Raw genomic sequence first — 230,686 nt, forward strand, 5'->3', positions numbered from 1 at the left:
TGGCCCGTTAATCCGAAGCACGCGACGCTCGGCGTCCACCCGGTGATTTCCGACGTCAGCGATTTGCCGCAGGCGCCCACCGTCGCGGTGATCTGCACGCCGCCCGCGACGTGGCCCTCGTTGATCCACAAGCTCGGCGGCATGGGCACGCGCGCCGTGATCATCGTCGGCGAGGTGCGCAGCGATGAAGACCGGCTCGAGCTGCGGCACGCGCTATCGGCTGCGCGGCCGCATCTGTTGCGCATCGTCGGGCCCGGTAGTCTCGGCGTGGTGTCGCCGGCGCTGGGCGCGCATCTGGGCGCGCCGTCTTGCACGGTCAAGGCGGGCGGCGTCGCGTGGGTGTCGCAGTCGAATGCGCTGACCAACGCGGTGCTCGGCTGGGCACGCGCGCGCGGGCTCGGTTTTTCGCACGCGGTGGCGCTCGGAGCGGAGGCCGACGTCGACGCCGGCGACGTGCTGGATTACCTCGCGAGCGACCCCGGCACCCGCGCGATCCTGATCGAACTCGATAGCGTGCGGGCGGCGCGCAAGTTCATGTCGGCCGCGCGCGCGGCGGCGCGCAACAAGCCGGTGCTCGCGCTGCGCTCCGGCCGCGACGATCCCGCCGACGGTCTCTATACAGCGGCGTTCCGGCGCGCTGGCCTCGTGCGCGTCGACGCGCTCGACGATCTGCTCGACGAAATCGAAACGCTCGGCGTCGGCCGCGTGGCGGCGGGCGCGACCGCAACGCTGATCACCAGCGACCGCGGTCTCGCGACGCTCGCGCGCGACGCGTTCAGCGCCGCCGGCGGACTGCTCGCGCCGTGGCCGGCCGCGGCGTCGGACGCGCTGCGCGAGGCACTGCCGCTGGCGGTCGGCGGCAATCCGCTGCTGCTCGGCGACGGCGCGCGCCCTGAGCACTTCGGCGCCGCGCTGAAGCTGCTCGGCGAGTATCGCGAGACCGGCACCGCCGTCGTGGTGCACGCATCGACGCATGGCGCGCCCGTCGACGACGTCGCGCAGGCGCTGATCGAACATCAGCGCTTTGCCTATCGCGGGCTGCTCGCGTGCTTCTTCGGCGGCGTAGATGCAGCGAGGCGCGACGCGCTGCATGCGCAGGGCATCCCGGTGCACACGACGCCGCAGCGGCTCGCGCGCGCGTTCGCCCGTCTGGTCGATTACCGGCTGGGCCGCGAACTGCTGATGCAAACGCCGGAAGGCCTGCCAGCGCAGATTCCCGAGTCGATCGACGCTGCCCAGGCGCAGGCTCGCGAAGCGTTGGCGGCGGGCGAAAGCGAACTCGCCGGGGACGCGGCGGCGCGGTTCCTGGCGCGATTCGGGTTGCAGGTGGAGGGTGTGGAAGAAGGGGGCGCCGCTGCGCCGGGCGCCGCTGCGCCGGACGGCGACACGCCGTGCGCCGATGCCGACAGCGCGACAAAACCCGTCGTCGACGTCGCCGTCGAACTGCACGACGACGACAACTTCGGCCCCGTGTTCCGCTTCGCCGCGCCGTCGATGGACGGCGTTTCCAGCGGGTTGCACGTGTACGGCCTGCCGCCGCTCAATCCGATGCTCGCGCGCGATATCGTCACGCGTTCGCAATACGCAAGGCTGGTCGCGCCGGAGCCGACGCTCGCCGCGTTGACGGCGTTGTCGCAAGCGGTTTGCGACGTGCGCGAGATCGTCGGCCTGTCGCTGAAGCTCAGGGTCTACCGGGACCGCGTGACGGTGGTCGATCCCGTGTTGCGGGTTGGCGGAAAGCGCAGCCGTCTCGCGATCGTGCCGTATCCGCGCCGCTTCGAGGAAACGATCGACTGGCAAGGTATGCGTATAACGGTGCGGCCGATTCGCCCGGAAGACGAAAACGCGCATCGCGAGTTCGTGAATGCGATGACGCCGGAAGATTTGCGGCTGCGTTTTTTTGGCGCGGTCGGCAGTTTCGAGCACTCGCAACTCGCGCGCATGACGCAGATCGATTACGACCGGGAAATGGCGCTGATCGCGACGGTCGACAACGAAGACGGCGTCGCACAGACGCTCGGCGTGGTGCGCGCGGTGGCCGATCCCGACAACGAGACGGCCGAATTCGCGGTGACCGTGCGCTCGGACCAGAAGGGGCGCCGCCTCGGCCAGTTGCTGATGCAGCGGATCATCGCGTACGCGCGGGCGCGCGATACGCACTGGCTGATCGGTGAAGCGCTGCGCGAGAACACGGCGATGATCGCGCTGGCGAAGGCCAGCGGCTTCACGATCACGCGGACCGAGGACCCCGGCGTGGTCGGCTTCCGGATGGCGCTCGACGAACCGGCGGGGGCGGACCCGAAGTCCGCCGCGCAGAATCAGCCGGGGCATTGAGCGGCTTACGTCGCGAGTCGCTCAACGCACGGTTTCATCGGATCACGCCGCCAGCTTTTGCGCCGCCTCATCGACCTGCGCGCGCGTGACCGACAGCTCATCGAGCCACGCCTGTGCATACACCGCGCCGGTTTCGCGTTCGAGCCGTGCGATCGTCGCCGCGCAGCGGTTCGCGTCCTTCAGCGTCGAAATGAACGATTTCACCGACTCGCCGCCCTTGAACGCGTCGAACAGCGGCACGCGAATTTCATCGGGCAGCGGGCGGGTGGTCCATTGGTACGGTTTGCCGTTGAACGTCAGCGACGGCGGCAGCACGCGCTCCTTGCGCGCGGCCGGGATCAGGCCATAGGTGCGCGCCGCTTCGCCGATCTGCTCGGGCGAAAACAGTTCGTCGGGCGTGATGTCGAATTGCTGGATGAAGGTCTCGATGCTTTGCATCGCGGCGGCGCGGTCGTCGCGGCGCTTCTGCGCGTGAGCGACGATGTCGCGCAGTTCATCGGCTTCTGCGGCGGTGATCGTGAAGCTCGACTGCTTCTGCTGGAGTTCGGAAAAACGCTGGAATTCGGAATCGGTCAGAAGTTTGGCCATTGCTCAATCGATGCGCGCGCATGAGCCCGTCATGCGGCGTTATTTTGGAAGGGCCGCCATTCTAAACCATGTGCGAATGCGTGCCGCCGCGCGAACCGTCGCCGCGCAAAATACCGCGCACCTTGGCAATCAGGCGGCCTGCTCGCGGAACATCGACAGCGCCTGCACCGTGTCGCGCAGCAGCGTGGTGGCCGCTTCGAGCGTCGGCGCGACGTACTCGTCGATCCGCCGCAGATACGGACAGGTGAGCACCGCGATCGCCTGTCCGGACGGCGCGAGGATCGGGAAGGTCACGTCGGTGACACCGAAGGTCTGCTGGCTGTCCTTCTGCCAGAAGCCCGCCGCGCGGATGCGCTCGCAGGCCTCCTCCAGCGCGTCGCGATCGAGCGTGACTTCGCCCTTCACCTTGGTGTGCTCGGCAAGCATCTGCTGACGCTGCTCGACGCTCTGGAACGCGAGCATCACGCGCCCCGAGCCGGTGTCGATCAGACCAACCCGCGAGCCGAGCCGCACAGACATACCCCACGAGCCCGGTCCGTCGACCTGGGCGATCACCAGCAAGTTGCCGCGGTCGTAGACGACGAGGTGGCACGACTGCTCGGCCGCGTCGGCGAAGCGCTGCATCAGTGGCAGCGCTTCGGCGATCAGCCGGTTCATCGGCGGATGCCGGTGCGCGAGCGCGAACAGCTTCAGGCTCAGCGAGTAGCGGTCGCCGGCCGCCGAGCGCACCACGTATTGACGCGCGACGAGGCGTTCGAGCATCCGGTACATCTCGCTCGCGTTGCGGCCCAGCTGCCGCGTGATTTCGGCGCGCGTGAGTCCTTCTTTCTGCTCGGACAGCAGTTCGAGAATGTCGAGGCCCTTGTCGAGCGCGGGGGCGCGGTAGCGGTCGTCGTCTTTGTCTTCGGCGTCCATCGTGAGGGTCGGGGTCTCGTCCGGAGTTCTTATTATCTGGTGCGGGCGCAGCGTTTCGCGAACTGAATGTCTGCTGTCCAGGGAAAACCCCGGGCATCCGCGTCGCGCAGTGTTCTTGACTTGTAAAAATTCGAATATGAATAATACGTTCATTGGTGAATGAGTGCACGCGTGAGCGAGACGCGCCCTTCGCGGCTGCGCGTTGGACCCGGCGCATGGTAAAAACACCACAAATAGGGAGACACGCTCATGTCGGCATCGATCGGATCGAAGATCGGGCAGCGGCGCCGTATCGGCCGGGGCTCGTTGCAGGTGAGCGGACTGGGGCTCGGCACGGCGCCGCTCGGCGGCCTGTACCGCGACCTGTCCGACGAGGAGGCCCATGCGACCATCGCCGCCGCCTGGAACGCGGGCGTGCGCTACTTCGACACCGCGCCGCACTACGGCAACACCAAGGCGGAGCATCGGCTCGGCGCCGCGTTGCGTCACTATCCGCGCGGCGAATATGTGCTGTCGACCAAGGTCGGCCGCCGCTTCGTACCCCGCACGTCGCCATTCGACGACCGCGAAGGCTGGCAGAATCCGCTGCCGTTCGAAGCGATCTACGACTACACGCACGACGGCATTCTGCGTTCGTTCGAGGACAGCCAGCAGCGCCTCGGCATCATCGATATCGACATCCTGCTCGTGCATGACATCGGCCGCGTCACGCATGGCGACCAGCATCCGCACTACTGGAGGCAACTGACCGAAGGCGGCGGCTTCCGCGCGCTGGAGCGGCTGCGCTCGACGGGCGCGATCAAGGCGGTCGGCCTCGGCGTCAACGAAGGCGCGGTGATCCTCGACGCGATGGCCGAGTGCGATATCGATTGCGCGTTGCTCGCGGGGCGTTATACGCTGCTCGAGCAGACCACCCTCGACGACCTGCTGCCCGCCTGCGAGGCGCGCGGCGTCAGTATTCTGCTCGGCGGCGCGTTCAATTCGGGCATTCTGGCGCGCGGCGTCGAAGGCGATCTGAAGTTCAATTACGGCGCCGCGCCGCCCGAGGTGATCGAGCGCGTCGCGCGTCTGGAGGCGGTATGCCGCGCGCACAATGTGCCGCTCGCCGCCGCCGCATTGCAGTTCCCGTATGCGCATCCGGCGGTCGCCACCGTGCTGACCGGCGCGCGCAGTGCCGACGAATTGCGCGAGAACGTCGCGTCGTTCGAGCTGCCGATCCCCGCGGCCTTGTGGTCCGCATTGCGCGACGCGGGCCTGCTCGACCCCCGCGCGCCCGCGCCCGAGGACTGAACCGACCATGCCGATCGATGCTCACCAGCACTACTGGGACCCCGCGCGGGGCGACTACGAGTGGCTGACGCCGGAGCTGAAAATCCTCTATCGGCCATTCGGTCCCGACGATCTGAAGCCGCTGCGCGAACAGGCTGGCATCGAGCGGACCGTGGTCGTGCAGGCCGCGCCGACGCTCGACGAGACCCGCTACCTGCTGGATATCGCGCGACACGAGCCGTCGATCGCGGGCGTGGTCGGCTGGGTGCCGCTGCTGTTGCCGAACGCGCCCGATCTGATCGAGGCGCTCGCGCGCGAGCCGAAGTTCAAGGGCGTGCGGCCGATGCTGCAGGACCTGCCCGACGACGGCTGGATCGCGAACCCCGACCTCACGCCGGCGATCGACGCGCTGATCGCCCACGACCTCGCGTTCGATGCGCTGATTTACGCGCGTCACGTGCAGTACGTCGAGATCTTCGCGCAGCGTTTTCCGGCGTTGCGCATGGTGGTCGATCATGGCGCGAAGCCGCCGATCCGCTTCGGCCAGGCGGGCTACGAGGTGTGGCGCGATGCGATTACCCGGCTCGCCGCATTCCCGCAGGTGCACTGCAAGCTGTCGGGTCTCGCGACCGAGGCGTCGCCGGGCTGGACCGAGGACACGCTGCGGCCCTACGTCGAGCATCTGCTGAACACGTTCGGCCCCGCGCGGCTCATGTGGGGCAGCGACTGGCCCGTGCTCGAACTGAACGGCGACTATCTGCTGTGGCATTCGGTGGCGACCACGCTGCTCTCGCCGTTGAACGACGCCGAGCGCGACGCCGTGTTCGGCGACAACGCCGCCGCGTTTTACCGGCTTTGATTTCGTTAGCAGCCCATTCAACTGGAGTCGTAGATGACACAAAGATTGGCCGGCAAAACGGCCCTGATCACCGCGGCGGGACAAGGTATCGGTCTCGCTACCGCCGAACTTTTCGCGCGCGAAGGCGCGCGCGTGATCGCCACCGATATCCGCATCGACGGACTCGCCGGCAAGCCGGTCGAGGCGCGCAAGCTCGACGTGCTCGACGGCGCGGCGATCAAGGCGCTCGCCGCGGAAGTCGGCACGATCGACGTGCTGTTCAACTGCGCGGGCTATGTGCATGCGGGCAATATCCTCGAATGCAGCGAGGAGGACTGGGATTTCGCGTTCGACCTCAACGCGAAGGCGATGTACCGTATGATCCGCGCGTTCTTGCCGGCCATGCTGGAGAGGGGCGGCGGCTCGATCATCAACATGTCGTCGGCGGCGTCGAGCGTGAAGGGTGTGCCGAACCGCTTCGCGTACGGCGCGTCGAAGGCGGCGGTGGTCGGGCTGACGAAGTCCGTCGCCGCGGATTTCGTCACGCGTGGTGTACGCTGTAACGCGATTTGCCCGGGCACGGTGTCCTCGCCGTCGCTCGAACAGCGAATCGCCGCGCAGGCGCAAGCGCAGGGCGCATCGGTCGATGCGGTGCAGGCCGCGTTCGTCGCGCGTCAGCCGATGGGTCGCATCGGCAAGCCGGAGGAAATCGCCGCGCTCGCGCTGTATCTCGCGTCCGACGAGTCGTCGTTCACGACGGGCCAGCTCCATGTGATCGACGGCGGATGGTCGAACTGATTCTGATTGATTGACGAACCGAACACTACTGAACGTAAAGGAAAGTGCAACGATGAAACTGCTTCGTTATGGGCCGAAGGGCCAGGAAAAGCCGGGCCTGCTGGACGCGCAAGGCAAGATTCGCGATCTGTCGAAGGTGGTGGGCGATATCGACGGCGCTGTGCTCGGCGATGACAGCCTCGCGAAACTGCGCGCACTGGATCCGGCAACGCTGCCGGTCGTCGAAGGCAATCCGCGCGTGGGCCCGTGCGTCGGCAAGATCGGCAAGTTCATCTGCATTGGCCTGAACTACGCGGATCACGCGGCGGAATCGAATCTGCCGGTGCCGGCCGAACCGGTCATCTTCAATAAGTGGACGAGCGCGATCAGCGGCCCGAACGACGACATCGAAATCCCGCGCGGTTCGAAGAAGACCGACTGGGAAGTGGAACTCGGCGTCGTGATCGGCAAGGCGGCGAAATACGTCGACGAAGCGAACGCGCTCGAGCACGTGGCCGGCTACTGCGTCGTCAACGACGTGTCGGAGCGCGAATGGCAGATCGAGCGCGGCGGCACGTGGGACAAGGGCAAGGGCTTCGACACGTTCGGCCCGATCGGCCCGTGGGTCGTCACGCGCGATGAAGTCGCCGATCCGCAGAACCTGAGCCTGTGGCTCGAAGTGGACGGCCATCGCTACCAGAACGGCAGCACGAAGACGATGATCTTCAGTGTCGCGAAGCTGGTGTCGTATGTGTCGCAGTGCATGAGCCTGCAGCCAGGCGACGTGATCTCGACCGGCACGCCGCCGGGCGTCGGCATGGGCGTGAAGCCGAACCCGGTATTCCTGAAGCCGGGGCAGACGGTGCGTCTGGGTATCGAAGGGCTGGGCGAGCAGACGCAGAAGACCTACGCGGCTGAGTAACGCGCTTTCTCTTCCTGTCTTATCGCTGTGAAAGGAAAGGCCGTTCCTGTTAAGCGCAGGAGCGGCTTTTTTCATGCCGTGCGGCTTTAATTCCCCGCCTCCTGTTCCCCATTCTCCCCGATCCGATTCACGGTCCCCTGCGCAACCGCCACCAGCTTCTCGCGATTCCCCTCCATCACGAACACGCTGCACTGGCAAGTGGCCTGATGCCGGCCCGCATAGACGACGCTAGCGCGCGCGATCAGCGTGCCCTTCACTGCCGGGCGCAGATAGTTGATCTTGTATTCACCGGTCACGACTCGCGGACCCAGCGATAGCGCGCCCGCGAACGTCAACGCATTGTCGGCGAGATAGCTGATGACGCCGCCATGCACGAAACCATGCTGCTGCCGCAGTTCATCGCGAATCGGCAGACACAGAGTGAGCTCTTCGCTGCTGGCGTGCATCAACTCCGCGCCCAGCAGCATGCTGAACGGCTGAGCGTGCAGTGCGCCGCGCGCCCGGTCGAGTAGGTCGGTCATCGTGGTTCCTTCGTGCAGAGTCGGGGTGGTGCATCGGTGCAACGGAGCATCCGCGCGGCGAGCGCCACGCGGTCCCTACCCACTCTAGGAAGTGCCGCTGCGCTGCGCAAGGTGAATCCTCGCGATGAGCGACGCATTGTTGCGCAAAACAACGTCAATCGCGATGATCGCCGATGAAACCTGCACGTAGAGCGCTTTTTGCGTGAATTGGCCTCAAGCCGTCACTCACCCTGCCGTTAACCCTGGGTGTAGCCCCCGTCATCCTTTGTTCCCAGGTGTCCCCGATGTTCAGCAAGATCAAGGTCGCATCCGGCCTGCTATGTGTTCTGGCCGCGTTCTGCGTCTTCCAGCTCGTCACGGTAGGGTTGGGCTTCTGGTCGCTGACGCGCACGCACGACGACGTCGGCGATCTGTCGAGCATCGCGCTGAAGCAGGTCGACGCGGTCAACCAGACGACGCAGCGCCTGATGGATGCGCGCATCAACCTGTCGCGCGCCGGCACGCGCATGGTGCGTGGGGGCACCGAGCCCACGGACATCGTCCAGCACGCTCGCGAACAGCTCGTTGCCGCCGATCAGTCTTTCGCGGCCTTCATGAGCGCCCGGAAGACCAGCGACGAAAACAGCGCGCGCGCCACGGCGCTCGCCGAACGCTACAAGGCGCTGCACGGTGCGCTCGCGGAGCTCGTGCAGTATCTCGACTCGAACAATATCCAGGCCTTCCTCGATCAACCCACGCAATCGTTTCAGGATGCCTATCTGGCGGAAGTGCACAACTTCGAGCAATTCGGCGACGCCGCGAGCCGCGCGTCGCTCGATTCGATCGATGCGCGCATGGCGGCGTTTCGCACAGTCAGCGCGGCGATTCTGCTCGCGCTCGTGGCCGGCACGCTTGCCGTCTTTACGGCGCTGCGCCGCGGCGTCGTGGCACCGCTCGAGGAGGCGGGCCGCCACTTCGAGCGCATCGCGCAAGGCCGTCTCGATCAACCGATCGCTGCGCGCGGCAGCAACGAAATTGGCCGCCTGTTCTCGGGCCTCGCCACGATGCAGGCGAGCGTGGCACGCACCGTCAGCAGCGTGCGCGAATCGGCCGACTCGATCCATCTGGGCGCCAACGAAATTGCGACCGGCAACGCTGACCTGTCCGCGCGCACCGAAAACCAGGCGGCATCGCTCGAGGAAACGGCGTCGAGCATGGAAGAACTGACGGCGACCGTGCGCCAGAACGCCGATCGCGCGCGCGAAGCCAACGCGCTCGCCGAGACCGCCCTCGACGCGACGTCGCGCGGCAGCGAAGTCGTCAACCAGGTGGTCGACAAGATGCATGGCATCGCGCAAAGCTCGGACAAGATCGCCGAGATCATCTCAGTGATCGACGGCATCGCGTTTCAAACCAATATCCTCGCGCTCAACGCCGCCGTCGAGGCGGCGCGTGCTGGCGAGCAGGGCCGCGGCTTCGCGGTCGTGGCTGGCGAAGTGCGCGGCCTCGCGCAACGCAGCGCGCAATCGGCGAAGGAAATCAAGACGCTGATCAGCGAATCGGTTGCCGAGATTCAGGGCGGTTCGACGCTCGTCGAGCGCGCCGGCGAAGCGATGAACCATGTGTCGGCGTCGATCTCGCGCGTCACGCAGATGATGGCCGAAATCAGCGCGTCGTCGCTCGAGCAGAGCACAGGTATCGAGCAGGTGAACCAGGCGGTCGTGCAGATGGATGAGATGACGCAACAGAACGCGGCGCTCGTCGAGCAGGCCGCGGCTGCGGCGGCTTCGCTGCATCAGCAAACCGAGCAATTGAAACAGGCAGTTTCGGTATTCGAAATTTCTGAAAGTGTGTTGCGCACGCAACAGCGTGGAGCAATCTCCGCGGCAAATGCTGAGTACGCATTAACCGTGGCACATGACCTTTAAGGCGGCGACGCTTGAAAGCGATGCAGAAATAGAAAATGGCTCGCATATTGCGAGCCATTTGCATTAGACGCGAGGGCCTGTAGAGGCGCCTATCGTGACGTCCAAGTCTGTCTCAAAGTACCTGAGGTACTTAGATCGACTGGATGTTTGCAGCCTGCTTGCCCTTCGGGCCTTGCTTGACTTCGAACGACACTTTCTGGTTTTCCTGCAGGGACTTAAAGCCCGATGCCTGGATTTCCGAGAAGTGTGCAAACAGGTCTTCGCCGCCGTCGTCCGGGGTGATGAAGCCAAAGCCCTTTGCATCGTTAAACCACTTAACAGTACCTGTTGCCATTTTTGATCCAAATAAATGTTGTGTATTGCATCGCGACCGACATTGCTCGAATGCAACAGCGAGCGCGAGGGGAGAGTTGTATCACGTCTTTGTGACAGACGCCAATCAACATGCATCCGGGTATTCCCCGGTTTTGACGTTTTTTCGCGCTTTCAGAACGTCTGACGAGAACTTTTTTGCGCCAGGGTTTACCAGCGGCATTAAATTTCCTCGCGACGCGGCCGCGGATATTCGTCCATCCATGCCGCTCGTTATTGAGACGATCGAGCGTTGAATTTCATCTATCGATGTGCAAATTCAGCTAAGTTCCAGCGCCCGATTCGGCACCCAAGGGCAGCGCCGCATAGGCGGTAGCCAGGTGATAGGGCGTGGTCGACGGCATGTCGGCGCGCGCAACTTCACCGCTCGAGGTCTTGCATTCGAACCAGCCTTGGTCATGCAAAAAGCATCGCTGAAAACGCGCGATCTGTTGCGGCAACGCCGCGCGCACGGCCGGATCGTCGTGACAGGCGAGTGCGCGCAGGTATTCCGTCTGCGCCCAGATCCGCTGGGTCGCGTCACTGACGTTGCCGCCCTCGTCTAACGATGCGCACACCCCGCCGTTGTTCGAGTCCACGCCATGCTGCTGCGCGAAGGCGAAAGCGCGCGCCAGCGCTTCGGTGAGCCCCGTGCCGTCGAACAGCGCGCCCGCCTGCCTGACCAGCCAGTACCACTCGAACTGATGTCCCGGCTCCAGGCGGTTGCCGCTCGCCCCGATCGGCAATTCGGCGATGCAGCCGCTCGGCGCATGCACGAAGTGCCGCGCGACCGCGTCAGCGAGGCGGCGCAACGCGGCGCCGAAGACGTTGTCGCGCGTCGCCTGGCAGGCGGCGAGCCACGCTTCGGTCAGGTGCATCAGCGGATTCTGCAGCGGCGTAGCGGTGACCTTCGAAAAGTCGACGTTCAGCGCGGCGTTGAACAGCTCGCCGTCGGCCGCGAAGTTCGACTGGATCAGCGCGCTCGTGCTGTGCACGAGCTTCAGCGCGTCGAGGTTGTCGGAGCGCCGCGCGTATTCCGCGCAAGCGAACACGACGAACGCGTGCGTGTAGAGGTCCTTGGTCGTGTCGAGCGGCACGCCGAGCGCGTCGACGCTGTAAAACCATCCACCGTGTTCGGTGTCCCGAAAGGTTCGTGTTAGCGAATCGAAAAGCACGTGTGCGTGTTCCATGTCGCCCGCTTGCGCAAACGTGAACAACTGGCGCGCGCAGGCCATCGCTCGATAGCGTTGCGCGGGCAGCGGCTCGCCTCCGGTGGCGTCGAGCGCTTCGTAGGGCAGCTGCAACGCATGGTTGAAGCCGGGCCCGCGCCACATCGGCAGCACCACGTTCGCGAAGTGCTCGCGCAGCGCGTTAGCGGCGGTGATCGTCGAAGCAGGGGGAGGGGTCGTGCTTGGCATGGTCGGTTGGTTCGGGCGCGTAACGTGCGCAGTGTATCGAGGCGGCGTTCAGGGTGGCGGTTCAGGGTTCCGCTCGGCCAGGTCGCTGGGGTCCGCGGCCTAGCATAAAGCAAACGCCTCGCGCTGACAGCTTGAGTCAAGCATTCGAAATGCTCTGCGAACAAGTGCGACGAAGTGATCATCACGCTGCATCGCGTGTCGAATGCGGAATACGAGTCGATCTGCGCGCGCCTTCGGCAATTGCAGGGCGTGCGGGAATTCCGGGGCGACGACGCGAGGTCGTGAAAGGCGCGCGCGGCTCGAAAGCGCGCAAATCGTCGGGGAATGGCTTCGGCGCGGGCGGAGCGCCATGCGACAATGCTGGCTCTAAATATTCCAACGGCAATGACGAGCGGCATCCGGCGCCCCGTTCCTGGCGACGACCGCTTTTTCCTCTATGGCAGATTCCGTAGCATTCCCGCAGTCCAGGCCCCGGCGCGTCGCTTCGAAGAAGCAGCGGCAGGGCGCCGTCTCCACCGAAACCGAAAACAAGCTGGCGCGTGCGGCGCGCTCGGCGCAACGCCTCGCGCAACTGAGCGGCGTCGGGCGCGACGACAGCACACTTGATCTGTTCCCCGACGATCCAACCCGCGCGACGCTCGAGGCAATGAACATCGACGTCCGCCAGGGCACGCTGCACGGGTTCGAACTGCCGGATGTGGTGCTGCAGGCAGTCGGCGCATTCGATGAACCTACGTCGCTCGACAAGGCCGCGCGTCGCACACCGCGAGCGACGAAGCTGGACGCACCGATGCCGGTGAACGAGCAGTTGAGCGGGTTTGACGTCGAGCCGCTGATGGCGACTGCGGACGCGCCCGCGAGCAAGCCCGCGCACGGCGCGCCCGACGATGCAACGCCGAACGCCGAAGCAGTCACCGACGACAAACGCACCCCGCCTTCGCGCGAATCATCCGCGCCGCTGAGCTCGACGATGGCCGCCGCGACCGTCGCGCGCAGCGTCACCGCGTTGCGTCAGGCGGCCGAAGCGGAGTCGGCAGCGACGGCGGGCGCGGGCAAGCCGCGGCAGCGTTTCGCCGCGACCTTCGCGAAAGCCGCGACGGCATCGCGCGATGCGTCCGCGGCGGCGGTTCCAGCTTCGTCCGCGACGTCCGCCGCGACCGAAAGCAGCAGCGCGAGCATGCAGCCCACCTCGTCAGAGGCTGTAACGGCGAAACAGGACGACAAGCCCTCGACCACCGAGTCCTCGACGACACCCCGGCCCGCGTCCGCAGACAACCAGGCCAGATTCGCCACGTCATGGCGTGAAGCGCGCCGCACCGACGCGGCCGCCGCCGCGCTCCGCTCGGAACCGGAACTCGACCGCGCGCGTGCCACCGCGTTCGCCGATACAGTCGATGCGCTCTACGGTGTGATCGCCGATCAGCGCCGCGCCGGGACCGATCATTCGCGGCGCGTGAAATGGATGCTGTCGATCGTGGTCGGTGCGCTGCTGGTCACGGTGGCGATCGGCATCGCGCAGACACTGCTGCTGATGCGCCTCACGCGCGAGACGACGGCCCAGCAACAGCGCATCCAACAGATGATGCAGACCCAGCAAGCGGCGATGGTGAGCCTGCTCGACGCGCATACCGCGATCGCTGCGTCGGCGACCGCGAATGCCGCGTCGGCGCCCGCCGTCACTCCTGCCACTGTCGCGCCCGCCGCCCCCACCGCGCCCACCCAGCCCAACGCCCCGCCGACCCACGCGAGGCACGCTCGCGCCCAGCACGGCCGCCCGTCCGGTCGCTAAATGGGGGATGTTGTCGGGATGCAACGCATCCCGACCTAACGACATCGCGACAACCCGCCGCAGAGAAATTTTGCTGCATTGCACTAGCTTTTCCCTAGGGGAAACCCCTATAATCATGAATAAGGGAAAACCCTAGCAATGCAGTCACTAACCGGGAGTCGCCATGAGCTACATCTTTGCACTGTTCCAAAAGGTCAGCGACCTCTTTGCGTCGCCCCATCTGCCGCTGGATTCGGACTACTCGTACGCAGCGCGTGCCCGTGAAGCCGAACGTCTGCGCCGCGCGCAGTCCACGCTTTTCGGCATCAAGCTGACGGACTAAGACTAGCCGTACCGTCCTGAGCGCGAGACGACGCGCCGGGGCGCGCACCCTCGGTGCGCTCATCATCAAGCCGCTATTCGCGAAACGCGAATAGCGGCCTTTTGCTTTTTGGATCATTTTTATCGCACCGCACCATTGCGCGACGAGACTTGCTGCGTCAGCGCCTGGCCTGCTGCATCGGTCCGCATCCATGCGGAATATTTCGGGGCCGAAATGAATGTAACCGGCTCTCACGCCGATTCAGCGGGTCGAACGACAGCGGCGCCGGGTAAGCCTTGTTGAATGCAGCAAGAAAGCGAAACCGCGCTTCCATCCTCCGGTCCTAACTATGAAATGCACGCTTACAAGTGCTAACGTCTTCATGCGATCCGGGCCGCTAAAGTGGGTCTCAAGCGTACGGCGTCTGGTTCGGAAGCGAATCGCAAGATCCGAACAAACACGGACGCTGGCCTGGAATAAAACTTTGACGGGAGGTCATGATGAAAACCTTTGGCAAGGCATCGCGGTCGCTGATCGCAACGCTGCTCGCGGGCGGCGCACTCGTCGCGGCTGGTAGCGCCTTCGCGCAAGACCGCGTGATCGTCGGCCACGGCCCGGCGCCGGTCGTGTACGGTCAACCGCACATGATGCCGGTGGGCTTGTCGATCAACATCGGCTGGCACGGCGATCGTTACTGGGACGGCCACCGCTACTGGGCGCACGACGACTGGATGCGCCGTCATCCGCACGACTACGATCCGCACCACCGCGGCGGCTATCGCGACGACCACCGCCCGCCGCCCCCGCGCTACTAACGCGCACCTGATCGCGCCGCAACAGGCGGCGTGACTCCACGAAGCCGGTCTTCCCTCCACGGGAAGGGCCGGCTTCGTTGCATTTAGGCCTGCAAGTCCGACCGGGGGAATGCGGCGTGCTGCGCTATGCTTCGGGACTTTCATCGATGGTTGCGGGAGCGCGTGTGGACAAGACGACGCAGGATGTAGCGATAGGTGTGGTGGGCACAGGACTGATGGGTGTCGGCATTGCGACGCAGGCCGCGCTGCATGGATACCGGACGATCGTGCACGACGTCGATCCGGCCCGGCTCGCGAGCGTCGCGCCGAAAGCGCAAGCGGTCCTCGACGAACTGATCGACGCGGGCCGGATCGACGATGCCGCCAAACAGGCGGCGCTCGCGCGCATCGAAACGCATGTGCAACTCGACGCGGTCGCGCAAGCGCGCTTCGTGATCGAGGCGATTCCCGAAGTGCTCGAACTCAAGCATCGCCTTTACACGACACTGACCGGCATGCTCGCCGATGATGCGATCCTCGCGAGCAACACCAGCGGCTTCCCGCCCGACCAGCTCGCCACCCCGCTTCGCGCGAAAGAACGCTTCGTGATCGCGCATTTCTGGAACCCGCCGCACATGATTCCGCTAGTCGAGGTCGTGCCGGGCACCGAGACCGCCCCCGAAGTCGTGCAGCAAACCGCTGCGCTGATGAGCGCGATCGGGATGGAGCCGGTCGTGCTCGCGAAGGCGATTCCGGGCTTCGTCGGCAACCGGCTGCAGTTCGCGGTGCTGCGCGAGGCGTTGCACATTGTGCGTTCGGGGGCGGCAACACCCGAGGTCGTCGATCGCGTGATGAAGGCTTCGCTGGGACGCCGCTGGGGCGTCGTCGGACCGTTCGAAAGCGCGGATATGGGTGGACTCGACACGTTCGTCGACATCGCGTCGCATCTGATGCCGCAACTCGCAAAGGCCGAGGACGTGATCGATCTGCTGCGCGCGCAGGTCGACGCGGGGCGGGTCGGCGTGCGCAGCGGCGCGGGTTTTCATGACTGGGACGAGGCGCGCATCGCGCGGGTCAAGGAGGGGCGCAAGCGCGTGATCGGGCGCGGCTAGTGCTGTATAAATAGCCGTTCCGTACCGCTTCTGCGCCGCTTTTTGCGCCACCCATCACACGAGTCTCAAGCCAACCCCGGGCCAAGTCATGTCTCACTACTTCTATGACCCCGCCGCCGGTCACGGCCTGCCGCACGATCCTTTCAAGGCGATCGTCGCGCCGCGGCTGATCGGCTGGATTTCGTCGCGCGATGCCGACGGCACGCTCAATCTCGCGCCATACAGCTTTTTCGGCGCGTTCGCGACCTTTCCGCCGATCATCGGTTTTTGCAGCGAGGGCCGCAAGGACAGCGTTGCCAACATCGAGGCGACCGGTGAATTCGTGTGGAATCTCGCCACCCGGCCGCTCGCCGAGCAGATGAACCGCTCGTCGGCGCCGGTCGCACCGCACGTCGACGAGTTCGCACTGGCCGGGCTCACGCCCGCGCCGGGCCGCAACGTCGCGGTGCCGCACGTGGCCGAATCGCCGGCCGCGCTCGAATGCAAGCTGCTGCAGATCGTGCGTCTGCATGCCGTCGACGGCAAACCGATGGACAACTATCTGTCGCTCGGCCAGGTGGTCGGCGTGCATATCGACGAGGCTTATCTGAAGGACGGCCTGTTCGACACGCATGCCGCACAGCCGATCATGCGCGCGGGTTATCGCGCCGACTATGCGCAGATCGGTGAAATGTTCCAGATGATCCGGCCAACGGCCTGAACGCTCAGGGCGTCGCGGACGGCGGCTTGCGTGAGGACTGCGCGGACGATTGGGCCGCGCAATCGCTGTTGCCGCTCCCGCCTACGGGTGCATCCACTTCCACCCCGACAACCGAGGCCGCGACCGGCGCGGCCGCCGTGACCTCCGCCGCGGTCGCCGCGGGCACCGGCTGGATCGGACGCGCGCGCGAACTGACGACCACTGCGCGCGGTTCGTTGTCGTAAATCACGGCCCGCACGCGCGGATAAATGTGCCGCTCCCATCGACGTCCGCTGAACACGCCGTAGTGTCCGACGCCCGTTTGCACGTGATGCGTCTTCAGATACGGCCGCAGACGATCGCACATGTCCTGCGCGGCGAGCGTCTGACCGACCGCGCAGATATCGTCCTTTTCGCCTTCCACGGTCAGCAATGCGGTGCGGCGAATCTTCGACGGCTCGACCAGCCGCCCCTCGACTTCGAGCGCGCGCAGCGGCAGCGCATGCTGCTGAAAAACCGTGTCGACGGTTTCCAGATAGAAGTCGGCCGTCAGATCCATCGTCGCGAAGTACTCTTCGTAGAACGTGCGAATCGTGTCGGCTTTTTGCGGATCACCCTTGCCGCGCTCGTAGTACATCGTTTCGAACGAGTCGGCGTGGCGGCCCGGATTCATCGCCATGAACGAGGCCAACTGAACGAAGCCCGGATACACGCGACGCTGCGCGCCGGCAAAGCCGAACGGCACCGCGCTGATCAGGTTGCGCTCGAACCACTCGATCGGCCGGCTCCTCGCCAGTTCGTTGACACGGGTCGGATTGATGCGCGTGTCGATCGGACCAGCCATCAGCGTCATGCTGGCCGGCTGCGCGGGATGGTCGTCGGCGGCCATTAGCGCGACGGCCGCGAGCGCCGCGACGGTCGGTTGGCACACCGCGAGCAGATGCGTGCCGGACCCGATCGTCGCGGTGAAGTCGATCACGTGGCGCACGAATTCGTCGAAGCCGAAGCGGCCTTCGCCGAGCGGCACGTCGCGCGGGTTGTGCCAGTCGGTGATATAGACGTCGTGCTCGGGCAGCATAGTGCGCACGGTTGCGCGCAACAGCGTCGCGAAGTGTCCCGACATCGGCGCGATCATCAGCACGCGCGGCTGCGGCGTCGAAAGCACGGCGTCCTTGCGAAAATGCAGCAACGAGCAGAACGGCGTGCGTGCGACGACTTCCTCGACCACCGCGACCGGCTCGCCTTCGGTGACGACGCTGTCGATGCCGAACGGCGGCCGCTTCGGCGTGAGTCCGCCGAGTATCAGCAGTTCGCAGGTCGCGCGCAGCGAGCGTCCGTGGGGCGTAGCCGCGAATGCGGGCCACGCATCGAGCGAGTGGTTCCCCAGCGCCGCGCCGTGTCGCAGCGGTAGCAGCATGTCGGCGCAGGCCTGATAGGCGGGATAGGCGAACAGATTCATACTTTCACTCGAATGCGCCGGAAGAACAGGAACCCGAATAAAAGCAAGTGATGCGCCAGGCGCTGGCGCGCGTTGCCCGGTGTGTCACGGTATGTCCGCGTGCGTCGGCATATCATTTGCGTGCGTAGGCGAAACGGGCCGGCCTTGCCGCGCTTTGGTGCGTGCGCGCACCGCGGCGTGCATACCTGCAGGCACGCGCGGCGCGATACCCGATCTGGAGGACACACGCATGGGAAATACTACGCTCACGATTAGCAGCAGGAACTATTCGTCGTGGTCGCTGCGCGGCTGGCTGCTGACGAAGTTCAGCGGCTTGCCGTTCGAAGAGATCGTGGTGCCGATCGACGACCCCGCGACGCGCGCCGAACTTCTGCTGCTCTCGCCGTCGATTCTGGTGCCGTGCCTCGTGCACGACGGCGTCAAGGTCTGGGACACACTGGCGATCGCCGAATATCTGAACGAGCTGAACCCGCAAGCCGCGCTGTTGCCGCACGAGATCCGCGCCCGCGCGCATTGCCGCTCGATCTGCGGCGAGATGCATTCGGGGTTTGCGTCGTTGCGCTCGGCGTTGCCGATGAACCTGAAGGCGCATTTCCCGGGCTTCAAGGTCTGGGCCCGTGCGCAATCGGATATCGAGCGGATCGTGACGATCTGGCGCGAATGCCTGAAGGAGTACGGCGGCCCGTTCCTGTTCGGCGAGCGGACCGCGGCGGACGCGATGTACGCGCCGGTGGTCACGCGTTTCGTGACCTATGACGTGCAACTCGATCCGGATATCGTCGAATACGGGCAGCACATCATGGCGCTGCCCGAAATGCATGAGTGGATCGCGCTCGCGCGGCAGGAGGTCGAGGAGATCGACGAGCTGGATGTCGAGTTCTGAGCGCGGCGGGCGGCGTGCGTCGCCGCCCGCAGTAAGCAGATCCGTTAGCCGCGCTCGCCTTCCAGCTTGAACACGCTGACCAGTTGCGCGAGCCGCGCAGCCTGCTCGCGCAACTCGGCCGCCGCGGTTTCCGCATCGACGACGATCGTTGCATTCTGCTGCGTCGCCTCGCCGATCTGCGTGACCGCCCGGTTGACCTGCTCGATGCCGCCCGACTGCTCGCGCGACGCGACGTTGATCTCGCTCATGATCGCGCGGACCTGACCGACCTGAGTGACGATTCCCTGCATCGTCGCGCTCGCTTCTTCGGCAATCCGAAAGCCGCTGTCGACGTTGGCGCTCGACGCCGCAATCACTCCCTCGATCTCTTTCACCGCCGCCGCGCTGCGCTGCGCGAGCGCGCGAACTTCCGACGCGACGACCGCGAAGCCCTTGCCGTGCTCGCCCGCGCGCGCCGCTTCGACGGCCGCATTCAGCGCAAGGATGTTGGTCTGGAAGGCGATGCCCTCGATCACCGTCGTGATCTCGGCGATCTTCTGCGACGAGCGGCCGATCTCGCCCATCGTCGAGACCACGCGTTCGACCGCGCGGCCGCCTTCGAGCGCGGCGTCGGAGGCTTGCGTGACGAGCGTATTGGCCTCGGTCGCGTGATCGGCGTTTTGTTGCACGGTCGACGTGATCTGCTCCATGCTCGCCGCGGTTTCCTCGAGGCTGCTTGCCTGGGTCGCGATGCGCATCGCGATGTTGCCGCTGCCGGCGGCGATTTTCTCGGTGCCCGCCGACATGTCGGCCGACGCGTTGCGCACCTGCGCGACGATGCGCGCGAGTCCTTCGCCGATGCCGTCGATCGCCTGCATCAGGCGGCCGATCTCGTCGGCGCGGGCGCGGCCGTGCTGTGCGACGCGTACGCTCAGATCGCCCGCGGCGAGACGCTCGGACGCACGCGCGGCTTCGTCGAGCGGACGGCTGACGAGCCGCCGCACCGCGATGAGGAACACGATCGCGAACAGGCCGACCAGCGCGAGGCCGAGCAGCAGGAATTGGTTGCGGGTGCGCACGACGTCGGCCATCACTTCGTCGCGCGGCGCGACGCCGCCGACGAGCCACTGCCACTCCGGTACCGTGACGAACGACACGAACTTGTCGCGCGCGTCACTCTCGGCGAGCGTCGCGTCGGCCGAGCGGTAGTCGAGCTCGCCCTGCTTCATGTCGAGCATGCGCTGATACGGTGCGTTCGCGTCGTCGGCTTTCTGGCCCGCGGCGGCCGGATGCACGAGCAGCTTGCCGCGCTCCGCGCCGCTCGACGCGTCGAGCACGAAGTAATAGCCGCTCGCGCCGATCTTCAGCGAGCGGATGCCATCCTGGACCGACTGGATTTCCTTGTCCACGTCGACGCCGACGAACAGCGCGCCGATCACGCGGCCGCTCGCGTCGGTGATCGGCTTGTACTGCGTGATCATGCGCTTGCCGAACAGCGCGGCGAGGCCGGTGTACGTGCGGTTCGCGAGCAGCGGCGCATACGCGGGCCCCTTGCGGTCGAGCAGCGTGCCGATCGCGCGGGTGCCGTCCTGCTTCTTCAGCGACGTGGTCACGCGCACGAAGTCGTCGCCGCTGCGCGCAAAGATGGTCGCGATCGCGCCGCTGCGTTGCAGGAACTGGTCGGGAATCGTGAAGTCGAGGTTCAGCATCTTGTCGCCGGCTTTGAAAGTCGGCGTCGGGGTGCCGCCGATGTCGACTTTCTGCGTGTCGTCGAGCGAGAAGTCGGTGGGCAGGAAGCTCGCGAATAGCGTCATCGACCGATCGACCTCGGCCGACAGCGCCTTGTCGAACAGTGCGATCATCGCGGCGATCGAGCGGTCTTTTTCGGCGATGCGCGCGAGCACCTGGTCGCGCACCTGGTCGCCGGCGGCGCGTGCGAGCGCCCACGCGAAGCTGCTGAAAATTACGGCGACCAGTACGCACGAGAGCACGGCAAGCCGTACGCCGACGCTGGCGCGGCGCGAGAAGAGTGATTTCATGGGCGGGCGTGAAATGGGGATAGGCGATGCTCGTCGGGCGTGGCCTCGATCGGCATCGATTGATTGGTTTACGGCTTGGGAGACGGCGGGCTTGAGGGTGAATGAAAGCCGGCCGCAACAGGCTGAAAGGGGCCGCAACGGGCCCCCAAAAAAGGACTAGCGGGAAGGTGTTCCTGCGCGGCTCAGCGCGCCTGATCGACCGCGCGACCGGGCGCTGTGCGCCACGTCCGCAGCAGCAGCGCATTGGTGACGACGCTGACGCTCGAAAACGCCATCGCCGCGCCCGCGAGCATCGGATTGAGCAAGCCGAACGCGGCCAGCGGAATGCCGATCAGGTTGTACACGAATGCCCAGAACAGGTTCTGCTGGATCTTGCGCCAGGTTTTGCGCGAGATGTCGATCGCATCGGCGACCAGCGCCGGGTCGCCGCGCATCAGCGTGATGCCGGCGGCGTGCATGGCGACGTCGGTGCCGGTTGCCATCGCGATGCCGATGTCGGCGGCGGCTAGCGCGGGCGCGTCGTTGATGCCGTCGCCCGCCATCGCGACGATGCCGGCGTGGCGCATCTTCAGGTCGCGGATCACGCGGGCCTTGTCGTCGGGCAGCACCTCGGCGTGGGATTCGTCGATGCCGAGCGCCCGCGCGACGCTCGCCGCACTGCCGTGGTTATCGCCGGTCACGAGCACGCTGCGGATGCCCATTTGCGCGAGCCGCGCGACGGCAGCGCGCGCGCTCGGCTTCACCGTGTCGCCGAACGCGATCAGCGCGAGCGCTTCGGGGGAGTCGGGCGCGCGCGTCATCAGCCATGACACCGTGTTGCCCGCCGCTTCGAGTTCCTTTGCGCGGTCGGAGAGCGCGGTCGGCAGAGCAATGTCGAGCTCGCGCAGCCAGCGGGTGCTGCCGAGCGCGAGCGTGCGGCCGTCGACGTCGGCTTCGACACCCCGGCCGGCGACGGCGCGAGCGGCGGTGGCGCTTGGCCCGCCTTTGTATTCGCCGGCCATGTGCCCGAGTTGAGCCTCGTGCGCGCGCACCACCGCTCGCGCCAGCGGATGGTCGCTATGCCGCTGCACTGCCGCCGCGAGCGCGAGCGCTTCGTCGCGGCCCGTGCTGCCGACCGGCTCGAACGCCGTGACCGATGGCTGGCCGAGCGTCAGCGTGCCGGTTTTGTCGAACGCGACGATCGACACGCGATGCGCGATTTCGAGCGCTTCCGCGTCCTTGATCAGCACGCCGTGGCGCGCGGCGACGCCGGTGCCGGCCATGATCGCGGCGGGTGTCGCGAGTCCGAGCGCGCACGGGCAGGCAATCACCAGCACCGCGACCGCGTTCAGGATCGCGGTTTCCGCGCCCGCGCCGGCGATCAACCAGCCGATCAGCGTCAGCGCGGCGAGCGCGAGAATCGCCGGCACGAAGACCTCACTGACGCGGTCGACGAGCCGCTGGATCGGCGCCTTCTCAGCCTGCGCGCTCTCGACGAGCCGGATGATGCGCGCGAGCGTCGTCTCTGCGCCGATCGCGGTGGTCGTCACCACGAGCGCGCCTTCGCCGTTGATCGAGCCGGCCGTGACGGCGTCGCCGGTCTGCTTCGGCACCGGCAGGCTTTCGCCGGTGATCAGCGCTTCGTCGATATGTGTGCGGCCTTCGAGCACCGCACCGTCGACCGGCACGCGTTCGCCCGGCCGCACGATCACGATGGTGCCGACCCGCACCTGTGCGAGCGGCACCTCGCGTTCGCCCGCGCCGTCGCGAATGCGCGCCCGTTCGGGGCGCAGCGCGTTGAGCGCGCGGATCGCGTCGGTGGTCTGGCGCTTCGCGCGTGCCTCGAGCCATTTGCCGAAGCGCACCAGCGTGATCACGACCGCCGATGCCTCGAAGTACAGATGCATCGTGTCGCCCGGATGCACCGCGAGTTCGTAGACGCTGACGCCGTACGCCGCCGATGTGCCGAGCGCGACCAGCAGGTCCATGTTGCCCGCGCCGGCGCGCACCGCGCGCCAGGCGGCGCGATAGAAGCGCGCGCCGAACACGAACTGGACGATCGACGCGAGCACGAACTGCGGCCACGCCGGCAACATTGCGTGCAGGCCGAACCATTCGCCGAACATCGGCGCGACGAGCGGCAGCGTCAGCAGCGCGGAGGCGACGACGCTCGCGAGGTCGCGGCGGGTTCGAATCTGCTTGCGGTCGACGGCGGGGGCGTGCGTCGTGTCGACGATGTCGCTGACGTCGCCGGTCGAGGCGGCCGTAGCTGCCGTCGTCTCGACCGGAGCGACAGCAGCAGGCGGCGCGCTCAGCGTCGCTTCGTAGCCGGCTTTCCTGACGGCGGCGATCAGCGCGGCGGCATCGGCGGATGCGGTGCCTTGCTGATGAACGATGGCGGTTTCGGTTGCCAGATTGACCGACGCGCGCGCGACGCCAGGCACCTTCGCGAGCGCCTTTTCAACGCGCAACGCGCAGGCGGCGCAGGTCATGCCTCCGATCTCCAGTTCAGTGCTTAGCGGCGTGACGGCGGGTGTCGTGGTTTGCGTCGCGATTGTCTGTTCGGCGACATCGGCGTTCGCGACCGGCGTCGCTTCGTATCCGGCCTTGCGCACGGCGTCGGCCAGTTGCTGAGGCCCGAGCGTCGCGTCGCTTTCCACGCGGGCGCGCTCGGTTGCGAGATTCACCGATGCGCGCGCCACTCCCGGCAGCTTGGTCAGCGCTTTTTCGACGCGGCTCGCGCACGACGCGCAAGTCATCCCGCCGATGTCGAGTTCGACGACGCGCGTGGGTGAAGATGGGGCGGCAGCGTCGGCGGGGCGCTGCGGGTTGGCAAGTCCGGTCATGGCAGGCAAGGCTCGTGGCGGCATTGGGCCGCATGGTGAAGCCAGTATCGACCTTCCCATGATGGGAAGGTCAAGACCGGATTATGCGGCCGCCGTCAAAACGCCGGCGGCGCATCGAGCATCGCCTGTCCCACCGCTTTCTGTTGATCGCCGTCGCGCGCGAGCAGCGTTTGCGCCGCGCCGCGCCGGTCTTCGGCCGCCTTGTTCTGGCCGAGCTTCCATTTGCCGACGAGGCGCGTCACCTCGATCTCGATACCGACGATCGCGCCGAGCATCTGTGCGATGTAGTCGGCCGGCGCGTCGCCCATCTTCCACGGCACCGGCTCGCCGGCTTCCATCTTGCGGGTGAGTCGCGCGACGAGGCCGCGCACGAACGATTCATCGTCATGCACCACAATCCTGCCATGCGCATGCACGACCATATAGTTGTAGGTCGGCACCTGCTTGTGCGTTTCGTGTTTGCTGGGGTACCAGCTCGGCGAAATATAGGCGGTGGGCCCCTGGAAGATCACGAGCGCTTCGGGACTAGCCGCGGCTTCCTGCCAGACCGGGTTCGCCCGCGCGACGTGCGCGCGCAGTACCAGTCGTGACGAATCCGCCGCGTCCGCCTGCGCCTCGAACGGCAAATGATTCGCATCGAGCCCATTGGGGCCGTGCGTAATCAGCGCGCCGAACGGGTGCTCGGCGATCAGGCGGTGAAGAACCTCTGGACGGTTCTCTTCGAAATGGGCGGGCATGTACATTGAAACGCTCCGAATGCAGGACGACGAAAGAGTAGGGGCGAACCGGCAAGAAGGCTGTTCGCCGGACCCGCAAATCAAAAAGCATGACGCGCTCGCGCGAGCCGTTGGCGAGGGAACATAATGTGGCAACGACGCTGAATGCTCCCTCGGGTATCCGCTGCGCGCCGCCAGATGCAATTCCCTGCTTTGTGCTTGCCTGGCTAGCAAGGATACGATACAACGCGAGGTTGTCGGAATCGCAATCCGCGGACTCGCTGCGCAGTGTTTCGGGAGAACTGCGCATGCACGTGGCGCTGCATACCGGCATCTCATATAGGACTGCACGCTCCGCACTCTGAACGAATGATAAAAAATCTCCGAGAACTGTTTTTGCTGCAACGAACCTGCGGATCGCTCGCGGGTCTCGCACTGCTGGCCAGCTGCGCGTCGACCCCCACTGCCACGCAACAAAGCAACGGCTGGGTCAAGGACGAAGTCGCCGACTCGTACGTATTCGGCTATCCGCTCGTGCTGATGAGTGCCGCGCGCGATGCGGCGGTCGGCACCGAGCCGGGCCAGGCGCCTTTCAACACGCTGCGTCACGCACAAGCGCTGCCGCCGATCGGCGCGACCAACCCGCCGCAGCCGAGCCTCGACACGCTCGATTCGACCGGCTGGCTGGACCTTGCCACCGAGCCGGTGATCCTCGCGCTACCTGATTCACATGGCCGTTACGTCGATGCGCGCGTGCTCGACATGTGGACCAACGTCGCGTGGTCGACCGGGCCGCAGCTCGCCGCGGGCACAGGCACCGCGAAGGGCCTGCGCGCGCAGACGATCGCGTTCGTCGCACCGGGCTGGAACGGCGAGTTGCCGAAGGGCGCGAAGCGCGTCGAGGTGCCGACCCGCAATGCATGGATCAGCGTGCGCATCCAGTCCGGCGGCGCGCGCGATTTGAACGCGGTGCGCAAGCTGCAGCAGGCGATCCGTCTCGAACCGCTGAGCGTGTTCGTCGGCGACGCGGAGCCGGCGGTGCCGCCGCGCGGTTACGCAAGCGGCGTCGCGGGCCCGAGCCGCACGCCGGCTCAGCAGGTCGCCGCGCTCGACGCGAGCGCCTTTTTCGGCCGTCTTGCCGACGCATTGCCTGACAATCCGCCGACACCGGCCGATCCGCACGCGCTCAAATTCCTCGCCGACCTCGGCGTGACGCCGGGCGATCCCGTGAAGCTGCCGAAGTCGTCCAATGTGCTCGCGGCCGGTCTCGCCGACGGTCGCGAGCGCGTCGCGACGCCGCCGTCGAATCTGCTGAGCGCGAACGGCTGGAGCTGGTTCGGCGACGCCGTCGGCAACTATGGTCCCGACTATGGATTGCGCGCCTATGCGGCGAGCGCGCAGTTGGGGATCGGAACGAAGGATGACGAAGTCCGCGCGGTCGTCACGCAGGACAGCGACGGCAACACGCTGAACGGCGCGAATCGCTACGTGATCCACTTCGCGGCGAACCAGCTGCCGCCGGTGCGCGGATTCTGGACGATCACCGCGTACACGAAGGATGGCGCGCTGAGCGAGAACGCGCCGGCGCGGCTCGCGGTTGGCGATCGCAATGGCGCGCGCCGCAATCGCGATGGTTCGCTCGACGTGGTCGTGTCGTCGACGCGCAGCCGCACCGGCAACTGGCTGCCCGCACCGCGCGCGGATATGCAACTGGTGCTGCGGCTGTATGCGCCGAAGCCGCAAGCCACCGACGGCAGCTGGCAGCCGCCGCCGGTCGTGCGGCAATGATGTGAACGGCGCGCGGGCAAACCGCGCGCCGTCCGGTTTCGTTATTTAACGCTTGCGAGAATTCTTCGCGGGAAAGCCGGTCAGTCAGCCGCACGAATCGTGAAGGCGGGCCTGACATTCCTGTCTAACCATTGATTCAAGACTTATACTGCCGCTTGCGGGATCTCTGTTTTTCGCGGCGGGCTTGCCGCCGCATTCCTCCACATCGAGCATGGCAAGCCTCAATAAAGCATCGTTAGCCTCCTCCATTCAGACTGTGCGCGCGGTCGCGCAGTCGCACCGTACGCGGCGAATTCTCGTCGGTCTGTTGATCTTCGTCGTCGTGTTCGGCCTGCTCGGCTTTTTCGCGGCGCCGCCGCTGATTCGCCATATCGCGAGCCAACAACTGAGCAAGCAGCTCGACCGGCCGGCGTCGATCGGCCGTATCGCGCTCAATCCGTACACCCTGCGTTTCGAGGCCGACAACGTGCATATCGGCGAGCGCGGCGGTGCCGGTGACTTCGTCGATATTTCGCGGCTCATCGTGAAGCCGTCGTGGAGTTCGCTGTTTCGCGGCGCGCCGATCGTCGACGAAGTGCAAGTCGATTCGCCTCGCTTTCATCTCGTTCGCCTCGATGCGCAGCACTTCAATTTCAGCGACCTGATCGAGAAGTTCGCGAATCAGCCGGCAACACCGAACAGCAAGCCGACACAGTTCTCCGTCTCCAACATTCGCGTCGAAAATGGCCAGGTCAAGTTCGACGACCGCGTGCTCGGCACGAGCCACCTGATCGATCAATGGAAGCTCGGCATTCCGTTCATCGCGACGCTGCCGTCGAAGACCGATATCTTCGTCGAGCCGCTGCTGCGCGCACGCATCGACGGCGACAGTGAGCTCGCGATCGACGGCAGGACCAAGCCGTTCGCGGCGTCGCGCGAGTCGGAAGTGTCGCTGCGCTTCGACGATCTCGACGTGCCGAAGCTGGTGTCCTACGCGCCGTCGAAGCTGCCGGTGATCGTGCAGTCGGGCAAGCTGTCTACCGACCTGAAGCTGAACTTCGTGATGGCGAACGATACGCCGTCGCTGCGCGTGGCCGGCACCGTCGACCTGAGCGACGTCGACGTGCAGGATCAGGGCAAGGCGCCGTTTTTCGCCGCGCGCACGGTGCATGTGGCGGCTGCATCGCTCGAACCGTTGAGGAGCGTCTATCACTTCGACGATATCCGCATCGACGCGCCGAGCGCGAATCTCGCGCGCGACAGGAACGGCGTATTGAGCGTCGAGCATATGTTTGCGCCCGCGCCGGAAAAACCGGCGGCAAAGGAAACCGCGAACGCGAATGCCAAACCCGAAACCGCCGCCGCCGAAAAAGCGGCCCCGCCGTTCGACGTCGCGATCAAACGTTTCACGCTCAGCGACGGCACCGTGAAAGTACACGACGAGGCCGCGTCTCGTCCGGTCGAAGCCGGTCTGCAAAATCTCGCGGTTACGTTGACCGATTTCTCGACGCTCGCGGCGGCGCCGGCACACTACACGCTGAACACGAACCTGAAGGACGGTGGCGGTTCGCTCGCCGCTGATGGCACGGTCGGCCTCGCGGCGAAGACGGCGAGCGCGAAGCTCGATCTGAAGTCGCTGAAGTTGCCGCCGCTGCAGCCGTATCTCGACACCGCGACGTCCGCGCAGGTGCTCGACGGTGCGTTGTCCGCCACGACGAAAATCGACGCGAACTGGTCGAAGTCGCCGATGACGCTGATCGTCGCGGACACGCAGTTGGACATGCAGGCGGTGAAGCTCGCGGCGCGCGGCGACAAGACGCCGGTGATTTCGCTGGCGCAGGGCAACGTGGTAGTCAAGCAGGTCGACGTCGCGGCGCGCACCGCCGACGTGACGAGCGTCGCCGCAACGGGCCTCGCGGTCGACGCGCAGCGCCTGAAGGACGGCACCATCAATCTCAACTCGCTCGCAGGGTCGCATCAACAGGCGACGGAGCGCACGGCGATTCATGCTGCGAAAAAAGCGCAGGCCGAGGGCCCGGCATGGCGCTACAAGATCGGCGAATTGACGCTCAAAGACGCGACCGCCGAGTTCACCGACAACACGACGTCGCAGCCGGTCAAGCTGAGCTTTACGCCGGTGCAATTGAAGGTGCAGCAAATCAGCGACGACCTGAGCCGCCCGCTGCCCGTCGACCTGCAGGCGACGTTGAACAAAAAGGGCTTGCTCGGCGTGAAGGGCGACGTGACCGCGACGCCACTGAAGCTGGCCGTCAAGGTCAACGCGAACCAGCTCGACGCGGCCGCGTTCGAGCCGTACTTCGGCAGCAAGCTGAACGCGTCGCTCGCGAGCGCGCTGCTGAATGCGAACGGCGATCTCTCGGTCAGCCAGGCGAAGTCGCTGAAGGCGAACTTTCGCGGCGACATGGCGCTCGTGGCCGTGCGGCTGATCGACAAGGCGACGTCCGACCTGTTCGCGGGCTGGGGCTCGCTTGCGCTGACGAACCTGAAGGCCGATTACGACGAGCACGGCGGGACCGCAGTCGATGCGGGGCGCGTGACGTTCTCGAAGTTCTATGGCCGCGTACTGCTCGACGCGCAAGGCAAGCTGAACCTGAAGGATGTGGTCGCGCACGAGGGCGGTACATCACAGTCGCTGACGCGCAGCAAGAGCGGTTCGCACCCGATTCCGCTGACGCCCGAGGCGGTGTCCGAAGCGGTCGCGGCGTCGGCGCCGGCGCCGGTCGCGGCAGCGTCGGCTGCAACGCCGGGCAAGGCAACCACCGCGGCTGCGGCCGCCGCCACGGCCGCGACGCCGTCACAAAACCCGGTCAAGATGCACTTCGGGCAACTGGTGTTGCAACAGGGCCGCGTTACCTACACCGACAACTTCATCAAGCCGAACTACACGGCGAACCTCGTCGACATTCAGGGCACGATCGGCGCGTTCGGTACGGAATCGACCACGTCCGCACCGGTCGACGTCGCCGCGAAACTCGCAGCCAACGGTCCGCTGACGATCCGCGGCACCGTCAATCCGCTGATCGCGAAACCGGCGCTCGATCTGACCGCGACCGCGCACGACATCGAGCTGACCAACCTGACGCCGTATTCGGCGAAATACGCGGGCTATCCGATCACGAAGGGCAAGCTCAACGTCGATCTGCACTATCAGCTTGCGAACGATCAACTGAACGCGAACAATCATCTATTTATCGATCAGCTGACGTTCGGCGATCACATCGACAACGATACCGCGACCAAGCTGCCGGTGCGTTTCGCGATCTCGCTACTGAAGAATTCGCGTGGCGAGATCGACGTGAACCTGCCGGTGTCGGGCTCGCTGTCGAACCCCGAGTTCAGCATCGGCGGGCTGATCTGGCATGCGGTGCTCAATCTGCTCGAAAAGGCGGTGACTGCGCCGTTCACGCTGATCGCGCATGCGTTCGGCGGCACTGGCGAGGACCTCGGCTACGTCGAATTCGAGGCCGGCTCGGCCACGCTGACCGACGCCGACAAGCAGAAACTCGACACGATCGTGAAGGCGCTCACCGACAAGCCGTCGATCCGTATGGACCTGATCGGCCGCGTCGACCCGAAGGTCGACGAGCCGGCGCTGCGTACGCGGTACGTCGATCAGATGGTCAAGCGGCAGAAGATCAAGGACGCGGTCGGCAATGGCGAGAGCGTCGATCCGTCGACGATCACGGTCGATCAGAAAGACTACGACAAGTATCTGACCAAGGCCTACAAGTCCTCCGACTTCAAGAAGCCGCGCAACTTCATCGGCATGACGAAGACGCTGCCGGACGACGACATGAAGGGCGCGCTCGCGGCCAACGCGCCGATCGACGAAGCGAGCCTGCGCCAGCTTGCGCAGCAGCGCGCACAGAGCGTGCAACAGTACCTGGAGGGCAAGATCGACAGCAGTCGCGTGTTTATCGTCGCGCCGAAGATGAATGCCGACGATATCAAGGACAAGGGTGCGACGACGCGGGTCGATTTCGGTTTGAAGTGATGGGTGATTGCGGCGCGCGGGCCGTGATGTGAGCGCAAAAAAAAGCCCCGGCGACGGCGCTTGCATTTACTGCTTTGTGCGAAAGTGCCGCCAAAGTCTCGCCAGGATCGAATACGCCGCGATGGTCACGAGCAGGTCTATAACCATCATTGCCACGATATAGAACAGTTCAATATCGGCAACTCCGAATGCTTCTGAGATCACGATTAAATATTGTTGTTGCTGTAACGTCATTGGCATCGGATAGGTATGAACGTACCGAACCGCTAAAAAATACAATCCGCAAAACAGCAGCGCCTTGGCGGCCCTACGGGCAAGTGTTTCCATTTGTAATTACCTCGATGCAGCCATATGCGCGTATGCCTGAATTGCCAGTCGGGATTGTTTTAGTTCGAAGGAGCACTTGCCGAAGCTTTCGGAAGTCCACGAGGTTTTGCAGCGTAATGCACCCAAACGAATGTCCACCTCCCCCGGAAGGATGGAGGCGGAAATTGCCGCGCTTTACGCCATTCACCCACGTCCAGTCATCAATCAAGCCGTCGTCTCGGTACAGCGCGAACCAATCAGTGTGGCGAGTCGGAGCGCCTATTGCACTGTTCCATGCGTCAGTAAGATAGGCTTCAGCTCTCGAACGGAAACCACCGCTAGGCCGATCAACTATCCAGTATCTGCAAGCGGGTAAAGGACCAAAATTGACTAGAGCAGTGCATCCACCCCGGTTACGATAAATACCATCGCCCGAGAATGCAGGAAATGACCGATACCCGGTATGACCAGCGACAAAACGGGTTTGTTATCGACAACGAATTTTCCGTGTAAAGCCATAGGTTTAATAAGACTCTTTTGATTGAGAGCAGCATTTCACGTTGGAGGATCTCTGGCCCGCCCGGAATCGATTGTGGCGTCAAGGCGGAACCTTCACCATAGGCGGACGGGCCGCTGGTCGCCACATGGACGCGCAAAGAAAAGGCTTGGTAGATTCATGCCAACCTTTATCGCTTGTGTTCAGCGGGGAAGACTTGCTTATTGGCGGCGGTCCAATGCTAGGTGCGTATGTCGGGCGCAGGCATCAGACAATTCGGAAAAGCCGGGACGTGCGCGATGGTCGTCAACTATCCGCACCTGCAGTGCAGTGCAATCGAGCAACTCTGCCTCCTGACCTCCATCAAGTCAGGCTCAGGTTACGCAATCGCTTCCCCCAGGCTCCACGGTTTCCTGCGATGAACCAAAAAAAAGCCCGACCTGAGGTCGGGCTCCAAAGTCGGCTGCGCCCTCCACAGGACGCAGCCCCTGCAAAACAGCGAGGCTACATGCGTTGCCGCGGGGCTTAAGCAGCCAGCAGCGAGCGCAGCACGAACGGCAGAATCCCGCCGTGCTTGTAGTAGTCGACTTCGATCGGCGTGTCGATACGCAGCAGCACCGGAACGCGCTTGTCGCCGTCCTTGCCGTGGATCACGAGCGTGACTTCCTGTTGCGGCTTGAAGTCGTCGCCGAGGCCTTCGATGTCGTACGTTTCTTCGCCGGTGATGCCGAGCGACTGCACGCTATCCGAGCCCTTGAACTGCAGCGGCAGAACGCCCATGCCGACGAGGTTCGAACGGTGGATGCGTTCGAAGCTGCGTGCGACCACGGCCTTCACGCCCAGCAGCTGCGTACCCTTGGCCGCCCAGTCACGCGACGACCCGGTGCCGTACTCTTCGCCCGCGAACACGATGGTCGGGGTATCGGCGTCGATGTACTTCATCGCCGCGTCGTAGATCGACAGCTGTTCGCCGCTCGGCTGGTGAATCGTCAGGCCGCCTTCGACGCGCGTGCCGTCCGCCTTCGCCGGGATCATCAGGTTCTTGATACGGACGTTCGCGAACGTGCCGCGCATCATCACGTCGTGGTTGCCGCGACGCGAGCCGTAGCTGTTGAAGTCGGCCTTCTGCACGCCGTTTTCCTTCAGCCAACGGCCTGCCGGCGAGTCTTCCTTGATCGAGCCTGCCGGGCTGATGTGGTCAGTCGTGACCGAGTCACCGAAGATGCCCAGCGCGCGCGCGCCCTTGACCGGCGCGATGCTGGAAGCCGGCGTCATCGAGAAGTCCTTGCCGAAGAACGGCGGCTCGGCGATGTAGGTCGACTTCGGCCAGTCGTAGACCTGACCTTCTTCGCCCTCGATCTTGCTCCACAGGTCGCCCTTCTTCGTGAGCTGCGAGTAGTTCTTGCGGAACGCGTCGGCATCCATCGCGTACTTCAGCAGCGCGTTGACTTCGTCGCTGGTCGGCCAGATGTCGCCGAGGTAGATGTCCTTACCGCCCTTGCCCTTGCCGACCGGCTCGGTCATCAGGTCGCGCGTGATGTTGCCCGCGATCGCATACGCGACGACGAGCGGCGGCGACGCGAGGAAGTTCGCGCGGATGTTCGGGTGGATACGCGCTTCGAAATTACGGTTGCCTGACAGTACCGCTGCGGCGACGATGTCGTTCTTCGTGATCGCGTCGTTCAGTTCCGGCGTCAGGTCGCCCGCGTTGCCGATACAGGTCGTGCAGCCGTATGCGGCCAGCGTGAAGCCGAGCTTGTCGAGGTACTTCAGCAGGTCGGTCTTCGTCAGGTACTCGGTGACGATGCGCGATCCCGGAGCCAGCGAGGTCTTGATGTGCGGAGCGACCGTCAGCCCAGCCTCGACAGCCTTCTTCGCGAGCAGACCGGCGGCGAGCAGCACGCTCGGGTTCGACGTGTTCGTGCACGACGTGATCGCGGCGATCAGCACGTCGCCGTTCTTCACGTCGACGCCGTTGCTCGTCGTGTATTGCGCGTCGAGATCGGCGGCCTTTTTCGCGAAGCCGTTTTCAGCGACCGGCTTCGAGAACAGGTCGGTGAAGGTCGACTTCACGTGGCCGATCTCGATGCGGTCCTGCGGACGCTTCGGGCCTGCCAGCGACGGCGCGACCGTGGCGAGATCCAGCGTGACGACCTTCGTGTAGTCGATGTCGCCATCGGCCGGAATGCCGAACAGCTCCTGCGCCTTGAAGTAGTTCTCGAACGCCGAGATTTCCGCGTCCGTGCGGCCCGTGCCGTGGAAGAAGTCGATGGTCTTTTCGTCGACCGGGAAGAAGCCCATCGTCGCGCCGTATTCCGGCGCCATGTTGCCGATCGTCGCGCGGTCCGGCACCGACAGCGAGCGCGTGCCTTCGCCGAAGAACTCGACGAACTTGCCGACGACCTTCTCCTTACGCAGCAGTTCGGTGATCGTCAGCACGAGGTCGGTCGCGGTCACGCCTTCGATCAGCTTGCCCTTCAGATGCACACCGACGACGTCCGGCGTCAGGAAGTACACCGGCTGGCCGAGCATGCCTGCTTCGGCTTCGATACCGCCCACGCCCCAGCCGACCACGCCGATGCCGTTGATCATCGTCGTGTGGCTGTCCGTGCCGACCAGCGAATCCGGGTAGTACACGGTATCCGCGCCGTCGGCCTTCTTGTGCACGCCGCGCGCGAGATACTCGAGATTCACCTGGTGAACGATGCCGACGCCCGGCGGCACGACCTTGAAGGTATCGAACGCCTGCATGCCCCACTTCATGAACTGGTAGCGCTCGTTGTTGCGCTGGAATTCCAGCTTCATGTTCAGGTCGAGCGCATTCTTCTCGCGGAAGTGGTCGATCTGCACCGAGTGGTCGACGACGAGGTCCACCGGCACCAGCGGCTCGATCGACTTCGGGTTCTTGCCGACGGCCTTCGCGACGCCGCGCATTGCGGCGATGTCGGCGAGCAGAGGCACGCCGGTGAAGTCCTGCAGCACGACGCGCGACACGACGAACGGGATTTCATCGACGCGCGCCGCGTTCGGCTTCCAGTTTGCGAGTTGCGTCACATGTTCTTCGGCGATTTTCTTGCCGTCGTAGTTGCGCAGCACCGATTCCAGCACGATACGGATCGAGACCGGCAGACGGTCGATTTTGAGGTTCAGAGCCTTGCCGAGTTGCGGCAGGGAGTAGAACTTGCCTTTGCCGGAACCGCTGTCGAATTCCTTGAGCGTTTTGTGGAGGTTGTGGGCCATGGTGTTTTCCTTGGTTTGGATCGCGGAACTACAGTACTCAGCCTAGATGACGTAAAGATCGACGTATTCATTGACCGGCGTCGCCTCGAGCTTGGCCTGGTCGAGCGATACGTCGAGAATCGCCAGTTGTTGCTTGACCGGAAAGCGCCGCGCGAGGTTGGTCTTGAACTTCTCGACCAGCAACGGAATACCGTCCTCACGACGGCGCTTATGACCGATCGGGTATTCGACTACTACTTCCCCGAACTTCGACCCGTCGTTGAATTCGATCGTCAGTGCATTGGCGATCGAACGCTTCTCGGGGTCGTGATAATCCTTCGTGAACTGTGGGTCTTCTACGCATTCCATTTTCGCGCGCAACGCATCGATACGCGAGTCCTGCGCCACTGAATCTTCGTAATCGGCGGCCGTCAGACGGCCGAAAATCAGCGGCACCGCGATCATGTACTGGATGCAATGATCACGGTCGGCCGGATTGTTCAGCGGGCCTTTTTTATCGATGATGCGAATTGCCGCTTCGTGCGTGCGGATCGTCACGCGGCGAATGTCTTCGACGCTCCGGCCTTGGCGCGCGAGCTGCGTATGCAGCGCGAGCGCGGCTTCCGCAGCGGTTTGCGCGTGGAACTCGGCCGGAAACGAGATCTTGAACAGCACGTTTTCCATCACGTACGAGCCGTACGGACGCTGGAACTGGAACGCGTTGCCGTTGAACAGCACGTCGTAGAAGCCCCAGGTTTTCGCGCTGAGCACCGACGGATAGCCCATCTCGCCGGTCTTCGAGATCAGCGCGAGGCGCACGGCGCGCGAGGTGGCGTCGCCGGCGGCCCACGATTTGCGCGAACCGGTGTTCGGCGCATGGCGGTAGGTGCGCAGCGCCTGCCCATCGACGAGCGCCTGCGATACCGCGTTGATCAGCTCGTCGCGCGTGAGGCCGATCAACTGGCCGACCACCGCGGTCGACGCGAGCTTGACCAGCAGCACATGATCGAGCCCGACCTTGTTGAACGAGTTCTCGAGCGCGATGCAGCCTTGAATTTCGTGCGCCTTGATCATCGCGATCAGGACGTCTTTCATCGTCAGCGGTGCTTTGCCGGCTGCGATGGCGGTACGCGAGAGCCAGTCGGCCGTCGCGAGAATGCCGCCGAGGTTATCGGACGGATGGCCCCATTCGGCCGCGAGCCAGGTGTCGTTGAAATCCAGCCAGCGGATCATCGCGCCGATGTTGAAGGCGGCCTGAACCGGGTCCAGCTGGAACGACGTGCCCGGCACCTTCGCGCCGTTGGGGACGATCGTGCCTGCCACGATCGGTCCCATCAGCTTGGTGCAGGCCGGGTAGGTAAGCGCCTCGAGTCCGCAACCGAGCGTGTCGATCAGGCAATGACGCGCGGTTTCCAGCGCGAGCGCGCTGTCGATCCGGTAATCCAGCACGTAGTCGACGATATCGACCAGGACGACGTCCGGGGCGGGTCGTACGTTGGAGATCGGAGCGGACATCGGGGGCTTCCCTGGCGGCGAAAATCAGTTGCCGGTCTTGTTGATCGCGTTCGATTGCGTTGCAGCCGGCGCGCCCTGTTCCATCGCGACCGTCTTGCACTCGTCGGCGAGACGCGAGCTGTCCTTGTCCTGGAACAGCATGGCCTTCGTCGGGATCACGACGAGGTCCATACCGGTGGCTGCGTCGTGGAAGCGGTCGGCGCCCGTCGTGGTCGCTTCGCGCGGCAGGTTGTAGTTCTTGTTCGCCCAGTGAACCGTGACGATCTGGTCACGCTTCATGTCGCCTTTCATTTCGAAAGCCAGACCGTCCTTGCACGACCACTTTTCCGACCCTTCCGGGATCGGATCGACCTTTGCTTCCTTCACCGGATTGGCCTTGCGCTTGACCAGGCGGCGCGGCTCCGGGCGCTTGGCGACGGCCTTCTTCGTGGTGGTGGTGGCCGTGTCCGCAGCAGCGGCGTCAGTCGCGACGGTCAGCATCGTCGTAGACAGGGCGCCAATCATGGCGGCGATCATCAGCTTTTTCATGGAGAAAACCTTTCTATCAAAATCAGTTAAACAGTGCGCGGACGACCGGTCCGGCGGCCGCGCGGGTTGAACTGCACGCGCTGTGGAGCGCACAGCGACCGCTATTTTCTCCTATTTAGCGGCACGTACTTTAAATTCTCGGGTCCGATGTAATTCGCGCTCGGCCGGATGATCTTGTTGTCGATGCGCTGCTCGATGATGTGCGCGCTCCAGCCTGCCGTACGCGAGATCACGAACAGCGGCGTGAACATCGCGGTCGGCACGCCCATCATGTGGTACGACACCGCGCTGAACCAGTCGAGGTTCGGGAACATCTTCTTCGCTTCCCACATCACCGATTCGAGCCGTTCGGCGATAGAGAACAGTTTCGTGTTGCCCGCTTCCTTCGACAGCTTCTTCGCGACTTCCTTGATGACCTTGTTACGCGGGTCCGAGATCGTGTACACCGGGTGGCCGAAGCCGATCACGACTTCCTTGTTCTCGACGCGGCGGCGGATGTCGGCTTCGGCTTCGTCGGGCGTCTGGTAGCGCGACTGGATTTCGAACGCGACTTCGTTGGCGCCGCCGTGCTTCGGGCCGCGCAGCGCGCCGATCGCGCCGGTGATCGCCGAGTACATGTCCGAGCCCGTGCCCGCGATCACGCGGCCCGTGAACGTCGACGCATTGAACTCGTGCTCCGCGTACAGGTTCAGCGACACGTGCATCGCATCGACCCACGCCTTCGACGGCTCGACGCCATGCAGCAGATGCAGGAAATGGCCGCCGATCGAATCGTCGTCGGTTTCGACCTCGATGCGCTTGCCGTTGTGCGAGTAGTGATACCAGTACAGCAGCATCGAGCCGAGCGAGGCCATCAGCTTGTCGGCGATGTCGCGCGCACCGGGCAGGTTGTGATCGTCCTTCTCCGGCAGCACCGTGCCGAGCACCGACACGCCGGTGCGCATCACGTCCATCGGATGCGCGGCGGCCGGAATCCATTCGAGCGCGGCCTTCACGTTGGCGGGCAGGCCGCGCATCGACTTCAGCCTGGTCTTGTAGGCGGTCAGTTCGGCCTGCGTGGGCAGCTTGCCGTGGACCAGCAGGTAGGCGACCTCCTCGAATTCGCACGCCTCGGCAATGTCGAGAATGTCGTAGCCGCGATAGTGCAGATCGTTGCCGGTCTTGCCAACCGTGCACAGCGCGGTGTTGCCCGCGGTCACGCCCGACAGCGCGACGGATTTCTTCGGTTTGAAGCCGCTTTGCGTTTCGTTGCCGCCTGTTGCGTCAGCGGCTTGCGTCGTCTCGCTCATGTTCCGCCTTCTCCTGTGTGCCGGCTCATCGCTGCTGCCGTTTGAAAAACGCGTCGCTTATGCCAGCGACTGTCCGTTAGCGCCCAGTTGCGCAAAGAGCGGCGTCGCCTCTTGCGGAACAGCGCGGCCGGTGCTCTGCGCGCGGCGCAGCACCGACCAGTAGTAGCGGTAGCTCGCGCGGTCGTGCAGCGTATCACCGTGACGCGTCGGGCCCCAATGCGCGGACTGCGCGGCCAGCAGGATTTCGGTGGCCGTCGCGATTTCTTCGTCGCGCGGCGCGAACGCGGCGACGATCGCCTCGATCTGCGCGGGATGGATGCTCCACATGCGCGTGTAGCCGAACTCATTGCGGGCGCGCTGCGCGTCGTTCGCGACCACGCTCATGTCGCGCACTTCCGTGCTGACGTTGTGCGACGGCACCTTGCCGTACGCATGGCAGGCCGCCGAAATCTCGAGCTTCGCGCGCCGCACGAGCGGATGATCGAATTGGCCCGGCGAGCGCATCGCGGTATCGGGGATCGCGCCATCGTGCGCGGAGACGAAGTCCATCAGGCCGAAGCTCAGCGCCTCGACGCCCGGCAGCGCGGCCAGTTCGAACACGCGCGTGAGCGCGCCGTGGGTTTCGACCAGCAACTGCACTGGCACTGGCTGCGTGATGCCGAGTTCGCGCCGCGTCGCCTCGATGAACGCGATCATTTCGGCGGCATCGTGGACATTGCGGATTTTCGGCAGCGTGATGTAAGCGGGTGCCCGCTTGGCGGCGCGCAGAATGAGGCGGACGTCGTCGCGCCAGTGCGTGTGAGCGAAGTCGTGGATGCGCACGCCGACGCGGCCGAAGCGGTCATGCTCGGTGCCCAGCAGCGATGCGACCAGTTCCGCGTGCTCGGCCTCGCGGCCCACTTGCGCGCCGTCTTCGCAATCGAGCGTGATATCGAACACCGGGCCGAGTTGCTGCTGTAACGCGAGCGACTTCAGCATCAGCTTTTCGCTGCCGGCGTAGTGATCGCAGGCGGGCAGCACAGCGGGCGGCGCTTCGCCCTCAAACAGCACTTCGGCGGGTGTGAGAACGCGCATCTTCGGCGTGTAGGGCGTGGTGAGGATTAGGGATGTCGGATTCGGGCGCGCTCTGCGCGAGCGCTGTCGGGCGACGGCAAAGCACGTGCGAATCAGAGGCGAATGGCGACGATCGCAGCGCCATGCGCACGAAAAAAACCGGAACCCGCCGCGCTGACGCTTCGGAGTTCCGGTTCATCGGCATCAGATGATCAGATGCTTAGCCGAGCAGGTGCTGAACGCCGTCGCGCTCTTCCAGCAGTTCCTGCAGCGTGGCGTCCATCTTTTCGCGCGAGAACGCGTCGATTGCCAGACCTTCGACGCGCTTGTACTCGCCGTTTTCGCAGGTCACCGGCACGCCGTAGATGATGTCTTCAGGGATGCCGTACGAGCCGTCCGACGGGATGCCCATCGTGACCCACTTGCCGTTTGTGCCGAGGACCCAGTCACGCACGTGATCGATCGCAGCGTTGGCCGCCGATGCCGCCGACGACAGGCCGCGCGCTTCGATGATCGCCGCGCCGCGCTTGCCGACGGTCGGGATGAACGTGTTGCGATTCCATTCTTCGTCGTTGATCAGCTTGGTCAGGTCCTGGCCTTCAGCCGTTGCGACGCGGAAGTCCGGGTACATGGTCGGAGAGTGGTTACCCCACACGGCGAGCTTTTCGATCGACGCGACCGGCTTGCCCGACTTGGCGGCCAGTTGCGACAGCGCGCGGTTGTGATCCAGACGCAGCATTGCGGTGAAGTTCTTCTTCGGCAGATCCGGCGCCGACTTCATTGCGATGTACGCGTTTGTGTTGGCCGGGTTGCCGACCACCAGAACCTTCACGTCGCGGCTGGCGACTTCGTTCAGCGCCTTGCCCTGAACCGTGAAGATTTCGGCGTTGGCCGACAGCAGATCCTTGCGCTCCATGCCCTTCGAACGCGGACGCGCGCCGACGAGCAGTGCAATGTCAGCGTCCTTGAACGCGACCTTCGGGTCGTCCGTGATCACGACGCCCGACAGCAGCGGGAATGCGCAATCATCCAGTTCCATCACGACGCCTTTGACGGCGGCTTGCGCTTGCGGCAGATCGAGCAGTTGCAGGATCACCGGCTGGTCCTTGCCGAGCAGGTCGCCATTGGCGATGCGGAACAGCAGGGAGTAAGCGATTTGACCTGCGGCGCCAGTGACGGCAACGCGCTTTGCGGGCTTAGCCATTGAGAAATCTCCAGGACGATGCGTTAGACGCTAGGGAAAACGCCATTCTATATGCGCGTTCAGCGAAGCGTTGTGAAACACGGCGGAATTCACTGTTCGCGTGCGGGCTCGGAATGTGCCGAGACGGCGCGCTGGGCAAGACCGCCGTGCCGGAAATCTGTACTACCGAGCGGGGACGGGATGGCCCAGGGCTTACGCCGGGCTGGGCCGCAACTGCACGGTGCGGGCTCCTGCAAACAGCGCGTTTCGGCGGGTGTCGGGCCAACGGCTGCAACACGGATACAGCACGCGAATGCAACGGATGGCGGCGAATCGAAACCTGGACTGCGTAGGGGACGGCATGGTGCAGAGTGGCTGCCGGAGCATCGCGGCGCTGCATCGAACAGCTGGCGCAAAATCCCGCAAACCCTTGCTCGACAAGGAGTGTAGGAGTCGAAACCGACAAAGTCAACAGTATCTTATGTCTTATATAAGACACATCTATTGAAGGGAAAACCCTAGACGTGCCCCAGCGCTTTATGATGAAATGCGCGCATGAATTCGAACCCGGCGAATCCTGTGAACCCGAATGGCCAGGGGGCCGCGGGCGAAGGTGTATCCGCTGTTTCCGCTGCTGCGTCGCCTACTTTTAGCCCTTTGTATCAGCAGATCAAAGGCTTGATTACGCAGAGTCTCGAAAGCGGCGAATGGAAGCCGGGCGAGATCATTCCTAGTGAAGTCGAACTGGCCGCGCGTTTCAAGGTGAGCCAGGGTACGGTGCGCAAGGCGATCGACGAACTGGCCGCCGATAACCTGCTGGTGCGCCGTCAGGGCAAGGGCACCTTCGTTGCGACGCACAACGAAGAGCGCGCGCAATTCCGCTTCCTGAGACTGCTCGCCGACGACGGCGCCGAGCATCCGCACGTGAGCCGTCTGCTCGAATGCCGGCGGCTGCGCGCATCGGCTGAAATCGCCCGGCAGCTCGATCTGAAGCCGGCCGATCCGGTCGTGCTGATCAAGCGTTTGCTGCAGTTCGACGGCGAAGTGACTGTGCTCGACGAGATCTGGCTGCCAGGCGCCGTATTCCGCGGGCTCACGCTCGAGCGGCTTTCGGAGTACAAGGGTCCCCTCTACGCGATGTTCGAGACGGAATTCGGCACTCGCATGATTCGCGCGACGGAAAAAATCCGCGCGGTCGCGGCGGAGCCTTCCGTGGCGGACCTGCTGCATGTGCCGGCGGGTTTTCCGTTGCTCTCGGTCGAGCGCGTGTCCTATACCTATGGGGACCGGCCGGTTGAAGTCCGGCGAGGTTGGTATGTCACAACCGGGTATTACTATCAGAACGATCTGAGCTGAATCGGGCTGAAACGAGGCGCGGCGTCCCACACGCGTGCCGATCGGAAGGCGCTTTCATTGCGCGCGCAGCAAAGGACCTAGCGTGGTTTTCGCTGCAGCGCGTTATAAAAAGGCGCTAAAATTGCGGATTAGTGTGACTACATAGTAGGGGTCTAGCATGGCAGAAGCGGTAAAGAAACCGAGGCCGGAATTCCGGAACATCGGTATTGGGCAAATATTGACGGCATACCGTCTCCCGCTGGCGGGGCGCGTGTCGATTCTGCATCGCGTGAGCGGTGCCTTGTTGTTTCTTTTCCTTCCGTTCCTGCTGTTCCTCTTCGATCAGAGCCTGACTTCCGAACTGAGCTTCGAAGTCTTCAAGGGCTTCCTCTCCAACATCATCGTCAAGCTGATCACGCTGGTTCTCGCGTGGGCTTTCCTGTTCCACTTCTGCGCCGGCATCCGTCACCTCCTGATGGATACGAATCACGATGCCGTGTCGAAGGAAAAGGGCAAGTCGACCTCTATCGTCGTGTTCGTCGTGTCGTCGCTGCTCACTATCGCATTCGCGGCAAAACTGTTCGGAGCATTCTAAAAAATGGCAGCCAATAACCGAATCGGTTCGAAGCGTCTCGTCGTCGGCGCGCATTACGGTCTGCGCGACTGGCTCGCGCAACGCGTCACCGCCGTCGTGATGGCGGTGTACACGGTGATCCTGCTTGCATGGTTCTTCCTCGCGCGCGACTTCTCGTACGACGGCTGGGCGTCGATCTTCGCGACGCAGTGGATGAAGCTCGCCACGTTCGTCACGCTTCTCTCGCTGTTCTATCACGCGTGGGTGGGTGTGCGCGACATCTGGATGGACTACGTGAAGCCCGTTGGCACGCGTCTCGTCCTGCAGGCGCTGACGATCCTCTGGCTGCTCGCATGTGCGGGCTACGCTGCGCAGATTCTCTGGAGAGTATAAAAGCATGGTTGCAATCAAGAATTCTCTGCCGCGTCGCAAGTTTGACGTGGTTATCGTCGGCGCGGGCGGCTCGGGGATGCGCGCGTCGCTGCAACTGGCGCGCGCCGGTCTGTCGGTTTGCGTGCTGTCCAAAGTGTTTCCGACGCGTTCGCACACGGTTGCTGCCCAGGGCGGCATCGGCGCTTCGCTCGGCAACATGAGCGAAGACAACTGGCACTATCACTTCTACGACACGATCAAGGGCTCCGACTGGCTCGGCGACCAGGATGCGATCGAGTTCATGTGCCGTGAAGCACCGAACGCCGTCTACGAACTCGAACACTTCGGCATGCCGTTCGACCGTAACGCCGACGGCACGATCTATCAGCGCCCGTTCGGCGGCCACACCGCGAATTACGGCGAAAAGCCGGTGCAACGCGCCTGCGCGGCGGCTGACCGTACCGGTCACGCGCTGCTGCACACGCTGTACCAGCAGAACGTTGCCGCCAAGACGCAATTCTTCGTCGAATGGATGGCGCTGGACCTGATCCGCGACGCCGACGGCGACGTGCTCGGCGTGACCGCGCTGGAAATGGAAACGGGCGACGTCTACATCCTCGAAGGCAAGACCACGCTGTTCGCCACGGGCGGCGCGGGCCGGATCTTCGCGGCATCGACCAACGCGTTCATCAACACCGGTGACGGCCTCGGCATGGCGGCCCGTTCGGGCATCGCGCTGCAGGACATGGAATTCTGGCAATTCCACCCGACCGGCGTGGCCGGCGCGGGCGTGCTGATCACCGAAGGCGTGCGCGGCGAAGGCGGTATTCTGCGCAACTCGAACGGCGAGCGTTTCATGGAACGCTACGCACCGACGCTGAAGGACCTGGCGCCGCGCGACTTCGTTTCGCGTTCGATGGACCAGGAAATCAAGGAAGGCCGCGGCGTGGGTCCGAACAAGGATCACGTGCTGCTCGACCTGTCGCACATCGGCGCCGAGACGATCATGAAGCGTCTGCCGTCGATCCGCGAAATCGCGCTGAAGTTCGCGAACGTCGACTGCATCAAGGAGCCGATCCCGGTCGTGCCGACCATCCACTACCAGATGGGCGGTATCCCGACGAACATCAACGGCCAGGTCGTCGGTACGCCGAAGGGCCACGAAGAAGTCGTCAACGGTTTCTACGCAGTGGGCGAATGCTCGTGCGTGTCGGTGCACGGTGCGAACCGTCTCGGCACGAACTCGCTGCTCGACCTCGTGGTGTTCGGCCGCGCTGCCGGCAACCACATCGTCAAGCACGTGAAGGAACTGAAGGAACACAAGCCGCTGCCGGCTGATGCAGCCGACTTCTCACTGTCGCGTCTGGCGAAGCTCGATAGCTCGTCGTCGGGCGAGTACGCACAGTCGGTCGCGAACGACATCCGCGGCACGATGCAGAAGCACGCTGGCGTGTTCCGTACGTCCGCGCTGCTGGCCGAAGGCGTCGAAGCCATCCGCGAAGTGGCGGCACGCGTCGACAACATCCATCTGAAGGACAAGTCGAAGGTCTTCAACACGGCCCGCGTCGAAGCGCTGGAAGTGGCGAACCTGATCGAAGTGGCGCGCGCCACGATGGTCTCCGCCGAAGCGCGCAAGGAAAGCCGTGGCGCGCACGCGCAAAACGACTTCGAACATCGCGACGACGAAAACTGGCTGCGCCATACGTTGTGGTTCAGCGAAGGCGATCGCCTCGACTACAAGCCGGTTCACATGAAGCCGCTGACCGTCGAATCGGTTCCGCCGAAAGCGCGTACCTTCTAAGGCACAAGTCAAAGGAATTCAGAGAAATGGCCAAGCGTACATTTGAAATTTACCGCTACGATCCGGACAAGGACGCCGCTCCGCGCATGCAAACGTACGAGATCGAAATCGACTCGCACGAACGCATGCTGCTCGACGCTCTCGTCAAGTTGAAGGCACTGGACGAAACCCTGTCGTTCCGTCGCTCGTGCCGCGAAGGCGTGTGCGGTTCGGACGCAATGAACATCAACGGCAAGAACGGCCTCGCGTGCCTGACGAACCTGAACGACCTGCCGCAGAAGATCGTGCTGCGTCCGCTGCCGGGCCTGCCCGTCGTGCGTGACCTGATCTGCGACTTCACGCAGTTCTTCAACCAGTATCACTCGATCAAGCCGTACCTGATCAACGATACGCCGCCGCCGGAAAAGGAACGCCTGCAGTCGCCGGAAGAACGCGACGAGCTCGACGGCCTGTACGAATGTATCCTGTGCGCGAGCTGCTCGACGTCGTGCCCGAGCTTCTGGTGGAACCCGGACAAGTTCGTCGGCCCGGCTGGTCTGCTGCAAGCCTACCGCTTCATCGCGGATAGCCGCGACCAGGCAACCGGTGAGCGCCTCGACAACCTGGAAGACCCGTATCGTCTGTTCCGTTGCCACACGATCATGAACTGCGTCGACGTTTGCCCGAAGGGTCTTAACCCGACCAAGGCAATCGGCAAGATCAAGGAATTGATGGTTCGCCGCGCTGTCTAGTATCAATGAGCCCCGCGCTCCCTGGCGCGTGCTGTCCCCGAGAGGGCAGTCAGTGCGCTTGGGCGCGGTGCGGGGTGTACCGACATGACCGATACATCGCATCAGTCCGACCCTCTCCGCCGCGCGCGTCTTCGCTGGCGCGCACGGCGGGGCCTGCTGGAAAACGACCTGATTTTCGAGCGTTTTTTCAGCCGATATGAGCATGACCTCAGCGATGCCGACGTTGGCGCACTCACGCGCCTGCTCGAGCTGAGCGATAACGACCTGATGGACTTGCTGCTCGCACGCAAGGAACCAGAAGGCGATCTAGCCGACCCGGACGTGGTCCGGGTTCTGGAGTTGCTGCGCAATGCTTGAGCGCCGCCAGTCCGTTGTTCCAGGCGTGCAATTATCGAAACCCTGTATCCATACTTCGATTGAGGATGTGCTATGACCCCGTCAGATGTTAAAGCCACGCTATCGTTCAGCGACAATTCGCCGAGCGTTGAAATGCCGATTTACAAGGGCACGATTGGCCCGGATGTAATCGACATTCGCAAACTGTACGGCCAGACCGGCAAATTCACGTACGACCCGGGCTTCATGTCGACGGCGGCGTGCAATTCGGCGATCACCTACATCGACGGCGACAAGGGCGAACTGCTCTACCGCGGCTACGCGATCGACAACCTCGCGCAAAACGCCGACTTCCTCGAAACCTGCTACCTGTTGCTGAACGGCGAGCTGCCGAACGAAAAGCAGAAGACCGAATTCGTCGGCACCGTCACGAAGCACACGATGGTGCACGAGCAGATGCAGTTCTTTTTTCGCGGCTTCCGTCGCGACGCGCACCCGATGGCGATTCTGGTTGCCGCAGTCGGCGCGCTGTCGGCGTTCTATCACGACTCGCTCGACATCAATAACCCGCGTCACCGCGAAGTGTCGGCGATCCGCATGATCGCGAAGCTGCCTACGCTGGTGGCAATGGCGTACAAGTACAGCATCGGCCAGCCGTTCGTGTATCCGAAGAACGACCTGTCGTACAGCGCAAACTTCATGCGCATGATGTTCTCGAACCCGTGCGAAGAGTACGTGGTCAACGACGTGCTGGTGCGCGCGCTCGACCGTATCCTGATCCTGCACGCGGACCACGAGCAGAACGCGTCGACGTCGACCGTGCGTCTCGCCGGTTCGTCGGGCGCGAATCCGTTCGCGTGTATCGCGGCCGGTATCGCGTGTCTGTGGGGCCCGGCGCACGGCGGCGCGAACGAAGCAGCGCTGAACATGCTGGAAGAGATCGGCTCGGTCGACAACATTCCTGAGTTCATCAAGCAGGTGAAGGACAAGAACTCGGGCGTGAAGCTGATGGGCTTTGGCCACCGCGTGTACAAGAACTACGACCCGCGCGCGAAGCTGATGCGCGAAACCTGCCACGAAGTGCTCGAAGAGCTGGGCCTGCACGACGACCCGCTGTTCAAGCTCGCGATGGAGCTCGAAAAGATCGCGCTCGAAGACGAATACTTCGTGTCGCGCAAGCTGTACCCGAACGTCGACTTCTACTCGGGTATCGTGCAGCGCGCGCTGGGCATTCCGACGTCGATGTTCACGTGCATCTTCGCGATGGCACGCACGGTGGGCTGGATTGCACAGTGGAACGAAATGATCGCCGATCCTGAGCAGAAGATTGGCCGTCCGCGTCAGCTGTTCATCGGCGAGACGCTGCGTCAAGCGAAGCCGATCGCGCAGCGCTAAGCGCTGATCGACCTCGATACGTGCGCTTGGCCGCGGCATTCGTGCCGCGCACAAGCGCGAAGTCGAAGAAATTAAAACGCCTCAACGGGTCTACCGTTGGGGCGTTCCTGTTTCTGCGGCCGCCGCGGGTCGCGCATGCGGCGCATTGGTGCTGGCGCTCGCGGACGCTTGCCGGGTAACACCGATACAGGTATTGGCACTACCAGCCAACTCTATGTTTTTTATCGGTTTTTTCGCTCTTTAAGCAGCCCATCGCGGTGCGGCGCGTGGCATAATCGACCGACACAGTCAGCCCGCAGTCATTACTACCCCGCATACCATGGCACAGACTCTCTACGACAAATTGTGGAACACGCACGTGGTCCACACGGAAGACGACGGCACAGCGATTCTTTACATCGACCGTCACCTGCTGCATGAAGTGACCAGCCCGCAGGCGTTCGAAGGCCTGAAAATGGCCCACCGTCCGGTGTGGCGCATCAGCGCGAATCTGGCCGTGTCCGATCACAACGTGCCGACCACGGACCGCAGCCACGGCATCGCCGATCCGGTCTCGAAGCTGCAGGTCGACACGCTCGACACGAACTGCGACGCCTTCGGCATCACGCAGTTCAAGATGAACGACCAGCGCCAGGGCATCGTCCACATCATCGGGCCGGAACAGGGTGCTACGCTGCCGGGTATGACGATCGTCTGCGGCGACTCGCACACGTCCACGCACGGCGCGTTCGGCGCGCTCGCGCACGGCATCGGCACGTCCGAAGTCGAGCACGTGCTGGCCACGCAGACGCTGTTGCAGAAGAAGAGCAAGAACATGCTCGTGAAGGTCGAGGGCCAACTGCCGCGCGGCTGTACCGCGAAGGACATCGTGCTCGCGATCATCGGCAAGATCGGCACCGCGGGCGGTACCGGCTACGCGATGGAATTCGGCGGCTCGACGATCCGTTCGCTGACGATGGAAGGCCGCATGACGGTCTGCAACATGGCGATCGAAGCGGGCGCGCGCGCCGGCATGGTCGCCGTCGACGACACCACGGTCGAATACCTGAAAGGCCGCCCGTTCTCGCCGCAGGGCGCCGAGTGGGATCACGCGGTCGAGTACTGGAAGCAGTTCAAGTCAGACGAGGGCGCGCACTTCGATCACGTGGTCGAGTTGAACGCCGCCGAAATCGTGCCGCAGGTCACGTGGGGCACGTCGCCGGAAATGGTTACGCCGGTCGACGGCCGCGTGCCGGATCCGGAGCGCGAGAAGGACCCGGTCAAGCGCGACGCGATGGAACGCGCGCTCAAGTACATGGCGCTCGAGCCGAACGCGCCGATCGAGTCGATCAAGCCGGATAAAATCTTCATCGGGTCGTGCACCAACGCGCGCATCGAAGACATTCGCGCCGCGGCTTACGTCGTGAAGAAGCTCGGCCGCCGCGTCGCGCCGAACATCCGTCTGGCGATGGTCGTGCCGGGTTCGGGTCTCGTGAAGGCGCAGGCGGAGCGTGAAGGCCTCGACAAGGTCTTTACCGAGGCCGGGTTCGAATGGCGTGAACCGGGTTGCTCGATGTGTCTGGCAATGAACGCCGACCGGCTCGAGCCGGGCGAGCGCTGCGCGTCCACGTCGAATCGGAACTTCGAAGGTCGTCAGGGCGCCGGTGGGCGCACGCACCTGGTGAGCCCCGCAATGGCCGCGGCTGCAGCCATCGAAGGGCATTTCGTCGACATTCGCAAGCTTGGATGAATCGCATGATGAAGAACATGAATCGCATCACTCTATTGCGCCGCTTCGCACTCGGCACGCTCGCCGGGCTGCTGCTCGGGCTGGCCGGATGCAACACGGTGCACGGATTCGGCCAGGACATGTCGCACCTCGGCAATTCGATCAGCAATCACGCTGAGAAATAAGCGGTTTTTGATTTTTGCCGGCGATGCGGCGCGGGGGTTTCCAGCCGCCGGTCGCATCGCCCGGTCCTGAACAGGCGCAAGCGTCATGGATAAATTCATCGTACACACCGGCGTCGTGGCGCCGCTCGATCGCGAGAACGTCGACACGGACGCGATCATTCCGAAGCAGTTCCTGAAGTCGATCAAGCGCACCGGTTTCGGTCCGAACGCGTTCGACGAATGGCGCTACCTCGACCACGGCGAACCGGGCCAGGACAACTCGAAGCGCCCGCTGAACCCGGACTTCGTGCTGAACCAGCCGCGCTACCAGGGCGCCTCGGTGCTGCTCGCGCGCAAGAACTTCGGCTGCGGCAGCTCGCGCGAACACGCCCCCTGGGCATTGCAGCAGTACGGCTTTCGCGCGCTGATCGCGCCGAGCTTCGCCGACATCTTTTACAACAACTGCTTCAAGAACGGCGTGCTGCCGATCGTGCTGACCGAACAGCAGGTCGATCATCTGTTCAACGAGACGTATGCGTTCAACGGCTTCGAGCTGACCATCGACCTCGAAGCGCAAGTCGTGCGCACGGCCGACGGCGGCACCGAATATCCGTTCGAAGTCGCGGCGTTCCGCAAGTACTGCCTGCTGAACGGTTTCGACGACATCGGCCTCACGCTGCGTCACGAGGACAAGATCCGCCAGTTCGAAGCGGAGCGTCTCGCGAAGCAACCGTGGTTGAACAATCGCCTCGTTCGTTAACCGAACCCGTGAGAGCGTAGGCGCGTGAAGTCCGCGCGCGCGCGTCGGTTTGCGCCAGAAAGACTCGAAAAAATCATCAAGGAATTCGCATGAAGATCGCAGTATTGCCGGGCGACGGCATCGGTCCCGAAATCGTTAAGGAGGCTGTCAAGATCCTGAACGTGCTCGGCGAGAAGTTCGAACTCGAAGAAGCGCCGGTCGGCGGCGCGGGCTACGAAGCGAAGGGCCATCCGCTGCCCGATTCGACGCTCGCACTGGCCAAGGAAGCCGACGCGATCCTGTTCGGCGCGGTCGGCGACTGGAAATACGACAAGCTCGAACGCGCGTTGCGCCCTGAGCAGGCGATCCTCGGTCTGCGCAAGCACCTGGAGCTGTTCGCGAACTTCCGTCCGGCGATCTGCTACCCGCAACTGACGGGCGCGTCGTCGCTGAAGGAAGAGATCGTTTCGGGTCTCGACATCCTGATCGTGCGCGAACTGAACGGCGACATCTACTTCGGCGCGCCGCGCGGCGTGCGTACGTCGCCGGACGGGCTGTTCGCCGGCGCGAAAGAAGGCTTCGACACGATGCGCTATTCGGAACCGGAAGTGCGCCGCATCGCGCACGTCGCGTTCCAGGCGGCGCAAAAGCGCGGCAAGAAGCTGACCTCGGTCGATAAAGCCAACGTGCTCGAAACGTCGCAGTTCTGGAAGGACGTGATGATCGACGTGTCGAAGGAATACACGGACGTCGAGCTGTCGCACATGTACGTCGATAACGCCGCGATGCAACTCGTGAAGGCGCCGAAGTCGTTCGACGTGATCGTGACCGGCAACATGTTCGGCGACATCCTCTCCGACGAAGCAGCGATGCTGACCGGCTCGATCGGCATGCTGCCGTCGGCGTCGCTCGACAAGAACAACAAGGGCTTGTACGAGCCGTCGCACGGTTCCGCGCCGGATATCGCCGGCAAGGGTGTTGCGAATCCGCTCGCTACGATTCTCTCCGCCGCGATGATGTTGCGCTATTCGCTGAACAAGGCCGAGCAGGCTGATCGCATAGAGACCGCGGTGAAGAAGGTGCTCGAACAGGGCTATCGCACCGGCGACATTCTCACGCCGGGTTGCAAGCAGGTCGGCACCGCCGCGATGGGCGACGCCGTCGTTGCCGCGCTGTAAAACGCGTGCGGTAGTCAGGTCACCAATATTGACCTTTAAAGCGCGATTCGGCCTTGAAACAGGCCGAATCGCGCGTCATACGGCGAAGAACGCCGCCAGTTTTCTGTTTTCGTGTATATTGTTGTGATGGCTCAGATCTCCCAAATCTCCTCGATTTCCAAATTGCGCGGCACAACGGCCGGTGCAATCGAGTTCGCCATTACCATCAAAACCATTACCCCGAAAACGATCACGAAGCGCTGATCGTCCGTCGTGCCCGCCCATCTTCCCCGCGCGGTCACTGCGGGCAAAGATGCGGGGAAGTTTCCATTCGAAGGGTATGAAGTCATGAACGTAGGTCTCGTAGGTTGGCGCGGCATGGTCGGCAGCGTCCTGATGCAGCGCATGCAGCAGGAAGGCGATTTCGACTTGATCGAACCGGTGTTTTTCAGCACCAGCAACGCGGGCGGCAACGCGCCGTCGTTCGCCAAAAACGAGACCAAGCTCAAAGATGCGACAAGCATCGAAGACCTGAAGAAGTGCGACGCGATCATCTCCTGCCAGGGCGGTGACTATACGAACGAAGTGTTCCCGAAGCTGCGCGCAGTGGGCTGGAACGGCTACTGGATCGACGCGGCTTCGTCGCTGCGCATGAAGGACGATGCGGTCATCATTCTCGATCCGGTCAACCTCGACGTAATCAAGAACGCGCTCGTCAAAGGTCAGAAGAACTTCATCGGCGGCAACTGCACGGTCAGCCTGATGCTGATGGCGCTGGGCGGCCTGTTCCGCGAAAACCTCGTCGACTGGATGACGGCCATGACGTACCAGGCCGCATCGGGCGCAGGCGCGCAGAACATGCGCGAATTGCTGTCGCAAATGGGCACGCTGCATGGCGCAGTGAAGAACGAACTGGCAGACCCGGCTTCGGCGATTCTCGACATCGACCGTCGCGTGCTCGAAGCGATGAACAGCGACAGCATGCCGACCGACCATTTCGGCGTGCCGCTCGCGGGCTCGCTGATTCCGTGGATCGACAAGGATCTCGGCAACGGCATGTCGAAGGAAGAGTGGAAGGGCGGCGCGGAAACCAACAAGATTCTCGGCAAGCCGGCCATGGGCACGCCGGGCGCGATTCCGGTCGACGGTCTGTGCGTGCGGATCGGCGCAATGCGCTGCCACTCGCAAGCGCTCACGATCAAGCTGAACAAGGACGTGCCGCTCGACGAAGTGAACAGCATCCTCGCGTCGGGCAACGACTGGGTCAAGGTCGTGCCGAACGAGCGCGAAGCGTCGATGCGCGATCTGTCCCCGGCGGTCGTCACCGGTACGCTGACGGTGCCGGTCGGCCGCGTGCGCAAGCTCGCGATGGGTGGCGAATATCTGTCGGCCTTCACTGTCGGCGATCAGTTGCTGTGGGGCGCGGCCGAACCGCTGCGTCGTATGCTTCGCATTGTGCTCGACAAGTAAAGTAAACTACGCGCTCACGACGCGTAGACAACTCAAGAAGCGTCGCGCTTGCGCGGCGCTTTTTTCATTCTGTGCTCCGATTATCTTGTCTCTTTCCACTCGCAAAAAAGGCTGCGCGCTGACGCGCCAGGAGTCCCGATGAACTTTCGACGCTCCGCTCTTCGGGCCATGTTCATTTGTCACGAGAAGGTGCGATTAAGCAGCCGTCCGGCGGCGATGGCCGCTGGTGCCGCTTTCGCCGTTGCGCTGCTCGGTGGTGGCGCGGTCAATGCGCTTGCCGCGCCGGCTAGTGTCACGAGCGCGCCGGATACCGCTTCCGCTGGCAGTTCAACTACCTCTGTCGTTGCTGTTGCCGCGGGCACTCAGTACACGGTACGCGCGGGGCAGTCGCTGAACGATGTCGCGATCGCTATTACGCAGTCGCGTGACCGCGCGGTTCTCGCGCGCGCGACGCGCGCATTGTTCGACACGAATCCGGCTGCCTTCATGAATCATGATCCGAGCCGCATGCGTGTGGGCGCGGTGTTGATCGTGCCGGCGCTCGATGCGTCGGGGGCCTTGTCGGCTTCGTCGACTGGCGCCGCGGCAGGGGCGTCGGAGTCCACGGCGGCTGCGCCCGCTTCCGCGCCGACGGCGGCGCCGGCCGCGGTGGCCGCCAGCACGGCGAGTGCGGCCAGCGCCGCAGCTCAAGCGACGACGCCAGCCGCATCCGAGGTGTCTGGCGCGGCCAGCGCGGCGGTAACGACTGGCGCGTCGGCGGGAGGCGTGGCTTCGTCCGCGCCGGCGGCTGGCTCGGCGCCGGTGGCGGGGAGTGGCACGCAGGAATGGACCGGATCGATTCAACCGGCGGCGAGCGCGCCTGCCGGACAAGCGCCGTCGGCGCCAACCGCGACTGCACCGACGGCCGCAGCCGCGCAGGCGGCTTCGCAGCCGCGTCAGCAGGTGTCGAGCCTGCAGCAATTGCTGGCGCTGAAAAACCGTGTGCTGATGGAGTTGCAGAAGCACGGTATCGGCGGAGTGCCGGTCGCTTCGGGCCCCAAGCCTACTAGCAGTGCGCAGCCGGCAGCGGCAGGTTCCGCGGCGACAGCGCCCGCGGCGCCGCAGCACGCGAATGCGGCGACGTCGCCGACGAATGAGGGCGGCCTGTCTCAGCGGGACCTGAGCATTGCGGCGGCGGTGGGCGCGGCACTGATCGTTCTGCTCGCCGCTCTGCGCATGGGTCGCCGCAAGCGCGATAAGGAGGCTGCGGCACGGGCTGCCGAGGCAACCGATGCCGCAGTGGCGGGGTCGGCGCGTGATGCCGATTCAAGCAATGGCAGCGCCGTGGCAGGGCAGGCGGCGGTCAAGGAAGCATCGGACGCGCGAGAGCAGGAGCTTGCACGGCAGGCGGCTGCTGCGGCAGCGGCGGAGCATGCGGCTGCGGAGCGTGAGGCAGCCGAGCGGGCAGCGGCAGAAAGCGCGGCGGCAGAACGTGCGGCAGCCGAGCAGGCCGCCGCGGAAAGAGCAGCAGCCGAACAGGCGGCAGAGGAGCGAGCCGCAGCAGAGCGAGCAACGGCCGAGGAACAAGCCGCGGCGGAACGCGCGGCAGCGGAACGCGCAGCCGCCGAACAAGAAGCAGCACGCGTCGCCGCCGAACATGCGGAAGCGGAACGCACAGCAGCAGAACGCATCGCCTCCGAGCGCGCTGCAGAGGAACAGGCAGCACGGCAAGCAGGCACACCCGAACACAGCGCACCGACGGCGCCACTCGCCGGCATCCCGCTATCCGGCGAAAGCGAGCCGTCCAGTGAACCACCAGCGATCGCACCGGCCGCTGACGAGACGCTGCGCTCCGCGGCCACGGCCGCCAATCTCGCCGCCGCGGCAGAACTCGGCGCCGACGCGTTGCCTCTGGGACCGCTCGCACCGGTCATCGGCGCGACGCAGGACGAGGACGCGCACCGCGTGCAATGGGACGAAGAATCCCCGGAAAGCCCGACGGCAGATAAAGCGACAGGCGCGACCACAACCCCAAGCCCAACAGAAACGCCCTCGACCGCACCGCACACCGCGACGGCCGAACCGCAGTCCCCCTTGAACGTTCCACCCCCAGTGATCGATTTCCCGCAACACCAGATCGAACCGCGCGCCACCACGTCGCTCGGTCAGCCGTTCAGCAACATCCCCGTGCCGGCGCAACCCGCGCCGTCCGCGCCGACCGAATTCCCGCGCGACGCCGTCGACGCATTCGGTAGCCTGAACATGCCGCTGCCGCCGCGCATCGAAGTGCCCACCGTCGGCGAAGCGGAGCCTCCCAAGTCGCTGTCGACGCAACCGGTCGCATCGCCCGACACGACCGCGCAGCAGGCCTTCGGCGTCCACGGCGCAGACGACGCGCCGCACATCGCCGACCAGATCGCCGCCGGCACAGCGGGTCACGGCGCCGTCGCGGGTCTGGGCGCGGCTGGCTTCGGCGCGCTGAAGCTCGACTTCGATCTCGAGTTGCCGCCGAGCCCGGCCCAGCCGCTGCCGGCCTTCACGCAGGCCGATCTGGCCCGCATCGCGCGCAACAAGCTGGAGTTGGCCTCCGAGTACATCGAGCTCGGCGATCTGGGGGGCGCCCGCGCGCTCATCAACGAAGTGATCGAAGCGAACGATCCGGCCACGCGCGCTGAGGCTCGCGCGTTGCTTTCGACCCTCGCACCGCTGTCGTGAAGCGCATCGCACTAGGCGTGCAGTACGACGGCGCCGCGTTCGCTGGATGGCAGTCGCAGCCGCATGGCAACACGGTTCAGGACGAGCTCGAACGGGCGCTGCGCGAATTCACCCGCACGCCCGTGCAGACGGTGGTCGCCGGCCGCACTGACCGCGGCGTGCATGGCTTGGGGCAGGTCGTGCATTTCGACACCGAACTCGACCGCGTCGACATTTCCTGGGTGCGCGGCCCGAACGCGTTTCTGCCGAAGACAATCGGCGTGCAATGGGCCAAGCCGATGCCCGACGATTTTCACGCGCGGTTTTCGGCATTCGAGCGGACCTATTACTACGTGCTGTACGTGAGTCCGGTTCGCTCGCCGATGCTCACGACGCGCGCCGGCTGGGTGCACACGCCACTCGACGTCGACGCGATGCGCTCGGCCGCCGAGCACCTGATCGGCGAGCACGACTTTTCGGCGTTTCGTTCGTCGCAATGCCAGTCGAAGACGCCGTTCAAGCACCTGTACCGGATCGACGTCAAACGACAAGGTAACTTCGTGCATTTCCGCTTCCGCGCGAACGCGTTCCTGCATCACATGGTGCGCAACGTGATGGGTTGCCTGATCGAAATCGGCAGCGGCCGCCGCCCGGCCGCGTGGATGGCCGACGTGCTCGCGAGCCGTAGCCGCGACTGCGCGGCGCCGACCTTCATGCCCGACGGCCTGTATCTCGCGCAAGTGGGCTATCCTGAGCAATTCGGCGTGCCCGATCCGGCGACGGGCAGCGTGCCGTGGAGCAGCATATGGACCGAGCAACCAGAAACATGAAAGCAGCAGAGAACCCCGCCAACGAGATCGACGCCACCGCCTTGCAAAGCGTGCCCCATCGCACGCGCATCAAGCTGTGCGGACTGTCGAAGCCCGCCGACATCGCACACGCGATCGACCTCGGCGCCGACGCGATCGGTTTGGTGTTCTATCCGCCGAGCGCGCGCTCGGTGAGCGTCGCGCAAGCGGTCGAACTCGTGCGCGATGTGCCACCGTTCGTGTCGGTGGTCGGCCTGTTCGTCAACGCGACGCCGGAATGGGTCCAGGAAGTCGCGAGCAACGTCAACCTGACACTGTTGCAGTTCCACGGTGACGAGACGCCGGAACAGTGCGAGACGCTCGCCGGCGTTGCGGGTTTGCCTTGGTTGCGTGCGTTGCGAGTCGCGGCGGATACTCGATCGGCCGATTTGGTAAAATCGGCGCTCAACTATTCAGCAGCCAGTGGTCTTCTGTTCGACACCCATGTGGAAGGCTACGGCGGCGGCGGGAAGGTTTTCGATTGGTCACTTATTCCAGCAGAGCTCGCGCATCGGGCCGTTTTGAGTGGTGGGTTGAACACGCAAAACGTCAGTGATGCGATCCATCGCGTGCGCCCGTACGCGGTCGATGTCTCGAGCGGCATCGAAGTGCCGGGCGCCCGGGGCGTGAAAGATCACGCCCGGATGGCGGCGTTCGTACGCGCGGTGCGCGCCGCGGACGCTGAATGATTCAGGCTCGCGGGCGCTTTCCGATGAAAGCCGCGAGCCATCCTGAGAAGAGTGATCACCATGTACAACTTGCCTGACGAAAGAGGCCACTTCGGCCAGTTTGGCGGCGTGTTCGTAGCCGAAACGCTGTTTTCCGCACTCGACGAGCTGCGCGAAGCGTACGAGAAATATCAGAAAGACCCGGAATTCGTCGCCGAATATGAGCGCGAACTGAAGTACTTCGTGGGTCGTCCGTCCCCGATTTATCATGCACAGCGCTGGAGCGAATTGCTCGGCGGCGCGCAGGTCTATCTGAAGCGTGAAGATCTCAATCACACCGGCGCGCACAAGATCAACAACGTGATCGGCCAGGCGCTGCTCGCCAAGCGCATGGGCAAGCCGCGTGTGATCGCGGAAACCGGTGCCGGTCAGCACGGCGTGGCCACGGCGACGATCTGCGCGCGCTTCGGCATGGAGTGCGTGGTCTACATGGGCGCCGAGGACGTGCGTCGCCAAGCCGCCAACGTGTACCGCATGAAGCTGCTTGGCGCGACCGTCGTGCCGGTCGAATCGGGTTCACGCACGCTGAAGGACGCGCTGAACGAAGCGATGCGCGACTGGGTCACCAACGTCGAAAACACGTTCTACATCATTGGCACGGTTGCGGGTCCGCATCCGTATCCGATGATGGTGCGCGACTTCCAGCGCGTGATCGGCGATGAATGCCGCGTGCAAATGCCCGAGCTCGCCGGTCGACAGCCAGATGCCGTCATCGCTTGTGTTGGCGGCGGTTCGAATGCGATGGGTATCTTTTATCCCTATATCGACGACAAATCCGTGCAGTTGATCGGTGTCGAAGCGGCCGGCGACGGCATCGAAACGGGTCGCCACGCGGCTTCGCTGATCGGGGGTAGCCCCGGTGTGTTGCACGGCAACCGTACGTATCTGCTGCAGGACGAAGACGGTCAGATCATCGAGACGCATTCGGTGTCGGCAGGCCTCGACTATCCGGGCGTCGGGCCCGAGCATGCGTGGCTAAAAGAGAGCAATCGTGCGCAATATGTCGGCATCACCGACGAAGAGGCGCTGAAGGCGTTCCACGATTGCTGTCGTATCGAGGGCATTATTCCTGCATTGGAGTCGAGCCACGCGCTCGCCTATGCCACGAAGCTCGCGCCGACCTTGTCCAAAGACAAGATTCTGTTGGTCAACCTGTCGGGCCGCGGCGACAAGGACATGCACACGGTCGCCGAGCGATCGGGTATCCAGTTCTGAGCCGCGACGATGCGCGACGAGTTCGACGAGCCGCAGCCGGCGATTGAAACCACGAATCCGGCCGCCGAAGTACCGGCGGCCGCGGCATCTGCACCGCTGCTAGCGCAAGTGCCGGCCGGCATTCAGCTCTTGAACCGCGATTTTCTGACCGATGTAGCGAACATTCCCGATGGGTCGATCGACCTGATTGTCTGTGATCCGCCTTATGGGCTGGGGAAGGACTATGGCAACGACTCGGACATGCGCACAGGCGAGGAATTTCTCGTCTGGACGCGTGGCTGGCTCGAGCTGGCTGTCCCGAAGCTCAAGCCATCGGGTTCGCTCTATATTTTCTGCACCTGGCAATATGCGCCGGAAATCTTCAGTTTCCTGAAGACGAAGCTCGTGATGGTCAACGAAATCATCTGGGACCGGCGCGTGCCGAGTATGGGTGGCACCACGCGCCGCTTCACGTCGGTGCACGACAACATCGGTTTTTTCGCGGTGTCGAAGGACTACTTCTTCGATCTCGATCCCGTCCGCATTCCGTATGATGCCGTCACGAAGAAGGCGCGTTCGCGAAAGTTGTTCGAAGGAAGCAAGTGGTTGGAGCTTGGCTATAATCCGAAGGATGTCTGGTCGGTCTCGCGTCTGCATCGGCAGCATGCCGAGCGGGTCGCGCACCCGACACAAAAACCTCTGGAAATCGTCGAGCGGATGGTGTTGTCCAGTTGCCCGAAGGGCGGTCGCGTGCTCGACCCGTTCATGGGCAGCGGCACCACCGCAGTCGCTTGCGTCCGTCATCAGCGCGAATTCGTCGGCTATGAGATCAACGAGAGCTATTGCGCGATAGCGCGTGAGCGCGTAAGCGCCGCCGCTACACCTGCTGCGCCGCGTCGGACCCGAGCAAAGCCGAGAGTGCAGCCTTCGACCGAAGTGCAGTGAAAAGCGCGAAGCGCGCCGCTAATTTCGCCTAATGGCGCGCGGCGATGAGCGCACAGTAGCCCTAATTCGAGAATACTTCCATGTCCCGTATCAAGAACACGTTTGCCGCGCTGACCGCCCAGGGTAAGAAAGGCTTGATCCCGTTCATGACGGCTGGCGACCCGGACCCGGCTCGCACGGTCGAATTCATGCGCGCGCTCGCCGCCGGCGGCGCCGATGTCATCGAACTTGGCGTGCCGTTCTCCGACCCGATGGCCGACGGTCCGGTGATCCAACAGTCGTCCGAACGCGCGCTCGCGAAGGGCGTGTCGCTGCGCCACGTGCTGGCCGACGTCAAACGCTTTCGCGAAACCGACGACAACACCCCGGTTGTGCTGATGGGCTATGCGAATCCGATCGAGCGGATGGGTGCCGAAGCCTTCGCTGAAGCTGCGAAAGAAGCCGGGGTCGACGGTGTGCTGGTGGTCGATTATCCGCCTGAAGAATGCGCTAACTTCGCGCAACAGATGCAATCTGCCGGTATCGATCCAATCTTTTTGCTCGCACCGACTTCGACCGACGAACGTATCGCCGAAGTCGGCCGGATCGCCAGCGGCTACGTCTACTATGTGTCGCTGAAAGGGGTCACCGGCGCCGCAAATCTGGACGTTTCCAGCATCGCGAGTAAAATCCCGGCCATCAAGTCGCGCGTCCCCCTGCCAGTGGGCGTCGGTTTCGGCATTCGCGACGCGCAAACGGCGCGTGCGGTGGGCGAGGTGGCCGATGCCGTCGTGATCGGCAGCCGTATCGTTCAATTGCTCGAACAGGCAGCGCCCGACGCCGCTGCCGAGACGCTCACGCGTTTCGTTGCCGAAGTGCGCGAGGCGCTCGATAGCGTCGCGACTGCCCGATAACAGTTATTTTTGTCGCGGTAACGTGAGCGGCGGGTTCGTCCCGCCGTTTGCGCGACTGCTGACCCAGAAGGATTCCCTATGAGCTGGCTCGATAAGCTGCTGCCGCCAAAAATCAAACAAACCGACCCGAAGAACCGCAAGGGAATTCCGGAAGGCCTGTGGATCAAGTGCCCGTCGTGCGAAGCCGTGCTGTATCGCAACGACGTCGAGGCCAATCTGCATGTTTGCCCGAAGTGCGACCATCACATGCGCATCGGCGCACGTGAGCGGCTGGACAGCCTGCTCGATCCGGAAGGCCGCTACGAAATCGGCCAGGAAATCGTTCCGGTCGACGCGCTGAAGTTCAAAGATAGCCGCAAGTATCCCGAGCGCATCAAAGAGGCGATGGACGAAACCGACGAGACCGATGCAATGGTCGTGATGGGCGGCGCGATTCACACGCTGCCGGTCGTCGTGGCGAACTTCGAGTTCTCGTTCATGGGCGGCTCGATGGGGTCGGTGGTCGGCGAGCGTTTCGCGCGCGGCGCACAGAACGCGCTCGAACAGAAAGTGCCGTTCATCTGCTTCACCGCTTCGGGCGGTGCGCGGATGCAGGAAAGCCTGCTGTCGCTGATGCAGATGGCGAAGACCACCGCGATGCTCACGAAGCTGGCCGAAGCCAAGCTGCCGTTCATCTCGGTGCTGACCGACCCGACGATGGGCGGCGTGTCCGCGAGTTTCGCGTTCCTCGGCGACGTTGTGATCGCCGAGCCGAAGGCGCTGATCGGCTTTGCCGGCCCGCGCGTGATCGAACAGACGGTGCGCGAGAAGCTGCCGGAAGGATTCCAACGCGCCGAGTTTCTGCTGCAAAAGGGTGCGATCGACATGATCGTCGATCGTCGCAAACTGCGCGAAGAGATCGCGCAATTGCTGGCGCTGTTGAGCCATCAGCCGGCGGACGCGGTCGCGTAAGAACCGGGCACCGAAGCAATCAAAAAATAGCGCGCCGCGTGAGCAATCAAGCGGCGCGCTGTCATTTCCGGGATAATTACGGTCGCCTGCGATGCCGTTGCGCGGTTTATGCGCACAAACCCGGCCTCCGCCGATGACGGCCGACCCGCGATCCCGACCGCAACCGCCTGACCAGCACCCTTCGCAGCACTGCAGAACTGAACTACCGCGACTCACTCAAGATTCACCCGATGACGACATTCCCCACTCTCGAAGCGTGGCTCACGCACCTTGAATCCGCGCATCCGGTCGGCATCGACATGGGTTTGAGCCGCATCTCCCAGGTACGCGATGCGATGCAGCTGTCGTTCGCCTGCCCGATCATCACGGTCGGCGGCACGAACGGCAAAGGCTCGACCTGCGCGATTCTCGAAGCGATTCTGCTGCGCGCGGGCTATACGGTCGGTTGCCACACGTCGCCGCATCTGCTGTCGTTCAACGAGCGCGCGCGCATCAACGGCGCAATGGCAAGCGACGCCGATCTGCTGCCGCATTTCGAAGCGGTCGAAGCCGCGCGCCAGAGCCTGGCCAAACCGGTTTCGCTGACCTACTTCGAATTCACGACGCTAGCGATCATGAGTCTGTTCGCGTCGCGCAGCCTCGACGCGGTGATTTTCGAAGTCGGCCTCGGCGGGCGTCTCGACGCGGTCAATATCCTCGATACCGACTGCGCGATCATCACGAGCATCGATATCGATCACACCGACTATCTCGGCGACACGCGCGAAAAAATCGCCTTCGAAAAAGCCGGTATCTTCCGCCCCGGCAAGCCGGCAATCTGCGCGGACCCGGTGCCGCCGCAATCGCTGATTGATCACGCGGAAAACATCGGCGCGCAATTGTGGCTGTTCGGCCGCGACTTCCGATACGAAGGCCAGGCCGGCAGCGAGCGCCAGCAGTGGAGCTACGTCGGCCCGACGCTGCGGCGCTCGGCGCTCGCGTATCCGTCGCTGCGCGGCGCGAATCAGCTGATCAACACGTCGGCGGCGCTGGCCGGGCTCGAAGCGTTGCGCGACCGTCTGCCGGTGTCGGCGCAGGACATCCGGCTCGGCATCGCCAACGTGGATCTGCCGGGCCGCTTCCAGGTACTGCCGGGCAAGCCGTCCATCGTGCTCGACGTCGGACACAATCCGCATGCCGCCGCCGTGCTTGGGCAGAATCTCGGCAACATGGGCTTTTTCCCGTACACCTACGCCGTGTTCGGTGCGATGCGCGACAAGGACATCGCCGGCGTGCTCAGTCATCTGAAAGGCGAGATCGATCACTGGTGCGTGACCGATCTGCCGACCCCGCGCGCCGCGTCCGCGCAGGAGCTGGAAGCCGTGTTGCGCGAGCTCGGCGTGGAAGACAGCGCCGACAGCAGCGTCACGTGTTACGCGACGCCGGCAGAGGCTTTCCAGGACGCGCTAAAACGTGCGTCAGAGAATGATAGAATCGTGGTTTTCGGCAGTTTCTATACGGTAGCGGGTGTGATGGCCTACCGGAAATCGCAGCAACACTGAGCGGGCGCCAGGCTCGAACCAAGCGATTCATGGGAATTTTCTCGTTCGGCAAGAAAGACGACGCGCCCAGCCGGCGCGGCGCAAACACCAGTTCCAATCGGGTCGCCCGGGGTGAGCGCGTCGAGCGGCGTACCCGCCGCACCGAGCGCACCGTCGATGCAGATGCAATGCTGCTCGACCCCACGCTGCCGGAAAAGCAGCGCGCGCGCCGCCGGCTCGTCGGTGCAATCGCGCTCGTCGTCGCGGCGGTGATCATTCTGCCGATGGTGTTGGATTCGCACCCGAAGCCCGTCACCGACGACATCTCGATCGACATTCCTAGCCGGCCCGCGCCGAGAGTCTCCAGATCCACCGCCAACGAAGACGTGCAAGCCGGCGTCGCGCCGGACAATCCGCCGGCCGCCGATAGCGGCATCGCCGCGTCCAGCCTCGCACCGGCACCGACCGCGGCATCCGCGGCGACTACGACTACGGCGGCGGCCCCGACCTCTGCCGCGAAACCAATCCAATCGACTCAAGCGAGCGCAGCGAAACAGGGCACGAGCCCGTCCGTAGCAACCGGCACCGTCACCGCCGCAACGCCGAAGCCCGCCGCGAAGCCGCAAACGCAGTCGCTTGCCGCCAACCCCAGTCCCGCCGCGCCCGCCAAACAGACGAAAGCACCCGCCGCCGCACCGTCGGCATCGACCGACGACGAGACGAACCCGGCCACTGCCAGCGCCGACGGGAACTCCGGCACGCCGGCCTCGCCGCCGGGCAACCGCTTTGCGGTGCAGCTCGGCGCGTTCTCGAACGAAGCGAATGCGCGCAATTGGGCCGCGAAGTTGAAAGCGGCGGGCGTGCCCACATATACCGAGCACAGGAAGCAAGCCGACGGTTCGACGCTAACCTTGCTGCGTGCGGGCCCGTTCGCCGACCGCGCGGCGGCCACCGCCGCTGTAGCGAAGGTCCGCGAGGCGGGCCTCGTGTCGGGCTCGAACGGCGGCAGCGCACAGTAAGCGAGCGATGTTCACTGCCTTCGACTACGCTGTAATGGCGGTGATTGGTTTGTCGGCGCTGCGAGGCGCCTGGCGCGGTTTGCTGTCGGAAGTGTTTGGTTTGATCGGCTGGATCGCGGCGTTTTTCATCGCTTGCGAGTTCGTCGCCTATGTGGTCCCGTATATCCCGTCCACGTGGCCCGGCGGCGCGTTGACGCAGTGGCTGCTGGCTTTTGCGCTCGTGGCGATTGGCGTAGTGCTGGTCACGAGCGTGGTGAGCGCGCTGCTCAGCCGCCTCGTGCAGGTCACGGGCCTGGGCGGTGCGGACCGCTCGCTCGGTTTGATGTTCGGCCTCGTCCGCGGGGTCGTTCTGGTGCTGATTCTGGTCGCCCTCGCAGGCTTGACCGAACTGCCCAAAGAGGAATTCTGGCGCAACGCGCTGCTTCGTCCGTATGCGGTTGCGGGCGTACGCGCAATGAAACCGCTGCTCCCCGAGGCGCTCGCCGCTTACGTCCATGTGGACGTTCTGGGCGCCCCGAGCAACGCGCAACAGGACTCCGGCGCATACCGGCTGCCTTGACGGCGTAGCGCGTCCCGTCGCATCAAAGCGCGGGCGTGGTCGCAGGCACCGGTCGCCATTACGAATTTTGTACCTTTGAAGGACATGCCATGTGCGGCATCGTAGGCGTAGTTTCCCACTCCCCGGTCAACCAGCTGATCTATGACAGCCTGCTGCTGCTGCAGCATCGCGGTCAGGACGCCGCCGGCATCGCGACGGCGAACGGCAGCAATTTCCACATGCACAAGGCTAACGGCATGGTGCGCGACGTGTTCCGCACGCGCAACATGCGTAGCCTGCCGGGTACGACCGGCATCGGCCAGGTCCGTTACCCGACCGCCGGTTCGGCGTCGAGCGAAGAAGAAGCGCAGCCGTTCTACGTGAACGCGCCGTTCGGCATCATCCTCGCGCACAACGGCAACCTGACCAACTGGCAGCAGCTGAAAGATGAGATGTTCCGCATCGATCGCCGCCACGTGAACACCAATTCCGATACCGAAGTGCTGCTCAACGTGTTCGCGCACGAGCTGCAACTGTCGAGTTCGGGTCTGCAACTCGATCCGGCCGCGCTGTTTAAGGCGGTATCGGGCGTGCATCGGCGGGTGCGCGGTTCTTACGCGATCGTCGCGCTGATCGCCGGCTACGGTCTGCTCGGCGTCCGCGACCCGTTCGGTATCCGTCCGCTGTGCCTCGGCAAGCTGGAAACGGCTGAAGGCGTCGAGTGGATGCTGGCGTCGGAATCGGTGGCGATCGAAGGCATTGGTTTCGAATTCGTGCGAGACGTGCAGCCGGGCGAGGCGGTTTTCATCGACGCCGAAGGCCAGCTGCACTCGCAACAGTGCGCGACGACTCCGAGCCTGAACCCCTGCATATTCGAACTCGTGTATCTGGCGCGACCGGATTCGGTGCTCGACGGCGTGCCGGTCTACAACGTGCGTCTGCGCATGGGCGACTACCTTGCCGAGAAGATCAAGCGCGAACTGCCCGACGTCGCGATCGACGTCGTGATGCCGATTCCCGATTCGTCACGCCCGGCCGCGATGCAGGTCGCGAAAAAGCTCGGCGTCGAGTATCGCGAGGGCTTCTTCAAGAACCGCTATGTAGGCCGTACCTTCATCATGCCGGGCCAGGCGGTGCGCAAGAAGTCGGTGCGCCAGAAGCTGAACGCGATGAACATCGAGTTCAAGGGCAAGAACGTGCTGATCGTCGACGACTCGATCGTGCGCGGCACGACGTCGCATGAGATCGTGCAGATGGCGCGCGATGCGGGCGCGAACAAGGTGATTTTCGCGTCGGCGGCGCCGCCGGTGAAGTTCCCGAACGTCTACGGCATCGATATGCCGACGCGCGGCGAACTGGTCGCGCACGGCCGCTCGGACGAAGAAGTCGCGCGCATGATCGGCGCGGATCACCTCGTGTACCAGGACGTCGACGCGCTGAAGCAGGCGGTGCGCGATATCAACCCGGCGCTGAAGGCGTTCGAGGCTTCGTGCTTCGACGGCAACTACGTGACCGGCGACATCACGACCGAGTACCTGGACCGCATCGAAAGCGCGCGTCTCGCACCGTCGTCGCAATCGGATCGCGACGCCGCGAGCGAAGCGATCGACGGTGGCGGCCCGGCGCGTTCGCAACTGCATCTGCAACTGTCGGTGGGTTGAGCGTACACACCGACACCGCGCCTTTCCGCAGATGAAGCCCGCTTATGCCGACGCAGAAGCGGGCTTTTTTGTTGCTGCCTCAGGGGTACGACGATCTCGCATCCGGCGACGACCACGCACGGCCGCATCAAGCCCGAAGCGCGCGCGGTGCCGGACATCAGCGAAGGTCTGATCCGGCTTGCGGTGGGGCTCGAAAACGCGGGCGATATCCGTGCGGATCTGCAGCGTGGGTTAAAAGGCTGACAGGACCTTCGCCGCTCTCAGTGTCGCAACGCGCGCCACTGCCCGGGCGCGAGCCCAAAACGCCGCGTGAACGCGTGCGTGAAAGCGCTCTGATCGCCGAAGCCGATGTCGAGCGCGATATCGGTCAACGAAAGACGCGGGTCCGCGAGCAGCGTGATCGACGTGTCGAGCCGAAGCCGCTGCAGATAGCGATGCGGCGTCTCGCCGAACGCATCGATGAACAGTTGATGAAAACGCCGCATGCCGAAGCCGCAGTGCGCGGCGAGATCCGCGATCTTCAGCGGCTCGGACAGATGCGCGCGCAGCCAGCGGTCGATGCGCGCGAAATCGAGCCGAACGCCTTCGCTCTGCGCACCGGCGAGCGCCCCGGAATCGACGACCAGCGCGGCGCCCAACCGTGCCGCGGCATCCCAATGGAAGCGACGGTGAGCGGAGGCATTATCTTGTGCTTCGCCCGCCCCGCCCGCCGCATGCGCGGCAATCGTGTGCACGAGCTGTGCGAGGGATGGATCGACGGCCACGGCTCGCGCGCGCTCGAACAGCCGCTCGGGCACCGCCAGCGACGTCGCGGGCAAATCGAGTACGAGCTGCCGGTTCGTGCCGACCCCCGAGTAATCGTGCCGCGCGCCGGCCGGGATCAGCCATGCGGAGCCGGCGTCAATCTGCTCCGCGACGCCGTCCACCGCCATCACCATCGCGCCGTCGAGCCCGAGCACGACCTGATGGAAGTCGTGCACGTCCGACGCTTCGATCGCGCCATAGCAGCGCAGCGAAACGTTGGGGGCGGTGACGGCGGCGTGGCTCATAACAATACTTAGCTGAAGCTCAGACTGCGAGCAGTTCGACTTCGAACACGAGCGTCGCGTTCGGCGGAATCACGCCGCCCGCGCCGCGCACACCGTAGCCCAGTTGCGGCGGAATGGTCAGCTTGCGCTTGCCGCCGACTTTCATGCCTTGCACGCCTTCGTCCCAGCCCTTGATGACCATGCCGCCGCCCAGCACGAACGCGAACGGGTCATTGCGGTCCTTGCTCGAATCGAACTTCTGGCCGTCGGTCAGCCAGCCCGTGTAGTGCACGGTCACGCTCTTGCCGGCGACGGCTTCGGCGCCGGTGCCTTCCACGAGGTCTTCGTACTTCAGGCCGGATTCGGTCGTCACAGTCGACATGCGTTGCTCCTCAGATCAAAACGTAAAACCGACATTGTAGGCGCGTTGACGCCGATCTCCGAGTCTTGTCCGGTTTCGCGCATGGCATGCGGATTGCGTCGCGCCTGGCGTTTCGGCCTGGGCTGGTCGGTCCGAACGGGATGCCTATAATGAGGCTTCCCCCCATCATCCAGCACTGCCTGAGAGGACTCGATCGTGACTACGTCACCCACCGGGACTGCTGGCGCCCAGCCGGCGTCGGCCGGCTTCGTCATCTCCGAACGCAGCGCGCTGTTGCGCGCGGAAACCGCGTTGTTCATGCGCGATCATGTGCTGTCGCTGGTGTCGCACGACCTGCGCGGTCCATTGAATGCGATTCATAGCTGGGCGTACGTGCTCGAGCGCAAGCTCGACGCGAACGATCCGAACTCGCAGCGCGCGATCACCGGCATTCGCAGCGGCGTCGATCAGCAGGTGAAGTTGCTCGAGACGATCGTCGATACGACGCGCGCCGAAACGAAATCGCTCGCGCTCACGTATGAGCCATTTCCGCTGCATCCGCTGCTCGCCGAAACCGTCGAGGAAGTCCGCGCCGGCCTCGCCCGCGCGCGCGGCGTCGAAGTGCGGCTCGACTCGCAGATCGCCACCGAGCAGCTGAACGGCGACCGCGCTCGTCTCGCCGCCGCGCTGTGGCTGATGCTGACGTTCGCCGTCGAAGCGAGCGCGCGGGACGCCGAGGTCGCACTGGCGGCGCGCGCGGACAACGGCACGTGGCATGCGAGCGTCACGTACGAGCCGAACGAGGCCGCGTTGAACGACGCCGCGCTGCCGCATATGCTCGAAGCGTTCGCGCGCAAGCAGGCGGGCGAGCCGCGCGAGGCGAAGCGCATCGCGTGGGTGTTCGCGTTGTGCAAGCGCGTCGCGGAGGCGCACGGCGGCAGCTTCGAGCAAAGCGATTCGACCGAAGCGGGCAGCGTCACCGCGACCCCCGCGACGCTCGTGCTGCGCGTGCCGTTCAGCGCGGCGGTGCCGAAATGAGCGTCGCGCGCGAATGCGTTGCGCACAATAAGATTTCATCGAGCTTTCAACCCCTATACTGACAACTTTTGTTGCCGGAGCCCGTCGCTTTGATACAGGTTGTCGCTCTCATCGGTGCAATGTTTCTGGTTGCACTCAACGGCTTTTTCGTCGCCGCCGAATTCGGTCTGGTCAAACTGCGGCAGACTCGCGTGCAAAGCCTCGCCACCCAGCATGGCATGCGCGGCCGTCTGCTCGCGAAGGTTCACGGACAGCTCGACGCGTATCTGTCGGCGTGTCAACTCGGCATCACGCTCGCGTCGCTCGGGCTCGGCTGGATCGGCGAGCCGGCTTTCGCGCAACTGCTGATGCCGCTTTTCTCCTTGATCGGCGTCGAGTCCGAGAAGCTGATCCACGGCATCTCGCTGTTCTTCGCGTTTTCTTGCATTTCGTTCCTGCATATCGTGGTCGGCGAACTTGCGCCGAAGTCTCTGGCGATCCGCGAGGCGGAGAAAATTTCGCTGTGGGCCGCGACACCGCTGTACGGTTTCTACTGGGCAATGTACCCGGCCATCTGGCTGCTCAACACGAGCGCGAACGCGGTGCTGAAGGCCGCGGGCCTCGATACCGACCACGGCCACGACTCGCATTACTCGACCGAGGAACTCAAGCTGATCCTGCGCGGCCGCCGCGCGAACGTCGCGAGCGAAATCGGTTCGTCGACCGGCGCGTACAGCCAGGACGAATGGAACACGATCGCGCACTCGCTCGACTTCTCCCGTATGACCGTATCGGACCTGATGCGGCCGTCGCATGAAATGGTCTGTCTGCGGCGCGATCTGCCGCTGCGCGACAACATGCAGGTGGTCGCTCGGCACCGCTTCAGCCGTTATCCGCTGTTCGAGGATGCCTCGGGCGAACGCGTGGCCGGCATGATCCATCTGAAGGACCTGCTGCTCGCACGTCAGGCGGGCAGCACGCTCGAAGACCTGTCGCGCTACGTGCGCCCCGTGCAGTACGTGAAGCCGGACATGCCGGCGCTCGAACTGTTCCGGCGCTTTCGCAAAGGCGCGCCGCACTTCGCGCTGGTCGGCCACAAGAACGAGAAACCGATCGGCTTCCTGACGCTCGACAACCTGCTCGGCGCGCTGGTCGGGCAGATCCACGACGAGTTCCGCCAGGGCGACGCCGACTGGACTCGCATGGACGACGGCACGCTGATGGGCAAGGGCAGCTTGCCGGTGGTGTCGCTCGAACGGGCGCTGGGTATCGACATCGATGAAGGCAAGGCCGAATCGGTAGGCGGGCTCGTGATCCAGGCGCTCAACGATCTGCCCGGCGAAGGGCAGCGCGTCGAGTTCGAAGACTTCGATGTGGTGGTCAAGAAGATGAAGGGACCGCGCATCGTGCTGGTGCGCGTGTATCCGAAGGTGTTCGACGACGAGGGCGGTTGAGGCCGAGCCGACCCGCAGCCTCAACCCTGTTCATCCGCCTCAGCTTCGAGGCACCCCATCCTCCACTAGCACCGCGACCGGCATCGCGGCAAGCGCGTCGCGCAGATACAGTAGACCGTGATCGTCGACTTTCGGCGCGGCGGGGCTCAGCCAGTCGAACAGCGCGCGCGCCGACAGATCGGGCGGCATTTCGATAGCCGTATCCGCCCATTGCGCCGGCTCGACGAGCGGCAGATCGCCTTCGTCGCCGAGCAAGCCCGCGGCCAACCGGCTGGCGATCACTACGGCCCACGCATTGCCATGGCGCCGCGCGAACGCGATCACATTCGACGCATGCGCGCCGCGCACCGTGAGCGGCAAATACGTGCCCTGACTCAGCAGCTCCGGCAGATGCGCGCGCAGCGCCAGCACGCGCTGGATCACCGCGAGCTTCACGCGTCCGTCGCGCCAGTCCGCCAGAAATTCCGACGGCGGCGTTTGCGGCTGAGGCAGCCACGCCTCGCGTTTCGCGAAATCGACGGGCCGCCGATTGTCCGGATCGACGAGGCTGAAGTCCCACAGCTCGGTGCCTTGGTAAAGATCGGGGATTCCGGGTGACGCGAGACGCAGAACCGTCTGCTGCAGACTGTTGAGCGCGCCCGCGCGACCAATCCGCCCGACGAACGCCGACAGTTCCTTCAGAAAGGCGTCGCGCCGCTGCGGCGCGAGGATGCCGAACAGAAACTCGCGGCAGCCGGCTTCGTAGGCTTCGTCGGGGGCGAGCCAGCTGGTTTGCAGCTTCGCCTCGCGCAACTCCTTCAACTGCCATTGCGCGACCCGTTCGGCCAGCTCCTTGACGCCGGCTTCGTCGTCGGCGCTTAGATCCGGCGGCCAGCAGCCCACCAGCGTCTGGTACAGCATATCCTCGGCGGCGGGGCCGGGAGCCCATGCGTCGCTCTTGTCCTGGCTCACGCTGCTGATCGGCGTGCCGTCGAGCGCGCGACGCTGCGGCGCGTTCAACGTCGACCAGGCACGCAGCGTCGCGCCCCATTCGTCGGCGATCTCGCTCAACACCGCGAGTCGCGCGCGCACGTCTTCACCGCGCTTGTGATCGTGCGTGGCGGTCGCCAGCATCGCATGCGGAAAACGTTGCGCGCGCTCGAGATTGCCCGCGTGAAACTGCTCGACCGACAGCGCGAACTCGCCCGGGTCCGAGCCCACTTCGTTGCGCGACAGTAGACGCCCGTAGCGGTAGCACGCGGTGTCTTCGATCGCCTTGGCGGCGAGCGGCGCGGTCAGCTGCGAAAACAGCGTTTGCGCGCTGCGCCGGGACGATCCCGCATGCGGCTGCGCTCCGCCGCCTTGCCCCTGCTGCTGCGACTGCGCGCCGGGCCGCGCGGGTGGCGCCTCTTCGGCGCTGCCGCCGAGCCACGCATTGACGCGCTCGAGCGTCGCGTCGTCCGAGCGCGGCAGCGAAGCGCGCGCGCCCGCCAGCGCCCGCTCGAAATAGACGTTGTCGGCGGCGCTGCGCAGTCCACCCAACGGATACATGCGGTACACCGGGAAATGCACGACCAGTTCGGTCAGCACGCGGCGCAGCGCCGGGTACGTGAAGTCGCGCGTGCTCAGCGAATCGCGTGCGATCCGATGCAGCGCGCGCGCCGCGCGGTCCAGTTCCGCGGAGAAGTTTTCCGCGAGAATCTTGCGCCGCGCCGCGTGCGCTTCATCGGCGAAGCGCGCGCTGCGGCCGGTGAGTTCGGCCCACGTGTTGGCGAGCGGTTCTGCGCCGGCCGGATCGTGCAGCAGCGCGCCGACGTCACTCATGAAGTCGTAGCCGGTCGTACCGTCGACGGGCCAGTCGTCGCGCAACGGCTCGCCGCGGCCGAGAATCTTCTCGACCACCACGTATGGCGCGGTGTCGCGCAACTCGCTGAGCCGCTGGCGCAAACGCTGGCAGTATTCGCGCGGCTCGGCGAGCCCGTCGATGTGATCGATCCGCAAGCCGTCGACGAGCCCCTCGCGGTAGAGGCGAAAGATCAGCGCATGCACCGCCTCGAACACCTCGGGCCGCTCGACGCGCACGGCGGCGAGTGACGAGATGTCGAAGAAGCGCCGCCAGTTCACTTCGTCGGAGGCGGTGCGCCACCACGCGAGCCGGAAATGCTGCCGCTCGATCAGCCGATGCAGCCGGTCGCGCGTGACCGGATCTTCGGGCGCGTAAGTCTCCAGCACGAACTCGATCGCCGATGCGCCTTCGCGCGCGACGAACTCGCGCAGCGCGTCGCGCGCCTCGGCGGCGCGCGGCTGATCGGCGGGCTGCGTCGTGAGTCCCTGAAAGCGATTGGCGAGCGCGCTCAGATCGGCGCGGTCGGCGCCTTGCAGGATCGCCGCGTAATCGACCGGGCAGACCGGGAACACGTGCGGACCGTAGCCGATGTAAAAGCGTCCGCTGTCGGCCGTGAAATGCAGCCCGATGCGGCCCGCCATCAGTTCATCGCCGTACGACGCGCCGAGCGTCGGCAGCAGCACCTTGCCGCGCAGCGCGGGATCGGGCGAATGCCAGTCGACGTCGAAATGTCGCGCATACGCGCTGTGGCGTCCCCATTCGAGGATGTCGAGCCACCATGCGTTGCTCGAACCGCCGACGCCCATGTGATTCGGCACGATGTCGACGATGAGCCCCATGTCGTGCGCGCGCAGCTTGTCGACGAGGCGCCTCAAGCCCGCCTCGCCGCCGTATTCGGCGCTGACCTGGGTGTAGTCGACGGTGTCGTAGCCGTGCATCGAGCCGGGCTCGGCCGTCGTGATCGGCGACGCGTACAGATGGCTGATGCCGAGCGCGGCGATGTATTCGACGTGGCGCGCGGCGTCGTCGAACGTGAAGCCCCGATGGAACTGGAGGCGCAGTGTGGAGCGTGGGACGGTCATGGCGTGTCGGGCTCCGCGGAAGTGTTCGGTGAAGGCGCGGCGGCGCGGCGAGCGCCGTCGACGGCCAGCAGTCGATCGGTGAATACGGGGTCGTCGAACATCGCGTCGACGGGCAGCGTCATGCGGCGGCGCCAGTTCGGATGTTCGTCGATCGAGCCCGGCAGGTTCGGCTGCTCGGCGAGCGCGAGCAGGTCTTCGAGCGGGAACGTGACGAGCGGCCCGGGCGTCGCGGCGACGAATGCGAGCGCTTCGTCGACCGGTGGGTTGTCGGCGTCGGGCGGCGCGACATCGGGCGCGGCCACGCCCGCTCGCTGGAACGCGCGCCACAAGTCGGCGCGCTGCTGCGCGCGCTCTTCGAGCGCCGCTTCTTCGGGGTCGCGGCCGTCGGCGCGCGCCATCGTCTGGCCGATGCGGTTGCGCCACATGATGTCGCTGCCGCGCCACCAGCCGGCGACGGTCGGCAGATCATGCGTGGTCGTCGTGCCGACCGCATAGCGGTCCCAATCTGCAGGTGCCTTGAAGCCGTGGCCGTCGGGCGCGCCTTCGAACCACAGCACGCGAATCCCCTCGATGCCGTGCTCGTCGAGCCGCTCGCGAAAACCGGACGGCACGGTGCCGAGATCCTCGCCGATCACGATCGCGCGATGCCGCCACGATTCGAGCGCAATCAGCCGCAGCAGGTCTTCGAGCGGATAGCGCAGATATGCGCCGTTGCGCGCGCTTTCGCCTTCGGGCACGAGCCACAGACGCCGCAAGCCGAGAATGTGATCGATGCGGATGCCGCCGGCATGCGAGAACGCAGCGCGCAGCATGTCGATGAACGCGGCGAAGCCTTGCGTGCGCATCGCGCGCGGCGAAAAGGTGGTGAGTCCCCACGACTGGCCGGCCTGGTTGAACAGATCGGGCGGCGCGCCGACCGACACGCCCTGCAGCATGTCGTCGGGGTAGGACCATGCATGGCTTCCGGCGCTGTCGCAACCGACCGCGAGATCGGCGATCAGGCCGACCGCCATGCCGGCTTCGCGCGCCGTGTGCTGCGCGTGCAACAGGCCGCGCGAGGCCAGCCACTGCAGGAACAGATGAAAGTCGACCTCGCTGCGATGCGCGGCGGCGAACGCCTCGACTTCGGGGCTGCGCGGGTCGCGCAACGCATCGGGCCAGTTGCGCCAATGGCCGTCGCCGCCTTGCGCGAGTTGCGCGGCCTGCAGCGCTTCGAAGCGCGCGTGATCTTCGAGCGCGCGTCCCGCGCGTTCGCAGAAGCCGTGGAATTCGAGTGCGCGCGGCGAGTGCTGCGAGCGCTCGTTCGCGTTGAACTGCTCGTACAGCGCGCGCAATACCGTGAATTTCACCGCTGTCGCGTGCGGCCAATCGATCAGCGGCAGCTCTTCGTATTTCGACGCTGCGTTGCCGGTCTGCGCCGATGCCGATGCGCACGCGTCCGCGCCGAACACCGCGGCCGGATCGATATGCGTGACGTTGAGCCACAAACGCGACGACGGCGCATACGGGCTGAAGCGCTCGGGCTGCGCGCTGAACATCGCGTGGGTCGGACTGACGGCAAGCGCGTGCGCGCCGCGCTGCGCGCCATGCCGAGCAAGCTGCGCGAGCGCCGTGTAATCGCCGATGCCGCCATCGCCGACGCGACGCAAGCCATACAGCTGCGCGGCGATGCCCCACAGTGGCGGCATGGGCGGCGCGGCTTCGCCGTCCCCATCGCCGCCGTGCAGCGTGCGCCATGCGTCGGCGACGGTGTAGCAGCGCGGCGGTGCGACCGCGAGCGTCATGCGCTGGTCGTTGATCACGAGCGTGTGATAGCCGGCTTCGTCGATCGGCGCGAGCAGCGCTTCCTCGCCTTTCGGCGCGGTGAAGCGGCCGTCGATGATCGCGCCGCTCTCCAGCTCGATCCGGTAATGGCTGCCCGACTTGACCGCGGCCGCAGGCAGCGCGATGCCACGCCCGATCACCGCGGTCATCAGCGGCGGCAGCCGGCGGCCCGATAGTTCGGCCTCCAGGGCAGCGGCGCTGTGGCGGATATCGGTGGCGTTGCCGCACGGCAGACCCATGCGTTCGAGCAGCGTGCCGAGTGTCTTTTCGGGCACGTGCTGCGTGTTGTGGTGCGCGTCCTGCCACTCCACCTCGAAGCCTGCGCGGGTGGCGAGCGCGGCGAGCCGGTCGTTGGGGCGTCGGGTCGTCACGCGCGCTGCTCCTCATGCGATGCGATGCGCGCATCATGGCGGCTCGCGAATTCGTTGATGTCGCCGGTCAGCCACGCGATGCACGCATCAGCAGGCAATACCCGCGCGTCGGCCTGCTCGCGCGCGCGTGGCGGCGTTTCGAAAATGATCTTGCCGGCGGGGATGTCGTCGAGTGCGACGCTGTGCTGCGACAGATTCAGCGCGATCGATAGCGTCTCGCCATCGCCGAGTTTCCAGCGCGCGACCAGCGCGTTCGCGTCGCTGCCACTGGCATCGCGCAGCACGGTCGCGCCGCACGCCTTCGTATGTTTCAGGCGCGGCGTGATCAGCTTCGCGCGCACCGCGAGCGCGGACTTGTAGTAATGCATCCAGTCGAGCCGATCCGGTGTCGGCTTGGCATCCGGCGCGGGCGGCGACGACGCGGCGAAGGTCTGGGCATCGTTCGGATCGGGAATCTGCGCGCGGCTTTTCTCGTCGCTGAACGCGGCGAAACGCGCGAATTCCCGGCGTCGCCCTTCGCGCACCGCGTCGGCGAGATCGCCGGTGTAATCGGTGAAAAACAGGAACGGTTGCGTCGAGCCGTATTCTTCGTCCATGAACAGCAGCGGAATTTGCGGCGACAGCAACAGCAACGCGGTCGCGGCGCGCAGCGCGTCGTCCGAGGTCAGCTTGCGCAGACGTTCGCCGAACGCACGGTTGCCGATCTGATCGTGGTTCTGCAAAAACATCACGAACGACGTGGGCGGCAGATGCGCGCTCGCTTCGCCACGCGGCGCACCATCGTGCAGCGGCGACGGCTCGCCCTGATATGCGAAGCCTTCGGACAGCACGCGCGCGAGGCGGCGAATCGGTTCGTTCGCATACGCGTGGTAATACCCTTCGGTTTCGCCGGTCAGCAGCACGTGCAGCGTGTTGTGCGCGTCGTCGTTCCATTGCGCGTCGAAATGCGCGTCGAGCAGGCTCGCGCTGTTGTGCTCGTTTTCGAGCACCAGATGCACGTGGCGGCCATGCTGCACGCGCGCGCGGATATGGTCCGACAGCTCGCGCAGCCAAGCCGGATTGTCGATCGCATGCACCGCATCGAAGCGCAGTCCGTCGAAGCGGTACTCGTTGATCCAGTAGACCGCGTTGTCGGTGAAGAAGTCGCTGACTTCGCTGCGCTCGAAGTCGATCGCGGGGCCCCAGGGTGTGTTCACGCCCGCTCGGAAAAACGGCTCCGCGTAAGTATGCAGATAGTTGCCGTCTGGTCCGAAGTGGTTGTAGACGACGTCGAGAAACACCATCAGGCCGACACCATGCGCGGCGTCGATCAGTGCCTTCAGTTCTTCGGGACGGCCGTAGGCGGAGTCGGGCGCGTACGGCAGCACGCCGTCGTAACCCCAGTTGTGACGACCGGGAAAGTCGTTCAACGGCATCAGTTCGATCGCGGTAACGCCGAGCGCGGCGAACTCGGGCAGGCGCTTTTGCACACCCGCATAGCCGCCCATTGCACCGACGTGCAATTCGTACAGCACCGTTTCTTCCCACGGCCGGCCGTGCCATTCGGTGTGTTCCCAATGGTAGGCGCGCGGATCGATGACCTCGCTCGGGCCATGCACGTCCCGCGGCTGGAATCGCGAGGCCGGATCGGGCACCGTCTGCCTGCCGTCGAGCTGGAACCGATACAGCGTGCCCGCCCCGCTCTCGACGGTGGTCTCGAACCAGCCGTTGCCGGTCGGGGCCATGTCGTGCGTGCCTTGCGCGTGGCCGTCTTCGATGACCACCTGCACGCTGTTGCACGACGGTGCCCAAAAACGGAACCGCGTGCGCGGTCGCGTGCCGCTCGCGCCGATCAACTGCGCGCTGAACGGCAGGCAGTGCGCGTGATGATGCGCGTGAGGATCAATCGGACTATCGGACATGTCTTCACCATTCGAATCTGCAAACGCGCCTGGATAACAATGTGACGCGATGCAAGCATTGCGTCGCAACATTCTTGCCACCCCGGCTGCGTTGCGATTTGTCGAAGCTCAACCTATGTCGCCGCAGTGCATCGTTCATTCCGAGCCGTCGTCGTTTGATGTCGGCGCGCCCGGGTCGGGCGGCAGCGCAGTCAACAATCGCGGACCGTGCTGCGCGCCAGCCACCCAGCCGGCTTGCCAATCCGCTTCGCCGGTCGGCTGCGCGGCGAGTATCACGAGGCCGTGCGCGCCGACCTCGAGTTCGGCCGTCGCGAGCCGCTGCGGGGGGCGGTCCTGATCGGCGGTGTCCAACAGCACATGCCATTCCAGGTGCGGTGCGGGAGGCGAGAACTGCAGCGGTTCCTCGTACGCGTTGAGCATCAGTAACAATACTTCGGTTTCGCCATTCAGGCCCGGGCCTGCGCGACGCAACGTGAACGCGCGCCCCTCCGGGTCCTGCCACGCTTCGATCGTCAGCGGATCGCCGTGTTCGTCGAACCAGCCGACGTCGAACAGGCCGGGCAGCACCTCGCGGTCGCCGAACAGAAAGCGCGTTTCACGCAACAGCGGGTGACGCTTGCGCAACCCCACCACGCGCGCGACGAACTCGGTCATGCGCCGGCCTTCCGCCGAATCCGCAAGGTCCCAGTCGATCCACGATAGGTCGTTATCCTGACAGTAAGCATTGTTGTTGCCGCGCTGCGTGCGCAGCGCTTCGTCGCCGGCCAGCAGCATCGGCGTGCCGAGCGCGATCATCAGTGTCGCGATCAGCGAGCGCGACACGCGGCGGCGCGTGGCGAGAATCGCGGGATCGTCGGTCGCGCCTTCGACCCCCCAGTTGCGGCTGCAATTCTCGTTGTGGCCGTCGTTGTTGTCTTCCTGGTTGGCTTCGTTGTGCTTCTGCTCATACGCGGTGACATCGGCCAACGTGAAGCCGTCGTGTGACGTAACGAAGTTGAGCGACGCCCACGGCTTGCGATGCCGCCGGTTGAACAGATCGGCCGAACCGGTCAGGCGCGCGGCGAGGTCGGGCCGCAGGCCGGCGTCGCCGCGCCAGAACCGTCGCACCGTGTCACGGAAACGGTCGTTCCATTCGCTGAAACCCGGCGGATGATTGCCCAGCTGATAGCCGCCAGGGCCGAGATCCCATGGCTCGGAAATCAGCTTGCGTTGCGACAGCACCGGGTCCTGGCGCAACGCGTCGAACAGGCCCGAACCCGGATCGAAGCCGTGGCTTTCGCGCCCGAGCGTCACGCCGAGATCGAAACGGAAGCCGTCGATGTTGAACGCGGTCGACCAGTAGCGCAGCGAATCCATCACCATCTGCATCACGCGCGGATGCGGCAGATTGACCGTGTTGCCGCAGCCCGTGTCGTTGATATGGTGACGCTCGTCGCCCGGAATCAGCCGGTAGTAGCTGGCGTTGTCGAGGCCGCGCCATGAGATTGTCGGGCCCATCTCGTTGCTTTCGCAGGTGTGGTTGTAGACCACGTCGAGAATCACCTCGATGCCGGCCGCGTGCAGTTGCCGCACGGCGATGCGCATTTCGTCGAGCCGGTGCGTGCTCAGATAGGTCGGCTCCGGCGCGAAGAACGCGGCCGTGTTGTAGCCCCAGTAGTTGCGCAGGCCGCGCTCCACGAGGAAGCGGTCGTTCAGAAACGCGTGCACGGGCAGCAACTCGACGGCGGTCACGCCGAGCTTCAGCAGATGCTCGATGAACTCCGGCGCCGCGAGCGCCGCGAACGTGCCGCGTTCATGCTGGCGCAGATCGGAGCGCAGCATCGACGCGCCGCGCAAGTGCGTTTCGTAGATCACGGTTTCGCCCCACGGCACGTCGGGACGCCTGTCGTGCGACGAGTCGAACGCCTCGTCGACGACGACGCACTTGGGCATCGCGGGCGCGGAATCGCGCCGGTCGATCGAAAGGTCCGCGCGATTCGAATGCACGCGATAGCCGAACAGCGCGTCGGACCAGCGAAACTGCCCGACGAGCTTGCGCGCATACGGGTCGAGCAGCAGCTTGTGCGGATTGAAGCGATGCCCGAAATGCGGCTGATACGGTCCATGCGCGCGAAAGCCGTACGCAGTGCCAGGATGCGCGTTCGGCAGATAGCCGTGCCAGATCTCGTCGGTGCATTCGGGCATGGCGAAGCGGCGGATCTCCTTGCGTCCGGTGGAATCGAACAGGCACAGCTCGATTTTTTGCGCATTGGCCGAAAACACCGCGAAATTGACACCCAGCCCGTCCCAGCTCGCGCCCAGCGGATACGGTGAGCCGGGCAGCAACCGGTCGGGCAACGCATGCGACATGTTTTCCCTTTCCTGTTCTGATTGTCGAACTAGAGCCCGGGTCTGTCTGGGTCTTCATGCAACGGGGCGCGGCGCTTGCGTTCGCGCCGCGCGCCTGTGTTGCGGCGCGTTTCCTTAGTCCGCGCGCAATACGATCGTTGCGAGTGGCGGCAAAGTCAGCGCGGCGGAATGCGGCCTGCCGTGGCTCGATACCGGGTCGGAATGGATCAGCCCGCCGTTGCCCATGTTCGAGCCGCCGTACACGCCGGCATCGGTATTGAGCACTTCCACCCAGCGCCCGCCGCGCGGCATGCCGAGCCGATAGCCGAGCCGCGGCACCGGCGTCATGTTGCACACCACGACGAACTCCTGGCCCGCGCCGTCGGTGCGCCGATAGGCGAACACGCTGTTGCCGCTGTCGTCGCCGATCAACCATTCGAAGCCGCCCGGTTCGCTGTCGAGCAGATGCAGCGCCGGCTCGTTGCGATACAGATGGTTCAGGTCGCGCACCAGCAACTGCACGCCGTGGTGGCCCGGATCGTCGAGAAGATTCCAATGCGGCGAGCCGTCATGGTCGAACTCCGCCATCTGGCCGAATTCGCCGCCCATGAACAGCAGCTTCTTGCCCGGGTGCGTCCACATGAAACCGAAGTACGCGCGCAGATTCGCGAAACGCTGCCAGCGGTCGCCGGGCATCTTGCCGAGCAGCGAGCCCTTGCCGTGCACCACCTCGTCGTGCGAAAGCGGCAGCACGAAGCGCTCGGAATACGCGTAGACCATGCCGAACGTCATGTTGTGATGGTGATACTGGCGATACACCGGGTCTTCGTGCATGTAGTGCAGCGTGTCGTGCATCCAGCCCATGTTCCACTTGAAGTCGAAGCCGAGGCCGCCGTCCGCGACTCGCGCGGTCACGCCCGGCCATGCGGTCGATTCCTCGGCGACCGTGATCGCGCCGGGTGCGCCCGGCACATAGCGGACTTCGTGATTCAAGCGCTTCAGGAACGCGATCGATTCGAGATTCTCGCGGCCGCCATAAATGTTCGGCACCCACTCGCCGGCCGCGCGCGAGTAGTCGCGATACAGCATCGACGCGACCGCGTCCACGCGCAAGCCGTCGACGTGATAGCGCTGCAACCACGCGAGCCCCGACGCGATCAGGAACGCGCTGACCTCGTTGCGGCCGAGGTTGTAGATCATCGTGTTCCAGTCCTGGTGATAGCCTTCGCGCGGGTCGGCGTGCTCATAGAGCGGCGTGCCGTCGAAATCGATCAGACCGTGGGCGTCGTTCGGGAAATGCGCGGGCACCCAGTCGAGAATCACGCCGAGCCCCGCTTCGTGCGCGCGATCGACGAAACGCGCGAACTGCTCGGGCTTGCCGAACCGAGCGGACGGCGCGAACTGCCCGAGCGGCTGATAGCCCCACGAACCGCCGAACGGATGCTCGGCGATCGGCAGAAATTCGATGTGCGTGAAGCCCATGCTCTTCGCGTAAGGAATCAGCCGCTCGGCGAGCTCTTCCCAGACGAGACCGCGCTGGCCTTCCTCGGCGATGCGCAGCCACGACTCCGCGTGCACTTCATAGATCGTGATCGGCGTGCGCGCGGTCTGCTTGTCGGCGCGCGACTGGATCCACTCGTGATCGGTCCACGGATACTGCTCGATCTCATCGACATGCGCGACGATCGATGCTGTGCCCGGCGGCTTTTCCGTCTGCATCGCGCACGGATCGGCCTTCAAAGGCAGCGGATGGCCGTCGCGCGACAGCAGCTCGTACTTGTAGCGCGTGCCGGCGCCGACGCGCGGCACGAACAGCTCCCACACGCCCGCCTGGTGCCGCAGCCGCATCGGATGACGGCGGCCGTCCCACGCGTTGAAGTCGCCGACCACCGACACGCGCCGCGCATTGGGCGCCCACACCGCGAAGCGCACGCCCGGCACGCCGTCGATGTCGACCGGCCGCGCGCCCAGACATTCGAGCACCGCGTATGGATCGCCGTGCGCGAGACGTTGCAGCGGCTCGTCGCCGAGCACCGGACCGAACGAATAGGTATCCTCCACTTCCTGCTCGACGCCATGCCAGTCGATGCGCAAGCGATACGGCATCGCCGACGTGATGCGGCCCGCGAACAGGCCAGGCCGTAGTTGCTCGAGTTCGCCGAGCGTCGCGCCATCGGCGCGCGAAATCACGGTGACGTGCGCAGCATTCGGCAGCAGCGCGCGCACGATCGGCCCAGCGGCGGTCTGATGCAGCCCCAGCTGCGAAAACGGATCGGGGTGACGCGCTTCGACGAGCGCGTCGATGTCAACGGGTTGAAGGCCTGCGGCCGGATCATGCTCACTCATAGTCGCCCTCGGCCGGGTTGGGCGGCGTCGCGGAGCCGGACACCCGGGTTGATGGATCGTAATGCGGCGGCGCACCGGTGTCGCCCAACAGTCGGCTCGTGAGCGCCGCGAGGCCGCGCACCGGTAAGCCGAGCCATGTCGGCCGATTGGCCGCCTCGTAGCGAATCTCGTAAGCGGCCTTCTCGATCAGGAACAGATCGAGCAGCGCCTCTTCGGATTCAGGCGCGACGAGCGGTTCCGACGACTGAGCGGCGGCCGCGCGGTATTCAGCGAGGAACGCGGTGGTCGCGTGGGAGCGGAAGCGCTCGAACAGAGCACGCTTGCGATCGGCGGTCTGTTGCGGCGCGCTTTCGGTGGTCGATTGCGCGGCCGCGCTCGCATACGACAGCGAGCGCATCAGACCGGCCACGTCACGCAACGGGCTCGATTTCTGGCGACGCTCCTCGAGCGAACGCGCGGGCTCGCCCTCGAAGTCGATCAGATACGCGTCGCCGTGCGCGACCAATACCTGACCGAGGTGGAAGTCGCCATGGATGCGGATGCGCAACGCGCCCGCGTCGCCCGGCACGAGATTGTCGACCGCCTCGACCAGCGCGGCGCGCCGATCGATCAGACTTTGCGCGAGCCCCTTCGTGTCCGGGTCGCTCATGTCCGCGATGCGCGGCGCGAGCAGATCGAGCGCGCTCGCGAGCATCGTCTGCGTCGCGTCGACCCATGTCTTCACCTGTTCGGCGTTGGCATGTTCCGGCGCGAACGCAGGGTCGTCGCTCGGCGTGGCGAGCGCGACGTGCAGCTCGCCGAGCCGTCGGCCGATGATGCCCGCGAGTTCGCCGTAGCCGTCCAGCAGAATCGACTCGTTGGTGCGGTCGGGGGCGGTCTGCGTTTCGGTGTCGACCGCGATCGCGAGTTCGTCGACCGAGCGGCGCAGATAATCGAGCGACCAGTTCCACGCATCGCCCTGATTGTCGATAAAGCCCTGCAGGATCGCGAGCGTATGCGGCACGCCCTCGGGATCGACGCGCACCACTTCGCCATACAGCGGCGCGGTGTTCGCATAGCCGAGCTGCGTCAGATAGCGGCTAATTTCCGCTTCCGGATGAATGCCGCTGACGAGCCGCCGCACCAGCTTCAGTACCGCGGCATCGGCGATGATCAGCGAGCTGTTGCTCTGCTCCGCGGCAAGCCAGCGTATCTCGGGCCGCTCGCCGAGATTGTCGAGTTCGGTGAAGCGCTCGGTCGGCAGGAACTTGATCTCGCTCTTCTGCACGGTCGGCACGACCGCGTGCTCGCGCATCTTGCGCAGCACGTTGTGCGCGAAGATCGGCAGCGAGAACGCGTCGGTCAGATGGCCGACGGTGCGGCCGCGCCGCACGCGCGCCAACGCCAATTGCAGGAACAGCGGCGTGGTGGTCTCGCCACCCCACGTGAGCGCGATCGGCACCACGTAGCGCTCGGTGTGATCCCCGACATCCGCTTCGATTTCAGTGAACGCGAAGCCGCCGTTCGGAATCGTGGTCAGCGCGGCGAGCCGCACCGCATGCATCTTCTGATCCTTCGACGCGAACCAGCGGCGCCGGCTCAGCCACGACGGCAGCACTTCGGATTCGAGCAGCCGCACGTTTTCGGGTGTCGGCCCGGTCTGCCCCTCGCGGATCACGATCGTGACGAACTCGGGTAGCGGCTCGGAATGCGCCTGCGCCCACGTCGGTCGTCCGCCGCCTTCGCACAGCATGAACCACAGGAAACCGTACGGCGGGAACGTCAGCAGATAGGTCAGCTGACCGATTGCGGGGAACACCGAGTCGGCGGTCATCTCGATCGGCACGAAGCCATTGAATTCGGACAGGTCGAGCTCGACCGCCTGCGGCGCGCGCGACAGATTCGCGACGCACAGGATCGGCGCCTCGCCTGGCATCTCGCGCAGGTACGCGAGAATCTTGCGGTTTTCGGGCTTCAGAAAGCGGATCGTGCCGCGTCCGAACGTCTGCTTCGAGCGCCGCGTCGACAGCATGCGGCGCGTCCAGTTCAATAGCGAGTGCGGGTCGCGGCTCTGCGCTTCGACGTTGACCGCGTCGAAGCCATACAGCGTACCCATCACCGGCGGCAGCACCAGTAGCTCGGGGTCGGCGCGCGAGAAACCGCCGTTGCGATCCGATGACCACTGCATCGGCGTGCGCACGCCGTCGCGGTCGCCGAGGTGGATGTTGTCGCCCATGCCGAGTTCGTCGCCGTAGTAGATGACCGGCGTACCGGGCATCGACAGCAGCAGCGAGTTGATCAGCTCGATGCGGCGGCGGTCCCGCTCCATCAGCGGCGCGAGCCGGCGGCGAATGCCGAGATTCAGGCGTGCGCGACGATCGCTCGCATAGGTGTTCCACAGATAGTCGCGCTCGGAATCGGTGACCATTTCGAGCGTCAGCTCGTCGTGATTGCGCAGGAAGATCGCCCACTGGTTCGAATTGGGCAGGTCCGGCGTCTGCTTCATGATGTCGGTGATCGGGAAGCGGTCCTCGCTCGCGATCGACATGTAGATACGCGGCATCAGCGGGAAGTGGAACGCCATATGGCATTCGTCTTCGTTGCCGAAGTATTCCTTCACGTCCTCGGGCCACTGGTTCGCCTCGGCGAGCAGCATCCGGTTCGGATACTCGGCGTCGATGGTCGCGCGAATCCGCTTCAGGATTTCGTGCGTCTCCGGCAGGTTCTCGTTGTTGGTGCCTTCACGCTCGACCAGGTATGGCACCGCATCGAGCCGTAGCCCGTCGATGCCCATGTCGAGCCAGAAGCGCATCACCTGCAGCACCTCTCTCATCACCGCCGGATTGTCGAAGTTCAGATCGGGCTGGTGCGAGTAGAAGCGGTGCCAGTAGTACGCGCCCGCAACCGGATCGTGCGTCCAGTTCGACGGTTCCGAGTCGATGAAGATGATCCGCGTCTCCGCGTACTTCTGATCGGTATCGGACCACACGTAGTAGTTGCGATAGTTCGAGCCGGCCTTCGCGCGCCGCGCGCGCTGGAACCATGGGTGCTGATCCGACGTGTGGTTGATGACGAGCTCGGTGATCACGCGGATGCCGCGCGCGTGCGCTTCCTGAATGAAGCGCCGCACGTCCGCGAGCTGACCGTAGTCGGGATGCACGTTGCGGTAGTCGGCGATGTCGTAGCCGTCGTCACGGCGTGGCGACGGATAGAACGGCAGCAGCCAGATCGCGTTGACGCCGAGCTCGGCGATGTAGTCGAGCTTGGCGATCAGGCCGGGGAAGTCGCCGACGCCGTCGTTGTTCGCATCGAAAAACGACTTGATGTGCACCTGGTAGATGATCGCGTCCTTGTACCACAGCGGATCGTCGCTGAGCGCCGCGGGTTTGCCGCGCCGGCGCGTGCGCACCTTCGCCGCGGTGCCGACGGCCGCGGCCGTTTGCGCCTCGTGCGTGGATTGGGCTGGATCGTCGCGCTTCATGTTCCACCTTCCATCCAGGTTGGGGTGACAGCGTCTGCCTGAAGAGTGCTGTCGTGTTCGTGGTCGCTGTCCTCCGGGCGATCGGCGGGCAGGCCGCCTAGCGGCGCGATGCGCCAGATCGAGAACGGTTGGCCCGAGCCGAGCCGCACGTGTTGCCAGCGTCCGTGCCATTCGAAACGTGCGCCGGTCATCTGGTCGATCACTTCGAGCGCGGCGTGGTCGTGCAGATGCCAGCGCTGGAACGTGTCCCACGACAACTCGATGTCCGCGCCCTGTTCGTTGAATGGATCGAGGTTGATCGCGACGACGATCACGTTGTCGCGCGACTCGGTCGCTTTCTCGAAGAACAGGATGTGATCGTTGTGCGCGGTGAGGAACGTGAGACCGAGATGCGTGTGCAGCGCGGGATTCGCGCGCCGGATCCGGTTCAGTGCGGTGATCTCGCCGACGATATTGCCGGGCCGGTGCCAGTCCCACGCGCGCAACTGATACTTCTCGGAGTCCAGGTACTCTTCGCTGTTCGGCAGCGCGGTGGCCTCGCACAGTTCGAAGCTGCTATACACGCCCCACAGCCCGGCCAGTGTCGCGGCCAGCGCCGCGCGGATCAGAAAGCCCGTGCGTCCCTGCGATTGCAGATGGCGCGGGTTGATGTCCGGCGTATTGACGAAGAAATTCGGCCGGTAGAAATCGCGCGCGCCGGTCTGCGTGAGCTCAACCATGTACTCGGTGAAATCGCGCTTGGACTCGCGCCACGTGAAGTACGTGTACGACTGCGAGAAACCGATCTTGCCGAGCCGGTTCATCATGCGCGGCCGCGTGAAGGCTTCGGCAAGGAAAATGACATCGGGGTGGCGCGCGCGCACGTCGGCGATCATCCATTCCCAGAACGGCAGCGGCTTGGTGTGCGGATTGTCGACGCGGAAGATGCGCACACCCGCGTCGACCCAGAACAGGATCACGTCACGCAACGCGAGCCACAGGTCGGGCTTCGCATCGCGCGCGTAGAAGTCGGGGTTGACGATGTCCTGGTACTTCTTCGGCGGATTCTCGGCGTAGCGCAGCGTGCCGTCGGGGCGCCACGCGAACCACGTCGGATGCTCCTTCAGCCACGGGTGATCGGGCGAGCACTGGATCGCGAAGTCGAGCGCGATTTCTAGGCCGTGCGCGTGCGCGGCAGCCAGCATCGCCTTGAAATCGTCGAGCGTGCCGAGCTGCGGATGCACGGCGGTGTGGCCGCCTTCGGCCGCGCCGATCGCATACGGACTGCCCACATCGCCCGGCTGCGCGGTCAGCGTGTTGTTGCGGCCCTTGCGGTTCGCGAGGCCGATCGGGTGAATCGGCGGGAAGTACAGCACGTCGAAGCCCATGTCGCGGATGCGCGGCAGTTTCGCGGTCACGTCCGCGAACGTGCCGTGGCGCGATTCGTCGTCGCTCATCGAACGCGGGAAGATCTCGTACCAGCTCGCGAAATAGGCGGCGGTGCGTTCCGCGTCGATCTTGTAGGTCACCTGATCGCGGCTCAGAAACGGCCGGTGGCGCGCGGCGGTCATCGCTGTCGCGGTGGCGGGCGCGAGAATCAGCGCGAGCTTCTGTTCGGCGTCGGCCTTCTGGAAGTCGCGCACGATGTGTTCGAGCTGCTCCTTGTCGGCGCCCTCGCTGGTCTCGACTTCGGCGAGCACGAGCGCGAACAGATGCGCGGCTTCGTCGAGTTCGATCTCCACGGTCTGGTTCGCCTTCAGCTTCTTCTGGATGTGCTCGACGAGCGATGCAAAGTCGTCGCGCCATGCGATCACGGTGAATTCGTAGCGGCCGATCCGCTCGAGCGGAATGCGCGCGCTCCACAAATCGAGGCCGGCCGGCGGCGCGGGCGACATCAGTTCTTCGTGCCACGCGGTTTCGTCGGCCGCGCGCCACAGCACGGCGGCGGCAATCTTGTCGTGTCCTTCGGCGAAGATCGCCGCGCGAATCTCCGCGCGCTCGCCGACGCTGCGCTTGGCCGCGAAGCGGCCGTTTTCCACCGACGGCGACACGCTCTCGATCGCGACGCGCGGCGCCTCGATCGCGTCGAGCACGGTCTTGTGGCCGCTGCGCTTGCTGTTCGACTTGTCGATGGGCGGCGCGAGGTAGATCGGCTGTTCCGCGAACGCGCGCAGCAGCCGCACCGCGCCGGGCGCGAGCGCGAACGGCGCGAGTGCCGCGGGTTCGCTTCGGCTGCGTGCATCGAGCGGCACGAAGCGCGTAAAGCTGCCCGGCACGCCCGCGAGGAAGCGCGCGGGGTCGACCCGCACTGGCGCGCCGAGTTCGGGATTCACCGCGATCAGAACTGCTTCGCTGGCGTCGCGCAGATCGGCCGCGTCGGCGCGCAGCAGAACCGCGACCGATGCGCCCGGTCCGCTCAATGGGCGCAATTCACCGTTCGCGTGCAGTGTCGGCGTATTGCGCGCGAAGTCGTTGGCCTGGGTGACGGCGGCGCTCAAATCGAAGCGGCGTGACTGCACGGCGCGCGCGAACTGCGCTGCGTCGCCGCGCGTTTGCGACATCGGTTCGGCGATGCCGTATTCGAAGCCCATCGGCATCATCCAGCCGCTGCCCAGTGCAACCGACGTGAATAGCGCGCGTCGATACGCCCGCTCGACGATCGCCGCATCGTGCACGTCGCTCAACTCGGCGGCGAGGCGCGTGCCGTACGGCGCTTCGGGAAAGGCGATCGGCGCGCCGACACGCGCGAGCGCCGCATGCTCCTCGGCCATCCAGCTCGAACGGAAGTCCCACCAGCGCACCGACGAAAACGAGCTGTCGAAGCCGGCTGCTTCGAGACCGGGCAGATCGCCGCGCGACAGGCCCGGCGTTGCCGCGAGAAAGCGCACGTGCGGATGCTTCGCGCGCACTTCATCGCCGAGGTGCCGCCATACGGCAGCCGGCACGCGATGCGGCGAATCGAAACGGAAGCCGCCGACCCCCGCTTCGGCGAGCGCGAGCAGTTGCTGGGTCCACCAGACGCACAGCGAGGCACTCGTTGCGGGGTCGTCGAAATTCGCGTAGGCGACGTTGTCTTCGCGATGCACGTGGCGCGGATCGAGCCGCGCGAGTTCGGACTCGCGCGCGTGAAACCAGTCCGAATGTTCGCTATACAGCACGCCGTCGGCGGCCATGCGGTCGATCACCAGATCGACCAGCAGCGTCAGATTATTGCGGCGCGCGGCATCGGCGAGCATCCGCACGGTGTCGTGCACCGAATGCCGTGTCTCGAACACCGGATGCAGCCGCGCGTGATTGCCGACCACCTGAGCGTGGCCTGCCTGGCCCGGCTCGAACAACCCGGCGATCAACGCGTGATCGAAGCCGAGCCCGGCCGCGTGAGCGAACTGCGCGGGCCAGGCATCGAGGGGCCCAACGAGAAGAGAGTGAAAAAAGTAGATCCGCGGCGCGTACCCGTTTGGAGGTTCCATCGGTCGTTTCCAGAGTTGTCCTGCTGCGGTGTGGATGCAGTCGGCATGCGATCACAGCGCTCATTGGGCTTCCCGAGCCGGATACCGCGCGATGCGTCAGCGGGGGCACGTACTGGTCAATGTAGTGCAAAGATCGTCACGCCGCTGGCCAGTCGCGGGTGCTTTCGCGCCAGACGCCGGTCCGGCGGGACTGCTCGTCACTCGTCGCGGAAAGGGAGCAAACCGCGTGCCAACGCGGTGGCGCGCTAGCGGGAAAAGGGCGAGGTTACGTTGAGATGGCGGGTGCCGAAGGTGCGCGTCCGCACGGAGCGCGTGCGATTAAGCGGGCATTGTTACGCACGCCGCGGGTGGCGCGGCATGTAAAACGGGACGACGCGGGTCGGATTTACACGGACGGACGCGCGAAGCCAGGGTGACGCTCGCGTGGCAGCCATGTGGCACGCGCGTGGCATTCGCATGAAATTCATTCGAGCGCCGCGCAACGGCCGTGTCACGAACCCAGCAGCCCCGCCGCGATGTTCACGCACAAGCCGAGCACCGCGACGTTGAAGTAGAACGACAGCACCGATTGCGCGAGTGTCGCGCGACGAATTTCGCGCGAGCGCAGCACCACGTCGGAGGTCTGCGATGCGACCGCGATCGTGAACGAGTAGTACAGGAAGTCCCAGTAGTTCGGCAGTAGATGGTGATCGGGAAACTGCAACGCGGTCTCTTTCGCGTCGGTGTCGTAGTAGAGGCGTGCGTAGTGCAGCGTGAAGATCGTCGGAATCAGAAACCATGCGCCGATCAGCGTCAGACCGGTCAGCAGGTAGTGCCAGACGGTCGTTGCGCCGCCCGCGCCTTTGGCCGACGCGAGTTCGAGCACGATCGCGGCGATGCTTGCGACCGTCGCGACGCAGATCACGACCAGCACGACGCCGGCATTTTCGTCGTCGCGTATCGCGTATTCGCGCACGCGGTGCTCGTCGGCGAGAGCCATGTGCACCCAGATCATCAGCAGGTAACTCCAGATGGCCGCGTCCCAGCCGATCAGTGTGCGCGCCATCGGACTCGTATGACCGGGCACGAGGAACGCGACGACGATCCCGATCACGAGGCCGATCACCGTGCGGGGCCGATTGCGAAGAACCTGCGGATAGTAGTTGATGGACATGAGTCGAGATCTACGACGAAGTGTACGGCAGTCGGTGTCGCGGATTCTACGCGTGCAACGAGGACCGATTGTCGAATGGTGGGTCACAGGCTATAGTCTTTCGCAGCGGCCTTGCGCGCCGCTTTCAGTTGAAAGGCGATTGGCAGAAAGCGGCAGCAATCGTCGCGCTCATGCATGTGACACCACCACACATGCGGCGCGCGCGAATCGCGCGCACGGATTCGAGACCGCTGAAGCGGCGTCAGACCAGGTTTGGGGAAGAGCAAACGAAGCGGCACGCGAACGGCATCATGCCTTCCCCGTGCCGCTCGTCGAGAACGACTCATCATCTGGAGCCCCAATGACAGATGTTCCTGAGGATAACGATGCGCATCCCCACATGACGCATCGGCAAGGAGCGAAGCCCTATCGCAGTGCGACACGTTTCACCGGTTTGTTCCCGTCGTTTTCCGCTTCGCGCAGGGCCTGGGTGCTCGGTTCGTGCGCGGCAGCCGCGGCGCTCGCGTTCGCCGGCGCGAGCCGTTCGCCGTCGTGGATCGCGCCCGTCTTCGCCGCTACGCCGCCGGCAGGCGGTGGACTCGATGCCTTCCTCGCGCTGTCGCAACATCTCACCGGTCGTAGCAGTTTCGACACCGTGCTCGGCCAGCGTGTCTACGATGCGCTGTCGCGTGCCGATAACCAGTTCGCGCAGAACGTCGCCGCGCTGAACACGTGGCTGCAAAGCCACGGCGGCGTGCCCTCCGATACCGTCACAGAGGCGCTACGGACCGACCAGCCCGTGCTCGCGAAAGCGGTCGGCGCGATCATGCGCGCGTGGTATCTCGGACTCGTCGGTGACATGCCGCACGTCCAGGTGATCGCGTATGAAAAGGCGCTGATGTTCGAGCCCGTGCAAGACGTGCTCACGATTCCCTCCTATTGCCGCGACGTGCCGTTCTACTGGACGCGCAAGCCGCTGCACGCGTGAGCCGCGCGGGCTCGCCGGCGGACTACGCCAGCAGCGCACGAACAAGACCCGCAACAGGCAGGGCACCGAAGAGAGAAACGATGGCAAACACACAATCCGCCGATATCGTCGTGGTCGGTTCGGGCGTCGCCGGCAGTCTGGTTGCGCATCAACTGGCGCTGGCGGGCGCGTCGGTAATCCTGCTCGAAGCGGGGCCGCGCATTCCACGCTGGCAGATCGTCGAGAACTTTCGCAACTCGCCGGCCAAGTCCGACTTCGCGACGCCGTATCCGTCGACGCCTTATGCGCCGCATCCCGAGTACGCGCCCGCGAACAACTACCTGATCCAGAAGGGCGACTATCCGTACAACTCACAATACGTGCGGCTGGTCGGCGGCACGACGTGGCACTGGGCGGCGGCCGCATGGCGACTGCTGCCGTCGGACTTCCAGTTGCACAAGCTGTATGGGGTCGGGCGCGACTGGCCGTATCCGTACGAAACGCTCGAGCCGTGGTACGTGGCCGCCGAAGTGCAGCTCGGCGTGTCCGGTCCGGATAGTTCGATCGATCTCGGTTCGCCGCGCTCGAAGCCCTATCCGATGCAGCAGTTGCCGCTGTCGTACATGGATCAGCGTTTCAGCGACGTGCTCAACGCGCAGGGCTTCAAGGTCGTGCCCGAACCGGTCGCGCGCAACAGCCGGCCGTACGATGCGCGGCCCACCTGCTGCGGCAACAACAACTGCATGCCGATCTGCCCGATCGCCGCGATGTACAACGGCGTGATCCACGCGGAGAAGGCCGAGCAGGCCGGCGCGAAACTGATTCCCGAAGCGGTCGTCTATCGCATCGAAGCGGACGACAAAGGGCTCGTCACCGCGGTCCACTACAAGGACCCGAATGGCAATAGCACACGCGTCAGCGGCAAGTTGTTCGTGCTCGCGGCGAACGGCATCGAAACGCCGAAGCTGATGCTGATGTCGACGTCCGCCAAATTCCCGCACGGCGTCGGCAACAGCTCCGATCAGGTGGGCCGCAACCTGATGGACCATCCCGGCACCGGCGTCACGTTTCTCGCCAACGAACCGTTGTGGCCCGGCCGCGGCCCGATGGAGATGACCTCGATCGTCAACTTCCGCGACGGCGCGTTCCGCTCCGAGTACGCGTCGAAGAAGCTGCATCTGTCGAACGGCGTGCCGACGATGGGCGTTACCGCCGACCTGCTGGAAAAAGGCCTGACCGGCGCCGAGCTCGACCGGCAGATTCGCGACCGCGCGGCGCGCACGCTGAGCATCAACAGCTTTCACGAGCATCTGCCGGAGCCGCAGAACCGCATCGTGCCGTCGGCGGATCACAAGGATGCGCTCGGCATTCCGCTGCCCGAGATCTACTACTCGATCAACGACTACGTGAAGAAGAGCGCCGCCGATACGCACGAACAGTATGCGAAGATCGCGGCGCTATTCGGCGGCACCGAGGTCTCGTTCGACGACAGCTTCGCGCCCAACAATCACATCATGGGCACGACGATCATGGGCAGCGATGCGGCGAGTTCGGTCGTCGACCCGGACTGCCGCACGCACGATCATGCGAACCTGTTCATCGCAAGCAGCGGCGTGATGCCTTCCGCCGCATCGGTGAACTGCACGCTGACGATCGCGGCCTTGTCGCTGAAGCTGGCCGACAGGCTGAAGCGCGAAATCTGAGCGCTGACCGGAGAGCCACAATGCTGAAGAACACCTCTCGCGTGCAGCCGGATTCTGCGCCGATGCACGTGACCCAGCGCCGTCGCTTCGGCGGCGCGGCGCTCGCGGCCGCGTTTTCGCTGTTCGCGCTGTCGATTGCGTGGCACGAGTCGCACGGCCCGGACGCAGTTTCGACCGACGAAATGCCGATTACCCAGGCGCGCGCCGACGACGCGGCGCAGGCGTCGGACGGCGGCGCGGCCATGCTCGACGGCAGCGCCGCGAATGGCGAACTCGTGAAGCGCGGCCAATACCTGACCCGTGCCGCCGATTGCGCGGCCTGTCATACGGCCGACAAATCGCGCCCATTCGCGGGCGGCCTGCCGATCAGCACACCGTTCGGCACGATCGTCACGCCGAACATCACGCCCGATCCCGACACCGGCATCGGCCGATGGAGCGACGCCGATTTCATGCGCGCGATGCACGAAGGCATCGGCAAAGGCGGCGAGCGGCTCTATCCGGCGTTCCCGTACACGGCCTACACGCGCGTGATCGATCAGGACGTGCTCGCGATTCGCGCTTATCTGAACACGCTCACGCCGATTCACTACACGCCGCCCGCGAACAGCCTCAAGTTTCCGTTCAATCAGCGCTGGCTGATGGTGTTCTGGAACATGTTCAACTTCACCGAGGGGCGCTTCGTGCCGGACCCGAAACAGAGCCCCGAATGGAACCGAGGCGCGTATCTGGTCGAAGGCCTCGCGCATTGCGAGGAATGCCATACGCCGCGCAATTTCATGCAGGGGCTGCAATCGAGCGCGCGATTTTCGGGCGCGGTGCAGGCCGGCTGGCATGCGTTCAATATCACGCCGGACAAGCTGAGCGGCGTCGGCGACTGGCGCGACGACGAACTCAGGTCGTATCTGTCGACCGGCGCGGCGCCGGGCCGCGCGAACGCGGCCGGACCGATGGGCGAAGTGGTCGCGAACAGCACGCAGTATCTGACGCCGGTGGATTTGCGCTCGATCGTCGCGTTCTTGCGCTCGGTGCCGGGCGTGAGCGGCGGCGACGCGCGTCCACGTCATCAATGGGGCAACCCCGGCAACGATGTCACCGCGATGCGCGGCACCGCGATCACCGGCGTGAACGGCGCGCAGCTGTTCGTCGCCAATTGCGCGACCTGTCACAGCTGGACCGGGCAAGGAGTGGGCGCAAGCGCGCCGGGCGCGTATCCGTCGCTGATCCACAACTCGACGGTCGGCGCGAACGACGCGAACAATCTCGCGTTGGTGATTCTGCACGGCGTGAATCGCACGACCGCGCACGCGGACGTGCTGATGCCCGCGTTCAGCGGCCATCTCGACGACGAGCAGATCGCGGCGATCACCAACTACGTGACGAAACAGTTCGGCAACCCGCAGGCGACGATCACGACCGGCCAGGTGGCGAAGCTGCGCACGCTGCAATAGCACGCGAGGCGGCTCGGACGCGCGGCACGCGTGACTCGCGCAAAACGTGTATTTCCGGTAACGCATCCCGCAAATGTGCCGGTTCAGTGTTGGATATGCGTCGTTCGGTATCTTTCTTGCTCGATGAAACGTGCGGATACGATAGGCACCCCGCACACGCGGGCGCGTCGGCCGCATTATCATGACGAGATGAATAGCACCTCCGCCAACTTCGTTCAGCATCACGACGCCAACGAGGCCGGCCGCGATTTCGTGGTCGGCGATCTGCACGGCTGCGTCGATGCGTTGCGCTACCTGCTGCGTCAGATCGCGTTCGATCCGACGTGCGACCGGTTGTTTTCGGTCGGCGATCTGGTCGATCGGGGCGAGCACTCGGAGCAGGCGCTCGCGCTGCTCGCGAAGCCGTGGTTCTATGCGGTGCTCGGCAATCACGAGGACGCGTTGTGCGCGGTCGCCGACGGCCGCTTGCGGCGGCAGTGGTGGTACGGCATCGGCGGCGCGTGGGCGGCCGATGTGCCCGACGAACGTCTGCGCTACTACGCCGAGCATCTGCGCACGCTGCCGCTCGTGCGCGTGATCGGCAGCGGCAAGGCACGCTTCAACGTTCTGCACGCCGAATTCTTCGGCTCGGACGCCGATCTCGACGCGGGCAATTATTCGGCCGAAACGCGGCAGCAATTGCTGTGGGGCCGCGAGCTCGCGCTCGGCAACGGCGATCCGCTGCGGCAACGCGGGCTGTCGCTGACCTATTGCGGCCATACGCCGGTGCGTGACATCACGCAGATCGGCTCGCAGGTGTTCATCGATACCGGCGCGTTCGGGCCGGACGGCTCGCTGACGATCGTACAGCCGCAGGCGCTGCGTCGCTGGTCGATCTCGGTCGAGGCCGCGCGTGCGGAAGGCGCGGCGGAACTGGCCTTGCCTTGAGCGGCTGAAGTCCGCACGCGGCCTCGCCGCTCTCCGGTCACCCGACCTGGTTCAACTCGAACACCATATCCACGCTCGTGCCGTTCCAGTTGTATTCGAGGTATGCCGCGTGATGGCAGCCGCGCAGCAGCGTCGTGCGGAACGCGGCGAGGCATTCGCCGGCGCTGTCGCGCACCGACGGATAGACGATGCCCGGTGCACCCGCCTCCCGCACCGCCCGCCCGAGCGCCTGCCCGGCAACGTAGTCGTTGGGCGATAGCACCGCGGCGTCGAGCTCGGGGTCGCGACGCAAGTCGACCACGCTGCCTTGCGCGACTACCGTGTAAAGACGCATCTGCTGACGCATCGGCGGCTCGGCGGTCGCTTTGAGAAACTGACCGGTGTGATAGCGCGTTTCGGCGATCGCTGTCGCTCGTGAACGCGCGCAATAGAACACGCCGTAGGTGCCGTCGGAAAAACGGCTGCCAAGCGGATTCAGATGCGTGAGCGCGGCCATGATCGGCCCGTAGCCCGGCCCGAAGCGGCGCTCCTCGCGCGGCACCAGGTCGAGTTCGCCGATTTCGGTGCGCAGACGGTCGTTGGTCATCGCTTCGAGCGCGTACAGTGCGTCGAAATCTTCCGGCGACGCGACGCGGTCGAACAGATTGATGGCCGGGAAGCGCGTCGGAATCACGCGATACGCGGGCGACCAGTCGAGCGCGGCGCTGGTCCAGCGGTCCTGCCATTGCGGTTGTGTCACGCCCAGCCGCCTCGCATTGCGTCGAGATACTGGCGCACGGCCACGAGATCGCTGATGTTGCCCGCCAGCATGCGGTCCAGCGCGCGTTTGCCGCCGAACGGCGGCGCGCTGTTGGGACGTTTGACCCAGGTGTCGGCGGCGCTCGGCTGCGGCAGCAGAATCTGCAGCGCCTTGTAGATGCCAAGCAACAGCGACAATCGCTCCAGCGTGTCATGGCTGAGCCGCGCGGTCTCGGGCGTCGCCCTCCACTTGAAGAACGTTGAGCGGCCCGGCTTGCCGAGCAGCACGATCTGCTCGTCGGCGCTCAGGTCCCAGTCGTGCGCGATGTTGAAGAACGCACGCAGACCCGCCGCGGACATCTGCGTTAGCGTGGGTTCCGAAAGCGATCGTCGCGGTGATGCCTCGGGCGAGGAAATTCGGGCAGCGTGAGCCATTTCGGGTAAGTCCCTATGTGTACTTTTTAATGATATTAGTCCATAAATGGATTTTTGCAAGAGAATATAATCCCGGCTCGTTTTGGCGGTCGTCGATCAGGAGAGCAGCAGATGCGGGTTCGAGTAGTGGCAGCGGCGCTGGCCGTGTGGTGTGTGTCGGAGGCGGCGTTGGCTGCCGGTTATGCGGAAGTGTGGAATCCGCCGGAGGCGAGCGGACACGTTACCAAACAGGCGCATGCGCGGAAAAAGTCCGCGGCGGTGAAGGTGAAGGCGGGCACGCGGAGCGGAGTCAAGTCCAAGGCCGGTGCGCATCCGCAGCAGGCTGCAGGTGTCCGGCACGGGATGCCTCATGTTCCATCGGCCGGCGCGGCCCACGGCGGCAAGCTCGCGGCGCATGGCGGCGGCGTGAAAGTCGCCGCCTCGAGCCAGAACCGGTCGCACGCCACCGTCACCGCGCGGGCCGCGAAGCACGCGCAGCCGCATGTGCAAGTTGCGCACGCGAAGCCGGCTCAGGGCAAGGTCGTGCGCGCCGATTTCGCGGCAGATCACACTGCGCGTCCGCACGTGGACAAGGTCGCGGCCAGGCCGGCGGTTTCCCGTGCGAATCCGATCAGGCCCGCCGCGCAGGCTTCTCCGGATACGTCCGCAAACGTTAGCGACATCGCGCCGATGGGCTCCGTGCCCAATCCGGCGACCGCCAGCAGTGGTTCGCTGCCGCCGATCATCCACTGAGACTCCTTCGAGCAGCGCGGCGTGGTGCGGCATCAATCGTCGTGTCATGCCGCGGCAAGGCCGTTTGCGAGCAGCCGCAGCGTTTCATCCGAGCGGGCCTCGCGCACGCGCGAATGCAGCGTCACCCGCGATTCCGGTAGCGCCGGCAGGCCAAGCCGCGCGCCGACGTCGATCAGACCGCGCGGCGCGACCCGGCGCGCGAGCGGCGACACCGCGAGCCCAGCCGCCACTGCCGCGCCCACTGCCGCGACACCACCACCCACGAACACTTCCTGCCAGGCGACCCCCGCCGCCGTCAGCGTGCGCAGCGCGACGTCACGCACGTTGCACGGCGGGCTCAATAACGCGAGCGCCAGCGGCTCACCGACTCGCGGCAGCCATGTCGGCGTCGCGAGCCAACCCAGCGGTTCGCTGAACAGCGTCTGCGCGTCGTCGCGCGTCGGTTCGTCGGCGCCGTAGCGGACGATCGCCGCATCGAGCCGGCGTTCGTCGAACTGCGCGAGCAGCGCCGCCGACGTGCCCATATGCAACTCGACCACCAGAGCCGGATCGTGTGCGTTGAGCCGGCCGAGCAGATGCGGCAGATCGGGACCCGCGACGTGCTCGCTGAGCCCGAGCACGAGCCGCCGCCGCTCCACCGAAAGCGTGCCGAGCGCGCGCTCGTGCGCGTTCAGCAACTCGCGCGCGGCGCCGAGAAACGCGTGGCCATCGGCGGACAGACGCACGACGCGCGGCGTGCGCTCCAGCAACTGCTTGCCAAGGTGCGCCTCCAGTCGCTTCAGCTTCAGGCTGACGGCCGATTGCGTCGTGTCGAGCGCGTCCGCGGCGCGCGTGAAACTGCGCAGATCGGCGACCAGCACGAAGGCCCGCACCGCATCGAGATCGAGGACTTTCATTTCAGATTGAAATGGATGAAATAGACATGGATATCTGTTTATTATGATCGAGCGCGCCTACGCTGTGTTTAACCCAACACCGCAATAAGGAGCCCATCATGCCGCTCACCCGAATCTCACTGCGTGCCGGCAAGCCGGCCGACTACCGCCACGCGCTGACCGCCGGTATTCAGCGCTCGCTGGTGGACACGTTCAACGTGCCGAAGGACGACATGTTCATGCTGATCAGCGAGCACACGGCCGACAACATGATTTACGACCGGCAATACCTGAATATCGAGCGCGGCGACGATCTCGTCGTAATCCAGCTGACCGTCAGCAACACGCGCTCGGTCGAGCAGAAGAAGGCGCTGTACCGGCGCATCGTCGATGAACTCGGGAGGTCGCCGGGCGTGCGGCCCGAGGATGTGTTCGTCAACCTCGTCGAGGTCGAGAAGGAGAACTGGTCGTTCGGGAATGGCCTCTGCCAGTACTGCTCTCAGTTGTAGCCAGGCATTGGGCGGGCGCGGATCGCTCACATGAGACGCCCGCCGTCGCCACACATCCTGGTTCTCCGGTACCGTCGTGCATCCCGATCGATATTTCCACAAATGTTGAAATGTCGAAGCGGTTGACGTATCCTCTGCGCATGAACTCGAACCTTGCCGTCCGTGCGCTCGGCGCGCTTGCCCACGATTCGCGACTCGCGATCTTCCGACTTCTGGTTGTCGCGGGGCCAGAAGGCATGCCTGCTGGCGAAATCGCCCAACAGTTGGGCATGGCGCCGTCGAGCCTGTCGTTTCACCTGAAGGACCTGTCTCAAGCAGAGCTGGTGAAGCCTCGTCAGGACGGACGCTTCGTCATCTACACGGCAAATTTCGACGCAATGACGGACCTGATCGGTTTTCTCACGGAAAACTGCTGCGCCGGCGCATCGTGCTCGGCAGGTGATGTTCCCAACGTCTGCGGCAGCAAAGAATGACCGGAACTCCGTCATGACCACGAACGTTCTCATTCTCTGCACCCACAACTCGGCGCGCAGCGTGCTGGGCGAGGGCATGCTCAATCATTGGGCCCAAAAGCTTGGCAAGGATGTCCGCGCCTACAGCGCAGGCAGCGCACCGAGCGGCCGCGTTAACCCGTTCGCTCTGGAAGCGCTCACGAACGCGGGTATCGATACAGCGGGTTATCGAAGTAAAAGCTGGGACGAGTTCGTGGCGCCAGGCGCTCCGCAAATGCGCGTGGTGATCACCGTGTGCGACAGCGCTGCAGCGGAGGAATGTCCGTTCTGGCCCGGCAGTCCCGTCAACGTGCATTGGGGATACGCCGACCCGTCCAACGCTCCGGGAGGCGACGAAGGCAAACGGCAGGCGTTCGAGCTGACGCGCGAGGCAATTGGCTATCGCATGCTGCAACTGCTCGCATTGCCCCTGAATACCCTCGGCAATACCGACCTTCAACAAGCCCTGAACCGCATCCAGCAAAGCTGATTTCCGTCCAACAGCCGAATGAATACCCCAAACATCGCGTCGCCGTCACAAGCGTCCAGGCCGGCCATCAGTTTCTTCGAGCGATATCTGACCATCTGGGTCGCGCTGTGCATCCTCGTAGGCATCGTGCTGGGCCAGTTCTTTCCCGGCGTCTTTCAGCGCATCGGGCAGATGGAATACGCACACGTCAACCTCCCGGTCGGACTGCTGATCTGGGTGATGATCATCCCGATGCTCATCAAGGTCGATTTCGGTTCGCTGCATGAGGTCCGTCAGCACGTTAAGGGGATCGGCGTCACGCTTTTCGTGAACTGGCTCGTCAAGCCGTTCTCGATGGCATTGCTGGGCTGGCTATTCATCAAGAACCTCTTTGCGCCCATGTTGCCCGCCGATCAGCTCAATAGCTACGTCGCCGGGCTGATCTTGCTGGCAGCCGCGCCGTGCACGGCGATGGTGTTCGTCTGGAGCCGGCTGACTGGTGGCGATCCGTTGTTTACGCTGTCGCAGGTCGCCTTGAACGACAGCATCATGATCATCGCCTTTGCGCCACTGGTCGGGCTGCTGCTTGGCATGTCGGCCATTACCGTGCCGTGGGCGACGCTGCTCACATCCGTCGTGCTCTATATCGTCATTCCGGTCATCCTCGCGCAGCTCTTGCGCAAGGCGCTGCTCGCAAAGGGGCCGCAGACGTTCGATGCGTTCATGGCAAAGCTGGGCCCTTGGTCCATTACGGCACTGCTGGTGACGCTTGTGCTGCTGTTCGCGTTCCAGGGCGAGGCGATCATCCGGCAGCCGCTGGTCATCGTGCTGCTGGCTGTTCCGATCCTGATCCAGGTGTTTTTCAACTCGGCCCTGGCGTACTGGCTCAATCGTGCGGTCGGTGAAAAGCACAACATTGCCTGCCCGTCCGCGCTGATCGGAGCATCCAACTTCTTCGAGCTGGCTGTCGCCACCGCGATTGGTCTGTTCGGTTTCGAATCGGGTGCTGCGCTCGCAACTGTGGTCGGCGTGCTCGTCGAAGTGCCGGTAATGCTGCTCGTCGTGCGCGTCGTGAACCGTTCCAGGAACTGGTACGAATGTGCCTGAGCGACAGCGGAGAAAGTACGTGACGAGGCTGGACGCATGAAGCCTTCCGCCTATTTCGACCGCGTCGTGGATGTGATGGAGGAACTGGTCAGGTTCACATTGCTGACCCGCGACATCGGCCCGTATCTCGTCGACCGATACAGCGAGCGCAAGGAAAGCGCCGAGGAACTGTCGAAGCGCGTGAATCAGACTGGCCACTGACTCCGGTATACGCAATCGCTTTGCTCTCGACTACATAGAAACTACCGACTCAGGAGTTAGCCGTGTCTTCATGCTGCCGCCCGAAAAGCGCCCCTGCGCCCCAGGTGTCCGAACAACAGTTCGACTCGTCCCTGCCCGTCGCAATCATCGGTGGAGGTCCGGTTGGTCTCGCTGCGGCTGCTCATCTGATCCAGCAAGGGTTGAGTCCGGTCATCTTCGAAGCAGAAGAGACGGTAGGCGCTGCGCCGCTGGCCTGGGGCCACGTCCAGATGTTTTCGTCGTGGCGGTACAACATCGACCGCGCTTCGCGTGCGTTGCTCGAACGGCAAGGATGGTCGGCACCCGACGCTGACGCCTATCCGACGGGACGGGAACTGGCCGAGCAGTATCTGCTGCCGCTCGCGCGCACGCCTGAGATTGCGGGTTGCTTGCGCCTTGGCACGCGCGTCACTGGTATCGCCCGAATCCGCACGGGTAAAGTCAAGAACGCGCAGCGCGAGCAACAGCCGTTCGATATCCGCTTCGAGGAACGCAATGGCGCAGAAGGGCGTCTCGTTGCCGCTGCCGTCATCGTTGCGACGGGCACGTGGGGAAATCCGGCTCCGGCTGGCGCGTCCGGATTGGCGGCTATCGGTGAAAAGGCGGCTCACGAACATATTCGTTACGGCATGCCCGACGTTCTGGGCGCAGACCGTAGCCGTTATGCGGGTAAAAAGGTGCTGGTCATCGGCTCCGGACACTCGGCTATCGGCACGCTGATCGACCTCGCCAAGCTGGCAGCGCAGGAGCCTGGCGCGGCCATCGTCTGGGCGATGCGACGCTCGCAGCCAGGTCAGGTCTACGGTGGCGGCGACGCTGACCAGCTGCCGGAGCGCGGCGCACTGGGTCAGCGGCTCAGGCAACTGGTCAACGCGGGTCGCATCGAACTGCTGACGCCGTTTGCCGTCGACGAAATCACAGTGAACGGTAGTGCCCTCGAGGTTCGGGACGCTGACGGGCGTGCCGTCGCGGTCGACGAATTGATCGTAGCGACGGGGCTTCGGCCGGAGCTGCAGATCCTGCGCGAAGTGCGTCTCGATCTCGATGCAGCGCTGGAATGCCCTCGCGCCCTGGCCCCGCTGATCGATCCGAATCTCCATTCATGCGGTACTGTGCGGCCGCATGGCGCCGAGATACTGGCGCAGCCCGAGACGGGACTCTACATCGCCGGAATGGCCAGCTATGGCCGCGCTCCGACCTTCCTGATGGCGACGGGCTACGAGCAGGTGCGTTCCATTGCCGCATGGCTCGCGGGCGACTTCGAGGCCGCGCGTCGCGTCGAACTCGAACTGCCGGAAACGGGCGTATGCAGTACCGACCGTGACGTCAGCGGGCATGACGGCGGCAAGAGTTCGTGCTGTGCGCCTGCAACGGCGCCGGTCGCGGAGAAGGCATGTTGCGCGGCGCCTTGACAGGCAGCATTGATTCAGGGCGAACCGCGCGCACAACGGGGACATGAGAAGTGACAGCGTTCGCGCAGCAGCAGGATCGAGGTTCGATCGCGACGTGGGCACTAGCCACCGCGCAACTCGTTTCGTGGGGAGCGATCTACTACGCGTTCTCGCTTTTCGTCGTACCGATGGAACATGCGCTGGGTTGGAGCCGGACATCGACCAACGCGGCGCTGTCTGTCGGGCTGCTCGTGTCCGGGCTGGCTGCGTATCCGGTGGGCACCTGGATCGACCACGGCCACGGCCGGGCCGTCATGGTGGTGGGATCGCTGCTCGCATCCGCCATGCTCGTGATGTGGTCACAGGCAAACAGCCTGGCGATGCTGTTTGTCGCCTGGGTGGGCCTTGGCATCTCGATGGCGGCCACGCTGTACGACCCGGTTTTCGCAGTGATCACGCGAAACTATCCGGGCAGCTTCCGCACGAAGATCACGCTGATAACCCTTGTCGCTGGATTCGCGAGCACCGCATTCATTCCGCTCACGCAGTTGCTCATCAATCTGCTCGGGTGGCGTCATGCGCTGCTCGCGCTAGCGGTGATCAATCTCTGCGTCTGCGTGCCCATTCACGCACTGGCGATCCGGGGAGACAGCGCGCGCCATACTGCTGCCGTCGACAAGGCCGCGATCAAGGCGGTCAACGCTGCTTCCACCCGGCGCGCGTTGCGTTCACCGGTGTTCTGGGCACTCGCGGTGTGCTTCACCGCGTACTACGTCACGTTCGCGGCATTGACGTTTCACCTCGTTCCGCTGATGGCCGAGCGTCATGTCCAACAGTCCACCATCCTGTTGACGATGGCGCTCATCGGCCCGGCTCAGGTCGTCGCGCGTGTCCTGTGGTTCGCATTTGGACGGAACGTCTCTCCGAAGCTCGTCGGCCTGGTCATCACGACCGCATTTCCGCTTTCGGTAGTGATCCTGCTGATTGCCGGCGCATCGCCCGTGCTGCTGATTGTTTTCGCGCTGATCTACGGCGGAGCGAACGGCATGATGACCATCCTGCGTGGAACGATCGTGCAGGACGTCATGTGGATTGAAGGATTTGGCGCGATCAACGGGCTGCTCTCTACGCCGTCCAATGTTGCAAAGGGCGTCGCGCCGATTTCAGCTGCGGTGATCTGGACAATCGGGCAGAGCTATTTCCCTGTGGAGTGGGCCGTGCTTCTCGTGTCACTGGTTTCTCTGGCGGCGTTTGGCGTGGCAATGGCTTGCGCGCGTCGAACCGATATTTCCGTGAATCCGGTGACTGAGCGAGCCGGTTAGTCCTTATCCCACCGCCAGCGCGGCGGTTCGCCCTTCAGCCAGCAGACGACCGCGAGGGCCACGGTCAACAGCGCGACCAGCAACGCGAACGGGAGCGGATGACCTGCGGGTTGAAACCGGAAAGCGACCACCCCGACCAACACGAGATATGCGAGCAGCGTCACCCATCCTTGCCAGCGCACGGGAACGCCCCAACCCCAGCCATAGCGTTTCGCCGGAAACCAGTATCGATCAGAGGGTGGCATCGCGCGGTCTCCTGATACGGGCACTTGCTCATTGTCGACGATTCACGATCGGTAAGTGCAAGCATTGCATCTTCCGCCCGTTTTCACGCGTGAATATATTTCGTTGACCGGTTTCAACCCGAGTCCATCGACAGGAAACGCCCCATTCGACTACCTCGGCAGAGTCGTGCCGTGGTGAGCCGCAAGCATAGCGGCCAGAGGCGCAAGAGCGCGTCGCTATAATGATTTGCCGCCCTGGCACGCACTCTCGACCACTGTCCGCCATGACCACCGACCGCCCCGATCCTCCCCGCGACGCCCTCGAACTCGGCGGCTCCGTCTGGTTTCAAGCCGGCACGCAGACGCTCGGCGGCGCGGCCCGTATCGCGCTGCTCGCGGCGATCGGCGAGACCGGCTCGATCACGAGCGCGGCGAAGGCGGTCGGCATCAGCTACAAAGGCGCGTGGGACGCCATCGACACGATGAACAACCTCGCCGGCGAGCCGCTCGTCGTGCGTCTGACCGGCGGCAAGGGCGGCGGCGGCACGACGCTGACGCCGCGCGCGGTGAAGCTGATCGACACGTTTCGCGCGGTCGAGCGCGAGCATCGGCGCTTTCTCGAACGCGCGGGCGCGGCGATCGGCGAGGGCTTCGCGACGGACTGGGACCTGATCGGCCGCATCGGCGTGAAGACGAGCGCGCGCAATCAGTTCTACGGCACGGTGTCGGCGATCGAGCGCGGCACCGTCAACGACGAAGTGTCGCTCGCGTTGCCCGGCGGCCACACGATCGTCGCCGTGCTTACGCACGAGAGCACCGAAGCGCTAGGGCTCGCGGTCGGCGTGGCGGCGTTTGCGCTGATCAAGGCGTCGTGGGTCGTGCTGCTCGTTGCGGGTGACGGCGATGTCGATGCGCCGTTGAAACTGTCGGCGCGCAATCAGTTGCGCGGCATCGTGCAGAGCGTGAAGCGCGGCGCGGTCAACGCGGAAGTGTCGCTCGGGCTCGAAGGCGGCGCGGTTGTCACCGCGGTCGTCACCAATGGCAGCGTCGATACGCTCGGTTTGCGGGAAGGCGCGACCGCGGTCGCGGTGTTCAAGGCGTCGAGCGTGATACTCGGCGTGAAGGATTGAGGGTCGCCGGGGCGTAACTGGGCTGCACGCGGAGCCGCAAAGCGAGGGCCGCCAAGCCACCCGCTCAACGAGGTGACGCCTCGCTGCGCGCATACCCCGGAAAAGGATAATCCTCGCGCACGCGGCCGTCGCTGACCTGCACGACCTGATCGCCGAATGCGGCGACGTCGTCGGGATCGTGCGTGATCAGCACCATCGGAATATCGAGCCGCGTTTGCAAGTCCGATAGCTCGCGTCGCATGCGCTGGCGCAGCTGGCTGTCCAGCGCGGAGAACGGTTCGTCGAGCAGTAGCAGGCGCGGCTGCGAGACCAGCGCGCGTGCGAGTGCGACCCGCTGCTTCTGCCCGCCCGACAGTTGCGCCGGATGATTGCCCGCCACGCCCCTCAATTCGAGCGCGTCGAGCCAGTAATCGACCTCCGCGTGCGCGCCGCGCGCACGCGGATTGAGCCAGCCCTGACGCAGCCCGAAACCGATGTTCTGCCGCACGTTCAGATGCGGAAACAGCGCGTAGTCCTGAAACAGATACGCGATCTTGCGCGCCTGCGGCTTCTGATCGATGCCGACCGCGCTATCGAACAAGGTGGTGCCGTGCAGTGTGATGGTCCCTTCGTCGGGACGCAGCAGGCCGGCGATCGCTTGCAAGGTCAGGCTCTTGCCCGCGCCCGACGGTCCGAACAGCACGAGCCGCTGCGTGTTCGCGCTGAACGCGACGTCGAGCGTGAAGCGCCGCTCGGCGGTCTCGAAGGTCTTGCGGATGGCGACGTTGAGCGGCATGTCAGCGGGCTCTCAGAAGCGTGTGCTGCGGCACGAGGCGTCCCGCGAGCAACAGGATCGTCACGCACGCGACCGAGGTCACGAGCACGAGGAAGTTGGCGGTGCTGTCGTCGCCGGCCTGCACCGCCGAATAGACCGCGACCGACAGTGTCTGCGTGCGGCCCGGCAGGTTGCCCGCGATCATCAGCGTCGCGCCGAATTCGCCGAGCGCGCGCGCGAACGCGAGCAGGCCACCGGCGAGGATGCCGCGCGCGGCGAGCGGCAGCGTCACCCGGAAAAACACCGCGGCCTCGCTGACGCCGAGCGTGCGCGCCGCGTGCTCCAACTGCGGATCGACGCCTTCAAAGGCGGCGCGCGCCGACTTCAGCACGAGCGGAAACGCAACCACCGTCGACGCGATCACCGCACCCTGCCACGTGAAGACGAGCTGGATGTCGAAGCGGTCGAGCCACGCGCCGATCACGCCGCGTCGGCCGAGCAGCACCAGCAGGTAGTAGCCGAGCACGGTGGGCGGCAGCACGAGCGGCAGCATCAGCAGCGAATCGATCACGTCGCGCGCGCCGGAGCGCCACCGCGACAGACCGAGCGCCACCGCGACGCCGAGCACGAGATTGAGCGCGGTGGCCCAGCCCGCGACCTTCAGCGATAGCAGCAGCGGAACCCAGGCCTGTTCCATGAGCGGGTGCTCCCCCGTGAATCAATGCGCCGGCTTGAAGCCGTACTTCGCGAGCACGGCCTGGCCGGCCGGCGACAGCACGAAGTCGATAAATGCCTGCGCGTCGGCCGCGTGACGGCTGCCTTCGACCTGCGCGAGCGGATAGGTGATCGGCGTTTGCGTCGGCAGGTTCATCGCGACCTTGACCTTGTCGGGCATGATCGCGGCGTCGGTGCCGAACACGAAACCGGCGTCGACTTCGCCGCGCGCGACGTAATCGAGGCTTTGACGCACGTTCGATGCAAGCACCGCCTTCGCGTTGACCGCGTCCCACACGCCCGCGGCTTGCAGCGCGCCCTGCGTGTAGCGGCCGACCGGCACCGAGGCCGGATCGCCGAACGCCACGCGCTTGACGTTCGCGGTCGTCAGCGCGTTGAGGTTGGCGGGCGCGAAGTGACTGTCGGCCGGCACGATCAGTACCAGCGAGTTGGCGGCGAAGTCGCGCCGCGTCGCCGGCACGATTACCTTTTCGGCGGCGGCCTTGTCCATTGCCTTCTGATCCGCGGACGCGAAAACGTCGGCGGGCGCACCTTTGACGATCTGTTGCATCAGCACGTCGGACGCGCCGAAGTTAAGCAGAATCTTGGTGCCGGGATGCTGCTGCTCGAACGCGTCGCCGACCGCCTTGAACGCATTCGTCAGGCTGGCGGCGGCCGAGACCACCAGTTCATCGGCGTGCGCATTCACGCTGACCACGACGGAGACGGCGGCTGCGACGCACAGCGCGTATTGCTTCAGATGCCAAGAGGGAGTCATGTAGGCGCTGGAGTTTGACGTGAACGGGAAGCAGTGGCTTAAAAACTCTATCGTAATATATGCGCGGTTATAGCGGTGGACGAAACGATCGATTCGGCGTTGCGCTTCACGCATAGCGCGAGCGCAAGCGAAGTGTTACGAAACTGTAAAAGGAAGCTCGGAAAACGCGCCGAAGGGCCGGCGCGGCGTTCAGATGTCCGACCGGCGCATCGGTTCGAGCGTATTGCGCGTTTGCGACAGCGGCGCGGCCGACGGTCGAATGATGCGCGTGGACCGCCATGTCGCGCGAATGAACGGCCGGTCGTGGCCGGACACTTTTAACGCGATATGCGTGACCCAGCGCTGCGTGGGCACGTGCACGCCGTGCATCAAGAGTGCGAGCACCATCATGCTGACGGCAACCGGCAAGGCCGACAGCCGGTCCGCTTCCGCATTCCACGCGATCCGCACGAACGCGAGCGCGGCAAGGGCGCCGACGAGGCACCCGGTCACCGCTTCGGACGGCGAATGCGCGCTCAGCACGACGCGCGACAAGCCCACCGCCAGGCCGGCGGCAAGCCCTGCGAGCACGCCGAGCAGCCGGATGGCGCGGCGCGCGGGCAATAGCATCAAAAATAGCGCGACCGGATAGACGGCAGTGGACAGCATGGAGTGACCGCTGACGCCTGTGAAATCGAGCTCCCGGACCCCAACGCCCCAGCCGAGGAAGGCGAGCTTGGTCACGGTTACGACGCCGATCGCCGTACCAAGTAGTGCTAGCCAGCAGGCCGCGAGCCGCCACGAGTAGCCGACCGCCAACCACAGCGCTATCGCGAACGCGAGCGGCAGCGTCAAGCCGGCGCCGCCGAGGCTGGTGATCGAGTACCACAGGTGGATCGGTAAATCGGGCATGGGCAGAGCGCGACGGAGGCCGCGTGAAATCGGGTTGGTGGAAATCGGCGCGCTGCCGGCGCGAAACGCCGATGCGGCCAGGATCGACACGTCGGGAGATCAACCGCCAGTATAGTCGGGTGTCGCGCGAACAGTCTCGCGGCGCACGGCGCTTTTGCGCGCCGAAGTGTGGGCTGCCGCACAGCGATCGACGTAGTTTGACGACGGGCCGCGGGCAAGGGTCGACGCGACTGAAATGGGCGCGAAGAGCGGCGCCGATGTTCAGCAACGCAGGAAAAATGATGTTATTGTGCATTGCACAACTCCATCTGATCCGCAGTATCTCGGGTCCGCTTTTGTCCCTTTTGCGAGGCTATCGCCGATGGCAAAAAGCCTGTCGAAAATCTGGCTGCGCGGTTTCAAGCGCCTGCTCGCGATCCAAACTGAACACGCGCAAAAAACCGCCAAACGAACACAGGCGCGACCTGCTCGCGCCGCCACCACCAAACCGTCGAGCAAAGCTCATTCACTGAAGCCGACTGCCGCGCTGCGAACACCCGCAAAACGCGAAGCACCGCGCGAGTCGCGCGTGCGCCCCCGCGCGGCCGCGTGGGCAAGCGGCGCGTGGACGCGCTCGTTCCATTCCGCGCCGGCCGCGCCGGGCCGGCTGGTCAATCACTTGCAGTACGGGCTCTATATTCCGTCCGGGCACGCGCACGAGGCAATGCCGCTCGTCGTGATGCTGCATGGCTGCACGCAGTCGATCGACGAGTTCGCCGAAGGCACGCGCATGAACCTGCTCGCCGATCGCTACGGCTTCGCGGTCGTGTACCCCGAGCAATCGAAGCACGCGCACTCGCACCGCTGCTGGCATTGGTACGACGCCGGCGACAACGCGGGCGGCGCGGAAGCGCGCGCGGTCGTCTCGCTGGTGGATGCGTTGGTCGAGCAGCACGGCTTTGACCGCGAGCGTGTGTACGTGGCGGGGATTTCCGCGGGCGCGGGACTGACGGCACTGTTGGCCGTCAAGTATCCGCAACATTTCGCCGCTGTCGCGCTGCATTCCGGCCCCGCTTTCGGCGAGGCGCGCTCCGGCATTACCGCGATGGACGTGATGCGGCGGGGCGCGCGTCGCGAGCCGGTCGAACTCGTCGACGAAACGACGAACGTCGCGCAGTACCCGGGCATGCCGGCATTGATCATCCACGGCGACGCCGACCATGTGGTCACGCCAGTCAACGCGGACCAATTGGCGACACAGTTCGTGCGCCTGAACCGCCTCATCGATGCAAACGGCGCGCATAGAGCCGGCGAGACGCGCGAAGACCGCAAAAATGGCGTCGTGGTGCGCGATTATCTGCGCGGCGGGCGGCGCGTGGTGCGGGTGTGTCGCGTGCAGGGCCTGGGCCACGCATGGGCCGGCGGCGACGATGCGCTGCCGTTCCATTCGTCCAAAGGCCCGGACGCGAGCGCCATGTTGTGGGAGTTTTTCCGGCATCAACGTCGCACGGACGCGGGCCGCATCGCGGAAGGATTGGCCGCATCGTCGGCCGGACCGTGACGCCCGAGCAACACCTCCGAAATGAGCAGTAGCGCGAAGTCAGGGTTTTCCCTATAATACGGGTTATCCCTTAGGCGTAAACGCCTAGTTATCATTGCCGAGGTGAACCATGTATCTGATCAGCCGCCTGTTTCTGTTTTTGACCAAGTCGCCGGACCAGCTCGCAAAAGAACGCGCTGACGCTTATCTGGCTGAAGCGACCGATCTCTACGACCTCGAATTCCGCATGCGCAAGCTCGATCAGGACGCGAACGTGCGGGCGCCGTCGTGGATGAGCCAGCACTACGGCTAAGCAGCCGGATTCAGCTGCCACAACGCGTAGTTCAAGAGCGCCGCATACGCCACCCAAATGACATACGGCACGAGCAGAACGCCGGCGAGGCGATCGCGCCGCCAGAACACATACGTCAGCATCACGATCAGCAGCAGCAAGATCAGGATGTCGATCAGCGCCATCTCCGGCCGATGCAGGCCGAAAAACAGCCACATCCACGCAGCGTTGAATAGGAGCTGCACGACCCACAGTACGATGGCCGCGGTCGGGCCATCGCGCTGCCACACGCGCCACGCGGAAAACGCCATCAGCACGTAGAGCACGATCCACACCGGCGGGAAAACCCAGTTCGGCAGATTGAACGCGGGCTTTTGCAGGTTCATGTACCACGCGTCCGGCAGCGACAGACTCGCAGCCCAGCCGGCTGCCAGCGTCAGAATCAGAAACACGAGCAGCGACGGTAGACGGCGCATCTTCACCCCCTCCAGTCCTTCTTGTTCAATGATGTGAGCAGGCACTCACTTTCCGTATCGGATCAGTGTGCGCTCGCGAGCCTGTGCGTGATCGACGATCGGTTCGGGATAATTCCCGCCTAGCACCACGCCGTATTCCGCGAGCCGCTCCGCGCCCGCCAGCCATGGCGCGTGAATCCATTTTGCCGGCAACTGCGCGAGCTGCGGTAGATATCGTTTGATAAAGCGTCCGTCGGGGTCGAATTTTTCGGATTGCGTGACCGGATTGAATATACGGAAGTAAGGCTGCGCGTCACAGCCGGTCGACGCGGCCCACTGCCAGCCGCCGTTGTTCGCCGAGAAATCGAAGTCGTTCAGCAGATCGGCGAAGTATCGCTCGCCGAGCCGCCAGTCGACGCCGAGATCCTTCGCGAGGAAGCTCGCCGTGACCATGCGCAGACGGTTGTGCATATAGCCGGTGTGGTTCAACTGCAGCATCGCGGCATCGACGAGCGGATAGCCGGTGCGGCCGTCGCACCAGGCGGCGAACGCCGCATCGGCCGAGGGACCTTTTTCCCAGCGCAAATGCTCGTATTCCGGTTTGAACGGCGCGCCTTTCGCGATGCGCGGGTGGTGCGCCAGGACCATGAAATAGAAATCCCGCCAGATCAGTTCCGACAACCAGGTTGCCGCGCCTTTGCCGTCCGGTTGCAGCGACATCTCATACGCGAGCCGTGCGAGCGTGCGGATCGACACCGTGCCGAAGCGCAGATGCACCGACAGATAGCTCGGTCCTTTCGCGGCGGGGAAATCGCGCCGCTCCGCGTAGCTGTCGATGCGTGTCAGGAAATCGTCGAGCAACTGTTGCGCACCGCTCATGCCGGCGGGCAGTGGCAAGTCCGTCAGGTTGCTCGGCGCGAAGCAGAGCTGATCGAGCGTGGGCAACCGACGGTCGAGCTTGGGCGGCAGCGCCGCCAGATGCTTCGCGTAGGTCTCCACCGGGTAAGGCTTCAGGTCGAACGCGCTCAGTTGCTTGAGCCACGCGTTCTTATATGGCGTGAAGACCGCGAATGGCTTGTCCTGGCCGTTCAGCAACTCGTCGCGCTCGAAAATCGTCTGGTCCTTGAACGTTAGCCACTGCCGGCCCTTTTCCGCGAGACGCTCGCCGACTGTTGCGTCGCGTTCGATCGCAACCGGCTCGTAGTCGTGATTCGCGAACACGGCATCGACGCGCAGCTCCGCCGCGAGCTTCGGCACCAGCTCGGCCGGATCGCCGTATAGCACGACGAGACCGCCGCCGTTCGCGCGCAGCGCGTCGTCGAGTTCAGCCAGCGACGCGAGAATGAAGTCGATGCGGCGATCCTTTACCGGCTCGCCCGGGTGACGGGTCTGCCAGGCATCGACGATCGGCTGCAGGATCGTCGTGTCGAACACGAACACGCACCAGACGCGCTCGCAATGCTCGAGCGCGTAGTACAGCGCGGCATGATCGGTGTTGCGCAGATCGCGGCGGAACCAGACGAGGCCGGAGTCGAAGCTGTCGTGCAGGTGGCGGGCGCGTGTCATCGGGAGGGGCGGTCGAGATGAAGGTGGTCGAGAACCGGCATCGCAGTTTGCGTGCCGCGCGCCAAAATGGTCAACGCCCGTCCCAATTGTGCAGGGTGCGGGCGCTGGTCGCGACGGCGCCGGGTAATGCGCCGTCAGCGGTTCTTCGTGGGCATTGCTGATCGGCGCAACCGCCGACCTCAACCTCAAGCGACGTGCAGACGAACCGCAACGTTGTTACGCGTGGCGTTCGAGTACGGGCAGACCTGGTGCGCCGCGTCGACCAGTTCCTTCGCTGCGTCCGCAGCGAGGCCAGGCAGCGAGATACGCAGATCGATGTCGAGTGCGAAGCCGCCCTTGTCGTTCGGACCGATGCCGACGTCGGCGGAAACCTGGGTGTCGGCCGGCAGGGCCTGCTTGCGCTGGCCGGCGACGAACTTCATGGCGCTCAGGAAACAGGCCGAGTAGCCGGCCGCAAACAGCTGTTCAGGATTCGTCCCTGCCGCGCCATTTCCGCCGAGCTCACGCGGCGCGGCCAGCTTCACGTCCAATGCATTGTCCGACGATACGGCGCGGCCGTCGCGCCCACCGGTGCTCGTTGCGCTTGCCTTGTAGAGGATGTTCATGGTGCAGCTCCTTGTCTTGGGTGTCAGGGGTGGCATGTTTGCCGCTGGCTGCCGGTTCGCCGGTCTGGCGAAGTGCTAGCGAAGCGGCATGTGAGTAAGATAGTACACAAATAATTTGTGTGCAAATGAATTTTGCGATGAAACCGGAACTAGTCCGTTTCAGTTATCGCACTACTGGTCCATAAAATCGTTGAGCGTCGTGCGCAGGCGTGTGAGGTCGTCGCGCAGACGCAGCAGGAAGTCCGGCGACTGCTGCGTCGCGCAGAGGATCTCGCCGGGCACGTCGCGCGCCTGACGCTTGAGCGCCTTGCCCGCGCCAGTCAGGCGAATGTAGACGAGGCGCTCATCGTCGGTGCCGCGCGCGCGCTCGACGAGTCCTTGCAATTCGAGGCGCTTGAGCAGTGGCGTGACCGTCGCCGGATCGAGATTCAGACGCGTGGCCATGTCCTTGACGGTGACGTCGTCGGTTTCCCACAGCACGAGCATCGCCAGATACTGTGGATACGTGAGTCCGAGCTTGTCGAGCAGCGGCTTATACGCTTTCGTCATCGCGAGCGAGGTCGAGTAGAGCGCGAAGCACAATTGCTCGTCGAGCGTGAAGGGGAGAGCGGGGCGCTGGGTCATGATCCACCTCGGCAAAAAAAGAGCGTGCAAATGGATTGCACACAAACTATTGTGCCGCAAATCGATTCAGGACGCCGGGCGTTGGGAGCAGTGTTTCGACAGAGACGTCGGGAAGATGCGCGCGGTACACGCAACGCGCGGGCGCCAGGACGGCACCCGCGCGGGAACGACGGATCAGGCTGCCGGCGTGGTCGGCAGATCCGGCGTTTGCGGCGTCTGCACGCCGAAGCAGCCGCGATAGGTCGCGTAGAACGAGCAGTACAGCATGGTCGTGACGATCATCGTCGCGGGCATCAGGATCGCGAACGCGAAGTCGGCCGCGCCGAGCGCCTGCATCAGCGCGGACAGGCCGATCGACACGACCGTTGCGACTGCGAACCACAGCGCCGCGAACACGATGAAAGCGCCGCGATTGCGCCAGCAACTGACGACGCTGAAGAACATCGCCTTGACGGGCGGCACGTCGTGCCAGGCGGCGAGGATCGGCGAGAACCAGAACAGCATCGCGACCGGCACATAGAACGCGAGCGCGGTGATCACCGCGAGCGGGATATTGCTGTTGGCGATTGCGTTTTCATCCATCGACGCGTTGCCGAGCATCACCTTCAGCAGCATGCCGCCGTCGGCTAGCGCCGAGCCGGCCAGTACGAGCGCCATCGCGATTACATACAGCGCGCCGAGCGCTAGCAACCGCCGCGCGACCACCGGGCCATACGAATGAAACCCGTCGACGAGGATGGTCGGAAACACCGGTTTGCCCGCGATCGTGTTGCGACACGCGGCCATGAAGCCGACCGCGACGCCCGGAATGAACAACAGCGGCAACACGCCGCCGACCACCGGAATCTGCGACACGAGCGTCATCACCAGCAAATAGGTGAAGAACAGCGTCAGGAAGGCGAGCGGATTCTTGCGGAACAGCCAGATGCCCTGGCGGAACCACACGTAGCCGGTTTTCGCGGGAACTTCGATCAGTTGCATGGGGTATGGATGCCTGGATTTGCGACGCCCAGCAGGCGCTCGCGCAGAATGCGTTCGAAATGACCGGGGTCGTGCGGCTTCAGCAGTTCGGCCGCGCGCGGCAAATGAAAATCATACAGGCGCGAGACCCAGAAACGGTATGCACCAGCACGCAGCATGTCGCCCCAGTGATGGTTTTCCTCGACGGTGAACGGCCGCACCGTCTGATACGCGCGCAACAGCGCCTCGGTGCGTTCGGTGTCGAGCTTGCCCGTTGCGAGGTCGACGCACCAGTCGTTGACCGTCACCGCGACGTCGAATAGCCACTTGTCGCAGCCGGCGAAATAGAAATCGAAGAAGCCACCGAGCCGCACTTCGTGGCCGGTCTCGGGCGCCGCGTGCGCGAACATCGCGTTGTCGCGGAACAGGTCGGCGTGGCACGGACCAGAGGGCATCGCCGCGTAATCGGCGGAGGCGAAGAACGCTTCCTGATGCGCAAGCTCGGACGCCAGCAGATCGCGCTGCTCGCCTTCCAGATACGGCAGGATCGTCGGCACCGTTTCGCGCCACCACGGCAGGCTGCGCAGGTTCGGCTGATAACGCGGATAGTCGCGGCCCGCCAGGTGCATGCGCGCGAGCATGTGGCCGACCTCGGCGCAGTGCTCGACGCCCGGCGCGAGTTCGGGTGCGCCTTCGAGCTTCGTCACGATGGTCGCGGGTTTGCCGAGCAGCATGCCGAACAGCGCGCCGTCGAGGCGCGGCATCGGATCCGGTACCGGCACGCGATGCGCGGCAAGATGCCGCATCAGGTCCAGATAGAACGGCAGTTGTTCAGCTGTCAGCTTCTCGAAAATGGTCAGCACGTATTCGCCGCGCGTCGTCGTCAGAAAGAAGTTGCTGTTTTCAATGCCGGACGAAATGCCGCGAAACTCGACGACATCGCCGAGATCGTAGTGACTCATCCATTCTGCGAGTTGGGATTCGTTGACAGCGGTGAAGACGGCCATGCGGAAACGTCGGATCAGGTTGTTCGGGCTGGCGCGGTGCGGCCAGTGCGAGGTGAGACAAACGAATGTGACAGAGCGGGCGACGAGTGCGGAACGGCGAAGTGTACGCGTCGCCGCATGCAGTGCAAGTTCATCGCGCAGCGGCCGCGATCGGGTGTAACCGGGCCACGACCACACCGCGGCCGCCGTTGCCGGCGCGCCGCTTTCGTAACGATTAATAGCGGAGATTCACCGACGGCAGGCGGGTGCTGGGCTTGCCGCTGTCGTGAACGGTGGGCGACGTGTCGGGCGACGCGCTCATCTGGTAGCGGGTGCCGAAATTCGATTGCACGTTGATCTCGACCGGCTTGCCCTTGTCGCGGAACTCAGTGATTTCGGTGCCGTTCGGACTGACTTCGTGAAAGCTCGGCGTGCGGGGAACGTTGTTGATGTCGACCTTCGAGCTGACCTCTGCGGCTGGACGATTGATCTTGGCAAGGTCCGGCAGACCGGCCCGTTCATTGGCGGACTGGGGCACGCCGGCGGGCGGCGGTTCGTCGACGGGCTGGGCAGCCATCGCGGCGTTGCCGAAGGCGAGAGCCAGCGCAACAGCGATGGGAAGGAGCGGCTTCATGGTGATTCTCCAATTGGGTGCCCAGATTCTAGCAAATCCGGCCTAGCGTACGGGCGCCAAGCCTTATTTTGCGCCGCTTTCGCGCAACATGCGCGCGTTGTCGCGAGTGCTGTTGCAAGCGTCGCCGCCGACATTTGGCAACAGCGGGTTCCGTGGTAATGTCGTCTCATCAAAAAGGGTGAACGATGATGATGAACAACGATATCAATCAGCGCATGGTGCAGACTCCCACCAACAGCTTCCCGACCGAAGGCTTCGACGACGCGGCCGCCGCCGTCACCCGCCTCGCCGCGATCTACGAGGCGAACACGTCGTTCCTGCGGGATGCGTTCGCGCGCTATCGCCGCAACGAGCAGTTCGACCATCGCGTGCGCGCCTGCTATCCGTTCGTGCGCGTGCGTACCGAGGTCAACACGCACGTCGATTCGCGCCGCTCGTATGGATTCGTCGCGGGGCCGGGCGTGTTCGAGACGACCGTCACGCGGCCCGACCTGTTCGGTAACTACTATCGCGAGCAACTGCGGCTGCTGGCGAAGAACCATCACGTGCAGATCGAGGTCGGCGTGTCTGACCAGCCGATTCCAATTCATTTCGCATTCGCCGAGGGCATCCACCTCGAAGGCGATCTGGACCGCGAGCGCCTGTTCCTGATGCGCGACATCTTCGATACGCCGGATCTCGCGCTGCTCGACGACCGCATCGTCAACGGCACGTACGAGCCGCTGCCGGGCGAGCCGCATCCGCTCGCATTGTTTACGGCGGCGCGCGTCGATTTTTCGCTGCATCGGCTGAAGCACTACACCGCAACCTCGCCGACGCATGTGCAGAACTACGTGCTGTACACGAACTACCAGTTCTATATCGACGAATTCGTAAAGCTCGGCCGCGCGATGATGGCCCGCACCGACGACGCGGAGTTGCGCGCCTATCGCAGCGAATACACGTCGTTCGTCGAACCCGGCGACGTCATCACCTACAACGAGAATCTCGGCGAGCAGGCGCAGGAGGGCACACCGCCGCCGCGTCTGCCGCAGATGCCCGCGTATCACCTCAAACGCGCGGACGGCAGTGGCATCACGATGGTCAACATCGGGGTCGGGCCGTCGAATGCGAAGACCATCACCGATCACATCGCGGTGCTGCGTCCGCACGCATGGATCATGCTCGGCCATTGCGCGGGGCTGCGCAACACGCAGCGTCTCGGCGACTACGTGCTCGCGCACGGCTATGTGCGCGAAGATCATGTGCTCGATGACGATCTGCCGTTGTGGGTGCCGATTCCGGCGCTCGCCGAAGTGCAGGTCGCGCTCGAGCGTGCGGTCGCGCAGGTCACGCAGCTCGATGGCGTCGAGCTGAAGCGTGTGATGCGCACAGGCACCGTGGCGAGCGTCGACAATCGCAACTGGGAGCTGCGCGATCATCGCGAGCCGGTGCAGCGGTTGTCGCAGAGCCGCGCGATCGCGCTCGATATGGAAAGCGCGACGATCGCCGCGAACGGCTTTCGCTTCCGCGTGCCTTACGGCACATTGCTGTGCGTGTCGGACAAGCCGCTGCACGGTGAACTGAAACTACCGGGTATGGCCGATCAGTTCTATCGCGCGCAGGTCGATCAGCATCTGCAGATCGGCGTGAAGGCGATGGAACTGCTGCGGATGAACGGGCTGCACCGCTTGCATAGCCGCAAGCTGCGGAGTTTCGCGGAAGTCGCGTTTCAGTAACTCAGGACGAAGTACGATAAACAGCCAAGGCGAGGGTAGTCTTCCTGATCGATCGGTTTCACCAGGTGTCGAGGTGATGCTCGCCGGCTCACCCTTGCCCGAACCCGGTCCACCCGATCAGGCTTCCGGCGGCCAGCAAAATGAGGCCGAGGCCGAGAAAGCCGCCGAAGATCTCACGCAACGTCGGAGTGGGTGCGAGCGCGGCTTCGGGCGAGGCGAGTTCGTTGTTCATATCGCTAGCTTCGAGTGCAAGCTGGGCACGTTAGCGCCGGACGGCATGCCTGCAAAACGAAAGCGGGCAGCCCGAAGGCTGCCCGCCATGTGCGCGACTTGATGTGTGCGCAATGCATGCATCGTGCTACGCGTAATGCGAGGCGCGCAGCGTCATGTGATCACAGGTAGAACATCCGGTCTTCGTCCGACTTGACCGGATGCGCTTCGCCTTCCTCGCGGTCTTCGTAGAACTTGAGCACCGCTTCGAGCACCTGATCCGGATTGTCGATCACCTGCATCAGATCGATGTCGGTCGGATTGATCAAACCCATCGGGATCAGCGAACTCTTGAACCACGCGAGCAGGCCCTCCCAGAACTCGGCGCCGACCAGAATGATCGGCACGTGGCGTGACTTCTTGGTCTGGATCAGCGTCAGCACTTCGGCCAGCTCGTCGAGCGTGCCGAAGCCGCCGGGCATCACGATCACCGCGTCCGAATTCTTCACGAACGTGACCTTGCGCGTGAAGAAATGGCGGAAGCGCAATGAGATGTCTTGCCATTGATTGCCCGACTGCTCGTGCGGCAACTCGATGTTCAGACCGACCGACGGCGCCTTGCCCGCATGTGCGCCCTTGTTGGCCGCTTCCATGATGCCGGGGCCGCCGCCAGAGATCACCGCGAAGCCTGCGTCCGACAATTTGCGCGCGATCTGCGTGGCGAGTTTGTAGTACGGCGAGTTCGGTTTCAGGCGCGCCGAACCGTAGATGCTGACCGCCGGGCGAATCTCCGACAGGTACTCGGTCGCCTCGATAAACTCTGCCATAATCGTGAACATCTGCCACGATGCGCGGGCTTTTTTGGCCGTTGCGCGCTCTTGATCTGCGAGCGATCGCAGACTCGGAATCACTTTTCTCTTAGTCATAATGCCTGAAGAACGAAGCCTTGAAGGTAAGACCCTGCTGTTGGTCGACGGTTCGAGTTATCTGTACCGGGCCTACCATGCGATGCCTGATCTACGCGGCCCCGAGGGTGGCCCGACGGGTGCGCTCTATGGGATGATCAACATGCTGCGGCGCATGCGCAAGGAAGTCACAGCAGAGTATAGCGCGTGCGTGTTCGACGCCAAGGGCAAAACGTTTCGCGACGATTGGTATCCGGAGTACAAGGCGAACCGTCCATCGATGCCGGAAGATCTTGCCCGTCAGATCGAGCCGATTCACGTCGCGGTGCGCGCGCTCGGCTGGCCGCTGCTTATGATCGATCGCGTCGAAGCGGACGACGTGATCGGCACGCTGTGTACCGAGGCAGAAAAGCTCGGCATGAACGTGGTCGTATCGACCGGCGACAAGGACCTCGCGCAGCTCGTGTCGAACCGCGTCACGCTCGTCAATACGATGACCAACGAAACTCTCGACCGCGACGGCGTGGTCGCGAAGTTCGGCGTGCCGCCGGAGCGCATCATCGATTACCTGTCGCTGATCGGCGATACCGTCGACAACGTGCCGGGCGTCGAGAAATGCGGTCCGAAAACAGCGGTCAAATGGCTGATGCAATATGAGTCGCTAGATGGCATCGTCGAGCATGCGAGCGAGATCAAGGGCGCGGTCGGCGACAACCTGCGCCGCGCGCTGGACTTCTTGCCGATGGCGCGCAAGCTCGTCACAGTCGAGCGTCATTGCGATCTGACCGGGCACATCGTATCGATCGAAGAAAGCTTGCCGAGCCTTCCCGAGTCGCGCGAAGAGTTGCGAGATTTGTTCACGCGCCACGGCTTCAAGACGTGGCTGCGCGAAGTCGAAATTGCCGATGCGGTCGAAGGTCCGGAAACCGACGTGCCACCCGCGCTGTCCGTCGATCACGAGCGCCACTACGAGACCGTGCAAACATGGGAGCAGCTCGACGCGTGGCTCGACAAGATCAATGCGGCCGAGCTGACCTCGTTCGATTCCGAAACCACGTCGCTCGATCCGATGGTCGCGCAGATCGTCGGCTTGTCGCTGTCGGTCGAAGCGGGCCGTGCCGCGTATGTGCCGCTCGCGCATCGCGGCCCCGACGCGCCGGTGCAACTGCCGCGCGACGAAGTGCTCGCGAAGCTCAAGCCTTGGCTCGAAAGCGCGGACCACAAGAAGGTCGGCCAGCATCTGAAGTACGACGAACAGGTGCTCGCGAATTACGGCATCGAAATGCGCGGCGTCGAGCATGACACGCTGCTCGAATCGTATGTGCTCGAATCGCATCGCACGCACGACATGGACAGCCTCGCGCTGCGTCATCTCGGCGTGAAGACGATCAAGTATGAAGACGTCGCGGGCAAGGGCGCGCAGCAGATCGGCTTCGACGAAGTCGCGCTCGACAAAGCCGCCGAATATGCGGCCGAAGACGCAGACATCACGCTGCGTTTGCATCAGGCCTTGTATCCGCAGATCGCCGTGGAGAATTCGCTCGATCACGTCTATCGCGAGATCGAAGTGCCGACTTCGCGCGTACTGCGCAAGATGGAGCGCACTGGCGTGCTGATCGACGCTGAGAAGTTGCGTCAGCAGAGCGGCGAAATCGCCACCCGTCTGATCGAGCTCGAAGGCAGCGCGTACGAACTGGCCGGCGGCGAATTCAACCTCGGCTCGCCGAAGCAGATCGGGCAGATTTTCTTCGAGAAGCTCGAACTGCCGGTCATCAAGAAGACGCCGAGCGGCGCGCCGTCCACCGACGAAGAGGTGCTGCAGAAGCTCGCCGAAGACTACCCGCTGCCGAAGATCCTGCTCGAGCATCGCGGCCTGTCGAAACTGAAGTCGACCTATACCGACAAGCTGCCGCGCATGGTCAATCCGCGAACCGGCCGCGTGCATACGAACTACGCGCAGGCGGTGGCGGTGACGGGGCGCCTCGCGTCCAACGATCCGAACCTGCAGAACATCCCGGTGCGTACCGGCGAAGGCCGGCGTATCCGCGAAGCGTTCATCGCGCCACCGGGTCACAAACTCGTGTCCGCCGATTACTCGCAGATCGAATTGCGCATCATGGCGCACATATCCGGCGACGAATCGCTGATGCGTGCGTTTTCGCAGGGCGAGGATATTCACCGCGCCACTGCATCGGAAATCTTCAACGTGACGCCGCTCGAAGTGTCGAGCGATCAGCGACGCGTCGCGAAGGTCATCAACTTCGGTCTCATCTACGGCATGAGCGCCTTCGGCCTCGCGTCGAATCTCGGCATCACGCGCGATGCCGCGAAGATGTATATCGACCGCTACTTCGCGCGCTATCCCGGTGTCGCTCGCTATATGGACGAGACGCGCTTGAGCGCGAAGGCGAAGGGCTACGTCGAAACGGTGTTCGGCCGCCGTCTGTGGCTGCCCGAGATCAACGGCGGCAACGGTCCGCGCCGCCAGGCCGCAGAGCGGGCCGCGATCAACGCACCGATGCAGGGCACCGCGGCCGACCTGATCAAGATGTCGATGATCGCCGTGCAGAACTGGATCGAAGACTCGAAGATCGGCACGCGCATGATCATGCAGGTACACGACGAACTGATTCTCGAAGTGCCTGACGCTGAGCTGTCCGAAGTCCGCAAGCGCCTGCCGGAACTGATGTGCGGCGTCGCCGCGCTGAAGGTGCCGCTGGTCGCCGAAGTCGGCGCGGGGCTGAACTGGGAGGAGGCGCATTGACATGCCCGTGACACGCGCACGATAACGTCGTGTGCATGTCACACATGCGTATTGGCGACTTGTGACTTCCCAGCCGGGTCGAGGACAATCGGTTCATGACGGCGCATTCATGCGCAGCGTCGCGACAGATAATTCATCGGCTACACGGAGAAGTGCAATGCATCGATTTATCGTCGTTGGCGGAGGTGCGGGAGGGCTGGAACTGGCGACGCGTCTTGGCGATCGCTATGGGGCCGGCAAGAAGGGTCGCAGCGCCGAGGCCCAGATCACGCTGGTCGACCGCTTTCCGACGCACATCTGGAAGCCGCTGCTGCATGAGGTGGCGGCGGGCAGCATGGACCCGTTTACGCAGGAGCTCCCTTACGCGGCGCAGGCGCGCTGGCATCGCTTCGAGTTCCAGCAAGGCGATCTGACCGCACTCGACCGCGCGAACCAGCGCATTACGCTCGGCACCGTGCTCGACGACGACGGCGCTGAACTGCTGCCCGAACGTGTGCTCGAGTACGACACACTGGTCATCGCCATCGGCAGTACCACGGCCTTCTTCGGCGTCAAGGGAGCGGCCGAATTCTCGATTGCACTGGATACGGTTAGCGAGGCGGAGCGTTTCCGCAAACGCCTGATCGCGGCGTGCATGCGCGCCGAACATCAGGCGCACGAGCCCGTCGAGTCGCGACCGGGACCTGGCACGTGGACGTCCAGCGAGCCGCGCATCCAGGTGGCAATCGTCGGCGGCGGCGCGACGGGGGTCGAGTTATCGGCGGAGTTGCGCAATACCGCCCAGGTATTGTCCGCGTATGGCTTGCACAAGCTCGATCCGCGGCATGACGTCGGCATCGTGCTGATCGAGGCGGGGCCGCGCATCCTGCCCGCGTTGCAGGAACGCGTCTCCACGGCCACGTCCGAACTCCTGACCAAACTCGGCGTGAAGCTGATGATCGGCGAGACCGTGGCCGAGGTTGCTCCGGGCTACATCCGCACCGCCAGCGGTCACACGGTGCGGGCCGATCTGACCGTGTGGGCGGCGGGCATCAAGGCGCCGGCGGTGCTCACTCAACTCGACGGCTTGCCGGTCAACCGGCTCGGCCAGCTGATCGTGCGCCGTACGCTGCAAACCGAGATCGACGACAACATCTTCGCGCTCGGCGACTGCGCGGCTTGCGAGTGGCCGGGCAACGAGCGCAACGTGCCGCCGCGCGCGCAGGCCGCGCATCAACAGGCGAGCTTTCTGATGAAGGGACTGGCGGCGCGCCTCGAGAACAGGCCACTACCCGAGTTCACTTATCGCGACTTCGGCTCGCTGGTCTCGCTCGGGCACTTCAGCGCGGTCGGCAATCTGATGGGCGGGGTGATCGGCGGCAATATGCTGATCGAAGGGCTGTTCGCGCGCTTCATGTACATGTCGCTGTACCGGCTGCATATCGCGGCGCTGCACGGCTATCCGCGCATGGTGCTGGACACCTTTGCGCATTGGTTGCGCCGTACCACGCTGCCGCGCGTCAAGCTGCACTGACTGCATCGGCGCGTGCGGACAATCACCTCAGTTGAATCTGCAACGGGATGCGCGCAGGGCGTATCCTGTTGCCTCTAACAATTCTTCGAGGAGCGCCCCATGCTGAAGCCTGAAGTTGATTGTCTGATTCCGCACGTTCCCTTCGATCGGCGCACCTTCATGAAGGCGGCGCTGGGCACTGGTTTCGCGGCAGCGGTGCTGCCGGTCTCGGCGCAGACCATCCATACCGACAGCGACGGCCTCGAAGCAGGAGAAGTGGCGTTCCATTCGGGCAGTACGCTGATACCGGCCTATCGCGCGCAGCCGAAGGGCAAGACGCATCTGCCGGTGATCCTCGTCGTGCATGAAATCTTCGGTGTCCACGAGCATATCGCCGACGTGTGCCGGCGCTTCGCGAAGCAGGGCTATCTGGCGATCGCGCCGAACCTGTACGAGCGCGAGGGCGACCCGACCGCCTACACGAGCATGCAGCAACTCAACGAGCAACTGGTGAGCAAAGTGCCCGACGAGCAGGTGCTGGCCGACCTCGACGCGGCCGCCGCATGGGCCGGTGAGAACGGCGGCGACCTGAACCGGCTCGGCGTGAACGGCTTCTGCTGGGGCGGGCGCATCTCGTGGCTGTATGCCGAGCACAATCCGCGCGTGAAGGCGGGCGTCGCCTGGTATGGTCGCGTGACCGGCGCGAAGAATGCGATGACGCCGGCCAATCCGCTCGATCTCGTCGCTGACCTGCATGCACCCGTGCTCGGCCTGTACGGGCGCCAGGATCAAAGCATTCCGCAGGACACGCTCGAACAGATGAAGCAGGCGGTCGCGCAAGGGCCGCAGGCGGGACGCGGCTCGCAGTTCGTCGTTTATGACGACGCAGGTCACGCGTTTTTCGCCGATTACCGTCCGAGCTACAAGAAGGCCGACGCCGAGGATGGCTGGCGTCGCACGCTCGTGTGGTTCAAGCAACATGGGGTTGCTTGAAACCCTCATGTGTTTGTTTGGCTAACGTTAATTCCGATGAAAAAGGCCGTTGCCGCTTTGAAGCGGCAACGGCCTTTTGTCTGATTACGACTCGCCGCTGCTAGCGCTCAGGGATTCGCCCCGGTCGCGACCGGCCGTTTCGGATCGGAACTCCACTCGCTCCACGAGCCTGGGTACAACGCTGAGCCATGCAGGCCGGCAACCTCCATCGCGAGCGAATTCACGCAGGCGGTCACGCCCGAGCCGCATTGCAGCACCACGTGTTCCGGCGACGTGTCGCCGAGCAGCGCATGGAATTCCTCGCGCAGAGTGTGCGCCGGCTTGAAGCGGCCGTCGGCGGTCAGGTTGTCCTTGAAGAAGCGGTTTAGCGCGCCCGGGATATGGCCGCCGACGCGGTCGAGCGTCTCATTTTCGCCGCGATAGCGATCGGGCGCGCGCGCATCGACGACGACTCGCTCCTTCGAATGAAGATTGCGTTCGACCGCCTGGGTATCGATGGTCACCGCGAGCGGCGCGGCCGCCTTGAAGTCGCCGGTGTTTTGCGGGGGGACGTCTTGCGTCAGCGGTTGGCCGGCCGCTTCCCATGCTTGCAGCCCGCCGTCGAGCAGTGCGACCGCGTCGTGGCCGAGCCAGCGCAACAGCCACCAGACGCGCGCCGCGTACATGCCGCCTTGCGCGTCATATGCGACGACCTGTTGGCCTTGCTTCAGCCCCCGCGACTCCAGCGTTTCGACGAGCCGCGCGCGATCGGGCAGCGGATGCCGGCCGTTCGAGCCGTTCTTCGGCCCGGACAGATCGCGATCGAGATGCAGATAGTGCGCGCCAGGCAGATGACCGGCCAGCCAGGCTTTCTCGCCCGCGTCGGTATCGGCGAGGTCGAACCGGCAGTCGATCACGAAGACGCTGCCCGGCGCGGTCGTGAGCCGCTCGGCAAGATTGGTCGCGGAAATCAGGGTGGTGTAATGAGTGTGGGGCATGAGCGTCTCCTCGATACGGGCGATGGCGGCTGCGGGCCGCGTCGTTCACGCGGCTGGCGCATGGCCGGTCTATGTCGTTAGTCTAAACAAAAAAAGACGGGTCCAAGCCCGTCTTTCCTTGAGTTGATCGATGCGCCACGCGGCGCGGATCAGATCGTGCCGAGTTCGCGCCGCAGAAACTCGTGGAAGTGTTGCATGCCGTCTTCCATCGGGCTCTGATACGGACCGACCTGCGATTCGCCGCGCTCCATCAGCGCGAGACGGCCGGCGTCCATGCGCTCGGCGATTTCGTCGTCTTCGCGGGCCGTCTCCATATAGGCGGCGCGCTCGGCTTCGACGAAATCGCGCTCGAACAGCGCGATTTCCTCGGGGTAATAGAACTCCACCACGTTGGTGGTCTTCTGCGGACCGCGCGGAATCAGCCACGACACGACCAGCACATGCGGATACCACTCGATCATGATGCCTGGGTAGTACACCATCCAGATCGCGCCGAACTCGGGCGGGTTGCCGTCGCGAAAGCGCAGCACCTCGTCGTGCCACTTGCGATACGTCGGGCTTCCCGGTTGCTCGAGCGCCTTGTGCACACCGACTGTCTGCACGCTGTACCAGTCGCCGAACTCCCATGTCAGATCATCGCAATTGACGAAGCTACCGAGGCCCGGATGGAAAGGCGCGACGTGATAGTCCTCCAGATAGACCTCGATGAAGGTCTTCCAGTTGTAGTTGCACTCGTGGACCTCGACGTGATCGAACATAAAGCCCGAGAAGTCGAAGTGGCGCTTGGTGCCGAGGCGTGCCAGATCTTTCGCGACGTCGCGACCTTGCGCCTCGAACAGCAGACCCTGCCAGTTCTGCAGCGGCGTGGCGCCGAGATTCAGGCACGGGTTGTCGGCGAAATGGGGCGCGCCGAGCAGCTCGCCCTTCAGATCGTACGTCCAGCGATGCAGCGGACAGACGATGTTTTGCGTCTGCCCGCGACCGTTGAGCATGATGGCTTGCCGGTGGCGGCACACGTTCGACAGCAACTCGACTTGCGATTGCTGGTTACGGACGAGTACCCGCCCCTCGCGTTCGCTGGGCAAGGCAAAATAATCCCCCGCTTCGGGCACCATGAGATCGTGGCCGATGTAGCGAGGACCTTTCTTGAAAAGGGTGTCGATTTCGCGCGTAAGGAGCGCTTCGTCAAAGTAAGCCGTGACTGGCAGCTGGCTGTGAACAGACCGCAACTGCAATGCATTGCTCAGATTGGACATTCCCACTCCCGATGAAGACGTGAAAGCAGTGAACAACCCAACCATCGAAGATTCGATTTAGGGAGCCCGCGATTATACCCGTTTCCCTGTGACAGGGGCACTTAAGTCCCTGATTTGGGTTAAAAATGTCAAGAAAGTTCGGCATTTTCGCCGCAGACCTCAAGCTTTTTTTCTGCGAGACTTCAGGGTCGAAGCGGGGCAAAGGTGGGTATCGGACAGGCTCGAAGCAAGGCGGCACGGCGGGGCGCAGGACTTCGAGCGGATCGAAAATGTCGCTTTTGCCGTAGAATGTCCGACTTGTTTTAATTTTGCGACTATTCATGGCGAAGACCGCATCGAACGATTCCGCCGCCGCGCCAGCCGAAAGCGGCGATAGCGCGCCCCTGCCGGAGAATTACGAGGCCGCGCAGGCAGAGCTGGAAGAGCTCGTCGCGCGCATGGAAGGCGGCAGCCTGAGCCTCGAGGAATCGCTGGCCGCGTACCGTCGCGGGGCGGCACTTGTCGCATTCTGTCAACAGCAGCTCGAAAAGGTCGAGCAGCAGGTGCGGGTTCTCGATGGCGAGACCCTCAAGCCACTGCCCATGAATACCGCAGGCACAGCCGCGACTGAGAGCGGGGACGACCTATGACATTCGAACAATGGACGCGCTCGGTGCTCGAACGCGTCGAAACGGCTCTGGAACACTATCTGCCGGCCGAGACGACCGAACCCGCCAAACTGCACGAGGCGATGCGCTATGCGGTGCTCGGCGGCGGCAAGCGGGTGCGGCCGCTCCTGTGCCACGCGGCCGGCGAGCTGACCGGCGCGCGCGCCGAACGCCTCGATGCGGCGGCGGCGGCGCTGGAAATGATCCACGTGTACTCGCTCGTGCACGACGACATGCCCTGCATGGACGACGACGAACTGCGCCGCGGCAAGCCGACGGTCCACGTCAAATATGACGAAGCGACCGCGCTGCTGGTCGGTGACGCGCTCCAATCGCAGGCATTCGTCGTGCTCACGTCCGACGTATTGGGCCAGCCGCAGCAGGCCGCGCTCGTGCGCGAACTCGCGCTCGCCAGCGGCTCTGTCGGCATGTGCGGCGGCCAGGCCATAGATCTCGCGAGCGTCGGCCACACGCTGACCCGCCCGCGGCTTGAGACCATGCATCGCATGAAGACCGGCGCGCTGCTGCGCGCGGCCGTACGCATGGGCGCTCTGGCCGGTGAGACGCCGGACGCGCAGGCTCTGGCTTCGCTCGACGCCTACGCCGCCGCGGTCGGTCTCGCGTTTCAGGTCGTCGACGACATTCTCGACGTCACGACCGACTCCGCAACGCTCGGCAAAACCGCCGGCAAGGACGCGAAGGACGGCAAGCCGACCTACGTGTCGATTATCGGGCTCGACGCGTCGCGCGCGCTCGCGGCGCAACTGCGCAGCGACGCTCACGCGGCGCTTGCACCGTTCGGCGCTCGCGCACAGCGTCTTGCCGAACTGGCCGATCTGGTGGTGAACCGGGTCAGCTGAACGCGAAAGCCCGCCGCCGCGCACCCTCCATCCCCGGGGTGCATGTATGAAGTGCGGGCGCGTAAGTTTTCCTACAATGGAACGACGATGTACGACTTGCTGAAAACCATCGACGACCCGGCAGCCCTGCGCCGCCTCGATCGCCGTCAATTGCAGCCGCTTGCCGACGAGTTGCGCGCCTTTGTGCTCGACAGCGTATCGCAGACGGGCGGCCATCTCTCGTCCAATCTCGGCACGGTCGAGTTGACCATCGCGCTGCACTACGTGTTCGATACGCCGCACGACCGGATCGTCTGGGACGTAGGCCATCAGACCTATCCGCACAAGATCCTGACCGGTCGTCGCGACCAGATGCACACGCTGCGTCAGCTGGGCGGCATCTCGGGCTTCCCGAAACGCGACGAATCGGAATACGACACCTTCGGCACCGCGCACTCGAGCACGTCGATTTCGGCCGCGCTCGGCATGGCGATCGCGAGCAAGCTGCAGGGCGACAACCGCATGGGCATCGCCGTGATCGGCGATGGCGCGATGACGGCTGGCATGGCCTTCGAGGCCATGAACAACGCGGGCGTCGAAGACGACGTGCCGCTGCTCGTGATCCTCAACGACAACGACATGTCGATCTCGCCGCCGGTCGGCGCGCTGAATCGCCATCTCGCGCGCCTGATGTCGGGTCGCTTCTATGCGGCCGCGCGAGCGGGCGTCGAGCGGGTGCTGCGCGTCGCACCGCCGGTGCTCGATCTCGCGCGCAAGCTCGAGGAGCACGCGAAGGGCATGATCGTGCCGGCCACGCTGTTCGAGGAGTTCGGCTTCAACTACATCGGGCCGATCGACGGTCACGATCTCGATTCGCTGATTCCGACGCTGCAAAACATCAAGGAACTGCGCGGGCCGCAATTCCTGCACGTGGTCACGAAGAAAGGCCAAGGCTACAAGCTGGCCGAGGCCGATCCGGTGCTGTACCACGGTCCGGGCAAGTTCAACCCGGCCGAGGGCATCAAGCCGGCCGCGACGCCGTCGAAGAAGACTTACACGCAGGTGTTCGGCGAATGGCTGTGCGACGCGGCCGAGCTCGACTCGCGCGTGGTCGGGATTACACCGGCGATGCGTGAAGGCTCGGGCATGGTCGAGTTCGAAAAGCGCTTCCCGGATCGTTACTTCGACGTCGGCATCGCCGAGCAGCACGCGGTGACGTTCGCAGGCGGCCTCGCCGCGGACGGCATGAAGCCGGTCGTTGCGATCTATTCGACCTTCCTGCAACGCGCGTATGACCAGTTGATTCACGACGTCGCGCTGCAAAACCTGCCGGTGGTGTTCGCCATCGATCGCGCGGGTCTCGTCGGTGCGGACGGCGCGACGCATGCGGGTGCGTACGACCTCGCGTTCATGCGTTGTATCCCGAACATGACCGTGATGGCGCCGTCGGACGAAAACGAGTGCCGGCAAATGCTGTACACCGCGTTGCAGCAGTCGCATCCGACCGCTGTGCGCTACCCGCGCGGCGCGGGTACCGGTGTCGCAACCATCAAGCAGATGGCCGCGTTGCCGCTCGGCAAGGGCGAAGTGCGTCGCGAGACCTCGGCGCCGGCTGGCAAGCGCATCGCGATTCTCGCGTTCGGCACGATGGTCGCGCCGTCGCTCGCGGCCGCCGAGCAATTCGACGCCACCGTCGCGAACATGCGCTTCGTGAAGCCGCTCGACACCGAACTCGTGCGCAAGCTGGCCGAGACGCACGACGCGATCGTCACCGTCGAGGAAGGCTGCATCATGGGTGGCGCGGGTTCGGCCTGTGTCGAAGCCCTGCTCGCAAGTGGGGTTATGCGCCCCGTACTACAATTGGGCCTCCCCGATCGGTTCATCGATCATGGGGACCCGGCCAAGCTGCTCGCCGCGTGCGGTCTCGACGCCGCGGGTATCGCCCGGTCGATCCGTGAACGCTTCCTCGCAAGCGGCGCGGTCGGCGGTCAGTCGTCGGTGAAGCGCGTCGCTTAAAGCGCGCTGTCGCCTGTCGTGCTGCCGCAGGTGCGACTCATGCCGCCGTCATGCGAGGGCGGCTTCGGCAATCTCCAGTTTGAAGCGACGGGTCTTGCGGCCCGTCACGCAACGCCGGCGGCAGCCGGCGTTCGCCGTTGCGCGCGCTGATCCGCACGGCCGCTGGGCGCTTCGAACTCGCTGCACGATACTCGCCGATGCAGCGAGACTTTGACGCAGCCCGGCGCTTTTCAGAAAGGACAAAAGAATGAATCAGATGAATCCCGCCTTCGTGATGCCCGACGTGCAAAGCACCCTCGATACGCGGCAGATTCCAATCCAGCGGGTCGGCGTGAAGGGCGTGCGTCATCCGTTGACGGTTCGCACGCAAGCCGGTGAAGTACAGCCGACGGTCGGCACCTGGAATCTCGACGTGCATCTGCCGGCCGAGCAGAAGGGCACGCACATGTCGCGCTTCGTCGCATTGCTCGAAGAGAACAAGGCGCCGCTCGAACCGGCCACGTTTCGCACGATGCTCGCGGCAATGCTCGATAAGCTCGAGGCCGAGGCGGGCCGCATCGAAGTGTCATTCCCGTACTTCGTGAACAAGACCGCGCCGGTGTCGGGCGTGCAGAGCCTGCTCGACTATGAAGTCAAGCTGACCGGCGAGACCCGCCATGGCGCGACGCGGCTGTTTCTGAAGGTGCTGGTGCCGGTCACGAGCCTGTGCCCGTGCTCGAAGAAAATCTCGCAGTACGGCGCGCACAACCAGCGCTCGCACGTGACGATCGATGCCGAGCTGATCGGCGACGTCGCCGTCGAAGAGTTGATCAGCATCGCCGAGGAAGAAGCGTCGTGCGAACTGTGGGGCCTGCTCAAGCGCCCGGACGAGAAGTTCGTCACCGAGCGCGCGTATGAGAATCCGAAGTTCGTCGAAGATCTCGTGCGTGACGTTGCCCAGCGTCTGAATGCCGACGAGCGCATCGTCGCGTATGTGCTCGAAGCCGAGAACTTCGAGTCGATTCACAATCACAGCGCGTATGCGGTGATCGAACGGGACAAGCGTCTCGCCTGATACGTTCTGTGCCGCTCCACGCCGTTTCGTCGAGAAAGCATTGAACCCACAAAAAAGCCGCTTTTAAAGCGGCTTTTTTATCGTCTGGCGGCGGCGGTTCAGTGCGCGAGCGACGTCAGATCCCAACGCGGCTTCACGGTGAACGCGTAGTCGTTGACGGCCTGTTCGGGCCAGCGTTGCAGGCGCAGCGCGCCGGCCAGCGCGATCATCGCCCCATTGTCCGTGCACAGCGACAGGTCGGGATAGTGCACGTAAAAATTGCGCTTCTGCGCGGCGGCCGACAGCGCTTCGCGCAACTGCCGGTTCGCGCCGACGCCGCCCGCCACCACCAGCCGGTTCAGCTTCGTGCGCTTGAGCGCCGCAAGCGATTTCGCGGCCAGCACTTCGACGGCGGCATCGACGAAACCGCGCGCGAGGTCGGCCTTGGCCTGCTCGCAGATGTTTGCGCCGCCCAGCCGGTTTGCGTGTGTGAGCACAGCGGTCTTCAGGCCGCTGAAGCTGAAATCGAGGTCGCCGGAGTGCAGCATCGGGCGCGGCAGCACGACTGCGCCGGGTGTGCCGAACTCGGCCATGCGCGAGACTTCCGGGCCGCCCGGATAGCCGAGGCCCAGCAGCTTGGCGGTTTTGTCGAAGGCTTCGCCGGCGGCATCGTCGAGCGTTTCGCCGAGCGTCTCGTAGACGCCCACGTCCGTCACGCGCATCAGCTGCGTATGGCCGCCCGATACCAGCAGCGCGACGAACGGAAACGGCGGCGGCTCGTCGACGAGCAACGGCGACAGCAGATGCCCTTCGAGATGGTGAATGCCGACGGTCGGCTTGTTCCACGCCATCGCCAGCGAATTGGCGACGCTCGCGCCGACCAGCAGCGCGCCCGCGAGCCCGGGCCCTTGCGTGTACGCGATCGCGTCGATGTCGCCGCGCGCGACGCCGGCGCGCTCCATCACCTCTTCGAGCAACGGCAGCGCGCGGCGGATATGGTCGCGTGATGCAAGCTCCGGCACGACGCCGCCGTACTCCCGATGCATCGCAATCTGCGAATGCAGCGCGTGCGCGAGCAGGCCGCGCTCCGTGTCGTAGAGCGCGAGACCGGTTTCGTCGCAGGAGCTTTCGATGCCGAGAACGAGCATGATGAATCGCTTGAGACGGGCGCGCGCGACGCGCGTCCGAAAGTAAAAGGTAAGCCTGAAAGTATACCAGCGCGGCCAAGCAGCCGCTGGCGGCCGGCAGGTCGCGGGCATGGGCGCGAGGGCCCGGCAGGTACAATGCGGCCCCATGGAATCCTTCGATATCGCGGTGATCGGCGCGGGCGCGGCCGGAATGATGTGCGCGGCCGTGGCCGGTCAAGTCGGCCGGCGTGTGGCGCTGATCGACCACTCGCAGCGTCTCGCGGAAAAAATCCGCATTTCTGGTGGTGGCCGTTGCAACTTCACGAATCTGTATGCGGGGCCGGCCAATTATCTGTCGGCGAATCCGCATTTTTGCCGCTCGGCGCTTGCACGCTATACGCCGCGCGACTTCATGGCGCTGCTGAAGCAGCATCGCGTGACATGGCACGAGAAGCATAAGGGCCAGCTGTTCTGCGACCAGTCGAGCGACGCGGTCATCGACGTGCTTAAAAACGAGTGCGACGCCGGTGGCGTTGCATGGCGCACGCCGTTGTCCGTCGAAGAAGTTCGCCAGGACGCCGAAGGGCGGTTCCTGCTCGGCACGACGGCGGGCACGATCGCCGCCCGTGCGCTTGTGATCGCGACGGGCGGTTTGTCGATCCCAAAGATCGGCGCGACCGATTTCGCGTACCGGATCGCCAAGCAGTTCGGCCACAAGCTGATCGACACGCGCCCCGCGCTCGTGCCGCTGACCTTCGCGCCCGCCGATTGGGAGCCGTTTGCGGCATTGTCGGGCGTGTCGCTCGAAGTCCAGCTGTCGACCGGCAATAAGAAGACCGGCGCGGAGTTCACCGAAGATCTGCTGCTCACGCACCGCGGCCTGTCGGGCCCGGGCGTGCTGCAGATATCGAGCTACTGGCAGCCCGGCGAGCCGATTCACATCAATCTGCTGCCGGAGCGCGACGCCGCGGCCGCGCTCATCGACGCGAAAAACGGTATGAAGCGGCAGATCGCCAATCTGCTGTCGGAATGGGTGCCGCAGCGGCTCGCGCACGTGTGGCTCGACACCCATCAGGTGGCCGCCGAGGCCCGCGTCGCCGATCTGCCGGACAAGTCGCTGCGCCGCATCGGTGAGGCGCTGTCGCGCTGGACGCTCACGCCGAACGGCACAGAGGGCTATCGCAAGGCCGAAGTGACGCGCGGCGGCGTCGATACACGCGGTTTGTCATCGACGACGATGATGAGCGCGCGGGTGCCGGGCCTCTACTTCATCGGCGAGGCGGTCGACGTGACCGGCTGGCTCGGCGGCTACAATTTCCAGTGGGCGTGGGCGTCGGGTGTCGCGGCGGGGGAGGCCGCCGCCGAATATGCCCGGGGGGCTTGACGGCGCCATGGCTTTGTGAGAAAGCTCTGCTATACTCCTGAACCTTTACAAAGTTCCGTTATTGAAAAATGACGACCATCCGCGTAAAAGACAATGAGCCGTTCGAAGTCGCCATGCGCCGTTTCAAGCGCACCATGGAGAAAAACGGCTTACTGACGGAACTTCGCGCTCGCGAGTTTTACGAGAAACCCACAGCCGAACGCAAGCGCAAGAAAGCGGCGGCGGTGAAGCGTCATTTCAAGCGTCTGCGTGGCCAGATGCTGCCAAAAAAGCTCTACTGATTCTGGCGTTGCCCCGCTGTATGCGGCGGCAGCATCGAAGCCGGTGGGGGCACGACAGTGCCATCACGGCAAAACCGGCCCATCGGGCCAGCCGGCAGGGTCGCATCCACTACGCAAATTGCGCCAACCCGCTTGAGGAAGAAGTCCCAAGCGGGTTTTCGTGCTGATGCGGCGGTATCGCCGCTATCGACCGGCCGGTTTTCCAACTTTTCAACGCAATTCAGGTGAGTGATGAGTCTAAAGGACCGGATCAACGACGATATGAAAGCTGCCATGCGGGCGCGCGAGACCGAGCGTCTCGGTACGATCCGCCTGCTGCTCGCCGCGATCAAGCAGCGTGAAGTCGATGAGCGGGTCACGCTCGACGATGCCGGCATAACCGCCGTGGTCGACAAGATGATCAAGCAGCGCAAGGATTCGATCAGCCAGTTCGAGGCCGCCGGACGCACGGATCTCGCAGACAAGGAAAAGGCCGAGCTGGCGATTCTTTCCGCATATATGCCTGAGCAGATGTCCGAAGCGGAAATCGTTGCCGAAGTGCAGGCGGCGGTCGCGCAAACCGGCGCTGCCGGCCCGCAGGACATGGGCAAGGTAATGGGCGTGCTGAAGCCGAAGCTGGCCGGTCGCGCAGACATGACCGCCGTCTCCGCGCAGGTCAAGGCCGCGCTCGCGAGGTAACCCTGTCGAATTGTCCGGGCTGCGCGCCTCCTCCAGACGGAGAGGCGCGGGGCTTGGCCGCGGTGTCGAGCCCGGACTCCGGGCTTCGATTTTGAAGCTTTCCAGGCAGCGTCATTTACTGTGATCCCACCGTCATTCCTGCAGGACCTGCTCAACCGCGTCGATATCGTCGACGTGGTCGGCCGGTATGTGCAGCTGAAAAAGGGCGGCGCGAACTTCATGGGGCTGTGCCCGTTTCACAACGAGAAGAGCCCCTCGTTTACGGTTAGTCCGACTAAGCAGTTTTATCACTGCTTCGGCTGCGGTGCGCATGGCACGGCCATCGGTTTCCTGATGGAACACGTGGGCGCGTCGTTTCCCGAAGCGGTCAACGAGCTCGCGCAATCGGTGGGTCTCACCGTGCCGAACGAGCCTTCGCCCGGATATGGCGGCGGTGGAGGAACTGCTGGCGGCTACGCGCCGGGGGCGTCGAAGGCCGTCACCACGGCGCTGTCCGACCTCATGCAGACCGCCTGTGATTACTACCGTAAGCAGCTGCGCGGTGCGCCGGGCGCAATCCAATATTTGAAGAAGCGCGGTCTGACCGGCGAAATCGCCGCGCGCTTCGGTCTCGGCTATGCGCCTGAAGGCTGGCAAAACCTCGAAGCGGCGTTCCCGAACTACCGCGACGACGCGCTGGTCGAAGCGGGTCTTGTGATCGTCAGCGAAAAGTCCGACGCGCAGGGTCAGAACCGCCGCTACGACCGCTTCCGCGAGCGGATCATGTTCCCGATCCGCAATGTCAAAGGGCAGGTGATCGGCTTCGGCGGCCGCGTGCTCGACGGCGGCGAGCCGAAGTATTTGAATTCGCCAGAAACGCCGCTATTTAACAAGGGCAGCGAGCTGTACGGCCTGTTCGAGGCGCGTCTGGCGATTCGCGAGCAGCACTACGTGCTGGTCGTCGAAGGTTATATGGACGTGGTTGCGCTGGCCCAATTGGGCTTCCAGAACGCGGTCGCGACGCTCGGCACCGCTTGCACACCCATTCATGTGCAGAAACTGATGCGCCAGACCGATACGGTCATTTTCAGTTTCGACGGCGACGCGGCCGGCCGGCGTGCCGCACGCCGCGCGCTCGATGCGTGCCTGCCGCATGCCGCCGATAACCGGACGATCCGTTTCCTGTTCCTGCCGAGCGAGCACGATCCCGACAGCTACGTGCGCGAGTTCGGCACCGAGGCTTTCGCCGAGCAGGTCGAACGGGCGATGCCGCTGTCGCAGTTCATGCTCAACGAGGTGCTGACCGGCAAGGAACTCGATCAGCCCGAGGGCAAAGCCCGCGCGCTGTTCGACGCGAAACCGCTGCTGCAGGCGTTGCCCGCCAACGCGCTGCGCGCGCAAATCATGCATATGTTCGCGGACCGGCTCGATGTGCCGTTCAGCGAAGTCGCGGCGCTTTGCGAAGTCGATGCGCGGATCGCGGCCGCTGCGCGCGAGGCGCCGGCCCGCAAGGACCGCCGCAGCGTGACCGGCATCGAGGAAAAGACGCTGCGCAATCTCGTGATGTATCCGCGCACGGTCGCGATGCTCGACGAGGAGGCCGAAGAGGCGCTGCTGACCGTGACCCGGCACGGCGAACTGTTCGCGGAAGTGACGACCCACGCGCGCGCCCTTGGCGATTCGGCGGCGTTCCAGTTGTTGTCAGATCTCTTGCGAAATGGCGCGAACGCCCCAACTTTCGAGGAAATCTTTCGCAAAATTCTAGACTATGATGAAAACGTCCGGGATTTGCTGCTGAAAGACCCGCAGGACGCGGCCGTCATCGAGGAACGGCGCGAGCAGGAACGAATCGTCGGCGAGGAGTTGAAGGCCGCGATTTTGAAGATGCGATACGACGCTTATTGCGATCGTCTCGAACAGCTTTCGCGACAGTCACGACATACGCCGGAAGAGTTTGCCGAGTTTTCGGAGCTCAACCGGAAGCGGGCCGACATGAAGCGTCAACTCGGTCTGTAGCGGAGAGGGCAAAACCTCGGGTGCTATAATCAAAAGTTTCTAGCGGTTTGTTTTTTCAAGGGTTTTCCTAGCAAAGGCGAAAGGCGATGCGATGGCAAAGACAACAGGCGGAAATCAGACAACTGGCTCACGCGCTAAAGAGCGCACCGGAAAAGTTACCGAAGCCAGGCTGACTGCATCCGCCAGAAAAACGTCTGCTGTCAGTGTCGCGCCAGCTGCCGGGAAGAAGTCGTCGACCACGGCGGCCGCGCAGGCCGCACCGGTTCGGGCGGCGAAAGCTGTAGCACCGCCGGCTGCCAAGCGGGCGGGTGTCAGAAGCGCAAGGGAAGCGGCTGCCGTTGAGGACGATGCGGCAGCGCGCGTGACTTCAGTATCCACGGTTCATCCGGCTGTTGTCCAACAGCCGGGGGTCGAGACTACAGCCGGTACGGCGAACTCCATGACGAAAAAGCTGAATGAAGTACCCGTCGATGACGATGCAACCCAGACCGAAGAAACCGCTGCCGCCGCACCGGGCAAGGTGGAAAAGGTCAAGGCTCGCGACCGTCGTGCAAAGGAAAAAGCGCTGCTGAAGGATGCGTTCGCGTCGTCGCAGCCTGGCACGGTGGAGGAACTCGAGGAGCGTCGCTCCAAGCTGCGTGCGCTGATCAAGCTCGGCAAGGAGCGCGGCTTTCTTACGTACGCTGAAATCAACGATCACCTGCCGGACAACTTCACCGAGACCGAGGCGATCGAAGGCATCATCAGCACGTTCAACGACATGGGCGTCGCGGTCTACGAACAGGCCCCGGACGCTGAAACGCTGCTGCTCAACGACAACGCGCCCGCGGCTTCGTCGGACGATGAAGTCGAAGAGGAAGCCGAAGTCGCGCTTTCCACCGTCGACTCCGAATTTGGCCGCACCACCGACCCGGTGCGCATGTACATGCGCGAAATGGGTACGGTCGAGCTGCTTACGCGCGAAGGCGAAATCGAAATCGCGAAGCGCATCGAAGACGGCCTGAAGCACATGGTGATGGCCATCTCCGCGTGCCCGACCACGATCGCCGACATCCTCGCGATGGCCGAGCGCGTCGCCAATGACGAAAATCGCATCGACGAACTCGTCGACGGTCTGATCGACGCCGACGCGGAAGACGCCGACGGCTTCTCCGCACAGGAAGCGGAAGCGATCGAGAACGAAGACGAGGAAGCCGAGGAAGAGGACGAAGAAGACGAAGAAGAGGACGATGGCTCGGCGCAAGCCACGGCCAACGCCGCGCAGCTCGAAGCGCTGCGGCGCGCGTCGCTCGAAAAATTCGCGTTGATCAGCGAATGGTTCGACAAGATGCGTCGCGCGTTCGAGAAGGAAGGCTATAAGTCCAAGTCCTACCTCAAGGCGCAGGAAACCATCCAGAACGAGCTGATGACGATCCGCTTCACCGCGCGTACCGTCGAGCGCCTGTGCGACACGCTGCGCGCGCAGGTCGATGAAGTGCGCCAGGTCGAGCGTCAGATCCTCCATACGGTGGTCGACAAGTGCGGCATGCCGCGCGCGGAATTCATCGCGCGTTTCCCGGGCAGCGAGACGGACCTCGAATGGGCCGACAAGATCGTCGCCGAGGGACATGCGTATAGCGCGATCCTCACGCGCAACATTCCGGCGATCCGCGAACAGCAGCAACGTCTGCTCGATCTGCAGGCGCGTGTGGTGCTGCCGCTGAAGGACCTGAAGGAAACCAACCGTCAGATGGCGGCCGGCGAACTGAAGGCGCGTCAGGCGAAGCGCGAGATGACCGAAGCGAACCTGCGTCTCGTGATTTCGATCGCGAAGAAGTACACGAACCGCGGTCTGCAGTTCCTCGACCTGATTCAGGAAGGCAACATCGGCCTGATGAAGGCGGTGGACAAGTTCGAATACCGTCGTGGCTACAAGTTCTCCACGTATGCTACGTGGTGGATTCGCCAGGCCATTACGCGTTCGATCGCCGACCAGGCGCGCACGATCCGGATTCCGGTTCACATGATCGAAACGATCAACAAGATGAACCGCATCTCGCGTCAGATCCTGCAGGAAACCGGCCTCGAACCGGATCCGGCAACGCTGGCCGAGAAGATGGAAATGCCGGAAGACAAGATCCGCAAGATCATGAAGATCGCGAAGGAGCCGATCTCGATGGAAACGCCGATCGGCGACGACGACGATTCTCATCTGGGCGACTTCATCGAAGATACGAACACGGTCGCTCCGGCGGATGCGGCGTTGCACGCGAGCATGCGCGACGTCGTGAAGGACGTACTCGACTCGCTGACGCCGCGCGAAGCGAAGGTGTTGCGCATGCGTTTCGGTATCGAGATGAGCACCGATCACACGCTCGAAGAAGTCGGTAAGCAGTTCGACGTGACGCGTGAGCGGATTCGTCAGATCGAGGCGAAGGCGCTGCGGAAGCTGCGTCATCCGAGCCGTTCGGACAAGCTGAAGTCGTTCCTCGAAGGGAATTGACGGCGGCGGCCGCGGCTGGCCGCACATGATGCGATAGAAGGGGCCGCCCGGTCGTTTCGCAGAAGCGAAGCGGTTGCGCAGGCCCCTTTTTCGTGTAGTATGTCGCCCAATCGACGAAACGGGCCCGGCCTTCACGACCGGGTCTTTTTTCTTGGGCTGGACGCCGTGTTGGTTGCAGGCAGTGGACTCATAATCCACCTCCGAAAGGACATCGTGGGTTCGAACCCCACCCGGCCCACCAAAGTATCGAAAAAAGGGTTCCGACTTCGGAACCCTTTTTGTTTTGCGCGGCAACCCCTCACGGCATGGTCCGATGAGATGGCGGATTCGCGTCTCGAACGTCACTGAGGCGTCGGGCGCTGCAAATTCGGTATCGAGTCAGCGCAGTTTCTACAGGCGCCGCAAGCGGTCGCAGGAATAGCCGTTGCGCATCCAGCGTAGGGACATGTTCCCGTAGACCTGGAGGCCGTCATGCAAACCGACCCAACCATCGATCCCGTCGCGCCTCCGAATCAGCCGCTCGAGGAATCCAACGGCGAGCCGCATCCATTGCCCGACACGCCGCCCGACACCGACCCGCTCGCGCCGGGTTCCTCGTCCGAGGACGAGGAGGCGCTCGAGCGCGCTCCACGCACGCCATAAGCGGTGATTGCGCGTAATCAGGGAAACTCCGTGTAAATGCGGGCGCCGCCTCGCCGTTAATTGAATGCGGAAGGCTTGCTGATGCACGCAGTCCGCTTTCAGCACGGGTGTTGTCACGCGGCGGCCGGCGCCGCAATTCACCTCCGGGCAATGCCCGTGCTGAAGGCTTCTTCGAGTCGCGTACAAATCTGATAAAGACGTGACAGAGGGTGCTCGCTAAAGCGAGAAATCAGAAGACTGCCGCAAGGGCAGTGTCTCAATAGTGAATGCTGATTCGACGCGGGGGCCGAGGACGGTTGCGCCGCCAGCAGGCGGCAGCGATAGCCTGGGTTGGCAATGAAGAGTGCGAATAAGCCGTCTCGGTAATTCGACGACTTAATCGGCCCCGACGGAAACGATTAATTGCCGGTACGCGAGGGAGAGTGCAATATCTCCATTAAGTTCCCCGCGATCGCAAAATAAATTTTAAGCCGCACGCGAAACCGTCATTCGAACCGTTCGATTACAAAAATATCGACGGTCTTGCCACAATTTGCTCCGACCCGATTACGTCACACGTATTAAAACGCTGTTGCAAATGCGCAACTTCCAATATTGGCGCGTTGCAAATTCGTTTTGGCTGAGGCTGGCGATGCGACACTTAGATCTTGCAATAAATATTGGAAATACAAGAACTTAGCGGCATGGACTCCAGCATTGTTGCGAATTTCGAAAAATCATGTTGCGTGAATTGTCGGCGTCGATACCAGGGTGTCCCCCTACACTCACGCTTCGCTTCAAGGGTGCCCGGTCGATCCGAACGGGTCGGCCAAGCGGGCGGCGGCAGGTGCGATGCATCGGCCGCTGAGGCAGGTCCTGCTCCCCGTATAAATTTTTCGAATTGGAGTTCCCATGAAAAAGAGTCTCATCGTCGTTGCGGCTGCCGCATCGTTCGCTTCGGTCGCTCACGCACAAAGCAGCGTGACCCTGTACGGTCTGATCGACGCAGGTCTGACGTACACCAGCAACGTTGCTGGCAGCTCCAAGTGGGCAGCAAACAGCGGCGGCATCGACCAGAGCCGCTTCGGCCTGCGTGGCTCGGAAGATCTGGGCGGCGGTCTGAAGGCAATCTTCACGTTGGAAAGCGGCTTCAACATCAACAACGGCCAGTTCGCTAACAACAAGGGCATGTTCAACCGTCAGGCTTACGTCGGTCTGTCGAGCGCGCAATTCGGTACGGTCACGCTGGGTCGCCAGTACGACGCAGCGCAGGACTACCTCGCACCGCTGACCGCAACGGGCAGCTGGGGCGGCACGTACTTCGCGCACCCGTTCAACAACGACAACCTGAACACCAACGGTGGTCTGTCGGTCAACAACTCGGTCAAGTACTCGAGCGCTAACTACGCTGGCTTCACGTTCGGCGGCACGTACGGCTTCTCGAACCAGGCTGGTGGCTTCGCAAACAACCGTCAGTACAGCTTGGGCGCCGCCTACCAGTGGCAAGGCCTGCACCTCGGTGCTGCCTACGTTCAGCAAAACAACCCGGCTGCTAACGCAAGCGGCGCATCGGACGGCGTTCTGGCGAACACGTCGGGCGTCCTGACGGGCAACTTCCGTCAGCGTCAGTTCGGCGCAGGCGCTTCGTATGGCTTCGGCCCGGCGCTGGTCGGCGTGGCCTGGACGCAATCGCGCGTCGACAACCTGGTTGGTGCAGCAGCTGGTCAGCGTCAAGGCCACACCAACAACTACGAAATCAACGGCAAGTACAACGTGACCCCGGCGATGGCTCTCGGCGTGGCGTACACGTTCACCGACGCACGCGGCTACGGCATCAACGCCGACGGTAACGACATGAAGACCCGTTACCACCAGATCGGCCTGCAGGCTGACTACTCGCTGTCGCGTCGCACCGACGTCTACGCTCAGGCTGTGTACCAGCACGCAATGGGCGACGGCGGCGTGGCTTCGATCTACAGCGGCGACAACACGGTTCCGACCTCGTCGTCGAAGAACCAGACGGCTGCTACGGTCGGTCTGCGTCACCGCTTCTAAGCTTCAGCAGAAGCTGCCTGTAGTACAGAAAGGTGCCGTTCGCGGCACCTTTTTTTATGCGTGCGGCAGACCGGTAAGCCGGTTTCCGTATGCGAGCAAAAAAACGGGCGTCCCTGGGGACGCCCGTTTTGCCATGACGACCCGGAGATTCAGAAAGTCGTCCGCAGACCGAGCGCAACGCCGGTCTGGTTGTTGCGGCCCGGCAGTTCGACCGAGGCCGCGCCCGACACCTGGTCGAAATCGACGGTGCCGTACACCTCGGTGCGTTTCGACAGCGCGTACTCGGCCAGTCCGACGAACGTGTAGCGATAGCCGCTGCCGACCGGACCATTGCCGATCGCCGCGTATCCGCGTCGAACCATCAGCGCTGTGACGCAATAACCTATTGCCATTTTTGACAATTGCGCCGTTCCGGATCACAAAAGTTGACTCTCTCCCAGGCAAGCTTCGAGTAGTCTCGAACGAGTTGACCTATCGACACTACTTTTGGAGCGACGCCAGCACGCGCTTCACGCGTGCGCTCTCACGCATGAATAGCCCATCTTCCGAGTCCATCACGACCGGGCCAGTCGTTCAGGAGTTGACCGACGAGCAATGGCAGCGGGTCGCGCCGCTATTGCCCGAAACCCCGCATGACCACGTCCCGCGGCGTGGTCGTCCGCCAATCGATATTCGCCACGTGCTCAATAGCGTGATGTGGGTGCTGCACACGCGTGCGCCGTGGAGCGCGATGCCCGGGCACTACGTGCCGTACCAGACCGCGCATCGCTACTATCTGCGCTGGAAAAGATCGGGCGTGCTGAGCGCGATCATGCTGGCGCTGTTCAAGACCGACGCCGCTATCCAAACGCGCGCGACGCGCAAGGGCGGCGTGCGCGCCGGGTAGCGCGCGGCCGCCGCGCCGCTAGATCTGCTCCCGTCCGTACGCATCTAGCCGCTCGAGATCGAGCACCTCGATCTGGTTATACGACAGACGCAAAATCCGCAGCTTTTCCAGGTTCTGCAGCGCCTGATTGATGCGCTGCCGCGACACCCCCGCAAGCAAGCCGACCTCTTCCTGCGAAATCGCCAGTGTGTGCCCCGTGTCCGGATACAGATCCGGATTGAACAACTGCGCGAGCGATTGCGCGACGCGTGCGTCCACGTCGAGCAGCCGGCTGTTCTGGATCGACGCGATGAATTCCCCCATCCGGTTGTTCAACTGACGGATCACGAAGCCCGTGAACGGCAGGCTCGATTCGAGCAGCGCATGGAAGGTCGCTGATGGCACGAACATCATCAGCGATGGCTGGATTGCGGCCACGTCGTACTTGCGCAACTCGCGCTTGATTACGCTGCCTTCGCCGAACCAGCCGCCCGGCGGCACGCCCGACAGCGTGCAACTGCGGCCTGACGCGTTGTAGATCGCGAGCTTGATGAGCCCCGAGTGCACGCCGATCCAATAATCGGACGGTTGCTGGCGACGCGCGATCCACGCGCCGCCTTCAAAGTGCTCGGCGTGCGCGCTGGCGAGCACCATCGCCTGATGCTCGGTGGCGAGCGCGCGAAACCACGCGCAGGTGGCGAACAGCCGCGCCAGCTCGGCGGGCGCGACACGTTGGGGCGGGCGGGAGTCGGCACGGTCAGTGAGAGGAGCGTCGGTCATCGGCGATAAGCGTCCTGGGAGCGGTTCCGGCTGAGCCATGTCAAGGCGGGGCGACAGCGGCGCCACTCTGTCATTTGAATGACAGACAGTTCATGACGACAATTGCTAGGCTAGGCCCTGGTTATTCATAGAAAACGATCACAACAATCGGCGGCGCGGCTCGCGCCTCAGGAGACGAAGCAATGACACAGCACATGTTCGACGAAGGCCTCGGGCGGCGCGAGGCCAATTATGTCCCGTTGACGCCGATCGATTTCCTCCTGCGCGCAGCGCAAGTGTATGGCGAGCGGCTCGCGATCGTCCACGGGGATACCCGCCGCAACTGGCGCGAGACCTACGAGCGCGCGCGGCGGCTCGCGAGCGCGCTGCACGAGGCCGGCATCGGCCGTGGCGATACGGTCGCCGCGCTGTTGCCGAACATCCCGCCGATGGTCGAGGCGCACTTCGGCGTGCCGATGGCCGGGGCCGTGCTGAATACGCTGAACACGCGGCTCGACGTAGCGACGCTGCTGTTCATGCTGCGCCACGGCGAGGCGAAGGCGCTGATCGTCGATACCGAATATGGCGAGTTTGCGCATCGGGCTGCGCTCGAATTTCCGGAACTGCGCGTGATCAGCGTGGCCGATGCGCAGCCCGTCGACGCCGCGCAGTTCCTCCGCGCGACCGACTACGAGCAGTTCCTGCAAACCGGCGACCCGTCCTACGAGTGGACTCCGCCCGCCGACGAATGGGACGCGATCGCGTTGAACTACACGTCGGGCACGACCGGTGACCCCAAGGGTGTCGTCTACCATCACCGCGGCGCGTATCTGAATGCGCTGAGCAACATCCTCGAATGGGATATGCCGAAGCACGCCGTTTATCTGTGGACGCTGCCGATGTTTCACTGCAACGGCTGGTGCTTTCCGTGGACCGTGGCCGCGCGCGCGGGCGTCAACGTCTGTCTGCGCAAGTTCGACGCGAAGACCGTGTTCGAGCTAATTCGCCGCGAGCACATCACGCATTACTGTGGCGCGCCGATCGTGCAGAGTTCGCTAGCGAATGCGCCGGCCGAATGGCGCGAGGGCATCACGCATCGCGTGTCGACGATGGTCGCGGGCGCTGCGCCGCCGCCCGCGGTGATCGCGAAGATGAAGCAGATCGGTTTCGATCTGACGCACGTGTACGGGCTCACCGAAACCTACGGGCCGGCGGCCGTCTGCGCGAAGCAGCAGGAGTGGGACGCGCTCGACGAGCAAATCAGCGCCGACCTGACCGCGCGCCAGGGCGTGCGTTATCACCTGCAAGCGGCGGTCACGGTGCTCGATGCGGACACGCTCGCGCCGGTGCCGGACGACGGCGAAACGATCGGCGAGATCATGTTTCGCGGCAACATCTGCATGAAGGGCTACCTGAAGAACGAGCGCGCGACCGAAGCCGTTTTCAAAGGCGGCTGGTTCCACACCGGCGATCTCGGCGTGCGCACGGCCGACGGCTATATCCGCATCCGCGACCGCAGCAAGGACATCATCATTTCGGGCGGCGAAAACATTTCGAGCATCGAGGTCGAGGACACGCTGTACCGGCACCCGGCGGTGTCGGTGGCGGCGGTGGTCGCGATGGCCGATCCGAAGTGGGGCGAGGTTCCGTGCGCGTTCATCGAGTTGAAGGAAGGCGCGCAGGCGACCGAGGAGGAAATCATCGCGCACTGCCGGCTGTTTTTGGCCGGCTTCAAGTTGCCGAAGGCGGTGCGCTTTGGCGAGTTGCCTAAGACGTCGACGGGGAAGATCCAGAAGTTCGAGTTGCGCGCGCGGATCAAGGCGGAGGGGAAAGGATAACGCGCTGCGATTTCTTTGTTTCCGGGCGGCGCGCATCGAGTTACGCCGGCGCGCGCCGCTTCATGCTGGCGTCAAATCCCCACTTTGTGCGCGTTCAGAATCAGCCGCAGGCCGAGCGCGGTCACCGCGCTCGCGGCGATGCGATCGATCCACGCCTTCCAGCGCAGATAGATTTCGCGCGGCCGTTGGCTAGAAAAGCACAGGGCGACGATCGTGTACCAGCCTGCTTCGATCGCGAAGATCGCCGGCGGCAGCGCGAAATAGCACCACACGGGGGGATGCTGCGGCAACAGCGCGGCGAAGATACTGCCGTAATATACGGCCGTTTTCGGATTGCTGAGCTGCGTGCTCAAGCCGATCCAGAACGACTTGCGCGGGTTGATGCCGCTGCCGCTTTGCGCTTCGCTGAACGCGAGCGGCTTCGCGGCGCCGCGCCAGATTTTCGACGCCAGATAGACCAGGTAGACGCCGCCGGCTACTTTCAGCCCCACGTACAGCCATTCGACCGTCGCGAGCAGCGTGTAGAGCCCGAGCAGCGCGATGCCGCTAAAAAACACGCCGCCGATGCCCATGCCGAGCGCCGTCGCGAGACCGTCACCACGCGACAGACCGATCGCGTTGCGCGCGACGATGACGAAGCTGGGCCCCGGACTCATCGCGCCTAAAAGCAGCGCGGCGAGGATCGTGAGGATGGCGGTCGAGGCGGGCATGGTCGTGTCTCCTGATGTCGGGCCGATGCCAGATGTGCTGGCGAATACCGAGTTTCGCATTGTCCGCCAATCGCGCGGCGGAAGCCACGATTACCGAAAACTCGGAAATCCCGCAATCAGTACAATTAGAAAAACTTCTTTGCTGCGGCCAAAATACATCGAATGCTAGAATCACTTTCGACATAGTTCCCTCGCCACGACGAGGCGACGCACGAAGCGAAACACGGGTGCAATTCGAGCCCCGTTCGATTCTTCGAGTAGCCGATTCGCTTGATCCCAGCGCTTTAATCCAGAATCTGACAGGCATCAGTTGCAAATGCGGGTTTTTACGCATTTGCAGGGATCGCGTGAATTCGTCGAATTGCTTTCGTTCAAATTGAATTAAGCACGAGCCTCGCGTTGTTATGCGAGTTGCCAGTTTGTCTAATGCCAGCAAGAGCTGCGACACCAATACGTTATGAAACAACGAGAAGGACAACAACGACTGTTCGAACGCGACGAGAACCTGCGCGAGCGCATGATCGCGTGGATCCGCCGACGCATGGACGACCACAACATCACCCTCGAAGCGCTGGCCGAATCGCTCGAAGCCGATGCGAACGCCGTGGCCGCGGTGCTGTATCGCGACGCGTTCGGCAACACGTGGGACGGTCACGGCGATAAACCGGCATGGCTCGCGCGCGCGATTCACGCCGGACAAAGCATCGATCATTTCCGCTGCTGAGCGCGCGCAGGCGCGCAGCGAAACGACCGCGCGAAAAAAAGCCCGCGCAAGGCGGGCTCGGTCTTTACTGCTCGGCGTTTCACGACGAATCGCGCATCACAGGTCGAAAAACACGGTTTCCTGATCGCCCTGCATGTGGATGTCGAAGCGGTACACGTTGGCCGTACCGGCAACGCGGCGCGCGATCAGCGTGCCACGGCGCTCGGCCGGCACCGACGCCAGCACGGCGTCCTGCTCGTTCGCCGGCGCTTCGTCCTCGAAATAGATGCGCGTGAACGTGTGCAGCAGCATGCCGCGCATCGTCAGGATCACGTCGATGTGCGGCGCTTCGTCGGGGTTCGCGCGGCCCGGCTTCACCGTCTCGACGATAAAGCGCTTATGCGGGTCCGTGCCGGTACCGACGCGCGCAAAGCCGTGAAAGCCGGTCTTCAGGATCTCGTCGCGCGATTCCGGATAGTGGCCGTTTGAGTCGACTTGCGACATTTCGATCATCGCGTCGCCGACCACCTTGCCGTCGCCGTCGAACACCTGACCGACGATCGTGATGTGCTCGCCGGCCGCTTCCATGTCGGCGATCACGTGCGTGAACAGGCTCTTGTAATCGAAGTCGTATTGCTGCGGGCAAAGACCGTAGGCAAAGTACGGACCAACGGTTTGCGAAGGCGTTTGCTTGAGAGTCGTCATGGCTTAGCGCTCCATCGGGGTTTCGTTCGGGCCGCGCAGCACGATGTCGAAATCGTAGCCGAGCGCATAGGCCTCTTGCGTAATGTCGAGCGAGAACTTCGAGATCATGCGCTCACGGGCGTTTTCCGGCGTGCCCTGGTAGATCGGGTCGAACGCGAGCAGCGGATCGCCAGGGAAGTACATCTGCGTGACCAGACGCGAGCCGAAGTGGTCGCCGAACAGCGAGAAGTGGATGTGCTGCGGACGCCATGCGTTCGGGTGGTTGCCCCACGGATACGCGCCCGGCTTGATGGTCAGGAAGCGGTAACGGCCTTCGTTGTCCGTGATGCAGCGGCCCGCGCCGAGGAAGTTCGGATCGAGCGGCGCGTCGTGCTGGTCGGCCTTATGCACATAGCGGCCGGCGGCGTTCGCCTGCCAGATTTCCACGAGCGTGTTGCGCACCGGGCGGCCACCTTCGTCGAGCACGCGGCCCGTCACGATGATGCGCTCGCCGAGCGGTTCACCATTGCGCACCGCGTTGCGGGTCAGGTCGTTGTCGAGCGGGTCGAGGTCGTCGGTGCCATAGACCGGCACGCGCTGGTCGCGCAGACGTTCCTTCAGCGGAATCAGCGGACGGGTCGGGCCGCGCTTGACCGACGAACCGTACGGCGGATAGATGTACTCGGGATGGGACGCGAAATCTCGCGGGGAAAGAATTGAATCTTCCATGAAGTGTCTCCGTTGGAGGAATCGGGGGATGCGGCGTTATGACTCGCACTTTATACAAAGCGGCCGGTTATGAAAAATGACGTTTTTGCCCGTTTCGTATAACCTTCCGTTATGCAACGCAGTCTCGCGGATAGCCGCGTCAAATTTCGTCATCTCCAGTGCTTTTTGGCCGTCGCGCAGTTCGGCAGCGTCCAGCGGGCGGCGGACAGTCTGTCGATCACGCAGCCGGCGGTATCCAAGACGGTCGCCGAGCTGGAAACCATTCTCGGCGTGAAACTGTTCGAGCGCGGCCGTCACGGCGCGGTGCCGACGCGCGAGGGACAGCTTTTCATGCCGCACGCGAGCGCCTGCGTGAGCGCGCTGCGGCAGGGCGTCGATCTGCTCGCGCGCGCCGAGGGCGCGGCCGCCGCGACGCTCGAAGTCGGCGTGCTGCCCACTGTCGCCGCGGCGCTGATACCGGCCGTGCTGAGACAGTTCTCGACGCAGTGGCCGCGCGTGATCGTGCGCCTCGCGACCGGCGCAAATCCGGAATTGCTCGAGCGCCTGAAAGCGGGCTCGATCGAATTCGCGATCGGCCGCCTCGCGGACCCGGAGCGGATGGTCGGCCTGAGCTTCGAGCAACTGTTTACCGAGCCGCTGATCGCGGTCGTGCGCGCCGGGCATCCGCTAGCGCAGGGAACGGCGTTGCCGGCCACGTCGCTGGAGGAATTTCCGATCGTGCTGCCGCCGTTCGGCACGCTGATCCGCCAGTCGACCGAGAGCCTGCTCAGCGCGTGGGGCGTGGCGCCGTTGTCGGGGTTCGTCGAGGTGTTGTCGGTATCGACGGGGCGTGCGCTGACGCTCGAAAACGGCGCGGTGTGGTTCGTGCCGCAAAGCGCGGTCGAATACGAACTCGCGCACGGCATGCTGGTGCGCTTGCCGCTGCCGTTTGCGGGTACCGGCGAGCCGGTGGGACTGATCCGTCGCTCGGATACGCAGCCGTCGGCGGTGGGGCGCGCGTTCATCGAGGCGGTGCGCGAGGTCGCGCGGGGCAGAATGGCGGCGGCGTCGGGCAAGGATGCGGGCAAGAACACTGGTAAAACCGCCGGCAAAACGGCGCGCAAAGGCAGCCCGGGCGACGCGCCGCTCGAGTGATCCGGCGGCCTGCCGCACGCATGCCCCCGAGCGCCCAGCGGCACGCCGTTCGACGGATGAACCAACCAGTACAAAATGACGGTTGCGAATGCCCCGCGACCCGGTGTAAAAACACGGTGCGAAAGCCGCCGCAGCCCGTTTTTTCGCGACACGCCGCGTGCACGCCACGAGCGGGCACGCGTCACGCAGCCCATCGCGAGCGGCCGGAACGGTTCGCGCCGAACCCCGGAAAGACCGGCCACCGCATCGAAAGACCGTACAAGGAGATTGCCATGCCCCGCGACTTGCCCACTCCCGAGGCCGCGCAGCGCGCCGTGATGGCGCCGGAGCACAATCCGCTCGGCACGGCCGGCCTCGAATTCGTCGAGTTCGCCGCCCGCGATCCGCGGGCGCTCGGCGAGACCTTCAAGCGGCTCGGCTTCAAGGCGATCGCGCGTCATATCAGCAAGGACGTAACGCTGTTCCGTCAGGGCGAGATGAATTTCCTGATCAACGCGGAGCCCGATTCGTTCGCGGCGCGCTACGCGGAGGAATACGGGGTCGGCATCTGCGCGATCGGGATTCGGGTCGCCGACGCGCAGCGCGCGTTCGAACGCGCGGTGGAGCTCGGCGCGTGGGAGTTCGAGGGCGAACGCCTCGGTGCCGGCGAACTGTTGATTCCGGCGATTCAAGGCATCGGCGATTCACACATCTATTTCGTCGATCGTTGGCGCGGGCGCGGCGGTCAGCGCGGCGGCCTCGGTGATATCTCGATCTTCGACATCGACTTCCGCCCCATCGAAATCGACACGGCCGAAGCCGATCTGAGTCACGCGGGCAGCGGCCTGATCGCGGTCGATCATTTGACGCAAACCGTTGGCGAAGGCCGCATGCAGGAGTGGATCGACTTCTATCGCGACCTGCTGAATTTCCGCGAGATTCACGAGTTGCACGCGAATTGGCACGTGTCGGCGGAATCGCGCGTGATGGTGTCGCCGTGCGGCGCGATCCGCATTCCGCTGTACGAGGAAGGCACGCGCCGGACCAACCTGATGCACGAGTATCTGCCCGACCATCCGGGCGAAGGCGTGCAGCACATCGCGCTCGCCACCGACGACATCTTCGCGTGCGTCGAGCGTCTGCTCGCGAACGGCGTCGAATTCGTGGAGCCGCCGCCGCGCTACTACGATCAGCTCGATGCACGTTTGCCGGGCCACGGGCTCGACGTCGAGCGGCTGCGGCGCACGCATGTGCTCGTGGATGGCGAGATCGGCGCGGACGGCGTGCCGTTGCTGTTTTTCCAGACCTTCGTGCGCCGTCGCGCCGGCGAGATCTTCTTCGAGATCGTGCAACGCCAGGGGCATCATGGCTTTGGCGAAGGCAACCTGGCCGCATTGGCGCAGGCGCGCGCCGGCAGCTAGATTTCGCGCGGCCGCATGTGTGATTGATCCAATCACGCATGCGGCTGGCGTTTCCTCACGCCCCCTCGGGCCGCTCCGCCAACTCCGGATAAATCGCACCGTACGCGGCCGCCTCGCCCAGCAGCCAATCGCGGAAATTCGCGAGCGGTTTGCCGTGGCTCAACTCGGTCGGATACACGAGGTAATACGCGGCGTCCGCGACGGCGGGTGCGTCGAATGGAATCACGAGACCGAACTGCTGCAACTGCGTGTCGACGAAAAAGCGCGGCACCAGCGCAATGCCGAGTCCGGCCGCGGCCGCGCTGATCAGCATCGTGTGCAGTTCGTAGCGCACGCCCTGCATCGTGCGGTTGTCGTCGACGCCGAAATTTGCGAACCAGGTCGCCCAGCCATCGGGTCGCGTCGTCGAATGCAGCAGCGGATAGTTGAGTATTTCGGCAACGTTGCGGATCGGCCGCTTCAGCAGACTCGGCGCGCAGACCGGTACCACTTCCTCGCTGAACAGAAAATCAGCCGACGTACCCGGCCACGTCGGCTTGCCGTAGTGGATGGCCGCTTCGAAATGCGTGTCGGCGAACGCGAACGTCGCGGTACGCACGCCCATGTTCACGCGCACGTCCGGGTATTGTTCATTGAAAGTCGCCATGCGCGGAATCAGCCATTGCGATGCGAACGTCGGCAACACCGCGAGCTCCAGATAACCGCCGCCGCTGCCGTGGGCGATGATCGACAGCGTGTCGCGATCGAGGTGTTCGAGCGAGCGTCGCACCTGCGCGCTGTAGACCTTGCCCGCGCGCGTCAGCACCACGCGCTGCTTGACGCGCACGAACAGCCGCACGCCAAGATTGCTTTCGAGCGTATTGATCTGTCGCGACACCGCGCTTTCGGTGAGGAACAGCTCGCGCGCCGCATGCGTGAAGCTCTCGTGCCGCGCCGCAGCTTCGAACGCGAGCAGCGCGCCCATGTTGGGAATCTTGAACTTTCGCACGTTAATTCCAAAAACGCATCAAGTGGCGATTTTATCTCGCTTTACTGGGGCGGAGCGGATTTTGAATAATCTCGCCCGTTACGAGGCGCTCATGCGGGCGCTCAACGTTTAGCGTGGAGAAGCCGGATGCGAAACCTGAAGAATGCGAACGTCGAACAACTGTTGATGAAACTGCTGGGCGCGGAGAAAACCGCGCGCCTGTTTGCGACGCTGAATCATCCACAGGTGTTGAACGAGTGGGACAGCGGCAGCATCACGCGTGCCGAACTCGCGCAGGCGATGAATATGGCGCTGTTCGACGATCTGCTCGCGCGCTCGGAAAACGGCCGCCGCTATACGGAGGAAACCGTCGCCGCCGGCGGCAGCGTTCACTTCGATCATGGCGCGCTGCGCACCGTGCGCTGGCCGCACAGCGGCGCGCTGCCGCCCGGCGAGGCCGCGTTCGCGCGCATCTTGCGGCCGCTCGGCTTTCGGATCAACGGCCGTTATCCGCTCGATCGGCTCGGTATGACCGGTCGCGCATGGGCGCATGACGACGCACCCGACGAGATCGCGCAGTTCTTCGTCAGCGAACTGCACCCGGAGCGTTTTTCCGCGGCGTTCCAGCAGGCGGTGACGAACGTCATCGGTGCCTCGCGTGATCCATTGACGCCGCGCGCTAGTGGCCTCTTGTGGGAACTCGAACGCGACGGCGTGCTGCCGATCGATGCGGCGCAAGAGTTGCTACCAGTGATCGTCGGTGCGTTCGCGCGTCAGCACGAGATGCCACGCGAAGCCGACTACGAAGTATTGTTGAAGGAATCGGCGGAGATGGCGTGGATCGCGACCGAAGGCAACGCGTTCAATCATGCAACCGATCGCGTCGCGGATGTTTTCAAGCTGTCGGACGAACAGAAAGCGAAGGGTCGCCCGATGAAGCCGGAGGTCGAGCATTCGCGTTCCGGGCGCGTATTCCAGACCGCGTATCGCGCGGATCTCGTGCAGCGTGAATTTCGCGCGGCCGACGGCAGTGTCGTCACGCGCGACGTGCCGGGCTCGTTCTACGAATTCATCACGCGCAAGCGCAGTTTCGATCAGGACGCGCGCCGCTGGGAAACGGACCTGCGTTTCGATGCGGGCAACGCACAGGGCATCTTCCGGATGACCGCAAGCCAGGCGGCCTGAGCGCATACGTCGGCGCGAGCGCCGGCATCGCAGACGAGGAGCGCAGTGGGGACGTCATTGTCATTGGATGAAGAGCAGCGGGTCGGCGAGCGTGGCGCTTCGAATGAACCGCATGTCGCCAGGCCTTTCGCGGGCAGCGCCGCCGTATTGCAGGCGCTGGAGAGCGACCTGCGCCGGCATGTGCGCGGCGAAGTGCGCTTCGATCAGGGTTCCAAAGCGCTGTATGCGTCGGATGCGTCGAACTATCGGCAAGTCCCGCTCGGTGTAGTGGTACCGGCCGATATCGACGATCTGCTCGCGACGCTCGACGCATGCCGTCGCAACGACGTGCCGTTTCTCGCGCGCGGCGGCGGCACGTCGCAGAACGGCCAGTGCGTGAACGTCGCGGTCGTCGCCGATGCGAGCAAGTACCTGAACCGCGTCGTCTCGATCGATCCGCTTGCGGGCGTCGCGATCGTCGAACCCGGCGTCGTGTGCGACTCCTTGCGCGACGCCGCCGAACAGCACGGCCTCACGTTCGCGCCCGATCCCGCCACGCATAGCCGCTGCACGCTAGGCGGCATGATCGCGAACAACTCGTGCGGCGCGCATTCGGTGATGGCCGGCAAGACCGTCGAGAACATCGAGGCGCTCGAAATCGCGACCTTCGACGGCGCGCGTTTCTGGGTCGGCCCGACCTCCGAAGAAGAACTGGAACGCATCATCGCGGCGGGTGGTCGTCAAGGCGAAATCTACGCGGCGCTCAAGCAACTGCGCGACACGTACGCGGAACGGATTCGCGCGAAATTCCCGAAAATCAAGCGGCGCGTGTCGGGCTTCAATCTCGATCAACTGCTGCCGGAAAACGGCTTCAACGTCGCGCGTGCGCTGGTTGGCAGCGAAGGCACTTGCGCGATCACGTTGCAGGCGAAAGTGAGGCTCGTGAAGAGTCCGGCGAGGCGCGTGATCGTCGTGGTCGGCTTCCCCGACATCTATACGGCGGCGGACGCGGTGCCGCATTTCATGCGCTGCGGGCCGATCGCAGTCGAGGGACTCGACCGCGCGATCATTCGCGGCTTGCAGACGCGCGGCCTGAAGAAGGACGAGATCGCACTGTTGCCCAACGGCGATGCATGGGTCGTGCTCGAATTCGGCGCGGACACGCAGCACGAGGTTCTGCAACAGGCGCGCGATGCCGCCGCGTATTTTCAGTCGGGCGCGGCGGGGCCGGATATCTCGACGGTGCTCGTCGAAGATCGCGCATTGCAGGCGAAGGTGTGGTCGATTCGCGAGACCGGCGCGTCGGCGGTCGCGTTATCGGTGGACCGCGACAAGCCCGATCCGGTGGTCGGCTGGGAAGACGCCGCAGTCGATCCGTTGCGGCTCGGCGATTATCTGCGCGCGTTTCAGGCGCTCGTCGATCGCTATGGCTACGAGACGAGCCTGTACGGCCATTTCGGCGACGGCTGCGTGCACGCGCGCATCACGTTCGATCTGCGCAGCGCGGAAGGTATCGCGACATGGCGCGGGTTCTTGCGCGAAGCGGCGGAACTGGTGGTCGAATTCGGCGGCTCGCTGTCGGGGGAACACGGCGATGGCCAGGCGAAGGCCGAGTTTCTGCCGATCATGTACGGCCCCGAACTGATGCAGGCGATGGAGCAGTTCAAGGCCATCTGGGACCCGGCGAATCGTTTGAATCCGGGCAAGGTCGTGCACGCATATCGCGCCGACGAAAACCTGCGCATGGGTCCCGCGTACAAACCGGTGACGCTGCATACGAAGCTCGCGTTCGCGAGCCAGGAAGGCGACGGCTTCCAGCGGTCGATAGAACGCTGCATCGGCATGGGCAAATGCCGCTCGCTCGAAGGCGGCACGATGTGCCCGAGTTATCGCGGCACACGCGAAGAAAAATACTCGACGCGCGGGCGTGCGCATCTGTTCTGGGAAATGCTGCAAGGCGAAGTGATCGTCGATGGCTGGAACAGCCGCGAAGTGAAAGAAGCGCTCGATACCTGCCTCGCATGCAAGGGCTGCAAGTCCGATTGCCCGACGCATACGGACATGGCGTCGTACAAGGCGGAGTTCCTTTCTCACTACTATGAGAACAATCCGCGGCCGCGTCAGGCGCTATTCATGGGGCGCATCGGCGAATGGGCGCCGTGGGCCGCGCGTTTTCCACGCATGACCAACTTTTTGACAACGGCGCCCGGTTTGTCCGCGCTCGGCAAATGGATCGCGGGCGTGGCTCAGACCCGTGCGTTGCCGCGCTTTGCCGCTACGACTTATCGACGGATTGCGTCGTCGCAAGCATCGACGATTGATGCGCACGGCGGCGACGCAAAGAAGGTGATCCTATGGGTCGACACGTTCAACGACCACTTCACGCCCGAGATCGCGCAGGCCGCCGCTGATGTGCTCACGCAACTCGGCTGGCACGTCGTGCTGCCAAAGAAGCGTTTGTGTTGCGGGCGTCCGCTGTACGACTTCGGTCTGCTCGAACGCGCGCGTGAACTGCTGACGCGTATCGTCGACGATCTCGCGGATGACATCGCCGCCGGCGTGCCGCTGGTCGGTCTGGAGCCGGGCTGTCTATCGGTGTTCAAGGACGAGTTGCTGAGGCAACTCCCCGATCATGCGTTGGCGAAGAAGCTGTCCGCGCAAACGTATCTGTTTGCCGATTTCGTCGCGCGTCAGCCGTTCGAGTGGCCGACGCTCGAGGCCGATGTGGTCGTGCATGGCCATTGCCACCAGAAGGCGCTATTCGGCATGCAGGGCGATACGGCGTTGCTGAACAAGCTGGGCGTCAGATGGAGGCTGCTCGATACCGGCTGCTGCGGGATGGCGGGATCGTTCGGCTTCAACGTCGAGCATCACGCGCTGTCGGAAAAGATCGGCGAGGACATATTTGAGGCCGTGCGCGACGCGACGGCGGCGCATGCGGAAACGATCGTGCTGACCAACGGCTTCAGTTGTCGCGAGCAGATCGAGCACGGCACGGGGCGACACGCACTGCATATCGCGCAACTCACGCAACGGGCGCTGGCGGCGCGCTGAGTGCGCGCGCGCAGTGCCAGGCGCGCTATTTTTTCGCTGAATCGTTCGCGGCAGGCGGTGTGTGCCGCAGGTCCGCATTGGTCGCCATCCACAGGACTTCGGCGTCTTCCTCGCTGGTCGACACCGCTGCGTGACCCGTGCGGCTGTCGAAGTAGAGGCTGTCGCCCGCGTTCAGATGCGTCGGCGCGTACAGCTCCGAATAGAGGCACACGCTGCCGCTGATCACGTAGAGAAACTCCTCGCCTTCGTGGCGGCCCCAGTCGTCGAAGGCGTCGAGCGTGTGCGCGGAGATGCGGATGCGAAACGGCAGCATCGCCTTGTGCGCCAGATCGGTGGCGAGCAATTCCATCTGGTAGCCGCGATACGCGTGGCGCTGGCCTTCGTTTTTGCGCGTTAGCGCGCGCCGGCCGCTTGCGCTGACTTTCGGCGTCGAGCCGAACAGTTCGCCGATTTCGATCTTCAAGCCCAGCACGATTTTTTGCAGCACGTCGAAAGTGGGGGACATCAAGCCGTTTTCGATTTTCGACAGCGTCGAGCGTGAGACGCCGCACAGGCGGCTCGCGGTTTCGAGCGTCAGATCCTGCGCCTGACGGGCGGCGCGCACGCGCCGGCCGAGATCGGTGGAGGAGGTGTCGGCGGATTTGGTGAGATGAGTGTCCATGAGGCTTGCTGCGGGTCGGGTATGCGCTTGATCGGGCGAATAATGTTTCCGATCATAACATTTGGCGTGACTGGTGCCTTTGGGCGCCGATTCAGGGGTTCGCGGGCTTTTCTCATCGGAAACGTCGCAACTTTCCGATCACGTCGACGTGGCGCGCGAACACGTGTGTGCAAGGCGTTTTTCACGCATTGCGAGTGAATATTTCATTGAGCTGCTTGCCCGCCGCCGCGCCGGTGAAGTCGAAGCGGCCATCGGCCAGCGCCTGAGCGGCGTGCATGAAGCTACCCCATGCCGTGCGCGCCAGGCCGCCGCCGACGCTGATCCGCCGCACGCCGAGCGCGGCCACGTCCTGCAACGTCAGCGTCGAGGTCGAGCCGATCAGCAGATTGACGGGCTTCGGCGCGACGGCCGCGACCACCGCTTCGATCTGCTCGGGCGTCTGGATGCCGGGCGCATACAGGCAGTCGGCGCCCGCCGCCGCATAGGCTTTTAGCCGCGCGATGGCATCATCGAGATCGGGCTTGCCGGCGAAGAAATTCTCCGCGCGGCCGACGAGCAGCGTATCGCCGCCGTTCTGATCGATCGCGCGGCGCGCCGCGCTGAGCCGCTGCACTGCGACGTCGACCGGAAACAGCGGCGCGGCGGGGTCGCCGGTCGAGTCCTCGATCGACAGACCCGCGACGCCCGTTGCCACCGCGAGCGCCACGCTCTCGGCGACTTCGTCCGGATCGCGGCCAAAGCCGTTTTCGAAGTCGGCGTTGACCGGCAGATCGGTCGCATCGACGATCGCGCGCAGGTGGGCGAGGATCGTTTCGCGCGGCACGGTGTTGTCCGCGTGTCCGGTCGACCACGCAAAACCGGAACTGGTGGTGGCGAGCGCCTTGAAGCCGAGCGTATGCAGAAAACGGGCGCTGCCCACGTCCCACGGATTGGGCAGCACGAAACAGCCAGACGAGTGCAGCGCGCGGAAAGCGGCGCGTTTTTCAGCGGCGGTGCGGGGCATCGCATGTCTCCTTGGAGTGAGGGAGCGCGGCTCCCTCGTTGAGGGCAAAACGTCGGGTCAACTGATGCGCGGGCAAATCGGCATTCACCAAGGGAAAGTCTATGTCCGTATCGAAAGCGCGGCTGATGAAATTGCTGGCGACTTTCACAGTCGTTTCCAATCATTCAAAATGCCGACAGGCGAACAAGCCGGCTCAGAAATGCGAAGGTCACTTTCCCAAAGGAGGCGCGACATGAACATCGCGACGCAGATGCGGTCGATCCCAGCCGTGTTGGCGCTGACGCTCGTCGGCTGTGCCGCGGGCGCCGGGAACGGCGGCGCGCAAAGCCATCTGAGTGCAACGCAATGCCAGGATCTGACCGACCTCAGGAACAAGGCGCCGGTCACGCATCAGCGGAGCATGAGCGAACTGACGGCGCTGCAGCAAGCGGGCTACCACCCTGAACGGCGCTTTGATCCTGACTATCCGGCGAGTCTCGAGCGCGCGCAGCGTCAGGTGAACATCTGGTATCAGACGGAATGCCCGCAGGCACGGTCTGGTTGAACCCGCGGCGGCGTCGGCATTGGCGGTACGTTTTAGCGCCGCATATAAGTAGAAAAAGCGAGCGCATGCGTTGAAAACATGCGCTCGCTTCATATCGGTTCGAAACGGCGAAAACCGCACAGACGGAAAAAGCCGCTAACTCACGAGTCTTTCCTTGCTACGGAGATTCGCAACACGTTCGCGACTCGTCATTGACCGTCCGGATTAACTACCATCGGATGATGGCCCGATTGCGACGATCCGCCCATCGGCGACCCGTAACCCGACGTGTCGGCTTGTCCCTTTCCGTTCATCGCGGACACGCGTGCCTCGGCCGCCTGAATGTCCGCGGGATACTGGGCATCGAGCGAGATGGCCGGGTTATAGCCATTCTGTTCGAGTTGCTGCACCTCCCTTTTGACTTCGGCTCGCGTGATCGGCTGTTCCGATTGTGCGAACGACGCGACCGGTGCAGCGGCGATCACGGCCGTAAGCGCTACTGCCTGGATAAGCGATTTCATGATGTTTCCCTCCGTAGTTGTCTATCCGGCACCGCAGGGATGCCGGCGCCATAAAAACAGTCTAGAAGGGTGCGTACTTCGGGAAAACCACTAGTCGACTAATTCAGTATTGCAGAGAACGGGTAGTCGGCGAGCTGTAATCTCGCCGTCGCGGTTTTCGTAAAACACCGGGAAAGCGCCCGTAAATTCAGTCACACACCTTCGCGTACATCGACGCGGTAAGTCGTGACTTGCCGGTAGGTGTCGCCGGGGTGCACGATCACTTCGTCCTGGCTGGCCATATTGACCTCATTCGGAAAACCGCCAGCTTCGAGGCACAAGCCGGCGTGCCGTTGATAGCGGACGCCGCCGCGTCCCAGGTTGCCGTTCAGCGCGTTGCCCGTGTAAAACTGCAAGCCCCGCTGATCGGTCGCGACGGTCAGTTCGCGTCCACTGCCCGGATCGTATGCGCAGGCCACTTCGCGCAGCGGCGGCGCGTGGCCGTCGTCGCCGTTTATCGCGTCTGCGGGCGCCTCGCGCAGCACGTAGCAATGATCGAAGCCGCCAGCACGCGCGAGTTGCGAGTGCGGCCAGTCGAGCCGGCCGCCGATCGGCGCGCTCTGCCGGAAGTCGAATGCGTTGCCCGCGACGTCGGCGAGCTTGCACGGAATCATCGTCGCGTCGACTTCGAAAAAGCGCTCGGCGTCGATCGACAGCACATGGCCGCGAATGTCGGTGCCCGCGCGCCCGGTCAGGTTGAAGTACGGATGACTGGTCAGATTGAGCGGCGTCGGCGCGTCGGTAATCGCTTCGTAGCCGATCGTCAGCGTGCCGTCGTCGTCGAGCGAATAGCGCACCTGCACCGTCACGTTGCCCGGAAAACCGGCGTCGCCTTCGGGCGACTCCAGGCGCATCAGCAACGCGCCGTCGTCCTCGGCGACGTCCCACAACGCGCGATGAAAACCGACCGTGCCGCCGTGCAGCAGATTCGGGCCTTCGTTGCGATCCAGCGTGTACTCGATGCCGTCGAGCGAAAAGCGCGCGCCCGCAATGCGATTCGCCCAGCGGCCGACCAGTCCGCCCATGTAGGTCGAGGCCGCCACGTATTCGGCGGGCGTGTCGTGGCCGAGCAGAATATCGCCGAGACGTCCGGCGCGATCCGGCGCGTGCCACGAGACCAGCGTCGCGCCGAGGTCGCTGATGGCGACCTTCATGCCGTGTGCGTTACGCAGCGTATAGAGCCGGACCCGATCGCCGCCCTGCAGCGTGCCCCATGGCTCGGAAGAGAGTTGTGCGATGCTGATCATGTGGTCGGTGCGAAGAAAAAATAGAAAAACATGCTCAGCCAGTGGTTTTCGTCTTCGGGCCCACGCGCTCCTGGTATTCGCGCGGCGTGCAGCCGAGTTCGCGGCGAAATACCGCGTACATGTATTGCAGCGACGTGAAGCCGCAACGAATCGCGACTTCCGCGCTCGACGCATCGCGCTTCGCGAGCAATGACTTCGCGACGTCGAGCTTGTGGCGCAAGATCTCCTGATGCACGGTGCATTGCCGCTCGCGCCGGAAATACTCTTCGAGCGACGAACGCGACACGCCAACATAGTCGGCCACCTGCTCGGTGCGGATGCCCTGGCACGCGTACTGGCGAATGAAATGGCGCGCCCGCATCACGTAGGGACTCGCGAGCGGCTGATGCCGCGTCGATTCGAGCACGTTGATGCCGACCGGCGGCACCAGAATGCGGCGCCCCGGAAAACGCGCGCCGTGCAGCATCTGATGCAGGATGTGCGCGGCGGTACGGCCCATTTCCTCAGTGCCCTGAATCACCGAAGACAGCGGAATGCGCGTCAGCGTCCGCGTGAGCGGATCGTTGTCGATGCCGATGATCGCGACTTCCTCGGGCACCGGAATGCCCGCGATCAGACAGGCCTGCAGCAAATGCCGTGCACGCGCGTCGGTCACCGCGATGATGCCGACCGGCTTCGGCAGTTGCCGCAGCCACGTGGTCAGCTGTTCGATCGCCTGGTTCCACGACGGCGCGCTCGTGGACAGGCCGCGATAGATCTCGCTGTCGATCTGCGCCGCGCTGCGTCCGTCCGCGCTGCGCAGATGCGCGAAGGCGAGTTCGCGCTGTTGCGCCCAACGGTTTTCCTGCGCCTGCGGCAGGCTGTACAGCGCGAAGTTTTCGAGGCCAGCGCCGATCAGATGCGTGTACGCGAGCGACACGAGCTTGCTGTTGTCGGTCGCGATATAGGGTAAATCCGAGGGGTACTGCGTCGGATCCTCGTACGACGAACCGACGGCGACCACCGGCAGCGGGCAGTCGCGCAGGGCTTCGTCGACCGCCGGATCGTCGAAGTCCGCGATGATGCCGTCGCCGTCGAAGCGCTGGATACCGGCGAGCCGGCAGCGGAAGTCCTCTTCGAGGAAAAGATCCCATGCGACCCGGGTCGACAGCAGGTAGTTGCCGATGCCGGTGATGATCTCGCGATCGTAGACCTTGTTCGCGTTGAACAGCAGCGCGATCCGATGGGTTGTCTGAGGTGCTTGTGGACGGGTCATGGCGGTGTGCGGCGTGTGGACGATAGACCACGCGCCTTTGTCTCCATTGTGTCGGGTGCCTTGGGGCAACCCCGTTTTTAAGCGTCTGGCTATTCTAGGCGTCGAATCGCGCGCCGGCAGCAAACAAACGCGCAGGCGGTAAGAAACATCAAGCTCGCTGCGAAATTTCGCAATTGCCGGCACATCGTGCAAGCGGCAGCATGGCGTCACCTCGTCGGCCTGCACGGCCAAGCCGCGCCGGTCGCGGTGAAGAATGCAAAGAAAACCTTTCATGGGACCCGAGTAGTCGTCATGCGGCAACTCGGGTCGACTGGAGACGCCGATGTCCTACTTCGAACACATTCCCCAGATTCGTTACGAAGGCCCGCAAACGGACAACCCGCTCGCGTACCGTCACTACGACAAAACGAGGAAGGTACTCGGCAAAACGCTCGAGGAACATCTGCGTATCGCCGTGTGCTACTGGCATACGTTCGTGTGGCCCGGCGTCGACATCTTCGGTCAGGGCACATTCCGGCGCCCGTGGCAGCAACCCGGCGACGCAATGGAGCGGGCGCTTCAGAAAGCCGACGCCGCGTTCGAATTCTTCTCGAAGCTCGGCACGCCGTACTACACGTTCCACGATACCGACGTCGCGCCCGAAGGCGCGAGCGTCAAGGAATACAGCGAGAACTTCCTGCGCGTGTCCGATTACATCGCGCGCAAGCAGCAGGATACCGGTATCAAATTGCTGTGGGGCACCGCGAATCTGTTTTCGCATCCGCGTTACGCGGCCGGTGCCGCGACCAATCCGAATCCGGAGGTGTTCGCCTTCGCCGCGACCCAGGTGCGTCATGCGCTCGACGCGACGCTGCGCCTCGGCGGTGAGAACTATGTGTTGTGGGGCGGCCGCGAAGGCTATGACACGCTGCTGAACACCGACCTCGTGCGCGAGCGCGAGCAGTTTGCGCGCTTTCTGCACATGGTGGTCGAGCATAAGCACCAGATCGGTTTCAAGGGCACGCTGCTGATCGAGCCGAAGCCGCAGGAACCGACCAAGCATCAATATGACTACGACGTCGCGACCGTGCACGGCTTCCTGCTGCAGCACGGTCTCGATAAAGAGATTCGCGTCAACATCGAGGCCAATCACGCGACGCTCGCGGGCCATTCGTTCCATCACGAGATTGCGACCGCGTTCGCGCTCGGCATCTTCGGCAGCGTCGATGCGAATCGCGGCGATCCGCAAAATGGCTGGGATACCGATCAATTCCCGAACAGCGTCGAGGAGCTGACGCTGGCCTTCTACGAGATTTTGCGGCACGGCGGTTTCACGACCGGCGGCATGAACTTCGATGCGAAAGTGCGGCGCCAGAGTGTCGATCCTGAAGACCTGTTTTATGGCCACATCGGCGCGATCGATAACCTCGCGCTCGGCCTCGAACGCGCGGCGGTGCTGGTCGAAAACGAGCGCCTCGAGCAGTTCAAGCGGCAACGCTACGCGGGCTGGGATGGCGAGTTCGGCCGCAAGATCCTGTCCGGCGAGTATTCGCTGTCGACGCTCGCGGCGGACACGCTCGCGCGCGATCTGAATCCGCGACATGTGAGCGGGCAGCAGGAACAGATGGAAAACATCGTAAATCAGGCGATTTATAGCGGACGTTGAATAAAGATCGCGCGGCCACGTGGACCGCGCGCACCAGCAAGCTGTGGGTTGTCGCTTGTCCGAGTCTGCGGCTCGCAGCGCAGACCGATACGTCCGGTATTCCGGCGATCACTAACAAAGGAGACAAAAATGAAGTTCGCAATGCGTCGTAACGTACTGAGCTCGCTGCTGTGCGGCGCGGTACTCGCCAGCCTGTCGCTCGCCGCGCCGCTCGCGCACGCCAGCAAGGATCATCCGGAAATCGGCTTCTGTATCGACGATCTGCGCGTCGAGCGCTGGTCGCGCGATCGCGACTATTTCGTCGCCGCGGCGGAAAAGCTCGGCGCGAAGGTGTCGGTGCAATCGGCCGATGCGAGCGAAGAGCGTCAGATCTCGCAGATCGAAAACCTGATCTCGCGTGGCGTCGACGTAATCGTGATCGTGCCTTTCAATTCGAAGACGCTCGGCAACGTGGTGGCCGAAGCACGCAAAGCCGGTATCAAGGTCGTGTCGTATGACCGTCTGATTCTCGACGCCGATATCGATGCCTACATCTCGTTCGACAACGAGAAGGTCGGCGAAATGCAGGCGCAGGGCGTCTACGACGTGCGGCCGAAGGGCAACTACTTCCTGCTCGGCGGCGCACCGACCGACAACAACGCGAAGATGCTGCGCCAGGGCCAGCTGAAGGTGCTGCAACCGGCGATCGACAAGGGTGACATCAAGGTCGTCGGTCAGCAGTGGGTGCCGGAGTGGAGCGCATCGACCGCGCTGCGCATCATGGAAGACGCGCTGACCGCGAACAACAACAAGATCGACGCAGTCGTCGCGTCGAACGACGGCACCGCTGGCGGCGCGATCCAGGCGCTCGCGGCGCAAGGCCTCGCGGGCAAGGTACCCATCTCGGGACAGGATGCCGACCTCGCAGCCGTGAAGCGCGTGGCGGCCGGTACGCAGACGATGACCGTCTACAAGCCGCTGAAGCTGATCGCGGGCGAAGCGGCCAAGCTGTCGGTCGCGCTGGCGAAGGGTGACAAGCCGGGGTTCAACGCACAATACGACAACGGCAAGAAGAAGGTCGATACGGTGCTGCTGCAGCCGACCAAGCTGACCAAGGCCAACCTCGACACCGTCGTGAAGGACGGCTTCTACACGCAACAGCAACTCGCGAGCAAATAACACTGAGACGGGTGTGATGTGAACGTCACGCTCCCGGGTCATCGAGCCCGGGAGCGTGGTCGAACATCGGCCCAACTTGCAGCGAGGCATAGCGAATGACGCAACCTCTTCTGACGATGCGCGGCATCGTCAAAGCTTTTTCCGGCGTGAAGGCGCTCGACGGCATCGATCTGACCGTATCGCCGGGCGAATGTGTTGGCCTGTGCGGCGAAAACGGCGCGGGCAAATCGACGCTGATGAAGGTGCTGTCCGGCGTATATCCGCACGGAACCTGGGATGGCGAGATCACCTGGGAAGGCGAAACGCTGAAGGCCGCGAGCGTACGCGACACCGAACGCGCGGGCATCATCATCATCCACCAGGAATTGATGCTCGTGCCGGAGTTGTCGGTCGCGGAAAACATCTTTCTCGGGAACGAAATCACGTTGCCGGGCGGCCGCATGAATTACGCGGCGATGTATCAGCGTGCCGACGAACTGCTGCGCGAACTCGGCATCAGCGGCATCAATGCCGCGCAGCCGGTGATGAACTACGGCGGCGGCCATCAGCAGCTGATCGAAATCGCGAAGGCGCTGAACAAGCGCGCGAAGCTGCTGATTCTCGACGAACCGTCGTCGTCGTTGACCGCCTCCGAAATCGCGATCCTGCTCGACATCGTGCGCGATCTGAAACGGCGCGGCATTGCCTGCGTGTATATCTCGCACAAGCTCGACGAAGTCGCGGCAGTCTGCGACACGATCAGCGTGATTCGCGACGGCCGCCATGTCGCCACCGAGCCGATGCACGCGCTGACGACCGAGCGGATCATCTCGCTGATGGTCGGCCGCGAGATCAAGAACCTGTTTCCGCGCGAACCACATCCGATCGGCGACGTGATCTTCGAAGCCCGCAACGTCACCTGTTTCGACGTGACGAATCCGCGCCGCAAGCGTGTGGACGACGTGTCGTTCTCATTGCGACGCGGCGAAATTCTCGGCGTCGCCGGGCTGGTCGGCGCGGGCCGCACCGAGCTGATGCAGGCGATCTTCGGCGCGTATGCGGGCATTAGCGAGGCGCACGTCGTGCTCGACGGCAAGCCGCTGAAAATCCGCGCGCCGATCGACGCGATTCGTGCCGGCATCGCGATGGTGCCCGAGGACCGCAAACGCCACGGCATCGTGCCGGGCATGAGCGTCGGCCATAACATCACGCTTGCGGTATTGCAGCGTTTTACGTCGGGCGGACGCATCGATTCCGCGGCCGAACTCGACACGATTCATACGGAAATGAAGCGGCTTTCCGTGCGTGCCGCGAATCCGATGCTATCGATTGCAAGTCTGTCGGGCGGCAATCAGCAGAAGGCCGTGCTCACGCGCATGCTGCTGACCAACCCGACCGTGCTGATCCTCGACGAGCCGACACGCGGTGTCGACGTCGGCGCCAAGTACGAGATCTACAAACTGATCTTCCAGCTGGCGCAGCGCGGCATGTCGATCGTGATGGTGTCGTCCGAATTGCCGGAAGTGCTCGGCATCAGCGACCGTGTGCTGGTGATCGGCGAGGGCGAGTTGCGCGGCGACTTCGTCAACGACGGTCTCACGCAGGAAGACATCCTCGGCGCCGCGATTCGCCCCGTGCATCTATCTACGAACTCAACCGCAGCGAGTGCCGCATGACTCCCGACGTAACTTCCCAACGCACCGACAACGCCGCGCCGCGAGGCGCATTCGGCGGCACGCAACGGCTCCAGCAACTGTTCGCGCGCTACAAGATTCTCGCGCTGCTGATTGCCGTGGCCGTGATCTGGATTTTCTTTTCGGCGCTCACGCACGGCGCGTTCGTCACGCCGCGCAATCTGTCGAACCTGCTGCGGCAGATGTCGATTACCGGCATGCTGGCGTGCGGAATGGTGTTCGTGATCATCGCCGGTGAAATCGACCTGTCGGTCGGTTCGCTGCTCGGTTTGCTCGGCGGCGTCGCGGCGATTCTGGACGTGAACCGGCACTGGCCGATCGGCGTGACGATTCCGGTCGTGCTGCTGCTCGGCATCGTGGTCGGCTTGTTCAACGGCTGGTGGTCGACGTATCGGCGTGTGCCGTCGTTTATCGTCGGGCTTGGCGGCATGCTCGCGTATCGCGGCATTCTGCTCGGCGTTACCGGCGGCTCGACGATCGCGCCGGTGTCGGACAGCTTCGTGTTCGTCGGCCAGGGCTATCTGCCACGGCTCGCCGGCGACACGCTCGCCGTCGTGCTGTTCGTGCTGCTGGCCTTCCTGACGATCCGCCAGCGCGCCAACCGGCAGCGGTATCAACTGCGCGTCGTGCCGTTCTGGCAGGACGTCGCGAAGGTGGTCGGCGCGGGCGCGATTCTCGCCGGCTTCGTCGCGATGCTCGACAACTACGGCGGCATTCCGGTGCCGGTGTTGCTGCTGCTTGCACTGCTCGGCATCTTCACGTGGATCGCGACGCAGACCGTGTTCGGACGCCGCATCTACGCGGTCGGCTCGAACCTCGAAGCAACGCGCCTGTCGGGTGTCAACACCGACCGCGTGAAGCTCGCGATCTTCGCGCTGATGGGGCTGATGTGCGCGTTCGCCGGCATCGTCAACACGGCGCGGCTCGCCGCCGGTTCGCCGTCGGCGGGTTCGATGGGCGAGCTCGATGCGATCGCCGCGTGCTTTATCGGCGGCACATCGATGCGCGGCGGTTCCGGCACCGTGTACGGCGCGCTGATCGGCGCGCTCGTGATGGCGAGCCTCGACAACGGCATGTCGATGCTGGACGTCGACGCGTACTGGCAGATGATCGTGAAGGGCGGCATCCTCGTGCTGGCCGTGTGGATCGATGTGGTGTCGGGTTCGAACCGCCGTTGATCCGGTCGCATCGTCGCCTGATTGAATCAGGCGCAAGGTTCGCGGTGTGCCAGCGGTTTTAATCACGCTCGCACACCGCGGCCCGCGCGATGGCAGTTAATGAAACACCCCACGACTTTCCCCCGCCGCTTTCAGTCCCCGCCTTTCCGCGCCGCACGGCCGCTCCCGGTTCACGCGCGCATTTAAGTCTCACGCTCGCCGATTCGTCTTATTACTATTCGCAGTCAAAGACGGGTGCATCGGCGCTGTCGCCGCTTTCCTACCATCGAGCCAGCCGAGCGAGTCATGCCATGTTGACGCGCAGAACCTTCCTGCTTGGCGGCGCCAGTGCGTTGGGCGGGCTGCTGGTCGGCTGGGGCGTGGTGCCGCCGCGCCAGCGCCTGATGACATCGACGCCGCTGCCGACGCAAGGCACGCAGGTCGCGCTGAACGGCTGGCTCAAGATCGACACCGACAACCGCGTGACGATCATCGTGCCGAAGGCCGAGATGGGGCAGGGCATCCATACCGGACTCGCGATGCTGCTCGCCGAAGAACTCGACGCCGACTGGTCGCAGGTGCACGTCGAAGAGGCGCCGATCGACCGGATCTACAACGCGGTGCAGAGCATCGTCGACGATCTGCCGTTTCGCCCGGACGACGACAGCTATGTCCGGCGCGGCACCGTGTGGATCACCAGCAAGGCGGTGCGAGAGATCGGCACGATGATGACGGGCGGCTCGTCGAGCATGAACGATCTTTGGACGCCGATGCGCGAGGCCGGCGCGTCGGCGCGCGTGATGCTGATCGGGGCGGCGGCCGAGCGCTGGGACGTGCCGGTCCACGAATGCCGCGCGGAAAAGGGCTACGTGCTGCACCCGCGGGGACATAAGGCGACGTTCGGCGAGTTGTCGTCGGTGGCCGCGGGCCAGCCGCTGCCGCGCAGCGTCGTCCTGAAGCAGCCCGCCGACTTCAAGCTGATCGGGCAGCCCGTCCGGCGCATCGAAGCCGCGTCGAAAATCGACGGCGCGGCGCGCTTCGGCATCGACGTGCTTCCCAACGGTTTGGTCTATGCGAGCGTCGTGATGTGCCCGACGCTCGGCGGCACGGTCGCCCATTTCGACGCGACGCCCGCGCAAAAGATGCCGGGCTTCATCAAGGCGCTCGCCGTGCGGCCGTATGCGGGCGGCACCGGCGGCGTAGCCGTGATCGCGGACAACGCGTTTCACGCGATGAACGCGGTCGAGGCGATCAACGTGAGCTGGCATGACGGCGAGGCCGCGAAGTTGTCGAGCACGGACGTGGATCGCCACCTCGTCGACGCGCTCGACCATACGGACGGTCACGTGTATTACGACATCGGCAACGTCGATAACGCGATGAGCCGCGCGGCGCGCAAGATCGAAGCGGTCTATCACGCGCCATATCTCGCGCATGGCGCGGTCGAGCCGCTGAACTGCACGGTGCAGGTCGCCGACGGCGCGGCGACCGTCTGGGTGTCGACGCAAATGCCGCGGCTGGCGCGGCATCATGCGGCGAAGGTGCTCGAGCTCGACGTCGATCTCGTCGATGTGCAGACGCAGTTGTTGGGCGGCGCGTTCGGCCGGCGCCTCGAACTCGATTTCGTCGCGCAGGCCGCGGCGATCGCGCGCGAGGCCGATGGCCGTCCGGTGCAAACCATCTGGTCGCGCCAGCAGGATTTCACGCACGACTTCTATCGGCCCGCATGCGCGGCATGGCTGCAGGCCGGCTTCGACGAGCACGGCAAGCTGGTCGCGTGGCACGCGAAGTCGGCGGGCCAGGCGATCGTGCCGGACGCGCTCGCGCGCTACTACGGCGTGCCGCACATCCCGATCGACAAGACCACCTGCGAAGGCGCGTTCGATCAACCGTACGAGTGGCCGGCCGCGCGCGTGTCGCACAAGATCGTCGAATTGCCGGTGCCGATCGGCTTCTGGCGTTCGGTCGGCCACTCACATCAGGCCTTCTTCACCGAGAGCTTCACCGACGAAGCCGCCGCCGCGGCCGGCCAGGACCCGATCGCGTTTCGCGCGATGCTGCTCGCCCAGCATCCGCGCCATCTGGCGGTCCTGAAGCGTGTCGAGAAATTGTCGGACTGGGGACGTCCGCTCAAACCCGCCGCCGATGGCGCGCGCTGCGCGCGTGGCGTCGCGTTGCACGAGGCGTTCGGCAGCGTCGTCGCGCAAGTCGCGGAGGTGTCGATCGGGGCGAACCGGCAGATTCGCGTGCATCGCGTGGTGTGCGTGATCGATTGCGGCTTGCCGGTGAACCCGAACCTGATCCGGCAGCAGATGGAAGGCGGCATCGTGTTCGGGCTGTCGAGTGCGTTGCAGAACGAGATCACGATCGTCGACGGCCAGGTGCAGCAGAAGAACTTCGTGGACTTTCCGGTCGTGCGGATGAATGTGTGCCCGGCGATCGAAGTCGACATCATGCCGAGCCAACTGCATCCGCAAGGTGTCGGCGAACCGGGCGTGCCGCCGATCGCTCCGGCGGTGGGCAATGCGGTGTTCGCGCTGACGGGGCAGCGTTTGCGGAGGCTGCCCTTGCGGCTCGCCTGACGGACGGCGGATAGGCAAAAGCTCGCGATGTAGCGTGGCGACTCAGGAGGCAGACATGGCGGTACTGAATATCAACGGACGCAAGGTGCTGGTCAATGCGGACCCGGATATGCCGCTGCTATGGGTACTGCGCTGCGATCTCGGCATGACCGGCACGAAGTTCGGCTGTGGCGTGGGCATTTGCGGCGCGTGCACGATCAATCTCGATGATGCGGCGTGCCTCGCTTGCCAGACGCCGATGTCGAGCCTGCATACGCAGAAGATCACGACGATCGAGGGTTTGCAGGGAGCCGAGGCGCAGGCGCTGAAAGCCGCGTGGATCGACCTCGATGTGGTGCAGTGTGGTTATTGCCAGAGCGCGCAATTGATGGCGGCTTGCGCGTTGCTGAAGCACAAGCCCGATCCGACCGACGCCGACATCGACGAGGCGATGACGCCGGTGGTGTGCCGTTGCGGCACGTATCCGCGGGTGCGGGCGGCGATACATCAGGCGGCGGCGAAGGCGCGCAAGAGCTGAGCCGCTCTTTCGGACCTCCGCCCGCCCGATTCAACGCGCAAACATTTCGACGACGGTAACCACCGCGGTGAAGATACCGATGCATCCGCCCAACGTGACGACTCCCTGCATGAATGGCGACATACGAGACCCCGTAGTGTGAAGTGGTGTCACGTATTTAACCGAAAACGAAAGCAAAAAGAAAGCTCGTCAAAAATAAACCGTAAGACGCCGATCAAGGCGCTTTCGCGGTCGCGGCGTTCGACGCTCCCGACTTCGCGCTCGGCTTGGCCGTCACAGGTGTTGCCTTCAGCTGCGGCCGCGTTTCGCCCGGCGTGCTTTGCCCGCCGACCTCCCACCCGCCGCCCAGCGACAGGAACAGATTGACCTGATCGACCGCCACCTGGCCCTCCGCCGCGGCGAGCTGCGACTTCGCGGCCGTCAGCGTGCGCGTCGCGTCGAGATCGGCGATGAACGACTCGCGGCCGGCGCGATACAGCCGATGCGTTTCATCCGCCGATTGCACGGCCGACTTCAGCGCCGCGCGCAGCGCTTCGGCGCGAGCGTAATCGGACGCGTAGGTCGCGAGGTTGGTCTCGGTTTCGCGCAACGCGCCCAGCACCACGCCGTCGAACTTCGCGAGCGCGACCTGGCTGGACGCTTCTGCTTCGCGTACCCGCTGCCGCGCGCCATTGGCCGGGAAGTTCCAGCTGATCAGCGGACCGAAGCCCCAACGCGCGGTCGGCTGGGTGGGAATGTCTTCCAGAATGCCGGTGAAGCCCGCCGACGCGCCGATGCTGATGCTCGGATAAAGCGCGCCGGTCGCGACGCCGATGCGCGCCGTCGCGGCCGCCAGCTGACGCTCGGCTTCGTGCACGTCGGGGCGGCGCCGCAGCAGCCCGGCGCCGTCGCCGATCGGAATCGGCTGGTGGATTTGCGGCAGCCGGTCGCACGCGAGCACGGCTGGCGGCAATTGCGACGGCGCCTGGGCGAGCAGCATCGCGAGCCGGTATTGCGCGATCTTGCGGCGCGCGGTGTAGCGCGGAATGTCGGCCGTCAGGGTTTCGACCTGGGTCTGACCGCTCGTAACCGCGGTCTGGTTGCCGCGGCCGGCGTCGCGCAGACGGCGCGACAGATCCACGCGCTGCTTCTGCAACGCGAGCGATTGCTGCGCGATGCGCAATTCCTCGGCCGCAGAGCATTGCTCGACGTACGAGCGCACCACGTCCGCGACGACGGTGATACGCGCGAGGTCGCCCGCGGCTTCCACGGCCTCGGTGTCCGCCGCCGCCGCTTCGACACCGCGGCGCAGCTTGCCGAACAGATCGATCTCGTACGAGACGTTGATGCCCATGTCACCCAGATTGGCGACCGGCAGTTTCTCGAACAGCAGGAATTGCTCGGCCGATTCCTGCGCGCGCTGGATTGCCACCGACGCGTTGCCTGAAAAGCCGCCCTGCGCTTGCGCCACGCCCAGCGCCTCGCGCGAGCGCGCGAGATTCGCGGCCGCGACGCGCAAGTCGGTATTCGATTTCAACGCCTGTTCGACCAGACTGTTCAGCACCGGATCGTCGTACAGCTTCCACCAGACGGTCGGCGTGTTGAGGTTCGACGTCAGCGTCGGATCGGCGCCCTCGATCGCTCCGGTGGCGAGCGGCGCATTGACGAGCGCCTGTTTCGGCAGCGTGTAGTTCGGCCCGACGTTGATGCAGGCGTTCAGCGCGACGGTGAGCGGCAATAACGACAGCAGTGGCAGCAGCGGCAAGCGCGGCGCCAGCGAAGACAAGGTACGCACGAACTTCATCGCGATGCGCCCGACGGTTTCGTGGCCGTTGCCCCGGCCGACCCGGACGCCACTGACGAACCCGGCGCCACCGGCGCGGCCGAAGCGGCGAGCGTGCCAGATGCGCCGCCCGTGCCCGACACGGCGCGAGTCCTGACCGGCGACAGGTCACGCACCGACACCGTCGCGGTACGCCCCGCGATCAGGCGGAAATCCGCGGGCACTTCGTCGAGCACGACCCGCACCGGAATGCGCTGCGCGAGCCGCACCCAGCTGAACGCCGGGTTCACGTTCGGCAGCAGATTGGCGCTTTGGGTGCGGTCGCGGTCTTCGATACCGGCGACGATGCTCTGCACGTGCCCGCGCAGCGGCTTCGGCTCGCCCATTACGATGATGTCGACCGGCTGGCCGATGTCGATGCCGCGCAGCTTGGTCTCCTCGAAGTAGCCGTCCACACGGAACGAGTGCATGTCGACCACCGCGACCACCGCGCGGCCCGCCGCGACGAATTCGCCGGCGCGCGGCGCGCGGTCGTTCAGATAGCCGTCGACCGGGCTCTTGATCGTCGAACGTTCGAGGTTCAGCTTCGCGGTGTCGATCGCGACGTTCGCATCGGCGAGCGCGGCTTCCCCCGCGTCGACGCGCGAGCGGCTTTCTTCGAGCATTTCGGCGGCGACGAGGTTGCCGAGCTGACGGTTGCGCGCGTATTCGCGGCGCGCCTGATCGAGCGTCGCGCGGCGCTGCTGCGCGGTTGCCTCGGCCTGACGCAATGCGAGCGTGTAGCGCGCCTGATCGATTCTGAACAGCACCTGGCCCTGCTTGACCTGCTGGTTGTCCATCACCTCGACCGACGAAATCAGTCCCGACACGTCGGGGGCGACCTGGATCACGTCGGCGCGCACGTGCCCGTCGCGGGTCCAGGGCGCGAACATGTAGTAGTCGACGAGTTTCCACAGCACGAATGCCGCGACCGCCACGACGATCAGGGTCAGCAGAATCTGACCGACGGAGAACCAGGTTTTTTTCACGTTATTAGTCTGTGCGAAACGACAACGACAAGGCCCAGCACCAGCACATAGATGCCGAGATCGAAGATGGAGCGATGCCAGACGAAGCGGTAAAAGCCGGCGTAATCGAGCGCGGTGCGAATGCCGAGGTTGATCAGATACGCGATCAACATCAGGACCAGCACGGACGGTACGAACACGCCGAAGATATCGATTTCACCGATCATCGCGGGAACTGGGAAAAGGGGGGACGGGGCGTGCAAGCGGGCACGAGCAGCGGCGCAAGAATGGGGACGTCACGCGGCGGCCTCCGGTTCGGTCGGCGTTGGTTTCGTGAGGGTCGCCGGAAACAGCGAAAGACGCAAGCCGACCAGCGCGTGCAGCGCATCGCGCAAGTGGCGCGCCGAGGTCTGCGAGGTCTCGATCGGCGCCGCGGCGTTGGCTAGCCCCTGCGCGGTGACGCGCGCGACGGCCACGTCGATCAACGACATCAGGCTGTCCGGTACCGGCTCGCGGTGGCGTCGCGCGACGCAGCTCTCGTAGTATGTACGCACTCCATCGAGGACATGCTCGATCGCGCCGGCCGCTTCGCCGCCGAGCTTGCGGGTGAGGCGGCGCAGATCGAGCGCGTTGAACGCGATGCGCAGGTCGCGGAAGCTCTCGATCGACGGATGGCGGTAGTCGTCGGTGGCCGCGAGGCGCGGGATCAATTGCATCAGCCGGTCGAGCATGCGGGCGGCGAGGTTGCGCGGATCTTCGATCGGCCGCGTGGACGCGGTCAGCGCGACGTCGGCCCAGCTAGAGCGCAACAGGCGCGCCGCGGCGAGCTCGGCGCCGAATGGGCGCGTCACGCGAGTCCACAGGTACGCATAGAGCAGGCCGGAGAGCCCCGCGAGGTTGGCGTTCAGGAACGTCAGGAAGTTCGCGTCGTACGCGTCCTGAATGCTGATGAAGGTGGCCGTGTTCACCGCGACCAGCACCGTCACCATGTTGAACTGCGGGCGCGGAATCAGCGTGCCGACCAGAATGAACGGCGCGGCGAACAGAATCACCAGCATCGCGAAGTCGTGCACCTGCGGCAGCACGACGAACAGATAGAGCCCCGCGGCCACGACGGCGACGCCCGTCGCGACGAAGAAGCGGAACACGAACGGCGCGGGCTCGTCGAGCGCGGCAAAAAAGCAGCAGGCCACGGCCGCGAGCGTGACCGCGCTCGCGCCGTCGTTCCAGCCCGAGCCGATCCACAGCGCGCACGCGAGCACCACGGCCGCGCCCGCCGACAGGGTAGCGAACAGCATCATGCCGCGATCGTAGAAGCGCTCGGTGCCGCCGAGCCGCCAGTGACGGAAATGCGGCCGCCACGAACCTTCCTCGCGCGTGATGATGATGCGCAGCGAGCGGCAGTCCTGCCACACGTCGATCACTTGCCCGAGGCGCCACAACGCATTCGACAGCAGCGCGCCGTCCCAATGCGCGAGCGCGGCGGCGGGCGGGCGCATCGCGGCGATGCGCGCGCGCAGCGAGTTGGCGGTTTCGTCCGCGTGATAGCCCTCGCTCGGCTCCGGCAGCGGTTGGTCGAACCACTTGACGACGTCGTCGATCAGCGTCTGAAGCCCCTCGGGCCAGTGTTGCGGACCATTGTTGTAGAGCGCGAGCAGCGGATCGGCGAGCGACGACATGATCGGCAGCAGCAACTGCATGCGGCCTCGTAGCTCATGCGCGCGCGCGAGCACGTCGGGCCGCGTGTGATCGTAGGCGAGCTGGCTCAGCAGCAGTTCGAGACCGTTGATCGTGCTCGCGAGCCGTTGCCGCGCGCCGGAAATCGCCGAGCTTGCGATACGGCCGGATAGCGTTTCGGTCGCGTAGAACGCGGCGTCGCGAAACCATGCGTCGGTGCGCTCGATGATCGTCGGCGCGAGCCGGCTCGGAAACACCGCGCTGCCGACGATGCTCGCGCAGACGATGCCGACAATGATCTCGAGGGTGCGGCTCACGGCGAGATCGAAGACGCCGGCCGGATTCGTCACCGACGGCAGCGCGATGATCGGCATCGTATAGGCGGCCAGCATGAACACGTAGCTGCGAGCGGTGCGGTCCGATACCGCTAGGTACAGCATCGTGCCGGTCCACGTCGCGACGATCACGCTGAACAGGTACGGCGATTCGACGAACGGCGGCACCAGCAGCACCGCGCCCGACGCGCCGAGCACCGTGCCCAGCGCACGATAGATCGCCTTCGAACGGGTCGCGCCGACGAACGGGTTCGACACGATGTAGACGGTGGCCATCGCCCAGTACGGCCGCGGCAGTTCGAACGCGAGGCCGATGTAGAGCGCGAGCATGGCCGCGGCGAACGTCTTGACGGAGAACAGCCAGTCGCGGAGGGTGGGATAGACCATAAACCGTTACGCGGAATCGGCGTTGTGCGGCGCGCTGGCTCGCACGCCGCGCTTGGTGGATTTGCGCGCCTTGACGGTGCCGCGTGATTTGCCGGCCGTTTTGGCCGCGCTTTTGCCGCTCGTCCGTTTGACCTTGCTGGCAAGCACGTCGCCTTTGGCGGGCTCGCGCTCGCCGCCGCCTGGTTCGGCGCGTGCGGCGGCATCGGTCGTGAATGCGTCGAACACGCGCAGCGCGGCTTCGAGATCGTCGCGCGAGACGCCTTTGAGCGCCTGCGCGCGCAGCGTGACCAGCTCCTCTTCCATCTTCGCGGTGACGGCGCGGCCTTCGTCGGTCAGGACGACGGTCTTCGCGCGGCGGTCTTCGGGGTCTTCGTCACGGCGCATCAGGCCGGCCGCGCACAACTGGTCGAGCAGCCGCACGAGCGATGGTCCCTCGATGCCGATGTGGTCGGCGAGCGTGACCTGACGCACCGCCGAGCCGAGCCGGCTCGCGGTCAGAAGCGGCGTCGCGCACGCTTCGGAGACGTTGAAGGCCGCGAGCACACCGTGACTCGTGCGCCGCCACTTTCTGGCGGCGACGACCAGGGTGCTGCTGACGGTGCGGCGCAAGACATCGAGATTCGACATGGCCAGTATTGTATTTCCAAAATATTCGTTAGCAAACTATTGAATTGGAAATCGTGGCCGAACCGGAGGAGTCTGCGGTGCGATTCACGCAACCAGCCCGATCCGCACCGTGCGCGCGAGATCGTCGAGCTGAAACGGCTTGCGCAGGATCGTGCAATGCTTGACCGCGAGATCGGAAATGTTGACGTCCGCATAACCGGTCGCGAGGATCACCGGCAGATCGGCACGAAGCTTGCGCGCCGCGGCGATCACGTCGATGCCGTTCATGCCCGGCATCGCGAAGTCGACCATCAGCAGATCGGGGTGATCGTCGACGAGGCGGTCAAGGCCCGCCTGGCCGTCGGCGGCCTCGGTCACCGTATAGCCGAGCATGCGCAACGATTCAACGAGCATCGCACGCACCTCGTTGTCGTCCTCGACCACCAGCACGTGCTTGTCACCGGCCGCGTTCGCTTCCGCGTCGGACTCCGCTTCGCTGTGCGTAGCCGCCCGTTCGCGCATCGGCAGCCAGATCTGCACCGTGGTGCCGATGCCTTCTTCGCTGAAGATCCGCGCGGCGCCACCCGCCTGCCTCGCGATGCCGTACACCTGACTCAGGCCGAGCCCCGTGCCCTTGCCGACAGGCTTGGTCGTGAAGAACGGATCGAATACGCGCGACACAACCTCGGGCGGAATGCCTTCTCCGGTATCGGTGACTTCGATCACGACGTAGCGGCCTTGCTTCAGCGTCTGATCGGGCGCATCGCGCAGGGTCACGTGAATGTCGAGGCGGCCGCCATCGGGCATCGCGTCGCGCGCGTTGATCGCGAGATTGAGCACCGCGAGCTCCAGCTGATTCGCGTCGGCCCGGGTCCACATTTCATTGCGCTCGAAGTCGTTGCCATAGCGGATGCTCGAGCCGAGCGACACCGCGATGATGTCGCGCATGCCTTGCAGCAGCGCGACCACGTCGATCGCTTGCAGATTCGGATTGCTGTTGCGCGAGAAGGTCAGCAGCTGGCCGGTCAGTTTCGCGCCGCGCTCGGTCGCGCGCTTGACGGTGGCCGCCATGCCGCGCAGGCGGTCGTCGCCGCTCACGCGCGCGATCAGTTCCGCGTTCACCATGATCACGTTCAGCAGATTGTTGAAGTCGTGCGCGATGCCGCCAGTCAGCTGGCCGAGCGCTTCCATCTTCTGCGATTGCACGAGCACGGCCTGCACCTTCGCGCGTTCGTGGATCTCGGCCATCAGCCGGTCATTGGCTGACGCGAGTTCGTGCGTGCGCGCGGCGATGCGGCTTTCCAGCGAATCGTTCAGTTGCTCCAGCGCGTCCTGTGCCTCGATCCGCTCGGCAAGGAGCCGTCGCGATTCATATTGCCGCCCGCGGGCCCGCAACGACGACGCGACCGCGCGCCGCAAGGTTTCCGAATTGAGCGGACGTTCGAGCACCACGACGTTGCCGAGCCGTTCGAGAACTTCGAGGCCGCGGGTGGATCGATGGCCGATACTGCGCGCGGCGAGCAGGATGAACGGGAAGTCGGACCATGCTGGCTGCCGTTCGAGCCACGCAAACAGGCCCGCGCCGTGGCCGTTCGCGAGCGCTTCCTCGGTCAGCAGCGCGGTGCCTGCGCCGGCGTCGAGCTCGCTGGTGAGCGCGTCGGCGTCGTCGCAGGTCACGCAGGCGCGCGCGTCGTTGTGCAACACAGCGGCGATCACTTCGGCGTCGCGGCCGAACGGTGCGAGGATGAGGACGCGCTGCTCCATCGCTTACTGTCCCGATGTGTCGATCAGATTGTTCGTCGCGCCGAGCATCGCGGTGCTGCCGCGATACGAGGGCAGGCCCGACAGCACGCCCTCGAAGTCACGCAGCGCTTCGCCGACCTCGATGCCTTGGGTGCCGAGGCGGAACTGGCGGATCGTGCGTTCATGATCGTTCGCGCGGCTCTTGACGGCGGTTACCGCGGTCAGCACTTCGCCGTGATGCTCGAAGTAGCGGAACAGCACGACCACGTCACTCAGATAACTGATGTCGACCTCGGTCTGCACCTCGCCGATGATGCCGTGCTGCCCGAGTACGAGCATCGTGACCACGCCTTGCTGATTCAGATAGCCGAGTAGCTCGTGCATGTGCAGCAGCAGGAAGCGCTCGCCGGGCATCGCCTGCAGATAGGCATTCAGGCTGTCGATCGCGACGTAGCGCACGCGCTCGTTTTCGACCGCGTTGCGCACGTCGCTCGACAGCTCTCCCGGTGAGATTTCCGCGGGATCGATCTGGCGCAGCGTCAGCAGACCGCTGTCGACATGCGGTGCGAGGTCCATGCCGAGCGACGCACAGCGCGAGACCAGTGTGCTGAGCGTTTCGTCGAACACGTAGTACGCGCAGCGATCGCCGCGTTCGAGCGCGGCAAGCAGGCACGACACGACGGTGGTGGTTTTGCCGACCCCCGACGGGCCGATGATCAGCGAATTGGTGCCGGGTACGAGGCCACCGCCTAGCAGCGCGTCGAAGCCGGGTGTACCGGTGCTCATCGGGCTCGTGCCGAATTCGCTGTGATGCTCGGCGGCGACCAGACGCGGATAGACGCGCAGACCGCCGGTGTTCAGCGTGAAGTCGTGATAGCCCTCGCGGAACTTGATGCCGCGCATCTTCGCGATGCGCAGGCGGCGGCGGTTGCCGCCGTAATCGTGGGCAATGTTGTCGAGGCTGATCACGCCGTGCACGATGCTGTGCAGCTGAATGCCGGAGGCGCTGGCCGACGTGTCGTCGAGCAGCAGCACCGTGCATGCGCGCGTCGAGAAATGGTGCTTGAGCGCGAGAATCTGCCGACGGTAGCGCAACGGGTTCTCCGCCAGCAGACGCAGTTCGGACAGGCTGTCGAGTACGACGCGCGCGGGCTTCAGTTCGTCGACGTGTTCGATCACGTTGCGCACGCTTTCGCCGAGTTCGACTTCGGCGGGGTGCAGCACGGTCTGTTCGTATTGCGGTTCGAGCCCTTCTTCGGGCAGCTGCTCGAGGATCTTGAAACGGCTTAGATCCCAGCCGTGGCTCGCGCCGATCGCGAGCAGTTCGGCATGGGTTTCGGACAGGGTGACGTAAAGACCGGTCTGCCCTTCGTCGAGGCCCTTGAGTAAGAATTGCAATGCCAGGGTGGTTTTACCCGTGCCTGGCACACCCTCTACGAGGTACATGCGGTTCGGCGTAAGACCACCGCCGAGGATGTCGTCGATTCCTTCGATGCCCGACGATAAGCGGGCGGGGATGGGGGCGGTGGTAGTCGACATGATGGTTGAAATGACGTCGGCAGTGGCTTTGATCGGAAACGGCGCGATGTTGCGGCCGGTATGGCGCCACGCAAGTTGTGTGCCGTCCTGCGGCGCCTGTGCGCTGGGTGCTCCCGCGCATAGGCATGGACCGTGCGGTGGACGGAGCTCGCTGCGAGCTTTTCTTCTGCAGCACTCTGGACGCTTTCACGCACAATATGAAAATCTGTCGACTCTCCGCTATCGCGCTTACCGCGGCATCGCTCGTTGCGCTGCTGCCGGTCGGCGCATCCGCCGACGATAGCCCCAGACCTTGCGGCGCGCTGAAACGGATCGTCGCCGCGGCGCCGGACGGCTTCGCCTCGCTGACGCCCGACGATGGCAAAGGCGTCGCGCAACCTTATGGCGATGACGCGCAATGCTCAGCCGCGCATCGCAGTTTCCAGTGCACATGGACGCCGCATCAGGCGGCGGGCTCGAACGCGGATGCATTGGAAGCGGTCGCGGCCGACATCGCGTCGTGCCTGCCCGACGCAACACACGATCAGAATTCGCCGGCACGTCAGCACTTTTATCTCGGCGCGAAGAATCGACGCACCGAAATCACGCTGACGCCGGAGGGGGCGAACCGGTTGCGGCTCGTTGTGTCGAGTAGGTAAGCGGTGGTTCCGTTCAGGCCGTGGCAGCCGGCCACCATGACCAGCCGCGTCGCGAGCGACGTAATTCGACGACCGACAGCGGAGCGATCTCGATGCGGCAGAACACGGTTGGCGATGCGCCGAGGGCATGCACGATTGCCGCTCGCAGCAGAGTTGCGTGGGTGATCGCGACGATGGTTCGACCGTGTGCAGAGGCCGCGAAGCTTGCTTCGTTGACCGCGTTGCATGAACGTACGTCCTCCTGTTGCGCGTCGAGCCACTTGCCGACCCGCTGCACGAGTCGATCGAACGATTCACCGCCGGGGGGCGCGGCGTCGGGCTCGCGTGTCCAGGCGGCGAGTTCGCGGGGTGTTTTGTCGGCAATGTCGGCGAGGCGCTGGCCGCGCCATTTGCCATAGTCGATATCCGCCAATGCGTCGGCAGGCGTGGCGCTCAGACCGAGCGCGACAGCCGTTTCGCGCGCGCTGGCGGCGGGGCTGGTGAACACGGTGGCGTCGGCGGGAAGCGCGAGACGGGCGCGCGCCGCTTCGGCTTCGGCGCGGCCGCGCGTGTCGAGCGGATCGTCGGCGGGGAAGCGGCCCGCGCGCTGCGCGGCCGTTGCCGCATGGCTCATCAGTAATAGTCGCGTATCCATTCTTTGCCTCGGCGCCCGATTCGCACTTGCCTGCGTGGCTTCATCGGCTCGCGGCGCGCGTTGCGAGGCAGCCCTCGCCGTCACGGAAGCCGCAGTTTAGCGCGTAGAATACTGACACTGCGAAGCACGGAAGCCGGTGAGAGCCCGGCGCGGTCGCGCCACTGTAATCGGCCTTGCAATCCACAAGAGCCGAAAGCCAGACCTGAGCTTCGCATCATTCCTCTGCAATCGACTTTCGGGGCGCGTCACCCCAGGAGATGTCCATCATGACCGAAGCTGTTTTCGATCGCGCCGCGCAACCGGCGGCCCAGCCCACTCCCATTCCTTTGCGCGAACTGCTGCCGTGGGTGGTGTTCGGCGGCTTGCTGCTGTTGCTCGCGCTTTACTTCGTTGGTGCGGAACAGGGCGCGACGTCGCTCGTGCCCGGCATGTACGTGCATGAGTTCGTGCACGACGGCCGCCATCTGCTGGGCTTTCCCTGCCACTAACGGAGTTCGACATGGTAGGTAAATTGTTGGTGCGCGGGATGCTCGCGGGCATCGTCGCGGGCTTGCTCACGTTCGCGTTCGCGCGAATCGTCGGCGAACCACAGGTCGATCAGGCCATTTCGCTCGAAGAAAAAGCTGCCGCCGCGCGCGGCGAGGCGCCCGAGCCCGAAATCGTGAGCCGCGAGACGCAGGCCGGCCTCGGCCTGCTGACCGGCGTGGTCACGTATGGCGCGGCATTCGGCGGTCTGTTCTCGCTGGTGTTTGCCTATGCGTACGGACGCGCGGGTATGTTGAGCGTGCGCGCGTTGTCCGCATGGCTCGCGCTCGGCGCATTCATCTCCGTCGTGGTCGTGCCGAATATCAAGTATCCGGCCAATCCGCCGTCGATCGGTGATCCGGAGACGATCGGCACACGCACGGGTCTGTTCTTTCTGATGATCGCAATCTCGCTCGCGACGATGGTGTTTTCGCTGAAGGTGCGGCGCCGCGCGGCGGCGAAGCTGGGTGCGTGGAACGGGTCGATTGTCGCGGGGCTCGTGTTCGTCGTGATCATCGCGGCCGTGCAACTGTCGATGCCGGTCATCAATGAAGTGCCGGCGACGTTCCCGGCGGTGCTGCTGTGGAAGTTCCGCGTTGCTGCGATCGGCATGCAGGTGGTCATGTGGACGACGATCGGGCTGCTGTTCGGCGCGATGGTCGAGCGCAGTGCTTTTATGCGTACGAATGCGCGGGTGACGATGAAGTCCGCCTGAATCGGACGGTGACGCGTGGCCGCACAAGCGGCCGCGCTTCGCGCGCAATTCGCGAGAATGGTTTTGGATCAAGTACTTGGTGCGGTTGTGGAGCGGTTATCCACAGCCTTGCGAACATTTTCTGTGGAAAAGCTGCTTAACGGCTTTTCGCAACTCCACTCGACGCGGCGCCCACGGGAATCCAACTGGATGCCTAACTAATTCAGATTGCGCGCGCCGCTGCTCATTTTTTAAGCTCTTCGACTTTTTAAAATAATTTGTGAGAAGGGTATTGACGGAGCGTGGGCCGCTCTCCATAATCTCGCTTCTCTGCTGCAGACGCAGCGACGCAAACGAAGCGGTGCCGGGTGGTGGTGGTTCAGGCGCAGCGGGTTTCGCGGATCGATCTTTAAAAACTAACAGCCGATAAGTGTGGGTGCTTGATGCGGAATGCGGCGGCGGATTCTCCGGAGTCTGCCGCAAGGCAAAAGTATCAGAAGCCTCACACAGTATTAGAGGAAGGTTTGTCTGTCGAAAGACGGATCAATCATCGTCAGTACGTTGAGTGAGCGACCGGTTCGTAACTGAACCGAAAACAGTAACAGGTTTGAACTGAAGAGTTTGATCCTGGCTCAGATTGAACGCTGGCGGCATGCCTTACACATGCAAGTCGAACGGCAGCACGGACTTCGGTCTGGTGGCGAGTGGCGAACGGGTGAGTAATACATCGGAACGTGTCCTGGAGTGGGGGATAGCCCGGCGAAAGCCGGATTAATACCGCATACGCTCTGTGGAGGAAAGCGGGGGATCTTTCGGGACCTCGCGCTCAAGGGGCGGCCGATGGCAGATTAGGTAGTTGGTGGGGTAAAGGCCTACCAAGCCGACGATCTGTAGCTGGTCTGAGAGGACGACCAGCCACACTGGGACTGAGACACGGCCCAGACTCCTACGGGAGGCAGCAGTGGGGAATTTTGGACAATGGGCGCAAGCCTGATCCAGCAATGCCGCGTGTGTGAAGAAGGCCTTCGGGTTGTAAAGCACTTTTGTCCGGAAAGAAAACCTCTGGGTTAATACCCCGGGGGGATGACGGTACCGGAAGAATAAGCACCGGCTAACTACGTGCCAGCAGCCGCGGTAATACGTAGGGTGCGAGCGTTAATCGGAATTACTGGGCGTAAAGCGTGCGCAGGCGGTGCTGTAAGACCGATGTGAAATCCCCGGGCTTAACCTGGGAACTGCATTGGTGACTGCAGCGCTGGAGTATGGCAGAGGGGGGTGGAATTCCACGTGTAGCAGTGAAATGCGTAGAGATGTGGAGGAACACCGATGGCGAAGGCAGCCCCCTGGGCCAATACTGACGCTCATGCACGAAAGCGTGGGGAGCAAACAGGATTAGATACCCTGGTAGTCCACGCCCTAAACGATGTCAACTGGTTGTCGGGCCTTCATTGGCTTGGTAACGTAGCTAACGCGTGAAGTTGACCGCCTGGGGAGTACGGTCGCAAGATTAAAACTCAAAGGAATTGACGGGGACCCGCACAAGCGGTGGATGATGTGGATTAATTCGATGCAACGCGAAAAACCTTACCTACCCTTGACATGGATGGAATCCTGGTGAGAGCTGGGAGTGCCCGAAAGGGAGCCATCACACAGGTGCTGCATGGCTGTCGTCAGCTCGTGTCGTGAGATGTTGGGTTAAGTCCCGCAACGAGCGCAACCCTTGTCCCTAGTTGCTACGCAAGAGCACTCCAGGGAGACTGCCGGTGACAAACCGGAGGAAGGTGGGGATGACGTCAAGTCCTCATGGCCCTTATGGGTAGGGCTTCACACGTCATACAATGGTCGGAACAGAGGGTTGCCAAGCCGCGAGGTGGAGCCAATCCCAGAAAACCGATCGTAGTCCGGATCGCACTCTGCAACTCGAGTGCGTGAAGCTGGAATCGCTAGTAATCGCGGATCAGCATGCCGCGGTGAATACGTTCCCGGGTCTTGTACACACCGCCCGTCACACCATGGGAGTGGGTTTTACCAGAAGTGGCTAGTCTAACCGCAAGGAGGACGGTCACCACGGTAGGATTCATGACTGGGGTGAAGTCGTAACAAGGTAGCCGTATCGGAAGGTGCGGCTGGATCACCTCCTTTCCAGAGCTATGCATTCCTTGCACTCAAGTGCTCACGCTTATCGGCTGTAGTTTGGTAGAAGCAACGCAGACAGACTCAGGGGTCTGTAGCTCAGTCGGTTAGAGCACCGTCTTGATAAGGCGGGGGTCGATGGTTCGAATCCATCCAGACCCACCACTGTCTTGTCTGGTGAGCTGGTCGGGTGAAACCTCTGGAGTGTGTGTTGTGTGAGACTGGGGGATTAGCTCAGCTGGGAGAGCACCTGCTTTGCAAGCAGGGGGTCGTCGGTTCGATCCCGTCATCCTCCACCAATCCTCAATGCGCAGGGTTCTGCATGAAGGCAGAGCGTTGCGCATTGGCGATTGAGCCAGTCAGAGCGGTACACGATCAAATCGTGATATCGGCTGTCGTTCTTTAACAATCAGGAAGAAGTAGTAAAGAGATTCACGAAAGCGTACCTGGAGATGGGTGCGTGAGTAGGTGAATCAGGGTTGTGATTGTATCGATGTATTTTAAGGGAATCGAGAGATTGCCTTTGGAATACGGCGCAACACGAATACTCAACCTGTAGCGGCATGTGATCTGCGGTGAGCAATCATTGAGACACACCCGTTATAGGGTCAAGCGAACAAGTGCATGTGGTGGATGCCTTGGCGATCACAGGCGATGAAGGACGCGGTAGCCTGCGAAAAGCTCCGGGGAGCTGGCAAACGAGCTTTGATCCGGAGATGTCCGAATGGGGAAACCCACTCCTAATGGAGTATCCATGACTGAATCCATAGGTCATGTGAAGCGAACGCGGTGAACTGAAACATCTAAGTAACCGCAGGAAAAGAAATCAACCGAGATTCCCAAAGTAGTGGCGAGCGAAATGGGATCAGCCTGTACTCTTTATTCTCATTGTTAGTCGAACGCTCTGGAAAGTGCGGCCATAGCAGGTGATAGCCCTGTAGACGAAAACAGCGGGAAAGAACTGGGTGTACGACAAGTAGGGCGGGACACGTGAAATCCTGTCTGAAGATGGGGGGACCATCCTCCAAGGCTAAATACTCGTGATCGACCGATAGTGAACCAGTACCGTGAGGGAAAGGCGAAAAGAACCCCGGGAGGGGAGTGAAACAGATCCTGAAACCGCATGCATACAAACAGTCGGAGCCTCGTAAGGGGTGACGGCGTACCTTTTGTATAATGGGTCAGCGACTTACATTCAGTGGCGAGCTTAACCGATTAGGGCAGGCGTAGCGAAAGCGAGTCCGAACAGGGCGTCCAGTCGCTGGGTGTAGACCCGAAACCAGGTGATCTATCCATGGCCAGGTTGAAGGCACGGTAACACGTGCTGGAGGACCGAACCCACTAACGTTGAAAGTTAGGGGATGAGCTGTGGATAGGGGTGAAAGGCTAAACAAACCTGGAAATAGCTGGTTCTCTCCGAAAACTATTTAGGTAGTGCCTCGTGTATCACCTTCGGGGGTAGAGCACTGTCATGGTTGTGGGGTCCATTGCGGATTACTTCGCCATAGCAAACTCCGAATACCGAAGAGTGCAATCACGGGAGACAGACATCGGGTGCTAACGTCCGGTGTCAAGAGGGAAACAACCCAGACCGCCAGCTAAGGTCCCCAAATATGGCTAAGTGGGAAACGAAGTGGGAAGGCTAAAACAGTCAGGAGGTTGGCTTAGAAGCAGCCACCCTTTAAAGAAAGCGTAATAGCTCACTGATCGAGTCGTCCTGCGCGGAAGATGTAACGGGGCTAAGCCATATACCGAAGCTGCGGATGCACATTAATGTGCATGGTAGGAGAGCGTTCCGTAAGCCTGCGAAGGTGCACTGGAAAGTGTGCTGGAGGTATCGGAAGTGCGAATGCTGACATGAGTAGCGATAAAGGGGGTGAAAGGCCCCCTCGCCGTAAGCCCAAGGTTTCCTACGCAACGTTCATCGGCGTAGGGTGAGTCGGCCCCTAAGGCGAGGCAGAAATGCGTAGCTGATGGGAAGCAGATTAATATTTCTGCACCATTGTGAAATGCGATGGGGGGACGGATCGCGGAAGGTTGTCCGGGTGTTGGAAGTCCCGGTCGCTGCATTGGAGAGGGTGCCCTGGCAAATCCGGGCACAGGACTCAAGGGTGTGGCGCGAGCTTCTTCGGAAGCGAAGCAACTGGAAGGGGTTCCAGGAAAAGCCTCTAAGCTTCAGTTTCACAGTGACCGTACCGCAAACCGACACAGGTGGGCGAGATGAGTATTCTAAGGCGCTTGAGAGAACTCGGGAGAAGGAACTCGGCAAATTGGTACCGTAACTTCGGGATAAGGTACGCCCTGGTAGCTTGACTGGCCTGCGCCAGAAGGGTGAAAGGGTTGCAATAAACTGGTGGCTGCGACTGTTTAATAAAAACACAGCACTCTGCAAACACGAAAGTGGACGTATAGGGTGTGACGCCTGCCCGGTGCCGGAAGATTAAATGATGGGGTGCAAGCTCCTGATTGAAGTCCCGGTAAACGGCGGCCGTAACTATAACGGTCCTAAGGTAGCGAAATTCCTTGTCGGGTAAGTTCCGACCTGCACGAATGGCGTAACGATGGCCACACTGTCTCCTCCCGAGACTCAGCGAAGTTGAAGTGTTTGTGATGATGCAATCTCCCCGCGGCTAGACGGAAAGACCCCATGAACCTTTACTGTAGCTTTGCATTGGACTTTGAACCGGTCTGTGTAGGATAGGTGGGAGGCTATGAAGCGTGAACGCCAGTTTGCGTGGAGCCGTCCTTGAAATACCACCCTGATCTGTTTGAGGTTCTAACCTTGGTCCGTAATCCGGATCGGGGACAGTGCATGGTAGGCAGTTTGACTGGGGCGGTCTCCTCCCAAAGTGTAACGGAGGAGTACGAAGGTACGCTAGGTACGGTCGGAAATCGTGCTGATAGTGCAATGGCATAAGCGTGCTTGACTGTGAGACTGACAAGTCGAACAGGTGCGAAAGCAGGTCATAGTGATCCGGTGGTTCTGTATGGAAGGGCCATCGCTCAACGGATAAAAGGTACTCTGGGGATAACAGGCTGATACCGCCCAAGAGTTCATATCGACGGCGGTGTTTGGCACCTCGATGTCGGCTCATCTCATCCTGGGGCTGTAGCCGGTCCCAAGGGTATGGCTGTTCGCCATTTAAAGAGGTACGTGAGCTGGGTTTAAAACGTCGTGAGACAGTTTGGTCCCTATCTGCCGTGGGCGCTGGATATTTGAAGGGGGCTGCTCCTAGTACGAGAGGACCGGAGTGGACGAACCTCTGGTGTACCGGTTGTCACGCCAGTGGCATCGCCGGGTAGCTATGTTCGGAAGAGATAACCGCTGAAAGCATCTAAGCGGGAAACTCGCCTTAAGATGAGATATCCCCGGGGCTTCGAGCCCCTTGAAGGGTCGTTCAAGACCAGGACGTTGATAGGTCAGGTGTGCACGTACAGTAATGTACTGAGCTAACTGATACTAATTGCCCGTAAGGCTTGATCCTATAACAGGTGTGTCTCGACAACCGTCAGCGCTTCAGCGCTTACGGGTGTCCGATCCCCGAAGGGGATGAAGACATGCCGGTTGAGATCGGTGTTGTGCCAGAAACAACACAACCCCACACACGAATCCTTTACGCTTCTTCCCGATTGGCTGTGGCGCCGGGTTGACCCCAACCTGAGAGCGACGCAGCAACCCGTCATGCCTGATGACCATAGCGAGTCGGTCCCACCCCTTCCCATCCCGAACAGGACCGTGAAACGACTCCACGCCGATGATAGTGCGGATTGCCCGTGTGAAAGTAGGTAATCGTCAGGCTCCCCCAAAGCCAGAAACCCCACCCCCAGCGGTGGGGTTTTTGCGTTTACGCGGCCGTCATCGGCAGAGATGACGTTCCCGTGACAATCCAGCCGCCGCAATTCGACAATACGACGCCGGAAAGTGCGCGCGTCAACTCTCTTTCAATCGTTCGCGCTATGCTCACGTATTCCTTTCGGAAGCGCTGGCATTGAACGACCTATGGGATCAGATCTGTCATTGCAAACCTACGGCGCGGATTCGTCGGGTATGGTCTGCGGTTTCCGGTTTTCGCCGACGCTCGCCGGACGGCCGATCGACGCGGATGAAGTCATCGACTGGTTCAGCGAGCGTGAGGACGATGCCGACACTACTGCAAAGGACGCCAGCGAGTTTCTATGGCTTCATTTCAATCTCGCGCATAGCGCGAGCGAGCGCTGGATGCGCACGCAACTCGATCTGCCCGAGACGTTTTTCGATGCCTTGCGCGAAGGCTCCCATTCGACACGGATCGAGCATGCGGACGGCGCACTGCGCGCGGTCGTCAACGACGTCATGTTCAACCTCGAATTCATCCCGTCCGAAATCGCGACGCTGTGGATCTACGCAACCAGGCGGCTCATCGTCACCGCGCGGCTGAAGCCGCTGCGCTCGGTCGACCGTTTGCGCGCGTCGGTACGGCAAGGGGAAGTATTCAGGTCGCCTGCCGAGTTGCTCGTTCATTTGATGCGCGACCAGGCCGACCTTCTCGTGCAGATCGTCCGCCGAACGAGTGCCGACGTCGATCGTATCGAGGACCGTTTTCTGTCGCAACGGCCGACGCAAAACCGCCTCGACCTCGGCGCGATGCGTCGCACGCTGACACGCCTGCAACGGATGCTGGCGCCCGAACCGGGTGCGATTTTCCGCTTGCTGGCGAGGCCGCCTCGCTGGCTTCATGTGGAAGACGTGCAGGATCTGCGTGAATCGACGGAGGAGTTCTCGGTGGTGCTTTCGGACGTGGCCGGATTGATCGAGCGGGTCAGATTGCTGCAGGAGGAAATCACCTCGCGCCTCGAGGAGCAGAACAACCGCACGCTCTTCACACTGACGCTCGTTACCGTGCTGGCGATGCCAATCAATATCGTCGCTGGCTTCTTCGGCATGAACGTCGGTGGCATTCCGCTCGCCGAGAACAAGCATGGATTTTGGGTGATGGTGCTGCTGGTCGCCGGCTTTACCGGGCTGACAGGCTGGTGGGCATTTCGGCGCAGAAGGGAGCGCTAGAACGCGCCGCAGATTTGGCCCGCTTCTTACGAGGCCAAACCCACCGGCGCGAGTGAAACCAGAACATGCCCGTCTTCGAATACGCTTCTCAGCGATTCGAAGAGGGCAAGTACTCGTTGATTACTCCCGTGCGTTATTCGAGCGCGGCAGCCGGCCCAAAGAACTCATAACGGCTCTGCGATTCCGGCACGCCGATCGCCTTCAGGCATTTCTTGATCGCCTTCATGAACGCGATGGGCCCGAGGAAATACACGTCGACATCGCGCGTTTCCGGCAGCCACTTCTTCAGATTCGCTTCGTCGACATAGCCGACTGCGTGCGCGTCGGCGTCGCCATCACGACGCTGCTCGTAGCAATAGAAGCGCTTCAATTGCGGATGGCGCGCGGCCAATGCATCGATGGCGCCGCGGAATGCATGCACGCCACCATGACGGGCCGCGTGAATGAAATGCACCGGACGATTGGTCTTCAGCGCGGCCTGCAGCATCGCCATCGTCGGCGTTATACCGACGCCGCCGCTGATCAGCACCAACGGCTTGTCGCCAGGTTGCAGCGTAAATTCGCCGGCCGGCGCGAACAGTTCGAGCGTGTCGTTTTCCTTCATCTGCTCGTGCAGATACGTCGACACGGTTCCATTCGGTTCGTGTTTCACGCTAATGCGATATTCGCGACCATCGCTCATTGCTGACAGCGAATAGTTGCGACGCACTTCTTCGCCGTCGATCACCAGACGCACGCCAATGTACTGCCCCGGCTTGAATGCGAGCAATTCGCCGCCGTCATCGGGACGCAGATAGAACGACGTGATCTCGTCGCTTTCACGCACTTTGCGCGCGACGCGGAACAGCCGCGTGCCGCGCCAGCCGCCGGGCGCTGCTGCGCTTTCCGCGTAGATTTTCTCTTCGAGTCCGATCAACAAATCCGCGAGTTGCTGATACGCGGCGGCCCACGCTTCGATCACGGCGTCGGTTGCGACGTCCGCGCCGAGTACTTCACGAATCGCGCGCAGCAGGCACTTGCCGACGATCGGATAGTGCTCAGGCTGCACGTTCAGCGACACGTGCTTGTTGATCACCTGCGCGACGAGCCCGCCCAGTTGCTCGAGCTGATCGATGTGGCGTGCGTACATCACCACGCCGTTGGCCAGCGCACGCGCCTGCGAGCCGCTCGCCTGATGGGATTGATTGAAGATCGGGCGCACTTCCGGGTGCTCGCTAAGCATCACGCGGTAGAAGTGCGTGGTGAGCGCCTCGCCGCCGCTTTCCAGGAGCGGAACGGTTGCTGTGATAATGGCGCGGTGTTCGGCGGATAACATATTTTTAAGTCCTGGTGAGAGTCTGTGTGAGCGTCTGTCTATCAGCGAGTGTCACAGCCGGTTCCGGCAGACTGCCTCTACTATCCACGAATCGTGCCAGGTATAAAATGCATGTAGATCAACGATCTGGCAAACAGGATGGTGCATTCGACCCTGGTCGAAAAGACTCAACCCGCAGTCGATCTGACTACGGAGGCGGTCCTCGACGTTCTTACCCCGCTGATTCTCGACCTGTCGCGCGAGCTGTCCGAGCGCGAGCGTTATCGACGTCTGCTCAGCGCGCTGCGCTCGCTGTTTCCTGGCGACGCGGCCGCATTGCTGCGCCTCGAAGGCGATACGCTGGTGCCGCTCGCGATCGACGGCTTGAGCAGCGATACGCTCGGGCGGCGTTTTCGCGTCGCCGAGCATCCGCGCTTTCAGGCGCTGCTGGCCCAGCCGGGGCCGACGCGCTTCGCGGCTGACTCCGAACTGCCCGATCCCTACGATGGCCTCGTGCAAGGCATGGCGGCCGGGCACCTCGAAGTGCACGACTGCCTGGGGTGCCCGCTGTTCATCCGCGGCGAGCCTTGGGGGTTGCTGACGCTCGACGCACTCGACCCGGCGCGCTTCGACACACTCGACATGGCTTCGCTGCAGGCATTTCTCGGCCTCGCGGCCGCGACCGTCAGCGTCGTCGAACGCATCGACGCGTTGGCGCGCAATGGCGAGGAGGCGCAGCGTCGCGCGGAAGCTTATCGGCTGGCGAGCAGCGAGAGCCGGCGCGAGCTGATCGGCAGCAGCGACGCGCATCGCCGCATGGTGAAGGAGATCGAGGTGGTGGCCGCCAGCGATCTGACCGTGCTCGTCACCGGCGAGACCGGCGTCGGCAAGGAGCTGGTCGCGAACGCGATCCACGCGCTGTCGCCGCGCGCGAACAAGCCGCTGATCAGCCTGAACTGCGCCGCGTTGCCCGATACGCTCGTCGAAAGCGAGTTGTTCGGGCACGTGCGCGGCGCGTTTTCGGGAGCGTCGGCGGATCGGCGCGGCAAGTTCGAACTCGCCGACGGCGGGACCATTTTCCTCGACGAGGTCGGTGAGTTGCCGCTCGCGGTGCAGGCGAAGCTGTTGCGCGTGCTGCAGAACGGCCAGTTGCAGCGCATCGGCTCGGACCACGAACACAGAGTCGACGTGCGGCTGATCGCCGCAACCAATCGCGATCTCGCCGAAGAAGTGCGCGCGGGCCGCTTTCGCGCCGACCTCTATCATCGTCTCAGCGTATATCCGCTGCGCGTTCCGCCGTTGCGCGAGCGTGGCCGCGACGTGCTGCTGCTGACGGGCTTCTTCCTCGAAGACAATCGCTCGCGGCTCGGTTTGCTGAGCCTGCGTCTTGCGGCTGACGCGCAGGCCGCGTTGCTGCGCTACTCATGGCCCGGCAATGTGCGCGAACTCGAGCATCTGATCGGACGCAGTGCGCTGAAGGCGTTGGCGGCCAGTCGTGAGCGCCGCCGGATTTTGACGTTGACCGCCGCGGACTTCGCGTTGTCCGACCTACCAGAAAATGAAGCCGAGCAAACGGCCACGCAGAGCGAGGAAAGCGAGACGAAAGACTTTCGCAGCGCGGTCACCGAGTTCGAACGCAATCTCGTTCTCGAAGCGCTGGTCCGCAACAGGCACAACTGGGCGGCGGTCGCGCGCGAGCTGAGGCTGGACCGGGCGAATCTGAATCGGCTGGCGAAACGGCTCGGGCTCAAATAAGCGGGCAGGTGAAGGAGCACCGCAGCGCAGCTCGGTAAAGCAATCAGGTCGGGTCTCGTCGAATCTCTCATCGCGCTGAAAACAGATTGTCATCGCTTCGCGCTGGGCCTAACGTCTTAATCAAAACCAAAGGCCCGCTTCGGAAAATCGAACTTCGCGGCACACGGCGCGTCGGTCATAGTGGGCCCTAACGAGAACCAACACACTAAACCAGGAGACTCCGCCATGTCCACTGCCCCACAGAGGCTCGACGATTGGCTCAACAAACAGGCGGTGACCGAAGACGACATCACCGCGTTTCCGTTAGCGGCGCTCGCCGCCACGCTCGATCGCGAAGAAAGCGGCAACACAGTGCCGCCGTTGTGGCACTGGTTGTACTTCCTGCCGGTCGCGCCGCTCTCCGAAGTCGGTCCCGACGGACATCCGAAGCGTGGCGGTTTTCTGCCGCCCGTGCCACTGCCGCGCCGCATGTGGGCTGGCGGCCGGCTCACGTTTCATGCGCCGCTGAAGATCGGTGAGCACGCGCGGCGCACGTCGACGATCGCCAATATCGAGGACAAGACCGGCCGCTCGGGCCGCCTCGTGTTCGTCACCGTGCAACACACGATTGAAGTCGATGGTGAGTTGAAGCTCGAAGAGGAGCACGACATCGTCTATCGCGACGCGCCGCAACAGGGGGCGCGGCCGCAACAGCCGGCGCCCGCGCCCGAGGGCGAAACGTGGCGTCGCACGATCGACGCCGACGCCGTGATGCTGTTCCGCTACTCGGCGCTGACTTTCAACGGCCATCGCATTCATTACGACCATCCCTATGTCACGCAAGTCGAAGGCTATCCGGGCCTCGTCGTGCATGGCCCGCTGATCGCGACGCTGCTCGTCGATCTCGTGCGCCGCGAACTGCCGCAAGCGACGCTGCAAGGCTTTGCGTTTCGCGCGCTTCGTCCCACGTTCGCGGATCAGCCGTTCACGGTATGCGGCAAGCCCGCGGCCGACGGCAAGACCATCGACCTGTGGGCGAAGGACCACGAAGGTTATCTGACCATGCGCGCGACCGCCGCGCTCGCCTGAATTTCCACGAGACTCGACTATGCAAACCATGCAACACGATTCGTTCCAGGACATTCGAGAGGCCGTGCGCGATCTGTGTCAGCAGTTTTCCGGCAAGTACTTCCGCAAGGTCGACGAGGCGCGCGACTATCCGGAAGAGTTCGTCGACGCGCTGACGAAGGCCGGCTGGCTCGCCGCGCTGATCCCGCAGGAATTCGGCGGCTCGGGGCTCGGGCTCACGGAAGCGTCGGTGATCATGGAAGAGATCAATCGCGCGGGCGGCAACTCGGGTGCGTGCCACGGGCAGATGTACAACATGGGCACGTTGCTGCGGCATGGTTCGGAAGAACAGAAGCGCAAGTATCTGCCGAAGATCGCGAACGGCGACTTGCGTCTGCAATCGATGGGCGTGACCGAGCCGAGCACCGGCACCGATACGACGAGAATCAAGACCACCGCCGAACGGCGCGGTGACCGTTACGTGATCAACGGTCAGAAGGTGTGGATCTCGCGCGTGCAGCACTCGGACCTGATGATCCTGCTCGCGCGCACCACACCGCTCGCGGACGTGAAGAAAAAATCGGAGGGCATGTCGATCTTCATCGTCGATCTGCGCGAAGCGACCGGTCATGGCCTGACCGTGCAGCCGATTCTGAACATGGTCAATCACGAGACCAACGAGCTGTTTTTCGACAACCTCGAAATCCCGGCCGAGAATCTGATCGGTGAGGAAGGACAAGGCTTCAAATACATTCTCGATGGCCTCAACGCGGAGCGCACGCTGATCGCCGCGGAATGCATCGGCGACGGTTACTGGTTCGTGGATAAAGTCACCGAGTACGCGAAGGAGCGCGTCGTGTTCGGCCGACCGATCGGACAGAACCAGGGCGTCCAGTTTCCGATCGCGCGCTCGTTCATCAATGTCGAGGCAGCGAGCCTGATGCGCTTCGAAGCGGCACGTCGTTTCGACGCGCATCAACCGTGCGGTGCACAAGCGAACATGGCCAAGCTGCTCGCGGCGGATGCGTCGTGGGAAGCGGCCAATGCGTGCCTGCAATTTCACGGCGGGTTCGGCTTCGCGTGCGAATACGACGTCGAGCGCAAGTTTCGGGAAACGCGTCTGTATCAGGTCGCGCCGATTTCGACCAATCTGATCCTCTCGTACGTGGCCGAGCATATCCTCGGGCTGCCGCGTTCATTCTGACCCGCTGGCGGACATCATGAGACCACTCGACGGTATCAAGGTCATCACGCTCGAACACGCGATCGCCGCACCGTTCTGCACGCGTCAACTGGCCGATCTCGGCGCGCGCGTGATCAAGATCGAACGGCCCGGCGTCGGCGATTTTGCGCGCGGCTATGACGAACGTGTGCATGGACTGTCGTCGCACTTTGTGTGGACCAATCGCTCGAAAGAAAGTCTTTCGCTCGACCTGAAGCAACCCGCGGCGGCGGAGATTCTCGATGCATTGGTTGCCGATGCCGACGTGCTCGTGCAGAACCTCGCACCGGGTGCTGCCGAACGGCTCGGCCTCGGCTACGACACGCTGAGCCAGAAGTATCCAAAACTGATCGTCTGCGATATTTCCGGCTACGGCGCGGACGGTCCGTATCGCGACAAGAAGGCGTACGACCTGCTGATTCAAAGCGAGTCCGGCTTTCTGTCTATCACCGGCTCGCCCGGCGCGCCGGCGAAGGCGGGCTGTTCGATCGCGGATATCGCGGCAGGTATGTACGCGTATTCGAATATCCTGAGCGCGCTGTTGCAGCGGGGACGCACGGGGCGCGGTTGCCGTATCGACGTGTCGATGCTCGAGAGCATGGTCGAGTGGATGGGTTATCCGCTCTACTACGCGATCGACGGTCAGCCGCAGCCCGCGCTCGCGGGCGCCGCGCATGCAACGATCTATCCGTACGGACCGTTTCCCGCAGGCGACGGCAAGACGGTCATGCTAGGCCTGCAGAACGAACGCGAGTGGAAGCTGTTCTGCGAGCGCGTGCTCGAACAACCTGAGCTAGCAAGCGACGAACGCTTCGCATCGAACTCGAAACGCACCGCGGCGCGCAATGCATTGCGCGAGGTGATCGTCGCGGCGTTCGCAAAGCTGAGCGCCGCGCAGGTGATCGAGCGACTCGATCAGGCGGGCATCGCGAACGCGCAGATGAATACGCTCGCGGACGTGTGGGCACATCCGCAATTGAAGGCGCGCGAGCGCTGGCAGGAAGTCGGCACGGCAGCGGGCGCGATACCGGCATTGCGTCCTCCGGGTTTGCCTTCCGACATCGAGCCTCGGATGGACCCCGTACCCACGCTTGGTCAACATACCGAAACAATTCTGCGTGAGCTTGGCTACGACAATGTCCGTATCGACGCGCTGCGCGCGGCCGGCACGATCTGATGCAGTAAGCCTGTATCGCTTCGCGCCGGCACGCAGACGATGCGGGATGACGAGGCGGTATTTCGAGCGAACCAAATGTAGCCTGGCATAACACGGCGCACGACACTCATGAACGACCATCCCAGTCTCACGCTTGCCACTTTCGCCGCGCAACTCGACTTCGACAGCGTGCCGCATGAGGTCGTCGAGCGGACCGTCAACCTGTACGTCGATTGGCTCGGCTCGGCGCTGGCCGGCAAAGGCGCTCGCCCGGTCGAGACGGTCGCCCGGTTTGCGCGCGCGGCGGCCGGTGCGACCAACGAGGGCCTCTGCGAGGTGCTGATCGATCGCGGCCGCACCACGCCGTATTTCGCCGCGATGATCAACGGCGCTGCATCGCATTTCGCCGAACAGGACGACGTGCACAATGGCTCGGTGTTTCATCCGGCGACCGTCGTGTTTCCGGTTGCGCTCGCGTTGGCACAGGCAAAGCGAGCGTCAGGGCGCGACTTCATCGCGGCGGCCGTGGCGGGCTACGAGGTCGGCATTCGCATCGGCGAATTTCTCGGGCGCTCGCACTACAAGGTGTTTCACACCACGGGCACGGTCGGCACGCTCGCGGCGGCGGCAACTGCAGGACGTTTGCTGGGTTTGTCGCCGTCGCAGATGCTCGACGCGTTCGGCTCGGCGGGCACGCAGGCGAGCGGCCTGTGGGAATTTCTGCGCGACGCCGCCGACTCGAAGCAACTGCACACCGCAATGGCCGCCGCGAACGGCCTGATGGCCGCGCAACTCGCCGCCGACGGCTTCAAGGGCGCGACGCATATCCTCGAAGGCGCGCAGGGCATGGCCGCGGGCATGTCGAGCGATGCCGATCCGGCGCGCCTCGTCGATCGGCTCGGCAGCCGCTGGGCGACCGCGGAGACGTCGTTCAAGTATCACGCGGCGTGCCGCCATACGCATCCGGCCGCCGATGCGCTGCTCGCTGTGGTGCAGGCGCATCGTCTCGCGCCGCGCGACATCGTGAAGGTCGTCGCGCACGTGCATCAAGGCGCGATCGATGTGCTCGGTCCCGTGATCGCGCCGCGTACCGCGCATCAGGCCAAGTTCAACATGGGCACGGTGCTCGGGCTCGTCGCGCATCACGGCTATGCGGGCGTGACCGAATTCGAGCAGGGTTTCGACGCGAACGAGATCGTTGTGTTTCGCGACAAGGTCACGATGGCGCTCGATGCTGAAGTCGACGCCGCCTATCCCGCACGCTGGATAGGCAAGGTCACGGTGACCACGACCGACGGTCGCGTGTTCGACGGGCGTGTCGATGAGCCGAAGGGCGATCCGGGGAACACGTTGTCGCGCGGCGAGATTGCGACGAAGCTGCATCGGCTGGCGGCATTCTCGGGTGCGGCTAGTGACGAGGAGGCGGCGCAACTGCTCCGCCGCGCGTGGCGTGTCGCGGAGGAGACGCAGATTGGCCCGCTATTCGATGCAACTTCGCGCACGACGGTGGCAGCATGAGCGCGCTGCCCCGGTCATATCTGTTCGTGCCTGGCAATCGGCCTGAGCGGTTCGACAAGGCCTATGCGGCCGGCGCGGATGCGGTGATTCTCGATCTGGAAGACGCGGTGCAGCCGGATCAGAAAGTGCCGGCGCGCGCGGCGGTGGTGGCCGCGGTATCGGCCAACGCATCGCGGGCCGCGTGGGTGCGTATCAATGGCTCGGGTACGCAATGGTTTCCAGACGACGTTGCGGCGCTCGTTGGGCAGAGTGGCGTCGCGGGAATCGTGCTGCCGAAGGCCGAGACGCGCGAACAGATCTGCGCGGTGCTGGCGAACGCGCATCGGGCGTTGAGCGTACTGCCGATTATCGAGACTGCGCGCGCGTTCGCGAATCTTGCCGAGTTGTGTAGCGCGCCGCGCGTGCTGCGTATCGTGTTCGGAACGCTGGATTTTCAGGTCGATCTCGGCATAGATGGGGATGACGAGGAGTTGCATTTGTTTCGCTCGCAAATCGTGCTTGCGTCGAGGCTGGCTGGCATCGGTGCGCCAGTGGATGGCGTGTCGACGACCATTACCGATGCTGATGCGGTGCAAGCCGATGCGCGGCGCGGGCGGCGGTTTGGTTTCGGCGGCAAGCTCTGCATTCATCCGAAGCAGATCGACGCGGTGCACCGTGCATATGCATGGAGCGACACCGAAGTGGAGTGGGCGCGACGGGTGCTTTCTGCCGTCGAAGCGAACCACGGCGCCGCGGTTGCGGTGGATGGGCGGATGGTCGATATGCCGGTGATCCTGCGGGCGCGGAGAGTTTTGGGCAATTCCGGAAGCTTCTGACAATGTGGTTTTCGTCGTGCCTTCATAGCAGGATTCCTATTCATCGCCTGTCGGTCATTCGGACGATGTACCGGTAAGCATCTCACGCAAGGGAATACCCTTCCATCATCGCACTTGAATAGTTAGCAGATCACATGCTAGATTGAATTGTTAGCGGTAACAAAACTCGCCGGAAAAGAAGAGAAGACCCGTTCCTTTCAGCACGTCAGGTAAATACCCTCTCGATGAGTACTATTCAAAATCCAGTTCTGCGCGGCTTTAATCCGGACCCTTGCGTATGCCGTGGCAAGGATGCGTGGTATATCGCGGTTTCAACGTTTGAATGGTATCCGGGCGTTCTCATTTACGAATCGAAAGACTTCGTCAACTGGGAACTCAGGGCCACTCCTCTGGACAGGTTATCGCAATTGAACCTGATCGGAGAGCAGCCGTCCGGAGGCATATGGGCACCGGCCCTGTCCTATCACGACGGTCTTTACTGGCTCGTCTATACCGACACCAAGGCATGGAAAGGCGAGCAGAAGATCTCCCCGCTGCGCGACATGCATAACTACCTCGTGACCGCGCCGGACATCACTGGACCTTGGTCAGAGCCGGTGCATCTCGTGTCCGGTGGATACGATCCATCCCTGTTCCACGACGAATCCGGCAAAAAGTGGCTCGCTTATATCCGGCGCGACTTCAGAGGAATCTACGAAGATCTTTTCGTCGGAATCGTTCTGCGGGAATACTCGGTACAGGAGGAAAAGTTGATCGGTGAAGAGCGCGTCATCTACAAAGGCGCCAACCTGAAGACCGATTACTTCATGAAATGTCAGATATACGAGGCTCCCCATTTGCTGAAGAAGGGGGACTGGTACTACCTGATCACGGCGGAGGGCGGCACAGGCTATACGCAGGCAACGTGTGTATCCAGGTCCCGCGATATCTTCGGTCCATACGAGCTTCATCCTGACACGCCGATGCTCACGTCGCGCGACGCGAATGGACGGATCCAGCGGACCGGCCACGGCAATCTGGTCGAGGGTCCGAACGGCCAGTGGTACATGACGTTCCTCGGATCGAGACCAATCGACGCGCAAACGAAGCGCTCGCCGCTAGGACGTGAGACCTGCATCGCGCCGATCGAATGGCATGCAGACTGGCCTCGTCTCGCCACTGGCGGGGTGGTTCCCGCCGAAACCTTCGCGATCGACTCGGATATCGACCAAAGGCTCGACAGCAGTTGGGCGATCGATTTTGGACAATGTGCCGCTCTGCCGCTGGAACTGCAGAGTCTACGCATTCCCATTAGCGACGACTGGTGCAATCTTCACGATCGTCCGGGCTATCTGCGGATAAGGGGTCAAGAGTCACCGACTTCGCGCTTCCATCAGAGCATGCTGGCCTGTCGCATCCGTGACTGGCAGTTCGAAGTCGAAACGGCGCTGGAATTTTCGCCGAAGTCATATCTGCACATGGCTGGACTCATGGCGCGTTACGACGAAAACACCTTCTACTACCTGTTCGTCACGCGCGACGACGACGGCACGAAAATCCTGTCCTACATGGAAATGGATGCCGGCAGCTTCGCCTACAGCAATCGACTGGCGACGCTGCCCGAGTCCACCGGCATCGACCTGCGAATTCGCGTCGTGGACGCGAAATTGCGCTTCTTCTATCGCTTGACGCAGGGTGACTGGAAGGATCTCGGACTGGAAAAGGATTTCACGAAACTGAGCGACGAATATGCGACCCCAATCGGCTTCACGGGGGCTTTCGCAGGTATCACCGTCAACGACATGCTCGGCTTTCGCGAGCCTGCCGACTTCAAGTCGTTCTCATATCGCCAACTGACCGGCTAGAACCCGAATTTCGCTTCGCCGCTGTCGCTTAATTAGAAGGAAGACCTCATGCGCTTTCGTTGGAGACATCGCTATCTCGTGCTGCTGATTCTGTTCGCGATCTATCTGCTCTGTTACATGGACAGAATGATCATGGCAGCGGCTATTCCATTTATTGCGTCGGAGTTTCATCTGTCGGCGATGGAGATGGGAGGAATCCTCAGTGCGTTCTTCTTCAGCTACGCGCTATGTCAGATTCCGGCCGGCCTGCTTGCAGACAGATTCGGCCCGCGACTGATGACGACGATCGGCATCACGTGGTGGACGATTTTCACCGCGCTTACCGGACTGTGCAATTCGCTCGGCTTGATGCTGGTGGTGCGGGTCGCATTCGGCGTCGGCGAAGCGCTCTTTCCTCCGGCCGCGTTCAAGGCACTATCGGCATGGTTCCCGAAGCGTGAATTGGGCCGGGCGACCGGGCTGATGATGACCACGAATGCGTTGGGACCCGCGCTGGCGCCACTGTTCGTGGCGGCCGTGATGGCCGCGTGGGGATGGCGCGCGATTTTCACGAGTCTGTTTATCCCCGGTATCGCGATGGCGATATTCGGCTGGATCTACATCAGAAACAGCCCGACGGATAGCAAGCACGTTTCGAATATCGAATTAGAGGAAATCGGCACCAGCGAAAAGGCTCAGTCTGGCTCCGCCGGCAAAGCGGATTTTGCTGGACTGGTGAAAACGCCGCTGGTCTGGTGGTGCTTTGTCACCTTGTTCGTATTCAGCATCGCCTCGTGGGGCATCATGAGCTGGTTCCCGACGTATCTGCTGAAAGCGCGCGGCCTTTCGACGGCCAAAATGGGCATTATGGCGTCGGTGCCATTTCTGGTCGGCACGATTGCCTATTGCATCACGGGCTTTCTCTCCGACAAGTTCTTCCGCAATCGTCGCGAACTGCTGGTCGTCCTAGGCTGCATCGTGGCCGCCATCTTTGCCTATCTGACGGCCCATGCGGAGACCGCGGAAACGGCGGTGTTCTATCAGACGATCGGCTATTTCTTCTCGACCATGGCCGGCTGTTCTTTGTACACGATCCCGAACGTCGCGCTGCCGAACAAGGTCGTCGGGTCGGCAATCGGCTTTGTCAATGCAGCGGGTCAACTGGCAGGATTTCTTTCTCCGCTGATCGTCGGTTACATCCTGACCAGGACGAATAACGACTTCAATGTCGTTTTCCACCTTTTCGTCGGCTGCTTCTTGCTGGCTTCGGTTTCCGCATGGTTCATCAATACGAGGACGGATCGCAGTGACACTGTCACTCAGGCCGACGGTAGAGAAGCGGCCGCGCAGAACCATGCAGCCGGATAAATGGCGCGACGGGTCTTGGGCCGGCGATAATGCCGGCTCAGTCACCACCTGCTTTGATTCGCGCGACCATGAAATCGAGGATCGAAAATTTTTCGAGCGGGATTAGCGTGTTTGCGGCGGTAGTCGACGCCGGTACGTTCGCGGCTGCGTCGGAAGTGATCGGAATGTCGCCGCCCGGCGTGAGCCGGGCGATTGCAAGGCTGGAAAAGAGATTGAAGATCCGGCTCTTCAATCGAACTACACGGTCCGTATCCCTGACGGACGAGGGCCGCCGTTTTTACGAGCAGGTCATGCCGCACCTCGCAGGCTTGGAGGAGGCCGCCGTGGCCGCGGCTGGCGGCGCATCGGCGGTGCGGGGAAAGTTGCGGGTCAACCTCGATCCGGTGTGTTACCGGGCGATACTCGGCCAACGACTCGATCAGTTCATGGATGCGCATCCCGAGCTCGAGATCGAGTTCATCGCGCGCGACCATCTCGGCGATCTCGTTCTCGAGGGCTTCGATCTCGCGCTGCGGTTCGGCGAGCCGAGGACGTCGACTCTCGTCGCACGCAAGCTGCTCGACACGGCCGTGGTCACAGTTGCCGCACCGTCGTACATTGCACGACGCGGGCGCCCGGCAAAGCCGGAAGACCTCGAAGGCCCGAGCCACCGATGCCTGGAATTCCGCAACTCGGAGACAGGCAAGCCGTTTCCCTGGGAATTCCATCGCAAACGCAAGCACGTTGTGATTGCGCCGCGGGGACGATTGACGGTGAACGACCCTGGCGCGCTACTGAACGCGTGCCTCGCTGGCTCCGGGATCGCGCAGATGCTTCTGTTCGGTGCCGAGCACCTGATTGCCGAAGGGCGGCTGATCAACCTCTTTCCCGACTGGCCTGACGAGCGCTATCCCCTGTACGCCTGCTATCCGTCACGCCATCACATTCCGGCGAAGACGCGCGCCTTTCTGGACTTCGTCGCCGAGTTGGCAAGCGCCCACTAGTGAGTGGCCGTTACACAAACGGCCTGCATTAACCAACCTCTACGCGGTTCCGGCCGCTGTCCTTGGCGCGATACAACGCCAGGTCCGCGCGCTTGACGATGGCGCCGACGTCATTCTCACCAGGTCGGCGCTCGGTCACGCCGATGCTGACCGTAAACGGAATCGGTTTGCCGAGCCGCCACGGATGCTCGAAGTTCTGCTGCTCGATCGTCTGGCGCAGGTTTTCGGCCACGCTCGTCGCCTGTTCGATATCGAGGCCCGGCAGCGCGGCGACGAACTCCTCGCCGCCCCAGCGCGCAAACACGCCGATGCGCCAATCGGCGCTCATGACGACTTTGGCCATCACGCGCAGCACTTCGTCGCCGATGTCGTGTCCGAAACTGTCGTTGATCTTCTTGAAGTAATCGATATCGAGGAGAAAGATCGAAAGCTTGCTGTCCGACGCCAGCAGGTTCTCGACCGTGTCCGCGAATTCCCTTCGATTGGGCAGGCCGGTCAGCTCGTCGGTCACGGCCTGCTTCTGGAGTAGATCCATCAATTGAACACGATCGGCGATGTCGCGAATCACGGCGGTGAATTCGATCAGGCCGCCCACATTGATCTTCGAGATCGCGATCTCGACGGGCAGCAGCGAGCCGTCGCGATGCAGCCCATAGACGCGGTTGCGCTCGTCCATTTGCCGTGAGCGCACCGGCGAGCGGGCGAATTGATGAACGTATTGGGAGTGATTGGCGCGATAACGCTCGGGCAGCAGTTCCGTGATGGGGTGCCCCACCATCTCCTCGGCCGAATAGCCGAAAAGGTTTTCTGCAGCGCGATTGAACAGAGTGATGCAGTGCTGCTGATCGATCGTAATGATCGCGTCATAGGCGGCATCCACCACCGAGCGGAAACGCGACGTGCTGACTTCCAGCTCGTGCATCAACTCCATCTTTGCGGTGATCTCGAGACCCGTCACCATGATTTCGATCACCGGGTTCGCGCCCCTGTTGTGCCGCAGCGGCTTCAACGACAGGCGCCACCAGTGGGTTCCGTCTCTCAGGTCATAAGCCTGCTCGAGTTCGCGGGCGACGCCGGATTCAAAGCATTCGCTGAGCTTCTGACGGAATTCGGTGCGTGCGTAATTGGGTATCAGCGTGTCGAAAGACGCCGGGAACGATTTGATGCTGTTGCGCTTGCCGCCCGTCATTTGCATGAATTGGTCGTTGCAGGCGGAAACCAATAGCTGCCCCCTCTCATCGCGCCCGATGATCGCGACGCTTGCGGCGATTTCGTCGACGATCGTCCGCATCGTGCAGGACCAGTCATCAACCATTCTGCCTCCGAGGATTTACCTGAATGCCCGGTATGTTCTCCTGAGCAGCTTGCGCGTCTACATCCAATTCATCCGGTGGGACCGGCTCCGAATCTCGATATCGGGCCGCTTTGGAAATGGGCATGGCCGGCCAACATCCGGAGGCAGTACATCGACAGAGTAGGCCGTAGTCCGATTTTTGGGAAGAATTTATTCCTGGAATTGGAGAACCAGACTCTTACGCTCGGCAGCCTTTCAGGTATGCAAATCGCTTCTTTTCCGTTCCCTTAATCAAACCGGAACACTCACCTCCAAAAAACCCAATTCCCACCCCACGTCGCCTGTCGCACTCTTGAAGCCAGCGGCCCGCAAGATCCAACTACGGCCGTTCAGCGCTCTGCCCCGAGTCGGCCGCATCCAACGAAGGCAGCCTCGCAGAACTGTTCCGCGCACGCGAGCCTCTCGCCAGTGCCCCGCCCAAAAAGACAGGAGACACAATTTGCCAGCCCCCATCAACTCCGGCGCACGCCTCGACCGTCTGCCGATCAGCCGCTTCCACTGGAACATCCTCGGCCTGATCGGCGCGGGCGCTTTCCTCGACGCCTTCGACATCTATCTCGCCAACGGCGCGCTCGCGGCGATGGTCAAAACCGGCTTCACCGATCTGCGCCTCGGCTCGTTCTTCATCTCGGCGACCTTCATGGGCATGATGATCGGCGCGGGCCTTTCGGGCTATCTCGGCGACCGCTTCGGCCGGCGCTATTCGTATCAAGCCAATCTCGCGATCTTCGGCCTCGCATCGCTCGCCGCCTGCTTCGCGCCGGACATCTACTGGCTGATCCTGCTTCGCTTCATCATGGGCATCGGCCTCGGCGCCGAACTCGTGGTCGCCGCCGGCACGCTATGCGAATTCGTGCCACCCGCCACGCGCGGCCGCTGGACCGCGTTGCTCGCGCTGATCATCAACTCCGGTCTGCTCGGCGCGACCGCGGTCGGCTATTGGGTGATTCCACATCTCGGCTGGCGCTACATGTTCGCGATCGCGGGCGTCGGCGCGATGATCGTGTGGTTCCTGCGGCATCGGATGCCGGAGTCGCCGCGCTGGCTCGAAACGGTTGGCCGGCTCGAAGAGGCGGAGGCTACCGTCGCGGCGATCGAGCGACAAGTCGAGGCGCGCGTCGGCAAGCTGCCGCCGGTCGCGCGCGTGGTCAGTCACGAGGTGCCGGCCGCGCCGTTCTCGGCGCTGTTCGCGCGCGGCATGCTCGGCCGCACGCTGGTCGCCGCGCTGACCTGCATGGCGATCAACATGTCGCTGTACGGTTTTGTCGCGTGGCTGCCGACATTCTTCGTCAAGGAAGGCTTGACCATCGTGCAGTCGCTCGGTTTCGTGCTGCTGATGTCGTTCGGCGCGCCGGCCGGCGCCGTGGTCGGTTATCTCGTGACGGACCGCCTCGGGCGACGCAACGGCATCGTGCTGTTCTCGCTCGCAACGATCGTGCTCGGCTTCGTCTACGTGCAGATGCGCGCGCCGGTGCCAATTGCGGTCGTCGGCTTCGCGCTCGTCACGACGATCTACACCGTCTGCACGCTGGGCCTGTTCGGCTATATCCCCGAGCTGTTTCCGACCGCGCATCGCTTGCGCGGTACCGGCGTGGCCGGCACGTGCGGCCGCGCGGCGTCGATGTCGACACCGTACGTCGCGCTGCTGCTGTACACGCAGTTCGGCGTGACGGGCGTGCTGACGATGGTCGGTGGCGTGCTGTTGTTGCTGAGCATCGCGATTCTCGCGCTGCGCATCGAAACGAGTCAGCAGACGCTCGAAGAGATTTCCCCCGATGCAGAGCTGATACCGCAAGCGGAGATGATGCAAGAGTCGGCTTAGGCCGTACGCGCATGAAGGGGGGCCGTAGATTCGGATCTTTCCCCGGCTAAATTTTCACCGCACCTGGTTAAGATGAAAGTCTGTCCTGCCCTTGCTTTGCTAGCAGCTTTCATCATGCACTTCGATTTCGTCGATTTACGCCTGCTCCTGCACATCGCCGACACGCGCAACCTCGCGCGTGCGGCGGAGCGTTCGCACCTGTCGGCGCCCGCCGCCAGCAACCGGGTCAAGAATCTCGAGGAGCAGCTCGGCGTCAAGTTGCTCTATCGGACCAGCCAGGGCGTGACGCCGACACCCGCGGGCGAGGCCTTCGTGCATCACGCGCGGCTCGTGCTCGAACGCGTCGAGCATCTGGCCGGCGATATGCAGGAGTACGGCGACGGCATCAAGGGCCACGTGCGCATCTGGGCCAACACGACCGCGATCAGCGAGTTCCTGCCGGCCGTGCTGAGCCGTTTTCTGCGCGATCACCCGGACGTGAACATCGATCTGCGCGAAGTGCTGAGCGGCGAGATCGTCAAGGGTGTCGCCGACAGCGCGACGGATATCGGCATCGTCGCGGGCAACGTGCACGCCGAGCATCTGCAGATGCTGCCGTATCGCGACGATCGGCTCGTGCTCGTGACGTCGTGCGAGCATCCGTTCGCGAGGCAGGCGTCGGTCGATTTCTCGCAGGTGCTGAACGCGAACTTCGTGAGCCTGCCGACGTCGAGCGCGATCCACGCATTCATCATGAGCGCCGCCGATGCGCTCGGCGCGCGTCTCAAACTTCGCATTCAGGTCGGCAACTTCGAGGCCGCGTGCCGGATGATCGAGGCGGGTGTCGGAATCGGCATCGTGCCGGAGTCCGTCGCGCTGCGGCACCGAAAAACGATGCAGATCGCGATCGTCGGGCTGAACGATCCGTGGGCCGAGCGTAAGCTGAAGCTCTGCGTGCGCAGTCTGAAAGACTTGCCGCCGTTCGCACGTGTGCTGGTAGACCGATTGATGGCGGCGGCGGAAGGGGACGGCGCGACTGATGCCTGACGCTTGACGCGCGGGCTTGCGCACCCGCCCGAAGTCTGATTAAGTTTCCTTCTGGAAACAGCACCGCCTTTTGTCAACCGGCATTTCACTCCCCCCGCATCTGCTTGCCGCCACAAAAACCCGCGTGTATAGTTTCCGAACTTACTCTTGTTTCGCATCGGAAATCAAAGGGGTTCACATGGACGCGTCCACCATCCTCGCCGATCTCGGCATTGCCCAAGCCGCGCAAGCCGGCGAAATCGCGGTTCATTCGCCGATCACCGGCAAGTTCATCGGCCGTGTGGCCAGCCAGACGGAGGCTGAGGTCGACGCGGCGCTCGCCCGTGCCAAGGACGCGTTCGCCGTGTGGCGCAACGTGCCGGCGCCGCGCCGCGGCGAGCTGGTGCGGCTGCTTGGAAATCGACTGCGCGAACAGAAGCACGCGCTCGGCAGCCTCGTCTCGCTGGAGACCGGCAAGATCCTGCAGGAAGGCATGGGCGAAGTGCAGGAAATGATCGACATCTGCGATTTCGCGGTCGGCCTGTCGCGCCAGTTGTACGGCTTGACGATCGCGTCCGAGCGCCCGGGGCATCGGATGGCGGAGTCGTGGCATCCGCTCGGCACCTGCGTCGTGATCTCCGCGTTCAATTTCCCGGTGGCGGTGTGGTCGTGGAATGCGGCGCTCGCGCTGGTGTGCGGCAACGCGGTGATCTGGAAGCCGTCGGAAAAGACGCCGCTGTCGGCGCTGGCGGTGAACAAGATTCTCGAAGACGCGCTGAAGGAATTCGGCGACGCGCCGGCTGGCCTCGCCGCGTTGATCATCGGCGGCCGCGACGTCGGCGAAAAGCTCGTGGCCGATCCGCGCGCGTCGATCGTCAGCGCGACGGGCAGCACGGAAATGGGCCGCAAGGTCGGCGTCGAAGTGGCGAAGCGCTTCGGCCGCTCGCTGCTCGAACTCGGCGGCAACAACGCGGGCATCGTCGCGCAGACGGCCGACCATGAACTCGCGATGCGCGGCATCCTGTTCTCGGCGGTCGGCACGGCCGGCCAGCGCTGCACGACGCTGCGGCGCCTGTTCGTGCACGACAGCGTGTACGAAAAGACCGTCGAGCGTCTGAAGCAGCTGTATAGCCGCGTGCCGATCGGCAATCCGCTCGAAAAGGGCACGCTGATGGGGCCGCTGATCGACCGTCAATCGTTCGACCGCATGCAGGAAGCGCTGCAGCAGGCGAAGGCCGAGGGCGGCAAGGTGTTCGGCGGCGAGCGCGTCGAAGTGAAGGGTTACGAGGGCGGCTACTACGTGCGTCCGGCCATCGTCGAGATGCCGTCGCAAACGCCGGTCGTGCTGAAGGAAACCTTCGCGCCGATCCTATACGTGCTGCGCTATGCCGACTTCGCCGATGCGATCGAGGCGAACAATGCCGCGCATCATGGTCTGTCGTCGTGCGTGTTCACGAGCGACCTGCGCGAAGCTGAGCGCTTCCTGTCCGCGTCGGGCAGCGACTGCGGCATCGCCAACGTCAACATCGGTCCGAGCGGCGCGGAGATCGGCGGGGCGTTTGGCGGCGAGAAGGAAACGGGCGGCGGCCGCGAGTCGGGTTCGGATGCGTGGAAGGCGTATATGCGCCGCGCGACCAATACCGTGAACTACTCGTCGGCGCTGCCGCTGGCGCAGGGTATCGACTTCAATCTCGACTGAGGCGCGCAGTGTGGCGTCGCCGTCAGGCGCGCCACAGCCGCGCGTTGCGGACAGCAATCCGTTTGCCGCCCGGCGTTCCCGGAGCGGCCCGTTACCCGTGGAGTAAGACGTGAGTTCGAAAGTCGTGATCGTCGGCGGTGGGGTGATCGGCAGTTCGATTGCGTATTTCTTGAGGCTGTCCGATCCGACAGTCGGCGTCACGGTGATCGAACGCGATCCGACCTATGCGCGTTCGTCGTCGGCCTTGTCGGCGGCATCGATCCGTCAGCAGTTTTCGACGCCGCTTTCCATTCAGATGTCGCTGTTCGGCATCGAGTTTCTGCGCTCGATCGGCGAGCGGCTCGAAGTCGACGGCATGCGACCGTCGATCGATCTGCACGAAGGCGGCTACCTGTTTCTCGCGACATCGGCCGGTGAAGCGACGCTGCGCGAGAATCACGCGCTGCAAAGAAGCCTCGGCGCGGATATCAGCCTGCTCGACACGCATGGCTTGCAAACGCGCTTCCCCTGGCTCAATACCGACGACCTCGTTGCCGGCGCTTACGGCGAAAGCGGTGAGGGCTGGTTCGACGGCTACGGTCTCGTGCAGGCGCTGCGCAAGAAAGCACAGGCGCTCGGCGCGCGCTATGTTGCGGCCGACGTCACCGCGCTGCATCGCGACGGCAAGCGCGTCACGCAGGTACGAACCGCGGACGGCGAGACCTACGCTTGCGACGTCGTCGTCAACGCGGCCGGCGCATGGTCGCGCAAGATCGCGCAGATGATCGGCATCGACCTGCCGGTCTATGCGCGGCGGCGCAGTATCTTCAACGTCACGTCGCCGGCAAGGCTCGAACGCTGTCCGCTGCTGATCGATCCGAGCGGCGTGTACTTCCGGCCCGAAGGCAATTCGTATATCTGCGGCACGTCGCCATCGGCCGATAACGACCCCGACGATCTACCGCTCGACGAAGTCGATCACGCGCTATTCGACGACGTGATCTGGCCGACGCTCGCGAATCGCGTGCCGCAATTCGAGGCGCTGCGCGTGCAGAACTGCTGGTCCGGCTATTACGAATACAACGTGCTCGATCAGAACGCGATCATTGGCCATCATCCGGACGTCGATAACTGCATCTTCGCGAACGGCTTCAGCGGCCACGGTCTGCAGCAGGGTCCGGCAACCGGACGCGGCATCAGCGAATTGATTCTGCATGGCCGCTATGCAACGCTCGATCTCGGTTCACTGAGCTTCGCGCGTGTGCTTGAAAACCGGCCGATCATCGAGAAGAACGTGGTGTAGCTAGCGCCTTGTATGGCCCGCTGCGGGGTCATGCGGAAAACGCAATAGGTAGTGCATAGATATCGTTTGCCGCAGATCCCGCCGATGACCACAATCGACGCCGATCGTCCTCGACATCCCAATCGATATCACGCGAAAGGCAGGCGGCCGTCATCATGTTCTCATTCAATCGCGCATTCGAAGCACCGAGCGGCTCGCCGATCCGCGAGCTGTTCAAATACCTCGCCCAGCCCGGCATGATCTCGTTTGCCGGCGGCTATCCGGCGAGCGATCTGTTCGACCGTGAAGGTCTCGATGCCGCCGCCGCGCGCGCCTCGCATCAGCCGACGCTGTGTCTGCAATACGGCCCGACCGATGGCATCGCGATCCTCAAGGAACAGCTCTCGCAACTGATGGCGCGGCGCGGCGCGCGATGCGCGCCAACAGACCTGCTGGTGACGACCGGTTCGCAACAAGGCTTCGATTTGCTGCTGCGGGTGATGGTGGCGCCCGGCGACGTCGTGCTCGTCGAGCAGCCCGCGTATCCGGCCACGTTGCAGGCGCTGAAGCTGCAACAGGCCGACGTCGTCACGGTGCCCGTGGATCAGCACGGCGTCGACGTGGCGAAGCTCGCCGCGCTGCTCGAAACGGGCGCGCTGCGTCGCGCTCCCAAGCTGCTGTACACGGTGCCGACGTTCGCGAATCCGACTGGCGCGACGTTGTCTCTCGAACGTCGAATCGCACTATTGAAACTGGCGGCGCGTTATCGGTTCGTGATCGTCGAAGACGATCCGTATGGTGATCTTCGTTTCGATGGCACGGCCGTGCCTTCGCTTTTCGCGTTGAGCGAGCAGGTGCCCGATTCGCGCGACTGGGTCGTGCATTTTTCGAGTCTGTCGAAAATCGTCGCGCCGGGTTTGCGGGTCGGCTGGATGGTCGCGCACGCGGACATCGTGCGGCGTTGCGTGATCGCCAAGCAGACCGTCGATCTGTGCAGCGCGCCATGGACCCAGGTGATGGCCGCCGAGTACCTCGCGAGCGGAGCGCTGGAGCGGCATCTGCCGCGCATCATCGATGCGTATGCCGTGAAATGCCGCACGCTGTGCGATGCGCTCGACACGCATCTCGCGCAGCACATCGCGTTTCATCGCCCGGCGGGCGGCATGTTCGTATGGGCGCGCCTGAACGCGGCGGGCGATGCGTCCGACTATCTGCGCATGTGCATCGAACAGAACGTGGTGTTCGTGCCGGGCGTCGCTTTTTACAACGACGCGGTCGATAGGGCGGCGCTGCGTCTGTCGTTTGCCGCGTCGGGGGTGGAGGAGATCGAAACCGGCGTGCATCGAATGAAGCGCGCGCTCGAGCTGTACTTCCAGGGGCAATAAAACCCGGATTGCATCAACGCAATCAGTGCAATGCGGGAAATTACCCGGCAAGCATCTAATGTGCAGCCGGGTTTTTTATTCAAATGCCAAAAATTGTGACGATTTAGCAGATTTCACCGCATTCCTTATTGATTGAAAATTCTGTGAAGTGCGAATACGCAATCGTTTTCGTCCGTGTATGCCGCTGCATGACGCCGGTCGTGCCGAGCCGCGGCCGAAGGCTCGTACTCGCGAGCGGGCCATCAAATCATCGCCCCAATGAAATCGTTATTGCACCCGTTAATTTCAAGATTATGCGAATTGAATAAATTCGCACCTTGCCAAATTTCGTAATCAAAATGGCCGATTTATATGCGGAAATGCCATTTATAAAGATAAGAAACCGTGTAATTATGTGTTTGCCGGCCGGCTTCCGTTTTGCGTGATTCCCTGAGTGTCTGAAAGACAGGTTTTGCATGGGCTCGCGCCACACGGGCCGGCCTTCGCACGGGAAAGCACCGTCGCCCGTCGCGTTCGCTCACGCATGCCGCATATGAGTGCCGCACGAGTATGCGTGAGCGGGCCACAAAAAACGTTAAATGAAGAAAAGAGGGCAACGCAATGAATTCACTCGACGAGAAGCGGCCGCTGCTGATCTACGACGGCACGCTCGGCGACCTCTACGGCATCTTTTTCAGAAACCTGCTGCTGCAAATCGTGACGCTCGGCATTTACCGCTTCTGGGCGACCACGAGCAACCGGCGCTATGTCTGGTCGCACATGCGGTTTCAGGACGAGCGCTTCGAGTACACGGGCACCGGGGGCGAGCTATTCAAGGGCTTTTTGTTAGCCGTCGTGGTCGTGTTCGGCGCGGTGTTCGCGGCGGGCGCGGCGAGCGTGGTCTTGCGCATGCTGACGAAAAACGCGGCACTCGATTCGCTGCCGGTCATCGCGTTCTATCTGCTGATCGTCGTGTTCGCGGCAGGTGCGTTTTTCAGCGCGCAGCGCTATCGGCTGAGCCGCACGCAGTGGTGCGGCATTCGCGGCGGCATGACCGGCTCGGCGCTCGGCTACGGCGTGCGCGCGCTGCTGTATGCGCTGTTGTGCGTTGTCACGTTTGGTCAGATGATGCCATGGACATCGATGCGTCTGACGGAGCGCCGTATCAACGCGAGCAGCCTGGGTAGCCTGTCGTTTCGCTTCAAAGGGCGCGCGGGGCTCGTCTACGGTCTGTTTCTCGTTACGTTCGTCGGCGTGGTCGTTCTTTTTGCGGTGCTGTTCATGGTGTTTCTGCAGGGCGCTCTCGCATCGATGCATGTCGGCAACGTGTCGGGGGCCGGTGGGGCGCCGTGGCGGGCCGCGCTCGGATCGCTGTTTTTGTTTTATGCGCTGTTCTCCATCGGCACGATGCTGATCCGCGGCTTCTATGTCGCCGCGCTGACGCGCCATGTGATGGGCAATACGTCGCTCGGCTCGCAATTGCATTTCGGCAGCAACGTCAGCGTCGCGCGTCTGCTCGGTTTGCAGTGTGGCAACGTTGCGATCATCGTGTTCACGCTCGGCTGCGGCGCGCCGATCGTGCTGCATCGGCTGATGCGCTTTGCCGCCGACACGCTGCAGGTTTCCGGCTACCTCGATCCGCACATGCTGGGGCAAAGCACCATGGCTGCCCCGCTGACCGGCGAGGGCATGCTGAACTTGCTGGATCATGGCGGCGCGTTTTGAGCTTGGACTTGCGTTGAGCGCGCAACGACGGGGGGGCGCAGTTCGCACGGTGGGCGGCAAAGGATGGGGCGCGCGACTCATCGAAGGCGAGAGCGCGAAACGCCGTACGCTCAATGAGTTAGCGCAGTCATGCGCAGCTTGTCCACAAGCTTGTTCCCAAAATCTGTGGACAACAGGGGAGACGCGAAGCCGAGAACTCGCGCGAGCAAGACTATCGGGAACGTACAGCACAAAAGCAAACAGCGGGACTCACCGTTGACCGGTTCATCCCGCTGCTTGTGTATGACGTGTGCGCGGCTTGCCGTGCATCGCGCGGCAAGCGTGGCAAACGCTTATCGGTCGAGGAACGACTTCAGACGGTCCGCGCGGCTCGGATGCATGAGCTTGCGCATCGCCTTGCTCTCGATCTGACGGATCCGCTCGCGCGTCACGTCGAACTGCTTGCCCACTTCTTCAAGCGTGTGATCCGACTTCGTGTTGATACCGTAGCGCATGCGCAGCACCTTCGCTTCGCGCGGCGACAGCGAGTCGAGCGCGTCGTCGATTGCGGCACGCAGGTCGGCCTGCATCGCGGCATCCGCCGGCGACGACACGGCTGCGTCTTCGATCATGTCGCCCAGCGTCGCATCGCCGTCGTCGCCTACCGGCGTTTCGAGCGATACCGGCTGCTTCGCGATCTTCAGAATGCCGCGCACCTTCTCTTCCGACAGCTCCATGCGTTCCGCGAGCACCGCCGGATGCGCTTCCTGGCCGGTCTGCTGCAGGATCTCGCGCGAAATGCGGTTCAGCTTGTTGATCGTTTCGATCATGTGCACCGGCACGCGAATCGTGCGCGCCTGATCCGCGAGCGAACGCGTGACGGCCTGACGGACCCACCAGGTCGCGTACGTCGAAAACTTCCAGCCACGACGGTATTCGAACTTGTCCACGGCCTTCATCAGACCGATGTTGCCTTCCTGGATCAGATCGAGGAACAGCATGCCGCGGTTCACGTACTTCTTCGCGATGGAGATCACGAGACGCAGATTCGCCTCGATCATCTCGCTCTTGGCCTTGCGCATCTTCGATTCGGCCGCGACCATCTTGCGGTTGATCTCTTTCAGATGCTTGAGCGGCAGCGACACTGTCGCTTCGATGTCGATCAGCTTCTGCTGTTCGGACTGGATGGCCGGCAGGTGACGCTCGAGCGCCGCGCCGTACGTCGAAGCGCCGGTGCGCGCGGCACGCTCGGTCCAGCCGAGGTCGGCCTCGTTACCCGCGAACGTCTCGATGAACTTCTCGCGCGGCATGCCGGCCTTCGAGACGACGATCTGCAGAATGTTGCGCTCGATCGCCCGCACTTGCGCGACCTGGTGCTGCACGTCGCCGCACAGACGGTCGATCGTGCGTGCGGTGAAACGGATCTTAGCGAGGTGCTGCTGAATCTCTTCGCGTGCGCGCAGATAGCCCTTCGAAGTGACGTCGCCGCGCGTGTGCGCCGCGTTCATCTCGTCGTACAGAATGCCGACCTGGGCGAAGATTTCGAGGCAGTCGCTCGTGAGCTGCTTCAGGCGAGCTTCGTCCGCTGCCGACGAATCGGCCGGGCCGTCGTCGTCTTCTTCTTCGTCGTCGCTGTCTTCGTCGGCAACGCCGTCTTCTTCGGCATCCGCATCGGCGCTCTCGACTTCTTCCGCGGCGCCCGTCTCTTCATTCAGACCGTCGACGAGTTCGTCGATGCGCAGCTCGCCGTCGGCAACCTGCTGCGCGCTCGCGAGGATCGCGGAGATTGCGAGCGGGCATGCGGCGATCGCCTGCACCATTTCGTGCAGGCCGTCTTCGATGCGCTTCGCGATCGCGATTTCGCCTGCACGGGTGAGCAGTTCGGTCGCGCCCATTTCGCGCATGTACATACGCACGGGGTCGGTGGTGCGACCGAATTCGGAGTCGACAGTCGACAGCGCAACTTCGGTTTCTTCGTCCGCCTGGTCGTCCGACACGACTGCGGGTGAGTTCGAGTTGAGCAGCAGCGTTTCTGCGTCCGGCGCCTGCTCGTACACCTGCACGCCCATGTCGCTGAACGCGCTGACAATGCTGTCGATCGCGGCGGTGGCGGTGAAGTTGTCGGGCAGGTGGTCGTTGATCTGCGCGTGGGTCAGGTAGCCTTGCTCTTTACCCAGCTGGATCAGTGCGCGCATCAGGCGCTGGCGTTCTTCGGCTTGGTGCGGCGGCAGCTCGGCTGCCACAGGGATCGCTTTGCCGGCGCCCTTGCCTTTGGCCGAACGGCCGGACGGAACTTTGGCAGTGAAGGCGGCGGCTTCGTGTTGCGAATCTTCGCGATCAAAAGGGTTCACGTAATTTCCTCTAGAGGCTTCGCTATGAGACGCAAGACGCTACCGTCAGGCGTTTCGAGCAGGGCTCAGCATCACCTGATGTGACTCAACGCGGTTGTTGGGCTGTGCTCTGGGGAGCAAAAAAGATGAGCCCGCTCGAAGCGGGCCGATGGACATGCGAAATTTTGCGCGGCTCGCATTATATACGAGCTTGGAGGTTCGCGCTCATGGGTGCACATCAAATCATCGTCGCTGTTGTCGCGTGCATGCGTGAGGCTGCGCCGGTGCGTAGGCATGCGTGCATGCGCGGGACACGACGTAGATAGGGGCGCGTTGATCCTTACACAAGGGGAGGCTTGTCGTTTTCTTCTATATGGAGTCGCACGCTCTTGTGCTGTCCCCAAAAGAAATTCGCAGAAGGGGCTTGACGCGTTGTCGATCGCTCTCCATAATCTCGTTTCTCTGCTGCAGACGCAGCGACGCAAACGAAGCGGTGCCGGGTAGTGGTGGTTCTGGTGCTGCGGGTTGGGCGGATCGATCTTTAAAAACTAACAGCCGATAAGTGTGGGCGCTTGATGCGGAATGCGGCGGCGGATTCTCCGGAGTCTGCCGCAAGGCAAAAGTATCAGAAGCCTCACACAGTATTAGAGGAAGGTTTGTCTGTCGAAAGACGGATCAATCATCGTCAGTACGTTGAGTGAGCGACCGGTTCGTAACTGAACCGAAAACAGTAACAGGTTTGAACTGAAGAGTTTGATCCTGGCTCAGATTGAACGCTGGCGGCATGCCTTACACATGCAAGTCGAACGGCAGCACGGACTTCGGTCTGGTGGCGAGTGGCGAACGGGTGAGTAATACATCGGAACGTGTCCTGGAGTGGGGGATAGCCCGGCGAAAGCCGGATTAATACCGCATACGCTCTGTGGAGGAAAGCGGGGGATCTTTCGGGACCTCGCGCTCAAGGGGCGGCCGATGGCAGATTAGGTAGTTGGTGGGGTAAAGGCCTACCAAGCCGACGATCTGTAGCTGGTCTGAGAGGACGACCAGCCACACTGGGACTGAGACACGGCCCAGACTCCTACGGGAGGCAGCAGTGGGGAATTTTGGACAATGGGCGCAAGCCTGATCCAGCAATGCCGCGTGTGTGAAGAAGGCCTTCGGGTTGTAAAGCACTTTTGTCCGGAAAGAAAACCTCTGGGTTAATACCCCGGGGGGATGACGGTACCGGAAGAATAAGCACCGGCTAACTACGTGCCAGCAGCCGCGGTAATACGTAGGGTGCGAGCGTTAATCGGAATTACTGGGCGTAAAGCGTGCGCAGGCGGTGCTGTAAGACCGATGTGAAATCCCCGGGCTTAACCTGGGAACTGCATTGGTGACTGCAGCGCTGGAGTATGGCAGAGGGGGGTGGAATTCCACGTGTAGCAGTGAAATGCGTAGAGATGTGGAGGAACACCGATGGCGAAGGCAGCCCCCTGGGCCAATACTGACGCTCATGCACGAAAGCGTGGGGAGCAAACAGGATTAGATACCCTGGTAGTCCACGCCCTAAACGATGTCAACTGGTTGTCGGGCCTTCATTGGCTTGGTAACGTAGCTAACGCGTGAAGTTGACCGCCTGGGGAGTACGGTCGCAAGATTAAAACTCAAAGGAATTGACGGGGACCCGCACAAGCGGTGGATGATGTGGATTAATTCGATGCAACGCGAAAAACCTTACCTACCCTTGACATGGATGGAATCCTGGTGAGAGCTGGGAGTGCCCGAAAGGGAGCCATCACACAGGTGCTGCATGGCTGTCGTCAGCTCGTGTCGTGAGATGTTGGGTTAAGTCCCGCAACGAGCGCAACCCTTGTCCCTAGTTGCTACGCAAGAGCACTCCAGGGAGACTGCCGGTGACAAACCGGAGGAAGGTGGGGATGACGTCAAGTCCTCATGGCCCTTATGGGTAGGGCTTCACACGTCATACAATGGTCGGAACAGAGGGTTGCCAAGCCGCGAGGTGGAGCCAATCCCAGAAAACCGATCGTAGTCCGGATCGCACTCTGCAACTCGAGTGCGTGAAGCTGGAATCGCTAGTAATCGCGGATCAGCATGCCGCGGTGAATACGTTCCCGGGTCTTGTACACACCGCCCGTCACACCATGGGAGTGGGTTTTACCAGAAGTGGCTAGTCTAACCGCAAGGAGGACGGTCACCACGGTAGGATTCATGACTGGGGTGAAGTCGTAACAAGGTAGCCGTATCGGAAGGTGCGGCTGGATCACCTCCTTTCCAGAGCTATGCATTCCTTGCACTCAAGTGCTCACGCTTATCGGCTGTAGTTTGGTAGAAGCAACGCAGACAGACTCAGGGGTCTGTAGCTCAGTCGGTTAGAGCACCGTCTTGATAAGGCGGGGGTCGATGGTTCGAATCCATCCAGACCCACCACTGTCTTGTCTGGTGAGCTGGTCGGGTGAAACCTCTGGAGTGTGTGTTGTGTGAGACTGGGGGATTAGCTCAGCTGGGAGAGCACCTGCTTTGCAAGCAGGGGGTCGTCGGTTCGATCCCGTCATCCTCCACCAATCCTCAATGCGCAGGGTTCTGCATGAAGGCAGAGCGTTGCGCATTGGCGATTGAGCCAGTCAGAGCGGTACACGATCAAATCGTGATATCGGCTGTCGTTCTTTAACAATCAGGAAGAAGTAGTAAAGAGATTCACGAAAGCGTACCTGGAGATGGGTGCGTGAGTAGGTGAATCAGGGTTGTGATTGTATCGATGTATTTTAAGGGAATCGAGAGATTGCCTTTGGAATACGGCGCAACACGAATACTCAACCTGTAGCGGCATGTGATCTGCGGTGAGCAATCATTGAGACACACCCGTTATAGGGTCAAGCGAACAAGTGCATGTGGTGGATGCCTTGGCGATCACAGGCGATGAAGGACGCGGTAGCCTGCGAAAAGCTCCGGGGAGCTGGCAAACGAGCTTTGATCCGGAGATGTCCGAATGGGGAAACCCACTCCTAATGGAGTATCCATGACTGAATCCATAGGTCATGTGAAGCGAACGCGGTGAACTGAAACATCTAAGTAACCGCAGGAAAAGAAATCAACCGAGATTCCCAAAGTAGTGGCGAGCGAAATGGGATCAGCCTGTACTCTTTATTCTCATTGTTAGTCGAACGCTCTGGAAAGTGCGGCCATAGCAGGTGATAGCCCTGTAGACGAAAACAGCGGGAAAGAACTGGGTGTACGACAAGTAGGGCGGGACACGTGAAATCCTGTCTGAAGATGGGGGGACCATCCTCCAAGGCTAAATACTCGTGATCGACCGATAGTGAACCAGTACCGTGAGGGAAAGGCGAAAAGAACCCCGGGAGGGGAGTGAAACAGATCCTGAAACCGCATGCATACAAACAGTCGGAGCCTCGTAAGGGGTGACGGCGTACCTTTTGTATAATGGGTCAGCGACTTACATTCAGTGGCGAGCTTAACCGATTAGGGCAGGCGTAGCGAAAGCGAGTCCGAACAGGGCGTCCAGTCGCTGGGTGTAGACCCGAAACCAGGTGATCTATCCATGGCCAGGTTGAAGGCACGGTAACACGTGCTGGAGGACCGAACCCACTAACGTTGAAAAGTTAGGGGATGAGCTGTGGATAGGGGTGAAAGGCTAAACAAACCTGGAAATAGCTGGTTCTCTCCGAAAACTATTTAGGTAGTGCCTCGTGTATCACCTTCGGGGGTAGAGCACTGTCATGGTTGTGGGGTCCATTGCGGATTACTTCGCCATAGCAAACTCCGAATACCGAAGAGTGCAATCACGGGAGACAGACATCGGGTGCTAACGTCCGGTGTCAAGAGGGAAACAACCCAGACCGCCAGCTAAGGTCCCCAAATATGGCTAAGTGGGAAACGAAGTGGGAAGGCTAAAACAGTCAGGAGGTTGGCTTAGAAGCAGCCACCCTTTAAAGAAAGCGTAATAGCTCACTGATCGAGTCGTCCTGCGCGGAAGATGTAACGGGGCTAAGCCATATACCGAAGCTGCGGATGCACATTAATGTGCATGGTAGGAGAGCGTTCCGTAAGCCTGCGAAGGTGCACTGGAAAGTGTGCTGGAGGTATCGGAAGTGCGAATGCTGACATGAGTAGCGATAAAGGGGGTGAAAGGCCCCCTCGCCGTAAGCCCAAGGTTTCCTACGCAACGTTCATCGGCGTAGGGTGAGTCGGCCCCTAAGGCGAGGCAGAAATGCGTAGCTGATGGGAAGCAGATTAATATTTCTGCACCATTGTGAAATGCGATGGGGGGACGGATCGCGGAAGGTTGTCCGGGTGTTGGAAGTCCCGGTCGCTGCATTGGAGAGGGTGCCCTGGCAAATCCGGGCACAGGACTCAAGGGTGTGGCGCGAGCTTCTTCGGAAGCGAAGCAACTGGAAGGGGTTCCAGGAAAAGCCTCTAAGCTTCAGTTTCACAGTGACCGTACCGCAAACCGACACAGGTGGGCGAGATGAGTATTCTAAGGCGCTTGAGAGAACTCGGGAGAAGGAACTCGGCAAATTGGTACCGTAACTTCGGGATAAGGTACGCCCTGGTAGCTTGACTGGCCTGCGCCAGAAGGGTGAAAGGGTTGCAATAAACTGGTGGCTGCGACTGTTTAATAAAAACACAGCACTCTGCAAACACGAAAGTGGACGTATAGGGTGTGACGCCTGCCCGGTGCCGGAAGATTAAATGATGGGGTGCAAGCTCCTGATTGAAGTCCCGGTAAACGGCGGCCGTAACTATAACGGTCCTAAGGTAGCGAAATTCCTTGTCGGGTAAGTTCCGACCTGCACGAATGGCGTAACGATGGCCACACTGTCTCCTCCCGAGACTCAGCGAAGTTGAAGTGTTTGTGATGATGCAATCTCCCCGCGGCTAGACGGAAAGACCCCATGAACCTTTACTGTAGCTTTGCATTGGACTTTGAACCGGTCTGTGTAGGATAGGTGGGAGGCTATGAAGCGTGAACGCCAGTTTGCGTGGAGCCGTCCTTGAAATACCACCCTGATCTGTTTGAGGTTCTAACCTTGGTCCGTAATCCGGATCGGGGACAGTGCATGGTAGGCAGTTTGACTGGGGCGGTCTCCTCCCAAAGTGTAACGGAGGAGTACGAAGGTACGCTAGGTACGGTCGGAAATCGTGCTGATAGTGCAATGGCATAAGCGTGCTTGACTGTGAGACTGACAAGTCGAACAGGTGCGAAAGCAGGTCATAGTGATCCGGTGGTTCTGTATGGAAGGGCCATCGCTCAACGGATAAAAGGTACTCTGGGGATAACAGGCTGATACCGCCCAAGAGTTCATATCGACGGCGGTGTTTGGCACCTCGATGTCGGCTCATCTCATCCTGGGGCTGTAGCCGGTCCCAAGGGTATGGCTGTTCGCCATTTAAAGAGGTACGTGAGCTGGGTTTAAAACGTCGTGAGACAGTTTGGTCCCTATCTGCCGTGGGCGCTGGATATTTGAAGGGGGCTGCTCCTAGTACGAGAGGACCGGAGTGGACGAACCTCTGGTGTACCGGTTGTCACGCCAGTGGCATCGCCGGGTAGCTATGTTCGGAAGAGATAACCGCTGAAAGCATCTAAGCGGGAAACTCGCCTTAAGATGAGATATCCCCGGGGCTTCGAGCCCCTTGAAGGGTCGTTCAAGACCAGGACGTTGATAGGTCAGGTGTGCACGTACAGTAATGTACTGAGCTAACTGATACTAATTGCCCGTAAGGCTTGATCCTATAACAGGTGTGTCTCGACAACCGTCAGCGCTTCAGCGCTTACGGGTGTCCGATCCCCGAAGGGGATGAAGACATGCCGGTTGAGATCGGTGTTGTGCCAGAAACAACACAACCCCACACACGAATCCTTTACGCTTCTTCCCGATTGGCTGTGGCGCCGGGTTGACCCCAACCTGAGAGCGACGCAGCAACCCGTCATGCCTGATGACCATAGCGAGTCGGTCCCACCCCTTCCCATCCCGAACAGGACCGTGAAACGACTCCACGCCGATGATAGTGCGGATTGCCCGTGTGAAAGTAGGTAATCGTCAGGCTCCCCCAAAGCCAGAAACCCCACCCCCAGCGGTGGGGTTTTTGCGTTTACGCGGCCAATATCGCTCGCTTCACCGCTTCACTACTTTCCAATCCGCAGCGCATCCGCGTAACCGTGCGACTTTCGACGCGTTCGTCCAAAATCCGTGTCCTTCTGGTTCAGGCGGTCGGCACTTTCTCCAAAATCGCTATGCTCGCTTACGCGCCGGCGCTCGATCGGATCCTCCTGCGATAAAGCGGTCGAGTCTCTCACTGGCCTCCGTAATCGCCCAAAGCGGGGCGCGATGCAACTGCCGATCGTACCTCGTCGCGATCGATGCAAAGAGCTCGAAGCCCGCTTCGTCCAGCTTCCATTCGTCGCGTTCCCGACCTGTGTCGAACACCGTCGCCGAAATGCGGTCCGCGGCGTGGAGTTCTTCATGGCTCATCGAGCCGAAGCCTGCATCGGCAAGGTAACTGGTCAAAAGCATGATCTGCGTGAGCGTCTGTGCATCGCTCTTAGTGCCGACGCCGCGGCGCAGTGCGTCGAGCGACAGATGAACTCGTAGCGCGAGATCGTCGGCGATCTGGCGCGCGATGGGCAACAGCATGGCTTTGGCATGCCGCGCGCGGGCGGCGCCAGTGTTGCGGAAAGGAATCGGTTGTGCCATGGAGATCCAAGGGGTTTGCCTGAGCACATGCAATAACGGCGCGCTTCGAAAAAGGTTGAGCCTTCATTGCGCTTTAACCGCTTCCTTCGACGAAAACGTTTGCTGGCGACCACTTGCGCGCAGATTGCCAGCATGTTGCGGCGTCCGTGGTCGAGTGGAATGACAGCTGCATCGCCCGCAGTGCGCCGATCGCTACCCACGAATCCAGCGGTTTTGCCTCCCATGCTCGCCCGCGAAAAGACTTCGCCGCATTGCCACCTCGCGCGCGTCCGATCGCCAGCCTCGGCCAAGCTCTCTATCATGACAATTGGAACAACGCCGACCAGCAAGCCGGAACGGAGCAAGTCTCGTCGGCAAGCGCCATCCAGCCGCGTTCAACCCGGGGAAGGAACGGTGCGGGCTCCATGTGGTGAACCGCGTTGCGCGCTCGATCATGCGCCGCGTCGCCGCGCCACGGTCGGCTGGCTCGAGGTGCCTGTCCTCGACGGATGTGACCAGCGGCGCGGGCAATGACGCGTTCTATTTCGCGCGCATCACACCCAGCGCGACGGTCTTCGTTCCGTGCAAGGACGGCATCAGCCACAACGAAATCGAGGACGCGCGCGCCGATCATCTGGAAGCCGCTGCAAGTGAGCTGAGCGTGGCGTCGGGGACAGGGAGGATACGCCCATGAAGATCCTGATCGCACGCATGAACCACGAGACCAACACGTTCTCGCCGGTAGAAACCCCGTTGGCCGCATTTGGCCGCAATGGTCCCAGCTACGGCCGCGCCGCCTTCGAAGAAAACGAGGGCATGCAAACCGCGATGGCCGCGTTCATCGACGCCGCCGAGCGCGCGCACGCCGAAATCGTGACGCCGATCTCCGCCATGGCGAATCCGAGCGGGCCGGTGGACGCCGCCGCCTACGATACGATCTGCGACGCGATCGTGGCAGCCGCGACCGGTTGCGACGCGGTGATGCTCGATCTGCACGGCGCGATGGTCGCCGAGAACTCGACCGATGGCGAAGGCGATCTGCTCGCGCGCGTGCGTGCGTCGTTGCCGCACGCGCCGATCGCGGTCGCGCTCGATCTGCACGGCAACGTCACGCAAAAGATGATCGACAACGCCGACATCATCGTCAGTTTCAAAACCTATCCGCACGTCGACATGTACGAGACTGGCGCACACGCAGCGCGCCTGCTGTTCGACATGATCGACGGCCGCGCGAAACCGGTGATTGCGTGGCGTCAGCCGCCGCTGCTCACGCACACGCTGCGCAGCGCGAGCGCCGACGGCGCGATGAAACACGCGCTCGATGCCGCTCGCGCCGCCGAAGCCGACGGCGTGCTCGCGGTGTCGGTGCTGGCGGGCTTCTCGCTCGCCGATATCGACGCGCCATGCATTAGCGTCGTCGTCGTGGGCAATGGCGAACGCGCGGATGCGGAGGCGGTCGCGGGACGCATCGCTCGACAGATCTGGGACGAGCGCGACGAATTCGTTTATCGCAGCGCGCCGCTGGCCGAATCGGTCGCGCAGGCGGCGTCGCTGGCGCGCGGCGCCGACAAACCGGTGCTGCTGCTCGATCATGGCGACAACTGCATGTCGGGTGGCACGTGCGACACGATGGATCTGCTCGAGGAAGCATTGAAGCAGGGCCTCGACCGCATCGTTAGCGGGCCGTTGTGCGACCCGCAGGCGGTCGCGGCCCTGGCGGCCTCGGGGGTCGGAAGCACAGTCACGCTCGCGATCGGCAACAAGCTGACAAACGATGCTTTGCCTTCCCGTTCGCCGCTCGCCCTGACCGGCGTCGTGCGCGCGCTGACCGACGGCGAATACGTGATCAGCGGCCCGACTTATACCGGCCAGCGCGCATACATGGGGCGCGCGGCAGTGCTCGACGCCGGCACGGTGAAACTCGTCGTGACCGAACACACGCATGAGCCGTGGGATCTCGGCGTGTTCGAGAGCGTCGGGATCGATCCGCGCCGCGCGCGTTTTCTGCTGCTCAAATCACGCATGTATTGCCGGCCGGTTTTCGTGCCGATCGCGGCGGCGCTCGTCGAATGCGATAGCCGTGGCGTCACGAGTTCGGACTACCGTCTGTTCAGATTCGAGCGTGTGAAACGGCCGGTTTATCCATTGGACCCTGACACCGAATGGACCGCGACCGACTGATCGACACACATGTGTTTCGATAAATCGCCGCAAGGGCTTGTGCAGTCCGCATCGAGTCTCTATAATTCGCGCCTCTAAAGGCTCGTAGCTCAGTTGGTTAGAGCACCACCTTGACATGGTGGGGGTCGTTGGTTCGAATCCAATCGAGCCTACCAACGCATCGGTGACGTAGACGAAAGCGGTTCCGCTTTCGTCTACGGTCCCGCCAAATCCATTCCGTCGTTCCCGCAGTTTCGCCGTTCGGCATCACATCCCCTTCGTTGTCGTTGTCCGCTTGTGGCTCGAAGCTCGCGCACATTCACGCGCTCTGTCGCTGTTGCGTCGCCGTTCGACAATGCGCGGTACAGTAGACCTTCCGCTTTCGCCGCCGACCCGACTGCCGTTTCCATCGCATCGTTCGATCATGCGCTGCCGGCGCATCCAACGGAGCTGACGCAATGAAGAAGCTCATCAACGATGTGTCCACCGTGGTCCCCGACATGCTCGAAGGGCTCATCGCGCTCAATCCCCAACTCTCGCTGTTGCAGGGCGGCACGATCGTGTTGCGCGCCGATGCCGAGGCCGTGGCCGCGCGTGGCGAGGTCGCGCCGATCTCGGGCGGCGGCTCGGGCCACGAGCCCGCGCACGGCGGCTACGTCGGCCACGGCATGCTGAGCGCGGCGGTGGCCGGCGAGATCTTCACATCGCCATCCACCGATGCCGTGCTCGACGCAATCCGAGCGGTGGCCGGACCCGCAGGCGCGTTGCTGATCGTCAAGAATTACACGGGCGACCGCTTCAACTTCGGCCTCGCTGCCGAAATCGCGCGCGCCGAGGGCATCCCCGTCGAGATGATGATCGTCGCCGACGACGTCGCGCTGAGCGCGAGCGGCGATCACGCGGGTCGTCGCGGACTCGCGGGCACGGTGCTGGTTCACAAGATCGCGGGCGCGGCGGCCGCGCGCGGTTTGCCGTTGGCCGAAGTCGCGCGGATCGCTAAAGAAGCGGCACTGTCGCTCGGCACGATGGGCGTCGCGCTGACGCCGTGCACGGTGCCGGCCGCGGGCAAGCCGGGCTTCGAACTGGGCGATCGCGAAATCGAATGGGGCCTCGGCATTCATGGTGAACCCGGCGTGGCGCGCGGCACGCTGGAGCCGGCCGACGCGATGGTCGGCAAGCTGCTGGCAAAGATCGTCGGCGATCTAGCGTTGCAAGCGGGCGAGCGCGTCGCGCTGCTCGTCAACAACCTTGGCGGCACCCCATCGAGCGAGCTCAACGTGGTTGCCGGCGCCGCGCTGCGCGAGCTCGCCGGGCGCGGCATCGAAGTCGCGCGCGCGTGGGCCGGCACGTTCCTGAGCGCGCTCGAGATGGCCGGCGTGTCGCTGACGCTGCTGCGAGTGGATGACGAACGGCTGAGCCTGCTCGACGCCACCTCGCATACGAGCGCATGGCCCGCGCTGAGCGGCCGTGTCGCCCAGGTCGCGGTGCGTGCCGCACCACCCGCGCCGCCACGCGCGAGCGGCGCGACGCTCGCGCCTGACGCGACGCTGCGTCGCGCGATCGAAGCGGTCTGCGAGTGCCTGCTGTCAGCCGAGCCGGTATTGACCGAAATGGACCAGCGCGTCGGCGACGGCGACCTCGGCATCAGCCTCGCGCGTGGCGCACGCGCGGTGCAGCTCGAACTCGATTCCTATGCGTCCGCAGCCACGCCGGGCGCGGTGTTGCGCAGCATCTCGGCGACGCTGCGGCGCGTGGTGGGCGGTACGTCGGGTCCGCTATATGCGGTGATGCTGCTGCGCGCGGCGGCCGCGCTCGAACCGTCGGGCGGGACTGCCGCACGGCAATGGGCGACGGCGTTCAGCGCCGGTGTGGATGGATTGATGGAACTGGGGGGCGCGACGCCGGGCGATCGCACGATGGTCGATGCGCTGAAGCCCGCCGCCGACGCGCTGTCCGACGCACTCGCTCAGGGAGCGTCGACGGATGCCGCATTGCAAGCCGCCATCGCCGCGGCAAGCGATGGCACGTCGCGTACCGTATCGATGCATCCGCGCCGCGGGCGTTCGAGTTATGTCGGCGACCGCGCGATCGGTCATGTGGACCCCGGCGCGCATGCGGTGGCGTTGTGGCACGCAGCGATTCGCGACGCGCTGCGCGGTTAGGCGCGGGCGAACCCGAACGTTGCTGCGAACGCAACGGCAACGCGCGCCTTCGCGGACGAGAAAAACAACGCCGCCCTCAAGGCCGCAGCAGATCGAATCCTGCGAAAGCAACGACGCCGCTCAGCGCGATCAGCGCCACCGAGTGCTGTCCAACGTACAGCAGCCCGGCGGCGGACCAACACGTGATGGCGAATGCGGCAATACGTTTCATGCTTGCTTCTTCTACAACTCGAACTCAAAAACCGGCTCAGAAGCCCAGCGCAACGGCCAGCAAACCACTGGCGACACCGCACACCACCACCGCGCAGGCCACCACTGTCAGCACGCGCCGCGGAAACGACCGCGCGAGCATCGCGAGTGACGGTACGCTGACGAGCGGCAGCGTCATCAGCAGCGCGCCGGCGGGTCCAGCGGCCATACCGAACGACAGCATCGCCTGAATGATCGGCACTTCGCCCGCGGTCGGAATCACGAACAGCGTGCCGGCGATCGACAGCGCGATGATCCACAGCAGGCTGTTGTCGACGTCCGGGCCGATGTGCGGAAACAGCCACGCGCGCGCCGCGCCGAGAATCAGCACGAGCACGATGTATTCCGGCACGAGCCGCAGCGTCATGCGCCCGAGAATCCAGATCCAGCGCGAGAACGCGGTGCCCGGATCGTCGGCGCTGACCAGTTGCGCGACGGCCTCTCGCGACGCTTGCGCTTCCTGCGGCGTGACCATGCGGTTCACGAGGTAGCCGAGGCCGAACACCATCACGATGCCGAGCGCGAGGCGCAGGCCCATCCACTGCCAGCCGAGCACGAAGCCCATGAAGATCAGCGTCGCGGGATTCAGCGCGGTATTCCCGAGCCAAAAAGCAATCGCCGCGCCCGGCGCCGCTTCGCGCGCACGCAGGCCCGCGACGACCGGCGCCGCGCAGCAGGTGCACATCATGCCAGGCAACGACATCAGGCCGCCTTTGACGACGCTGTTGAAGTCGGCACGACCGAGCGCGCGCGCGACCCACTGCGGCGGAATCAGCGCCTGCACGGCGGAGCCGAGCAGAAGGCCGAGCACCATCGCCTGCCAGATCGCCTTGCCGTACGCGAGCGCGAAGTCGATCGCGGCCTGCCATGATGCCGCCGGCGCGCTCGCGGACGTGCCCATCAGGATCGACTTGCCGATCGAATGCTGGCTCGCGGCGACGAACGCGCGGTTGTAGTACGGAAACCACTTCACATAGAAGAGGCCGACGACGGCGATCAGCAGGAATACGATCCAGCCAAGCGTCACGCGGGGTTGCCGAAGGGTTGATTGCATGATGGTTGTTAAATGTCGTTGTGAGTCAACCGACGACTAGCGTACGGGTATCGAGCTGCGCGAGCAGCGTTTTCGCCTGCTCGACGACATCGGCGTCGTTCGGGCGGAAATCGAGTTGCAGCGCGTTCGGCAGCTGATCGAAATGCTGGCCGCTACTGCGCGCGTAGGCGGGATCGTAGTGAAGTTCGATCAGTTCGTGCGCGAGCTCGGCGCGCCGATTGTCGTCGACGAACCGCTGCCAGCCCGTGACCCGCTCGCGGCTGTGCAGGCCGATCAGGCGTTCCAGCTGTCCCTTGAAGTAGTCGGCATGCTCGAACAGATGCGCGTAATCCTGCAGCAGAAACGCCGCGCGATCGTCGCGGCTCGAACGCACCTCGACGCACGCGCCGCGATGAAACGTTTCGAGCAGCGCGAGCGGCAGTGTGACGGAGCCGATGCGCCTGCTTTCCGCCTCGACGAACACCGGCCGGCTCACGTCGAAGTCTTGCAGCGCGGTGACGAGCAGCGTGTCGAAACGCTTTTGCGACGGCTGCGGCACGCCGGTGTACGCGCCGAGCAGCGAGCCGCGATGCGAGGCGAGCGCCTCGAGGTCGAGCGTTTGCGCGCCGGCCTCATGCAGCGCCGACAGCAGCCGCGTCTTGCCGCTGCCGGTCGGGCCGACGAGCGCGATATAGCTGAAACGGCGCGGCAGGGTTTCGAGCCTCTCCAGCGTGGCGCGCCGGTAGCTTTTGTAGCCGCCCTCGAGTTGCCGCGCCGACCAGCCGATCATGTTGAACAGCGTCGTGACGGAGCCCGAGCGCTTGCCGCCGCGCCAGCAGTAGATCAGCGGGCGCCAGTTGCGCGGCCGGTCGGCGAACGTGGTTTCCAGATGATGCGCGATGTTGCGCGCGACTAACGCCGCACCGACCCGCGTGCCCTCGAACGGCGACACCTGCTTGTAGGTCGTCCCGACCAGCACGCGTTCCTCGTTGCTCAGCACTGGCGCGTTGGTCGCGCCCGGAATATGGTCTTCCTCGAACTCGAGCGGCGTGCGAACGTCGACGATTTCATCGAAATCGCCGGCTTTATCGAGGCTGACTAGAAGACTTTTCAAGGGAGTAGGGACAAAACGGACCGCGGGAAGACCGAAATTATCGCATGCGCGGCTCGTTCGGGCCGGTTATGCGTGCGTTCCGGCATTCTCCAGTGACGCGTCCCTCAGCCGTCCGCTTCAGATGACCTCGACTCGCGCTTCCCCGCTCACCAGCTCGCCGATCACCCGCGCGTCGGCGAAGCCATCGGCGCGGAACAGCGCGAGCACCTCGTCGACCGCTTCGGGCGCGCATGACACCAGCAGCCCGCCCGACGTCTGCGGATCGGTCAACAATGCACGGCCGGCGGACGGCAACGCGGCGGGCAGCACTACGTCGTGGCCATAGGCGTCCCAGTTGCGGCCCGATGCGCCGGTGAAGATGCCGGCTTCCGCGAGGCTCGCGACGTTCGGTAGCCACGGCAGGTCTGCATAGCGCACGCGCGCGGTCAGCTTCGAGCCGCGCGCGAGTTCCAGCGTGTGGCCGAGCAGGCCGAAGCCGGTGATGTCGGTCAACGCATGCACGCCGTCGAGCCGCGCCAACTCGGCGCCCGGCCGGTTCAGCTTGGTGGTCGCGCCGATCATGGCCGCGTAGCCGGCCTCGTCGAGCCGGTCTTTCTTCAGTGCCGCGGACAGAATGCCGACGCCGAGCGGCTTGCCGAGGATCAGCACGTCGCCGGCCTGACCGCCCGCGTTGCGCTTGACGCGTTTCGGGTCGACGATGCCCAGCGCGACGAGGCCGTAAATCGGCTCGACCGAATCGATCGAATGGCCGCCCGCGAGCGGGATGCCCGCTTCCGCGCAGACCGATTCGCCGCCTTTCAGCACGGCCGCGATCACGTCGTGCGGCAGCACGTTGATCGGCATGCCGACGATCGCCAGCGCCATGATCGGCTTGCCGCCCATCGCGTAGACGTCGGAGATCGCGTTGGTCGCGGCGATGCGGCCGAAGTCGAACGGATCGTCGACGATCGGCATGAAGAAATCGGTGGTCGCGACGATCGCCTGGTCCTCGTTGAGCTTGTAGACGGCGGCGTCGTCGGCGGTGTCGTTGCCGACCAGCAGGTCGGGGAAAAACGGCAGCGGCGCGCTGCGCTTGAGCAGATCGGCGAGCAGGCCCGGCGCGATCTTGCAGCCGCAGCCGCCGCCGTGCGACAGGCTCGTTAGACGGGGCGACTGGCTTGCTTGGACTTGGGTCATGGAGGCGGGAGTTCGGTTTCGTCGAATGACCGCATTATGAGGGTAGTTTTCACACTGTGCAGCGTCGACCCGGGCCGCAAACCGGCTTTATGCCGAAACCGTATATCCCAACGATAAACACCTGCGTAAAAAGATACCAATCGCGAAGCAAATGCAAACGGCAGGTGCGCGATGAAACCAATTTCTTCGCGCGCTAACGAAATTTCACACCGCCCCGCGAATTGATCGCCGTCGACAATTAGCAAACCAATTACCGCGCGATTGCAAAGCCTTATTTATTGCTGCCCGCGCCGGTCCCATACATGCCATTGTTAAATCCGCCGGCGCCCTCGGCTTTTTGTCCCTGACCGGCGGTTTTGCCGCGCGCGTTGCCTTGTCCGCTGTCTTTCGACTGAGGTCTGTGCGATTCATGAACTGCCGATGCGGCCGGATCGGGCGTCGAACCCGTCCCGGACGAGCGGCTTTCCATGTGCGAAGAGCCGTCCGGCTTGGGAATCTGCGCAAGACTGGGGGAGTTCGTGGACAGCAGTGCGGCGCCGAGAAGCGCAAGTGAGGCTGCGCCGGTTGCCGCGCGTCGGGAGTAAGTAGAGTAGTTCATAGGAGCGCAATAATCCTTCGAGAAGGTCAATGGAATCCACCATTCGCGGGTTCAGCATGAACGGTGCCCGGCACCGGGAATAAATCGTGCAGACGAGGGGCGCCGTTCATTCAAGTGACTTTCGCATGTCTTATTTACCCGGGTGGCGAATGCACTACGATCGCGCTGCATGTCGCAAAACGGCATCTATAATCAATTTTGTCCCCAAAAGAGCCGAGGCCATGCAATGACGCAAATGACTCGGCGACAATTCCTGAAGGTTTCTGCCACCTCGCTCGCCGGATCGAGCCTAGCCCTGATGGGCTTCTCGCCGACACCCGCGCTGGCCGAAGTCCGTCAGTACAAATTGTCGCGTGCTACCGAAACCCGCAACACCTGCCCGTACTGCTCGGTGGGCTGCGGCGTCCTCATGTACGGCCTTGGCGACGAAGCCAAGAACGTGAAGACGAGCATCTTCCACATCGAGGGCGACCCCGACCACCCGGTCAACCGCGGCACGCTGTGCCCGAAGGGCGCGAGCCTGATCGACTTCATCCATAGCCCTAGCCGTCTGCGCTATCCCGAGTACCGCGCGGCCGGGGCGAACGAGTGGAAGCGCATCTCGTGGGAAGACGCGCTAGACCGCATCGCGAAGCTGATGAAGGAAGACCGCGACGCGAACTTCGTCGAGACGACCGCCGACGGCAAGAAGGTCAACCGCTGGCTGACTACCGGGATGCTCGCGGCGTCGGCCAGCAGCAACGAGGTGGGTTACCTGACGCACAAGACTGCTCGCAGTCTTGGCATGCTCGGATTCGACAATCAGGCGCGTGTCTGACATGGCCCGACGGTGGCAGGTCTTGCCCCGACGTTTGGCCGTGGAGCGATGACGAACCATTGGGTCGACATCAGAAACGCGGACTTGATTCTCGTGATGGGCGGCAATGCGGCCGAGGCCCACCCATGCGGTTTCAAATGGGTCACCGAAGCCAAGGCGCACCGCAAGGCGCGCCTGATCGTGGTCGACCCCCGCTTTAATCGCACGGCGTCGGTCGCGGACTACTACGCGCCGATCCGCACTGGCACGGACATCGCGTTCCTCGGCGGGGTGATCAACTATCTGCTGACGAACGACAAGATCCAGCACGAGTACGTGAAGAACTACACGGACGTGTCGTTTATCGTCCGTGAAGACTTTGCGTTCAACGACGGCCTGTTCTCCGGCTACAACGCCGACAAGCGCAACTACGACAAGACCACGTGGGACTACGAGCGCGGTGACGACGGCTTCGCGAAGGTCGACCCGACGCTGCAGGACCCGCGCTGCGTCTATCAGCTGATGAAAAAGCATTACTCGCGCTACACGCCCGAACAGGTCGAAAAAATTTGCGGCACGCCGAAGGACAAATTTCTGCACGTGTGCGAGATGCTCGCGTCGACGTCGGTTCCGGGACGCGCGGCCACGATCATGTACGCGCTTGGCTGGACGCAGCATTCGATCGGCTCTCAGATGATCCGCACCGGCGCGATGGTGCAGTTGCTGCTCGGCAACATCGGCATCGCCGGTGGCGGCATGAATGCGCTGCGCGGTCACTCGAACATCCAGGGCCTGACGGATCTAGGCCTGATGTCGAACCTGCTGCCGGGCTACATGACGCTGCCGATGGAAGCGGAGCAGGACTTCGACGCCTACATCGCGAAGCGCGCCTCGCAGCCGCTGCGGCCGAACCAGCTGAGCTACTGGCGCAACTATCGCGCGTTCCACGTGAGCTTCATGAAGTCATGGTGGGGTGACAAGGCCACCGCCGAGAACAACTTCGCTTTCGACTATCTGCCGAAGCTCGACAAGTCCTACGACCTGTTGCAGGTCTTCGAGCTGATGAGTCAGGGCAAGATGACCGGCTACATCGCGCAGGGCTTCAACCCGCTTGCCGCCGCGCCGTACAAGTCAAAGAACGGCCCGGCTCTGGCCAAGCTGAAGTGGCTAGTGATCATGGACCCGCTCGCGACCGAAACGTCGGAGTTCTGGAAGAACCACGGCCCGTTCAACGACGTCGACAGCGCATCGATCCAGACCGAGGTGTTCCGTCTGCCGACCACTTGCTTCGCCGAGGAACGCGGCTCGCTCGTCAGTTCGAGCCGGGTGCTGCAATGGCACTGGCAGGGCGCGGACGGCCCGGGCGAAGCGAAGAGCGACCTCGAGATCATGGCAGGGCTGTGGCTGCGGATTCGCGACGCTTATCGCAAGGACGGCGGCAAGTATCCCGATCCGATCCTGAATATGAGCTGGCCGTATGCGAAACCGGACAGCCCGACACCCGAAGAAATCGCGAAGGAGTTCAACGGCAAGGCGCTCGCGGACGTCACCGATCCGAAGGACCCGACCAAGGTGCTCGCGAAGAAAGGCGAGCAACTTGCGAGTTTCGCGCAGCTGCGCGACGACGGCTCGACTTCGAGCGGCTGCTGGATCTTTTGCGGCTCGTGGACCCAGGCGGGCAACCAGATGGGCCGCCGCGACAACTCGGATCCGACCGGCATCGGCAACACGCTGAACTGGGCGTGGGCATGGCCGGTGAACCGGCGGGTTCTGTACAACCGCGCGTCGTGCGATCTCAACGGCAAGCCGTTCGATCCGACGCGTAAGCTGATCGCGTGGAATGGCAGCACGTGGTCGGGCGCCGACATTCCGGACTTCAAGGTCGACGAGCCGCCCGACAGCGGCATGAATCCGTTCATCATGAATCCGGAAGGCGTCGCGCGATTCTTCGCGCGCGACGCGATGGTCGAAGGGCCGTTCCCCGAGCACTATGAACCGTTCGAGACGCCGCTCGGCTACAACCCGCTGCATCCGGACAACAAGCTGGTCGTCAGCAACCCGGCGGCACGCGTGTTCCCGGGCGATAAGGCCACGTTCGGCACGCACGAGAACTTCCCGCATACCGCGACCAGCTATCGTCTGACCGAGCATTTCCACTACTGGACGAAGCACGCGAAGCTGAACGCGATCATTCAGCCCGAGCAGTTCGTCGAGATCGGCGAAGACCTCGCGAAGGAGATCGGCGTGGTGGCCGGCGACCGGGTCAAGGTGAGCTCGAACCGCGGGCACCTGATAGCCGTCGCGGTCGTGACGAAGCGCATCAAACCGCTGACGATCGAAGGCAAGAAGGTGCAGACCGTCGGGCTGCCGATTCATTGGGGCTTCATCGGGCTCGCAAGGCCGGGCTATCTCGTCAATACGCTGACGCCGCCGGTGGGCGACGGAAATTCACAGACACCGGAAACCAAGTCGTTCCTCGTCAAGGTCGAAAAGGCATAAGGTAAAGAGATGGCACTGCAATCACTGGACATCAGACGCGTCTCGGCCACGACCACGCAGCCGCCGGTGGCTCGCGCGCCGGCCACCGGCCAGGTCGCGAAGCTCATCGACGTATCGAAGTGCATCGGCTGCAAGGCCTGTCAGACCGCCTGCATGGAGTGGAACGATCTGCGCGACGAGATCGGCGTGAACGTCGGCGTCTACGACAATCCGCCCGATTTGACTCCGGATTCGTGGACCGTCATGCGTTTCGCGGAGTATGAGAACTCCGCCGGCGATCTCGAATGGCTGATCCGCAAGGACGGCTGCATGCACTGCGAAGACCCGGGCTGTCTGAAGGCCTGTCCGGCGCCGGGCGCGATCGTGCAGTACACGAACGGTATCGTGGATTTCCACCAGGAGAACTGCATCGGCTGCGGCTTCTGCATCGCCGGCTGTCCGTTCGACATACCGCGTATGTCGAGGCAGGATCGCCGCGTGTACAAGTGCACGCTGTGCTCGGACCGCGTCGCGGTCGGTCAGGAGCCGGCCTGCGTGAAGACCTGCCCGACCGGCGCGATCATGTTCGGCACCAAGGAGGACATGAAGCTGCAGGCCGAGGACCGCATCGTCGATCTGAAGGAGCGCGGTTTCCAGAACGCTGGCCTGTATAACCCGGATAAGGTCGGCGGCACCCATGTGATGTACGTGCTGCACCACGCCGACCGGCCGTCGCTGTATCACGGCCTGCCGGACGATCCGCGCATCAGTCCGATGGTGACGTTGTGGAAGGGCATAGCCAAGCCGATCGGACTCGCCATCATGGGGATCGCCGCGCTCGCGGGCTTCTTCCACTACACGCGCGTCGGCCCGAACGAGGTGACCGAGGCCGATGAAGCCGCCGCCGTCAAGGAAGC

The 230,686-nt window shown here is 63.6% G+C and carries 180 protein-coding genes, 6 tRNA genes, 6 rRNA genes and 5 pseudogenes (2 of these 197 running past the window's edge); 121 read left to right on the plus strand and 76 right to left on the minus strand.

What is annotated here, in order from left to right; genetic code table 11:
- On the plus strand, positions 1 to 2,334 hold the 3' portion of the coding sequence (locus tag BC1002_RS25570) for a bifunctional acetate--CoA ligase family protein/GNAT family N-acetyltransferase (protein WP_013092898.1). 132 nt of this gene lie to the left of the window's left edge; 2,334 of the gene's 2,466 nt are visible here — the last part of the coding sequence; its start codon lies off the left edge, out of view; the stop codon is at positions 2,332 to 2,334.
- Between the two features lie 42 nt (positions 2,335 to 2,376).
- On the opposite strand, the gene BC1002_RS25575 is transcribed toward BC1002_RS25570, so the two are convergent.
- Both BC1002_RS25575 and BC1002_RS25580 read right to left on the minus strand, forming a co-directional pair.
- On the minus strand, positions 2,377 to 2,922 hold the full coding sequence (locus BC1002_RS25575; protein WP_013092899.1) for a hypothetical protein: 546 nt from the start codon (positions 2,920 to 2,922) through the stop codon (positions 2,377 to 2,379).
- 129 nt (positions 2,923 to 3,051) lie between these two features.
- Positions 3,052 to 3,837, minus strand: a complete 786-nt coding sequence (locus tag BC1002_RS25580) for an IclR family transcriptional regulator (protein ID WP_013092900.1) — start codon at positions 3,835 to 3,837, stop codon at positions 3,052 to 3,054.
- A 249-nt stretch (positions 3,838 to 4,086) separates the two neighbouring features.
- Here BC1002_RS25580 and BC1002_RS25585 point away from each other — a divergent pair, with 249 nt between their 5' ends.
- From BC1002_RS25585 to BC1002_RS25600, 4 genes are read left to right on the plus strand one after another with little or no spacing between them, the layout of a single operon-like run.
- Positions 4,087 to 5,127 (plus strand): aldo/keto reductase, encoded by a 1,041-nt coding sequence (locus BC1002_RS25585; RefSeq protein WP_013092901.1) that lies wholly within the window; start codon positions 4,087 to 4,089, stop codon positions 5,125 to 5,127.
- Positions 5,128 to 5,134: 7 nt separating this feature from the next.
- Complete coding sequence (locus BC1002_RS25590; protein ID WP_013092902.1) at positions 5,135 to 5,965, plus strand: amidohydrolase family protein; 831 nt, start codon at positions 5,135 to 5,137, stop codon at positions 5,963 to 5,965.
- Positions 5,966 to 5,998: 33 nt separating this feature from the next.
- The gene (locus tag BC1002_RS25595) at positions 5,999 to 6,742 is read left to right on the plus strand and encodes an SDR family oxidoreductase (protein WP_013092903.1); all 744 of its coding nucleotides are present in this window, start codon (positions 5,999 to 6,001) and stop codon (positions 6,740 to 6,742) included.
- Positions 6,743 to 6,794: 52 nt separating this feature from the next.
- Complete coding sequence (locus tag BC1002_RS25600) at positions 6,795 to 7,643, plus strand: ureidoglycolate lyase (protein WP_013092904.1); 849 nt, start codon at positions 6,795 to 6,797, stop codon at positions 7,641 to 7,643.
- 86 nt (positions 7,644 to 7,729) lie between these two features.
- Here BC1002_RS25600 and BC1002_RS25605 read toward each other — a convergent pair whose 3' ends face one another.
- Positions 7,730 to 8,164, minus strand: a complete 435-nt coding sequence (locus tag BC1002_RS25605; protein ID WP_013092905.1) for a PaaI family thioesterase — start codon at positions 8,162 to 8,164, stop codon at positions 7,730 to 7,732.
- 284 nt (positions 8,165 to 8,448) lie between these two features.
- On the opposite strand from BC1002_RS25605, the gene BC1002_RS25610 reads away from it, so the two are divergent.
- A complete protein-coding gene (locus BC1002_RS25610) occupies positions 8,449 to 10,071 on the plus strand; it encodes a methyl-accepting chemotaxis protein (RefSeq protein WP_013092906.1) in 1,623 nt (540 codons plus the stop codon).
- 130 nt (positions 10,072 to 10,201) lie between these two features.
- Here the strand turns inward: BC1002_RS25610 and BC1002_RS25615 are convergent, their stop codons facing one another.
- Positions 10,202 to 10,405, minus strand: a complete 204-nt coding sequence (locus tag BC1002_RS25615) for a cold-shock protein (protein WP_013092907.1) — start codon at positions 10,403 to 10,405, stop codon at positions 10,202 to 10,204.
- A gap of 301 nt (positions 10,406 to 10,706) precedes the next feature.
- Positions 10,707 to 11,840, minus strand: coding sequence for an AGE family epimerase/isomerase (locus BC1002_RS25620; protein WP_013092908.1), 1,134 nt, complete (start codon positions 11,838 to 11,840; stop codon positions 10,707 to 10,709).
- Positions 11,841 to 12,008: 168 nt separating this feature from the next.
- Between BC1002_RS25620 and BC1002_RS39065 the strand changes: the two are divergent.
- The 6 genes and pseudogenes from BC1002_RS39065 to BC1002_RS25640 all read left to right on the plus strand — a co-directional run.
- Positions 12,009 to 12,125: pseudogene (locus tag BC1002_RS39065) on the plus strand (MgtC/SapB family protein); the annotation flags it as partial.
- Positions 12,126 to 12,276: 151 nt separating this feature from the next.
- Positions 12,277 to 13,629, plus strand: a complete 1,353-nt coding sequence (locus BC1002_RS25625) for a hypothetical protein (protein ID WP_013092909.1) — start codon at positions 12,277 to 12,279, stop codon at positions 13,627 to 13,629.
- A 163-nt stretch (positions 13,630 to 13,792) separates the two neighbouring features.
- Entirely contained in the window at positions 13,793 to 13,951 is a 159-nt protein-coding gene (locus BC1002_RS38510) for a hypothetical protein (RefSeq protein WP_013092910.1), read from the plus strand.
- Between the two features lie 479 nt (positions 13,952 to 14,430).
- Positions 14,431 to 14,745 (plus strand): hypothetical protein, encoded by a 315-nt coding sequence (locus BC1002_RS25630; RefSeq protein WP_013092912.1) that lies wholly within the window; start codon positions 14,431 to 14,433, stop codon positions 14,743 to 14,745.
- A 146-nt stretch (positions 14,746 to 14,891) separates the two neighbouring features.
- Positions 14,892 to 15,836 carry a 3-hydroxyacyl-CoA dehydrogenase family protein gene (locus tag BC1002_RS25635; protein ID WP_013092913.1) on the plus strand — a complete coding sequence of 315 codons (945 nt, stop codon included), beginning with the start codon at positions 14,892 to 14,894 and terminating at the stop codon, positions 15,834 to 15,836.
- Between the two features lie 88 nt (positions 15,837 to 15,924).
- The gene (locus tag BC1002_RS25640) at positions 15,925 to 16,536 is read left to right on the plus strand and encodes a flavin reductase family protein (RefSeq protein ID WP_013092914.1); all 612 of its coding nucleotides are present in this window, start codon (positions 15,925 to 15,927) and stop codon (positions 16,534 to 16,536) included.
- Positions 16,537 to 16,540: 4 nt separating this feature from the next.
- Here the strand turns inward: BC1002_RS25640 and BC1002_RS25645 are convergent, their stop codons facing one another.
- On the minus strand, positions 16,541 to 17,974 hold the full coding sequence (locus BC1002_RS25645) for a polyhydroxyalkanoate depolymerase (RefSeq protein ID WP_013092915.1): 1,434 nt from the start codon (positions 17,972 to 17,974) through the stop codon (positions 16,541 to 16,543).
- A gap of 229 nt (positions 17,975 to 18,203) precedes the next feature.
- Between BC1002_RS25645 and BC1002_RS25650 the strand changes: the two genes are divergently transcribed.
- A complete protein-coding gene (locus BC1002_RS25650) occupies positions 18,204 to 18,857 on the plus strand; it encodes a glutathione S-transferase family protein (RefSeq protein WP_013092916.1) in 654 nt (217 codons plus the stop codon).
- A gap of 44 nt (positions 18,858 to 18,901) precedes the next feature.
- On the opposite strand, the gene BC1002_RS25655 is transcribed toward BC1002_RS25650, so the two are convergent.
- The 3 genes from BC1002_RS25655 to BC1002_RS25665 form a co-directional block, all read right to left on the minus strand.
- Positions 18,902 to 20,875, minus strand: a complete 1,974-nt coding sequence (locus tag BC1002_RS25655; protein WP_013092917.1) for a methyl-accepting chemotaxis protein — start codon at positions 20,873 to 20,875, stop codon at positions 18,902 to 18,904.
- A 182-nt stretch (positions 20,876 to 21,057) separates the two neighbouring features.
- Positions 21,058 to 23,700 (minus strand): heavy metal translocating P-type ATPase, encoded by a 2,643-nt coding sequence (locus tag BC1002_RS25660; protein WP_013092918.1) that lies wholly within the window; start codon positions 23,698 to 23,700, stop codon positions 21,058 to 21,060.
- A gap of 95 nt (positions 23,701 to 23,795) precedes the next feature.
- On the minus strand, positions 23,796 to 24,443 hold the full coding sequence (locus BC1002_RS25665; RefSeq protein ID WP_013092919.1) for an FMN-binding negative transcriptional regulator: 648 nt from the start codon (positions 24,441 to 24,443) through the stop codon (positions 23,796 to 23,798).
- A 342-nt stretch (positions 24,444 to 24,785) separates the two neighbouring features.
- Between BC1002_RS25665 and BC1002_RS25670 the strand changes: the two genes are divergently transcribed.
- Positions 24,786 to 26,204, plus strand: a complete 1,419-nt coding sequence (locus BC1002_RS25670) for a DUF1254 domain-containing protein (protein ID WP_013092920.1) — start codon at positions 24,786 to 24,788, stop codon at positions 26,202 to 26,204.
- Between the two features lie 211 nt (positions 26,205 to 26,415).
- Complete coding sequence (locus tag BC1002_RS25675; RefSeq protein WP_013092921.1) at positions 26,416 to 30,198, plus strand: DUF748 domain-containing protein; 3,783 nt, start codon at positions 26,416 to 26,418, stop codon at positions 30,196 to 30,198.
- Between the two features lie 66 nt (positions 30,199 to 30,264).
- On the opposite strand, the gene BC1002_RS25680 is transcribed toward BC1002_RS25675, so the two are convergent.
- The 8 genes from BC1002_RS25680 to BC1002_RS25710 all read right to left on the minus strand — a co-directional run bounded on the left by BC1002_RS25680 (position 30,265) and on the right by BC1002_RS25710 (position 39,808).
- Entirely contained in the window at positions 30,265 to 30,525 is a 261-nt protein-coding gene (locus BC1002_RS25680) for a hypothetical protein (RefSeq protein ID WP_013092922.1), read from the minus strand.
- Positions 30,506 to 30,928, minus strand: a complete 423-nt coding sequence (locus BC1002_RS36685) for a DUF2778 domain-containing protein (RefSeq protein WP_311734608.1) — start codon at positions 30,926 to 30,928, stop codon at positions 30,506 to 30,508. The genes BC1002_RS25680 and BC1002_RS36685 overlap by 20 nt, the downstream gene beginning before the upstream one ends.
- A gap of 597 nt (positions 30,929 to 31,525) precedes the next feature.
- A complete protein-coding gene (gene acnA / locus BC1002_RS25685; protein ID WP_013092924.1) occupies positions 31,526 to 34,240 on the minus strand; it encodes an aconitate hydratase AcnA in 2,715 nt (904 codons plus the stop codon).
- Between the two features lie 42 nt (positions 34,241 to 34,282).
- Positions 34,283 to 35,734, minus strand: coding sequence for a bifunctional 2-methylcitrate dehydratase/aconitate hydratase (locus BC1002_RS25690; RefSeq protein WP_013092925.1), 1,452 nt, complete (start codon positions 35,732 to 35,734; stop codon positions 34,283 to 34,285).
- Positions 35,735 to 35,758: 24 nt separating this feature from the next.
- A complete protein-coding gene (locus BC1002_RS25695) occupies positions 35,759 to 36,262 on the minus strand; it encodes a hypothetical protein (RefSeq protein WP_013092926.1) in 504 nt (167 codons plus the stop codon).
- 101 nt (positions 36,263 to 36,363) lie between these two features.
- Positions 36,364 to 37,551 (minus strand): bifunctional 2-methylcitrate synthase/citrate synthase, encoded by a 1,188-nt coding sequence (gene prpC, locus BC1002_RS25700; RefSeq protein ID WP_013092927.1) that lies wholly within the window; start codon positions 37,549 to 37,551, stop codon positions 36,364 to 36,366.
- Between the two features lie 57 nt (positions 37,552 to 37,608).
- Entirely contained in the window at positions 37,609 to 38,625 is a 1,017-nt protein-coding gene (locus BC1002_RS25705) for an HpcH/HpaI aldolase/citrate lyase family protein (protein WP_013092928.1), read from the minus strand.
- 199 nt (positions 38,626 to 38,824) lie between these two features.
- The gene (locus BC1002_RS25710; protein ID WP_013092929.1) at positions 38,825 to 39,808 is read right to left on the minus strand and encodes a malate dehydrogenase; all 984 of its coding nucleotides are present in this window, start codon (positions 39,806 to 39,808) and stop codon (positions 38,825 to 38,827) included.
- Positions 39,809 to 40,342: 534 nt separating this feature from the next.
- On the opposite strand from BC1002_RS25710, the gene BC1002_RS25715 reads away from it, so the two are divergent.
- The 11 genes from BC1002_RS25715 to leuB all read left to right on the plus strand — a co-directional run bounded on the left by BC1002_RS25715 (position 40,343) and on the right by leuB (position 50,120).
- Positions 40,343 to 41,143, plus strand: a complete 801-nt coding sequence (locus tag BC1002_RS25715; protein WP_013092930.1) for a GntR family transcriptional regulator — start codon at positions 40,343 to 40,345, stop codon at positions 41,141 to 41,143.
- A gap of 157 nt (positions 41,144 to 41,300) precedes the next feature.
- Entirely contained in the window at positions 41,301 to 41,717 is a 417-nt protein-coding gene (gene sdhC / locus BC1002_RS25720; protein ID WP_013092931.1) for a succinate dehydrogenase, cytochrome b556 subunit, read from the plus strand.
- Positions 41,718 to 41,720: 3 nt separating this feature from the next.
- Positions 41,721 to 42,089, plus strand: coding sequence for a succinate dehydrogenase, hydrophobic membrane anchor protein (gene sdhD, locus BC1002_RS25725; RefSeq protein WP_013092932.1), 369 nt, complete (start codon positions 41,721 to 41,723; stop codon positions 42,087 to 42,089).
- Positions 42,090 to 42,093: 4 nt separating this feature from the next.
- Positions 42,094 to 43,869 (plus strand): succinate dehydrogenase flavoprotein subunit, encoded by a 1,776-nt coding sequence (sdhA, locus tag BC1002_RS25730; protein WP_013092933.1) that lies wholly within the window; start codon positions 42,094 to 42,096, stop codon positions 43,867 to 43,869.
- Positions 43,870 to 43,895: 26 nt separating this feature from the next.
- Positions 43,896 to 44,600, plus strand: a complete 705-nt coding sequence (locus BC1002_RS25735) for a succinate dehydrogenase iron-sulfur subunit (RefSeq protein ID WP_008924387.1) — start codon at positions 43,896 to 43,898, stop codon at positions 44,598 to 44,600.
- Between the two features lie 84 nt (positions 44,601 to 44,684).
- Entirely contained in the window at positions 44,685 to 44,957 is a 273-nt protein-coding gene (locus BC1002_RS25740; RefSeq protein ID WP_008924386.1) for an FAD assembly factor SdhE, read from the plus strand.
- Between the two features lie 72 nt (positions 44,958 to 45,029).
- Positions 45,030 to 46,331 (plus strand): citrate synthase, encoded by a 1,302-nt coding sequence (gene gltA, locus BC1002_RS25745; protein ID WP_013092934.1) that lies wholly within the window; start codon positions 45,030 to 45,032, stop codon positions 46,329 to 46,331.
- Positions 46,332 to 46,650: 319 nt separating this feature from the next.
- The gene (gene leuC / locus BC1002_RS25750) at positions 46,651 to 48,060 is read left to right on the plus strand and encodes a 3-isopropylmalate dehydratase large subunit (protein ID WP_013092935.1); all 1,410 of its coding nucleotides are present in this window, start codon (positions 46,651 to 46,653) and stop codon (positions 48,058 to 48,060) included.
- Between the two features lie 5 nt (positions 48,061 to 48,065).
- The gene (locus BC1002_RS25755; RefSeq protein ID WP_013092936.1) at positions 48,066 to 48,224 is read left to right on the plus strand and encodes an entericidin A/B family lipoprotein; all 159 of its coding nucleotides are present in this window, start codon (positions 48,066 to 48,068) and stop codon (positions 48,222 to 48,224) included.
- A gap of 85 nt (positions 48,225 to 48,309) precedes the next feature.
- Positions 48,310 to 48,963 (plus strand): 3-isopropylmalate dehydratase small subunit, encoded by a 654-nt coding sequence (gene leuD, locus BC1002_RS25760; protein ID WP_013092937.1) that lies wholly within the window; start codon positions 48,310 to 48,312, stop codon positions 48,961 to 48,963.
- An 89-nt stretch (positions 48,964 to 49,052) separates the two neighbouring features.
- On the plus strand, positions 49,053 to 50,120 hold the full coding sequence (leuB, locus tag BC1002_RS25765) for a 3-isopropylmalate dehydrogenase (RefSeq protein WP_013092938.1): 1,068 nt from the start codon (positions 49,053 to 49,055) through the stop codon (positions 50,118 to 50,120).
- A gap of 131 nt (positions 50,121 to 50,251) precedes the next feature.
- On the opposite strand, the gene BC1002_RS37940 is transcribed toward leuB, so the two are convergent.
- Positions 50,252 to 50,449, minus strand: a complete 198-nt coding sequence (locus BC1002_RS37940; protein ID WP_157874755.1) for a hypothetical protein — start codon at positions 50,447 to 50,449, stop codon at positions 50,252 to 50,254.
- Between BC1002_RS37940 and asd the strand changes: the two genes are divergently transcribed.
- The 13 genes and pseudogenes from asd to BC1002_RS36690 all read left to right on the plus strand — a co-directional run.
- Positions 50,448 to 51,569, plus strand: coding sequence for an aspartate-semialdehyde dehydrogenase (gene asd / locus BC1002_RS25770; protein WP_013092939.1), 1,122 nt, complete (start codon positions 50,448 to 50,450; stop codon positions 51,567 to 51,569). The two genes, BC1002_RS37940 and asd, sit on opposite strands and share 2 nt — an antisense overlap.
- Positions 51,570 to 51,707: 138 nt before the next feature.
- Complete coding sequence (locus BC1002_RS25775; RefSeq protein WP_013092940.1) at positions 51,708 to 54,263, plus strand: motility hub landmark protein FimV; 2,556 nt, start codon at positions 51,708 to 51,710, stop codon at positions 54,261 to 54,263.
- Positions 54,260 to 55,072, plus strand: coding sequence for a tRNA pseudouridine(38-40) synthase TruA (gene truA / locus BC1002_RS25780; RefSeq protein ID WP_013092941.1), 813 nt, complete (start codon positions 54,260 to 54,262; stop codon positions 55,070 to 55,072). Before BC1002_RS25775 ends, truA begins: the two co-directional genes overlap by 4 nt.
- Complete coding sequence (locus BC1002_RS25785) at positions 55,069 to 55,779, plus strand: phosphoribosylanthranilate isomerase (RefSeq protein WP_041735215.1); 711 nt, start codon at positions 55,069 to 55,071, stop codon at positions 55,777 to 55,779. The genes truA and BC1002_RS25785 overlap by 4 nt, the downstream gene beginning before the upstream one ends.
- 60 nt (positions 55,780 to 55,839) lie before the next feature.
- Positions 55,840 to 57,033, plus strand: a complete 1,194-nt coding sequence (gene trpB, locus BC1002_RS25790) for a tryptophan synthase subunit beta (protein ID WP_013092943.1) — start codon at positions 55,840 to 55,842, stop codon at positions 57,031 to 57,033.
- 9 nt (positions 57,034 to 57,042) lie between these two features.
- Positions 57,043 to 57,957: a DNA-methyltransferase gene (locus BC1002_RS25795; RefSeq protein WP_013092944.1), complete on the plus strand. Its 915-nt coding sequence runs from the start codon at positions 57,043 to 57,045 to the stop codon at positions 57,955 to 57,957.
- Positions 57,958 to 58,037: 80 nt separating this feature from the next.
- A complete protein-coding gene (gene trpA / locus BC1002_RS25800) occupies positions 58,038 to 58,850 on the plus strand; it encodes a tryptophan synthase subunit alpha (RefSeq protein ID WP_013092945.1) in 813 nt (270 codons plus the stop codon).
- A 78-nt stretch (positions 58,851 to 58,928) separates the two neighbouring features.
- Positions 58,929 to 59,801: an acetyl-CoA carboxylase, carboxyltransferase subunit beta gene (gene accD / locus BC1002_RS25805; RefSeq protein ID WP_013092946.1), complete on the plus strand. Its 873-nt coding sequence runs from the start codon at positions 58,929 to 58,931 to the stop codon at positions 59,799 to 59,801.
- 230 nt (positions 59,802 to 60,031) lie between these two features.
- Positions 60,032 to 61,342 (plus strand): bifunctional tetrahydrofolate synthase/dihydrofolate synthase, encoded by a 1,311-nt coding sequence (gene folC / locus BC1002_RS25810; RefSeq protein ID WP_013092947.1) that lies wholly within the window; start codon positions 60,032 to 60,034, stop codon positions 61,340 to 61,342.
- Between the two features lie 29 nt (positions 61,343 to 61,371).
- On the plus strand, positions 61,372 to 62,340 hold the full coding sequence (locus BC1002_RS25815; protein WP_013092948.1) for an SPOR domain-containing protein: 969 nt from the start codon (positions 61,372 to 61,374) through the stop codon (positions 62,338 to 62,340).
- Between the two features lie 7 nt (positions 62,341 to 62,347).
- A complete protein-coding gene (locus BC1002_RS25820) occupies positions 62,348 to 62,899 on the plus strand; it encodes a CvpA family protein (protein WP_013092949.1) in 552 nt (183 codons plus the stop codon).
- Positions 62,900 to 62,988: 89 nt separating this feature from the next.
- Complete coding sequence (purF, locus tag BC1002_RS25825; RefSeq protein WP_013092950.1) at positions 62,989 to 64,539, plus strand: amidophosphoribosyltransferase; 1,551 nt, start codon at positions 62,989 to 62,991, stop codon at positions 64,537 to 64,539.
- A gap of 87 nt (positions 64,540 to 64,626) precedes the next feature.
- Positions 64,627 to 64,782, plus strand: a pseudogene (locus tag BC1002_RS36690) (PLP-dependent transferase); the annotation flags it as partial.
- A gap of 17 nt (positions 64,783 to 64,799) precedes the next feature.
- Here BC1002_RS36690 and BC1002_RS25830 read toward each other — a convergent pair.
- Positions 64,800 to 65,594, minus strand: coding sequence for an AraC family transcriptional regulator (locus BC1002_RS25830; protein WP_420798787.1), 795 nt, complete (start codon positions 65,592 to 65,594; stop codon positions 64,800 to 64,802).
- A gap of 13 nt (positions 65,595 to 65,607) precedes the next feature.
- Positions 65,608 to 65,949: an FKBP-type peptidyl-prolyl cis-trans isomerase gene (locus BC1002_RS25835; protein ID WP_013092952.1), complete on the minus strand. Its 342-nt coding sequence runs from the start codon at positions 65,947 to 65,949 to the stop codon at positions 65,608 to 65,610.
- Between the two features lie 195 nt (positions 65,950 to 66,144).
- Between BC1002_RS25835 and BC1002_RS25840 the strand changes: the two genes are divergently transcribed.
- Positions 66,145 to 66,966, plus strand: coding sequence for a sensor histidine kinase (locus BC1002_RS25840; protein ID WP_013092953.1), 822 nt, complete (start codon positions 66,145 to 66,147; stop codon positions 66,964 to 66,966).
- Between the two features lie 89 nt (positions 66,967 to 67,055).
- The gene (locus BC1002_RS25845) at positions 67,056 to 68,399 is read left to right on the plus strand and encodes a hemolysin family protein (RefSeq protein ID WP_013092954.1); all 1,344 of its coding nucleotides are present in this window, start codon (positions 67,056 to 67,058) and stop codon (positions 68,397 to 68,399) included.
- A 39-nt stretch (positions 68,400 to 68,438) separates the two neighbouring features.
- Here the strand turns inward: BC1002_RS25845 and treY are convergent, their stop codons facing one another.
- From treY to BC1002_RS25885, 8 genes are all read right to left on the minus strand, one after another.
- On the minus strand, positions 68,439 to 71,306 hold the full coding sequence (treY, locus tag BC1002_RS25850; protein ID WP_013092955.1) for a malto-oligosyltrehalose synthase: 2,868 nt from the start codon (positions 71,304 to 71,306) through the stop codon (positions 68,439 to 68,441).
- Positions 71,303 to 73,501 (minus strand): 4-alpha-glucanotransferase, encoded by a 2,199-nt coding sequence (malQ, locus tag BC1002_RS25855; protein WP_013092956.1) that lies wholly within the window; start codon positions 73,499 to 73,501, stop codon positions 71,303 to 71,305. The genes treY and malQ overlap by 4 nt, the downstream gene beginning before the upstream one ends.
- A complete protein-coding gene (gene treZ, locus BC1002_RS25860) occupies positions 73,498 to 75,402 on the minus strand; it encodes a malto-oligosyltrehalose trehalohydrolase (RefSeq protein ID WP_013092957.1) in 1,905 nt (634 codons plus the stop codon). The genes malQ and treZ overlap by 4 nt, the downstream gene beginning before the upstream one ends.
- Before the next feature lie 135 nt (positions 75,403 to 75,537).
- A complete protein-coding gene (glgX, locus tag BC1002_RS25865; protein ID WP_013092958.1) occupies positions 75,538 to 77,751 on the minus strand; it encodes a glycogen debranching protein GlgX in 2,214 nt (737 codons plus the stop codon).
- Between the two features lie 114 nt (positions 77,752 to 77,865).
- On the minus strand, positions 77,866 to 80,076 hold the full coding sequence (gene glgB / locus BC1002_RS25870; RefSeq protein WP_013092959.1) for a 1,4-alpha-glucan branching protein GlgB: 2,211 nt from the start codon (positions 80,074 to 80,076) through the stop codon (positions 77,866 to 77,868).
- The gene (gene treS, locus BC1002_RS25875) at positions 80,069 to 83,536 is read right to left on the minus strand and encodes a maltose alpha-D-glucosyltransferase (protein WP_013092960.1); all 3,468 of its coding nucleotides are present in this window, start codon (positions 83,534 to 83,536) and stop codon (positions 80,069 to 80,071) included. The genes glgB and treS overlap by 8 nt, the downstream gene beginning before the upstream one ends.
- Positions 83,533 to 86,985 (minus strand): maltotransferase domain-containing protein, encoded by a 3,453-nt coding sequence (locus tag BC1002_RS25880; RefSeq protein WP_013092961.1) that lies wholly within the window; start codon positions 86,983 to 86,985, stop codon positions 83,533 to 83,535. The genes treS and BC1002_RS25880 overlap by 4 nt, the downstream gene beginning before the upstream one ends.
- A 490-nt stretch (positions 86,986 to 87,475) precedes the next feature.
- The gene (locus tag BC1002_RS25885; protein WP_013092962.1) at positions 87,476 to 88,138 is read right to left on the minus strand and encodes a DUF1345 domain-containing protein; all 663 of its coding nucleotides are present in this window, start codon (positions 88,136 to 88,138) and stop codon (positions 87,476 to 87,478) included.
- Positions 88,139 to 88,478: 340 nt separating this feature from the next.
- Here BC1002_RS25885 and BC1002_RS25890 point away from each other — a divergent pair, with 340 nt between their 5' ends.
- The 4 genes from BC1002_RS25890 to BC1002_RS25905 all read left to right on the plus strand — a co-directional run bounded on the left by BC1002_RS25890 (position 88,479) and on the right by BC1002_RS25905 (position 93,165).
- The gene (locus BC1002_RS25890) at positions 88,479 to 89,105 is read left to right on the plus strand and encodes a sugar dehydrogenase complex small subunit (protein ID WP_013092963.1); all 627 of its coding nucleotides are present in this window, start codon (positions 88,479 to 88,481) and stop codon (positions 89,103 to 89,105) included.
- 80 nt (positions 89,106 to 89,185) lie between these two features.
- Positions 89,186 to 90,787, plus strand: a complete 1,602-nt coding sequence (locus BC1002_RS25895; RefSeq protein WP_013092964.1) for a GMC family oxidoreductase — start codon at positions 89,186 to 89,188, stop codon at positions 90,785 to 90,787.
- A gap of 20 nt (positions 90,788 to 90,807) precedes the next feature.
- Complete coding sequence (locus tag BC1002_RS25900) at positions 90,808 to 92,238, plus strand: cytochrome c (protein ID WP_013092965.1); 1,431 nt, start codon at positions 90,808 to 90,810, stop codon at positions 92,236 to 92,238.
- Positions 92,239 to 92,427: 189 nt separating this feature from the next.
- On the plus strand, positions 92,428 to 93,165 hold the full coding sequence (locus tag BC1002_RS25905) for a metallophosphoesterase (protein WP_238537970.1): 738 nt from the start codon (positions 92,428 to 92,430) through the stop codon (positions 93,163 to 93,165).
- A 37-nt stretch (positions 93,166 to 93,202) separates the two neighbouring features.
- Here the strand turns inward: BC1002_RS25905 and BC1002_RS25910 are convergent, their stop codons facing one another.
- Both BC1002_RS25910 and BC1002_RS25915 read right to left on the minus strand, forming a co-directional pair.
- On the minus strand, positions 93,203 to 93,904 hold the full coding sequence (locus tag BC1002_RS25910; RefSeq protein ID WP_013092967.1) for an RES family NAD+ phosphorylase: 702 nt from the start codon (positions 93,902 to 93,904) through the stop codon (positions 93,203 to 93,205).
- Complete coding sequence (locus BC1002_RS25915) at positions 93,901 to 94,263, minus strand: MbcA/ParS/Xre antitoxin family protein (protein WP_083788730.1); 363 nt, start codon at positions 94,261 to 94,263, stop codon at positions 93,901 to 93,903. Before BC1002_RS25915 ends, BC1002_RS25910 begins: the two co-directional genes overlap by 4 nt.
- Positions 94,264 to 94,449: 186 nt before the next feature.
- Here BC1002_RS25915 and BC1002_RS25920 point away from each other — a divergent pair, with 186 nt between their 5' ends.
- A complete protein-coding gene (locus BC1002_RS25920) occupies positions 94,450 to 95,070 on the plus strand; it encodes a hypothetical protein (RefSeq protein ID WP_013092969.1) in 621 nt (206 codons plus the stop codon).
- A gap of 44 nt (positions 95,071 to 95,114) precedes the next feature.
- On the opposite strand, the gene BC1002_RS25925 is transcribed toward BC1002_RS25920, so the two are convergent.
- Positions 95,115 to 95,966, minus strand: coding sequence for a LysR family transcriptional regulator (locus tag BC1002_RS25925; RefSeq protein ID WP_013092970.1), 852 nt, complete (start codon positions 95,964 to 95,966; stop codon positions 95,115 to 95,117).
- Positions 95,967 to 96,064: 98 nt separating this feature from the next.
- Here BC1002_RS25925 and BC1002_RS25930 point away from each other — a divergent pair, with 98 nt between their 5' ends.
- The 7 genes and pseudogenes from BC1002_RS25930 to BC1002_RS25955 all read left to right on the plus strand — a co-directional run bounded on the left by BC1002_RS25930 (position 96,065) and on the right by BC1002_RS25955 (position 101,474).
- A complete protein-coding gene (locus tag BC1002_RS25930; protein WP_013092971.1) occupies positions 96,065 to 96,454 on the plus strand; it encodes a tautomerase family protein in 390 nt (129 codons plus the stop codon).
- A gap of 140 nt (positions 96,455 to 96,594) precedes the next feature.
- Positions 96,595 to 96,927: an ArsR/SmtB family transcription factor gene (locus tag BC1002_RS25935; RefSeq protein ID WP_041735422.1), complete on the plus strand. Its 333-nt coding sequence runs from the start codon at positions 96,595 to 96,597 to the stop codon at positions 96,925 to 96,927.
- A 13-nt stretch (positions 96,928 to 96,940) separates the two neighbouring features.
- Complete coding sequence (locus tag BC1002_RS25940) at positions 96,941 to 97,435, plus strand: arsenate reductase ArsC (RefSeq protein ID WP_013092973.1); 495 nt, start codon at positions 96,941 to 96,943, stop codon at positions 97,433 to 97,435.
- Positions 97,436 to 97,453: 18 nt separating this feature from the next.
- Complete coding sequence (gene arsB / locus BC1002_RS25945) at positions 97,454 to 98,521, plus strand: ACR3 family arsenite efflux transporter (protein ID WP_013092974.1); 1,068 nt, start codon at positions 97,454 to 97,456, stop codon at positions 98,519 to 98,521.
- 21 nt (positions 98,522 to 98,542) lie between these two features.
- Positions 98,543 to 98,722, plus strand: a pseudogene (locus BC1002_RS36695) (arsenical resistance protein ArsH); the annotation flags it as partial.
- 104 nt (positions 98,723 to 98,826) lie between these two features.
- Complete coding sequence (locus BC1002_RS25950; RefSeq protein WP_041735217.1) at positions 98,827 to 100,173, plus strand: NAD(P)-binding domain-containing protein; 1,347 nt, start codon at positions 98,827 to 98,829, stop codon at positions 100,171 to 100,173.
- Between the two features lie 50 nt (positions 100,174 to 100,223).
- Complete coding sequence (locus tag BC1002_RS25955) at positions 100,224 to 101,474, plus strand: MFS transporter (protein WP_013092976.1); 1,251 nt, start codon at positions 100,224 to 100,226, stop codon at positions 101,472 to 101,474.
- On the opposite strand, the gene BC1002_RS25960 is transcribed toward BC1002_RS25955, so the two are convergent.
- The gene (locus BC1002_RS25960) at positions 101,471 to 101,719 is read right to left on the minus strand and encodes a hypothetical protein (protein ID WP_013092977.1); all 249 of its coding nucleotides are present in this window, start codon (positions 101,717 to 101,719) and stop codon (positions 101,471 to 101,473) included. The genes BC1002_RS25955 and BC1002_RS25960 overlap by 4 nt on opposite strands.
- A gap of 263 nt (positions 101,720 to 101,982) precedes the next feature.
- Here BC1002_RS25960 and BC1002_RS25965 point away from each other — a divergent pair, with 263 nt between their 5' ends.
- A complete protein-coding gene (locus BC1002_RS25965) occupies positions 101,983 to 102,828 on the plus strand; it encodes a TOBE domain-containing protein (RefSeq protein ID WP_013092978.1) in 846 nt (281 codons plus the stop codon).
- A gap of 64 nt (positions 102,829 to 102,892) precedes the next feature.
- On the opposite strand, the gene BC1002_RS25970 is transcribed toward BC1002_RS25965, so the two are convergent.
- From BC1002_RS25970 to BC1002_RS25985, 4 genes are all read right to left on the minus strand, one after another.
- On the minus strand, positions 102,893 to 103,603 hold the full coding sequence (locus BC1002_RS25970; RefSeq protein ID WP_013092979.1) for a sulfate/molybdate ABC transporter ATP-binding protein: 711 nt from the start codon (positions 103,601 to 103,603) through the stop codon (positions 102,893 to 102,895).
- Position 103,604: 1 nt separating this feature from the next.
- Entirely contained in the window at positions 103,605 to 104,279 is a 675-nt protein-coding gene (modB, locus tag BC1002_RS25975) for a molybdate ABC transporter permease subunit (RefSeq protein WP_013092980.1), read from the minus strand.
- A gap of 21 nt (positions 104,280 to 104,300) precedes the next feature.
- The gene (modA, locus tag BC1002_RS25980; RefSeq protein ID WP_041735218.1) at positions 104,301 to 105,074 is read right to left on the minus strand and encodes a molybdate ABC transporter substrate-binding protein; all 774 of its coding nucleotides are present in this window, start codon (positions 105,072 to 105,074) and stop codon (positions 104,301 to 104,303) included.
- A gap of 189 nt (positions 105,075 to 105,263) precedes the next feature.
- Positions 105,264 to 105,965, minus strand: coding sequence for a phosphatase PAP2 family protein (locus BC1002_RS25985; protein WP_013092982.1), 702 nt, complete (start codon positions 105,963 to 105,965; stop codon positions 105,264 to 105,266).
- Between the two features lie 361 nt (positions 105,966 to 106,326).
- Between BC1002_RS25985 and BC1002_RS25990 the strand changes: the two genes are divergently transcribed.
- Positions 106,327 to 107,505: an extracellular catalytic domain type 1 short-chain-length polyhydroxyalkanoate depolymerase gene (locus BC1002_RS25990; RefSeq protein WP_013092983.1), complete on the plus strand. Its 1,179-nt coding sequence runs from the start codon at positions 106,327 to 106,329 to the stop codon at positions 107,503 to 107,505.
- Between the two features lie 109 nt (positions 107,506 to 107,614).
- Positions 107,615 to 107,797 (plus strand): DUF3563 family protein, encoded by a 183-nt coding sequence (locus BC1002_RS25995; protein ID WP_013092984.1) that lies wholly within the window; start codon positions 107,615 to 107,617, stop codon positions 107,795 to 107,797.
- On the opposite strand, the gene BC1002_RS26000 is transcribed toward BC1002_RS25995, so the two are convergent.
- The 7 genes from BC1002_RS26000 to BC1002_RS26030 all read right to left on the minus strand — a co-directional run bounded on the left by BC1002_RS26000 (position 107,794) and on the right by BC1002_RS26030 (position 113,606).
- Positions 107,794 to 108,252, minus strand: a complete 459-nt coding sequence (locus tag BC1002_RS26000) for a TspO/MBR family protein (protein ID WP_013092985.1) — start codon at positions 108,250 to 108,252, stop codon at positions 107,794 to 107,796. The two genes, BC1002_RS25995 and BC1002_RS26000, sit on opposite strands and share 4 nt — an antisense overlap.
- A 45-nt stretch (positions 108,253 to 108,297) precedes the next feature.
- Entirely contained in the window at positions 108,298 to 109,797 is a 1,500-nt protein-coding gene (locus BC1002_RS26005) for a cryptochrome/photolyase family protein (RefSeq protein ID WP_013092986.1), read from the minus strand.
- A gap of 185 nt (positions 109,798 to 109,982) precedes the next feature.
- Entirely contained in the window at positions 109,983 to 110,402 is a 420-nt protein-coding gene (locus BC1002_RS26010; protein ID WP_013092987.1) for an organic hydroperoxide resistance protein, read from the minus strand.
- Positions 110,403 to 110,573: 171 nt separating this feature from the next.
- Positions 110,574 to 111,026, minus strand: coding sequence for a MarR family winged helix-turn-helix transcriptional regulator (locus tag BC1002_RS26015; RefSeq protein WP_013092988.1), 453 nt, complete (start codon positions 111,024 to 111,026; stop codon positions 110,574 to 110,576).
- Between the two features lie 174 nt (positions 111,027 to 111,200).
- Positions 111,201 to 112,007, minus strand: coding sequence for a BPSS1780 family membrane protein (locus BC1002_RS26020; RefSeq protein ID WP_013092989.1), 807 nt, complete (start codon positions 112,005 to 112,007; stop codon positions 111,201 to 111,203).
- Positions 111,998 to 112,993: a homoserine kinase gene (locus tag BC1002_RS26025; RefSeq protein WP_013092990.1), complete on the minus strand. Its 996-nt coding sequence runs from the start codon at positions 112,991 to 112,993 to the stop codon at positions 111,998 to 112,000. The genes BC1002_RS26020 and BC1002_RS26025 overlap by 10 nt, the downstream gene beginning before the upstream one ends.
- 214 nt (positions 112,994 to 113,207) lie before the next feature.
- Positions 113,208 to 113,606: a hypothetical protein gene (locus BC1002_RS26030; RefSeq protein WP_013092991.1), complete on the minus strand. Its 399-nt coding sequence runs from the start codon at positions 113,604 to 113,606 to the stop codon at positions 113,208 to 113,210.
- A 191-nt stretch (positions 113,607 to 113,797) separates the two neighbouring features.
- Between BC1002_RS26030 and BC1002_RS26035 the strand changes: the two genes are divergently transcribed.
- Positions 113,798 to 115,324, plus strand: a complete 1,527-nt coding sequence (locus tag BC1002_RS26035; RefSeq protein ID WP_041735424.1) for an AMP nucleosidase — start codon at positions 113,798 to 113,800, stop codon at positions 115,322 to 115,324.
- Between the two features lie 88 nt (positions 115,325 to 115,412).
- On the opposite strand, the gene BC1002_RS39070 is transcribed toward BC1002_RS26035, so the two are convergent.
- Positions 115,413 to 115,556 carry a hypothetical protein gene (locus tag BC1002_RS39070; RefSeq protein WP_013092993.1) on the minus strand — a complete coding sequence of 48 codons (144 nt, stop codon included), beginning with the start codon at positions 115,554 to 115,556 and terminating at the stop codon, positions 115,413 to 115,415.
- 160 nt (positions 115,557 to 115,716) lie between these two features.
- Complete coding sequence (locus BC1002_RS26040) at positions 115,717 to 116,460, minus strand: LOG family protein (protein WP_013092994.1); 744 nt, start codon at positions 116,458 to 116,460, stop codon at positions 115,717 to 115,719.
- A 1-nt stretch (position 116,461) separates the two neighbouring features.
- Between BC1002_RS26040 and polA the strand changes: the two genes are divergently transcribed.
- The 3 genes from polA (at position 116,462) to BC1002_RS26055 (ending at position 121,688) form a co-directional block, all read left to right on the plus strand.
- Positions 116,462 to 119,203, plus strand: coding sequence for a DNA polymerase I (gene polA / locus BC1002_RS26045; RefSeq protein ID WP_013092995.1), 2,742 nt, complete (start codon positions 116,462 to 116,464; stop codon positions 119,201 to 119,203).
- 157 nt (positions 119,204 to 119,360) lie between these two features.
- Complete coding sequence (locus BC1002_RS26050) at positions 119,361 to 120,716, plus strand: NAD(P)/FAD-dependent oxidoreductase (RefSeq protein ID WP_013092996.1); 1,356 nt, start codon at positions 119,361 to 119,363, stop codon at positions 120,714 to 120,716.
- Between the two features lie 99 nt (positions 120,717 to 120,815).
- A complete protein-coding gene (locus BC1002_RS26055; RefSeq protein ID WP_013092997.1) occupies positions 120,816 to 121,688 on the plus strand; it encodes a dienelactone hydrolase family protein in 873 nt (290 codons plus the stop codon).
- A gap of 107 nt (positions 121,689 to 121,795) precedes the next feature.
- Here the strand turns inward: BC1002_RS26055 and BC1002_RS26060 are convergent, their stop codons facing one another.
- Both BC1002_RS26060 and BC1002_RS26065 read right to left on the minus strand, forming a co-directional pair.
- Positions 121,796 to 122,665, minus strand: a complete 870-nt coding sequence (locus BC1002_RS26060; RefSeq protein WP_013092998.1) for a sulfurtransferase — start codon at positions 122,663 to 122,665, stop codon at positions 121,796 to 121,798.
- A gap of 149 nt (positions 122,666 to 122,814) precedes the next feature.
- Positions 122,815 to 123,921, minus strand: a complete 1,107-nt coding sequence (locus BC1002_RS26065; protein ID WP_013092999.1) for an aromatic ring-hydroxylating oxygenase subunit alpha — start codon at positions 123,919 to 123,921, stop codon at positions 122,815 to 122,817.
- A 320-nt stretch (positions 123,922 to 124,241) separates the two neighbouring features.
- On the opposite strand from BC1002_RS26065, the gene BC1002_RS26070 reads away from it, so the two are divergent.
- The 4 genes from BC1002_RS26070 (at position 124,242) to folE2 (ending at position 128,477) form a co-directional block, all read left to right on the plus strand.
- A complete protein-coding gene (locus tag BC1002_RS26070; RefSeq protein WP_013093000.1) occupies positions 124,242 to 124,550 on the plus strand; it encodes an exodeoxyribonuclease VII small subunit in 309 nt (102 codons plus the stop codon).
- Positions 124,547 to 125,428 (plus strand): polyprenyl synthetase family protein, encoded by an 882-nt coding sequence (locus tag BC1002_RS26075; protein WP_013093001.1) that lies wholly within the window; start codon positions 124,547 to 124,549, stop codon positions 125,426 to 125,428. Before BC1002_RS26070 ends, BC1002_RS26075 begins: the two co-directional genes overlap by 4 nt.
- Positions 125,429 to 125,515: 87 nt before the next feature.
- Positions 125,516 to 127,423, plus strand: coding sequence for a 1-deoxy-D-xylulose-5-phosphate synthase (gene dxs, locus BC1002_RS26080; RefSeq protein WP_018433896.1), 1,908 nt, complete (start codon positions 125,516 to 125,518; stop codon positions 127,421 to 127,423).
- Between the two features lie 247 nt (positions 127,424 to 127,670).
- Positions 127,671 to 128,477, plus strand: a complete 807-nt coding sequence (gene folE2 / locus BC1002_RS26085) for a GTP cyclohydrolase FolE2 (protein ID WP_013093003.1) — start codon at positions 127,671 to 127,673, stop codon at positions 128,475 to 128,477.
- A 98-nt stretch (positions 128,478 to 128,575) separates the two neighbouring features.
- Here folE2 and tsaD read toward each other — a convergent pair whose 3' ends face one another.
- Positions 128,576 to 129,604, minus strand: coding sequence for a tRNA (adenosine(37)-N6)-threonylcarbamoyltransferase complex transferase subunit TsaD (gene tsaD / locus BC1002_RS26090; RefSeq protein WP_013093004.1), 1,029 nt, complete (start codon positions 129,602 to 129,604; stop codon positions 128,576 to 128,578).
- A gap of 145 nt (positions 129,605 to 129,749) precedes the next feature.
- Between tsaD and BC1002_RS26095 the strand changes: the two genes are divergently transcribed.
- The 8 genes from BC1002_RS26095 (at position 129,750) to BC1002_RS26125 (ending at position 139,079) form a co-directional block, all read left to right on the plus strand.
- Complete coding sequence (locus tag BC1002_RS26095) at positions 129,750 to 130,967, plus strand: BaiN/RdsA family NAD(P)/FAD-dependent oxidoreductase (protein WP_041735222.1); 1,218 nt, start codon at positions 129,750 to 129,752, stop codon at positions 130,965 to 130,967.
- Between the two features lie 68 nt (positions 130,968 to 131,035).
- Positions 131,036 to 131,248: a 30S ribosomal protein S21 gene (gene rpsU / locus BC1002_RS26100; RefSeq protein WP_008919901.1), complete on the plus strand. Its 213-nt coding sequence runs from the start codon at positions 131,036 to 131,038 to the stop codon at positions 131,246 to 131,248.
- A gap of 231 nt (positions 131,249 to 131,479) precedes the next feature.
- Positions 131,480 to 131,926, plus strand: coding sequence for a GatB/YqeY domain-containing protein (locus BC1002_RS26105; RefSeq protein ID WP_013093006.1), 447 nt, complete (start codon positions 131,480 to 131,482; stop codon positions 131,924 to 131,926).
- Positions 131,927 to 132,046: 120 nt separating this feature from the next.
- A complete protein-coding gene (gene dnaG, locus BC1002_RS26110) occupies positions 132,047 to 133,921 on the plus strand; it encodes a DNA primase (RefSeq protein ID WP_013093007.1) in 1,875 nt (624 codons plus the stop codon).
- Positions 133,922 to 134,012: 91 nt separating this feature from the next.
- Complete coding sequence (gene rpoD, locus BC1002_RS26115) at positions 134,013 to 136,403, plus strand: RNA polymerase sigma factor RpoD (protein WP_083788731.1); 2,391 nt, start codon at positions 134,013 to 134,015, stop codon at positions 136,401 to 136,403.
- A 153-nt stretch (positions 136,404 to 136,556) separates the two neighbouring features.
- Positions 136,557 to 136,644: transfer RNA gene (locus BC1002_RS26120), tRNA-Ile, on the plus strand.
- A 230-nt stretch (positions 136,645 to 136,874) separates the two neighbouring features.
- Positions 136,875 to 137,045: a hypothetical protein gene (locus BC1002_RS38515; protein ID WP_013093009.1), complete on the plus strand. Its 171-nt coding sequence runs from the start codon at positions 136,875 to 136,877 to the stop codon at positions 137,043 to 137,045.
- A gap of 891 nt (positions 137,046 to 137,936) precedes the next feature.
- Positions 137,937 to 139,079 carry a porin gene (locus tag BC1002_RS26125; protein ID WP_013093010.1) on the plus strand — a complete coding sequence of 381 codons (1,143 nt, stop codon included), beginning with the start codon at positions 137,937 to 137,939 and terminating at the stop codon, positions 139,077 to 139,079.
- A 149-nt stretch (positions 139,080 to 139,228) separates the two neighbouring features.
- Here BC1002_RS26125 and BC1002_RS26130 read toward each other — a convergent pair.
- Positions 139,229 to 139,423: pseudogene (locus BC1002_RS26130) on the minus strand (porin); the annotation flags it as partial.
- A gap of 185 nt (positions 139,424 to 139,608) precedes the next feature.
- Between BC1002_RS26130 and BC1002_RS26135 the strand changes: the two are divergent.
- Positions 139,609 to 139,965, plus strand: coding sequence for a transposase (locus BC1002_RS26135; protein ID WP_013093011.1), 357 nt, complete (start codon positions 139,609 to 139,611; stop codon positions 139,963 to 139,965).
- Between the two features lie 18 nt (positions 139,966 to 139,983).
- Here BC1002_RS26135 and BC1002_RS26140 read toward each other — a convergent pair whose 3' ends face one another.
- Positions 139,984 to 140,724, minus strand: a complete 741-nt coding sequence (locus BC1002_RS26140) for a Crp/Fnr family transcriptional regulator (protein WP_013093012.1) — start codon at positions 140,722 to 140,724, stop codon at positions 139,984 to 139,986.
- A 182-nt stretch (positions 140,725 to 140,906) separates the two neighbouring features.
- Here BC1002_RS26140 and BC1002_RS26145 point away from each other — a divergent pair, with 182 nt between their 5' ends.
- Entirely contained in the window at positions 140,907 to 142,541 is a 1,635-nt protein-coding gene (locus BC1002_RS26145; protein WP_013093013.1) for an acyl-CoA synthetase, read from the plus strand.
- Between the two features lie 71 nt (positions 142,542 to 142,612).
- Here BC1002_RS26145 and BC1002_RS26150 read toward each other — a convergent pair whose 3' ends face one another.
- Positions 142,613 to 143,251 carry a LysE family translocator gene (locus tag BC1002_RS26150; RefSeq protein WP_013093014.1) on the minus strand — a complete coding sequence of 213 codons (639 nt, stop codon included), beginning with the start codon at positions 143,249 to 143,251 and terminating at the stop codon, positions 142,613 to 142,615.
- Between the two features lie 457 nt (positions 143,252 to 143,708).
- On the opposite strand from BC1002_RS26150, the gene BC1002_RS26155 reads away from it, so the two are divergent.
- Positions 143,709 to 143,975 carry an H-NS family nucleoid-associated regulatory protein gene (locus BC1002_RS26155; RefSeq protein ID WP_013093015.1) on the plus strand — a complete coding sequence of 89 codons (267 nt, stop codon included), beginning with the start codon at positions 143,709 to 143,711 and terminating at the stop codon, positions 143,973 to 143,975.
- Positions 143,976 to 144,071: 96 nt separating this feature from the next.
- Here the strand turns inward: BC1002_RS26155 and pcaG are convergent, their stop codons facing one another.
- Together pcaG and pcaH are read right to left on the minus strand one after the other, a co-directional pair.
- Positions 144,072 to 144,659 (minus strand): protocatechuate 3,4-dioxygenase subunit alpha, encoded by a 588-nt coding sequence (pcaG, locus tag BC1002_RS26160; protein WP_013093016.1) that lies wholly within the window; start codon positions 144,657 to 144,659, stop codon positions 144,072 to 144,074.
- Between the two features lie 3 nt (positions 144,660 to 144,662).
- Entirely contained in the window at positions 144,663 to 145,367 is a 705-nt protein-coding gene (pcaH, locus tag BC1002_RS26165) for a protocatechuate 3,4-dioxygenase subunit beta (protein WP_013093017.1), read from the minus strand.
- 111 nt (positions 145,368 to 145,478) lie between these two features.
- Here pcaH and pcaQ point away from each other — a divergent pair, with 111 nt between their 5' ends.
- Positions 145,479 to 146,501 (plus strand): pca operon transcription factor PcaQ, encoded by a 1,023-nt coding sequence (pcaQ, locus tag BC1002_RS26170; protein WP_013093018.1) that lies wholly within the window; start codon positions 145,479 to 145,481, stop codon positions 146,499 to 146,501.
- A 272-nt stretch (positions 146,502 to 146,773) separates the two neighbouring features.
- Positions 146,774 to 147,901, plus strand: coding sequence for a 4-hydroxyphenylpyruvate dioxygenase family protein (locus BC1002_RS26175; RefSeq protein WP_013093019.1), 1,128 nt, complete (start codon positions 146,774 to 146,776; stop codon positions 147,899 to 147,901).
- A 55-nt stretch (positions 147,902 to 147,956) separates the two neighbouring features.
- Here the strand turns inward: BC1002_RS26175 and BC1002_RS26180 are convergent, their stop codons facing one another.
- A complete protein-coding gene (locus BC1002_RS26180; RefSeq protein WP_013093020.1) occupies positions 147,957 to 148,889 on the minus strand; it encodes a LysR substrate-binding domain-containing protein in 933 nt (310 codons plus the stop codon).
- Positions 148,890 to 149,015: 126 nt separating this feature from the next.
- On the opposite strand from BC1002_RS26180, the gene BC1002_RS26185 reads away from it, so the two are divergent.
- A complete protein-coding gene (locus BC1002_RS26185) occupies positions 149,016 to 150,053 on the plus strand; it encodes a DUF1338 domain-containing protein (RefSeq protein WP_013093021.1) in 1,038 nt (345 codons plus the stop codon).
- Positions 150,054 to 150,116: 63 nt separating this feature from the next.
- Positions 150,117 to 153,086, plus strand: a complete 2,970-nt coding sequence (locus BC1002_RS26190; protein ID WP_041735227.1) for an FAD-binding and (Fe-S)-binding domain-containing protein — start codon at positions 150,117 to 150,119, stop codon at positions 153,084 to 153,086.
- A 25-nt stretch (positions 153,087 to 153,111) separates the two neighbouring features.
- On the opposite strand, the gene BC1002_RS26195 is transcribed toward BC1002_RS26190, so the two are convergent.
- Together BC1002_RS26195 and BC1002_RS26200 are read right to left on the minus strand one after the other, a co-directional pair.
- The gene (locus BC1002_RS26195) at positions 153,112 to 153,747 is read right to left on the minus strand and encodes a helix-turn-helix domain-containing protein (RefSeq protein WP_013093023.1); all 636 of its coding nucleotides are present in this window, start codon (positions 153,745 to 153,747) and stop codon (positions 153,112 to 153,114) included.
- A gap of 181 nt (positions 153,748 to 153,928) precedes the next feature.
- Entirely contained in the window at positions 153,929 to 154,750 is an 822-nt protein-coding gene (locus BC1002_RS26200; protein ID WP_013093024.1) for an isocitrate lyase/PEP mutase family protein, read from the minus strand.
- 232 nt (positions 154,751 to 154,982) lie between these two features.
- Here BC1002_RS26200 and BC1002_RS26205 point away from each other — a divergent pair, with 232 nt between their 5' ends.
- Positions 154,983 to 155,294 (plus strand): DUF4148 domain-containing protein, encoded by a 312-nt coding sequence (locus tag BC1002_RS26205; protein ID WP_013093025.1) that lies wholly within the window; start codon positions 154,983 to 154,985, stop codon positions 155,292 to 155,294.
- Positions 155,295 to 155,482: 188 nt separating this feature from the next.
- On the opposite strand, the gene BC1002_RS26210 is transcribed toward BC1002_RS26205, so the two are convergent.
- The 3 genes from BC1002_RS26210 to BC1002_RS26220 form a co-directional block, all read right to left on the minus strand.
- The gene (locus BC1002_RS26210) at positions 155,483 to 155,794 is read right to left on the minus strand and encodes a DUF4148 domain-containing protein (RefSeq protein ID WP_013093026.1); all 312 of its coding nucleotides are present in this window, start codon (positions 155,792 to 155,794) and stop codon (positions 155,483 to 155,485) included.
- A 191-nt stretch (positions 155,795 to 155,985) separates the two neighbouring features.
- On the minus strand, positions 155,986 to 157,080 hold the full coding sequence (locus BC1002_RS26215) for an aldose epimerase family protein (RefSeq protein ID WP_013093027.1): 1,095 nt from the start codon (positions 157,078 to 157,080) through the stop codon (positions 155,986 to 155,988).
- A gap of 34 nt (positions 157,081 to 157,114) precedes the next feature.
- The gene (locus tag BC1002_RS26220) at positions 157,115 to 158,335 is read right to left on the minus strand and encodes a XylR family transcriptional regulator (RefSeq protein WP_013093028.1); all 1,221 of its coding nucleotides are present in this window, start codon (positions 158,333 to 158,335) and stop codon (positions 157,115 to 157,117) included.
- 322 nt (positions 158,336 to 158,657) lie between these two features.
- Between BC1002_RS26220 and xylA the strand changes: the two genes are divergently transcribed.
- The 6 genes from xylA to BC1002_RS26250 all read left to right on the plus strand — a co-directional run bounded on the left by xylA (position 158,658) and on the right by BC1002_RS26250 (position 167,067).
- A complete protein-coding gene (gene xylA / locus BC1002_RS26225) occupies positions 158,658 to 159,980 on the plus strand; it encodes a xylose isomerase (protein ID WP_013093029.1) in 1,323 nt (440 codons plus the stop codon).
- Between the two features lie 129 nt (positions 159,981 to 160,109).
- Positions 160,110 to 161,138 (plus strand): D-xylose ABC transporter substrate-binding protein, encoded by a 1,029-nt coding sequence (gene xylF, locus BC1002_RS26230; protein WP_013093030.1) that lies wholly within the window; start codon positions 160,110 to 160,112, stop codon positions 161,136 to 161,138.
- A gap of 95 nt (positions 161,139 to 161,233) precedes the next feature.
- A complete protein-coding gene (gene xylG, locus BC1002_RS26235; RefSeq protein WP_013093031.1) occupies positions 161,234 to 162,793 on the plus strand; it encodes a D-xylose ABC transporter ATP-binding protein in 1,560 nt (519 codons plus the stop codon).
- The gene (locus BC1002_RS26240) at positions 162,790 to 163,989 is read left to right on the plus strand and encodes a sugar ABC transporter permease (RefSeq protein ID WP_013093032.1); all 1,200 of its coding nucleotides are present in this window, start codon (positions 162,790 to 162,792) and stop codon (positions 163,987 to 163,989) included. The genes xylG and BC1002_RS26240 overlap by 4 nt, the downstream gene beginning before the upstream one ends.
- A 290-nt stretch (positions 163,990 to 164,279) precedes the next feature.
- Positions 164,280 to 166,550, plus strand: coding sequence for a xanthine dehydrogenase family protein molybdopterin-binding subunit (locus tag BC1002_RS26245; RefSeq protein ID WP_013093033.1), 2,271 nt, complete (start codon positions 164,280 to 164,282; stop codon positions 166,548 to 166,550).
- A gap of 55 nt (positions 166,551 to 166,605) precedes the next feature.
- Complete coding sequence (locus BC1002_RS26250; protein ID WP_013093034.1) at positions 166,606 to 167,067, plus strand: (2Fe-2S)-binding protein; 462 nt, start codon at positions 166,606 to 166,608, stop codon at positions 167,065 to 167,067.
- Between the two features lie 214 nt (positions 167,068 to 167,281).
- Here the strand turns inward: BC1002_RS26250 and BC1002_RS26255 are convergent, their stop codons facing one another.
- The 7 genes from BC1002_RS26255 to BC1002_RS26285 form a co-directional block, all read right to left on the minus strand.
- The gene (locus BC1002_RS26255; protein WP_013093035.1) at positions 167,282 to 168,850 is read right to left on the minus strand and encodes an efflux transporter outer membrane subunit; all 1,569 of its coding nucleotides are present in this window, start codon (positions 168,848 to 168,850) and stop codon (positions 167,282 to 167,284) included.
- Positions 168,847 to 169,857, minus strand: coding sequence for an efflux RND transporter periplasmic adaptor subunit (locus BC1002_RS26260; RefSeq protein ID WP_013093036.1), 1,011 nt, complete (start codon positions 169,855 to 169,857; stop codon positions 168,847 to 168,849). Before BC1002_RS26260 ends, BC1002_RS26255 begins: the two co-directional genes overlap by 4 nt.
- Positions 169,854 to 170,063, minus strand: a complete 210-nt coding sequence (locus BC1002_RS26265) for a DUF1656 domain-containing protein (protein ID WP_013093037.1) — start codon at positions 170,061 to 170,063, stop codon at positions 169,854 to 169,856. Before BC1002_RS26265 ends, BC1002_RS26260 begins: the two co-directional genes overlap by 4 nt.
- Positions 170,064 to 170,132: 69 nt before the next feature.
- Positions 170,133 to 172,235 (minus strand): FUSC family protein, encoded by a 2,103-nt coding sequence (locus BC1002_RS26270; RefSeq protein ID WP_013093038.1) that lies wholly within the window; start codon positions 172,233 to 172,235, stop codon positions 170,133 to 170,135.
- 6 nt (positions 172,236 to 172,241) lie between these two features.
- A complete protein-coding gene (locus tag BC1002_RS26275; protein ID WP_013093039.1) occupies positions 172,242 to 172,862 on the minus strand; it encodes a MarR family winged helix-turn-helix transcriptional regulator in 621 nt (206 codons plus the stop codon).
- Positions 172,863 to 172,946: 84 nt separating this feature from the next.
- The gene (locus BC1002_RS26280) at positions 172,947 to 174,605 is read right to left on the minus strand and encodes an ATP-binding protein (RefSeq protein ID WP_013093040.1); all 1,659 of its coding nucleotides are present in this window, start codon (positions 174,603 to 174,605) and stop codon (positions 172,947 to 172,949) included.
- Positions 174,606 to 174,608: 3 nt separating this feature from the next.
- A complete protein-coding gene (locus BC1002_RS26285; protein WP_013093041.1) occupies positions 174,609 to 176,123 on the minus strand; it encodes an ATPase domain-containing protein in 1,515 nt (504 codons plus the stop codon).
- Positions 176,124 to 176,320: 197 nt separating this feature from the next.
- Here BC1002_RS26285 and BC1002_RS26290 point away from each other — a divergent pair, with 197 nt between their 5' ends.
- Positions 176,321 to 176,761, plus strand: coding sequence for a hypothetical protein (locus BC1002_RS26290; RefSeq protein ID WP_013093042.1), 441 nt, complete (start codon positions 176,321 to 176,323; stop codon positions 176,759 to 176,761).
- Positions 176,762 to 176,774: 13 nt separating this feature from the next.
- Here the strand turns inward: BC1002_RS26290 and BC1002_RS26295 are convergent, their stop codons facing one another.
- Positions 176,775 to 177,395, minus strand: coding sequence for a histidine phosphatase family protein (locus tag BC1002_RS26295; protein ID WP_013093043.1), 621 nt, complete (start codon positions 177,393 to 177,395; stop codon positions 176,775 to 176,777).
- A gap of 266 nt (positions 177,396 to 177,661) precedes the next feature.
- On the opposite strand from BC1002_RS26295, the gene BC1002_RS26300 reads away from it, so the two are divergent.
- The 8 genes from BC1002_RS26300 to BC1002_RS26335 all read left to right on the plus strand — a co-directional run bounded on the left by BC1002_RS26300 (position 177,662) and on the right by BC1002_RS26335 (position 185,791).
- Positions 177,662 to 177,883 (plus strand): CbtB domain-containing protein, encoded by a 222-nt coding sequence (locus tag BC1002_RS26300; protein ID WP_013093044.1) that lies wholly within the window; start codon positions 177,662 to 177,664, stop codon positions 177,881 to 177,883.
- Positions 177,884 to 177,894: 11 nt separating this feature from the next.
- Positions 177,895 to 178,635, plus strand: coding sequence for a CbtA family protein (locus BC1002_RS26305; protein ID WP_013093045.1), 741 nt, complete (start codon positions 177,895 to 177,897; stop codon positions 178,633 to 178,635).
- A gap of 588 nt (positions 178,636 to 179,223) precedes the next feature.
- Positions 179,224 to 180,756, plus strand: a 16S ribosomal RNA gene (locus tag BC1002_RS26310).
- A gap of 79 nt (positions 180,757 to 180,835) precedes the next feature.
- Positions 180,836 to 180,912 (plus strand) — tRNA-Ile (locus BC1002_RS26315).
- Positions 180,913 to 180,970: 58 nt separating this feature from the next.
- A tRNA-Ala gene (locus tag BC1002_RS26320) sits at positions 180,971 to 181,046 on the plus strand.
- A 307-nt stretch (positions 181,047 to 181,353) separates the two neighbouring features.
- Positions 181,354 to 184,232, plus strand: a 23S ribosomal RNA gene (locus BC1002_RS26325).
- Positions 184,233 to 184,432: 200 nt separating this feature from the next.
- Positions 184,433 to 184,546 (plus strand): 5S ribosomal RNA (rrf, locus tag BC1002_RS26330).
- Together the 16S, 23S and 5S rRNA genes with 2 tRNA genes alongside form the textbook arrangement of a ribosomal RNA operon.
- A 201-nt stretch (positions 184,547 to 184,747) precedes the next feature.
- Positions 184,748 to 185,791, plus strand: a complete 1,044-nt coding sequence (locus BC1002_RS26335) for a transporter (RefSeq protein ID WP_041735229.1) — start codon at positions 184,748 to 184,750, stop codon at positions 185,789 to 185,791.
- Positions 185,792 to 185,924: 133 nt separating this feature from the next.
- Here BC1002_RS26335 and hmpA read toward each other — a convergent pair whose 3' ends face one another.
- A complete protein-coding gene (gene hmpA, locus BC1002_RS26340) occupies positions 185,925 to 187,106 on the minus strand; it encodes an NO-inducible flavohemoprotein (RefSeq protein ID WP_013093047.1) in 1,182 nt (393 codons plus the stop codon).
- Between the two features lie 138 nt (positions 187,107 to 187,244).
- Between hmpA and norR the strand changes: the two genes are divergently transcribed.
- The 9 genes from norR (at position 187,245) to BC1002_RS26385 (ending at position 198,772) form a co-directional block, all read left to right on the plus strand.
- Complete coding sequence (norR, locus tag BC1002_RS26345) at positions 187,245 to 188,840, plus strand: nitric oxide reductase transcriptional regulator NorR (RefSeq protein WP_013093048.1); 1,596 nt, start codon at positions 187,245 to 187,247, stop codon at positions 188,838 to 188,840.
- A gap of 225 nt (positions 188,841 to 189,065) precedes the next feature.
- Positions 189,066 to 189,908 (plus strand): HTD2 family dehydratase, encoded by an 843-nt coding sequence (locus BC1002_RS26350; RefSeq protein WP_013093049.1) that lies wholly within the window; start codon positions 189,066 to 189,068, stop codon positions 189,906 to 189,908.
- Between the two features lie 19 nt (positions 189,909 to 189,927).
- Complete coding sequence (locus BC1002_RS26355) at positions 189,928 to 191,091, plus strand: acyl-CoA dehydrogenase family protein (protein ID WP_013093050.1); 1,164 nt, start codon at positions 189,928 to 189,930, stop codon at positions 191,089 to 191,091.
- A gap of 16 nt (positions 191,092 to 191,107) precedes the next feature.
- Positions 191,108 to 192,286: a CaiB/BaiF CoA transferase family protein gene (locus BC1002_RS26360; protein WP_013093051.1), complete on the plus strand. Its 1,179-nt coding sequence runs from the start codon at positions 191,108 to 191,110 to the stop codon at positions 192,284 to 192,286.
- A gap of 108 nt (positions 192,287 to 192,394) precedes the next feature.
- Positions 192,395 to 193,783: an MmgE/PrpD family protein gene (locus BC1002_RS26365; protein WP_013093052.1), complete on the plus strand. Its 1,389-nt coding sequence runs from the start codon at positions 192,395 to 192,397 to the stop codon at positions 193,781 to 193,783.
- A complete protein-coding gene (locus BC1002_RS26370) occupies positions 193,780 to 194,598 on the plus strand; it encodes an HpcH/HpaI aldolase/citrate lyase family protein (RefSeq protein WP_013093053.1) in 819 nt (272 codons plus the stop codon). Before BC1002_RS26365 ends, BC1002_RS26370 begins: the two co-directional genes overlap by 4 nt.
- Positions 194,599 to 194,822: 224 nt before the next feature.
- Entirely contained in the window at positions 194,823 to 196,442 is a 1,620-nt protein-coding gene (locus tag BC1002_RS26375) for a glycoside hydrolase family 43 protein (protein ID WP_013093054.1), read from the plus strand.
- A gap of 48 nt (positions 196,443 to 196,490) precedes the next feature.
- Positions 196,491 to 197,789, plus strand: a complete 1,299-nt coding sequence (locus tag BC1002_RS26380; protein WP_013093055.1) for an MFS transporter — start codon at positions 196,491 to 196,493, stop codon at positions 197,787 to 197,789.
- 68 nt (positions 197,790 to 197,857) lie between these two features.
- Positions 197,858 to 198,772, plus strand: a complete 915-nt coding sequence (locus BC1002_RS26385; protein WP_013093056.1) for a LysR family transcriptional regulator — start codon at positions 197,858 to 197,860, stop codon at positions 198,770 to 198,772.
- A 28-nt stretch (positions 198,773 to 198,800) separates the two neighbouring features.
- On the opposite strand, the gene BC1002_RS26390 is transcribed toward BC1002_RS26385, so the two are convergent.
- Positions 198,801 to 200,087: a sensor domain-containing diguanylate cyclase gene (locus BC1002_RS26390; RefSeq protein WP_013093057.1), complete on the minus strand. Its 1,287-nt coding sequence runs from the start codon at positions 200,085 to 200,087 to the stop codon at positions 198,801 to 198,803.
- 478 nt (positions 200,088 to 200,565) lie between these two features.
- Here BC1002_RS26390 and BC1002_RS26395 point away from each other — a divergent pair, with 478 nt between their 5' ends.
- The 6 genes from BC1002_RS26395 (at position 200,566) to BC1002_RS26420 (ending at position 209,002) form a co-directional block, all read left to right on the plus strand.
- Positions 200,566 to 201,948: an MFS transporter gene (locus tag BC1002_RS26395; protein WP_013093058.1), complete on the plus strand. Its 1,383-nt coding sequence runs from the start codon at positions 200,566 to 200,568 to the stop codon at positions 201,946 to 201,948.
- A 114-nt stretch (positions 201,949 to 202,062) separates the two neighbouring features.
- Positions 202,063 to 202,974, plus strand: a complete 912-nt coding sequence (locus BC1002_RS26400; RefSeq protein ID WP_013093059.1) for a LysR family transcriptional regulator — start codon at positions 202,063 to 202,065, stop codon at positions 202,972 to 202,974.
- 178 nt (positions 202,975 to 203,152) lie between these two features.
- Positions 203,153 to 204,652, plus strand: coding sequence for an L-piperidine-6-carboxylate dehydrogenase (amaB, locus tag BC1002_RS26405; RefSeq protein ID WP_013093060.1), 1,500 nt, complete (start codon positions 203,153 to 203,155; stop codon positions 204,650 to 204,652).
- 109 nt (positions 204,653 to 204,761) lie between these two features.
- Positions 204,762 to 205,934 carry an NAD(P)/FAD-dependent oxidoreductase gene (locus BC1002_RS26410; RefSeq protein ID WP_013093061.1) on the plus strand — a complete coding sequence of 391 codons (1,173 nt, stop codon included), beginning with the start codon at positions 204,762 to 204,764 and terminating at the stop codon, positions 205,932 to 205,934.
- 155 nt (positions 205,935 to 206,089) lie between these two features.
- Positions 206,090 to 207,298: an aminotransferase-like domain-containing protein gene (locus tag BC1002_RS26415; protein ID WP_013093062.1), complete on the plus strand. Its 1,209-nt coding sequence runs from the start codon at positions 206,090 to 206,092 to the stop codon at positions 207,296 to 207,298.
- A 600-nt stretch (positions 207,299 to 207,898) separates the two neighbouring features.
- Positions 207,899 to 209,002 (plus strand): YjgN family protein, encoded by a 1,104-nt coding sequence (locus BC1002_RS26420; RefSeq protein WP_013093063.1) that lies wholly within the window; start codon positions 207,899 to 207,901, stop codon positions 209,000 to 209,002.
- Positions 209,003 to 209,334: 332 nt separating this feature from the next.
- On the opposite strand, the gene rpoD (BC1002_RS26425) is transcribed toward BC1002_RS26420, so the two are convergent.
- Positions 209,335 to 211,332 carry an RNA polymerase sigma factor RpoD gene (rpoD, locus tag BC1002_RS26425; RefSeq protein ID WP_013093064.1) on the minus strand — a complete coding sequence of 666 codons (1,998 nt, stop codon included), beginning with the start codon at positions 211,330 to 211,332 and terminating at the stop codon, positions 209,335 to 209,337.
- A 720-nt stretch (positions 211,333 to 212,052) separates the two neighbouring features.
- Here rpoD (BC1002_RS26425) and BC1002_RS26430 point away from each other — a divergent pair.
- From BC1002_RS26430 to rrf (BC1002_RS26450), 5 genes are all read left to right on the plus strand, one after another.
- Positions 212,053 to 213,585, plus strand: a 16S ribosomal RNA gene (locus BC1002_RS26430).
- Between the two features lie 79 nt (positions 213,586 to 213,664).
- Positions 213,665 to 213,741, plus strand: a tRNA-Ile gene (locus BC1002_RS26435).
- Positions 213,742 to 213,799: 58 nt separating this feature from the next.
- Positions 213,800 to 213,875, plus strand: a tRNA-Ala gene (locus BC1002_RS26440).
- A gap of 307 nt (positions 213,876 to 214,182) precedes the next feature.
- Positions 214,183 to 217,062: ribosomal RNA gene (locus tag BC1002_RS26445) — 23S ribosomal RNA — on the plus strand.
- 200 nt (positions 217,063 to 217,262) lie between these two features.
- Positions 217,263 to 217,376: ribosomal RNA gene (gene rrf, locus BC1002_RS26450) — 5S ribosomal RNA — on the plus strand.
- Between the two features lie 186 nt (positions 217,377 to 217,562).
- Here the strand turns inward: rrf (BC1002_RS26450) and BC1002_RS26455 are convergent.
- The gene (locus BC1002_RS26455; protein ID WP_013093065.1) at positions 217,563 to 218,024 is read right to left on the minus strand and encodes a hypothetical protein; all 462 of its coding nucleotides are present in this window, start codon (positions 218,022 to 218,024) and stop codon (positions 217,563 to 217,565) included.
- A 478-nt stretch (positions 218,025 to 218,502) separates the two neighbouring features.
- On the opposite strand from BC1002_RS26455, the pseudogene BC1002_RS26460 reads away from it, so the two are divergent.
- From BC1002_RS26460 to dhaL, 4 genes and pseudogenes are all read left to right on the plus strand, one after another.
- Positions 218,503 to 218,697 (plus strand): annotated as a pseudogene (locus BC1002_RS26460) (Zn-dependent hydrolase); the annotation flags it as partial.
- On the plus strand, positions 218,694 to 220,184 hold the full coding sequence (locus tag BC1002_RS26465; RefSeq protein WP_013093066.1) for a M81 family metallopeptidase: 1,491 nt from the start codon (positions 218,694 to 218,696) through the stop codon (positions 220,182 to 220,184). The pseudogene BC1002_RS26460 and the gene BC1002_RS26465, both read left to right, overlap by 4 nt.
- Before the next feature lie 78 nt (positions 220,185 to 220,262).
- Positions 220,263 to 220,339, plus strand: a tRNA-Val gene (locus BC1002_RS26470).
- A gap of 282 nt (positions 220,340 to 220,621) precedes the next feature.
- Complete coding sequence (gene dhaL / locus BC1002_RS26475; RefSeq protein WP_013093067.1) at positions 220,622 to 222,325, plus strand: dihydroxyacetone kinase subunit DhaL; 1,704 nt, start codon at positions 220,622 to 220,624, stop codon at positions 222,323 to 222,325.
- 76 nt (positions 222,326 to 222,401) lie between these two features.
- On the opposite strand, the gene BC1002_RS39425 is transcribed toward dhaL, so the two are convergent.
- The 5 genes from BC1002_RS39425 to BC1002_RS26500 form a co-directional block, all read right to left on the minus strand.
- Positions 222,402 to 222,536, minus strand: a complete 135-nt coding sequence (locus BC1002_RS39425) for a hypothetical protein (protein ID WP_013093068.1) — start codon at positions 222,534 to 222,536, stop codon at positions 222,402 to 222,404.
- A gap of 36 nt (positions 222,537 to 222,572) precedes the next feature.
- Complete coding sequence (locus tag BC1002_RS26485) at positions 222,573 to 223,628, minus strand: permease (RefSeq protein WP_013093069.1); 1,056 nt, start codon at positions 223,626 to 223,628, stop codon at positions 222,573 to 222,575.
- Positions 223,629 to 223,653: 25 nt separating this feature from the next.
- Positions 223,654 to 224,721, minus strand: a complete 1,068-nt coding sequence (mnmH, locus tag BC1002_RS26490; RefSeq protein ID WP_013093070.1) for a tRNA 2-selenouridine(34) synthase MnmH — start codon at positions 224,719 to 224,721, stop codon at positions 223,654 to 223,656.
- A 117-nt stretch (positions 224,722 to 224,838) separates the two neighbouring features.
- Entirely contained in the window at positions 224,839 to 225,897 is a 1,059-nt protein-coding gene (selD, locus tag BC1002_RS26495; protein WP_013093071.1) for a selenide, water dikinase SelD, read from the minus strand.
- A gap of 271 nt (positions 225,898 to 226,168) precedes the next feature.
- On the minus strand, positions 226,169 to 226,495 hold the full coding sequence (locus BC1002_RS26500) for a hypothetical protein (protein WP_041735235.1): 327 nt from the start codon (positions 226,493 to 226,495) through the stop codon (positions 226,169 to 226,171).
- A 226-nt stretch (positions 226,496 to 226,721) separates the two neighbouring features.
- Here BC1002_RS26500 and fdnG point away from each other — a divergent pair, with 226 nt between their 5' ends.
- Complete coding sequence (gene fdnG / locus BC1002_RS26510; protein WP_157874756.1) at positions 226,722 to 229,790, plus strand: formate dehydrogenase-N subunit alpha; 3,069 nt, start codon at positions 226,722 to 226,724, stop codon at positions 229,788 to 229,790.
- Between the two features lie 9 nt (positions 229,791 to 229,799).
- Positions 229,800 to 230,686, plus strand: partial view of a formate dehydrogenase subunit beta gene (gene fdxH, locus BC1002_RS26515; protein WP_013093075.1) — the 5' portion only. 37 nt of this gene lie beyond the right edge of the window; only the first 887 of its 924 coding nucleotides appear in the window; the start codon lies at positions 229,800 to 229,802; its stop codon lies off the right edge, out of view.

The organism is Paraburkholderia atlantica (assembly GCF_000092885.1).
Classification (GTDB): Bacteria; Pseudomonadota; Gammaproteobacteria; order Burkholderiales; family Burkholderiaceae; genus Paraburkholderia; species Paraburkholderia atlantica.

What these genes read in the sequence shown, in the direction of transcription:
- folE2 (WP_013093003.1), top strand. Translation starts at nt 127,671, where the DNA reads ATGAATCAGATGAATCCCGCCTTCGTGATGCCCGACGTGCAAAGCACC.
- BC1002_RS26335 (WP_041735229.1), top strand. Translation starts at nt 184,748, where the DNA reads ATGGGATCAGATCTGTCATTGCAAACCTACGGCGCGGATTCGTCGGGT.
- rpsU (WP_008919901.1), top strand. Translation starts at nt 131,036, where the DNA reads ATGACGACCATCCGCGTAAAAGACAATGAGCCGTTCGAAGTCGCCATG.
- BC1002_RS26030 (WP_013092991.1), bottom strand. Translation starts at nt 113,606, where the DNA reads ATGAAGCCGCTCCTTCCCATCGCTGTTGCGCTGGCTCTCGCCTTCGGC.
- BC1002_RS26005 (WP_013092986.1), bottom strand. Translation starts at nt 109,797, where the DNA reads ATGACACGCGCCCGCCACCTGCACGACAGCTTCGACTCCGGCCTCGTC.
- BC1002_RS26300 (WP_013093044.1), top strand. Translation starts at nt 177,662, where the DNA reads ATGACCGAAGCTGTTTTCGATCGCGCCGCGCAACCGGCGGCCCAGCCC.
- BC1002_RS26240 (WP_013093032.1), top strand. Translation starts at nt 162,790, where the DNA reads ATGACTCCCGACGTAACTTCCCAACGCACCGACAACGCCGCGCCGCGA.
- BC1002_RS26105 (WP_013093006.1), top strand. Translation starts at nt 131,480, where the DNA reads ATGAGTCTAAAGGACCGGATCAACGACGATATGAAAGCTGCCATGCGG.
- BC1002_RS26275 (WP_013093039.1), bottom strand. Translation starts at nt 172,862, where the DNA reads ATGTCGAATCTCGATGTCTTGCGCCGCACCGTCAGCAGCACCCTGGTC.
- BC1002_RS25925 (WP_013092970.1), bottom strand. Translation starts at nt 95,966, where the DNA reads ATGAAAGTCCTCGATCTCGATGCGGTGCGGGCCTTCGTGCTGGTCGCC.
- BC1002_RS38510 (WP_013092910.1), top strand. Translation starts at nt 13,793, where the DNA reads ATGAGCTACATCTTTGCACTGTTCCAAAAGGTCAGCGACCTCTTTGCG.
- BC1002_RS26150 (WP_013093014.1), bottom strand. Translation starts at nt 143,251, where the DNA reads ATGCCCGCCTCGACCGCCATCCTCACGATCCTCGCCGCGCTGCTTTTA.
- BC1002_RS25985 (WP_013092982.1), bottom strand. Translation starts at nt 105,965, where the DNA reads ATGCCCGATTTACCGATCCACCTGTGGTACTCGATCACCAGCCTCGGC.
- xylA (WP_013093029.1), top strand. Translation starts at nt 158,658, where the DNA reads ATGTCCTACTTCGAACACATTCCCCAGATTCGTTACGAAGGCCCGCAA.
- BC1002_RS25645 (WP_013092915.1), bottom strand. Translation starts at nt 17,974, where the DNA reads ATGAATCTGTTCGCCTATCCCGCCTATCAGGCCTGCGCCGACATGCTG.
- trpB (WP_013092943.1), top strand. Translation starts at nt 55,840, where the DNA reads ATGTACAACTTGCCTGACGAAAGAGGCCACTTCGGCCAGTTTGGCGGC.
- BC1002_RS26375 (WP_013093054.1), top strand. Translation starts at nt 194,823, where the DNA reads ATGAGTACTATTCAAAATCCAGTTCTGCGCGGCTTTAATCCGGACCCT.
- BC1002_RS25595 (WP_013092903.1), top strand. Translation starts at nt 5,999, where the DNA reads ATGACACAAAGATTGGCCGGCAAAACGGCCCTGATCACCGCGGCGGGA.
- BC1002_RS26350 (WP_013093049.1), top strand. Translation starts at nt 189,066, where the DNA reads ATGTCCACTGCCCCACAGAGGCTCGACGATTGGCTCAACAAACAGGCG.
- BC1002_RS25935 (WP_041735422.1), top strand. Translation starts at nt 96,595, where the DNA reads ATGAACTCGAACCTTGCCGTCCGTGCGCTCGGCGCGCTTGCCCACGAT.
- BC1002_RS25815 (WP_013092948.1), top strand. Translation starts at nt 61,372, where the DNA reads ATGGGAATTTTCTCGTTCGGCAAGAAAGACGACGCGCCCAGCCGGCGC.
- BC1002_RS26175 (WP_013093019.1), top strand. Translation starts at nt 146,774, where the DNA reads ATGCCCCGCGACTTGCCCACTCCCGAGGCCGCGCAGCGCGCCGTGATG.
- pcaG (WP_013093016.1), bottom strand. Translation starts at nt 144,659, where the DNA reads ATGACGACTCTCAAGCAAACGCCTTCGCAAACCGTTGGTCCGTACTTT.
- xylG (WP_013093031.1), top strand. Translation starts at nt 161,234, where the DNA reads ATGACGCAACCTCTTCTGACGATGCGCGGCATCGTCAAAGCTTTTTCC.
- BC1002_RS25630 (WP_013092912.1), top strand. Translation starts at nt 14,431, where the DNA reads ATGAAAACCTTTGGCAAGGCATCGCGGTCGCTGATCGCAACGCTGCTC.
- BC1002_RS26015 (WP_013092988.1), bottom strand. Translation starts at nt 111,026, where the DNA reads ATGACCCAGCGCCCCGCTCTCCCCTTCACGCTCGACGAGCAATTGTGC.
- BC1002_RS26455 (WP_013093065.1), bottom strand. Translation starts at nt 218,024, where the DNA reads ATGGCACAACCGATTCCTTTCCGCAACACTGGCGCCGCCCGCGCGCGG.
- BC1002_RS25625 (WP_013092909.1), top strand. Translation starts at nt 12,277, where the DNA reads ATGGCAGATTCCGTAGCATTCCCGCAGTCCAGGCCCCGGCGCGTCGCT.
- BC1002_RS26155 (WP_013093015.1), top strand. Translation starts at nt 143,709, where the DNA reads ATGAAACAACGAGAAGGACAACAACGACTGTTCGAACGCGACGAGAAC.
- sdhC (WP_013092931.1), top strand. Translation starts at nt 41,301, where the DNA reads ATGGCAGAAGCGGTAAAGAAACCGAGGCCGGAATTCCGGAACATCGGT.
- BC1002_RS37940 (WP_157874755.1), bottom strand. Translation starts at nt 50,449, where the DNA reads ATGACTTCATACCCTTCGAATGGAAACTTCCCCGCATCTTTGCCCGCA.
- BC1002_RS26255 (WP_013093035.1), bottom strand. Translation starts at nt 168,850, where the DNA reads ATGAAGTTCGTGCGTACCTTGTCTTCGCTGGCGCCGCGCTTGCCGCTG.
- BC1002_RS25895 (WP_013092964.1), top strand. Translation starts at nt 89,186, where the DNA reads ATGGCAAACACACAATCCGCCGATATCGTCGTGGTCGGTTCGGGCGTC.
- dxs (WP_018433896.1), top strand. Translation starts at nt 125,516, where the DNA reads ATGTACGACTTGCTGAAAACCATCGACGACCCGGCAGCCCTGCGCCGC.
- BC1002_RS26035 (WP_041735424.1), top strand. Translation starts at nt 113,798, where the DNA reads ATGAACAACGATATCAATCAGCGCATGGTGCAGACTCCCACCAACAGC.
- BC1002_RS26420 (WP_013093063.1), top strand. Translation starts at nt 207,899, where the DNA reads ATGAATTCACTCGACGAGAAGCGGCCGCTGCTGATCTACGACGGCACG.
- BC1002_RS25920 (WP_013092969.1), top strand. Translation starts at nt 94,450, where the DNA reads ATGCGGGTTCGAGTAGTGGCAGCGGCGCTGGCCGTGTGGTGTGTGTCG.
- BC1002_RS26220 (WP_013093028.1), bottom strand. Translation starts at nt 158,335, where the DNA reads ATGACCCGTCCACAAGCACCTCAGACAACCCATCGGATCGCGCTGCTG.
- xylF (WP_013093030.1), top strand. Translation starts at nt 160,110, where the DNA reads ATGAAGTTCGCAATGCGTCGTAACGTACTGAGCTCGCTGCTGTGCGGC.
- sdhA (WP_013092933.1), top strand. Translation starts at nt 42,094, where the DNA reads ATGGTTGCAATCAAGAATTCTCTGCCGCGTCGCAAGTTTGACGTGGTT.
- BC1002_RS25835 (WP_013092952.1), bottom strand. Translation starts at nt 65,949, where the DNA reads ATGTCGACTGTGACGACCGAATCCGGCCTGAAGTACGAAGACCTCGTG.
- treZ (WP_013092957.1), bottom strand. Translation starts at nt 75,402, where the DNA reads ATGTCCGATAGTCCGATTGATCCTCACGCGCATCATCACGCGCACTGC.
- BC1002_RS26415 (WP_013093062.1), top strand. Translation starts at nt 206,090, where the DNA reads ATGTTCTCATTCAATCGCGCATTCGAAGCACCGAGCGGCTCGCCGATC.
- BC1002_RS26040 (WP_013092994.1), bottom strand. Translation starts at nt 116,460, where the DNA reads ATGACTAAGAGAAAAGTGATTCCGAGTCTGCGATCGCTCGCAGATCAA.
- BC1002_RS26215 (WP_013093027.1), bottom strand. Translation starts at nt 157,080, where the DNA reads ATGATCAGCATCGCACAACTCTCTTCCGAGCCATGGGGCACGCTGCAG.
- BC1002_RS25735 (WP_008924387.1), top strand. Translation starts at nt 43,896, where the DNA reads ATGGCCAAGCGTACATTTGAAATTTACCGCTACGATCCGGACAAGGAC.
- BC1002_RS25605 (WP_013092905.1), bottom strand. Translation starts at nt 8,164, where the DNA reads ATGACCGACCTACTCGACCGGGCGCGCGGCGCACTGCACGCTCAGCCG.
- BC1002_RS26270 (WP_013093038.1), bottom strand. Translation starts at nt 172,235, where the DNA reads ATGGTCTATCCCACCCTCCGCGACTGGCTGTTCTCCGTCAAGACGTTC.
- modA (WP_041735218.1), bottom strand. Translation starts at nt 105,074, where the DNA reads ATGACTCCCTCTTGGCATCTGAAGCAATACGCGCTGTGCGTCGCAGCC.
- BC1002_RS25785 (WP_041735215.1), top strand. Translation starts at nt 55,069, where the DNA reads ATGAAAGCAGCAGAGAACCCCGCCAACGAGATCGACGCCACCGCCTTG.
- BC1002_RS26095 (WP_041735222.1), top strand. Translation starts at nt 129,750, where the DNA reads ATGGAATCCTTCGATATCGCGGTGATCGGCGCGGGCGCGGCCGGAATG.
- BC1002_RS26385 (WP_013093056.1), top strand. Translation starts at nt 197,858, where the DNA reads ATGAAATCGAGGATCGAAAATTTTTCGAGCGGGATTAGCGTGTTTGCG.
- leuC (WP_013092935.1), top strand. Translation starts at nt 46,651, where the DNA reads ATGGCACAGACTCTCTACGACAAATTGTGGAACACGCACGTGGTCCAC.
- BC1002_RS26210 (WP_013093026.1), bottom strand. Translation starts at nt 155,794, where the DNA reads ATGAAATCGCTTATCCAGGCAGTAGCGCTTACGGCCGTGATCGCCGCT.
- acnA (WP_013092924.1), bottom strand. Translation starts at nt 34,240, where the DNA reads ATGGCCCACAACCTCCACAAAACGCTCAAGGAATTCGACAGCGGTTCC.
- BC1002_RS25965 (WP_013092978.1), top strand. Translation starts at nt 101,983, where the DNA reads ATGACCACCGACCGCCCCGATCCTCCCCGCGACGCCCTCGAACTCGGC.
- BC1002_RS25795 (WP_013092944.1), top strand. Translation starts at nt 57,043, where the DNA reads ATGCGCGACGAGTTCGACGAGCCGCAGCCGGCGATTGAAACCACGAAT.
- BC1002_RS39425 (WP_013093068.1), bottom strand. Translation starts at nt 222,536, where the DNA reads ATGAAACGTATTGCCGCATTCGCCATCACGTGTTGGTCCGCCGCCGGG.
- BC1002_RS26065 (WP_013092999.1), bottom strand. Translation starts at nt 123,921, where the DNA reads ATGTCCAATCTGAGCAATGCATTGCAGTTGCGGTCTGTTCACAGCCAG.
- treS (WP_013092960.1), bottom strand. Translation starts at nt 83,536, where the DNA reads ATGAAGCGCGACGATCCAGCCCAATCCACGCACGAGGCGCAAACGGCC.
- BC1002_RS26380 (WP_013093055.1), top strand. Translation starts at nt 196,491, where the DNA reads ATGCGCTTTCGTTGGAGACATCGCTATCTCGTGCTGCTGATTCTGTTC.
- BC1002_RS26060 (WP_013092998.1), bottom strand. Translation starts at nt 122,665, where the DNA reads ATGCCCCACACTCATTACACCACCCTGATTTCCGCGACCAATCTTGCC.
- BC1002_RS38515 (WP_013093009.1), top strand. Translation starts at nt 136,875, where the DNA reads ATGCAAACCGACCCAACCATCGATCCCGTCGCGCCTCCGAATCAGCCG.
- pcaQ (WP_013093018.1), top strand. Translation starts at nt 145,479, where the DNA reads ATGCAACGCAGTCTCGCGGATAGCCGCGTCAAATTTCGTCATCTCCAG.
- BC1002_RS26135 (WP_013093011.1), top strand. Translation starts at nt 139,609, where the DNA reads ATGAATAGCCCATCTTCCGAGTCCATCACGACCGGGCCAGTCGTTCAG.
- polA (WP_013092995.1), top strand. Translation starts at nt 116,462, where the DNA reads ATGCCTGAAGAACGAAGCCTTGAAGGTAAGACCCTGCTGTTGGTCGAC.
- selD (WP_013093071.1), bottom strand. Translation starts at nt 225,897, where the DNA reads ATGACCCAAGTCCAAGCAAGCCAGTCGCCCCGTCTAACGAGCCTGTCG.
- dhaL (WP_013093067.1), top strand. Translation starts at nt 220,622, where the DNA reads ATGAAGAAGCTCATCAACGATGTGTCCACCGTGGTCCCCGACATGCTC.
- amaB (WP_013093060.1), top strand. Translation starts at nt 203,153, where the DNA reads ATGGACGCGTCCACCATCCTCGCCGATCTCGGCATTGCCCAAGCCGCG.
- treY (WP_013092955.1), bottom strand. Translation starts at nt 71,306, where the DNA reads ATGACCGTCCCACGCTCCACACTGCGCCTCCAGTTCCATCGGGGCTTC.
- BC1002_RS26355 (WP_013093050.1), top strand. Translation starts at nt 189,928, where the DNA reads ATGCAAACCATGCAACACGATTCGTTCCAGGACATTCGAGAGGCCGTG.
- accD (WP_013092946.1), top strand. Translation starts at nt 58,929, where the DNA reads ATGAGCTGGCTCGATAAGCTGCTGCCGCCAAAAATCAAACAAACCGAC.
- BC1002_RS25930 (WP_013092971.1), top strand. Translation starts at nt 96,065, where the DNA reads ATGCCGCTCACCCGAATCTCACTGCGTGCCGGCAAGCCGGCCGACTAC.
- BC1002_RS25620 (WP_013092908.1), bottom strand. Translation starts at nt 11,840, where the DNA reads ATGCCAAGCACGACCCCTCCCCCTGCTTCGACGATCACCGCCGCTAAC.
- BC1002_RS25590 (WP_013092902.1), top strand. Translation starts at nt 5,135, where the DNA reads ATGCCGATCGATGCTCACCAGCACTACTGGGACCCCGCGCGGGGCGAC.
- pcaH (WP_013093017.1), bottom strand. Translation starts at nt 145,367, where the DNA reads ATGGAAGATTCAATTCTTTCCCCGCGAGATTTCGCGTCCCATCCCGAG.
- BC1002_RS26365 (WP_013093052.1), top strand. Translation starts at nt 192,395, where the DNA reads ATGAACGACCATCCCAGTCTCACGCTTGCCACTTTCGCCGCGCAACTC.
- BC1002_RS26025 (WP_013092990.1), bottom strand. Translation starts at nt 112,993, where the DNA reads ATGGCCGTCTTCACCGCTGTCAACGAATCCCAACTCGCAGAATGGATG.
- BC1002_RS25775 (WP_013092940.1), top strand. Translation starts at nt 51,708, where the DNA reads ATGAACTTTCGACGCTCCGCTCTTCGGGCCATGTTCATTTGTCACGAG.
- BC1002_RS25900 (WP_013092965.1), top strand. Translation starts at nt 90,808, where the DNA reads ATGCTGAAGAACACCTCTCGCGTGCAGCCGGATTCTGCGCCGATGCAC.
- BC1002_RS25880 (WP_013092961.1), bottom strand. Translation starts at nt 86,985, where the DNA reads ATGGAACCTCCAAACGGGTACGCGCCGCGGATCTACTTTTTTCACTCT.
- BC1002_RS25615 (WP_013092907.1), bottom strand. Translation starts at nt 10,405, where the DNA reads ATGGCAACAGGTACTGTTAAGTGGTTTAACGATGCAAAGGGCTTTGGC.
- folC (WP_013092947.1), top strand. Translation starts at nt 60,032, where the DNA reads ATGACGACATTCCCCACTCTCGAAGCGTGGCTCACGCACCTTGAATCC.
- sdhD (WP_013092932.1), top strand. Translation starts at nt 41,721, where the DNA reads ATGGCAGCCAATAACCGAATCGGTTCGAAGCGTCTCGTCGTCGGCGCG.
- BC1002_RS25655 (WP_013092917.1), bottom strand. Translation starts at nt 20,875, where the DNA reads ATGAAATCACTCTTCTCGCGCCGCGCCAGCGTCGGCGTACGGCTTGCC.
- BC1002_RS39070 (WP_013092993.1), bottom strand. Translation starts at nt 115,556, where the DNA reads ATGAACAACGAACTCGCCTCGCCCGAAGCCGCGCTCGCACCCACTCCG.
- BC1002_RS26195 (WP_013093023.1), bottom strand. Translation starts at nt 153,747, where the DNA reads ATGGACACTCATCTCACCAAATCCGCCGACACCTCCTCCACCGATCTC.
- BC1002_RS25585 (WP_013092901.1), top strand. Translation starts at nt 4,087, where the DNA reads ATGTCGGCATCGATCGGATCGAAGATCGGGCAGCGGCGCCGTATCGGC.
- BC1002_RS26010 (WP_013092987.1), bottom strand. Translation starts at nt 110,402, where the DNA reads ATGAACATCCTCTACAAGGCAAGCGCAACGAGCACCGGTGGGCGCGAC.
- rpoD (WP_083788731.1), top strand. Translation starts at nt 134,013, where the DNA reads ATGGCAAAGACAACAGGCGGAAATCAGACAACTGGCTCACGCGCTAAA.
- BC1002_RS26390 (WP_013093057.1), bottom strand. Translation starts at nt 200,087, where the DNA reads ATGGTTGATGACTGGTCCTGCACGATGCGGACGATCGTCGACGAAATC.
- BC1002_RS26145 (WP_013093013.1), top strand. Translation starts at nt 140,907, where the DNA reads ATGACACAGCACATGTTCGACGAAGGCCTCGGGCGGCGCGAGGCCAAT.
- BC1002_RS26265 (WP_013093037.1), bottom strand. Translation starts at nt 170,063, where the DNA reads ATGATCGGTGAAATCGATATCTTCGGCGTGTTCGTACCGTCCGTGCTG.
- prpC (WP_013092927.1), bottom strand. Translation starts at nt 37,551, where the DNA reads ATGAGCGAGACGACGCAAGCCGCTGACGCAACAGGCGGCAACGAAACG.
- BC1002_RS25695 (WP_013092926.1), bottom strand. Translation starts at nt 36,262, where the DNA reads ATGAAAAAGCTGATGATCGCCGCCATGATTGGCGCCCTGTCTACGACG.
- BC1002_RS25820 (WP_013092949.1), top strand. Translation starts at nt 62,348, where the DNA reads ATGTTCACTGCCTTCGACTACGCTGTAATGGCGGTGATTGGTTTGTCG.
- leuB (WP_013092938.1), top strand. Translation starts at nt 49,053, where the DNA reads ATGAAGATCGCAGTATTGCCGGGCGACGGCATCGGTCCCGAAATCGTT.
- BC1002_RS26295 (WP_013093043.1), bottom strand. Translation starts at nt 177,395, where the DNA reads ATGGATACGCGACTATTACTGATGAGCCATGCGGCAACGGCCGCGCAG.
- BC1002_RS25690 (WP_013092925.1), bottom strand. Translation starts at nt 35,734, where the DNA reads ATGTCCGCTCCGATCTCCAACGTACGACCCGCCCCGGACGTCGTCCTG.
- BC1002_RS25885 (WP_013092962.1), bottom strand. Translation starts at nt 88,138, where the DNA reads ATGTCCATCAACTACTATCCGCAGGTTCTTCGCAATCGGCCCCGCACG.
- BC1002_RS25705 (WP_013092928.1), bottom strand. Translation starts at nt 38,625, where the DNA reads ATGCGCGTTCTCACACCCGCCGAAGTGCTGTTTGAGGGCGAAGCGCCG.
- BC1002_RS25915 (WP_083788730.1), bottom strand. Translation starts at nt 94,263, where the DNA reads ATGTCCGCGGCGGGTCTGCGTGCGTTCTTCAACATCGCGCACGACTGG.
- BC1002_RS26305 (WP_013093045.1), top strand. Translation starts at nt 177,895, where the DNA reads ATGGTAGGTAAATTGTTGGTGCGCGGGATGCTCGCGGGCATCGTCGCG.
- BC1002_RS25755 (WP_013092936.1), top strand. Translation starts at nt 48,066, where the DNA reads ATGATGAAGAACATGAATCGCATCACTCTATTGCGCCGCTTCGCACTC.
- BC1002_RS26200 (WP_013093024.1), bottom strand. Translation starts at nt 154,750, where the DNA reads ATGCCCCGCACCGCCGCTGAAAAACGCGCCGCTTTCCGCGCGCTGCAC.
- BC1002_RS25960 (WP_013092977.1), bottom strand. Translation starts at nt 101,719, where the DNA reads ATGCCACCCTCTGATCGATACTGGTTTCCGGCGAAACGCTATGGCTGG.
- BC1002_RS25610 (WP_013092906.1), top strand. Translation starts at nt 8,449, where the DNA reads ATGTTCAGCAAGATCAAGGTCGCATCCGGCCTGCTATGTGTTCTGGCC.
- BC1002_RS26360 (WP_013093051.1), top strand. Translation starts at nt 191,108, where the DNA reads ATGAGACCACTCGACGGTATCAAGGTCATCACGCTCGAACACGCGATC.
- BC1002_RS25940 (WP_013092973.1), top strand. Translation starts at nt 96,941, where the DNA reads ATGACCACGAACGTTCTCATTCTCTGCACCCACAACTCGGCGCGCAGC.
- asd (WP_013092939.1), top strand. Translation starts at nt 50,448, where the DNA reads ATGAACGTAGGTCTCGTAGGTTGGCGCGGCATGGTCGGCAGCGTCCTG.
- BC1002_RS26465 (WP_013093066.1), top strand. Translation starts at nt 218,694, where the DNA reads ATGAAGATCCTGATCGCACGCATGAACCACGAGACCAACACGTTCTCG.
- BC1002_RS26400 (WP_013093059.1), top strand. Translation starts at nt 202,063, where the DNA reads ATGCACTTCGATTTCGTCGATTTACGCCTGCTCCTGCACATCGCCGAC.
- BC1002_RS25580 (WP_013092900.1), bottom strand. Translation starts at nt 3,837, where the DNA reads ATGGACGCCGAAGACAAAGACGACGACCGCTACCGCGCCCCCGCGCTC.
- BC1002_RS26000 (WP_013092985.1), bottom strand. Translation starts at nt 108,252, where the DNA reads ATGCGCCGTCTACCGTCGCTGCTCGTGTTTCTGATTCTGACGCTGGCA.
- BC1002_RS25675 (WP_013092921.1), top strand. Translation starts at nt 26,416, where the DNA reads ATGGCAAGCCTCAATAAAGCATCGTTAGCCTCCTCCATTCAGACTGTG.
- BC1002_RS26290 (WP_013093042.1), top strand. Translation starts at nt 176,321, where the DNA reads ATGAAAATCTGTCGACTCTCCGCTATCGCGCTTACCGCGGCATCGCTC.
- BC1002_RS26070 (WP_013093000.1), top strand. Translation starts at nt 124,242, where the DNA reads ATGGCGAAGACCGCATCGAACGATTCCGCCGCCGCGCCAGCCGAAAGC.
- BC1002_RS25970 (WP_013092979.1), bottom strand. Translation starts at nt 103,603, where the DNA reads ATGCCGCTCAACGTCGCCATCCGCAAGACCTTCGAGACCGCCGAGCGG.
- BC1002_RS26485 (WP_013093069.1), bottom strand. Translation starts at nt 223,628, where the DNA reads ATGCAATCAACCCTTCGGCAACCCCGCGTGACGCTTGGCTGGATCGTA.
- leuD (WP_013092937.1), top strand. Translation starts at nt 48,310, where the DNA reads ATGGATAAATTCATCGTACACACCGGCGTCGTGGCGCCGCTCGATCGC.
- BC1002_RS25715 (WP_013092930.1), top strand. Translation starts at nt 40,343, where the DNA reads ATGAATTCGAACCCGGCGAATCCTGTGAACCCGAATGGCCAGGGGGCC.
- BC1002_RS25710 (WP_013092929.1), bottom strand. Translation starts at nt 39,808, where the DNA reads ATGGCTAAGCCCGCAAAGCGCGTTGCCGTCACTGGCGCCGCAGGTCAA.
- BC1002_RS25890 (WP_013092963.1), top strand. Translation starts at nt 88,479, where the DNA reads ATGACAGATGTTCCTGAGGATAACGATGCGCATCCCCACATGACGCAT.
- BC1002_RS26075 (WP_013093001.1), top strand. Translation starts at nt 124,547, where the DNA reads ATGACATTCGAACAATGGACGCGCTCGGTGCTCGAACGCGTCGAAACG.
- BC1002_RS26250 (WP_013093034.1), top strand. Translation starts at nt 166,606, where the DNA reads ATGGCGGTACTGAATATCAACGGACGCAAGGTGCTGGTCAATGCGGAC.
- glgX (WP_013092958.1), bottom strand. Translation starts at nt 77,751, where the DNA reads ATGTCGCATGCGTTGCCCGACCGGTTGCTGCCCGGCTCACCGTATCCG.
- BC1002_RS26205 (WP_013093025.1), top strand. Translation starts at nt 154,983, where the DNA reads ATGAACATCGCGACGCAGATGCGGTCGATCCCAGCCGTGTTGGCGCTG.
- purF (WP_013092950.1), top strand. Translation starts at nt 62,989, where the DNA reads ATGTGCGGCATCGTAGGCGTAGTTTCCCACTCCCCGGTCAACCAGCTG.
- BC1002_RS25600 (WP_013092904.1), top strand. Translation starts at nt 6,795, where the DNA reads ATGAAACTGCTTCGTTATGGGCCGAAGGGCCAGGAAAAGCCGGGCCTG.
- BC1002_RS26020 (WP_013092989.1), bottom strand. Translation starts at nt 112,007, where the DNA reads ATGCAACTGATCGAAGTTCCCGCGAAAACCGGCTACGTGTGGTTCCGC.
- gltA (WP_013092934.1), top strand. Translation starts at nt 45,030, where the DNA reads ATGACCCCGTCAGATGTTAAAGCCACGCTATCGTTCAGCGACAATTCG.
- BC1002_RS26245 (WP_013093033.1), top strand. Translation starts at nt 164,280, where the DNA reads ATGTTGACGCGCAGAACCTTCCTGCTTGGCGGCGCCAGTGCGTTGGGC.
- BC1002_RS25995 (WP_013092984.1), top strand. Translation starts at nt 107,615, where the DNA reads ATGTATCTGATCAGCCGCCTGTTTCTGTTTTTGACCAAGTCGCCGGAC.
- BC1002_RS25575 (WP_013092899.1), bottom strand. Translation starts at nt 2,922, where the DNA reads ATGGCCAAACTTCTGACCGATTCCGAATTCCAGCGTTTTTCCGAACTC.
- BC1002_RS25680 (WP_013092922.1), bottom strand. Translation starts at nt 30,525, where the DNA reads ATGGAAACACTTGCCCGTAGGGCCGCCAAGGCGCTGCTGTTTTGCGGA.
- BC1002_RS26050 (WP_013092996.1), top strand. Translation starts at nt 119,361, where the DNA reads ATGCATCGATTTATCGTCGTTGGCGGAGGTGCGGGAGGGCTGGAACTG.
- norR (WP_013093048.1), top strand. Translation starts at nt 187,245, where the DNA reads ATGGTGCATTCGACCCTGGTCGAAAAGACTCAACCCGCAGTCGATCTG.
- trpA (WP_013092945.1), top strand. Translation starts at nt 58,038, where the DNA reads ATGTCCCGTATCAAGAACACGTTTGCCGCGCTGACCGCCCAGGGTAAG.
- BC1002_RS25635 (WP_013092913.1), top strand. Translation starts at nt 14,892, where the DNA reads ATGGTTGCGGGAGCGCGTGTGGACAAGACGACGCAGGATGTAGCGATA.
- tsaD (WP_013093004.1), bottom strand. Translation starts at nt 129,604, where the DNA reads ATGCTCGTTCTCGGCATCGAAAGCTCCTGCGACGAAACCGGTCTCGCG.
- BC1002_RS25660 (WP_013092918.1), bottom strand. Translation starts at nt 23,700, where the DNA reads ATGACCGGACTTGCCAACCCGCAGCGCCCCGCCGACGCTGCCGCCCCA.
- BC1002_RS26125 (WP_013093010.1), top strand. Translation starts at nt 137,937, where the DNA reads ATGAAAAAGAGTCTCATCGTCGTTGCGGCTGCCGCATCGTTCGCTTCG.
- BC1002_RS25670 (WP_013092920.1), top strand. Translation starts at nt 24,786, where the DNA reads ATGATAAAAAATCTCCGAGAACTGTTTTTGCTGCAACGAACCTGCGGA.
- arsB (WP_013092974.1), top strand. Translation starts at nt 97,454, where the DNA reads ATGAATACCCCAAACATCGCGTCGCCGTCACAAGCGTCCAGGCCGGCC.
- BC1002_RS25665 (WP_013092919.1), bottom strand. Translation starts at nt 24,443, where the DNA reads ATGTACATGCCCGCCCATTTCGAAGAGAACCGTCCAGAGGTTCTTCAC.
- BC1002_RS26185 (WP_013093021.1), top strand. Translation starts at nt 149,016, where the DNA reads ATGCGAAACCTGAAGAATGCGAACGTCGAACAACTGTTGATGAAACTG.
- glgB (WP_013092959.1), bottom strand. Translation starts at nt 80,076, where the DNA reads ATGAGTGAGCATGATCCGGCCGCAGGCCTTCAACCCGTTGACATCGAC.
- BC1002_RS25740 (WP_008924386.1), top strand. Translation starts at nt 44,685, where the DNA reads ATGACCGATACATCGCATCAGTCCGACCCTCTCCGCCGCGCGCGTCTT.
- BC1002_RS25905 (WP_238537970.1), top strand. Translation starts at nt 92,428, where the DNA reads ATGAATAGCACCTCCGCCAACTTCGTTCAGCATCACGACGCCAACGAG.
- BC1002_RS26140 (WP_013093012.1), bottom strand. Translation starts at nt 140,724, where the DNA reads ATGACCGACGCTCCTCTCACTGACCGTGCCGACTCCCGCCCGCCCCAA.
- BC1002_RS25640 (WP_013092914.1), top strand. Translation starts at nt 15,925, where the DNA reads ATGTCTCACTACTTCTATGACCCCGCCGCCGGTCACGGCCTGCCGCAC.
- BC1002_RS25650 (WP_013092916.1), top strand. Translation starts at nt 18,204, where the DNA reads ATGGGAAATACTACGCTCACGATTAGCAGCAGGAACTATTCGTCGTGG.
- BC1002_RS26500 (WP_041735235.1), bottom strand. Translation starts at nt 226,495, where the DNA reads ATGAACTACTCTACTTACTCCCGACGCGCGGCAACCGGCGCAGCCTCA.
- BC1002_RS26055 (WP_013092997.1), top strand. Translation starts at nt 120,816, where the DNA reads ATGCTGAAGCCTGAAGTTGATTGTCTGATTCCGCACGTTCCCTTCGAT.
- BC1002_RS25990 (WP_013092983.1), top strand. Translation starts at nt 106,327, where the DNA reads ATGGCAAAAAGCCTGTCGAAAATCTGGCTGCGCGGTTTCAAGCGCCTG.
- BC1002_RS26285 (WP_013093041.1), bottom strand. Translation starts at nt 176,123, where the DNA reads ATGTCGACTACCACCGCCCCCATCCCCGCCCGCTTATCGTCGGGCATC.
- BC1002_RS26370 (WP_013093053.1), top strand. Translation starts at nt 193,780, where the DNA reads ATGAGCGCGCTGCCCCGGTCATATCTGTTCGTGCCTGGCAATCGGCCT.
- BC1002_RS26280 (WP_013093040.1), bottom strand. Translation starts at nt 174,605, where the DNA reads ATGGAGCAGCGCGTCCTCATCCTCGCACCGTTCGGCCGCGACGCCGAA.
- hmpA (WP_013093047.1), bottom strand. Translation starts at nt 187,106, where the DNA reads ATGTTATCCGCCGAACACCGCGCCATTATCACAGCAACCGTTCCGCTC.
- modB (WP_013092980.1), bottom strand. Translation starts at nt 104,279, where the DNA reads ATGGAACAGGCCTGGGTTCCGCTGCTGCTATCGCTGAAGGTCGCGGGC.